The sequence below is a fragment of the Agromyces sp. NPDC052230 genome (assembly GCF_040679595.1).
In the GTDB taxonomy this organism is placed as follows: Bacteria; Actinomycetota; Actinomycetes; order Actinomycetales; family Microbacteriaceae; genus Agromyces.
In genome coordinates, this window is sequence record NZ_JBFAVC010000001.1 from 334,986 (window position 1) to 558,838 (window position 223,853).

Consider the following 223,853-nt stretch of genomic DNA (forward strand, 5'->3'; position numbering starts at 1 on the left):
GTGGTCGTCGCCCACGATCCGGGCGCGATCACCGCGCTCGATGAAGCGGGAGAGCTCGTCGTCGGGGTGGGTGCTGCCCGAGACGAGGAGGCGCAGGGGCGGCTCGTGCTCGGAATCTGCGACCGTGCGCACGATGTCGGCGCGCTCGACGGTCGTCTCGACGACGGCGTCGATGAGCGCCGCGGAATCCCGCGGCGGCAGGCTCGCGGCCACGCCGAACGCGTGCAGTGCAGTGGTTCCCGACAGGGTGGCGCCGTGGGCGCGGCGGGCCGCGGTGAGTCGCCGCAACGCGGCGCCGAGCGCGAGCTCGTCGGCCGCGGCATCCGCGAGCCCCTCCTCCGTGATGGCGTTCCCCGTCCACGCGGTGAGCACGCCCACGAGCCGCTCGAACTGGAACCGGTTGAACGCACGTGTCGGGGCACGCCCGCCGCGCTGGAGGTCGAACAGGTGCACGGGCATCGTGAGCCGCCCGCGCTCCCGGAGCTCTCGCAGGACGTAGAACAGGCGGAGCGACGCTTGACAGTCGTTGCAGACCACGACGCCGGCGAGCCCGTCGAAGCTGCCGCCGAGGAATCCGGTGAGCACCGCGGCGGACGCGGCATCCGTGGCTCCGAGGAGGCGAGCCGCCTCGTCGCTCGCGTGCACCCCCGGGTGCCAGAGTCGCATCGGCAGGGCACCCGCGGCGAGGACGAGCTGCCGCGCCAGGTCGCCGCCGACCACGCCGATGCGAGGCGGCGCGCCGGCGACGACGGCACCGTCGAAGCGGTGCGCGTACGCGGTGGCGAGCGCCGCCGTCGCCTCGACGGCGCGGGTCACAGCACTCCCGCCGCCCGAAGGCCGGCGATCCGGTCGTCACTGTAGCCGAGCAGGGCGGTGAGGATCTCGTGGGTGTGCTCGCCGAGTTTGGGCGCCGGCACGTCGAGGCCTGCGGTGCTCCTCGAGAAGGTGACCGGCACGCCGGTGCCGTACAGGCCGTCGACGTGTCCATGCAGGGGATGCACGAGCGGCACCACCTCGCGGCGGGACTGCACGAGCTCGTCGCGCACCGCATCGGCGGTGCCGCGCACGGGCGCCGTCGGCACGCCGTTCGCCTCCATGGTGGCGACGGCCTCGGCGACAGTGCGGTGCTGCGCCCATCCCGCGATCATCGCGTGCAGCTCGTCGGCGTTGGCCACGCGCGAGTCACGGTCGGCGAATCGCGGGTCGTCGGTCAGCGCGGGCTCCCCGAGCGCCGCCAGCACGCCACGCGCGAAATCGTCGGTGGGGGCGCAGATGGCGAACCAGCCGTCGGTCGTGGCGAACGTGCCGAACGGCGCGAGTCGCGGCACGACGGCTCCGGTGCGCAGCGGGAAGCCCACGGATTCGAGCGCGTCGAACGGCTCGCAGGCCACGAGCGAGGTGAGCGAGCCGAGCATCGAGACGTCGACGTGCTGCCCCTCCCCCGTGCGCTCGGCGTGGAGTACCGCGCTGAGAGTGCCGATGATCGCGAACAGCGGGGCGACGAGGTCCCCGACCGGCAGTCCGAAGCGCACCGGCGCGTCGCCCGGCTCACCCGCGGTCATCATCACGCCGCTGAGCGCCTGCACGATCGTGTCCATGGCCTTGCCCGACCCGGCCACGCCCTGCGCACCGAAGCCGCTGATCGAGGTGTACACGAGCCGCTCGTTGAGGTCTCGCACCGCCTCGTAGTCGATGCCGAGCCGGTGGGTGACGCCCGCGCTGTAGTTCTCGACGAGGATGTCGGCGCCGGCGATGAGGTCGCGCAGCACCTCCACACCCTCGGGCGTCTTGAGGTCGAGCGTGATGCTCTCCTTGTTGCGGCCGCGGAGCATCATCGACACCGACATGTCCTCGGGCTCCTCCCGCACCACGCGCAGTCCGTGGGCGGTGACGTAGGGGGAGTTGTTGCGGGCCGAGTCGCCGCCGGTGCGGGGGTTCTCGACCTTGATGACCCGCGCGCCCAGCCCACCGAGCAGCAGGGTGGCGTAGGGCCCTGCGAGCGCGGTGGTCAGGTCGATCACGGTCATCCCCTCCAGGGGGCGCGAAGTCATGCGGACATCCTTCCGTCTTCGGATCGGACGGCGAGGCGATCGCCGTCCCAGTGCAGCGTGGTGCCGAGGCGTGCGACGGTGGTGATGCGGCGCAGGTAGTCAGCGACCCGATCGCCGTCGTCGCCGCGGCCGACCGGCACGGGGCGGGCCGTGTCGTCGATCCAGCAGGGAATGAGCGCGGGCGTCACTCGCCCGCGTTCGTCGACGTCGAGCACGGCGATCGCCGTGTTGCGGCTCTCGGGGTGGAACGGGTACTCGGGCATGGCGGGATCGGGCTCGAAGCCGAACAGCACGCGGCGTCGTTCAGCCCATTCACGCCGCTCGGGCGCATCGTCGGCGGCGCCGCCGAGGGCCCGGGTCACCGTGGCGAAGTTGCCGAGCCCGTGGAAGATCGGGGCGCCGCGGTAGAGCTCGACGCCGCGCATCAGGTGCGCATGGTGGCCGATGACGGCGGATGCCCCGGCGTCGATCGCCGCGCGGGAGACCTCGAACTCGTAGTCGGCGAGGCGCGCGGGCACGTGCACGAGGCCCTTGTGCAGGGCGACCACGACCACGTGGCCGTCGGCGACGGCGCGCCCGATGTCGGCTCGCATACGGTCGAGGGAGGTGCGCTCCGCGAACGTGTACACCTCGGGCGGGCCGCCCGGGTTCGCACCCTGCGGCTCGTAGTGGGTGATGACGCGCACCCACGCGCCGCCCGCCTTCATCGATCCGGCCCACGTCTCCCGCGGGCCGACGCAGTTGTACGAGAACACGGCGACAGTGCGTCCGCCGCGCTCGACGATCGCGGGGCGTGATGCCTCGTCGAGGTTCGCTCCCGCCCCGGCGACGACGAGCCCGGCCGCCTCGGCGTGCCGGCGGGTGTCGAGCACACCGGCCGATCCGAAGTCGGCCACGTGGTTGCCGGCCATGGTCAGCACGTCGAATCCGGCGCTCCGCACCGCGGCGAGCGCGGCCGGGTCACCGGGCAGGGCCGGCACGTCGCTCGACGTGACCTCGGCGTGCTCGGTGTGCGGGATCTCGAGCTGGCCGATCGCGACATCCGCCGCCCTGAGGATTCCGGCGGTCGGCTCGAGCAACCGGGCGGGGTCGGAGGTCTCGAGCACGAGGTCGCCGGTCGCGACGATGGTCAGGCCCGCGCTCATGCGGGCACCTCGCGGTCGGCGGATGCCGCGGCCGGGCCCCTGGTGAGGAACGCACGCAGCCGACTGGTGCGAGGCGAGGCGAAGAACTCGGCCGCCGGGGCCTCCTCGACCACGCGCCCGTCGGCCATGAACACGCACCGATCGGCGACGTTCCTGGCGAACTCGAGCTCGTGCGTGACCACGATCATCGTCATGCCGTCATCGGCGAGCGCCTTCATCACCGACAGCACCTCGTCGACGAGCTCGGGGTCGAGGGAGCTCGTGGGTTCGTCGAAGAGGAGGATGCGGGGCCCGGTCGCCACGGCGCGCGCGATGGCGACGCGCTGCTGCTGGCCGCCCGAGAGCCGGCGCGGATGCTCGTCGGCCTTGTCGGAGAGGCCGACGCGCTCGAGCAGTTCCAGAGCACGCTTCGTCGCCTCGGCCCGGGGCACGCCGTGCACCCGGATCGGCGCCTCGGTGATGTTGCGGAGCACGGTCCAGTGGGGGAACAGGTTGAACTGCTGGAACACCATGCCCATGCGGCGGCGCTGCGCCTCGGTTCCGCGGTCGGGGAGGGGCCGGAGGCCACCGCGATGCGCCTCGAAGCCGAGGAGCACGCCGTCGAGGTACATCGCCCCGCCGTCGATCGTCTCGAGCTGGTCGATGCAACGCACGAGCGTCGACTTGCCCGAGCCCGAGGGCCCGAGGATCGCGACGACCTCACCCTCGGCCACCGTGAGGTCGACACCGTCGAGCGCGGCGTGATCGCCGAAGTGCTTGCGGAGCCGCTCGACGCGCAGCACGGGCTCCGTCTGTCGGGCGCGGTTCATGGGATCACCTCCGTCGTGCGCAGGGCTCCGGTGGAGGTCGGCGGCCGCTTCGCCGCCGCACCGCGCCGCGGCGTGCCCGTCTGGCGCGACTGCCCGCGCCCGAAGTGCCGTTCGACGCGGCGCTGCACGAGCGTGAGCAGCGTGACGACCACGAGGTACCAGATCACCGCGACGATGAGCATCGGAACGACCTGGTAGGTGCGGTTGTAGATGACCTGCACCGAGTGCAGCAGATCGCCCATCGCGATCACGCTCACGAGCGAGGTGCCCTTGAGCAGGGCGATGACCTGGCTGCCCGTCGGCGGGATGATGACCCGCATCGCCTGCGGCAGCACGACGCGTGAGAAGGAGTGCCAGCGCGAGAAACCCATGGCGAGCGCGGCGTCGCGCTGGCCGTGGTCGACCGAGATGATTCCCGCTCGGATGATCTCGGCCATGTAGGCGGCCTCGTGCAGCGAAAGCCCGATGATGGCCGCCGTCAACGGAGTGATCAGGTCGTTCGTCGACCACGAGACGAGCTCGGGGCCGAACGGCACGCCGATCGCGAGGCGCGGCAGCAGGTAGGCGAGGTTGAACCAGAAGATGAGCTGCACGAGCGGGGGCACCCCGCGGAAGAGGCTGACGAAGCCGATGCAGAACCACCGGATGGGGCCGAAGTCGCTCAACTGCCCCGCCGCCAGGATGGTGCCGAGGAGGGACCCCAGCACCATCCCGACGATGGTCAGCACGATGGAGACGCCGAGTCCGCCGATCACGCTCGGATTGAACAGGTACGCGGCGACGACGGGCCAGTCGAAGCGGTCGTTCGTCGCCATGAACACGACCAGCTGCACCACGATCGCGGCGAGCAGGATCGCGATCAGCACACGTGCCGGCCGGAACCTGGGCGAAGCGGATGCCGCGTCGACGACCTCGGGCGATGGCCCCGTCGGTGGTGGTGTGCCGGTGCCATCTCGTGGCGGTGTGACGGTGGACATGGAGGTCACTTGGAGGTGAACGGGTTCAGGACCGGCTCCTCGACGGCGACGTCGGCGATGCCCCATTCCTCCATGATCTCGGCGTAGCGGCCGTTCTCGAAGATGCCCTCGAACGCCGCCAGCATCGGCTCGGCGAGCCCTGATCCCTTCGGCATGAAGAGGGCCAGCTGGTCGATGCCGGCGCCCTGCTCGTCGGTCTGCACGACGAAGCCGTAGCGACCGGGGTCGGACTTCTGCAGGTCGATCGCCGCCGTCTGGGTCGTGCCGGCCACGTCGGCACGGTCGGAGTTGACCGCGAGGAAGGTCGAGTTCGTGTCCTCGAATCCGACGAACTCCGCGGGCTCACGCCCCTCGGCTGCGCACCACTCGTTGAGTCGACCGACCTGGCTCTCGGTCACCGATCCGGTGACCCCGGCCACTCGGACGCCGCACACGTCGCCGCTGTCGGAGAACTCCTTCGCACGCTCCTCGAGGTACACGTAGGAGGTGCGCGTGGTCATCCAGACGACGGCGTCGAACTCGGCCTCGCGCTCGGCGGTCGTGCGGAGCGGGCCGTTGAAGGCGTCGTACCGGCCAGAGAGCATGCCGGTGAGCATGGCGTCGAGGCCGGAGGCGGTCTCGATCGTGAACGGCACGCCGAGTTGCTCGGAGAGCGCCGCCTGGATGTCGGGGTCGATGCCGGTGATCTTGCCGTCCTCCTCGATGGTGCGGTACGGCGGGTGGGTGTCGCCGGCGATCACGATCTCACCGGCGTCGCGGAACTCTTCGGGCAGCTGGTCGTAGAGCGGGGCCTCGGCGCCGGTGGTCTCATCGGCCTCCTCGGACGGGTCCGATGCGGCGCCTGCGGCGCACGCCGCGAGTGAGAGCGAGAGGGCGGCGGCCGCGAACACGGCGACGGCGCGGGTGGGCTTCATTGGGGGGTTCTCCACATCGTTGTGAACGGCTCGGTATCGACGGCGGATGCTCGTCAACAGGCATGCACAAAAGTAACGAGCGGTCATCATCGTGTCAAGTGTTGTGAGACGTTGCCCGGCTTTCCGCGGTTCAGGCCACCTCGGCTTGGATACCTGTCCGGTTGACATGCGCCCTCGAGGTCACAGATCGATCTCAAAAGCTTGACGCTCGCATGACCGATCGTTACTCTCAGGGTGGCATGAATCGCACCGGTGTGATTCGAGTTGCAGTCGATGGAGATTCCGATGAGCCAAGACCGTCCCGTGGTGATCGAGCGCGAGCCGGCCGACTCCCCCGCCCTGGCCGCACCCGAGCCGTCCGGGGCGTCATCGCCCACCGTGGCGGTGCGCGGTCTTCGCAAGCGCTTCCGCCGCGAGGACGGCAGCATCGTGGCAGCGATCGACGACGTCGACCTCGCCGTCGAGCCGGGTGAGTTCCTCGTGCTGCTGGGGCCGAGCGGCTGCGGCAAGACGACCCTGCTGCGCACCATCGCCGGCCTCGAGACACCCGAAGAGGGCAGCATCGAGATCTCGGGTCGCATCGCGTTCTCCTCCGAGCGCGGCATCGCGGTTCCGCCCGAGAAGCGCGGCCTCAGCATGATCTTCCAGTCGTACGCGCTCTGGCCGCACATGACCGTGTTCCGCAACGTGGCCTATCCCCTGCAGAGCCGGCGCCCGCGCCAGGCGAAGGCGGAGGTCGCCCGCCGAGTCGGGGAGGCACTCGCCCAGGTCGGCATCCCCGAACTGGCCCGGCAGTACCCCGCCCAGCTCTCGGGCGGCCAGCAGCAGCGCGTGGCCCTCGCCCGCGCGCTCGTGAGCAACGACGACCTCATCCTCTTCGACGAGCCGCTCTCGAACGTCGACGCGAAGGTGCGCGAACAGCTCCGCCTCGAACTCGTCGCCATGCAGCACCGGCTCGGCTTCACCGCCCTGTTCGTGACGCACGACCAGGCCGAGGCCATGGAGCTCGCGACCCGGATCGCCGTCATCGACCGAGGCCGGATCGCACAGCTCGGCACCCCCCACGAGGTGTACGCCCGGCCCGCCACGCCGTACGTCGCGCGCTTCATCGGCGCGATCAACGAGCTCGAGGGTCGCGTCGTCGAGCTCAACGGCCCCGAGGTCGTCGTGGACACCCCGCACGGTCGCGTGGTGTCGACGGATGCCGCGGCCCGACTCTCCGTCGGCGACGCCGTCGTGGCGCTCTGGCGCCCCGAGCACGGGCACCTGCACGCGGCAGAGCCGGTGGCCCCCAACCGCTGGCTCACCCGCATCGAGACCTCGATGTTCCTCGGCTCGCACACCGAGTACACCCTGGTCGCCGGCGGCGCCCCGGCGCGCCTGTGGAGCCCGCGCCCCGATGCGCTCGGAGCGGGCACGTCCGCGTGGCTCTCGGTCGAGCCGCATGAGGTCCGCGTCCTCCCCCTCGAGACCTCGTCGGCACCGACCGGCGGGGAGGGCTGACGGTGGCGACCGCGACGCCCGTTCGGCCACCGATCCGCGGCCTGGGCGCTCGCGGCATCCGGGGCCGTCGCGTCGACCCGCTCGACGCCGTCACCCTCGTGATCGCCCTCGCGCTCATCGCCATCGTGGTCGTGCCGCTCGCCCGCGTGCTGATCGGCATGTTCTGGGTCGACGGCGCCCTTACCGTCGACCCGATCGTGCGCACCCTCGCCGTGCCCGACCTCGGCCCGCTGATCCTCAACACGCTCCTGGTCGTGGCCGGCTCGAGCCTCGCCGCCCTCGTCATCGGCGTACCGCTCGCCTGGCTCAACGAACGCACCGATGCCCGTATGGGCGCGCTCTCCGACGCGCTGCCGCTGCTGCCGTTCCTGCTGCCGCCGGTCGCGGGAGCCGTGGGCTGGACGATGCTGCTCGCGCCGCGCGCGGGCCTCGCGAACAGTTGGCTCCGAGACGCGCTCGCCGTCTTCGGCGTGCGACTCGAGAGCGGGCCGTTCGACATCAACAGCTGGTACGGCCTGATCATGGTGTACACGTTCTACGCCGTCCCGTTCGTGTACATGAACGCCGCAGCGAGCCTGCGCAACCTCGACTCCAGCCTCGAGGAGGCGTCGCGCCTCAGCGGGGCATCCGCGTGGCGCACCCTCATCCGGGTGGTCCTGCCATCGGTCGCCCCGGGGATCGGGGCAGGCCTCCTGCTCGCCGTCTGGTTCGGCTTCGGCATGTTCTCGATCCCCTCGATCGTCGGCTCCCCCGCGGGCATCGACGTGCTCTCGGTGCGCATCGTGGAGCTGCTGACCTTCACCTATCCGCCCGACACCGACGTCGCGATCGGACTCAGCGGGTTCATCGTGCTCTTCGTCGGCCTCGCCTACCTGCTGCAGGCGCGCCTGCTGCGCAAGGGCCGGTTCGCCACCATGACCGGCAAGGGCGGCCGGCCCCGGATCACCCGGCTCGGCGCCTGGAAGTGGCCGCTGCGCGGCCTCGTCGGCCTGTACGTGTTCGTGTCGACGCTGCTGCCCGTCGTCGCGCTCGTGCTCGTCTCGCTCAACGGGTTCTGGACTCCGAAGATCGACTGGTCGGGCCTCAGCCTCGATGCGCTGCGTCTCGCGGTCGTCGACGACCTGCTCACGCGCGAGGCGCTCGCGAACAGCCTCGGACTCGGCCTCGTCGGCGGCCTCATCGGCATCCTCGCGGCGGCCATGATCGCGCTGTACGTCGCGCGACGGCGAACCGTGTTCGCCCGCGTGGTGGACGCGAGCATCAAGCTGCCCGCCGCCGTCTCGAACATGGTGATCGCGGTCGGCGTGCTGCTCCTGCTCGCGGCGCCGCCCTTCAACCTGTCGGGCACGCTCGCCATCCTCCTCATCGGCTACCTCGCGCTCTACCTGCCGCAGGCGTCGATCGCCGCCGACGCGGCCGTGAGCGGCGTCGGCTCCGAGCTGCCCGAGGCATCGGCCGTCGCCGGAGCCTCCCCGGTGCGCACGTTCGTGCGTGTGCTGCTGCCGCTGATGGTGCCCGGCCTCGTCGCCGGATGGGCGCTGCTGTTCATCCGGATCGTGGGCGACCTCACCGCCTCGGCCATCCTGTCCGGCACCGGCAATCCCGTCGTCGGCTTCCGCATCCTCGAGGTGTTCAACGGCGGCTCCTACGCGCTGCTCGCGGCCCTCTCGACCGTGCTCGTGCTGATCACGGGCACCGTACTCGCCATCGTGCTCGCCTACACGCGACGCAGATCCCGCTTCGGCATCACGGCGAAGGTGGGCTGACCCGGCCCCCCGCTCGTCACCACCGGCGGCCACCCCGCCATCCCCCCGACACCGATCCGGTCGCGGCATCCGCCCCACTGGACCGCACCTCAGCCATACCCACCGACCCGATCCCACCGCTCGATCCCACGACCCGATCCACCCCATGAGAGGCACCACCATGACCAGACGACTCACCATCGGCGCCGTCGCGGCCATCACCGCGCTGGCCCTCGCGGGCTGCAGTTCAGGCGACGACGGCAGTGCGCAGGGCGGCGACGCCCCGACCGCGGCGGTCGACGACCCGGCGCTCACCGCTCTCATCGAAGATGCCCAGGCCGAGGGCAGCCTCACGCTCTACGGCATCCCCGATGAACGCGCCCTGCGCGAGCTCGCCGCCGCGTTCACCGAGAAGTACGACATCGACGTGACCGTGCTGCGGCTCGTGTCCGCCGATCTGTCGCAGCGCTTCTCGGCCGAGGCGGCCGCCGGCGCCACGGTGGCCGACGCGATCCTGCTCACCTACTCGCCGTTCTACGACGAGGCGTTCGGCGAGGGGTGGCTGACGCCGCTCGACGAGGCCGAGATCCCCGGCTTCCCCGACGATTTCCCGGCCGACTACCTCGCCGCCGACGGCGACACGGCAGTCGTGAGCATGGTGCCCACCGAGATGGTCTACAACACCGACCTGGTCGATCCCGCTCCCGACGACTGGGAGGCCTACGCCGAACCGGAGTTCAAGGACCAGCTGCTGTTCGCCGAACCGGCGAGCTCGCCCGCGAACCTCTCGTTCTGGTCGCTCATGCTCGACGAGTACGGCGAGGACTACCTGAAGGCGATCGCCGACAACAACCCCACGTGGATGAACAGCGCCGTGAACACCACCCAGGGCGTGGCCGCCGGTGAGGGTTCCCTCGCGCACCCCGGCGTGCTCGCGATCGTGAAGACGCTGCAGGAGCAGGGGGCGCCCGTGAAGACCGTCAGCCTCAGCCCGACGACCGGTCCCGAGATCGCCCTCGGCCTGTCGGCGGATGCCCCGAACCCCAACGCCGCGCGGCTGTTCTCGCACTTCGTGCTGAGCGAAGAGGGCAACACCGTGCTCGCCGAGGAGACCGGGGCCGGTTCGCCCTACGGCGTCAACCTCGTCGACGGCTACGTGCGACCCGGTCCGGTTCCCGAGGAGACCCGCGAGAAGATCCTCAGCCTGTTCGGATTCTGAGACGACGGTGGGGGCGGAACTCCCCGCCCGCCCCCACCGTGCCCCTCACCGTCATCCATCGGAGGTCCCACTTGACCGAGAACGGTTGCCCGTACCTCGCCGCGATGTCGGCGTCCGCCGCCGTCACCGAGGCACCGGATGCCGCGGCATCCGCCGCCGAGTCCGCCCGACGCGCCGCGCACGACTTCGACCCGGTGCCTCCCGAACCCGAGACGTTCACGAGCGCGCACGAGGAGTTCGCGCAGCTGCGGCGGGAGCGGCCGGTCGTGCGCAGCCAAGCGTACGACGGGTTCTGGGCGCTGCTCGGCTACGACGAGGTGCTCAGCGTGATCACCGACATCGACCGCTTCACCACGACGAAGCAGAACGCCGTCCCGAAGTTCGCCTTCACGGGCGTGCGTCCGCCGCTGCACCTCGACCCGCCCGAGCACACCGCGTACCGGCGCGTGATCAACCGCGCGTTCACGCCGCCCCGCATGCGCACGCTCGAGCCGGCCGTGCGCCGCGCCGCCGTGGAACTGCTCGACCCCCTCATCGACGCCGGCTGGGGCGACGTCTGCGCCCAGTACGCGCACCGGTTCCCGGCGTACGTGTTCGCCGAGTTCTTCAACCTCGACGTCGACACGTCCGAGCTCATCAAGTCGGTGACGGGCACCTACGTCGACGCGATCCAGGTGCTCGACCATGAGGTCGTGCGCTCGCTCAGCGCCCGACTGTACGAGATCGCGCAGTCGATCATCGACGATCGCCGCCTCGGCGGCTACGACCCCGAGACCGACCTCACCGCCGCGCTGATCGAAGCCGAGCACGACGGTGCACCCCTGCCCGACGCGATGGTGCTCGGCTGCGTGCGCCAGCTCATCGTCACCGGCATGGTCGCGCCGAGCGTGTTCATCGGCAACATGTTCGTGCACCTCAGCCGCGACCCCGCGCTGCAGGAGCACCTGCGTGCCAACCCGGGCGACATCCCGGCGGCTGTCGAGGAGTTCCTGCGCCTGTACTCGCCGTACCGCGGCATGGCCCGCACGGCGCGCGTCGACGTCGAGGTCGGCGGGCAGCTCATCCGCAAGGACGACCCCGTGGCGCTCGTCTACACGTCGGCGAACCGCGACGAGCGGGTCTTCCCCGACGGGGACGCGTTCCGGCTGCACCGACCGAACATCGCGAGACACCTCTCGTTCGGTCGCGGGACGCACAGCTGCCCCGGCGCCCCGCTCGCCCGCATGATGATGACGATCACGCTCGAAGAGGTGCTCGCCCGCTCGGCCGGGTTCAGCTCGGCCGGCGAGCCCGAGATGGCGATCTGGGCGGAGTGGGGCACCCGGTCGGTGCCGCTCGACTTCGTACGCGCCTGACGGGCTCCGGCGCTCACGGCGCCGGGCGACGAACTCAGCCCGCGTCGCGGGCGAGGTGGAACGACACCCCGGCGGCGAGCCCCGGCGCGTGGCGATCGAGGATCTGCCGCACCCGCACCGCGGCGATCTCGGCGAGCGCGTCGTAGACCTCGACGAACACCTCGCGGGCGCGGTGCCGCGGCCAGTCGTCCGGCAGCAGCTCGTCGGGCAGCTCGGGGTCGGTGATGCGGAACGACAGCCACTCGCTCATCAGGGTGGTGCGCAGCACGAGCGCATCCGCCGGTGCGAAGCGGCCGTCGCGGGCGTCGGGAGCCGCGGACCCGTAGCGCTCGATGAAGCGGTGGTACTCGGCGGCGAGATCGCCGAGCTCGAACGCGTCGACGTACGAGATCGACTGCCCGTCGCGCAGCTGCGGCCTGGCCTTCATGACCACGCCGGCATCGATGCCGAGCCGATCGAGCAGCTCGGTCGCCTCGGCCACCCGGTCGTGGGGGGTGATCCAGTTGGCGTCGTAGAGCAGTCCGAAGTGCAGCTGCCGCAGGCCCGCACGGAGCTGGCGGCGCACGTCGCGTTCACGTTCGGGAACGGAGAACGAGACCACCGTCCACCAGCCGTCCCAGTCGGGGGAATGCGCCCCGAAGCGCATCGCACGCTGCATCCGTGCCCGCGAGATCTCCTCGGTCATCGGAGGGCGCGCGTACGACGTGCTGCGGCCGTGCTTGCTCTGCACCAGGAGGCCCCGCACCGCGAGACGCCGCACGGCCTGGCGCGCGGCGCTCTCACTGGCCCCGAACTCGGCGAGCAGGTCGACGAGCGCCGCCGACGGCACGCCCTCGGTTCGGCCGAACCAGTAGTCGCCGAGCACGGTGAGCAGCAGGTGCTGCGGTTCGACGGCCGAACTCGCCGCCCGCGGAAAGGGCGGCGGCAGTTCGATATCGCCGGCCACGCGTCACCTCTTCCTCGAACGGAATACAGCCCTGGTGACGATCGTAGTCAGTTCATAACAGCTTCGGTCAGCGGATGTCGCGGCGACGAGCCGCTCAGACGAGCAGGTCGTGCAGCTGCACGATCTCGTCGCGGCCGGGGCCCACGCCGATCGCCGAGATGCGCGACCCGCTCATGGCCTCGAGCTCGCGCACGTAGCTCTGCGCGTTGGGCGGCAGCTCGTCGAACGAGCGTGCGCCTGTGATGTCCTCGGTCCAGCCGGGGAACTCCTCGTAGACGGGCTTCGCGTGATGGAAGTCGGACTGCGAAACGGGCACCTCGTCGACGCGCTGCCCCTCGACCTCGTAGGCGACCGCGACCGGGATGCGCTCGATGCCCGTGAGCACGTCGAGCTTCGTGAGTACGAAGTCGGTGACGCCGTTGACCCGCGCCGCATAGCGGGCGATGGGCGCGTCGTACCATCCGGTGCGACGACGACGGCCTGTGGTCGTGCCGTACTCGTGACCCTTCTCGGAGAGGAACTCGCCCCACTCGTCGAAGAGCTCGGACGGGAAGGGCCCGGCGCCGACCCGGGTCGTGTACGCCTTCACGACGGCGATGACGCGGTCGATGCGGTTCGGCGCGATGCCCGATCCCGTGACGGCGCCACCGCTCGTCGCGTTCGACGACGTCACGAACGGATACGTGCCGTGGTCGACGTCGAGCATGGTCGCCTGGCCGCCCTCGAACAACACGTTCTCGCCGCGCTCGATGGCCTGGTGCAGGAGCAGCGAGGTGTCGGTGACCATGGGGCGCAGTCGCTCGACGTAGCCGAGCAGCTCCTCGACGACCTCGTCGACGCCGATCGCGCGACGGTTGTACACCTTCACGAGCAGGTGGTTCTTCTGGTCGAGCGCGCCCTCGACCTTCTGCCGCAGGATGTTCTCGTCGAAGAGGTCCTGCATGCGCAGGCCGACACGGTTGATCTTGTCGGCATAGGCCGGGCCGATGCCGCGCCCGGTGGTGCCGATCTGGCGCTTGCCGAGGAACCGCTCCGTCACCTTGTCGAGCGTGCGGTGGTACTGGGTGATGAGGTGGGCGTTCGCCGAGACGCGCAGCTTCGAGACATCCACCCCGCGACTCTCGAGCGCCTCGAGCTCCTCGAAGAGCACCTCGATGTCGACGACGACGCCGTTCGCGATCACGGGCGTGACGCCGGGAGTGAGGATGCCCGACGGCAGCAGGTGCAGGGCGTACTTCTCGTCGCCGACGACGACGGTGTGCCCGGCGTTGTTGCCGCCGTTGAACTTGACGACGTAGTCGAGACGCGAGCCGAGCAGGTCGGTTGCCTTGCCCTTGCCCTCATCGCCCCACTGTGCTCCGATCAGTACGGCTGCGGGCATGGCTCAGTCCTCTCCTGCCGCGTCCGCGGCGTGCGGTTCGTCGGTCGGTCGGTCGGGGTCGGTCTGGGTCTCGACCGTCGCCTCGAAGAGGCCGGCGGTTCCCACGATCGGCATGAGCTGGGTCGGCGTGAACTCCGAGGCGATCCGGGCCGGCGCCTCGGCGTCGGCGGCCGCGAGCTCGTCGGCGAGCCGGGACGCGCGGTCGTCGAGGCCGAGCTGCGTGGCCGCGCGTCGCTGCGCGTCGAGTGCGCGCAGGTAGGCGCGGTTGGGCTCGTCCGACCACGGCACGGGGTCGCCGGGCGTCCACCCGGAGGCGGTCAGCTGCTCACGCGCGAGGTCGACGGCGACCGCGGCGAACGCGAACGCGCCGATGGGGTTGCCCTCGGAGTCGGCGAGGTCGGCGAGCTCAGCCCAGGCGAGGGGCGACGACGGATGCTCCGCCACCACCGATGGGACCGATGCACGATCGGCTTCGGCGAGCGCCTGCCGCACCTCGGGCTCGTCGACGAGCGCCGCCTCGATGTCAGGTGCTGATTCGTCTTGAGTCACACTCAACCTTATCGTGGGGGCCTCCCGCGGCCCGGGAGGTCACGGGCCGCGGGGCATCCGTCGCCGTCGTTCCGCGCGGATCCGCACAAGTAGGCTGGAGGGCATGTCGAAAGTCCTCTCCAGCCTGCCCGTCGGCGAACGCGTCGGCATCGCCTTCTCCGGAGGTCTCGACACCTCCGTCGCGGTCGCCTGGATGCGCGAGAAGGGTGCCGTGCCGTGCACGTACACGGCCGACATCGGCCAGTACGACGAGCCCGACATCGCCGCGGTTCCCAGCCGGGCGAAGGAGTACGGCGCCGAGATCGCGCGCCACGTCGACGCGAAGACCCCGCTCGTCGAGGAGGGCCTCGTCGCCCTGCAGTGCGGCGCATTCCACATCCGGTCGGGCGGCAAGACGTACTTCAACACGACGCCCCTCGGCCGCGCGGTCACGGGCACGCTGCTCGTGCGCGCCATGAAGGAGGACGGCGTCGACATCTGGGGCGACGGCTCGACCTACAAGGGCAACGACATCGAGCGCTTCTACCGCTACGGGCTGATGGCGAACCCGCGGCTGCGCATCTACAAGCCGTGGCTCGACGCCGCGTTCGTCACCGAGCTCGGCGGTCGCAAGGAGATGAGCGAGTGGCTCGTCGCGCGCGGCTTCCCCTACCGCGACTCGACGGAGAAGGCGTACTCGACCGACGCGAACATCTGGGGCGCCACCCATGAGGCCAAGCGACTCGAGGAGCTGAACGCCGGGCTCGACATCGTCGAGCCGATCATGGGCGTCGCCGCGTGGCGCGACGACGTGGAGGTGCGCACCGAAGAGGTGTCGATCCGATTCGAGGCGGGCCGACCCGTCGCAATCAACGGCGCCCACTTCGCCGACCCCGTCGCCCTCGTCTACGAGGCGAACGCGATCGGCGGGCGGCACGGGCTCGGCGTCTCCGACCAGATCGAGAACCGCATCATCGAGGCGAAGAGCCGCGGCATCTACGAGGCGCCGGGCATGGCCCTGCTGCACATCGCGTACGAGCGGCTGCTCAACGCGATCCACAACGAGGACACCATCGCGAACTACCACGCCGAGGGTCGCCGGCTCGGGCGCCTCATGTACGAGGGCCGCTGGCTCGACCCGCAGTCGCTCATGCTTCGCGAGTCCATCCAGCGCTGGGTGGGCTCGGCTGTGACCGGCGAGGTCTGGCTGCGCCTGCGCCGCGGCGACGACTACACGATCCTCGACACCCAGGGCCCCGCCCTCAGCTACCACCCCGACAAGCTCTCGATGGAGCGCGTCGGCGACGCGGCGTTCGGCCCCGAGGACCGCATCGGACAGCTCACGATGCGCAACCTCGACATCGCCGACTCGCGGGCGCGCCTCGAGCAGTACGCGATGCAGGGCATCGTCGGCGGCGCAACGGCGGAGCTCGTGGGCGACCTCCAGGCCGGGCAGGCCGCCGAGATCTCGGCGGGCGAGACCGAGACCGAGCTCGAGCTGGCGACGGATGCCGCGAACGAGGCGGCGGCGTTCGACCTCGGCACCGACTGACGCGTCCCACGGCGGCGCCCGGCGCGCGGCGCCCGGCTCCAGCTTGTGCAGGAGAAGAGGCCCCATCCCGCCCTGAGGGGAGGATCGGGCCTCTTCTCCTGCACGAGCTTCCGTGCCGGGCGGGTCAGGCCGGGGTCTGCTGGTGCGCGGCGACCCGCCACGCGCCGTCGTCGTAGAGGTACGTCGTCGACATGCGCAGGTTCGCGGTCTGGTCGCCGCGGCGCGCGACGGCGCGATAGGCGAGCACGCCGGCATGGTCGCCGAGCCGGATGACGGCGGGCTCGTGCAGTTCGTACGCGTCCCACGGAGGCGCACTCCGGAAGGCGGCGAGGATGTCGTCGCGGCCGAGCACCGCACCCTCCACGATCATGAGGGCGTCCCGGGTCATGGCACGCTGGTAGTGCTCGCCGCCGCGACCCTCGAGGATGGCCTTCCATCCGGCGTGCTCCTCGTGCAGGAGCCGGGCGGGCAGATCGTCGGTGATCTCGGTCATCCCCCCACGCTAACGGCGATCGGATGCCCCGCATAGGTCGCCGGGTGTCAGAGCCAGTTCCGGCGCTTGAAGATGAGGTACAGCGTGAAGCCGAAGCCCAGCATCAGGAGCAGCGCGAACGGGTAGCCGTACTCCCAGTCGAGTTCGGGCATGTCGGTGAAGTTCATGCCGTACACGGTGCCGATGAGCGTGGGCGCGAAGATGATCGCGGCCCAGCTGGAGATCTTCTTCACCTCCTCGCTCTGCGCGAGGTTCGTCTCGCTGAGCAGGCGCATCTCCTCGTTCTGCCGCTGCGCCACGAGCGACGCGTGCACCTGGAGGGCGTTCTGCAGGAGCTGCCGGAAGGACTCCCCACGCTCGATCGCCCGGATCGAGTGATCGAGCACGTCGCGCAGGTAGCGCTGCAGCTCCACGTCCACGCTGTACTTCTCGAAGCCGTGCTCGAGCGCGCGGAACATGTCGACAAGGGGCCCGCTGGCGCGCTGGAACTCCATCACCTCGCTCGCGAGGTCGTAGATGCGCCGAGTGACCTCGGGGTCGCCAGAGAACAGCTGCTCCTCGATCTCGTCGATGTCGTTCTCGAGCCCTGTCAGTACGGGCGCGTAGCCGTCGACGACGTGATCGAGCACGGCATAGAGCACGGCCTCCGCCCCCTTCTGCAGGAGGTCGGGCGTGGCCTCGAGGCGCCGTCGCACGGCGCCGAGGTCGGGCGACTCGGCGTGCCGCACCGTGATGGCGAAGTCGCGTCCGACGAAGACGTGCAGCTCTCCGAACTCGACCTTCTCGACGTCATCGAGGTATCGCGCGGGCCGCAGCACCACGAAGAGCGCGTCGCCGTAGCGTTCGAGCTTCGCCCGCTGGTGGCCCTTGCGGGCGTCCTCGATCGCGAGGTGGTGCAGGCTGAACTCCGAGGCGAGGGCGTCGAGTTCGGCGTCGGTGGGGCGATAGAGGCCGATCCAGGCGAAGCCGCCGTGTTCCGAGAGCGTCTCGAAGGTCTCCTCGAGCGACGCCGGACTGGCGACGCGACGGCCGTCCCGGTAGATCGCGTTGTCGACGACGGGCATGGGGTCAAGTCTCGTGGTCGGCGCGTGGCGCGACTCTCCGACACGCGGCAGCGACGGAGCGGATACCCCGCGCTGCCGAGCTCACCGGCGCGCGTGCCGGCGCACCCATTCGTGCATGACGATCGCCGCGGCCGCGCTCGCGTTGATCGACCGGGTCGACCCGTACTGGGTGATCTCGACGACCTGGTCGGCCGCGGCCAGCGCCTCGGCGCTCAGCCCGGGGCCCTCCTGCCCGAACAGCAGCACGCAGCGCTCGGGCAGCTCCACGTCATCGACGGGCCGGGAGCCCTCGACGTTGTCGACCGCGATGATCGGCAGGGCCTGGGCCTTCGCCCATGCGACGAAGTCGGCGACATCCGGATGATGCATGAGGTGCTGATAGCGGTCGGTGACCATCGCACCGCGGCGGTTCCACCGGCGACGGCCGATGATGTGCACGGTCTCGGCGGCGAACGCGTTGGCGGTGCGCACGATCGAGCCGATGTTGAGGTCGTGCTGCCAGTTCTCGATGGCCACGTGGAACGGATGCCGGTGCTCGTCGAGGTCGGCGACGATCGCCTCGAGGCGCCAGTAGCGGTACCGGTCGACGACGTTGCGCCGGTCGCCGTGCGCGAGGAGCTCGGGGTCGTACCGGGTATCGTCGGGCCACTCGTCGCGTGCGCCGGGCCACGGGCCGACCCCGTGCGCGAGGGTCGGCTCGGCGTGCTCGGGCTCGGGGTACTCGCGGCCCGAGGCATCCGCCTGCTCATGCGTCACGCGACCACGCTAGCCGCTGCAGGGGTTTCGGTGCGCCGAAACCTCGCTAAGATTTCGGTATGCCGAAACGCAGAGTCGCCGCCACTGCCGCCCTCACCGCGGCGGCCCTGCTGCTGAGCGGATGCGCCGGCAACGCCAACGGCGAGGGCGACGAACGTCCGGTCGTGCTCACCACCTTCACGGTGCTCGAGGACATCGCGCAGGAGGTGGCCGGCGAGCACCTGCGCGTCGAGTCGATCACGAAGGTCGGCGCCGAGATCCACGGCTACGAGCCGACACCCGGCGACCTGCGCCGCGCCGCCGAGGCCGACCTGATCCTCGACAACGGCCTCAACCTCGAGGCGTGGTTCGCCCAGTTCGTCGAGAGCCTGGAGGTGCCCCACGTCGTCGTCAGCGAGGGCGTCGAGGTCGTGTCGATCGCCGAGGGCGCCGCCGAGGGGCATCCGAACCCGCACGCCTGGATGTCGGCGATCAACGTGCAGCGCTACGTCGACAACATGGTGGCCGCGTTCAGCGAACTCGATCCCGACCACGCCGACGAGTTCGCGGCCAACGGCGAGGCGTACCAGGCGGAGCTCCAGGCCGTGCACGACGAGCTGCTCGCGGAGCTCGCCACGCTGCCGGCCAACCAGCGCGCGCTCGTCACCTGCGAGGGGGCTTTCTCGTATCTCGCCCGCGACGCCGACCTCACCGAGCAGTACCTCTGGGCGGTCAACGCCGAGCAGCAGGCGACGCCCCAGTCCATCGCCGGCACGATCGAGTTCGTCGACGAGCAGAACGTGCCGGCCGTCTTCTGCGAGTCCACGGTCTCGGACGAGGCGATGCAGCAGGTGGTCGAAGCGACGGATGCCGCGTTCGGCGGCACGCTCTACGTCGACTCGCTCTCGGGGCCCGACGGGCCGGTGCCCACCTACCTCGACCTGCTGCGCCACGACGTGGAGGTCATCACCGAAGGGCTCACGGGGGGCGCGGAATGAGCGAGTCCAAGGCATCCGCCCGCGCCGCGGCATCCGCCGACCCGACGACCCCGGCGCTCGACGTGCGCGGCCTGACCGTGCACTACGGCGACGTGCTCGCCCTCGACGACGTGAGCCTGACCCTCCGGCCCGGCACCGTGTGCGGGCTCGTCGGCATGAACGGGTCGGGCAAGTCGACGCTGTTCAAGGCCATCATGGGCACCGTGCGCCCCGACCGGGGCAGCGTGGCGATCGCCGGCCGCACGCCCAAGGAGGCCCGGCGGGCGGGGATCGTGGGCTACGTGCCGCAGAGCGAGGAGGTCGACTGGTCATTCCCGCTGAGCGTGTACGACGTGGTGATGATGGGCCGGTACGGGTTCCAGGGCTTCACTCGGCACCCACGGCCTGCCGACCGCGCGGCCGTGGCCGAGGCGCTCGAACGGGTCGAGCTCACGGCCCTCGCCGATCGTCGCATCGGGGCACTCTCGGGCGGGCAGCGCAAGCGCGCGTTCGTCGCCCGAGGCCTCGCCCAGGGCGCCGACGTGCTGCTGCTCGATGAGCCGTTCGCCGGAGTCGACCGCCGCAGCGAGGCGACGATCAGCGGGCTCCTCCGACAACTCGTCGCCGACGGCGCCACCGTGCTCGTGTCGTCGCACGACCTCGAGGCGTTGCCGCGGCTGGCCGACGAGGTGATCCTCCTGCTCCGACGGGTGCTCATGCACGGCTCCCCCGAGGAGGCACTGCGACCAGAGCAGCTCGCGCGGGCGTTCGGTCTCGACCTCACCGGCCGAACGGAGGAATGACGATGGAGTTCCTCGACCTGCTGCTCGAGCCGCTCGGCTACGACTTCATGCAACGCGCGTTCCTCGTGACGGTGACCGCGGCGATCGTGTGCGGCGTGCTGAGCTGCTGGCTCGTGCTCATCGGGTGGTCGCTCATGGGCGATGCCGTGTCGCACGCGGTCCTTCCGGGCGTGGTGCTCGCCTACCTGCTCGGCACCCCCTTCGCCGTGGGCGCCCTCGTGTTCGGCGTCGCGACGGTCGCGTTGATCGGCATCGTGCGGTCGACCAGCCGCGTCAAGGAGGACGCCGCGATCGGCGTGGTCTTCACCACCCTGTTCGCCCTCGGCATCGTGCTCATCTCGGTCGTGCCGAGCCAGACCGATCTCGGGCACATCCTCTTCGGGAACCTGCTCGGCGTGAGCGTGGCCGACCTCGTGCAGGTGCTGGGGCTCGGGGCGGTGACGCTCACCATCCTGCTGCTCAAGCGCCGGGATCTCACGCTCTACGCCTTCGACCCCACGCACGCGCATGCGATCGGGCTCAACCCGAAGGTGCTCGGCGGGCTCCTCCTGGGGCTCCTCGCACTGACCGTCGTCGTCGCGCTCCAGGCCGTCGGCGTGGTGCTGGTCGTGGCGATGCTCATCATCCCCGGTGCGACGGCGTACCTGCTCACCGACCGCTTCGGCCGCATGCTCGTGATCGCGCCGAGCCTCGCGGTCGCCAGCTCCATCGTGGGCATCTACCTGAGCTACTACCTCGATGCGTCCTCGGGCGGCATGGTGGTGCTCACCATGGGCACCGTGTTCACGCTCGCCTACCTGTTCGCCCCGACGCACGGGGTGATCGGCCAGCGGGCCGCGGCTGCCGCGCGGCGCCGACGGATTCCCGCGAGCGTCTGAGACGGCGCGCGGCCCCGCGGGGCCCACGTGGGACCGCCCCGAGCAGCCGGCACGGAATTTGCGGCGCTCGGGGCGGTCGTCTGTGCGGAGTCAGCCGTCGAGGGTCGAGCTCCATTCCGACACGACGCCGTCGGCGAATCGGTACCAGGCCGTGGGCACCGCGACGACGAGCACCTCGCCGGTGGCCTTCACCTTGCCGTTCGGGTCGGTGACACGTTCGCCGTTCACGAGGTACGCGGCCCCGGCGATGTTCGGCACCTGCACCTCGTCGTCCGACGTACCAGGCCGGTCGCGGAACTTCGGCTCACCCGGCGTCACCGGCGTGGTGAGGATCGGCACGTCCGACCAGTCGAGGTCGCTCGCGAGGTAGAACGAGGTGTAGGCCGGCTGGTTGTAGGTGGCCTGCTGCCGTGCCGTCTCGGCCCGGTACTGCAGGTCGTGCATGAGGGTCATCAGCTTGTGCGTCGTCACCTCGGTCGACAGGTGGATGCGCAGTGCGCTCGAGTCGGTCGTGCGCACGAGCAGCTCCTCGCGCCAGTCGCCGAACACGTCGGCGACAAGCGACGGGTTGCCCTTCGTGCCGTTGTTCGTGAGGGTGCCGTCGGCGGTGAGCAGGCGGCCCCGCTCCCAGTCGTCGATCGTCGGCGTCTGCGTGCCACTCCCGTTGACGATCTGCGTCGTGAGCTCCGGCGACCACCGGATCGACATGTTCGTGCCCGGGACGGACGAGGAGAGGATGTCTCCCGTCGCGCTGAGCAGGCCGCTCGCCTCGGTGCCGCCGGGCATGCTCGCCCAGACCTCGATGCCGGGCACGTCACTGCGGACGTCACCGATCATGGCGCGGCCCGTGTCGCGGCCCGAGTAAGCGCCGAACAGCACCTCGCCCGTCGCGGCATCCCGCATCGCGGAGCCGTAGGGGGCGAACGTCGCACCCTCGTGAGCGGTCCAGATCTCGATGCCGTCGTGCGACGGATCGATGTCGGTGACGTGCATGGCGTCGCCGTGCCCGAGGCGCACGTTCTCGCCCGGTGCGGCGCTGCCGGGGGGCAGCACGTCGAACGAGCTGTACCGCAGACTGCCGTCGTCGTCGATCGTGGCGGAGCCGTAGACGAGCTCGTGCCGGCCGTCGCCGTCGACGTCCGCGAGGCTGAGCGAGTGGTCGCCCTGGGTCGTGATCGTCGCGAACTCGGGGTCGGTGCCGTCGCGACCGTGCGGCGAGTCCTTGAACGGATTCGTCAGGGGCACGTGGCCGCTGTCGACGAACCACCGCTCGCTGAGCTGCTCGCCGTCCCAGTCGTAGGCCGCGATCGTGGTTCGCGTGTAGTACCCGCGGGCGAACACCGCCGACGGGTGCTTCCCGTCGAAGTAGCCGACACCCGAGAGGAACCGGTCGACGCGGTTGCCCGGCTCGATACGCGACATGGCGTAATCGCCCCAGAGCAGGCCGTCGTCGTCGCGTCCCGGCGTGTACGGGATCGTCTGCAACTCCTCGCCCGTGGCGCTGTCGAAGACGGTCAGGTACTCGGGGCCGTCCACGATGAAGCCGTTGAAGTTCCGAAGCTGGTTCCGGGCGCTACGCGCGGGGGCGTACACGTCGATGAAGTGGTCGACGAGTTCCTCGGCGCTCTCACGCGAGAGCGGGTACTCGTGTGCCACCGGAATGCCCCACGCCTCCTCGAGCGTCGCGGGCCAGTTGCCGGCGACGACCTCGGGGTGCTCCGTCCAGCCCTGGAACATCTCGACGAGGTGCTCTGCGTAGTCGGCGGCGCTCATGCGGTAGTCGTCGGCGTGCGAGTAGCCAGCCGCGACATCCGTCTCGGGCATCGTGACGTGGGCCTCGCCGGCCACCGGGCCGTCGGGAGCGTAGGTGACCGATTTCGTGCCCGGCGCCGTCTTGAGCATGGTCTCGGAGCGTCCGTCGCCGTCGAAGTCGTAGACGAGGAACTGCGTGTAGTGCGCTCCCGCGCGGATGTTCACGCCGAGATCGATGCGGTTGAGGAGGGTGCCGTCGAGCTCGTACGTGTCGAGGTAGACAGTGCCCGTGTAGCCGACCTGCGAGACGTCCTTCGAGTTCGACGGGTCCCACTTCACGACGAATTCGTACGCGCCGTCGCCGTCGACGTCGCCGACCGCGACGTCGTTGGCGGAGTAGGTGAATGCCTCGCCGGTGGGCGTGACGCCGTCGGCGGGCTTCTGCAGCGGGAGGTCGTGGTACCCCTGCGCCCACGGTGAGACAGGCTCACTCGGCTCGAGCTCGACACCGTTGACGACGGGCGCGACGGTGTACTGCGAAGTCGGCGTGCCGGCGATGTCGGCGTAGTTCGTCGAATCCGTGACCGAAGCGATTCGTTCGCCATCTCGGAAGACGACGAAGTCGGGGCCGGCGAGGCCCGTCGCCGTCGCACCGGTGGCCTCGGAACCGAGGAGTCGCCAGCTGAGGAACACGCCCTCGGTGGTGGCCACCGCGACGAGACCCCGGTCGAGGGCCTCGAGTTGCGGCGCCCCGGGCGGGGCGACCTCGGGTGGTGCGGCGGTCGCCGGCTGCGCGACGCCGGCGATGAGGGCGCCGGCGGCGGCGACCGCCAGCACTGCGCGGAACGGATGAGGTCCGAGATTCATCGTCGAATCCTTGTCTGGGCGTGAGCGCCCGTCAGTGGGATAGCGCTTTCCGTGCGAGTCCGAAGGTAGCCTCCTTCGCGAGGGGTGGTCAAGGGCGGCCGGACAGATTGACACGATTCAGCAAATCTGGGGGCGGCGACGGCTCGCGTCGGCGGTCCGAACCCCGACCGCCTGCGCGAGCGACGGCCGCCGTCGAGGCTGTCCCGGTATCCTGAGGCCGATGCCCGCCAACAGCCCCGCCATCGAGGACTACCTCAAGACGGTGTACGCCCACACCGAGTGGCAGCCCGAGCCCATCACGCCCTCGGGCCTCGCCGGAGCGCTCGGCGTCGCACCCTCCTCGGTCACCGAGATGGTCAAGAAGATGGCCGCGCAGGGTCTTGTGCAGCACGTGCCCTACGGCGCGATCCGGCTGACGGATGCCGGTCGGGCACGCGCCCTGGCCGTGGTGCGCCGCCACCGGCTCATCGAGACATGGCTCGTGCGCGAGATGGGCTACGCGTGGGACGAGGTGCACGACGAGGCCGAGATCCTCGAGCACGCCCTCTCCGACCGCCTGCTCGAGGCGATCGACGAGCGGCTCGGCCGCCCTGAGCGCGACCCGCACGGCGACGCGATCCCCGCGTCCGACGGCTCGCTCGTGTCTGAGCCGTGCGTGCGCCTCGACGAGGCGCCGAACGGACACGTCGGCCGCGTCATCCGTATCAGCGACCGCGACCCTGCGGTGCTGCGCGCGCTCGACGAGGCGGGCGTCGGGCCGGGCAGCGAACTTCGGGTGGCCGACACCACCGGGGCCGCGGGCGCGGCATCCGGGACCCTCAGCGTGACCGTCGCGGGCACCGCACGCGACATCCCCCGCGAGGCCGCCGCCGATATCTGGGTCTCCGCCTGACCGCCGCCCCCTGCCGCCGGTCGCTCACGTGGGGCACGATGGGACGATGGGATCCGAGGGAACGAACATCTCGCCGACGCTGACCGACTCGCAGTGGGAACGGATGGCGCGGTACGGCACACCGGTCGCCGCGAGCGTGGGCGACATCATGTTCCGAGCCGGTGAACGCTGGTACGACCTCATCCTGGTCGAGAGCGGGGCCGTCGACGTGGTGCGCGACGCACTCGCGTGGATCGAGGAGACCCACATCGCGACGCTCGGTCCGCGCTCGTTCGTGGGCGAGCTGGGGCTGCTGAACGGCCAGCGCGCCTTCCTCACCGCGCGGGTCTCCGAAGCGGGCCGGATGCTCCGCGTCGACCACGAATCGCTGCAGCGCATGATGGCCGAAGACGACGAGCTGTGCGACCTCATGCTGCGCACCCTCTGGGCCCGTCGCGAGGAACTGCGGCGCGGACCCGCCGCCTGGACCCTGAAGATCGTCGGGTCGTCGCGCTCCAGCGAGGCCGCGGCGCTGCGCCGGTATGCCGAGCGGCTCGACCTCGTGCACACGTGGGTCGATGCCGACGACCCGGACACCGCGAGTGCCCTCGAGAGCCACGGCTTCGCGAACGAGGACCTGCCCGTGGCGATCGTGCAGGGCGAGAGCGTGCTGAGGGCCACTCCAGGTCGCCTCGCCGACCTCATGGGGCTCGCGTACGCGGCAGAGGACGACGCGACGGTGGATCTCGCGGTCGTCGGCGCCGGCCCGGCCGGTCTCGCCGCGGCGATCTACGGTGCATCCGAGGGTCTCCGCACCCTGCTCCTCGATGCCGTCGCACCCGGCGGGCAGTCGGCCGCGACATCGCGCATCGAGAACTACCTCGGGTTCCCGTTCGGCGTGAGCGGCGACGACCTCACCGCCCAGGCCTCCCTGCAGGCGTTCAAGTTCGGCGTTCGCGTCGTCGCACCGTGCGAGGCGGTCGGGCTGGAGCGGCAGGCCGGCGAGCTCCGGCTCTCGCTGTCCGACGGCGCCACGGTGCGGGCCCGTGCGGTGGTCGTCACGACGGGCGTGGCGTACCGCTCGCTCGGCCTGGACCGCTGGAAGGACTTCGAGGGAGCTGGTATCCACTACGCCGCATCGGCGCTCGAACTGCGACAGGTCGCCGGCTCCGACGTGGTCGTCGTGGGCGGGGCCAACTCGGCCGGCCAGGCGGCCCTCGCGCTTGCGGCGAGCGGATGTCGCGTGCGGCTCGTCGTGCGCGCCGGCGACCTGGGGGGCCAGATGTCGAGCTATCTCGTCGACCGGGTGCAGGAGGACAGCAGGATCGACGTGCACACGGGCACGCAGGTCTTCGCCCTGCACGGCGCCGATGAGCTCGAGCAGGTGACGCTCGCGGGCGCGGTGGCCGAGACCGTGGACTGCCGCGGCCTGTTCTGCTTCATCGGCGCGGAGCCCGCGACCGACTGGCTCGCCGGGGTCGAACGCGACGAGCACGGCTTCGTGCGCACGGGAGCCGACGTGATCGACCTCACTGAGGGATGGCCCGAGCTCGGCCGGATGCCGCTGCCATTCGAGACCTCCGTGCCGCGCGTGTTCGCGGCCGGCGACGTGCGGAGCGGCTCGATGAAGCGCGTTGCGGCCGCCGTGGGCGAGGGATCGAGCGCCGTGGCCTCCGTGCATCGGGCGCTCGCAGCCGCGGAGGTGTACGCATGACCGACTTCCCGCCTCCCTCGGGAACCGGCTGCGTCGAGTGCCTCGAGGGCGGCGGCTGGTGGTGGCACCTCCGCCGCTGCGTGGAGTGCGGCCACGTCGGATGCTGCGACTCGTCGCCCGAGCAGCATGCGAGCCGGCACGCACGCGAGGAAGGCCACCCCGTCGCCGCGTCGTTCGAACCCGGCGAGCACTGGTTCTGGGACTACGCCGCGGGCACCTCGGCCGAGCGTGTGGCGCTGCCTCCACCGCTGAGCCGTCCCGACGACCAGCCCGCGCCTGGGCCGGCCGGACGGGTGCCCGCGAACTGGCGCGAGCTGCTGCACTGAGCGTGCGCTCCGCGGCATCCGCCGTTCATCGGCCTGTGATCTCGGCACCCTAGGCTTGGCCCATGGCGAAGCGTGACGAGGTCGAGTGCTGGCTGACCGACATGGACGGCGTGCTCGTGCATGAGAACCACGCGCTGCCGGGCGCGGCCGAACTGCTGCTGCAGTGGGAGGACGCCGGCACGCCCTACCTCGTGCTCACGAACAACTCGATCTTCACCGCTCGCGACCTCTCGGCACGGCTGCGGGCGAGCGGGCTCCACGTGCCAGAGGAGCGCATCTGGACCTCGGCGCTCGCGACGGCCGACTTCCTCAAGCAGCAACTGCCGGGCGGCACCGCGTTCGTCATCGGCGAGGCCGGCATCCTCACCGCGCTGCACGAGGCCGGCTTCGTGATGACCGAGACGAACCCCGACTTCGTGGTCGTCGGCGAGACGCGCAACTACTCGTTCGAGGCCATCACCAAGGCGATCCGGCTCATCGGCAACGGCTCGCGGTTCATCGTGACGAATCCGGATGCCACGGGACCGAGCGCCGAAGGTCCCCTGCCCGCGACCGGGGCGATCGCGGCGCTCATCACGAAGGCCACGGGCAAGGAGCCCTACGTCGTCGGCAAGCCGAACCCGATGATGTTCCGTTCGGCGCTCAACAAGATCGGCGCGCATTCCGAGAACACCGCGATGATCGGCGACCGCATGGACACCGATATCGTCGCGGGCATCGAGGCGGGCCTGCACACCGTGCTCGTGCTCACCGGCATCAGCAATCGCACCGAGATGGAGCGGTATCCGTTCCGCCCCGACGAGGTGCTCTCTGGCGTCCACGAGCTCATCCGCACCGAGCCGGTGGAGGTCGAGCTCTAGGGTGGAGCCGCCCGCGTCAGGCCGCCGACCGCGAGGGCGTCTCCTGGAGCAGCACCGGCTCGGCATCGAGGCGCGCCCGCGTCTCGGGGTCGAGATCGAGCTCGGCCGCGCCGAGCGCCTCATCCAACTGCGCCACGCTCGATGCCCCGATGACGGGGATCACCGGCACCTCGGCGCCGAGCATCCACGCGAGGGCGACCTGGTTCGGCGTCGCGCCGATCTCGCGGGCGACCTCATGCAGGGTCGCGATGCGGGCGTGCGAGGTCGGGTGCTCAACGCCGCCCCAGAGCGGCTTGTCGCGTCGCGTGAGCGCACCCTGGTGCAGCGGTGAGTACGCGGTGACGGCGAGCGGCGGGCGACCGTCGGTGTCGGTGGATGCCGCATGGTCGAGCAGGTCGGGGGTGACGAAGTTGTGCCGGCCGAGCTTCGGCTGGGGATACACGTAGCTGTATTGCTGCTGCACGAGCCCGTAGGGCGCAACGCCCTGCCGCCGAGCCTCCTCGCGAGCCTCGACGACCCGCCACAGGGCGACGTTCGAGATCCCCGAGATGCCGACGAGTCCGTCGTCCTGCAGTGCGCCGAAGGCGCCCACGGTCTCGGCGAGGTCGGTCTCGCGGTCGTCGACGTGCCCGTAGAGCACGTCGAGGTGGTCGACGCCCAGGTGCCGTGCGCTCTCGCGCGCCTGCCGGCGCACGACCTCGGCGCTGAGCCCCTCGAAGTTGGTGGGCGGCGTGTTCGAGAGCGGCAGCGCCGGGTCCTTCTTCGCGGCGCCCACTTTCGTGGCGATGCGCACCCGTTCGCGGATGCCTCGGTCGGCGAGCCAGCGGCCGATCACATCCTCGCTGTCGCGGCCGTGTCCGCCGACCCAGGCGTTGTAGTTGTCGGCGGTGTCGATGAACGTGCCGCCGGCCTCGACGAACCGGTCGAGGATCGCGAAGGAGGTGTCCACGTCGGTGCGGGTGCCGAAGTACATGGTGCCGAGGCAGATGGTGGAGACGTCGAACGTCGTCCGTCCGTCGCCGATGGTGCGGTAGCGCATGGTGGTTCCTTCCGGTCACTGGTGTTGACGTGTTCGAGCGTAGAAATGAATCGGTCCGGCATTACACTCCAATCAGCACATGCACGACCAGACCAATCAGGAGTGACGGATGCCGCGTCGACACGTCGCCGCCCCGGCGCTCGCCTGGGACACCCTCCTCGACCTCGGCGACGGCCCGCTCCCATTGCGCGACCGCCTGGAGCGGGCGGTGCGCGAGGCGGTGCACGCCGGACGCATCCCGCCGGGCGCCGCGCTGCCGCCGAGCCGCGCCCTCGCCCAGACGCTCGGCATCTCCCGCTGGGTGGTCACCGAGACCTACGGTCAGCTCGTCGCCGAGGGCGTGCTCGAGGCCACGGTCGGCTCGGGCACACGGGTTCCCTCGTCGTCGCAGGCCGCCGGTCCCGGAACGTCGGCGCTCACGACGCCGCCGGTGCGCGCGGCGTCACCGTTGCGCGACGCGTTCCGCCGTCCCCGCTTCGACCTGGGGCCGGGCGTCCCCGACCTGCGGCACGTGCCCCGCACGCAGTGGGCGAACGCCGTGCGCCACGCGCTCACGACGCTGCCCGACGGGGAGTTCGCGGTCGTCGACCGGCTGGGGCATCCGCTCGCCCGCACCGCCGTCGCCGCGTACCTCACGCGTTCACGACGCGCCATTGCGGCGCCCGACGATGTCCTGATCACGCACGGCGCGACCGACGCCATGACCGCCATCGCCCGCGGACTGCATCACGCGGGGCACCGGGCCCTCCTCGTCGAGGACCCGAGCTGGCCGCGCCTGCGCCAAGTGGCGGCGAACACGGGGCTCGTGCCCGTGCCCGTCCCGATCGACGTCGACGGCGTGGACGTCGACCGGCTCGCCTCGGCCGCGTCGCGCACTGGCGCCCGTGCCGCGCTGATCACCCCGGCGCACCAGTTCCCGACGGGCGCAGCACTCGCGCCGGCGCGGCGAGACGCGATCGTACGATGGGCGCGCGCCGTCGACGCCGTGCTCGTCGAGGACGACTACGACGCCGAGTTCCGCTACGACCGCCGGCCGGTCGCCGCCCTCCAGGGCCTGGCACCCGAGCGCATCGTCCTCATCGGGTCGCTGTCGAAGTCGGTCGCTCCCGGGTTCGGACTCGGCTGGGCGGTGATGCCCGCGGCCCTCCGCGAGCGCGTCCGCCTCGGCGACGTGGCTCGACCGTCGACCGTCGATCAGGCGGCCCTCGCGCGATTCATCGACTCGGGCGACCTCGAACGGCACCTGCGTGCCGCCCGCGCCCGTTTCCGGCGGCGCCGGACCGCACTGCTCACCGCGATCGCGCGCGAACTGCCGACGCTGTCGGTGACGGGAATCGCGGCGGGCATGCATGCCGTGCTCGAGTTGCCATCGGGAGTGCGTGGAGCGGATGCCGCGGCAGCCGCCGGTGAGCTGGGCGTCGCCGTCTCGGCGCTCGCACGCTACCGGGCGTCGGCCGCTCAGACGCTGCCCGAGTCCCTCGTGCTCGGATACGGCAACCTCAGCGACGCGCTCGTCGACGAGGCGGTGGAGCGCCTGGCGCGAGGCATCCGCTCGCAGGGGTGAGCGGCGGGCTTGGCGGCTAGCCCCGGCTCTGAATCCGAAGGAGTTGCCCTTCGCCGAATACGGTGCCGAAGTGCCGAAGTGCCGAAGTGGCAGGGTGCCGAAATGCCGAAGTGCCGAAGTGCCGACGTGCCGAAGTGCCGAAGTGCCGAAGTGCCGAAGTGGCAGGGTGCCGCCGTGTCGAAGTGCCGAAGTGCCGACGTGCCGGAGTGCCGTGGGTTCTGAGAAGGAACGGTCGATCGAGAACGGTGCCGTCGAGACGCCAGCCCCGGCCGCGTCCTCGGCCGGCATCGATGCCGCCTCAGGCCAGGCGCGCGACGGCATCCTCGACGACGCTCCAGAACCGCTCGACGTCGAGGCCGGTCGCGACCCAGGCGTTGGGCTCCCGCCGGAGCATGCCGCCGAGGTCGACGCTCGTGGCGCCCGCCGTCTCGGTGCCGGCGAGCTCGATGTCGAGCCGGGTGTGCGTGAGCTCGACCGTGTCGAGGTCGGCGAGCACCGCCACCGCGACGGGGTCGTGCAGTGGGCTGTCGGGCATGCCGAAGACCTCGTCGTTCGTGCGGCAGAAGAACTCGAGCAGCTCGTCGCCGAACGCGGCCGTACGCGTGCCGACCGCGGCGAGGCGCTCGCGCACCTCCGACGTCACGAGCGCGGTGTGCGTGACGTTGAGGCCCACCATGGTGAAGCGGACGCCGCTGCCGACCACGATCGAGAGCGCCTCGGGATCGACCCACGCGTTGAACTCCGCGTACGGGGTCACGTTGCCGCGATCGGTCGAGCCGCCCATCCAGACGATCTCGCGGATGCGCTCCGCGAGCTCGGGTCGCTCACGGAGGAACACGGCGACATTGGTGATCGGACCGGTGGCGATGATCGCGACGGGCTCGCGTGACGCGAGCAGCGTGTCGGCGATGAGCCCGGTCGCACCACGGGGGTCGAGCGGCACGGCGGGCTCGGGCAATTCGGGGCCGCCGAGGCCGTTCTCGCCGTGGATCCACTCGGCCGTCTCGAGCACCCGGCTGAGCGGCCCCTCGGCGCCCGCGGCCACCGGCACTCCGGTCACCCCGGCGACCGTCAGCGCGATGCGCGCGTTCCGGCTCGTGTGCTCCAGCGGCACGTTGCCGCCGACGGTCGTCACGGCCCGGAGGTCGAGCGACGGATGCCCCGCCGCGAGCCACAGCGCGAAGACGTCGTCGTGCCCGGGGTCGCAGTCCACGATCACCGGGATGCTCATGCGGGCGCCGCTTCCCCGTCGGTTGTGTTGCTCGCCGCCGCATGGAGCACCGCGTCGCGGGGCGCGTAGGAGTCGACGGTGCCGCGCGCCTGCACCGCGAGGGCACCGGCCGCGACCGCGATGCGCAGCGCCTCGTCGAGCGGCCGCCCCTCGGCGAGGAACGCCGCGAGCGTCCCGGTGAACGCGTCGCCCGCGCCCGTGGTGTCGATCGCGGTCACTCGGGGAGCGGCGACCGACCACGCGCCGTCGGCCGAGGCCGCGACGGCCCCGACTGCGCCGAGCGTCACGACGACCGAACGGGCGACCGCGCCTGCAGCGGATGCCGCGGCCTCCCGCCATTCGTCGAGCGTCGCGCCCGCGGCATCCGTGCCCACGCCGACCGCTCGCGCCTCGTGCTCGTTCACGACCAGCGGATCAGCAGCGACGAGCGTCTCGGGCGCGACCGCGGCGGGCGGCGCGAGGTTGAGCACGAACCGCGCCCCGGCCTCGTCGGCGACGGCGGCGAGGCGGTCGATCGTCGCGACGGGCAGCTCGCCCTGGGTGAGCACGAGCGCCGCGGCCGCGATCCGCCCGCGTTCGTCGTCGACCACGGCCGGCGTGAGCGCGAGGTTCGCACCGCCGGTCACGATGATGGTGTTCTCGCCCGTGCCGGCGACGGTGATCTGGGCGACACCGGTCGGGGCATCCGTCTCGCGTGCGATGGCGCCGGTCGACACGCCGAGGCGCCCGAGGGCGGCGAGGGCGAGGTCGCCCGCGGCGTCGGCGCCGATGCGTGCGACGAGCTCGACGGCCGCGCCCGCCACGTGTGCCGCCACCGCCTGGTTCGAGCCCTTGCCGCCGAGCGCCACCTGGAAGTCGCGCGAGCGGATCGTCTCGCCCGGCGCCGGGAACGCGTCGACGTAGCTCGTCGAGTCGACGTTGAGCGAGCCGAACACGACGACTCGAGCGGATGCCGCCACGTTATGCCGAGGGCCCGGGGCCCTGGATCGAGCCGGTGAGCGGCTCACCGCCCGCGCGGTTCGCGAAGCAGTAGTAGGTGCGTTCGCCGCTCGTCCACTGCTCCTCGGTCACGGGGAATGCGGCCTGGACCTGCAGGTCGGGCATGCCGGCGACGAGTCCGACGTCGATGATGCCGGGGGCGCTGCAGAGGAGGTTCATCTCGGACGCGATCGCCTCCTCGCCGGGGAACGGCGCCGCCGCGTCGCTCGGGAGCTCACCGCGGTACACGAGCTGGGCGGCGTGCGGCGCCGCGCAGTCGACCACCGAGAACTCCTCGGCCCAGGCCGACTCGAACGGCTCGATGCACTCGCCGCCGAAGAGGGTGTTCCAGGCGTGCACGCCGACCGGTTGGGGTGCGGTCGGCTCGGCGACTGGCGTCTGGGTCTCAGTCGGAGCCGCCGACGGCGACTGCGCCTCGCCGCCACCGGCCGAGAGCCGGGTGCCGAGGAAGAAGAGCCCGGCGAGGATCACGGCGAGGACGAGCCCGCCCGCGACCCACACGAGGGTACGCACCGCACGGTTGCCGCCGGAACCGCCCGAGCCTCCGGAGCCGCCGGTCGGGCCGGAGTCTCGCCCGGCACCGGAGCCACCCGGAGCGGGAGCGACTGCGGGTGGCCGAGCCGGAAGCGCCGTGCCGGCGGGTGCAGCCGCGAAGGCGGTCGGGGCGGATGCCGCGGCGGGCGGCCACGGAGCAGCCGCCGACGACCACGGATCCGCGGTGGGCTGGGCGGATGCCGCGCCGAAGAGCGAGGCGAGCGGGTCGTCGTCGTCGTGGGCTGCCGGCGACGCGGGGAGGGCTGCGGTGGGCGCGACCGGTTCGGCCGACCGCGCCGTCTGGGAGAACAACTGGCTGAGATCGTCGTCGAAGGGCCGCTCGGGCTGCTCCTGCGGCTCGGGCTCCACGTCGACCTGGGGCGCCGGTGGCCCTTCGGACTCCGCCTGCGGCTCGCCGGGCCACGCCGGCGCGGGCTCCCACGCCACCTCGGGCTCGGGCTCCCACGCCACCTCGGGCTCGGGCTCCCACGCCACCTCGGGCTCGGGCTCGGGCTCCCACGCCGGCTCGATCTCCTGCGCAGGGTCATGGTCGACGGCGTAGGGGGACGGCCGGCCGAACGGCGACGGCACCGACGCATCCGCCAGCGGTTCGGCCTTGGGGTCGGGGGCCGTGGGATCGGGCGTGAGGTTCCAGAAGTACCCGGTCTCGGCGAGCTCACGAGCAATGGGCGACTCGGGCTCGCGGTTGGTTCGATCAGCGACGCCGGGCCCGTCGACGCCTGGGTCGTCGATCTCCTCGTCGTCGACCTCGTCGAATCCGAACCCGAGCGCATCGACGCCGGGCTCATCGGACGTCGGCGGCGCTTCGGGTGGGAACGCGTCGCGATTCGGCGGCGGCTCGCCGCCGGTGCCACTGCCCGACTCGTGGCCATGGTCGTCTGAGGTGCGCCGGTTGCCACCACCGCCGAGGGCGGCGAGCAGGTCGTCGACCGGCTCGTCGGGTTGCGGGTCATGACGCTCGGGCCAGTCGCCGCCACCGCTGGAGGCGAAGGTGGGGAAGGGCGCACGTCGATCGACGGACGACTCGGCGGCAGCACCGACGATCGGCACTGGCCACCCGGCCTCGCCACGCACCTCGATGAACGGGAACCCGTCGGACTGCGACGTGCCCTCCCGCACGGAGGTCTCCGCCGGCGCGAGCGGCATGGCCATGGTCGGGGGCTCGACCTCCGCGGGTCGCAGCGGCGGAGTCGCCATCGCGGCCGGCGGAGTGTGGGTCACGGATGTCTCAGCACGCGGTTCCGGGGCAGCCTGCGGTTCGGCCACCACCACCGGTTCAGCCACCACCACCGGTTCGGCAACCACCGGCTCGGGCTCGGGCGTTGTCGCCGGCGCCGCGTCCTCGTGGAGGGCCGACCACAGTTCGTCGTCGAAGTCCGCAGGCGCCCGCTGCGCTGCGGCGCGCTCCTCCCAGGTGGGCGGCGCCGTCGTCGGTGCGATCGGATGCTGCGGCCGGATCACCGGCGTGAACGACTGGCGTGCGACCGGCGGCGGAACGACGTCGGCGAAGGGGTCGGGCTCGGGTTCGGGCACCGAAGCGGTGGCGCCGGATGGCGCTGCCGCGGCATCCGGAACCGACGACTCGATCGGCGCGGACTCGTGCTGCTGCGACCCCGGGGCCGCGTTGGCGGGATTCTCGGGCTCGGACGCCAAGCCTGATGTGGAGAGGCTGCGGAAGGCGGCGCGGACGGCCTCTTCGGAGTCGAGGTCGAGGTCGCCATTGCCCCAGGTGAGGGCGAACTGCGCTGGGGGCGTGACCGGGCCCGGCGGCGGGGTGGGGGCGACGACGGGTTCGGGGAGCACGGGTGGTGCGGATGCCGCGGGAGGCAGCGGCGGTACCGCGGTTGGCGGCAGGGCCACGGGCGGCAAGGGGGTCGGCACGACCGGGGGCGTCGCTGCTGCAGGGCGACCGACGGTGAACGGGGGATTCCAAGAAGGCAGGGCGGCCGGCGCGGGAGGCTCTGTCGGCGCCGCCGTCGGCGGCAACGCGGCGGCCGGTTCCACGCGGGCAGCCTGCACACCGATGACGGGCAGCGCGCGCGTGGCGGTTTCGGGCTGCCCCTCGGGCTCGGCGAGCGAGAACCAGTCCAGCACCTCCTCGCTGCGCGGAGCGGGCGTCGGGGTGACCGCTGGCGGCGGAACCGGCGGCTGCAGCAGCGCCGGGGCGACGGGCCCACTGAGCGGTTCCGCAGGCGGGGGCGGGGGCGGAGTGACGATGCCCGACGGGGGCGGGGGAGCGACCGGCGAGTCCTGACGTGACGGCCGACCGCTCGCGAGTTGCGCAAGCAGCCAGTCGGCGTCGTCGGTGTCTCGCCCGTCGCTATTCATCAGGCCAATCCCAGGTCTTCGAGTCCGATCGCGGCGCGGTACGGCACGCCCGCAGCCTCGATCACTTCACGCGCACCCGTGGCCCGATCGACGACCACGGCGACGGCGACGACCTCGGCCCCGGCGGTGCGCAACGCCTCGATGGCCTTGAGCGGGGAACCGCCGGTCGTCGAGGTGTCCTCCAGCACGATGACGCGCTTGCCCGCGACATCGGGCCCCTCCACTTGCTTGCCACGACCGTGGTCCTTCGGCTCCTTGCGCACGACGAAGGCGTCGTAGGCAAGCCCGCGCGCGGCGCCCTGATGCAGGATGGCCGCGGCGATGGGGTCGGCGCCCATGGTCATGCCGCCGACCGCGGAGACGTCGGGGATGTCGGCGATGAGGTCGAGCATGACCTGCCCGATCAGCGGCGCGACCCGGTGGTCGAGGCTGACCTTGCGGAGGTCCACGTAGTACGACGCCTTCTTGCCGCTGGTCAGCGTGAAGTCGCCGTGGAACACCGCGTCGGCCGCGATGTGCTCGATGAGCTGGCGGCGCGTGTCGGTGCTGCGGTCCTGGGGCGCGAGGGTCACCCGAATACTCTACGACTCCCCTGCCTGAGAGGAAGGTCCGGATGTCTCATCCGGAAGCCCCGTTCGGGGCGCAGGCCGGGTGACAGTGGCGGCCCGAACCGGCCCGGTGCCAGACGAAGGGCCGCTGTGCGGGGTATCCCTCCCCCGCACAGCGGCCCTGTACCCGGTTGACCGGGTCGACCGTGCTCAGACGGTGCGCGCGAACGTCTCGCGCGGCTGACGGCGGTAGCCGTCGCGAGCGGCGACGACGACGGAGCCGACGATGCCGGCGGCGGAGACGAGGCCGAGGATGGCGTAGATCGTGAACACGAGCGGTCCTTTCGAAGGTGGCGGGTTTTCGTCGAGCGACGGAGGCGCCGTTGCACGTGTTCGACGCATCCATTGTCTCGCCGCGCACCGTGCAGCACAAGCGCACAATCCTTCATTGACGATGTAGCTTTGCTACATGGATGTTCGCCGACTCGACCTGCTCAGGGAACTCGCCGAACGCGGCAGCGTGACGGCCGTTGCGGAGGCCACGGGCCGGACGCCCTCGGCCGTCTCGCAACAGCTCAAGGTGCTCGAACGCGAGGCGGGAATGCCACTGACGGCGCGAAGCGGTCGGGGCCTCGTGCTGACGAACGCCGGACAGGCGCTCGCGCGCAGTGCCGCCGAGGTGGCGACCGCACTCGAACACGCCTCGGCCCTGTGGGACGAGTTCCGCAACCACCCGAGCGGCGAGGTGACGCTCCTCACCTTCCCCACCGTCGGCGCGACCCTCCTGCCGGGCGTGCTCACCGATCTCGCCCCGGTGGCCGGGCTCGTCGTGCACTGCACCGACCTCGACCCCGAGCTCGCCGAGTTCCCCGACCTCACCGGCGACTTCGACATCGTGCTCGCGCACACGATGCCCGGTGAACTGCCGTGGGGCGGCCGCGGGCTGAAGGCCGTGCCGCTGCTCACCGAGCCGCTCGACGTCGGCCTGCCCGCCGATCACCGGCTCGCGAACCGGCCGTACGTGACGCCGGCGGAGCTCGTCGACGAGACGTGGCTCGGCGTTCCCCCTGGGTACCCCTTCGAGCGAATCCTGCACGCGATCGAGCAGGAGGGCGGCAAGCGGGTGCAGGTCGCCCAGCGCTTCAGCGACATGCGCATCGTCGAGGCGTTCATCGCAGCGCGCTTCGGCATCGCGTTCGTGCCCCGGTTCACGTCGGGCACGCTGACGTCGGGCGTCGTCCTGAAGCCCATCCGCGGTGTCGCGTCGGCGCGACAGATCGTCGCACTGCTGCGACCGGATGTCGCGGAGCGGCTTGCCGTGCGCACCGTGCTCGACGTGCTCGTGGCGCGCGCCGCCCGCTTGGCCGAGGCGCACGCCGAGTCCTGATCGCGTCTCGCGAAGTAGACTCCACCACCATGAGCGACGACGCGATCCTGTTCCATGTCAGCGATGGGCTCGCCCGGGTGACGCTCAACCGTCCGGCTCGGCTCAACGCCGTCGATCCCGACGCCATCGGTCTCTGGCAGTCCATCGCGCACGAGATCGCCGAGCGCGACGACATCGGCGCCGTGCTCTTCGACGCGGTCGGTCGCGCCTTCTGCGCGGGTGGCGACGTGATCGCGATGTCGCACCTCGCTGCGGGCGAGCCCGACGCCGGCCGGGTCATCCAGGGACTCGCCGACCGCATCCACGACGGCCACCGCACGCTCCGCGAGAGCACGAAGCCCATCGTCGCGGCCGTGCAGGGGCCCGTCGCCGGCGGTGGGCTCGGATTCATGCTGGTCGCCGACCTCGTGGTGGCATCCGACCGCGCGACCTTCGCGAGCCGATACTCCGACATCGCGCTCACCCCCGACTGCGGCGTGAGCACCCTCCTTCCCGAAGCGGTGGGCACGCGGCGCGCACTCGAACTGACCCTCACGTCCCGCACGCTGAGCGCGGCCGAGGCGCTCGACTGGGGACTGGTGACCGAGGTCGTACCGGCCGACGCGGTCGCCGATCGAGCGTTGGGGATCGCCATGTCGTGGCTCCGGCGCGCGACGCACGCGTTCGGGCAGGCCAAGCGGCTCGTGCGTTCGGGACTCGAGCGCCCGTTCCAGGACGCGCTCGATGACGAGGCGCGCACCATCGCGGCGGCGTTCGAGACCCCCGACGCGCAGGCGGCCATCGCCGCGTTCGCCGGAGCCTCGCAGCGCAGCCCACGAGACTGAACCGAGGGGGAGAAGGCATGCAGGATCCGGCAGACGAGTTCGAGGGGCTCGCGGCGGAGGTCGCGCGCCGGGCGAAGGCGGCGGGCCTGACGGTGGCTGCCGCGGAATCACTCACGTGCGGCGCGATCACGAACACGCTCGGCGCCGCGCCCGACGCGTCGGAGTGGCTGCGCGGCGGCGTGGTCGCCTACGCCGAAGCGGTGAAGCGCGAGGTGCTCGGCGTCGCCGCCGACGACATCGCATCGACCGAGTGCGCCCGCGAGCTCGCCGTCGGGGTGGCGCGTCTCCTGCGAGCGGATGCCGCCGTCAGCGTGACCGGGGTCGGTGGCCCCGAGCCCGACGACGGCGAGCCGGCCGGCAGCGTCTACGCGGCGGTCGCGCTGCGCGGCGACCTCCGCGATGCGCACTTCCAGTTCGACGGCGACCCGGCCGAGGTCGTGCACGCGACGGTGCGCGCCGCGCTCGAACTGCTGCGCGACGCGCTCCCGCCTGCGCGCTGACCGTCGTCGGGCGCCGACATCGCCCGCCGTCAGCCCGCCGCGGCCGTCGCCTCGCCGAATCCGTCGGCGAGGAGGCCGCGAAGCGCGCCGACGGCGCTTGCCGCGTCGGGACCCTGACCGTCGAGTCGGAGGCGGTCGCCCTGCTTCGCCCCGAGCGAGAGCAGGCCGATGAGGCTCTTCGCCGTGACCGGGCCTGCGCCCGTCGTCAGGTTCGTCACGTCGACGACGGCGTCGTACCGGCCGACGGCCTGCACGAACATGGCGGCGGGACGCGCGTGCAGGCCCTCGGGGTTGATGAGCACCTCGTCCGCCGAGAGCGGATCCGCGGTGGCCGGCGACGCGGCGACCGGGTCCGGCAATGGGTCGAGCTGGGCCGCCTTCGCGTCGAGCGCGACCGAGACCTCGCGCGCCACGTCGGCGAGCGGAGCGCCGGTCGCGGCGAGCACCAGTCCGGCGGTGATCCCCTCGACGAACGGGCCCCCGCTCACGATCACCTCCACGCTCGACTCCCGCAGCTCGAGTGCCAGCCCGGAGCTCAGCACAGCCGAGCCGAGGTCGGTGACGACGAGCACGCCATCGGCGCCGATGCCGGCGACCTCGTCGATGGCCGCCGCGACGGCCGCGGCATCCGTGCCGAAACGTCCCTCGACGCCCGCGGCGATGCGCACCGGAGGAGCGCCGTCGTGCACCATCTGCAGGGCCAACTCCACCGCCGCCTCCGCGAGCCGGGGGCTGTGCGACACGATGACGAGCCCGATCATCGGCTGCGCTCCGCGTGCGAGTCCGCGAGCGACTGCACCAGGATCGCCGCGGAGGTCGCGCCGGGATCGAGATGGTCGGCGCTGCGGTCGCCGAGGTAGCTCGCGCGTCCCTTGCGGGCGACGAGCGGGAGGGTCGCGTCACGACCGGTCGCCGCGGCGGCCGCCGCCGCCTGCAGTGCCTCGTCGAGGGGCGTTCCGGCGACGACCGCCGCGTCCAGGGCATCCACCGTCGGCTGGAGCGCATCGACCATGGTCTTGTCACCCGGCTCGGCACGGCCCCGGGCGACGACGCCGGCTACCCCGGCTCGGAACACCGCCGCGACGGCGGCGGTGTCGAGCTCGGAAGCCGCACCGACGGACTTCGCCATCTCGAGGAACAGCGTGCCGTACAACGACCCGCTCGCACCGCCCACGGTCGACACGAGCGTCATGGCGCTCGACTTCAGGAGCGCACCCGCGTCATCGGGCCGAGCATGCTCGAGACGCGACCGGACGGCGGCGGTCCCCCTGGCCATGTTCGTGCCGTGGTCGGCATCGCCGATGGCGGAGTCGAGCTCGGTCAGGTACTCGGCCTGCAGGGTGACCTGCTCGTCGAATCGGATGAGCCACGCGATCAGGTCGTCGACCGTGAGGCTGCGGCGGTCCTGAAGCATCGTCATGGCTCAGACCCCCCACCGCAGCGCCGCGGTGCCGACCGGCGCGTCCCAGAGGCGGAGCATCTCCTCGTCGGCACGAAGGAGCGTGAGCGAGCACCCCGCCATGTCGAGGCTCGTGATGTAGTCGCCGACGAGCACCCGTGCCACGGTGATCCCGCGCTGCTCGAGCAGCGAAGCCACGTCGCCGTACATCACGTAGAGCTCGATGAGCGGCGTGCCGCCGAGCCCGCTGAGCATCGCGATCACGGGGGCGCCGGTGAAGTCGTGGTCGGCGACGATCGACGACACCAGTTCGTCGGCGATCTCGGCCGCCGGCCTGAGCGGCGCCCGCTTGCGGCCCGGCTCGCCGTGGATGCCGACGCCCATCTCGATCTCGTCCTCAGGCAGGTCGAAGCTCGGCTTCCCGACCGCGGGGAGCGTGGCGCTCGTGAGGGCGACACCCATCGAGCGGCCGTTCTCCGACACCCGCGTCGCGATGGCGTGCACGGCCTCGAGGTCGCGCCCCTCTTCCGCGGCGGCGCCCGCGATCTTCTCGACCAGCACGGTCGTGCCGACGCCGCGACGACCGGCCGTCCACGTCGAGTCCTCGACCGCGACGTCGTCGGCCACCAGCACCGTCTTCACGGAGATGCCCTCGGCCTCGGCGAGCTCGGCGGCCATCTCGAAGTTGAGCACGTCGCCGGTGTAGTTCTTCACGATGAAGAGGACTCCGGCGCCGGCATTCACCGTCGTGGCGGCGGCGAGCATCTGGTCGGGAGTGGGCGAGGTGAAGATCTCGCCGGCGCACGCGGCATCCAGCATCCCGAACCCGACGAAACCGCTGTGCAGCGGTTCGTGACCCGAGCCGCCGCCCGAGATGAGCGCGACCTTCCCCTGCTTCGACGACCCGCGCGAAACCACGCGGTTCTCGAAGTCGACGGTGAGGTCGGGATGGGCCGCCGCGACCCCCTTGAGGGCGTCGGCGAGCACTGCCGCCGGTGCGTTGATGAGCTTCTTCATGCGCGGGTCTCCTCTTCGATGAGCGCTTCGGTCAGGGTGGTACGGTCGGCCTGCGTGCGCGAGATCACGCCGAACAGCAGGCCGGCGAGGATGCCGCCGACCACTTCGGCGATGACGTACACCGGCCACTGCTCCCACTGCACCGAGCCACCGAGGATCTGCTGCACGAGCATCGGACCGGTGGTGCGGGCGGGGTTGATCGAGGCACCGGTCGCCGGGGCCACGGGGATGATCGCGGCGAACACGACGAGTCCGATCACGAGGCCGGCGAAGCCGGGGGCCGCCTTGCGGTGGATGACGCCGAACACGGTGAACACGAGCAGGAACGTGCCGAGGAACTCGGCCGTGAAGGCCTGCCAGATCGGGATGTCGCCGTACGCCGCCACGCCGAGGCCGAGCTCGCTCGCCCGCGGGCCGAGTGCCCCGACGATCGCGAAGGCGCCGACGGTGGCGCCGAGCAGTTGCGCGAGCACGTAGCCGGGCACCTCGCGCCAGGCGAACTTGCCGGTGACCGCGAGCGCGACGGTGACCGCCGGATTGATGTGGTTGCCCGAGATGTACCCGAACACGTACACCGTCGCCACCACGATGGTGCCGAAGGCCAGCGAGATGAAGCCGAGATCGGCGGGCGCGAACGGCGCGTCGCCCCGCACGAGTGCGAAGGCCGGCACCGAGCCGACGCCGACGAAGACGAGGAACGCCGTGCCGAGGAACTCGGCAGCGAGCCGCTGCCAGGTCCTGTTGTCGTCCATGATCTGTTCTCCTTTGAACCGGGGAGCCCTTGGGCTCGGGAACCATGTAGATTCGACATTGTCGAACTGCATTCGGTAATACCGAATGATGCACCTTCGACTTCACGCTGTCAAGAACCCGACAGAATGGGAAGACGCGCTGTGCTGCCAGATGCCGGAAGGGGGACGATGATCCAGTCGATCGACCGGGCCGCGAAGATCCTCGGCCTGCTGCAGGGTTCGCGTCGCATGGGCATCAGCGAGCTCGCCGCCGCGCTCGACCTGCCGCCGTCGACCGTGCACGGCATCGTGAAGTCCCTGCAGTCGCACGGGCTCGTCGCCCAGCAGTCCAGCGGCAACAGGTACGTTCTCGGCCCAACGCTCCTCAAGCTCTCGAGCGTCTATCTCGACACACTCGACGTGCGCGCCCGATCGATGCGCTGGATGCACGAGCTGTCGAGCCGAACCGGTCTCGCCACCCGACTCGGCGTCGAGCTCTTCGGCGAGGTGATCGTCATCCACCACGACCGGCGCCCCGACGGCACCGAGCAGATGCCCGAGACGGGCGTGACGATCCCGAGCCACGCCTCGGCGATGGGGAAGGTGCTCCTGGCCTACGACGCGGCGCATGCCGCTGATGTGTTGTCACGGCCACTCAGTGCCCTCACGGCGGAGACCACGACCGATCCCGATCGCATGCGCGAGGAGTTCGAACGCGTGCGGCGCGACGCGCTCGGCTTCGAGAACGAGGAGGCGGTCATCGGCGAGGCATCGGTTGCGGCGCCGATCTGCTCCGACGAGGGCGACGTGATCGCCGCGGTCGCCGTGGTGATGCCGGCGACCGAGTGGCCCCCGTCCGACGCGGTGCTGAACGACCTGCGAGAAGCTGCGCGGAACGTGTCGCGGGAACTCGGCGCTCCGGCGTGGCCACCCCGCCCGTCGGCGCCGGCCGACACCTAGGCCGCCTGGACGTGCTGCGGGAATCCGCTACCGAGTCCGCCGTTCGCTGAAGCCGTGCCGGGCGGAAGTCAGCCCGGGACGATGATCTCGAGGTCGTCGAACCGACGGAAGTCGCGGTCGAAGCTCGCCACCGGACACGCGTACGCGCGCGCGACCGACGCGATATAGGCGTCGGGAACGAGGTTCCCAGCCGCGTCGGACTCGAGGCACACCCGCGCGAACAGGGAGAGCCCGTCGGTGAGGCCCGGCATCACCCGGTACCCCACGGCCCGGGTGACCGCTGCGACGAACTCGAATGCTTCGGCGATCGTCGCCGGTACTTCGAAGATCGCCCGGTTCGTGGTGATGCGGACGAAGCCGATCCACACCGCATCGGGGATCACGATCTCCTCTCCGTCGGAGAGAACGCGTTCGAGCCACGGCCGTGCACGATCGTGCTGCTGGTGATCTTGCCTGAATGCCGCAAGCAGGACGTTGACATCGATGACGATCATGCGCGCTCGCCGTCGGCATCGAGCGCGTCGAACAGCCCTCGATTCGAGGGCTCGATGCCGGCCCTCATGCCGGTGCCTCGTGTGAAGACCGGCAGGGAGACGTGCGCGCGCTTGGCCGACTCGCGAAGCAGCTCATGTCGAACCGCCTCTTCCACGTACTCGCCCAGCGTCAGGTTACGCGCCGCAGCGCGCCGCTTCGCCTGCCCGAGCAGCTGGTCGTCGATATTCACGGTGGTGCGCATGATGCGATCCTATCGCATCATGCGCACCACGCACATCAGCAGGAACGCATCAGGCGCATCACGTCAGTCGTGCTGCGGGAAGCCCAGGTTGAGCCCGCCGTGGCTCGGGTCGAGCCAGCGCGACGTGATCGCCTTCTCCTGCGTGTAGAAGTCGAACCCGCGGGCGCCGTACGCCTTGGCGTCGCCGAACAGCGAGTCCTTCCAGCCGCCGAACGAGTGGTAGGCCACGGGCACCGGGATCGGCACGTTGATGCCGACCATGCCGACGGTCACCTCACGCTGGAACTTGCGGGCGGCGCCGCCGTCGTTGGTGAAGATCGCCGTGCCGTTGCCGTACCGCGAGGAGTTGATGAGCTCCAGACCCTCCTCGTAGCCGTCGACGCGCACGACCGACAGCACGGGGCCGAAGATCTCGTCGCGGTAGACGGCCGACGAGGTCGGCACCTTGTCGACGAGCGTCGGACCCATCCAGAAGCCGTCGGGCTCGCCGTCGACGTCGGGGTCGCGTCCGTCGACCACCACGGTGGCGCCGTCGGATGCCGCGACGTCGAGGTATCCCGCGACCTTGTCGCGGTGCTCCCGCGTGATCAGCGGCCCCATGTCGCAGCCGCGGGTGCCGTCGCCGGTCTTCAGCCGCGACATCCGCTCGCTGATCTTCGACACCAGTTCGTCGGCGATCGAGTCGACCGCGATGAGCGCCGAGATCGCCATGCAGCGCTCGCCCGCCGAGCCGAAGCCCGCGTTCACGGCGGCATCCGCGGCGAGGTCGAGGTCGGCGTCGGGCAGCACGAGCATGTGGTTCTTGGCGCCGCCGAGCGCCTGCACGCGCTTGCCGTTCGCCGTCGCCGTCGTGTAGATGTGCTGCGCGATCGGCGTGGACCCCACGAACGAGATCGCACGGACCGTCGGATGCTCCAGCAACGCGTCGACCGCGACCTTGTCGCCGTGCACGACGTTGAACACGCCGTCGGGCAGGCCCGCCTCCTGCATGAGCTTCGCGAGCCAGACCGACGCCGACGGGTCCTTCTCCGACGGCTTCAGGACCACCGTGTTGCCGGTCGCGATCGCGAGCGGGAAGAACCACAGCGGGACCATGGCCGGGAAGTTGAACGGGCTGATGATGCCGACCACGCCGATCGGCTGGCGGGTCGTGTAGACGTCGATGCCCGTCGAGACGTTCTCGGAGTACTCGCCCTTCGTGTAGCCCGGCATGGCGCAGGCGAGCTCGACGACCTCGAGTCCGCGTGCGATCTCGCCCGCGGCATCCGACAGCACCTTGCCGTGCTCGCTCGTGAGGATCGCCGCGAGTTCGTCGCTGCGGGCGTTCAGGAGCTCGCGGAACGTGAACATCACCTGCTGGCGTTTCGCGATCGAGGTGTCGCGCCAGCCGGGGAACGCGCGCGCCGCCGCCTGCACGGCGACATCGACGTCGTCGGTGGAGGCGAAGCGCACGCGCTTCTGCTCCACGCCCAGCGCTGGGTTGTAGATGGGGCCCGTGCGGTCGGAATCTCCGGCGACGGATGCCCCGTCGATCCAGTGCTCGACGGTCGCCGTCGTGGCGCCCGACGCCTGGGTCTCGGTCAGTGTCTGGCTCATGAGTCAGCCCTCTCCTTCGAGTGCGGTGCCCAATACTTCATCGTAGATCGCCATGGCCTCGGCGACCTCTTCTGCGGTGACCACGCACGGCGGCACCACGTGGATGCGGTTGTCGGCGACGAACGGCAGGAGCCCGCGCGCGACGAGCGCGGACTTGAGGCGGCCCATCTGCGCGGCGGGCAGCGGCTCGCGCGTCTCCCGATCGGCGACGAGCTCCATCGCCCAGAACACGCCCTCGCCGCGTACCTCGCCGATCACGGCGTGGCGCTCGGCGAGGTCGGCGAGCCCGGGCCCGATCGCCGTGTCGCCCACGTCGCGGGCGTTGTCGACGATGCCCTCCGACGCCATCGCGTCGAGCGCCGCGACGATCGAGGCCATCGCGAGCGGATGCCCCGAATACGTGAGTCCGCCGGGGAACACGCGGTCGTCGAACGTCGCCGCGATGGGATCGGAGATGATGACGCCGCCCACCGGGATGTACCCCGAGTTCACGCCCTTCGCGAACGTGATGAGATCGGGGCGCACGTCGTAGCCGTCGAACGCGAACCAGCGTCCGGTGCGGCCGAAGCCCGCCATCACCTCGTCGAGGATGAGGAGGATGCCGTGCTGGTCGGCGAGCTCACGCACCCCTGCGAGGTACCCGGGCGGTGGCAGGAGGATGCCGGCGGTGCCCGGGATGCTCTCGAGCAGGATCGCGGCGATCGACGACGGCCCCTCGAACTCGATGACGTGTCGCAGGTGCTGCAGCGCCCGCTCCGACTCCTCCTCGGGTGTCGTGGCCCAGAACTCCGAGCGGTAGAGGTATGGCCCGAAGAAGTGCACGTGCGAGCGCGCGAACTCGTTCGGCACCCGGCGCCAGTCGCCCGTCGCCACGATCGCGGCACCGGTGTTGCCGTGGTACGAGCGGTAGGTCGAGAGGATCTTGTCGCGGCCCGAGTGCAGCCGCGCCATCCGGATCGCGTTCTCGATCGCGTCGGCGCCGCCGTTCGTGAAGAACACCTTGTGGAAGCCGGGCGGCGCGTGGCCCACGATGCGCTTCGCGGCCTCGCCGCGTGCGAGGTTCACGGTCGAGGGTGCGACCGTGGTGAGGAGCTCGGCCTGCTCGCGGATCGCCTGTACGACGGCCGGATGCTGGTGGCCGATGTTGACGTTCACGAGCTGGCTCGAGAAGTCGAGGTACTCGCGCCCGGCATGGTCCCAGACGCGGGTTCCGCGGCCGCTCGCGACCACGAGCGTCGAGCGCTGCGACTGGGCCGACCACGAGTGGAACACGTGGTCGGCGTCGAGGTCGCGCGCGAGCGCGTCGAGGTCCTCGGCGAGGTTCTCGGTCATGGCGTGCCTTTCGTTCGGATGGGTGCCGCGCGGCCGGCGGGATGCACCGGCCACGCGGCATCCGTTCGCTAGTTGCCGCCCTCCTCGAGGGTGACGTCGATGGGCTCGAAGTTCTCGCCGGTGAGGTCGAGGTCTTCGCCCTCGAGTTCGTCGAGCGCCTGCTGGATCCACTCGTTCGACCACGCGGTCGCCGGAGGCTCCTCGGTGATGAGGTTGTCGCCGGCCTCGTTCACCGCGGCGAGCGCGCCCGCCACGGTCTTCTCCCACGCGGCCTCGTCGATGATGCCGATGCCGTCGGGCGACGGCCAGATGAGCTTGTTGGTCTCGTTGACCATCCAGAGCTCGTGGCTCGGACCCCAACCCGAGCCGGCGGCGAGGGTGATCTCGGACGCCTCCTCGGGGTTCTCGGCGGCGTAGATCCATCCCTTGATGACGGCCTTCAGGAACTTGACCGTGGTCTCCTGGTACTCCTCGTCGCTCTCGAGCCGCTCGGTATCGGCCCAGATCGCGTCCTGGAGCATGGCGCCCTCGGTGTCCTCGTAGCTGATGACGTTGAAGTCGTCCTCGGTGTACAGCTCACCGGTGTCGGGATCCGTCGTCTCGAGCAGCTGTGCGTACTCGTTGTAGGTCATCGCCTGGGCCGCGTCGATGTCGCCCTGCAGGAAGGCGTTCATGTTGAAGTCCTGCGTGATGATCTGCACGGTCGACGCGTCGAGTCCCTCGGCCGCCATCGCGGCGAAGATCTCCCACTCGTTGCCGAAGCCCCACGAGCCGATCTTCTTTCCCTCGAAGTCGGCGATCGAGTCGATGCCCGAGTCGGCCCATGACACCTGCAGGGTGCCCGAGCGCTGGAAGATCTGGGCGATGTCGGTGAGGTTCGCGCCCTGCTCGATCGAGCCGAGCACCTTCGGCACCCAGGCGATGGCGTAGTCCACGTCGCCGTTCGCGAGGGCGTCCTGCGGCACGATGTCGCCGCCCGACGGGATGATCTCGACGTCCAGGCCCTCCTCCTCGAAGAAGCCCTGGTCGACGGCCGCGAAGTAGCCGGCGAACTGCCCCTGCGGGAGCCACTGGAGCTGGAGCTTCACGGGCGTGAGGTCGTCGCCCCCTCCATCGGCGTCACCCGAACCGTCGCCGGATGCCGAACATGCGGTGAATGCGAGCGCGGCCGCGAGGGCGAGCCCGCCGACCGTCGCGACGCGACGTCTGCTGTGGTTCATGTCAGTCCTTTCGTGCTACTCGGTGGTGCTTCTCGGTGCGTGGTGCGGTGGTGCGGGTGGTGCGGTGGTGCGTGTGGTGCGGTGTTCCGCCGCGGCGCAGGGCCGCGGTGGCTCGGGTTTCAGGGGCGTCGTCGCACCTGGGGCATGTGGCGTTGCAGCAGGCGCTCGAGGGCGAGCGTCGCCAGGTAGAAGACGAGGCCGAGGGCGATGGATGCCACGACGTACGCCCACGCGCGGGCATACGCGCTCGACGCGGCCGAGGTGGAGATGAGCGAGCCGAGGCCGCCGCGCGGGCCTCCGAAGTACTCGGCGACGAGCGCCGAGATGACGGCGAGCGACGAGGCGATGCGGATGCCGGTGAGGATGAACGGTCGGGCCGTCGGCAGCGTGAGCGTGCGCAGCACCTGCCCCGACGACGCGGCGTACGCCTTCATGAGGTCGCGGTGCACGGGCACGGTCTGGCGGAATCCGCGGAGGGTGTTGAGGAACACGGGCACGAACGCCGCGAGCGTGGCGATCGCCTGCCGTCCGAACTGGCTGTCGGCACCGAACATCGAGTTCAGCACGGGCGCGAGCGCGACGATCGGCACGACCGCGAGCATGGCCACCACCGGCGCGCTCATGCGGTCGACCGTGCGCCAGCGTGCGGCGAGCGCGGCGAGCAGGATGCCGAGGATGGCGCCCAGCACGAGTCCGATGAGCGAGTTGGTGCCCGTGAGCAGGGTGGCCTGCACGATCGACGACCAGGAGGCGACGAGCTCCTCGATGATCGACGCGGGACTCGGCAGCAGGTAGTCCGAGACGCCGACGACGCTCACGAGGAACTGCCAGATGCCGAGCACGATGAGCCCGACGGCGAGCGGCGCGACGATCCGCAGCGTCGCCTCGGTGCGCGGACTCATGCCCTTCGGCCGCCCGCGTGCGGTCGAGGCGATGACGGCGCCGGCGGACATCAGCGCGTCTCCACTCCGCGCGTGCCCGTGCCGACGGGCGACCCGCCGTGCAGGGCCTCGCGCACGGCCGTGACCATGTCGAAGAACGCCCGCTCCTCGCGCAGCTCCTCGGTGCGTTCGGCGCGCCGGGCCTCGGCGCCGAGCCGCATCGGCACGACCTCGCGGATGCGTCCGGGCCGCGGCGACATCACGACGACGCGGTCCGACAGGAACACGGCCTCGGGGATCGAGTGCGTGACGAACACCACGGCGGCACCCGTCTCGGCCGAGATGCGCACGAGCTCGGTCTGCATCTTCTCGCGCGTCATCTCGTCGAGCGCACCGAACGGCTCGTCCATGAGCAGCAGTCGCGGCTGCTCGGCGAGTGCCCGGGCGATGGCGACGCGCTGCTGCATGCCGCCCGAGAGCTGGTCGGGGTAACGATCGGTGAAGTCCGTGAGGCCGACCATCTCGAGCAGCTCCTCGACGCGCGAGGTTCGAGCAGCGGATGCCACGCCGTGCAGTTCGAGAGGGAGCGCGACGTTCCCGGCGACCGTGCGCCAGGGGAGCAGCCCGGCCTGCTGGAACGCGATGCCGTACTCCTGGTCGAGCCGAGCCTGACGCGACGTCTTGCCGAACACCTCGACGCTGCCCGTCGTCGGCTCGTCGAGATCGGCGACGAGCCGCATGAGGGTCGACTTGCCGCATCCGCTCGGACCGATGAGCGAGACGAACTCGCCGGCGGCCACCGTGAGATCGATCGACTCCAACGCCTGCACGTGCCCCGACCGGGTCTCGAACACCTTGTCGACTCCGCGCACCTCGACCGCCGGTGCGCTCACCTGCGTGACCGGCTCGCTCATGCGGCCTCCTCCGTTCGTCGGTAGTTCCTGAGGATCACGCCGAGCAGCGCGACCGAGCCGGCGGCCACCAGGCCGAGCACGACGGCCCCGAAGATCGGGCCCCACGGCTTCGCCGGGTCGCCCGACGCCTGACCGGCGAATTGGATGAGGATCCGGCCGATGCCGCCCTGCAGGCCCGTCGACACCTCGGCGACGACGGCGCCCACCACGGCGTTCGCGGCGCCCAGTCTGAGTGCCGGCAGCAGGTACGGCACGGCGGCCGGGAACCGCAGCTTCACGAGTGTCTGCCAGTAGCCCGCCGCGTAGGTCTGCATGAGCTCCTCGTGGATCACGTCGGGCGACTGCAGGCCCTTGAGCGCGCCCACCGCGATGGGGAAGAACGCGAGGTAGCTCGCGATGAGGGCGACCGACATCCAGTCCTGCCACTCGAAGGCGCCGATCTCGACGCGCGAGCCCCAGCTCTTCACGACGGGCGCGAAGGCGATGAGCGGCACGGTCTGGCTGAGCACGATCCAGGGCAGCAGGCCCCACTCGGCAACGCGCCAGCGCTGCATCACGAGGGCGAGGCCCACGCCCACGACGAGTCCGACGAGCCATCCGGCCGCCGCGATCCCGAGCGTCGTGACCGCGGCGAGCACGATCACGAGCCACAGCGGCAGCGCCGACGGCGAGCGCGTCACGGGCTCGGCGAGGCGCCCGATCATCTCCCACACGTGCGGCATCGCGAGATCGGTCGTGCGGGGAAGGACCCGCGCGTCGCCGATCACGACGCCGTCGGCCGGTCCGAGCAGCTTGTATGCCTCCCAGACGAGCGCGATGACGACGATGCCCGCGAGTCCCCAGAGCCAGGTCGCGAGTCGGCGGCCGCCACGAGGACGGCGAGGCGAGCGGATGTCGCGCTCGGGCGCCGAGGCATCCGTCACCGCGACATCCGTCACCGAATCCGCCTCGCGCACGTCGGTCCCGCTCACGCCTTCGCCCGGATGTGCTCGGAGAGCGCGGGAATGACGGTCTCGCCGTAGACGCGGAGGGTCTCCTCCTTGTTGTCGTGCTGGAGGTACCCCGCGAACTGGTCGACGCCGAGGGCCTTCAGCTGCTCGAGCTTCTCGATGTGCTCGCTCGCGGAGCCGAGCAGGCAGAAGCGCTCCACGATCTCGTCGGGCACGAACTCCGTGTGCACGTTTCCGGCGCGGCCGTGCTGGTTGTAGTCGTAGCTCTCGCGTCCCTCGATGTAGTCGGTGAGCGCGGTGGGGATCTCACCCGCCTTGCCGTACTTCGCGACGATGTCGGCGACGTGGTTGCCGACCATGCCACCGAACCACCGGCACTGGTCGCGCATGTGCTCCCAGTCGTCGCCGATGTACATGGGCGCGGCGACGCAGAACTTGACCTCGGCGGGGTCGCGTCCGGCGTCCTCTGCGGCCCGCCGCACGGACTGGATCATCCAGGAGGCGATGTCGACGTCGGCGAGCTGCAGGATGAATCCGTCGCCCACCTCGCCCGCGAGCTTCAGCGCCATCGGCCCGTACGCGGCGACCCACACCTCGAGCTCGGAACCACGGCTCCACGGGAGCTGGATCTTCGAGCCGTGGTAGTCGACCGCGCGCGAGTTGCCGAGCTCCCGGATCACGTGGATCGACTCGCGCAGCTCGGCGATCGTCGTCGGCTTGCCATTGGTGACGCGCACCGCAGAGTCGCCGCGGCCGATGCCGCACACCGTGCGGTTGCCGAACATCTCGTTGAGCGTCGCGAACACCGACGCCGTCACGGTCCAGTCGCGCGTGGCCGGGTTCGTGACGAACGGGCCCACCTTGATGCGCTGCGTCTGCGCGAGGATCTGGCTGTAGATGACGTACGGCTCCTGCCAGAGGATGTGCGAGTCGAACGTCCACACGTGGGTGAACCCGTGCACCTCGGCGAGCTTCGCGAGCTGCACGGTTCGCGACGCCGGTGGGTTGGTCTGCAGGACCGCTCCGAATTCCATCGTGCTCCTCAGATCAGGTACTGGCTCAGGCCGCGCTTGAGGTAGCGGCCGTCGCCCTTCGCGCCGACGTAGGCGTCGTCCTCGACGACGACCTTGCCCCGACTCATGACCGTGTCGACCTTGCCGTCGATCTCGTAGCCCTCCCACGCGGAGTAGTCCATGTTCATGTGATGGGTCTTGTCGAGGCCGATCGACGTGTGGCCGTTCGGGTCGTACACGACGATGTCGGCGTCGGCGCCGGGCTGGATGACGCCCTTGGTGCCGTAGAGGCCGAACATGCGTGCGGGCGTGGTGCTCGTGAGCTCCACCCACCGCTCGAGCGTGATCTCGCCCGTCACGACGCCCTGGTACATGAGGTCCATGCGGTGCTCGATCGAGCCGATCCCGTTCGGGATCTTGCGGAAGTCGCCGAGGCCGAGCTCCTTCTGGCCCTTCATGCAGAACGGGCAGTGGTCGGTCGAGACCATCTGCAGGTCGTTCGTGCGCAACGCCTGCCACATCGAGTCCTGGTGGCCCTCGGCGCGGCTCCGCAGCGGTGTCGAGCACACCCATTTCGCGCCCTCGAAGGCGCCCCACTCGTCGCCCTTCGCGCCGAGCTGGTCCTCGAGCGACAGGTAGAGGTACTGCGGGCACGTCTCGCCGAACACGTTCTGACCCTTGTCGCGCGCCCACGCGAGTTGCTCGACCGCCTGCTTCGCCGACACGTGCACCACGTAGAGCGGCGCACCCGTGAGCTTCGCGAGCATGATCGCGCGGTGGGTGGCCTCCTCCTCCATCTCCCAGGCGCGGGCGATGCCGTGGTAGTACGGGTCGGTCTTGCCCTGCTCGACGAGCTGGGCGGCGAGCACGTCGATCGCGGGGCCGTTCTCGGCGTGCATCATCGTGAGCAGCCCGGTGTCGCGCGACACCTGCATGGCCTTCAGGATCTGCGCGTCATCCGAGTAGAAGACGCCCGGATACGCCATGAACATCTTGAAGCTCGTGATGCCCTCGTCGGGCAGCTTCCTCATGGCCGCGAGCGATGCCTCGTTGACGTCGCCGACGATCTGGTGGAAGCCGTAGTCGATGGCGCAGTTGCCGTCGGCCTTCTCGTGCCACGCCGCGAGCCCGTCTTCGATGCGCTGCCCGTAGGTCTGCACGGCGAAGTCGATGATCGACGTCGTGCCGCCGTGCGCGGCGGCCCGGGTCCCGGATTCGAAGGTGTCGGATGCCTCGGTGCCGCCGAACGGCAACTGCATGTGCGTGTGCGCGTCGATGCCGCCGGGGATCACGTACTTGCCCGACGCGTCGATGACCCGGTCGACGGATGCCGCGACATCCGTGCCGAGCACTGAACTGCCGGGCTGCAGCACGGCGACGATGGTCTCGCCGTCGACGAGGACGTCGGCGGCGGCGCGACCCGTCGCGCTCACCACGGTGCCGCCGGAGATGAGGGTGGTCGTCATGTTGCTCGCTCCTTCGCGACTCTCGGCCTACGGCTTGGGGATCGACGTGTACGACTCGGGCCGGCGGTCGCGGTAGAACTGCCAGGAGTTGCGCACCTCGCGGATGAGGTCGAGGTCGAGGTCGCGGATCACGACCTCCTCGTGCTCGTCGGAGCCGTAGTCGCCCACGAGGTTGCCGCGGGGGTCGACGAACTGGCTCTTGCCGTAGAAGGTCACGGCGAGGTCGCCGTACTCGTTGTCCTCGGTGCCGACGCGGTTCGGTGCGGCGACGTAGTACCCGTTCGCGGCGGCCGCGGCGGGCTGCTCGATCTCCCACAGGCGGTTCGAGAGCGCGGGCTTGGTCGCGTTGGGGTTGAACACGATCTGCGCGCCGTTGAGACCCAGCTCGCGCCACCCCTCGGGGAAGTGCCGGTCGTAGCAGATGTACACGCCGACCGGGCCGACCGCGGTGTTGAACACCGGGTAGCCGAGGTTGCCGGGGCGGAAGTAGAACTTCTCCCAGAACTTGTCGAGGTTCGGGATGTGGTGCTTGCGGTACTTGCCGAGGATCGTGCCGTCGGAGTCGACCACGACCGCCGTGTTGTAGTAGACGCCCGGCTGCTCCTCCTCGTAGATCGGAAGGATCATCACCATGCCGAGCTCCTTCGCGAGCGCGGCGAAGCGCTGCACGATCGGGCCATCGGCGGGCTCGGCGTAGTCGTAGTACTTGACGTCCTCGGTGATGCCGAAGTACGGACCGTAGAAGAGCTCCTGGAAGCAGATGACCTGGGCGCCCTGCTCCTTCGCTTGGCGGGCGAACTGCTCGTGCTTGTCGAGCATGGACTCCTTGTCGCCGGTCCAGGTCGTCTGCGTGATGGCCGCTTTGACGATCGTCATATTGCCTCCTGAGTCGGTCGGCGCCGTTGCCGTCAGCTCGGTGTGTGGCCTGGCGGGTGGTGCTCGTGTCAGGTACTCACCGGGCGTTGCGTTGGCGCCGAGGGGGAAATGCCGAGTGGCTGCTCCCGGAGGAACCGCCGAACGAGCTTGGACCCGTTCTGTTATTGTTCGGCGTGAACATTTCTCTTTTGTTTCACTCTGTGACGCTGTGGTTACTTATCCTGTCCCTTGCTTCGTGAGGAGGCAATGGTCGTGTCAGGTATTCATGTGAATCCTGTTCGAGCGGATGCCCCGGCGTTGACCGCGCTCGCCGAGTTCCCCGACACGACTCCACGCGGCATCGCGGGCGTCATCGCCCGGCTCGTGAACACCGGCGAGCTGGCCGGCGGCGACCGCCTACCCACCGTGCGCGAGCTCGCCGGGGCCCTCGGCGTGAGCCCGGCGACGATCAGCCAGGCCTGGCAGGCGCTCTCCCGTGCCGGCCTCATCGAGTCGCGCGGCCGGGCCGGGAGCTTCGTGCGACCCACGCCGCCGAGTCGCCTGGCGCCACGCATGCGCGGCATGGCCGCCCCTGACGATCCCGTGCGCCTCGACCTCTCGCGCGGCACCCCCGACCCGCTGCTGCTGCCCCCGCTCGGGCCGGCGCTCTCGCGGGTGTCGGCGCGCGCCGAGACGGGCAGCTACCAGGACGTGCCCGTGATCCCGGGGCTCGCGGCCGTGCTCGCGGGCTCCTGGCCGTCGCCGGCCGAGTCGATCATGGTCGTCGACGGCGCGCTCGACGCGATCTCGCGCACGCTCGAGCAGCTCGTGCGATTCGGCGACCGGGTCGTGGTGGAGCATCCGGGATTCCCACCGTTCCTGGACCTGCTCGACATGCTCGGCGCCGAGGCGGTGCCGGTGCGGCTCGACGAGCACGGCATGGTGCCCGAGGCGCTCGCGGCGGCGCTGCAGGGACGGCCGGTCGCGGTGCTGCAGCAGCCGCGCGCGCAGAACCCCACGGGCGCGTCGATGACGGCCTCTCGCGCTGAGGAACTGGCCCGCGTCATCCGCTCCGCCCGCGACGTCGACGACCTCATCGTGATCGAAGACGACCACTCGGGGCTCATCTCCACGGAGGGCGATGTCACCCTCGGCACGTGGCTGCCCGACCGCGTCGTGCACGTGCGCAGCTTCTCGAAGTCGCACGGACCCGACCTGCGCATCGCCGCCGTCAGCGGGCCCGCCGACCTCGTCGAGCGCATCGCCGCACGCCGCATGCTCGGCCCCGGCTGGACCTCCCGGATGCTGCAGCGCATCCTGCTCGACCTGCTCACCGAGGGGTCGTCGATCGACGCCGTGGCTGAAGCGCGGCGGCAGTACTACACGCGGCAACGCGCCCTCGGCGACGCCCTGCGCGCCCGTGGTGTGCCGGTCGCCCACGCCGACGGCATCAACCTGTGGATGCCGGTGCTCAGCGAGCGCTCGGCGCTCGTGCAGCTCGCGGCGGCGGGCATCCGGGTCGCAGCCGGTTCCCCCTTCCTGGCGGCCTCCGAGGCGACGGATGCCGCGAACGGCCCGCGTGGCCGGCCCGGGGGCGACTACGTGCGCGTCACCGTCGGCGTGCTGCGCGAGGGCACCGAGGAGGTCGCGGACGCGCTCGCCTCGGCGGCGCAGCACCTCGCGGTGGGCGGGTACTGAGGCCCGCTTCGACCACGACTCCTCCTCCACAGGCGGACGCCTTGTCGAAGTCTCCACAGGCATTTGCGCTGGTCAGCGGTCGTTTATCGCCAGTTTCAATGTCGGTGGTCGGGTGCAGGATCGAAGCATGGAACATTCCCTGGCCTCACTCGAGCGCGATCTTGCGGCGCTCGCCGCCGCGTGGGTCGAGGCGATGCCGGCATTCGGGGCTATGGCGGGTGGCGCGCAGGCTGAGGTCGAGCAGATGAGCGATGCCGGGCTGGTGCTGGTGACCGACCGGCTCTCGCACCTGCGACGCGAGGTCGACGGGATCCTCACCCGGGTCGCGTCCGAAGTCGCGCGGCGATCAGGGCCCGAGTTCGGCGACCAGGGGTTGGCCAGGGCCCAGGGGTTCCACAATCCCGTGCGACTCATCGCCGCCTCCACGGGCGGGTCTCGGGTCGAGGCGGCCAGACTCATCGCGGTCGGTGCGGCCACGGCCGAACGTGCAACGTTCCTCGGCGAGCGTGCGCCGTCGCGGCATCCGCATGTCGGCGCGGCCCTGGAGTCTGGCGCGATCAGCCTCGAGGCCGCATCCGCGATCACGGGCATGCTCGACCGCGTCGCATTGCGGGCCGAACCCGGGCTGGCCGACGCCGCCGAAGCGGCGCTCGTGCGGCTGGCCTCAGAGGTGCCGCTCGAGGTCGTGATGCGAGGGGTTCGCGAGGCCGAGGCGCGCCTCGACGCCGACGGGGTGGAGCCGCGGGAGGAGCAGCTCCGCGCCGAGCGGTCGCTGACCATCCGCGAAGACGGCAACGGCATGGTGCATCTGCATGCCCGGCTCGACCCGGTGAGCGCCGCACCCGTCAAGGCGGCCATCGAAGCGCTCGTCAGCGATGTCCTGCGTCGACGCCGTGACGGGGTCGCGGGCGATGCCGGACCCGCACCGCTCATCCAGGACGACCGGTCGATCCCGCAGCTGCAGGCCGACGCGCTCGCCGACCTCGCTCGCCACGCACTCGGCTGCGCCCGAGGCCTCACGCAGCTCGCGAGCACGACGGTCGTCGTGCGGATGGATCTCGAGACGCTCGTCAGCGGACTCGGCCACGCCCGAATCGATGGCATCGACCAGCCGATCTCGGCGGCGAGCGCGCGGCGCCTGGCCGCCGACGCCGAGCTCATCCCGGCCGTGTTCGGAGGCGAGAGCCTGCCGCTCGACCTCGGCCGGGCGGCGCGTCTCTTCACCCGAGCACAGCGCCTCGCCCTCGGCGAGCGCGACGGCGGCTGCGCCTCGTGCGGGCAGAACATCGGATACGTCGAGGCTCACCACATCGACTGGTGGGAACGCGATACCGGCCCGACCGACCTCGACAACGGAGTGCTCATTTGCAGCTTCTGCCATCACGCGGTGCATCGCGAGGGCTGGGCCATCCGCGTCACCGACGGCAACGTCTGGTTCATCCCACCATCGCATCTCGATCCCGGGCAGGTGCCGAGGCTCGGAGGGAGGGCGCGCTTCGAAATGGCGGTGACGGATGTCGCGGCGTGAGCGACGTTCCCGCTGTCCTCGCGCCGGCGTTCTGCTCAGACCTTGGCGCTGCTCGGCACCTTCGCATATCGATCGGGCGTGATCACGAGTTCCGCCTGACCGCCGGTCATCGACCGCAGGTCGAGCACGTACCGGGCGAGTTCGGCGTCGGGCACGCTCGCCACCACGCGTGCACGACCGTCATCCGCCGCCTCCGTCGCACTCACCCGGCCGCGACGACCCGACAGATCGGTGAGCACTGTGCCCTGCAGGTCCGACGGCACGGTGACGGTCACGATCGACACGGGCTCGAGCAGCACCGTGCCGGCCTCGGCGAGCGCGGCCTTCACACCCATCGACGCGGCCGTGCGGAACGCCATCTCCGACGAGTCCACCGAGTGGGACTTGCCGTCGTACAGCTCGACCCTGACGTCGACCACCGGGTGCCCCTGCGGACCGCCCGTGGCGAGCGCATCACGTGCACCCTTCTCGACGGCAGGGATGTACGTGCGTGGCACCGCACCACCGACGACCTTGTCGACGAACTCGAAGCCCTGGCCCGGAGGCAGGGGCGAGACCCGCAGCTGCACGACGGCGAACTGCCCGTGACCGCCCGACTGCTTCTTCAACTTGCCCTCGGCGTCGGCCGAACCGGCGATCGTCTCGCGATAGGCGACGGGCGCCGGGCCGGTGTTCACGTGCACTCCGAAGACGCGCGCCAGGCGCTCGACGGCGACCGCCAGATGCGTGTCGCCGAGGCCACGCAGGATCGTCGCGCCACCCGTGCGGTCGATGAGAAGCGTCGGGTCCTCGGCGACGAGCCGGGAGAGCGCGCCCGACAGCTTCTCGTCGTCGGACTGCGACGCCGGTTCGAGGCTCACCGCGAACACCGGCGCGCGGGGCGGCACCGACGCGGGTCGGGCCGAGCCGCTCGTGCGCGACCAGAGCAGCGAGCCCGAGGGGGACCCCGTGAGCTTGGCGACCGCACCGACGTCTCCCGCGCGGAGCACGTCTGCCGGCAGGTGTTCGGCGCCGCGGAGCCGGAAGATGCCGTGGATGCGCTCGTCGGCACCCGTGGTGGCGTTGCGCAGCCGATCGCTCGGTCGCAGCACGCCGGAGAGCACCTTGAGCATCGACACCTGACCGACGAATGGGTCGGCAACGGTGCGGAAGACGTGCACGAGCACCTCGCCATCGGGGTTCGGTGCCACGGCGACCTCGGTGCCGCCCCCGCCATCACCCGACCCCGCGCCCACGACGATCCGTCCGTCGTGGTCGAGCGACGACGGCGCCAGAGCGCACAGCAGGTCGGCGACGCGGTCGACGCCCGTCTCGGTGACGCCCGAGCACACCACCACGGGCACGGCCTCGCCCGTCGCGACCTCGCGCGCGAACGTGCGCTCGAGCTCGCCGGCGGATGGCTCGTTGCCCTCGAGATAGGCCTCGAGCTGCTCGTCGTCGTGCGAGACGATCTCCTCGGTCACGTCGAGGTGCATCCGGTGCTCCTCGGCCTCCGCTTCGGGCGGCAACGGCCCCTCGCGGTGTCGGCCGGCCTCGTCGTACTCGAGCGCCTGCTCGCTCAGCACGTCGGCGACCCCGTGGAACGCCTGCTCTTCGCCGAGCGGGAGCTCGAGCGGCCACAGGTGCTCCCCGAACGCCGACCGCAGTTCCCCGAGCACGCGACGGAAATCGGCGCGGGTCTTGTCCTCCTGCGTCACCACTACGATGCGCGGCACACCCGCAGCCTCGGCCGCCGACCACACGAACCGCGTGCCCGCGGTGACGCCGTCGACCGCGCTCACGACGACGAGCGCGACATCCGCCACCGACAGCGCCGTGTCGACACCACCGACGAAGTCGGGATGCCCCGGGGTGTCCACGAGGGTGACGGCGTGCTCGACGCCGTCGGGCGCGGTCCACTCCACGTAGGCGAGCGAGAGCCCGAGGGTCGTGCCGCGCGCGACCTCCTCGGGCTCGTGATCGCACACGGTCGAGCCCTGCTCCACCGTGCCGGCTCTCGTGATGGCGCCGGCGCGATGCAACAGCGCTTCGGCGAGGGTGGTCTTGCCCGAACCTGCTCCGCCCACAAGGGCGACGGTCCGGTGCGTCGAGGTTGTTGCCGAGTTCATGTGGCCTCCCGCTCCGGTGCGGATCCTGCGTTCCATCGTGTACCCCACGGGCGCGGAATGCCAGAGGCACATGGCCCATAGGCTGGCCGGATGCGGATCACGGTGCTCGCCGGTGGGGTCGGAGGATCGCGCTTCGTGCGCGGCGTACGCGAGGAGTGCGCGCGGCGCGGGCCCGTCGCGAGGCCCGTCGCGAGGCCCGTCGCGGATGTCACGACCGGGACATCCGCCGACATCACCGTGATCGTCAACACGGGCGACGACCTGTGGCTCGCGGGTGTGCGGCTCATGCCCGACTTCGACTCGTTGCTGTACTCGCTCGCGGGCGTCAACGACACCGAGCGCGGCTGGGGCCGCGCCGGCGAGACCGAGCGGGTCGCCGCCGAACTGCGCGAGTGGGGCGTGGGCTGGCCGTGGTTCACGCTCGGCGACCTCGACCTGGGCACGCACCTCGCGCGCACGTCGTGGCTGCGGGAGGGCGCGACGCCGTCCGAGGTCGCCGAGCGCCTGCAGCGCCGCTGGCCGCTCGGCGTGCGGCTCATCCCGGCGACCGACACCGAGGTCGACACGCACGTGCGCATCGACCCGTCGTTGCCCGACGCGGCGGGCCGCGACGAGCTGCACTTCCAGGAGTGGTGGACGCGGTACCGCGCCTCGATCCCCGCGGTCGGCTTCGAGCAGCGCAACCTCGCCGCAGCCCGACCGGCACCCGGCGTCGTCGAGGCCATCGCAGACGCCGAAGTCGTGCTTCTCGCCCCGTCGAACCCGGTGGTCTCGATCGGCACGATCATCTCGGTACCGGGCATCCGGGAGGCCCTCGCCGCGACGAGCGCGCCCGTGATCGGCGTCTCGCCCATCATCGGGGGCAAGGTCGTGCGCGGCATGGCCGACGCCTGCCTGACGGCGATCGGGGTCGAGACGGATGCCGCGGCCGTCGCCCGGCACTACGGCGCGCGCACCGCGGGCGGCCTCCTCGACGGCTGGCTCGTCGACGAGACGGATGCCGCCGCGGTCGCGTCGCTCGAGGAGGCGGGTCTCGTCGCGGCATCCGTGCCCCTGTGGATGCGCGACCTCGACACGTCGGCCGCGCTCGCGGGCTCGGCGATCGACCTCGGTGCGAGCATCCGGGATCGCTCCCCTGATGTCGCCAGGCGCGAGTAGGCTGTACCGCGACCCCTCGATCTGGATCTGATCGATGCGTGTGGCCCGGGATTGGGCTGCGAGTCGCCGACGTTCGTCGGAATCGACACTGCACCTGCCATCCCGGAGACCCCATGCCTGATTCCCGCCGTTTCGCACCCCTCTTCGCCCTGCCCGCTGCGGCGCTGCTCCTCGCGGGCTGCGCGACCACGTCGACCGCCTCGGCCGGCGCCGACGAGGATGCCCCCGCCGCGGCATCCGGCTACCCCGTCACGATCGACAACTGCGGCACCGACGTGACCCTCGACCAGGCGCCCGAGCGCATCGTCACGATCAAGTCGTCGACGCTCGAGCTGCTCCTCGCGCTCGGGCTCGAGGACCGCGTCGTCGGCTCCGCGTTCAGCGACGGCCCCGTGCCCGAGCAGTACGCCGACGCGGCATCCGGCCTCGCGACGCTCTCCGACAAGGTGCCATCGCAGGAGGTCACGCTCGCCGCCGAGCCCGACCTCGTGTTCGCGGGCTGGGAGTCGAACCTCTCGGCCGAGGGCGCCGGCGATCGCGAGACGCTCGAGAAGCTGGGCGTTGCCACCTACGTCGCGCCCGCCGCCTGCAAGGCCGAGGGGTACATGCCGAACCCGCTCACGTTCGACGAGGTGTTCCGCGAGTTCGAGGAGGCCGGCGAGCTGTTCGGTGCTCCGGATGCCGCGGCCGACCTCGTGGCCGAGCAACGCGCCGAGCTCGACGCGATCCAGCCGAACGACGACGGGCTCACGGCCCTCTGGTACTCGTCGGGCAGCGAGACGCCCTACGTCGGCGCGGGCATCGGTGCACCGCAGATGATCATGGACGCCGCAGGGCTCGAGAACATCGCCGACGACGTCGAGGACACCTGGACGTCGATGAGCTGGGAGGCCATCGTGGCCGCGAACCCCGACGTGATCGTGCTCGTGGATGCCGCGTGGAACACCGCCGAGCAGAAGATCGCGCTCCTCGAGCAGAACGCCGCGACCGCGGCGCTGCCCGCCGTGCAGCAGGGGCGCTACCTCGTCGTGGACTTCCCGGCGACCGAGGCGGGCGTGCGCAACGTCGGCGCGGTCGCGTCGCTCGTGGAGCAACTGGACGCGTTGTGAACACAGGGGGAACGGTGGGCATGACGGCGAGAACAGGCGCGAGCGACCTGTCCTCGCGGCAGGCCCCTGTTCTCCCGACGCGGGATGGGGCGCGCACCGCCGCGTGGACCGTCGGCCTCGGCGTGCTGCTCGCGGCATCCGTCGTCATCGCCGTGACCATCGGGCCGGCCGGCCTCAGCCCCGCCGACGTCTGGGCGAGCGTGCTCGCGCACCTCGGCATCGGCGAACCGACGCTGAGCCCGCTGCGCGACGGCATCGTGTGGGAGCTGCGGATGCCGCGCGTCCTCAGCGCCGCGGCGGTCGGCGCGGGCCTGGCCCTCTGCGGCGCCGTCATGCAGGCACTCACCCGAAACCCGCTCGCGGACCCCTACCTCCTCGGCCTCTCGTCGGGCGCCTCGGTGGGCGCGGTCATCGTGATCGTGCTCGGCGCCGGACTCGTGCTGCCGTTCGCGGCCTTCGCGGGCGCGCTCGTCGCGCTCGTCGCCACGCTCGGCCTCGCGAACGCGGCCGGTGCCCTCACACCGACGCGCACGGTGCTCGCCGGCCTCGCCGTGTCGGCGGTGTTCGGCGCGATCACGAGCCTCGTCATCTTCTGGAGCGCGACGGGCGACAGCTACCGCGAGATCCTCAACTGGCTGCTCGGCTCGCTCGCGGGCACCGACTGGACCTCGGTCGCGATCGCGGGCGGCGCCGTCATCGTCATCGGGGTGCCGCTCCTCGCGAGCGCACGCACGCTCGACGCGTTCGCGTTCGGCGACACGGCCGCCGCGGCGCTCGGTGTGCATGTCGGCCGCAGCCGTGCGCTGCTCCTCACCGGAACCGCGCTGCTCACGGGCGCGCTCGTCGCGGTCAGCGGCTCGATCGGGTTCGTCGGCCTCATCCTCCCGCACGCCGTGCGGTTCCTCATCGGCGCCCGGCACCGCGCGCTGCTGCCGCTCTCGGCGCTCGCCGGCGCACTCTTCCTCGTGTGGGCCGACACCGGCGCACGCACGCTCTTCGACCCGCGGGAGCTGCCCGTCGGCATCCTCACGGCCCTCGTCGGCGGGCCGGTGTTCGCCGTGCTCATGCTCCGCAACCGGGGGCTCGCATGAACCGGAGGCTCGCATGACCGACGCCCTGCACACCGACCGCGTGCGCTTCACCCGCGGTCGCCGGCTCATCATCGACGACGTCGACTGCACGGTGCCGGGCGGCCGGGTCGGCGCCCTGCTCGGGCCGAACGGCGCCGGAAAGTCGACGCTGCTGCACCTCATCGCGGGCATCGAGCGAGCGGATGCGGGCACCGCACGCCTCGGCGACCGCGACCTCGCCGCCCTCCGCCGACGCGACCGCGCCCGCGTCGTGGCCCTCGCGGAGCAGGAGGTGACGGATGCCCCGGGCCTCCGCGTCGCCGAGGTCGTCGCGCTCGGACGCACGCCCTACGTCGGCGCGTTCGCCGGGCCCGGCGACCTCGACCGGGCCATCGTGCGCCGTTGCCTCGAGGACGCGGGACTCACCGAACTCGAAGACCGCGACTACGCGACCCTCTCGGGCGGCGAGCGCCAGCGGGTCAACCTCGCCCGCGCGCTCGCGCAGGAACCCGAACTGCTGCTCCTCGACGAGCCCACGAACCACCTCGACGTGCATGCCCAGCTCACGATGCTGGGCCTCCTCCGCGAGCTCGCCCACGGCGGGCTCACCGTGCTCGCCGCCCTCCACGACCTCTCGCTCGCGGCCGGGTACGCCGACCATGTGATCGTGCTCGCCGAGGGTCGCGTGGTTGCCGCGGGCGAGCCCGGCGCGGTGCTCACGCCCGAGCTCATCCGTCGGGTGTGGGGCGTCGAGGCATCCGTGCTGGAGCATCCGGTGAACGGACGCCCGCTCATCGCCTTCTCAGAGGTCGCTCGCGGCGGACGGATGTCGCGAGCCGACACCGCAGACGCAGCCGACGCCGTCGAAGCCGTCGCGGCCGGCGCGGCCGAGGCGTAGCCTTGGCGGCATGGACGAGCTCACCGAAGCACGCCAGACCCTGCTCGACTCGATCGCCGACGAGTTCCTGCACAACTCGCCGCGCGGCCGCAGGCTCGTCGCCGTCGAGAGCGAGACCGGCGAGCGCGCCGAGCGGCTCGCCGATGACCTGGCCCACGTACTCCAGCGCCGCGGCCAGCCCGCGCGGCGAGTGTCACTCGGCGACGTCGACGAGGCGACCCTGCGACGCGACACGGTGGAGCCGTTCCGCGCAGGCGCGCTGAGCGACGCCATCGACCCCGACACCGTGCTCGTGGTCGACGGCGCCGGCCTGCTGAACCTGGCGGTGCGCGGCATCTGGCACTTCTCGGTGTGGGTGCTCGCGGGCGACGAACTGCCCCACGGATCCGTCAACGTCATCGTCGACGCGACCGACGAGTCCTCCCCGAAACGGTTCTACTACGACCTGTGCCGGCTGCCGCCGAGCGTCGGCGAGCGCCATCCGGCGCAGGTCGGATAACCCGCCGTCGGCATGGCGGCGGCGATTCCCGAGCGCGTCCGGTGGGCGGTCGAGCACCTCGAGCCGCGGCCGGGCGAGCGCGTGCTCGACATCGGTTCGGGCACCGGGGCGTCGGTCGAACTCCTGGTCGAACAACTGGGGCGAACCGATGCCGCGCACGCCACCCGCCCAGCCGTCGTCGCCATCGACCGCTCCACGAAGGCGGTCGAGCGCATCCGGCAACGCGTGCCGCGTGCCGTCGCCGACGGCACGGTCGACCTGCGCGTCTCCGACCTCTCGGGACTCGACCCCGACGTCGGCCCGGTCGACGCCGCCATCGCCGTGAACGTCAACGTCTTCTGGACGTCGGATGCAGCGGCCGAGCTCGACGCGCTCGCGCGTGCGATGGCGCCCGGCGGCCGGCTCCTCATCGCCTATGGCGACGGCCCCGCCCGGGGCATTGATCGACGCCACCTCGACCGGGTCGAGGCATCCGTCGCCGCCTCACCGGCATTCGAGGTGAGTCGCCGTCTCGACGGCGACCACGGGTCGGCCATCGTCGCCGTGAGGACGGCAGCCGCAGGCTGACGAGACGACGTCAGCGGGACTCAACCCACCGGATGGAAGACGTGGATCTTGTCGCCGTCGTCCTGCACGAGCGCATCGCGACGCTGCCGTGACAGCACGTACACCTCGACCAGGTCGCCCGAGGAACCGGCGAAGTTCAGTGCCAACACGACGTAGACGGTGAACCGCCATTCCTGCGGCACGACCAGCAACGCGACGATCAGCACGATCGCCCAGATCACCATCGGGGCGAGGGCGACGACGATCGCGCTCCGCGGTGTGAGGTAGGCGTTGCCGCCGGTGGTCAGGAACGGGAACCGCATGCGGTACGAGGGCTTCACCTTGGTCAGGATCTGCAGCACCACGCCGTGGGTCGCCTCGTGCGCGACCATGTAGACGAGGCACGCGACCACCGTCACGACGATCGTGACGAAGGGGTTCCACTCGGTCTGCAGCGGAAGCTTCGCGAGCAGCGCAACGGCGACGGCGAGCACGGCCAGCAGCACGAAGCCGCCCTGCACCGCGAGGGCGAGCTTCCGATCCTTCTTCAGGTCGACGATGTCGTGGCGTCGATAGCTGTCGGGGAGTCCGGCGGCATCGCTCATGACAGCACATCCTTCGTGAGGAACCGGCCGATCGCAAGGGCGCCGAAGACCACGACGTAGCCGGCCTGCAGCACGGCGTTGTCGACGAACGAGTCCCACACGATCGGCTCGCGCATGAGGTCGCCGAAGCCGAGCCAGTGGTGGGTGAAGAGCCACGGATGCAGCGCTTCCAACTGCGGCAGCGCGCCCATGATCTGCGAGACGACCGCGAGGATCGCCGTCGCCGCCATGGCGCCGACCGGCACCGTCGTGAGCGTCGAGAGGAACAGCCCGATCGCCGACATGCCGAGGAGCGACACGGTGACGTACGCGGCGATGGCGAGGAAGCGCACGAGCGCCTCGCCCACCTCGACAGTGGCGCCCGAGAGCAGCGTGACCGGTCCGACCGGAAAGAGTGCCCACCCGATGAGCGTGCCCACGATGACGACGGTCAGGGTCGCAGCCATGCAGAAGGCGGCGGCGGCGAGGTACTTCACGACGAGCAGGCGGATGCGTCCCGCCGGCGCGATGAGCAGGTATCGCAGGGTGCCGTGGCTCGCCTCCCCGGCGATGGAATCGCCGGCCACGACGCCGATCGTGAGCGGAAGGAACAGCGGGATCGCCACGGTCATGGCGGTCACTCCGACGAACAGCCCGTTGCCGGCGACCTGGTCGAGGAACGCGGGACCCCGCCCAGGCGACGAACCCCCCGAGATGCGGATCGCCACGGCGATGAGGATCGGGATGAGTCCGAGGGCGGCGAGCATCGCCCACGTGCGGCGCCGCCGGAACAGCGTCAACAGCTCCGAGCCGAGGAGGTCACTGGACAACGTCGAACCCCTCCCCGGTGAGCTCCACGAAGCGTTGCTCGAGGTTCGCGTGCAGCGTCTCGAAGCCGCGAACGCGCACGTCGGCCTCGACGAGGGCGGCGACCACGCGTTCGGGCGGCAGTGCGCCGAGACGTGCGGTGACGGATGCCTCGCCGGCGCGCTCCGCGTCGAGCCCGAGTCCGAGCCCCTCGAGCACCTCGCGCGCCCGTGCCACATCGGGCGTGCGCACGAGCACGCGCGTCTCGCCCTCGGCGCGGAACTCGTCGAGCGTGCCCTGGGCCACGAGCCGTCCCGCGCTCATGACGCCCACGTGCGTGCACACCTGCTCGACCTCGGCAAGGAGGTGACTCGACACGAACACGGTCGTGCCGTCGTCGGCGAACGACCGGATGAGCGCTCGCACCTCGCGCGTGCCCTGCGGGTCGAGTCCGTTCGTCGGCTCGTCGAGCACGAGCAGTTCGCGTGGGGTGAGCAACGCGTTCGCGAGCCCGAGCCGCTGCTTCATGCCGAGCGAGTAGGCGTGCACCTTCTTGCGAGCGGCGTGCGAGAGACCGACCCGGTCGAGCGCCTCGGCGACGCGAGCCGAGCGGGTGCGCCGCGACGCCCGCCGGTCGGCCGCGTCGAAGCGGTGCAGGTTCGCCTCGCCCGACAGGTACGGCGAGAACGCCGGACCCTCCACGAGCGCGCCGACGCGGGGCAGCACGGTGTCGACGTTCCGCGGTATCTCGGCGCCGAGCACGCGCGCGTTGCCCGCCGTGGCCGCGACGAGGCCGAGCAGCATTCGGATCGTCGTGGTCTTGCCCGATCCGTTCGGACCGAGGAACCCGAACACCGAGCCGCGCGGCACCGCGAGACCGAGCCCGTCGACGGCGAGCTGGGAGCGGAAGCGTTTGGTGAGGTCGTGCGTCTCGATCGCGAGGTCGGCCACCGCGGCGCCCGTCAGCGACCGGACGCGGCGACGTCGAGGAGGTGGTCGACCGTGACGGCGCCGGCGAGCACGCGTCCGTCGTCGGTGAGCAGTACCGTGACGAGCGACGTCGAGAGCACGCGTCCGCCGTCGACACCCTGCGTGAGGGCGTCGAGCATCGCGGATGCCTCAGGGCCGAGGCCCGACGCCGCACCCTCGCCAGCCGGCAGTTCGACCACGGTCGTCCAGCCCTCGCCGTGCACGACCGGCTGCGGCATCCGCTCGCCCGTCGCCCCGGCCTCGGCCTCGGCCTTGCGCTGCTCGAGCTCGGCGAGCGTCGGCGCGGTCACGACGTGCTCGGTGATCTCGGTTCCCTCGGGCGGCGTGAAGTCGAACACCGAGGCGTCGGGCGCCTCGAACGACACGTCGGTGAAGGCGACGCTGAAGGCGGGCTCATCGGACCCCCGGGCGGTGACGGATGCCGCGAGCGCCGCGCCCGTCTCCCCGTCGATCGCGACCGTGATCTCGCCGACGAGCGTCTCGGCGTCGCGCGGCTCGAGCACGAGTTCGTACACCTCGCGTCCGGCGACGCGGGAGTCGGTGCCGACCGAGACCTCGGCGGTCTCGTCGAGCTTCGCGAGCGCCCGGTCGAGCATCTCCTCGGGCGTCGGCATGGGCTCGCCGGCCTCGGCCTCGTACTGCTCGCGCAGCTCATCGGCCCGCGCCTCGGCGTCGGCGCCGTGGGTGGCCTCGAGTTCTTGCTCGAGCGCGTCGAACGAGGCCTCGTCGACGGTGACGTGGGTCGCCGCCTGCTCGCGCGAGTCGTAGGCCCAGGCGCCATCATCGCTCACGTAGACGTCGCGCTCGGCGAGGCGGTCGAGCACCTGCAGCCGCGCGTCGTCGCCGTCGACGTAGACGCGCGCCGTGTGCGTGCCGGTGGCCAGCGAGATGAGGTCGTCGAGGTCGGTCGCCGAAGCGGATGCCTCGCCGTCACCGGCAGGGCCGCCGCCGCCCGCTCCCGCGCTACCGCCCATCGCGCCGCTGAGTGCGGAGAGGTCGGGGAGTCCGAGTTCGGAGGTCTGCTCGATGGTGCCCGAGAGCGCGTCGACCTCGCTCGACGCGGCGAACTCGAGGAGCTCGGCCGGCGACAGGTCGGGCAGGTCGACCGCGGCGTTCGCCTGCATCGGCACGAGCACGACGCCGACGCCGATCACGATCGGCGCGGCGATGGCGGGGATCCAGCGGGTGAACCTGCGGGACGCCTCGGAGCTGCTGGCGCGCATGTCATCAGGCTACGCCCGCGCGCGGCAACCGGTGCCGAAACGGGGCGAACATTCAGGATCGCCGCGCTCCCCCGGCGACCCGGCCATTGCCGCGGGGTCGATCGCGACGCTAGGGTGAGCGGCACTGACAGCTGTACCCAGTCCGGGGGGTTCTCATGGTCAACGTCGTCCGCCGCCGCTCCGCGTTCCGTCGCGTGGGCATCGCACTCGCCGCCACGATGTCGCTCGCGGCCGCCGCCGTGGTCGCACCCGCGGCAGCGTTGCCGACCGCCGCCCCGGGGTCCGCAGGTGCGGTCGCGGCCGGGCGTCCGGCGCCACCCGCGCCATCGACCTCGACGGGATACGGCGGCGCCGTGTCATCCGTCGACGCGGAGGCCAGCGCCGCCGGACTCGAGGTGCTCCGCAAGGGCGGCAACGCCGCGGATGCCGCGGTCGCCACGGCCGCGGCGCTGGGCGTCACCGAGCCCTACAGCGCGGGCATCGGCGGCGGCGGGTACTTCGTCTACTTCGACGCCGCGACCGGCGAGGTCACCACCATCGACGGACGCGAGACCGCGCCCGCCGGCATGGGGAGCGACGCCTTCATCGACCCGGCGACCGGCACTCCCTACCCGTTCGCCTCCGCGGTGTCGTCGGGCCTCTCGGTCGGCGTCCCCGGCACGCTCGCCACCTGGGAGGCTGCGCTCGACGAGTTCGGCACCGAGTCGCTGAAGGAGATGATGAAGCCGGCGATCCTCCTCGCGACCCGCGGATTCCGCGTCGACGAGACCTTCCGCCAGCAGACGCTCGCGAACAAGGACCGCTTCGCGCAGTTCCCCGACACGGCCGAGCTCTTCCTTCCCGACGGGGATGCGCCGGTGGTCGGCACCACGTTCACGAACCCCGACCTCGCGAAGACCCTGCGCGAGATCGCGTTGCAGGGCACCGACGTGTTCTACGGGGGGCCGATCGCCGACGAGATCGCCGCCGTCGTGCAGGACCCGATCACGGTCGACGGCGCCACACTTCCGGCCTACCCCGGGTTCATGACCGCCGAGGACGTCGCCGACTACGAGGTGATCTTCCAGGACCCGACGCTCGTCGAGTACCGCGGCCTCGACGTCTACGGCATGGCGCCGTCGTCGTCGGGCGGCACGACCGTCGGCGAGTCGCTGAACATCCTCGAGAACTTCGAGCCGTCGGCGGATGACCCGGGGCAGGCGCTCCACCTGTACTTCGAGGCCACCGCGCACGCCTTCGCCGACCGCAACGCGTACGTCGGCGACCCCGCGTTCGTGGACGTGCCGACCGAGATCCTCCTCAGCCAGGAGTTCGCGGACTCCCGGGCCTGCGAGATCGACCCCGAACTGGCGTCGCCGCGACCGGTGGCGCCGGGCGACCTCAGCGCGACCGGATGCGTCGCTGCCGCGGCATCCGACCACCTCGACCTCGAGGGCCCCTCGACCACGCACCTCTCCGTGGTCGACCAGTGGGGCAACGCCGTGGCGTACACGCTCACGATCGAGCAGACCGGCGGATCGGGCATGACGGTGCCCGACCGTGGCTTCCTGCTCAACAACGAGCTGACCGACTTCAACTTCGTTCCGAACCCGGATGACCCGAACATCGTGGAGCCCGGCAAGCGCCCGCGCTCGTCGATGTCGCCGACGATCGTGCTCGACGGCGGCGAGGTGCGCTACGTGCTCGGCTCGCCCGGCGGCTCGACGATCATCACGACCGTGGTGCAGATCCTGCTGAACCGGATCGACCTCGGCATGACGATCTCGGAGGCCGTGGCGGCCCCACGCGCGACACAGCGCAACACCGCGGCGACGCTCGCCGAGGCCGCGTTCATCGCCGAGTACCAGGACGACCTCGCGCCCTACGGGCAGGGGCTCACGCAGACCGGCGAGATCGGCGCCGCCGCGGCCATCGAGGTCGACGCCGACGGCCTCATGACGGCCGCCGCCGAGCCCGAGCGACGTGGCGGCGGAACGGGCCTGGTGGTCGCCCCGACCGACTGACGGGAATTGCGAAGTGCAACTTCACAGTTGCACTTGACTCCACGATGTGCAACCATGCCGTTGCAGCAATCGCCATCGTGAAGGAGTCACCATGCAGGACAGCATCGAACGCCCGGGGCCCGAGGTGCGGAAGACCGTCACGCCCGACGGGTTCGACCGGCGGCAACGACTGATCCTGCTGGTCCTGCTCGGGGCGGCCTTCATGATGTCCGTGGACTTCTCGATCCTGAACGTCGCGCTGCCCGAAGTGGGGGCGGGGGTCGGAATGGGGCTGACGGGCCTGCCCTGGATCGCCTCGGCGTATGCGCTGCCGGCCGCCGGATTCACCCTCCTGTTCGGCCGTCTCGCCGACCTGTTCGGTCGCCGCCGGCTGTTCATCATCGGCATCGCGCTGTTGTTGGTGTCGTCGTTGCTCGGCGGATTCGCCGCCGACTCGGCGACGCTGCTCGTCGCTCGCGCGCTGCAGGGCTTCGCGACCGCGATGGCGCTGCCCGCCGCGCTGTCCCTGCTCACGACGACGTTCACCGAGCCCAGGATGCGCGCGCGCGTGCTCGGCCTGAACGGGGCGCTGCTGTCAGCCGGCTTCACCGTCGGCGCGTTGGTCGGCGGCACGCTCGTCGGCCTGCTGAGCTGGCGCGCGGCGTTCTTCCTCAACGTGCCGGTCGCCGTCGTGATCCTCATCGCGACCCCGTTGCTCATCGCCGAGAGCCGGGTGCCGAGCCGAGTGCGGCTCGACCTGCCCGGGGCGGTGACCGTGACCGGCGGGCTGCTCGCGTTGATCTACGCGGTCATCGAACGGAGTCTTCCCGCGGCGATCGTCGGTGTGGTGCTGCTCACCGCCTTCTGGCTGATCGAACTCCGCTCGCCTGCACCGCTCGCTCCGGTGCGCATCCTCAAGCGACCGACCGTGAAGTGGGGCAACTACGCAGGGCTCGTGGTCTTCACGATGGAGACGGGCATGATCTTCCTGATGACGATCTACCTTCAGGAGATCCTCGGCTTCACACCCCTGATCACGGGAGTGATCTTCGGCCTTCCCGGGTTGGCCTCCGTCGTCGCCGGCGTGATCGCCGGGCGCTTCATCGCCCGCTTCGGCTACCGCACCGTCCTCGTCGCGGGCATGGCCGTGCAGGGCCTGACGACGCTCCCGCTCGTGTTCATCGCCCCCGATCGGGCGGCGCTCGTGGTGCTCGTCCCGGCGCTGCTCCTCGGCTTCTTCGGGCATGTGACCGCCATCGTCGCCTACACCGTCACCGCCACCTCGGGGCTGCCGAACGCGGAACAGGGCCTCGCCACGGGACTCACCACGATGACCCAGCAGGTCGCCCTGACCGTCGGGATCCCCATCCTCGGCGCGATCGCCGCCACTCAGGGCGCCGTGCTCGCGGGCATCCATTTCGCCCTCGGCGTGAACGTGGTCGTGACGCTCGCGAGCGTCGTCCTCATCTGGGTCGGGCTCCGCGCACGCCGCGACGATCAGGATGTTGCCCCGACAGACGACGCGATCGAGCTCAGCTCGGTGTGACGAGTTCGGCAGCGATCTTCGACGACGGCGGTCTCAGCGGGCGCGGAGTCGGGGCGCGAGGTCGCGTTCGAACAGCTCGAGGAAGCGGCGCTGGTCGTGCCCGGGCGCGTGGAACACGAGGTGGTTGAAGCCCCAGTCCACGTACCGGCCGATCTGCTCGACCACCGCGTCGGGGTCGCTGCCGACGATCCACCGCTTCGCGATCTGCTCGATCGGCAGCGCATCCGCGGCGCGCTCCATCTCGACGGGGTCGGTGATGTCGTGCTTCTGCTCCTTCGAGAGCGACAGCGGCGACCAGAACCGGGTGTTCTCGAGCGCCGCGTCCTCGGTCTCCTCGTACGACAGCTTGATCTCGATCATCCGGTCCAGCGCGTCGTAGGAGCGGTTGCCCGCCGCGGCGCCCTCCTTCACCGCCGGGATCAGCTCGTCGACGTACAGCTCCGGCCCCTTGCCCGACGTGCAGATGAACCCGTCGCCCGCCCGGCCCGCGTACTTCGCCACGGTCGGCCCGCCCGCCGCGATGTACACCGGCACCGGGACATCCGGCCGGTCGTAGATCGAGGCGTCATGCGTCGAGTAGTACTCGCCCTCGAAGCTGACCTGGTCATCGCTCGTCCACAACGCCCGCATCAACCGCACCGCCTCACGCAACCGCGCGAACCGCTCCCGGAACTCGGGCCAGTCCTGCTCGCCCGCCCCCCGGAACCCGGTCGCGATCTCGTTCAACGCCTCGCCCGTGCCGAACCCCGCGACCACCCGCCCCGGATACAGCACCCCGAGCGACGCGAACGCCTGCGCCAGCACCGCCGGGTTGTACCGGAACGTCGGCGTCATCACGCTCGTGCCGATCTTCACCGTCGACGTGCGCTCACCCACCGCGGCCATCCAGGTCAGCGAGAACGGCGCATGCCCGCCGGTGTGCCGCCACGGCTGGAAATGATCGCTCGTCCACACCGACTCCATGCCGTGCCCCTCGGCCGCGACCGCGATCTCCACCAGCTCACGCGGGTCGAACTGCTCCGCCGAGGCCTTGTACCCGAATGTCAGCGTCATGAGATTCCCTTCCGATGAGCGAGGTGCGCCACGACGTCGGCGGTGTGGTCCCCGACTCCATGGTGCAGCACGGTTTCGAGTCCGTCGACCGTGTCGACGTCTCGGGTGAGTCCCGGGGTTGCGGACGCCTCGAGCGCGACGAACCCGGCCGCCGCGTGCCGCGCTGCGGACGCGGGCCCGAACTGCGGGTCCAACGCGACACCTTCCGCCGCGGTCGCAAGGGTCGTGCCCGTGCCGTCGGCGTCGCGGACGAAGGCGAGCGGATGCCGCGCCGCCGCGTCGAGCGCCACGTCGAGCTCGTCGGGGGTGAGCGCCGGCAGGTCGCCGAGCAGCACGGCCACGGCGACGGGCACCTCCGCGCGGGCGTGCGCGATCCCATGCCGGATCGCCGGCAGCAGGCCCCGCTCGGCCGGGCTTCCGTCGGCGCCGGGCTCGAGGAGGAACTCCGCGCCATCAGAGAGATCCACGTCGTCGCCCACGACGATCACGCGGTCGACCGACCGAGCCGCGCGAGCCGCCGCGATGGTGTCGAGCGCGAACGCGCGGGCGAGCGCCGCGCGCGCGGCATCCGTCACCCCGGGAACGAGCCGCGACTTGCCCGAGGCAGGCGACTTCACCGGGATCACGACCACCCAGCTCATGCGCGAAGCCCCGGCAGCACGTCGCGGCCGAAGACCTCGAGGAACTCCGCCTGATTGCGGCCGACGTTGTGCAGGTAGACGCGGTCGAAACCGAGATCGAGGTGACGCTGGATGTCGGCGCGGTGCACGTCGAGATCGGCCGAGACGACCATGCGACCCGCGAAGTCCTCGGGTCGCACCGTTCGGGCGAGCTGGTCGAACTCGTAGGGCGAGCGGATGTCGCTGCGCGGGAAGCGCATCCCCCCGTTGGGCCACTCGCGCAGGGCGTTGCGCATGGCCTCCTCGTCGGTCGTCGCCCACGACAGGTGCAGCTGCACGACCTTCGGCATGGCGGCGGGGTCGCGTCCGGCCTCGCGGGCCCCCTCGCCGAAGCGCGTGACGAGCGGCGCGAGCCGGTCGGTCGGGCCGCCGAGGGTGATGAACCCGTCGACGCTGCGTCCGGCGCGACGGGCGGTCACGGGTCCGGATGCCGCGACGAGGATCTCGGGGGCCACCGCAGGCATGGTCCACAGGCGCGTCGACTCGAGCCGGAAGTGCGGACCGGCGTGACGCACGTCGCGGCCGGCGATCGATCCCGCGAAGAGCTTGCGGATGACGTCGACGGCCTCGAACATGCGGTTGATGCGCTCGTGGGCTTCGGGCCAGTACCGGCCGACGACATGCTCGTTGAGCGCCTCGCCCGAGCCGATGCCGAGCCAGTGCCGACCCGGGTAGAGGGCGCCGAGGGTCGCGCTCGCCTGGGCGACGACGGCCGGATGCATCCGGAACGTCGGCGTCGTGACGCCCGGGCCGAGGTCGCCCGTGGTGCGCTCACCGATCGCGGCCAGCACGCTCCACACGAACGAGGACTCTCCCTGCGCCGGCACCCACGGCTGGAAGTGGTCGGTTGCCATGACCCCCGTGAAACCGTGCGACTCGGCGAGCGCGGCGAGCGCGACCGCCTCAGCGGGCGGGAACCGTTCGAGCATCGCGGCATAGCCGATGTGTGCTGGCACCCCTCCATCCTGCCGGAGGTTCAGGCATGGGCGTCCTGCCCTTCGGCCTGGGCCTCGTCGAAGCCGTCTCGATAGCCCTCGTTGTAGGCCTCGTCGGCGCCGATCCGGAACAGGTCGCGCTCGGCGGGCCGCTGGATGCTGCGCGCGCCCGGGAGGTCGAGGTCGCCCACGTACCGCCCGAGACCCCGCACGACCGCGACCGGCACGCCGGCCGACTTGCCCTTCACGAGTTCGGCGGCGGCGGCGATCTCGTCGGCGACGCACGGCATGGTGACGACGAGGGACTTGCCCGAGGCATCCGTCTGCCCGCGCAGGTCGTCGAACACGTGCACGCCGGCCGCGCCGATCGCGATGTCGGTCTGGCCCTCGCGCCAGGGCCGGCCGAGGGTGTCCGAGAGGATGACGCCGATCGCGGCACCGGTGAGGGCGCGGATGCCGGTGGCCAGGGCCCGGGCCGAGGCATCGGGGTCGAGGGGCAGCAACAGCACCGTGCCGTCGGGTGCATTGGACGCGTCGACCCCCGCGGCCGCACCGATGATGCCCTGCCGGTTCTCGACGATGCGGGTCACCCCGCCCTCGTGCTGGCGGGTCGCGACGACGCGCACGGTCTCGGCGGCGATGGCGGCCTCCCGGTCGTCGGCCTGCACGACGCGACCCTCCGACTTCGAGACGATCTTCGAGGTGACGACGAGGATGTCGCCGTCGGCGAGGTCGACGGCCCCGACGATGAGCGCGGCCAGGTCGTCGCCGGACCCGACCTCGGGCATCCCCTCCACACCCTCGATGCTGAACTTCACGGCTACGCCCGCCCTCCCTGGTCCTCAGTCGATCCTTGCAGCATCGCGCGGCGCGCTGCGAGAATTCGGCATGGCGCGCCCGATCGGGCGGCGGCGATCGGGGGAACGCACATGATCGAGACATCCGCCGCACCGCAGCGTCCCGTGATCGTGTGGGACCTCGTGCTCACGATCGGACTGCTGGTGCTCATGGTCGGCACGGCGCTCGTCGCGTTCTTCCTGTCGTTCTTCCTCGCGTTCGCGGGCGACCCCTGCGGGTCGGGCATCACGTGCGACTACGACCGGATGGGCACCGGCATGCTCGTCGCGATGATCGGTCCCCTCGCGATCGGGTTGCTCGCGCTCGTCGCCGCCATCGTCGTGCTCGTGCTGAAGCGCATCGCGTTCTGGATCCCGCTCGTCGGCACCGTGCTCATCATCGCCGTGTTCATCGGGGGCGCTGCGCTCACCATCTCGGGGGTTCCGGGCACGACGCTCTAAGCGAGAATCGCCCGCCGCGCAAGGGCTTGAACCGCCGGCGCGTCGCGTGCCTACGATCGAGCATGAACGCCCCCCGCCACGCCGAATCCGCCCACCACGACGGGTCCCCGGGCGGTCGCCGCGAAACCCCAGATGAACGAAGCGACCGCAACTGGAACGACATCCTGCAGGAGCTCCGCGTCTCCCTCACCGGCACGCAGCTCATCGGCGGGTTCCTGCTCGCGGTGGCGTTCCAGCCGCGATTCACCGAGCTCGACAGCTATCAGCTCGGCCTCTACCTCGTCCTGGTCGTCCTCGCCGGACTCGCGACGGTCGTCGGCCTCGCGCCGGTGACGCTGCACCGCGCTCTGTTCCGCCGGCACGCGAAGGAGCGCGTCGTGCGCACCGGCGACCGGCTGCTGATCGCCAACCTCGTCGTGGTCGCGCTCCTGCTGGTCGGCGTCACAAGCCTCGTGTTCGATCTCGCGGTGGGCCGGGCGGCGGGTCTGGTGGTGCTCGCGCTGGGGGTCGTCGTGCTGATCGGCCTCTGGTTCGTGCTTCCGCGCCTGCACCTGTCCGGCATCCACGGCGACGAATCGAACCGCAATGGGAACTCGGTATCGGCCGACGACACCGGGGCCGGCCCGGCCGAGACGCCGTCGACCGTCGGTCGCTAGCGGGGCGGGCCGAGAGGCCCGGGCTGGATCGGCCACGTCACCGGCCTGCCATACGCTGTGATCCATGCGCATCGCCACCTGGAACGTCAACTCGATCCGCACCCGCGTCGACCGTGTCGTCGACTGGATGGTGCGCGAAGACGTCGACGTGCTGGCGATGCAGGAGATCAAGTGCAAGCCCGAGCAGTTCCCCGCCGAGGTGTTCGAGTCGCAGGGCTATGAGCTCGCGATCCACGGCTTCGACCAGTGGAACGGCGTCGCCATCGCGAGCCGGTCGCCCATCGAGGGCGTCGAGACGAGCTTCCCCGACATGCCGGGCTTCCTGAAGGGCGTCGAGGGGCCCGACCAGCCCCAGGAGGCGCGCGCGATGGGCGCGGTCATCGACGGCGTGCGGCTCTGGAGCCTCTACGTGCCGAACGGGCGCGCGCTCGGCGACCCGCACTACACGTACAAGCTCGACTGGCTCGCGGCGCTCGCCGAGTACGCGCGCGGTCAGACCACGGCTCATCCCGAGGTGCCGTTCGCGCTGATGGGCGACTTCAACATCGCCCCGTTCGACCAGGACAATGGCGACCCGGCCGTCGTCGAGGGCATCTCCACGCACGTGTCCCCTCCCGAACGGCAGGCGTTCTTCGCGCTCGAGGCCGCGGGTGTGACGGATGTCGTGCGCCCACGGGTACCCGAGGGCTTCACGTACTGGGACTACAAGCAGCTCCGTTTCCCGCGTAACGAGGGCATGCGCATCGACTTCATCCTCGGCTCGAAGGTGTTCGCCGAGGCGGTGACGGAGGCCTCGATCCACCGCAACGAGCGCAAGGGCCAGGCTCCCTCCGATCACGTGCCCGTACTCGTCGCGCTCGACCTGGGCGTCGACGACGAGGACCTGCCCATGATCTTCGGCTGATCGGCTGCACCACCGCGCACGCCGCCGTCAACCCCTGCCCCCAGGCTGAGCGGCACTCAGGCACGGCGACTACCCTCTGAAGCGTGACGACCTCTCCTGACCGCGTTGCGGGTGATTCGTTCGTCGGCACCACGTTCGGCGAGCGATACCGCCTCGACGACCTCATCGGCCGCGGCGGCATGGCCAGCGTGTACCGCGGGGAAGATCTCGCGCTCGGCCGTCAGGTGGCGGTGAAGGTGTTCGCCGAGGCCGCCGAGGGCATCGATGACGCCGAGCGTCGTCGATCGGAGACGGCGCTGCTCGCGAGCCTCGCCCACCGGGCGCTCGTGCGGCTCTACGACGCCGCCAAGGATCCCGACAGCGGGCGTGAGTTCCTCGTGATGGAGCTCGTCGAGGGCCGCGACCTGCGCGAGACCCTGAAGCTCGGTCCGCTCGGCACGGCGGATGCCGCGGGCATGCTCGCCGACCTCGCCGAGGCGCTGCACGTCATCCACGCACGCGGCATCGTGCACCGCGACGTGAAGCCCGCGAACGTGCTGCTGGAGGCCGCGCACCTGCCGAGCCGCAACTGGAACGCGAAGCTCGCCGACTTCGGCATCGCTCGCCTCATCGACGACGCGAGGCTCACACGAACCGGCCTGCTCGTCGGCACCCCCGGCTACCTCAGTCCCGAGCAGGTCACAGGCTCGGCGCCAGGGCCCGCCGCAGATGTGTACAGCCTGGGCCTGCTCCTGCTCGAAGCACGCACGGGCGAGACGGCCTTCCCCGGCCCAGCGGTCGAGGCGGCGAGCGCCCGCCTCGTTCGCGATCCTGAGATCCCCCAGTCCCTCGGCGCCGACTGGGTGGCACTCCTCCGAGCAATGACCACACGGGAACCGGGCCAGCGGCCGAGCGCCCTCGATGTGGCCGTGGAAGCCGCCACGCTCGACACGTCGCCCACGTCGTCCACGTCGGCCGCGCCGCTCACGGCGCCGACGGTGTCCTTCGGCCACGTCGCCGGGTCGGCGACCCAGGCCGTCGGCGCGACGCCCGGTGCGGCGGCCGACACGGACGACGCCACCGCCGCAACTCGGATCCTGCCGACTCCCGACCCGTCGTTCTTCGGCGTCCCCGGTGCGGCCCCGCCGAGCCCCCAGACCTCTCGCCGGGCGGCGCGGGCCGGCGAGCAGCCGCGTCGCTGGGTGAAGCCGGCGATCGCGATCGGCCTGCTGGCCTCGATCGCGACCGTCGTCGCACTGGTGATCGGCGCCGCGCTGTCGGCCCAGCCCGCGGCCGAGACGACCCCGGAACCGCTGCCTGCGGTCCCCGGCGAGCTCGGCGTCCACCTCGAGGAACTCGACGAAGCGGTCACCGGATGACCCGCCGCACACCGCTGCACGGCCGACGCATGCTCCTCCCCGCCGCTGCCGTCGCCGTCGCAATCACCCTCGGACTGTCCGCCTGCGGCGCCTCGACCGAGGAGGCCACCGCCGCCCTGCGCACCTCGGTCGTGCAGATCGCCGAGCGCTCCGCGGTCGGCGATTACGCCGGCGCCCTGGCCGAGCTCGCCCTGCTCGAGCGCGACCTCGTCGCCGCCGTCGAAGCCGGGCGTGTGGATGCCGAGCGGGAGCAGCGGATCCGCGCCGCGCTCGAGCTCGTGCGCGCCGACCTGGAGGCCGCCGAGATCGCCACGACACCGGTCCCCGAGCCCGAGCCCGAGCCCGATCCCGACGATGGCGGCGGCGGGGACGATGACGCGCCCGGCAAGAGCGAGGACAAGGGCAAGAGCGACGACAAGGGCAAGAGCGACGACAAGGGCGACGACTGATGGCCGCCGCGTCCTCGGCTGACTGCGGCGTCGGGAGGGCCGAATCCGTTGCGTAGTCTCGAAACATGCCTCGACTGACGGTGCCCGGAGCCGAGCTCTCCTTCGAGACCGACGGCCACGCGTCCGCCCCTGCCGTGCTGCTGTTGCCGACGGGTGTCGCGACGATGCGCATGTGGGATCCGCAGGTTCCCGAGCTTGCGGCCGGACACTTCGTGGTGCGCCTGGATCCGCGCGGATCCGGTGCCACGACCTCCGGCGACGCGCCGTACTCCGATCGCGATGACGTGCGTGCGGTGCTCGACCACCTCGGCGTCGAGCGCGCCACCATCGTGGGCGCCGGCCGCGGTGGCACCATCGCGCTCGACCTCGCACTCGAGTCCCCCGAGCGCGTCGCCGGACTCGTCGTGGTGGGCGCCGGGCCGAGCGGATTCCCCGAGGTCGAACTCACGAGGGAGGAGCATCGACGTGTCGACGAGCTGGACGTCGCGATCGGGGCATCCGACACCGCCCTCCTCGTGCGCCTCGAGACCGCACTGTGGGCCGCCGGGCCGCTGCGGCTCGAGAGCAACCTCGACCGCGAGTTCGTGGCGTTCGCCCACGAGCTGAACGCGCCGAACGCCATCCACGCCGACCACCCGGCCCGCCCCGAACCGCTCGACCCGCCCGCCTACGGCCGACTCGGCGACATCCGCGTGCCCGCCCTCGTCGTGGTGGGCGACTACGACCTCAGCGCCGCCCGAGTGCAGCACGAATACCTCGTCGACGCGCTGCCCGACGCGACGGGGTTCCGGCTTCGCGAGGCGGCGCACCTCGTGAGCGTCGAACGGGCGCGCGAATTCACGCACGTGCTCCTCGACTGGCTGGGTGAGCGGGGACTCTGACCCGCCGCGTTCCGCAGTCGGAACCTCGCGCCTCAGCGCCGGCCGGTATGGCGCTCCATCGAGCGGTAGACGCCGAAGCCGCGCCCGACCACGCGATCGAACACGCGCGTCGGCAGGATGCCGCGCAGCGCGCGTGAGACGCCGACGCTCCACGGCAGCTCGAGCAACGGACGCCCGGCGAGCATGGCCCGCCAGACCCGGTCGACGACGTACTCGGGCTCGAGGATCGGCGTGAACACCGGGGCGCGCACGCCGTGGAACATGCCCGTCGAGATGTAGCTCGGCGTCACCGTGAGCACCTTCACGTTCGTGTGGTCGGCCTGCTCGAGCTCGAGCCGGAGCGACTCGCTCCAGCCGATGTGGGCGGCCTTCGAGGCCGCGTAGACCGCCATGCGCGGATTGGCGAGGGTGCCGGCCGCGGACGCGATGTTGACGATACGGGCCGGGCGGTAGGCGGCGGCGATCATGCCGGGAAGGAACTCCCGCGTGACGTACATCGGCGCGAGCGCATTCACGTGCATCGTCGCCCGTGTGTCCTCGCCGTTGTCGGTCTCCCAGAAGTAGCGGTTGCCGCGCACGATGCCGGCGTTGTTGATCAGGATGTCGGGATTGCCGAGCTCCTTGCGCACGCGTTGTGCGGTCTTCGCGATCGCGCCCAGGTCGGCGACATCGACCACGAAGGTGTGCACGCGGGTCTCGCCGCGAGCCGTCCTGCCGAGTTCGTCGGCGGCGCGCGCGAGCGCCGGCGCGTCACGGTCCCAGAGGATGACGGATGCCGCGCCCTCGGCCACGGCTCGTTCGGCGTACATGCGTCCCATGCCACCGGCCGCGCCCGTGATGAGCAGGTTCGCTCCCTGCACCGTTCTCGTCATGGGTCAATCCTCGCGCACTCGGTCGCGGGTGATCTCCAGAGCGCCGCGCGACGATCGTGCCGGCGTGGCAGCATGGGCGGATGGCGACGCCCGACATCCGACTCGTTCCGAAGTCCGACGACGAGACCGCGCAGTGGCTTCCGGTGGCGATGGCCGCCTACGAACGGGCGCGCGTGACGGCCGGCGACTCCCCCGAGCAGGCGGCCGCCGCCCGGCGGGCATCGCAGGAGCAGTTCTTCCCCGACGGCCGACCCATCGAGGGACACTTCCTCTTCACGATCGTCGCCGACGACGAGGACGCCGGCTGGCTGTGGATCGGCCCGTCGCCCGATGGTGCGAGCTGGTGGATCTGGGACATCTCCGTGCACGAGACGCACCGCCGGCGTGGTGTCGGCCGGGCGGCGATGCTGCTCGCCGAGGACATCGCCCGCTCGCAGGGGGCCGCCGACATGCGTCTCAACGTCTTCGCCTACAACGAGCAGGCGATCCGCCTCTACGACGAGCTCGGGTACGAGACGGCGGCGGTGCACAAGCACAAGCGGCTCTGAGCCACGAGGCCGACTGGCCGCCGCTCGTGTTACGCCGCGCGTCGCGGCGTGTTACGCCGCGGGTCGCGCGCGGCTGACACGTCCGCCGCCCGTGGGTAGCGTCGGGGAAACCCACCCCCTGAACGCCCCCGCGAGGAGCAGTCATGACGGCGACATCCGTGACCGGCCGCCAGCCGACCGTGCGCACGGCCGCGCGCGCCGATGCGACCACCGCGGCGCCGATCGCGTTCCGGCGCGTGGGTCGCGCCTTCGGGCCGGCGGGCGCGGCGCGGCCGGTGCTGCGCGACATCACCCTCGAGGTGGCGGCCGGCGAGATCCTCGCCATCCTCGGGCCGAGCGGATGCGGCAAGTCGACGCTCCTGCGCATCGCCGGCGGTCTCGACCGCCCGACGAGCGGCGAGGTCGCCCTCGACGAAACCGTCGTGGCGTCGTACGACCGCCGCACGGGTGTCGGCTTCCAGGAGCCGCGCCTGCTGCCGTGGCGCTCCATCGCGAAGAACGTCGCCCTCGGGCTGCCGCGGGGAACCTCCCGCGACACGGCCCGGGAGCAGGTCGCGCACCTCCTCGAACTCGTCGGGCTCGCCGACTTCGCCGATCACCGGCCGCGCGAGGTCTCGGGCGGCATGGCCCAACGGGCGTCGCTCGCGCGGGCGCTCGCCCGCAATCCCGGCGTGCTGCTGCTCGATGAGCCGTTCGGAGCGCTCGACGCGCTCACCCGGCTGAAGATGCAGGACCTGCTGCTCGACGTGCACCGCGCCGAGCCCACGACGGTGCTCCTCGTCACCCACGACGTCGACGAAGCGCTGCAACTCGCCGATCGCGTGATCCTCCTCGGCGACGACGGCGACGAGCCGGGCGCCGTGATCCGCCAGACCGTCGTCGTGCCGGGCAACCGCCCGCGCGACCGCGGCTCCGCCGAGCTCGCCGAGCTTCGAGGGCGACTCCTCGATGGCCTCGGCATCGACCGGCACGGCACGGCGCGCGGCGTCGAGACCACGACCACCATTCCGCACTACCCGTACTGACGGTGCCCCACAGCCTCCGGCGCCGCCCGACCACCCCAAGGAGTTCCATGTCCCGCACCCCGTTCCTCAGGTCCGCGCTCGTCGCGGGCGCCGCCGTCACCGCCCTGCTGCTCTCCGGCTGTGTCTCGGGCGAGGGCCAGGCCGCCCAGCCCGAGCCCGAGGCATCCGGTGCCGCGGTCTCGTTGGAGGGCCAGACCCTGAACATCGACTTCGCGACCTACAACCCGCTGAGCCTCATCATCAAGGACCAGGGGTGGCTGGAGGACGCCGGCCTCACCGTGAACTGGGTGCAGTCCGCGGGCTCCAACAAGGCCAACGAGGCCCTGCGCGCCGGCGCCATCGATGTGGGCTCGACGGCCGGCTCCGCGGCCCTGCTCGCCCGCTCGAACGGCTCACCCATCCAGGTCATCGACATCTACTCGCAGCCCGAATGGTCGGCCCTCGTCGCCCCCGCCGGCTCGTCGATCGAGGAGGTCGGGGACCTCAAGGGCAAGCAGGTCGCCGCGACCAAGGGCACCGACCCCTACTTCTTCCTGCTGCAGGCGCTCGAGTCCGAGGGGCTCTCGCCCGACGACATCGTGCTCCAGAACCTCCAGCACGCCGACGGCTGGGCGGCGCTGCAGAACGGGTCGGTCGACGCGTGGTCGGGCCTCGACCCGATCATGGCCGGCGCCGAGGAGCAGGGCGCGACGCTCTTCTTCCGCAACGTCGACTTCAACAGCTACGGCTTCCTCAACGCGACCGAGACGTTCCTCGCCGAGAAGCCCGAGGTCGCGCAGGCCGTCGTCGACGCCTACGAGACGGCTCGTGCCTGGGCTGCCGAGAACCCCGAGGAGACGGCGGAGATCCTCGCAGAGGTCGCCGGCCTCGACGTCGCGCTGGCCACCACGGTCATCACCGAGCGCTCCAACCTCGACGTCGACCCGGTGCCCGGAGACGCCCAGGTCGAGGTGCTCGAGAAGATCGGCCCGATCTTCGTCGAGCTCGGCGACGTCGCCTCGCAGCAGCAGGTCGACCAGGCGCTCGACACCCTCATCAACGACGAGTTCGTCACGAAGGCCGACGCCTCGCGCTTCAACTGAGCCGTCCGGGGGTCGTTTCCGGTCACAGCGGCGGCATATGAGCGCTCGAACTGTCCGGAAACGACCCCCACACGAACGCACCACCATCCGAGCGGAGAACCCGATGAGCGAAACGGATGCCGCGAGCACCGACACACCAGCCCGTGCGACGTCGGTCGACCACGGGTTCGTCTCCCCGGTCGCCGAGGGCGGCCTCGGTGTGGTCGCCGCCGGTGCGCTCGGCCCGTCGGGCATCGATCGGCGCGCGGCATCCGTCGCCACCGTTCAAGGCGCGCCCGCGGCATCCGTCGCCCCTGCAGCCGATCGGCGAAGCGTGACCTTCACCCGCCGACGCTCGTTCGTCGTCGTCGGCGGCGCGATCATCCCGGCCCTCCTGCTCCTGACCTGGCAGTTCGTGTCGACGAACGGGCTCGTGCCGCTGTCGCAGCTGCCGAGCCCCGAGATGGTGTGGCTCGCGGCGGTCGACCTCGCACAGCGGGGCCTGCTCGGCCAGTACGTCGCCATCTCGACCCAGCGCGTGCTGCTCGGCTTCGCGGCAGGAGCGACCATCGGGATGGCGCTCGGCGCCGTCGTCGGACTGAGCCGCCTCGGCGACGTCCTGCTCGCGCCGACCCTCGGCGCGATCCGCGCGGTGCCGTCGCTCGCGTGGATCCCGCTGCTCATCCTGTGGTTCAAGATCGGCGAGGAATCCAAGATCATCCTCATCGCGATCGGCGCGTTCTTCCCGGTCTACACGATCGTGGCGGCGGCGCTCCGCCACGTCGACCGACAGCTCCTCGAGGCGGGTCGCGCGTTCGGCCGGCACGGCGGCAGCCTCTTCACCACGGTGCAGCTGCCCGCGGTCGTGCCGTCGGTGCTCTCGGCGCTGCGGCTCGCGCTCGCGCAGGCGTGGCTCTTCCTCGTGGCCGCGGAGCTGATCGCGTCGTCGATGGGCCTCGGCTTCCTCCTCGTCGACTCCGGCAACAACGGCAGGATCGACCGCATCTTCCTCGCGATCATCACGCTCGCGCTGCTCGGCAAGCTCACCGACGCACTCGTGGGGCTGTTCGAACGGTGGGCGATCCGCCGCTGGGCGTAGTCGCCGGGCTCAAGCGCACGACAGCCGGGCTCAGTCCGCGAGCGGCACGACCTCGACGCGATCGCCCGGACCGGCGAGCACGAGCACGCGCTTGCCTGCGACCCCGTCGAGCGCCGCGACGACGGCCGCGGCATCCGGAACCGCACCCGGCTCGCCCAGCGCACGCTGCCAGACGGTGACGGATGCCCCGGTGGCATCGCCGATGGCCCGCTCGAGGGCCTCGGGGTCGCCCGCGGTCACGAGGATGACACGGCCGACCCGCCGCCCGACGCTCAGGCCCCGTTCGGCGATCACGGCTCGGTCGTGCCGCCAGACGGCGAAGTGATACCCGAACACGAGCGCCGTCGCGACGAGCACGCCGAGCGGTGCACGCACGCGGTCGATGAGGCCGGCACCGGAGTTCCCGTCGAGTCCGAACTCGAAGAGCCGATACCCGACCACCAGGAGGGCGATGAGGGCGACGACGGCGCTGAGCCCGAACACGGCCACGAGGTAGACCCGACGACCCGGGGTGGCGATCTCGGTCGGCTCGACGTGCCGGGTGGGCTTCCAGTTCAGCCACCACGTCGGCCCGCCGACGACGAGCGCGCTGATGCCGCCCAGCAGCAGCGTGCGGGTGCCGGATGCCGCGAGTGGGCTCGCGAGGGCGGCGAGCGTCGCATTGAGCACCACGCCGATGCCCGACGCCGCCGCGGCGAGGCCGACCGCCGACATGACCAACCTGGTCGCGCGGCGCGTGCCGGTAGAGCGCTCGGTCGCGATCCGGCGGTGGTGGATCCACACGGCGGCGCCGATGAGGGCGGCCGCGAGCGCGGTACCCAGCGGACGGAGGATCTCGGCCGCAGGGTCACCCGGGTCGAAGGCCAGCCGGAGCCCCACGTGGAGGGCGACGGCGAGCCCGCCGAGCATGAGGATGCCGGCCCCGATCACCCCGACCACGATGAGCGCCACGGCCGCGAAGCCCGTCGTCAGGCGCTTCGCCCCGTCGCGATACCAGTGCCACCACCAGACGAGCGACCCGACCGCTGCCCAGATGAGTCCGTCGAGGAGGCCCTGCCACCACGGGCTGCCCGCGATCGCCTGGGCGGCGGCCCCGCGGATGGCGGTGTCGAACAGCGAGCCCAGCGCCGCCACGGCACCGCTCACCCCGATGATGAGGCCGTAGACGGAGCCCGCGACGGCGGGAACCGTGGCCAGCCGCACGGGCCGCTTGACCGGATGCCGCGACATCCACCGGTGCCACACCCACACCGCGGCCCAGACCACGCCCGTCGAGAACTCGCCGGGCAGCCACCGGCCGTCGATGCCGGCGATCGCCGTGACGACGAGCGCGGTCGTGGCCACGATCAGCGACACGGTGTACATGGCGGCGAGGTAGAGGCCCCAAGCCAGCGACATCCGCTCGGATGCGTCACGGAGCCGACGCCAGACCACCCACCACAGCACTGCGGCGAGCGGCCCGCCGATCAGGGCGAAGGCGAGCGAGAGCGCGAGGCCGCCGGTCCCGCCGACGGCGAGCGGGTCACCCGCGTCGATCAGCCGCTCGAGGAGGCCCGCGATCCCACCGGCGGCGATCGCGACGAGCGCGAAGAGGATCGTGTACACGATCAGTCGACGTACGGTGCCCTGCGCCGACCCGGTCGTGGGAGTGGGCGCCGGTGCAGGGTCAGGGGCAGCGGCGGCCGCGGGAACCGGGGCGCCGGACATCACTTGACCCCCGGGGCGCAGATGGTGAGCTGCCACGGCGCCGTCTCGATGAGCCACGCACCGTCGTCGGCGACGAGATCGAACTCGCCCTCCTCCTCGTACTCGGAGGGGCCGAAGAGACCGCCCTCGTACGAGACGGCGATGAGCACCCGCACGTCGGCGGAGTCCTCGCGCTCCGTCGTGGACTCGAGCGTCACGCGCATGTCCTGCACCGGCGCGGATTCGATCCGCTCGCACGCGTCGGCGAGCTCGGGCACCAGGTACGCCTTGGCGGCCTCCTCGTCGCCGGCGATGACGGCGGCGGCGTAGCGCTGCACGACGCCCTCGGGCGTCGATTCGTCGAGCACCTCGGGCTCGCCGCGCGTGAACACCACGATGAGCGCGATCACCACCAGGGCGCCGATCACGGAGAGGATCACGATGAGGGTCCGGTCGGGTCTCGCTGCGGGCGCAGGGGTGGGGGCGGCGGCGGGGGCGTCGGTCATGCCCCTCATCATGGCGTGGCCCGACGCCGCTTGGCTACGACGAAACGCCCCGGTCGCCGCGCGGTTCGCGCGCCGCTCGGGCGCGACGTTCGAGCAGGGCTCGCTCGCTCGCATTCGAGGTCATCGCGGCGGCGCGCTCGAACTCGGCCGCCGCATCCTCGCCTCGGCCGAGCTGCTCGTAGAGGTCGCCGCGCACGCTCGGCACGAGGTGGTAGTCGCGGAGCGCCGGCAGGTCGGCGAGCTGCTCGAGCAGGGCGAGCCCGGCCTCGGGTCCGCGCGCACGGCCGAGCGCCACGGCGCGGTTCAACTCGGCGACCGCCGACCCGGTGCGGCGGCCGAGCTGCTCGTAGAGCGCGGCGATCCGGCCCCAGTCGGTGTCGTCGACGGATGCCGCACGCGCATGCTCCGCGGCGATCGACGCCTGCAGCAGGTACGGCCCGGGTTCGGCGTCGGGACCGGCGTCGGCCACGAGCGCACCGGCGCGGGTGAGCGCGTCGAGGCCGCGGCGGATGCGCGAGGCATCCCATCGCCTTCGGTCCTGCGCATCGAGTAGGACGGGTTCGCCGTGAGCATCCGCTCGGGCGGCGAGGCGCGACGACTGGAGCTCGAGGAGCGCGGCGAGCCCCAGCACCTCGGGGTCGTCGGGCACGAGGGCGGTGAGGATGCGGCCGAGGCGCACGGCCTCGTCGCAGAGGGCGGGTCGCATCCAGTCCTCGCCCTCGGTCGCCGAGTATCCCTCGTTGAAGAGGAGGTACACGACCCCGAGCACCGTCTCGAGCCGCTCGGCGCGCTCGGGGCCGCTCGGCTCCTCGATGGCAGCGCCCGCTTCGGCGAGCGTGCGCTTGGCGCGCGAGACACGCTGCGCCACCGTGGCCTCGGGTGCGAGGTACGCGCGGGCGATCTCTCGCGTGGTGAGGCCGGCGACGAGCTTCAGTGTGAGCGTCGTCTGCGCCTCCTCCGTGAGCGCCGGGTGGCAGCAGATGAACATGAGGCGCAGCACGTCGTCTTCGACGTGGTCGATGCCGGCGCCCGGATCGTCGTCGACGGTTTCCGAGAGCTCGTGGGCGAGCCGGGCCGCCGCCTGATCGTGCCGGGCTCGGGCGCGGAACACGTCGATGGCGCGTCGCTTCGCGGTGGTCATCAGCCACGCGCCGGGGTTGTCGGGAATGCCCGACCCCGGCCACTGCGCGAGGGCGGCCACCACGGCGTCCTGCGCGACGTCCTCGGCGAGCGCGACATCGCGCACGATGCGCACGAGCGCAGCGATCAGGCGCGTCGACTCCAGCCGCCAGATCGCCTCGATCGCGGCGCGCGTCGTCTCGTCGCCCACGCGAGCATGAGACCACGCGCGCCGCGAGTGCGCAACCCGCGGGGACGTCGAACGACGCTCCCGCGGATTGCGATCAGTACTCGGCGATCTGGCGGATCTCGACGCTGCCCTCCCATCCGGGCCAGTGGTCGACGTGGATCTGCATGAGGCGACGGCCGAGCTCGACCGCCTCCTCGCGGGAATGCACCTCGACCACGGCGTACCCGCCGACGAGTTCCTTCGCCTCGGCGAACGGTCCGTCGGTCGCCTTGACCTTCCCGTCGGCGAGCGAGACGATCGCGCCGGCCGCGCTCGGAAGCAGCCCCTGGCTGTCGATGAGCGTGCCGTTCACACGACCCTCACGGTCGTACTCCGCCATCGCCTCGTAGAGCTCGGGCGGCGGGTCGCCCTGCGGGTTCGTCTCGTCCATCTTCACCATGCACATGAATCGCATCGCGGTCTCCTTCGTTCGCGGCACTCCGGTCGGTGTGCCCTCACCCTGACGTCGCCGGTTGCCTGCGGTTCTCGACACGGCTTCCGGGATTTCCTGTGGCCTCTTCGAATCCTGCACGAATTCGACCGGGTCATGTCGAGAACGGATGCCTCCCCGCGACGTCTTGGTGAACGACCCGATCACCACCGGTCGGATCGACAGACGGGAAGGACGCATCATGGACATCGACACCGCCGACCTCACCGGCCCCACCACCACTCCGGGCGCGGAAGTGCGCCGTCCGGCGCACGCCGCCGACCGACTCACCCGATCGCTGGTCACGGCGGGAGCTGTCGCCGGCCCGCTCTTCGTCGTGGTCGCAGCCGTGCAGGTCGTCACACGCGAGGGATTCGACCTGACGAGGCATCCCCTCAGCCTGCTCTCGCTCGGCGACGCCGGCTGGGTGCAGATCACCAACTTCATCCTTGCGGGCGTGCTCATGCTCGCGTTCGCCGTCGGAACACGGCGAAGCCTCGGTGACGGCCCGGGACGCCGCTGGGCGCCCGTGCTGTTCGGCGTCTACGCGGCCGGACTGATCATCGGGGGCGCCTTCACCGCCGACCCGGCGCTCGGGTTCCCGGCGGGGGCGCCGGCCGGCTACCCGACGGAATTGACCTTCCACGGCACAGTGCACGCCATCGCACCGCCGCTCTCGTTCCTCGCCCTCGTGGCGGTGACCTTCGTGGTCGCGAAGCGCCTGTCGTGGGAGGGGCGCCGCACCGCAGCCGCGTGGACCCGCGTCGTGGGCGTCGCCTGCTTCGTGCTCACGCTGCCGTTCGAGCTGTGGATGAGCGTGCGCCTCTTCGTCGGCGTCGCGCTCGCCTTCGCGTGGATCACCGCGTACGCGATCTCGCTGCTCCGGGAGCCGGGTCGGCGCATCGTGCGGTAGGCGGCTCGTTCGTCGGGCGTCAGGTGCTCGGTCGCATACGAGCGCATCGTGCGCGGCATCCGCGGGGCGTACTCATCGAGGAATCCGAGGAGTGCGCCCCGATCCACGCGCTTGCCATGAGCACCGGCGCGACGTGTCGACGAGGTCCCCGCGCACGCGAACGGGCGCGGTGCTCATCTTCGAGGCGCCGCGCCGTTCGTCGGGGTCGGGCTCGTGCGTCAGCGCGAGCCTCCGAGGGGCGAGAGGTCGTCGTTCACGTCCACTGGCGGGCCGCTCTTCAACTCGCGGATCTCCGCGTCGGTCCGCGCCTCGGCGTATCCACGGAGGCGCTCGCCCTGCATCTCTGCAGCGTTCACCTCCGCCGCGGCCCGTGCTTCGGCGTACGCCCGGAGGCGCTCGCCCTGCAGCTCCGCCGCGCGCCCGTCGACCGGTGCGCTGCCCTTGAGCTCGCGACGCGCCTCGGCGCCGAATCCTTGCGCGGTGGTCGTGGCGGCCTGTGAATGCAGTTCGCGACGCGCCTCGGCGCTGAACTCGCGCGTGGTGGTCGTGCCCGCCGCCTGCGCGTGCAACTCACGTCGCGCTTCCGCCGTCCAGGGCGGGCTCACCTGCGCCTGCACCGCCTGCTCGACCGATCCGGCCGGGAAGCGTTCGGACCCTCGCGACGGCGAGAGGTAATCGAACACGATCACGTGTCCGCGAGCGAGTCCGACGGCCGCCGCGTTCTGCGCCGGGCGGAGGTAGTCGCTCGGCCCGGTGTTCGCGGCCGCTGGTCCCGCGCCGCCGGTCAGCAGTGCGGCAAGCGACACGGTGACGATCACCGGTGCCGCGATTCGTGTGGTCATGATTCCATTCCTTTCCTCGAGTGGGGACACCACGAAACCTACGGATCCGGCCGACGCGCCGGATCCGGGCCGACACTCCCGCTGGCACCCGGGTTTCCTGAGTTTTTCTCAGTGCGGGGTTCCGAGTCCCGCTCCGAACGGCTCGAAAGGGCCGGTATCCGCCCTTCAGGGCGGAGTTGCGTCGCGTGGTGAAGTTCGTCGCAGAATCTTGCGCGCACGCAAGAAACTCGCGCCGAGCAGCAACACATCGCTGGATGCTGCGACCTAGCCTTGAAGCAGCGGTCGATCGGCCGCGTCGTCACCACGTACGGCCGCATTCGCGGCCCCGCACCCGGGAACGGAGGTTCACATGTCGAACATCACGATCGACGCCATCATCGGCGAACCCGAGGTCCTCGAAGACGGTGTGACGCCCGAGCAGCTCGCGCTCGCGCACGACGTGGAACTCGATCCCGCGTGGCTCACGCTCAAGGGGTCGGCGACGCGCCTGCAGGGCCTGCAGGCGAAGGACGGCTCGGTGCCCGAGAAGAGCGACACCCCCGAGGCGTCCGCGCTCGTCGACGCCATCGTCGAGTCGATCGAGGCGCTCGCGCCGCGCTTCCCGCACGAGGGCGCGTACCTCGCGGCATCCGTGAAGGACTTCCGCCGCTGGCAGGCCGAGGGCTTCGGCGTGCCCGACTTCCTCGACTCGCTCGTGGAGTTCCAGCCGCAGCGGCACCGTGTCGACGGCATCCGCCACCTCGTGGTGTTCCCGATGTACACGCAGAACGGCTCGACCGACCGGCACGTGGAGGCGCTCGTCGTCGAGACGATCTGGCCTGAGTTCGTCGCCGCCCTCGAGGCGGGCGAGTACGGCAACAAACTGTTCGTGAGCCTGCGACTCGTGGACTTCACGCCGGGCTACGAGACCAACTCGGCCGTGCTGTTCCCCGAGACGGTGGCGATGCGCGAGATCCCCACGTTCACGTGGGGGGCGATCTTCCAGGACCGCGAGGCGGCGCGCTACCGCAAGGTCGTGCGCGCGGCATCCGACATCACGAAGCTCGACCTGCCCGACGACGCTGCGGCGCTGCTGCGCGACCAGGAGCTCGCCGAGCGCACGTTCGTGATGTGGGACATCATCCACGATCGCACCCACATGCGCGGCGACCTGCCGTTCGACCCGTTCATGATCAAGCAGCGGATGCCGTACTTCCTCTACTCGCTCGAGGAGTTGCGCTGCGACCTCACAGCCTTCCGTGAGGCGGTGAGGATCGAGCGCAGCCTGCGGCGCCGAGCGGATGCCTCGGCCGAGCTGTCCGCGGTCGAGGAACAGCTCCTCGAGCACGCGAAGCTCGTGCAGTACGCGGTGATCTTCGACCGGATCTTCCGATTCGCGATCACGGGTTCGCGCGTGCGCAACTACGACGGGCTCGGCGGCCAGCTGCTCTTCGCGTGGCTGCACCAGAAGCACGCGCTCGAGTGGACCGACGTGCAGCTGAGCTTCGACTGGGCGGTCGTACCCGACGCCGTCGTGGAGCTGGGCGATGCGATCGACGACCTGTATTGGAAGTCGATCGACCGGCCGAAGACGGTGCACTGGCTCGCGGCGTACGACCTCGTGCGCCGCGTGCTGACGCCGAACCCGGCGTCGGTGTGGGCGCAGGGACTGCCGCGCGACGTGCTCGCCGGCCCGCCCAAGGGGTACACCGACCTCGTGATGGACGATGAGTTCCCGCTCTCGATGTTCTACGAGGCGCTCGACAAGAAGATGAGGCCGGTCATCGAGTCGACGGTCGGCATCACGGGCAAGACGGTGATCGAGGAGTGAGCACCTCCGGCGTCGAGGGGCGCACCGTGCTCATCGCTGGCGCGACGAGCACGTCTGGCCGCACGGTCGCGCGTGCGCTCCTCGACGCCGGAGCACGCGTCGTCGTGGTCGGCAGCGACGAGGGCCGCCTCAGCCGACTCGAGGCGGAGGTGCCCGGCGTCGTCGCAGAGCGCGCCGACCTCACCGACGGTGACGAGGTGCTCGAGCTCGCCATGCGCGTACACGCGCGCGTCGGCGACATCGACGGCGTCGTGCACCTCGTCGGCGGATGGCGCGGCGGCGGCGGCATCGCCGGTCAGACCGAGGAGGACTACCGCGTGCTCGAGCGCTCGTTCACGGCGCTCCGATACGTGAGCCGCGCCTTCTGGGATGACCTCGTCGCCTCGCCGGCCGGCCGCATCGCGATCGTGTCCTCGACCACGGTCGCGTCGCCCACCGCGGGTTCGGCGAACTACACGTCGGTCAAGGCGGCCAGCGAGTCGTGGATGCAGTCGCTCGCCCACGGCTTCGCGAAGTCGGAGTCACCGGCGGCGGCCGTCACGTTGCGGGTGACGTCGCTCGCCGGCCTCGAGGATCGGCTCGCGGCATCCGTCGTCGACCTCTGGCGGGCGGATGCCTCGGGCCTGAACGGCTCGGTCACGGAGCTCACCCCCGCCTGATCGCCGGCGGGTGCGTCAGTGCTCTCCACCCGTGAGGTGCACGGCGCGACCCCAGCACCCGGCGTCCTGCCAGCGGAAGTCCTGGCCTCTCCCGGCATTGCCGTTGAGAGCCCGCTGCCATGCGGCGACCTCGTCGGGGCTGAGGTCGGCCGGCATCGCCGGGAATCGGTTCGAGGTGTCGGGCCCGGGGTTCCACCACTCCCAGTAGAGGTATTCCTGCCCGGCTTCGGCCATGCAGTCGCGTACGACCTGCTGGAAGGCGAGCCACCGTTCCTGCTCCTCGGGGGTCGGCGGCGCCACGTCCGGGCCCTCCTCGGAGCCGATGCCGTCGGATGCCTCGTCGTCGACGTCGCTCGGAGGACCTGGCGCCTTGGACGGCGGGGTCACCGGCGTGCTCACCGGCGGTGCTGAAGGCGGGGCCGGCGCCGTCGAGACCGGGGGCGCACCGGGAGCCGGAGTGTCACCGTCGCGCGCCTGGTCGGCGCCCTCGGTCGGGCTGCCACCGGCCTGCTCGATCGGCCGACCGGAGTCGACGTCGTACCCGTCGGGCGCGGTCGACGGCGTCGCGGGGAACCGCGCATCGTAGAAGACCGGCGCGCCCGTCGTGGCGGCGGCGGCACCGACGAAGACGGCGGCCGCGAGCACCGCGGTGGCCCCCAGGCCGAGCAGGAGCGCCTTCCTCATGCGCGCCTCCCCTCGGCCACCCGTCACCCGTACCGGGCCCGTGTGTGCCCGACATGCTATCCACGTTCGTTGACCCCCGAAAGGGTCACGTCACCTGACGTTATGAAGCTGTCACACGGGAGGCACCGGAGACCCCGTGGCCGATTCGTCACCCGGCGCCGTCGCACCCGTCGTCGCTTCGGCAGGTGTCACATCGCGTACCGTGTCGGCCGGCGGCTTCTGCGCCCGGCTGAGGAGCACGAACGGCGTCGCGACCGCCGCGATGATGCCGCTCCAGAGCATCGAGGCGCCGTAGCCGCCGAGGTCGGCGGACCGGCCGAGGATCGGCTGGAACACCGCGCCGCCCGCGCTGCCGAGCAGCGAATCGAACGAGAGCACCGTGGCCCGCTGCTTCGACGGGATCATGTCGTTGAGGTAGGCACGGTGCACGGGGTCGTCGATCGACGAGGCGATTCCCCACACGGCCAGCAGCACGATCGCGATCCAGAAGTTCGAGGTGAACGCGAGCCCGATGAGCACGAGCGCGCTGGAGACCACGGCGAGCAGGATCGCCGACGTGCGCTTGCGGAAGAGCCGCCGCACGTAGGGCGCGAGGAGTCCGCCGACGATGCCGGACCCCGAGAGGATCGCCGCCGCGAGCCCCGCGATCGAGTACGCGCCCTCGTCGCCCCAGAGCTCGAGCAGGTACGGCTGGAGCGCGTAGAAGACGTAGATCCCGACGCCGGCGGTGAACGGCGTGGTGAACATCAGCCAGCGCACCGGAGCGTTGCCGAGCCCGTGCGTGATCGACGCCCGGAGCACGTTGCCCGTGGCCTTGATCGGGCCGGCGCCACGTTCAGGCGTGAACCCCAGGTCGCGCATCAGCAACCCGGCGACGACGAGCATGAGCACGAGCACGCCGGCGCGGATGAGGAACGGCACGCCGAGGTCGGTGAGCTGCGCCACGACACCGCCCAGCACCGAGCCGGCGAGCATGGCGATGCCGCCGACGATCATCGCGCGGCCGAAGACCGTCTCGAGGCTCCCGCGGTATTCGGTCGCGTGCAGTGCGTCGACCAGCCAGGCGTCGACAGCCCCCGAGAAGAACGTGAAGCCCAATCCGAGCAGCACCGACACGATCGCCCAGGCCCAGAAGGGGGACTCCCAGACCCAGAGCAGCCAGTACAGCACCGTCGTCACGGCAAGGGTGATCGTGCCGAGCAGGTACGAGGCGCGCCGGCCGAGCGTGTCGGCCACGACACCCGTCGGGATCTCGAAGAGGAACATGCCGGCACTGAAGAAGGCGTTGGCCGCGAACGCCTCGAGGTTGGTGAGCCCCGCGTCGAGGAGGAACAGGGTGTTGATGCCCCAGATGAATGACGCAGCGAGCGTGTTGCCGAGCGTCAGCGTGTAGTAGACGGCCTGCACGCCCCTGGCGGTGGGGGCAGGTCGCGCTGCGGCGTTCACATTCGCCTCTGGCGGGAAGTCACCCGATCATCATGCTCCCGACCACCGTCACGGGCAACGGCCCGCGGCCTCCGCTCCCCATTCAATGCATGTCCTCTAGTGCAGGTTGTCGTTGCCGGTGACGTGGGTGGCGTAGCCCTGGCATCCGGCGTCCTCCCAGCGGTAGGCGGCGCCGGCCCCGGCGTTGCCCCAGAGGGCGTCAAGCCAGGCCTCACCCTGCTCCCGGGGCAGCCCCTCGGGCATGGCGGGGTCGTCCTCGATTCCCGAACCGTACTCGCCGAACTCCGGGATACGGTACTCGAGGCCGCGCTCCGCCATGCAGGACTGGATCGCCAGCCGGAACTCGCGCTGGAGCTGTTGCCACGTGGGCGCCTCGGGATCGGGCTCGGGCACGAGTGGCGTGCCGGCGGCGCCCGCCACCTCCGCAGCATGGAGGCCGAAGCCGACGCATCCCTGCCGGCGCCAGTCGGTGATCGGCACCGACCAGTCGTCGTTCATGTCGCCGTAGTACGCGTCGAGCCAACTGATCGACTCCTCGTAGCTCAACCCGTGCGGCTGCACCGGTTCGCCGAGCCGCCACGCGTCGACGTTGTACGCGAAGCCGTGTCCGGCCATGCATTCCGAGATCACGGTCGCGGGATCCGTTGCTGTCGTGGGCGGGGATGCCGCGTCCGTCGACGCCACGACGGGCGCTCTCGGGACGTCGGGAAGCGGCACGCCCGCCGCGCCGGCCCCGAAGACGGCGACCGAGGCTGCGCCCAGCACGATGCCGCCGATGGCTACACGCGCCATGATCCGTTGGACGTTCATGCCTCACCCCATTCAGGTCGGTCGGTCGCTTGCGGCGCGGCGGTCCACCACACGGCCATGGCGGCGAAGAACAGCACGCCGGCCAGGGTGGCTGCTCGCACGAGGAGCATGAACTGCTCCATCGAATCGTGCTGGAACTCGGTGAGCGTGACACTCGTGGCGACGACCGCCATGGTGCCGAAGCGGATGAGCAGGAACGAAGCGGCGGCGAGCCAGAACGCTCCGAGCATCCGCCGGCGCCGCACCGCCACGAGCCAGCCGCCGACGATCGCGATCGCGAGTCCGGCGACTCCGGCAGCCAGGAGGTCCCAGGCGCCCGCCCACGAACCGGCGAGCAAGCTGCCCGTGACCCGCGCGACCACGAACACGCCCCACGTGAGCAGGGCCGCCGTGGCGAGGTGTGCAATCGCAGGGAGGGCGAGCGGGAACGTACCATGAGGCGCGCTGAGCGCGGTGCGGCGAAGGCGGCTGAACCGCCACGAGACATCTGACGGCACCCCCCTGACGGCCCGCCAGAGAATCGCTGAGCCGACGCCCGCGCCTCCGCCGGCGGCGGCCCGGTGCTCGAAGAGGTCGGACTCGAGCTCGGCCAGCCGGTCGTTCGCCATGTCTCCGGGGAGATCCAGCGTGTACCAGCGACCCCAGGCGAGCACGGCACGTTCGACCCCGCGTGATGGTTCGATCGTGATGCCGTCTGCCGCCTCGACATACCCGTCGACCATCGCTTCGGCCTCTCCGACACCGCTCATGCGAACGCCACCCTCGCAGGAGCGGCGGCCGGGGCGGCCATGGCCGCGAGCTCGCGCTGGTGGGCGAGCTCGCCGGCGCCGGTCACGCGGTAGAGGCGTCGACGCGGCCGGCCCTCGGTTTCGCTGATGGCGGCGTCCTCCCATGCGGAGTCGAGCAGCCCGGCCTCGGAGAGCCGGGCCAGTGCCTTGTAGAGCGTGCCGTGCGCGGTGAGCGCCGCGGCATCCGCTTGCTCGGCAATGCGCTTGGCGAGTGAGAATCCATAGAAGTCGCCCTCTGAAGCCTGCAGCTCCATGCCCGCGCCGAGGATGTCGACCTCGAGCGGGACGAGCTGTCCCTCGCGTCTGCGTCCCATGGGATCGAGAATAGGAAGATATCTTCCCACGTGCAAGCAGTGTCGTTGCCGCCTGTGGAGGAGGGCTTCACGCCGGGTCCGTGTGGTGGTTCGCTCGTGTCGAACGAGCCTCACATGAGGCGCGTTCGACAGGAGCTCGAGAGGGAACGACTCCAGGCGACTCCGGCCGACTCCGGCCGGCGACCGCCGCGCATCTCCGCCCCGCGGCGGATCCGCCGCGGCCGCGCCGTCGCTAGCGTTGACGCATGACCGAGACCACCGCCACGCCGCCTGTCGTGGAGGGCGTCGAGTGGGTGCGCCCACGACCGCCGCGCGGCGCCTACCGCGACGACGTCGTGCTCGCCCTCGTGCTGGCCGCCGGCACCGCGATGAGCGTGGTGCTCTACCGCGTCACCGGCTGGGGCGAGGACGTGCCGTGGTGGGCCACCGCGCTCTGGGTCGCCGCGATGACCCTGCCGCTGGCCGCGCGGCGGCGGTGGCCCGAGATCGTGGCGCTCGCGGCATCCGTCGGCATGGTCATCGCCCTGTCCGCCGAGGTCGGCGAGCCGCTCTTCACGAACATCGCGCTCTTCATCGCCATCTACACCGTCGGCGCCTGGGGACGCAGCCGCCTCCGCGCGAACATCGTGCGAGCCGTCATCGTCGTCGGCATGTTCGGGTGGCTGTTCTGGAATCTCGTGTACTTCTCAGCCGTGCAGGACTACCTGCCCGAGCTGCCGCGCGACGGCGACGGCCCGCTCTCGCCGTACCTCGCCTACGGCCTCATCAACACGTTGACCAACCTGCTCTACTTCGGCGGCGCGTGGTACTTCGGCGATGCCGCCTACCGGTCGGCCAGGTCGCGGGCCGAGCTCGAGCAGCGCACGGCCGAGCTCGCCGCGGAGCGCGAGCGCACGCGTACGCAGGCGGTCGCGATCGAGCGGCTCCGCATCGCACGTGAGCTGCACGACGTGGTCGCCCACCACGTCTCGGTGATCGGCGTGCAGGCGGGTGCTGCGCGTCGAGTGATCGCCAAGGATCCGGATGCCGCCGCCGCATCGCTCTCGTCCATCGAGGCCAGTGCGCGCGACGCGGTCGACGAGCTGCACGGCCTCCTCGGCACGCTCCGGGCCGACGAGGAGCCCGAGGGTGCGAGCACGTCGACGCGCGGTGTCGACCAGCTGCGGGAACTCGTCGACGAGTCATCCGTAGCCGGACTGCCGACCACGTTCGAGGTGGTCGGCGAACCGCGGGAGGTGTCGCCGGTCGTCGGTCTCAGCGTCTACCGCATCGCGCAGGAGGCGCTCACGAATGCGCGCAAGCACGCGGGCGGCTCGGCCGCGGCGGACGTGCGGATCCGGTGGTCCGACGATGCCGTCGAGCTCGAGGTGACGAACACGGGCGGCGGGGCCGGGGCATCCGCCGGCGCCGACCCGCGGGGGCTGGGCCAACTCGGGATGCGCGAGCGGGTGGCTGCGGCGGGCGGCACCATCGAGCTCGGAGCACGCGCGCGCGGCGGCTACCTCGTTCGGGCACGGTTCCCGCTGCGGCGACCCGACGAGGCGGTGATCGCGTGATCCGGGTGCTCGTCGTCGACGACCAGGCGCTCGTGCGCGGCGGGTTCCGCACCATCCTCGACTCGGAGGACGGCATCGCCGTCGTCGGCGAGGCATCGAACGGCGAGGAGGCGATCACCCGGGTCGCCGAACTCGCGCCCGACGTGGTCTGCATGGACGTGCAGATGCCCGGCATGGACGGACTCGAGGCCACGCGTCGCATCACCGCGGATGCGGCATCCGACGCGGCGGTGCTCGTGCTCACGACCTTCAACCGCGAGGACTACCTGTTCGCTGCGCTCGAGGCCGGTGCGAGCGGGTTCCTGCTGAAGAACTCGAGCCCCGAGCAGCTCATCGAGGCGGTGCAGGTCGTCGCGCGCGGCGATGCCCTGTTGTCACCGGATGTCACGCGGCGCGTCATCGAGGCGTTGGCGGCGCGCCCTGCCGCTGCGGTGTCCAGCCCCGGAGCCGGTCCTGGGGTCGGGGTGATGGCCGCACCGGAAGCAGGACAACTCGCCGCGCCGGCCCCGGAAACAGGACCCAGCGGCAGGCCTGGGCCCGAGATTCCTGTTTCCAACGAGCTGACGACCCTCACCGAGCGGGAGCGCGAGGTGCTCGTGCTCCTCGCCGAGGGCATCTCCAACGCCGAGATCGCCGAGCGCCTCTGGGTCGGCGAGGCCACGGTCAAGACGCACGTCTCGAAGGTGCTCATGAAGCTCGGCCTGCGGGATCGCGTGCACGCGGTCGTCTACGCGTACGAGCACGGAGTGGTGCAGCCGGCTCCGAGAGGGGAGCGCCGCTGACGGGCCGACGGTCAGTCGAGTTCGCGCAGCGCCGCGGTGCGCTCGCTCGGGGTGTCGCCCGTGTTCACCGTGCCCTGCGGCTCGATGAGGATCGCCGACACCTCGCCGTCGGCGCGCGGGCAGTGCTCGACGCCGCGCGGCACGACGTAGACGTCGCCCGGGCCGAGCACGACATCGCCGCCGTCCTCGTCGCGCTGCTGGATCACGAGTTCTCCCGAGACGACGAGGAACAGCTCGTCGGTCTCGGGGTGGCTGTGCCAGGTGAATTCGCCGAGCACCTTCACGACCTTCACGTCGTAGTCGTTGATGCTCGCGAGTCGGTGGGGCTGCCAGTGCTCGGTGAACGAGTCGAGGGCCGCCTGGAGGTTGCGCACGTGATTCACCATCCTTCGATTCTCTCGGATTTCGACGGTTGACGCGGCATCCGCTCGCTCCTATGGTTAAGCACATCATTAATTAAGGAGTTGCTTACATGGCAAACGCGAGCGACGGGCTCAGCCTCGTGTTCCACGCGCTCGCCGACCCGACCCGGCGCGCGATCCTGTCGCGCCTGCACAGCGGGCCGACGACCGTGGGCGAGCTGGCCGAGCCGTTCGCGATGAGCCGGCCGGCGATCTCGCAGCACCTCAAGGTGCTCGAGCGCGCGGGACTCATCGAGCGCACCACCACGGCGCAGTGGCGCACCTGCACGCTGCGCACTGAACCCCTCGACGGGGCATCCGAGTGGGTGGAACGACACCGCGGCGAGTGGAACGAGCGCTTCGACCTGCTCGACGAGCAGCTCCGCCGAATGAAGGAGAAGTCATGACCGACCAGCGAACGCCGGTGAACGCAACCACCGACGAAAAGACCCCGCAGTTCACCATCACCCGCATCTTCGACGCGCCGCGCGAGCTCGTCTGGCAGGCGTGGACGGCGGAGGCCGATGCCTCGACCTGGTGGCACCCTCGCGGCATCTCGATCAAGCCCGGAAGCGTCGCCATCGACGTCCGAACGGGCGGGCGCTACGCCTACACCATGGTGAACGACGCCGACGGCTCCGAGTATCCCACGGTCGGGGTCTACCGCGAGGTCGTGGAACCCGAGCGACTCGCGTTCACCTGGGCATCGCCCGGCGATGACGACGCGACCGCCCCGGTCATCACCGTCACCCTGCGCGAGCTCCCCGGCGATCGCACCGAGATGCTGTTCCACCTGCTCGGGTGGGACGGCCGCCCGGGCGACGAGAACGTCTACGACGGCTGGGACTCCGCGTTCGACCTGCTCGCCGAGCACCTCGCCAAGGGAGAGGCCCGGTGACCGGCCGTCTCACCGTCGAGCAGATCGTCAGTGTCGACGGATACGCGGCCGAGCCAGACGGCGGCATCCGATTCATGGAGTCCGCCGAGACCGGCAACCCGAACGACGCCGACCAGCTCGCCTTCCTCGAGCACGTCGACGCCATCCTGCTCGGCGCGAACACCTACCGGATGTTCGCGGGCTACTGGCCGCAGGCCGACCCGGCCGTCGAGGTCGTCGCCGAGCCGATCAATCGTCTGCCGAAGTTCGTCGTCTCGAATTCGATGGCGGATGCTCCGTGGGGCGACGGCTCGATCGAGATCCTCCGCGGCGACGCCACCGATTCGGTCGCCGCGCTCAAGGAGCGGTTCGACGGCATCGTCGTGTGGGGCAGCCTGACCCTCGCCGACGCGCTCTTCGAGGCGGGCCTCGTCGATGAATTGCGCCTTCGTATCGTGCCGGTGCTCATCGGCGCCGGGCGCTCGTTCACGCCCGAGAGTCTCGGTGAGCGCCGCCTCGACCTCGACCGCGTCGTGTCGCATCCCGGCGGACACGTCGGCGCGACCTACCGCCTCCGCTGAGCCTCCTCTGACGACGCGGCGTCGGCGCCCGCCCGGACTGCGTCTGCGGCGTCTGCGGCGTCGGGTGCGTCTGCGGCGTCAGCCGCGTCGGTCGCGGCATCCGGCGGCGCCTCGACCGAACTGCCGCCGTGGAACTCCGCCGACAGCAGCTGGTAGGAGCGGGTGCCGAACGCAACCAGCGCCAGCACGACGAGCGCGAGGCCGCTGAAGAGGAAGATCAGGGCGATGCCTCGCATCTCGCCCTCGCCGAGCAGCCACCCCCACGTGGCGCGACCGTCGTCGGACCCCATGTAGGGGATGATCCAGAACTCGGCGATGGGCGCGATGATGAACGCGGTGATGGGGGCGGCCGCCGCCTCGAACGCCTGCGCGAAGCCGAACACCCGACCCTGCCGGTGGAACGGCACGACCTTCTGGATGATGGTCTGCTCGGCCGCCTCCACGGCGGGGATGAGGGCCATGTAGAGCCAGATGCCCGCCGCGTACAGCAGCCACCACTCGCGGATGGTGAACAACGCCCCGAGCAATCCCATGCCGATGACGATCAGGAGCATCGTGCGGATCGGGTTGCGACCGAGTCCCCATTTCGCGATCACGAGCCCGCCGACGATGAACCCGGTCGACGCGACCCCGAACACCACGCCCCAGGCCTCGACGGGGAACAGCGTGAGGCCGTACGGGTCCATCAGCGCGATGTAGACGCCGCCGATGAGGTTGTTGAACGTCGTGAACAGGATGAGCGCGAAGAGCCCGGGCGCGGCGCGCACCGCGGCGATGCTGCCCCGCAGGTCGACCGCCGGCGGACGCTCGCCCTCGGCGACGGGCTTCTCCTCGGGGATGCGCACGAAGAAGAGGTGCACGAGCGCAACCAGGGTCGCCGCAATGGCGATCGCGAGCGTCCACCCCATGCCGAGCAGCCCGATCGCGAGGCCGCTGAACACGCTCGTGACGATGAAGGCCAGGCCCTGTACGGTGCCCACCATGCCGTTCGCGTTCGCGTGCCGATCCTGCGGCACGAGCAGGGTGACGGTCGTCGAGAGGGCGATGTTGCGCATGTTCTCGACGACCGAGCCGAACAGGATGATGCCCGCGAATGCCCAGAACCACGGGCCGCCGAGGTCGAGCAGCGCCGACTCGGGCTGCATCAGGTACAGCACCCCGGCGACCGCGAAGGAGCCGAGGGTGATGAAGCTGGAGAGCACCATCACCCGGTGCTTGCGGTGCCGATCGACGATGGTGCCGAACGCGATGCTGAAGATGGCGATGAGCAGCATGTAGGCGCCACCGATGATGCCGGTCGCGAGCACCGAGCGCGTCTCGAGGTACACCCAGAACGTGAGCGCGAACCAGAGGAAGCTCGTCGTGACGTTCGCGATCATGGTGTTCGCGAGCACGTGCATGAAGGTACGCATGCCGCCGGGCGGCGGGGTCACGCCGGTCGTCGTCGGCACCCCCGCCGTGTCCGAACCGCCCAAGGCTCCAGTCACCCTTGCGAGGGTAGTCACGGCCCCCGACATCCGGAAGGCCTCCGCCGTGAGATGGAGCGCCGAGACCCGTCGCACGGCGGATGCCGCCGCACCGCGGCATCCGTACCGTGGGATCATGCTCGAACTCCACGACCTCACCAAGCGCTACGGCGATCGCCTCGCCCTCGACGGGGTGAGCTTCACGGTCGGCGACGGCCGCCTCACCGGATTCGTCGGCGGGAACGGGGCCGGCAAGACCACGGCCATGCGCATCGTGCTCGGCGTGCTCGCCGCCGACTCCGGCACGGTGACCCTCGACGGCTCACCGCTCATCGACGCCGATCGCCGCCGCTTCGGCTACATGCCCGAGGAACGCGGCCTCTATCCGAAGATGCGCCTGCTCGAGCAGACGGTCTATCTCGCCCGACTGCACGGGTGGACACCCGCCGCCGCGCGCCGCAACGCCCTCGAACTGCTCGAACGGCTCGGTCTCGGCGAACGCGCGAACGACGCCATCGAGAGCCTCTCCCTCGGCAACCAGCAGCGCGCCCAGATCGCCGCGGCGCTCGTACACCGTCCAGAGGTGCTCGTGCTCGACGAGCCGTTCTCGGGCCTCGACCCGATGGCCGTCGAGACGGTGCAGGCGGTGCTCACGGAATTCGCGGCATCCGGTGCCCCCGTGCTGTTCTCGTCGCACCAGCTGGACATCGTCGAGCGCCTCTGCGACGACCTCGTGATCATCGCCGGGGGCCGCATCCGCGCCGCCGGCACGGGCGACGCGCTGCGTACCGAGCACGGCGCCGAACGGTGGGAGCTCCTCATGAGCGGCGACGTCGGCTGGCTCCGCGACGTCCCGGGCATCACCGTCGGCGAGTTCGACGGCGGGTGGGCGGTCTTCGAGGCCGAGTCGGATGCCGCGCGGCAGGGGGTGCTCGCCGAGGCCGTCGCCCGGGGCGAGGTCGTCACGTTCGCCCGCGAGCGCACCACGCTCGCCGAGATCTTCAAGGAGGTCGTGCGATGAGCACCGACACCGACCGCATCGCTCCCCGCTTCGCCGACAGCGTCGGCCTCATCGCTTCGCGCGAGATCGTCATGCGCCTGCGCAGCAGGGCGTTCCTCATCTCGACGGCCGTGCTCATGCTCGGCGTGCTCGCCTCCGTTGTGCTCGGGAGCCTCTTCGGCGACCAGCCCTCCACGACGAAGGTCGCGGTCGTCGCGGGTGCCACGGGGGTCGTCGCCGGCAACGAGGCGCTCGACGCCGTCGGAGCATCCGACCTCGACGAGGCCGAGCGGATGCTCCGAGCCGGCGAGGTCGACGCGATCGTCGCGCCCGCGGCATCCGACCCACTCGGCATCACCGTGATCGGACTCGACTCGCCGCCCGGCGAGGTGGTGTCGGCCCTCGCGGTGCGTCCGTCGGTCGAGCTCCTCGAGCCGGCGGCGACCGACCCGGGGCTCGCGTACCTCGTGGCGTTCGGTTTCGGGCTCGTGTTCTTCATGTCGGCGCTCACCTTCGGCACCACGATCGCGCAGTCGGTCGTCGAGGAGAAGCAGACGCGCATCGTCGAGATCCTGCTCTCGACCGTGTCGGCGCGGGCGCTGCTCACCGGCAAGGTCCTCGGCAACTCGGCGATGGCGCTCGCCCAGATCGTCGCCATCTCGGTGCTCGCGACGCTCGGCCTGATCGTCACGGGGCAGCGGGTGCTGCTCGGCGGGCTCGGGGCATCCGTCGTCTGGTTCGTGGTCTTCTTCGCCATCGGCTTCGTGATGCTCGCGGCGCTCTTCGCCGCGACCGCCGCGATGGTGTCGCGTGCGGAGGACATCGGATCGGTCTCGACGCCCGTGACGATGCTCGTGATGATCCCCTACCTCCTGGTGATCTTCTTCAACGACAACCCGACGGTGCTCGCGATCATGAGCTACGTGCCGTTCTCGGCACCCGTCGGCATGCCGATGCAGGTGTTCCTCGGAGCGGCCGAGTGGTGGGAGCCGATCCTGTCGCTCGCGATCCTCGTCGCCACGACGGTGCTCGCGGTCGCGATCGGGGAGCGGATCTACCGCAATTCGCTGCTGCGCACGGGTGCGCGCGTGCGGCTCGGAGAGGCGCTGCGGGGCTGACGCGCTGCGGGGCTGATGGACGCCTCGCCGCGAGCGGATGCCCCGAGGTGACAGGATGGTTCGGTGAACCAGCTCCACGACACGGCCGTCCGCGGTTTCGCCTCCGACAACTACTCCGGCGTGCACCCCGAGGTGCTCGCGGCCATCAGCGCCGCGAACGGCGGACACCAGGTCGCCTACGGCGAGGATGCCTACACCGAACGCCTGCAGGAGGTGTTCGCGCAGCATTTCGGCGCCGGGGTCGAGGTGTTCCCCGTGTTCAACGGCACGGGCGCGAACGTCACCGGCCTGCAGTCGATGCTCCCCCGCTGGGGTGCCGTGATCAGCGCCTCCACGGCGCACATCAACTCCGACGAGGGTGGCGCGCCCGAGCGCGTGGGCGGCATCAAGCTCCTCACCGTGCCGACGCCCGATGGCAAGCTCACCCCCGAGCTCATCGACCGCGAGGCATGGGGCTGGGGCGACGAGCACCGGGCGCAGCCGCTCGTGGTGTCGATCACGCAGACCACCGAGCTCGGCACCGCGTACTCGGTCGAGGAGGTGCGCACGATCGCCGATCACGTGCACCGTCACGGCATGAAGCTGCACATGGACGGCGCCCGGCTCTCGAACGCGGCCGCGTCGCTCGGGGTGCCCCTGCGCGCGTTCACGCGCGACGCCGGCGTGGATGTGCTGAGCTTCGGCGGCACGAAGAACGGCGCGCTCGGCGGCGAGGCCATCGTGGTGCTGAACCACGAGGCATCCGTCGGGCTCACGTACCTCCGCAAGCTCAACATGCAGCTGGCCTCGAAGATGCGGTTCGTGTCGGCGCAGCTCATCGCCCTGCTCGAGGGTGACCTGTACCTCCGCAATGCGTCGCACGCGAACGCCATGGCGCGGCGCCTGCGCGACGCGCTCGACGCCGGCATCGCGGCCGGTGACCTGCCCGGCCTCGGGTTCACGCAGGAGACGCAGTCGAACGGCGTCTTCGCCACGCTGCCCCCCGGCGTGGCCGACCGGCTGCGCGAGCGGTTCCGCTTCTACGACTGGAACGCTGCACGAGGCGAGGTGCGCTGGATGTGCTCGTTCGACACCAGCGAGGACGACATCGACGCGTTCGTCGCGGCGATCCGTGAGGAGCTCGCGCGCGTCTAGGGCTCCTCAAGGCGATGCGCTACGGCCGAGCCGTCGAACCCACCAGCTCGTCGGCGATCGACGACGCCCACGCGTCGATGGCGTCCCACTCCCGGAAGTCGCCCTCGGGCATGATGTCGCGGATCGCGGGCATCCACGCGATCACCCGGTCGACCCCGCGGATCCTGTCGTGGTGGTACGCGCCGCGGAACACCTGCTTGCCGCGCGGGTGCACGAGGTCTTCGTAGTCGGTGAACTGCTTGGGCTCGGCGCCCTTCAGCACGTCGTTGCCCTCCTTGTCGACCTTCTCCGTGCCGAGCGGGCCGCTGGAGAACAGCCACGTGGGCTTGGTGGCGAGCTCCTCGGCATTCAGCTCCACGAACTTCCTGGCGCTCCCCCGCCAGTTGAACGCGTACGTCGCCGAGCCCACGACGTAGGCGTCGTGGCCGGATGCGTCATCCAGGTCCTTGCACCTGCGCACGTCGACCTCGAGCCCGCGCTTCTGCAGCGTCTCACCGATGCGTTGCGCGATGCCCTCCGTCGCGCCGTACTTGCTCGCGTAGGCGACCAGCACCTTCATGGCGTTCCCCCTTCGTCGTCGCACATGGTTCCCAAGCTCGTGAGGCTACGCCGTCCCGGGGCGCTCCGGGCGTGACGAAGGTCCCGCAGGCCGAGGAGTCGGCGCCGGACATGACGAAGGGGCGGATGCCGCAGCTGCGACATCCGCCCCTCGTGTCGGTTCAGCCGATCAGCCGCTGACGGCCGCGAGCGCGTTGATGATGCCCGCGCCGTAGAAGCCGTTCGACTCCTCGGTGCCCTCGCACGTGTGCGTGGCGGTCGCGACGCTGCCGTTCGGCAGGATCCGCGTGTAGGTGTACGCCGCGGGGTCGGGGCAGGCCTTCGCCGTGGCCGACTCGAGGAGCACGCGCTCCACCTCGGCCGCGTCGAGCGTGAGCCCGCCGCGCTGGCGCTCGCCGTAGGCGCTCACGATGAGCGCCGCGACACCCGCCGCGTGCGGCGAGGCCATCGACGTCCCCTGCAGGTACTGGTAGTACGCGCATTCCTTGCCGTTGACGTCGCAGCTCTTCACGGCCCACGGCACGACCACGTCGCCGTTCTCGTCGATCGCGCCCTCGGCCTCGGCGAGTGCCGTCGGGTACGCGGCGAGGATGCCGGCCTTGTAGTCGCGCTTGGTGTCGACCGTGTCGTACACGTCGCCACCGGGCGCCGCGACATCCACGAACCCGTTGCCGTAGTTCGAGTAGTACGACTTGCGCTCCGAGATACCGGTGCTCGAGACCGAGATGACGCCGTCGCCCTCGGTGGGCATCGAGATGCACGTCTCGGGGTCGAGCAGGTCGCGCACGTAGGCGACCTCGCCGGGCTCGCTCGCGTAGTCGGGGCTCGACGCGTCGGTGAGGACCTTGGTGTAGTCGCTCGCACCGTTGCCGGCCGCCGCGACGAGGGTCACGCCACTGTCACGCGCGAAGTCGAGCGCGCGTTGCATGGCGGTGATGATCGTCTGCTGCTCGGCCTGGTCCTCGGCGCTGTCGGCCGGGTGGTCGGTGCAGTTGAACAGCCACGGGTCGACGTAGTAGCTCATGTTCACGACGTCGATGCCGTTCTCGCCGGCGTAGGTGAGCGCGTCGACCGAGGCCTGCAGGAAGAAGTACCCCGAGTCCTGACCCGCGCGCAGGTTCACCAGCGTGACCTCGGGCGCGACGCCCGCGATGCCGATCCCGTTGATCGGCGAGCCGATCGTCGAGGCGACGTGCGTGCCGTGGCCGTTCTCGTCGACATCGGCCGGGTCCTCACAGGACTGGTCGGGTTCTTCAGCGCAGTCGCCGTCGACCGGGTCGCCGTTCGCGTCCACGGGGATGTCGGTCGTGAAGTTGCGACTGAGGTGCTTGTCGAAGTTCGGCTTGATGTCGGGGTGGCTGCCATCGACACCGGTGTCGATGATTCCCACGAGCACCTTCTTGTCGCCACGCTCGACCGCGTACGAACCGTCGACCGTCGCATCGATCTGCTGCATGTCCCACTGCAGGTCGGCGAGCGGCTCGGCGCCCTTCACGGGCTTGCCCGGGTCGCTCGGCTTACCGAGGCCGACCGCCTCCTCGGGCGTCACCCGGGTCTCGCGCTCGACGGCGTCGTCGCGGAGCTTCTGCTTGGCCGCGCTGTCGTCGGGCACGCCGCCGACCACGCGGTTCTGCGCCGTGCCCTCGATGACCGCCTGCTCGGCGGCCTGCTCGGCGAACTCCGCGTCGGTCGTGACGACCGTGGCGACGCCGATCGCGGTGTTCTCCTTCAGGATCGTGCCGCCAGCGGCCTCGACGGCGGCCTGCGCCTCGGCCGAGGACGTGCCCTCGGCGAACAGCACGACGTACTGATGCTCGCCCCCGTCGTTGGGGGCGGCCGATGCGGCGAACGCGGACCCGGCTGCCAGACCGGTGACGGCGAGTGCGAACACTGCCGTCGTGGCGATGGATCTCATCACTCTCATGGAGTTGGATGTCCCTTCTTTCAGGTGGCACCCGTTCTGGGGCGCACACTCGCGCCATGCTGGCAGAGGCGCGACAGGAAGGGAAGGATCTTCTCCGGATGTCGCTGATGTCGCGGATGCCTCATGTTCTACGACGTCCGTCGGGGCATCCGCTCGGGGCATCCGTCGGGGCATCCGTTCGGCGTCGGCTCGCGACATCCGCTCACCGGAGCCGGCTGCTACGGCCGCAGCAGCACCTTGACGGCGCGCCGCTCGTCCATGGCGGCATAGGCTTCGGCCGCCTGGGCGAGCGGGAGCTCGAGGTCGAACACCCGCCCCGGCTCGATGGCCCCCGAGAGCACGTCGGGAAGCAGCTCCTCGATGTAGCCGCGCACGGGTGCGACGCCGCCGTTCACGCCGACGTTGCGGTTGAAGAGCGGCCGCACCGGCAGCTCGGGACCACCGTTCGGCACCCCGACGTAGCCGACCATGCCGCCGGGACGGGTGGAGCGGATCGCCTGGTCCATCGACTCCTTGGTGCCCACGCACTCGAGCACCCGGTCGGCGCCGATGCCGTGCGTCAGCTCCTGCACGGCCGTGACGCCCACCGCGCCGCGCTCCGCCACGATGTGCGTCGCGCCGAAGTCGCGGGCGAGGGCCTGCCGCTCCGGATGCCGCGACATCGCGATGATCGTCGTCGCACCGAGTCGACGGGCAGCGATGATCGCGCACAGGCCGACGGCTCCGTCGCCCACGACCGCGATCGAGTCGCCGGGGCCGACGCCCGCGGAGACGGCCGCATGGTGGCCCGTGCCCATCACGTCGGAGAGGGCGAGGAGTCCGGGCACCTGCTCGTCGGTGACCGGTCCGGGAACCGCGACCAGCGTGCCGTCGGCGAGCGGCACTCGCACCCGCTCGCCCTGGCCGCCGTCGGCGAAGCCGCCGAGCCGGTCGTCGCTGCCCCACCAGCCGCCGTGCAGGCACGACGTCGACACCCCGTTGCGGCAGTTGATGCACGTGTTGTCGCACACGTAGAACGGCGCGATGACGAAGTCGCCCACCGTGATGCGCTCGACGTCGTCGCCGACCGCCTCGACGACGCCGACGAACTCGTGTCCGATGCGGTGCGGCTCGTGCGTCGGCGTGATGCCGCGGTAGGGCCAGAGATCGGAGCCGCAGACGCACGCCGCAACGACGCGCACGATCGCGTCGCCGCCGGTCGACAGCTTGGGGTCGGGCACGGTTTCGACGCGGATGTCGCGGGGCGCGTGGATGATCGTCGCAAGCATCTTCCGAGGGTACGCGCGCAGATGTACACAAAATACCGACAGCGAGAGATGAAATCGAGACAGTCGGTTTCCGATGTCGGTGGGCACGAGCAGAATGCTCTGGTGATCGGGATCAGGACCTTCTGGCAAGCGCTGCCCACCGAGGGCCGTTGGCTGCTGTCGACGGTCGCGATCCAGACCCTCGGCCGGGGGCTGACCCTGCCGTTCACGATCATCTACCTGCATGAGGTTCGGGGTTTCGACCTCGGGCTCTCGGGCGGGCTGATGAGTCTGATCGCGATCGTCGGATTGCTGGTGACCGGTCCGGGAGGCACGCTCATCGACCGGCTCGGCGCTCGCGCGGTGCTGCTCGCCGGGCTCGCGGCGATGATCGCCGGTTGCGCGCTGCTCGCGTTCGCGACCGACCCGTGGATGGCCGCCGCCGGGCTGGTGCTGATCGGAGTGAACTTCGGCGTCTCCTGGCCAGGCTTCAACGCCCTGATCGCGGCCGTGGTCGAGGGCGACCTGCGCCAGCAGTACTTCGGGGTCAACTTCGCGCTCGTCAACCTCGGCATCGGAGTGGGCGGCATCATCGGCGGCTTCTTCGTCGACGTCGACTCGCCCGAGACCTTCACCGTGATCTTCCTGGCCGACGCGATCAGCTGCCTCATACCGGTGGTGCTGCTGCTCGGGCCGCTCCGGAACGTACGCACGCACGTCGAGCCCACCGACGACGCCCCGCAGGGCGGAACCTACCGCGAGATCCTCCGGCAGCCGCCGGTGCTCTGGCTGACCCTGCTCACCTTCATCGCGATGTTCATCGGCTACGGCCAGATGGAGGCCGGGTTCCCGGCGTATTCGCGGCAGGTCGCCGAGGTCTCGACCCGCGTCGTCGGGCTCGCGTTCGCGGTCAACACCGCGGTGATCGTGCTCCTGCAGTTCACGGTGCTCAAACGCATCACCGGTCGCCGCCGCACGCGCGTCATGTGGGTCATGGCGCTGGTGTGGGCGTGCTCCTGGCTGATCCTGGGCGGCGCCGGGCTGGTGCCCGATTCCGTTGCCGCCGCCATCGGCGTCCTGGCATTCATGGGTGTCTTCGCGTTCGGCGAGACCCTGTTGCAACCGACGGTGCCGGCGATCTACAACGACCTCGCCTCCGACCACAACCGCGGCCGCTACAACGCGATCAACGCGGCGGCGTTCCAGGGCGGCGCGATCACCGGCCCCATCGCCGCCGGACTCCTGCTCGACCAGGGCCTCGACGTGGTGTACATCGTCGTCATGGTCGTGGGATGCCTCGGCATCGGCGTGCTTGCGAGCACCCTCGAGCGACGCCTCTCGGCGAGCGCGAACGGCGTCGCGGCACCCGAAGGTGTCTCGACGCAGCCGCACGCGGCCGCCCCGACTCCCGAAGCCTGACTCCGCGCTCGGTACCTCTCCGCGCTCGACCGCTCGGGCCCGCCCGGCGCCGCCGTCGACCCGTCGTGAGCGTCGACCTCACACGTGCGGCACGAATGCCTGCCACGCGAGCCGTTTCTCGCGTCGAGGGTCGAGTTCCACGTGGTCGACGCGGTCGAACACGAGCGTGCACCGCTCGACCTCGTCGTACTGCGGCCACTCGGGCCCGGGCGTGCCCGATGCCGCGAATGACGTCCAGTGGCGTTGCATCCGTCGCCCGACCTCGCGGTACATCCGCCGGCCGCCGAGCAGGGTGAGCGCCGCACCGGTGAGGGTGTCGAACTTCTCGAACAGGGCGAAGAGCTCGAGGCCGTGCGTCGCGTCGAGGCCGAGCAGCCGCGGCATCCGCGGCGCCGCATCGAAGCGGTAGAAGTACGTCGGTGCGTAGCGCGAGTGCCGCTCGCCGACCTTCACCGACGGGAACCAGAACGTGAAGTCGCCGCCGAAGTCGGCCGCCGGGCGTCGCTCGGGCAGCCCCGGATACTGGCGCTTGATGGCCTTGCGCGCCTTCTTCTTCGTGTTCGCGAAGATGGCGCGGATGCGCGGCTTCGTCGTCGGGAGGATGCCGATGCGGCCTTCGAAGAGCGAGCCCTCGCGGTCGTTGGTGCCGATGATGAGCGGCACCCGGTGCGCGAGGCCGTCGCGGAACGCGTCGAGCGGGCGATGGGGGAGGAACTCGCCGTCGATGACCGGGGCGAGGCTGATCGTGCCCGGATGCTCGTCGGGCGTGCGGACGCTGAGTGCGGTCGTCGCCGCGGCGAGCACCATCGGGTCGGCCGTCCGCAGCATCACCGCGGCATCCTCAGCGGATTCGCTGTCGAGGTCGTCGTCATCGACGAGGTGGCTCACGATGCGCACGTACTCCCCCGCCCACTCGGCGGCGACCGTGGGCAGGTACACGGCGTTCGCCGGCGAGCTCTGTGCGATCGCGCGTTCGAACAGCCCCTCCGCCGCGGGCACGGCCATGAGCGTGGTGACCGAGTTCGCACCCGACGACTCGCCGAAGAGCGTCACGTTGTTCGGGTCGCCGCCGAAGGCGCGGATGTTGCGGCGCACCCACTCGAGCGCCGCCACCTGGTCGCGGAGGCCGAGGTTGACGTCGAACGGATGCCCCGGCGCCGAGTACCTCCGGAAGTCGAGCCAGCCGAGCGCGCCGAGCCGGTAGTTGAGGCTGACGTACACGACGCCGTGCTGCCGGACGAGACGCTCGCCCTGGCGCGGGTACTCGCCCGACGAGCCGACGCTGTACGCGCCGCCGTGGATGAAGACCATGACGGGACGACCTCCCGCCGGCGCATCCGCCTCGTCGGGTGCGGTCACGTTGACGCTCAGGCAGTCCTCGCTGCGAACCAGCCTCGGGTGTGCGCCGATGAACTGGCCACGTCGCAGCTGCGGGGCGACCGGGCCGTAGGTCGACGCATCGCGTACGCCATCCCACCCGGGAGCCGCCTCGGGCGCCCGGAAACGGCGAGCGCCACCGGTGTCGGCCGCATACGGGATGCCGCGCCACATCCGCACGCCACGGTGTCGGATGCCGCGCACGGCGCCCCCCTCGGTCTCGATGAGGAGACCGAGGTGGGCGCGATCCGTGCGGGTCGCCCCGTTCAGGAGCATGGCAACCGGCTTACTCGATGATCTCGGCGTCGATGACCTCGTCGGCGGATCCGCCGGCCCCACCGTTGCCGTTGCCGCCGATGCCGCCCTCGTCGACGACGTCCTCGGCTCGAGCAACCGTGAGCGAGTCGCCGTCGGCATCGAGGTCGACCTTCACCGTGTCGCCGTCGCGGATGTCGCCCGTGAGCAGGGCTCGGGCGAGGCGGTCGTCGATCTCCTTCTGCATGAGGCGACGCAGCGGACGAGCACCGTAGAGCGGATCGTACCCGCGCTCGGCGAGCCAGGCTCGGGCGTCGGGCGTGACGCCGAGCTGCAGGCGCCGGTCGTGGAGCCTCGCCGACAGCCGGTCGATGTACAGGTTCACGATCTCGGCGAGCTCCTCCTCGGTGAGCGCCGAGAACACGACGATGTCGTCGAGGCGGTTCACGAACTCGGGCTTGAACGACTGCCGCACGGTCTGCAGCACAGCCTGCTCCTTCTCGTCCCACGAGAGCGACGGGTCGATGAGGAACTGCGACCCGAGGTTCGACGTGAGGATGAGGATCGTGTTCCGGAAGTCGACGGTGCGACCCTGGCCGTCGGTCAGGCGGCCATCGTCGAGCACCTGCAACAGCACGTCGAACACCTCGGGGTGCGCCTTCTCGACCTCGTCGAACAGCACCACCGAGTAGGGCCGACGGCGCACCGCCTCGGTCAGCTGCCCGCCCTGGTCGTAGCCAACGTAGCCCGGAGGGGCACCGACCAGCCGCGAGACCGAGAACTTCTCGCCGTATTCCGACATGTCGATGCGCACCATGGCGTGCTCGTCGTCGAAGAGGAACTCGGCCAGCGCCCTCGCGAGCTCGGTCTTGCCGACGCCGGTCGGTCCGAGGAACAGGAACGAGCCGGTCGGGCGGTTCGCATCGCTGATGCCGGCGCGCGAACGACGAACGGCGTCGGCGACGGATGCCACGGCCCGCTTCTGCCCGATGAGGCGCTTGCCGAGCTCCGCCTCGAGGTGCAGCAGCTTCTCGGTCTCGCCCTGCATGAGCCGGCCGACTGGAATGCCCGTCCACGCCGAGATGACCGCGGCGATGTCCTCCTCGGTGACCTGCTCGTTGACCATGCGCGGCTCGTCGGGCGCCTCCTCGGCGCGCTCGGCCTCGGCGAGATCCCGCTCGAGCTGCTTGATGGTCTCGTACTCGAGCTTCGACGCCCGCTGGTAGTCGGCCTCGCGCATGGCGCGATCCCGCTCGGTGATGGCCTCGTCGAGCAGCTTCTTCAACTCGCCGACGCGGTTCAGCCCCATGCGCTCGCGAGCCCAGCGCGCCTCGAGCTCGCCGAGCTCGTGCTCCTGATCCGCGAGCGTCTCACGGAGCTTCGCGAGCCGCTCCTTCGACGCCTCGTCCTTCTCGCGCTTGAGGGCGAGCTCCTCGAGCTTCAGCCGGTCGACCTGGCGCTTCAGCTGGTCGATCTCGACGGGGCTCGAGTCGATCTCCATCTTGAGGCGGCTCATGGCCTCGTCGATGAGGTCGATGGCCTTGTCCGGCAGTTGCCGGGCCGTGATGTAGCGATTGGAGAGGGATGCCGCGGCGACGAGTGCGGCATCCGAGATCGTGACCCCGTGGTGCGCCTCGTAACGGCCCTTGAGCCCGCGGAGGATCGCGACCGTGTCTTCGACCGACGGCTCTCCGACGTACACCTGCTGGAAGCGACGTTCGAGCGCGGCATCCTTCTCGATGTACTCGCGATACTCGTCGAGCGTGGTGGCACCGATAAGGTGCAGCTCGCCGCGCGCCAACATGGGCTTCAGCATGTTGGATGCCGCGACCGAGCCCTCGCCGCCGCCCGCGCCCATGAGCAGGTGCAGTTCGTCGACGAACGTGATGATGCCGCCTTCGGCCTCGTTGATCTCCTTGAGCACGGCCTTCAGGCGCTCCTCGAACTGGCCGCGGTACATGGCGCCGGCCACGAGTGCCGAGATGTCGAGCGACACGAGCTGCTTGTCCTTCAAGGACTCGGCGACGTCGCCGGCGACGATGCGCTGGGCGAGCCCCTCGACGACGGCGGTCTTGCCGACGCCGGGCTCGCCGATGAGCACGGGGTTGTTCTTGGTGCGACGCGTGAGGACCTGGCTGACGCGGCGAATCTCGGCATCACGCCCGATCACGGGGTCGAGCTTGCCCGCCTTCGCGAGGTCGGTGAGGTTCACCCCGTACTGTTCGAGCGCCGACTGCTGCTCCTCCTGCGAGTTCGGCGCACCCTGCATGTTGGCCATCGGCATCCCTTCGTCAAACTTGAGCTTACTAGACTCAACTTTGATCGGGAGGGTGATATTCCGGCAACTCGCCGTTTCATCCCCCAACGATCACGCTAGACGGATGCCGCGGGTGCCGCCAGCGGGCGGGCAACCATGTCCTGCGGTGGGCCTCACCTGCCGGGAAGGTTCAGCTCAGCCCGGAATGCCGTTGCCGCGTCGCCGGTGATGGACACCAGGAGTTCGTCGTCGGGTTGTGTCTCGACGCTGACGCGTACCTCGCCGGGCCGCCCCATTGCTTCTCCCTGCCTCCCGGTGAAGGCGAGTTCTCCGTTCGGTGCCGGAACAATGCCGTGCCGCACCAGGTACGCACCGAGCGGGCCGTGTCCGTTGCCGGTCACCGGGTCCTCGACGATGCCGATCGCAGGTGCGAACATCCGTGACCACGTGAGCAGACTCGCGTGGTCGGTGGCACGGGTGAAGACGAAGAAGCCGTTGCTGCCCACTTCATGGCTCAGCGCCGTCAACGTGGCGGGATCCGGCCGCACGGCGTCCACTGCGGCGCGATCACGCAGTTCCACCAGCACTTTGGAGTGTCCGGTCGAAACGACCTGGACCGGGCCGTTGTCCGCAAGCGCGCCGGCTTCGGTGCCGAGGCCCCTCAGCAGGCTGTCCACCTGGCGGTGATCGAGCTCGTGGCCGAACCGGGCCGTACCCTGGTGCATCCCGATCCGCACCCGATCGTTGTCCCGGTGCACCTCGACGCGCTGAAGCAACCCAGTGCCCGTCTTCTGCACCAGCGAACCGGATGGCAGGCCGTACTCGACGGCGCGGGCGAAGTGCGCCCCGACCGTGGCGTGCCCACACGTCGGAACCTCCGTCGTCGGGGTGAAGAACCGGACTCGCACGTCGTGGTCGGCGCCGTCCGCAGGCAGCACGAAGGCCGTCTCCGAGTTGTTCAGCTCCCGCGCGACGGCGAGCATCTCGGTGTCCGACATGCCCTGCGCCTCGAGGACCACACCAGCCGGGTTCCCGGTGAACGGCTTCGTGGTGAAGGCATCGACCTGATACAGAATGCTCATGCTCGCCCGTCAGTGGACCCGAGCCGGCCGCCGACGGATTCGGCGACCGACAGGGCATTCAGCATGCTCTCGTCTCGTTGCGAAGTCCCGCGGCGTCCTGCGCCAGCCGCACCAGGGTTCGCACCGCGGATCCGGTACCGCCCGCGGGGGTGTAGCCGTACGGTTCGCCTTCGTGGTAGGCCGGCCCGGCGATGTCAAGGTGAGCCCAGTCGATGTCGTCCGGCACGAATTCCTTGAGGAACAGGCCGGCCACCAGGCCACCGCCCATCCGCTCGCCGGTGTTGGCGATGTCGGCCACCCGCGAGGCCAGACCCGTACGCAGGTGGGCAGGCAGCGGCAACGGCCATGCCTGCTCGCCGGCCTGCTTGGCGGCGTCCAGGATCCGGTCGCGGAACTCGTCGTTGTTGGACATCACGCCGAAGATTCGGTTGCCCAGTGCCATTCTCGTGGCCGCGGTCAGGGTGGCCACGTCCACGATCGCGTCAGGCTTCTCTTCGCTCGCCCGCACCAAGGCGTCGGCGAGCACCAACCGTCCCTCGGCATCGGTGTTGAGCACTTCGACAGTCTTGCCGCCGTACATCCGCAGCACGTCACCGGGGCGGATGGCGGAGCCGGACGGCATGTTCTCGGCCAGGGCCAGCCAGCCGTCGACCTCGATCCGCAGACCGAGCTGGGAGATGGCGGCCACGGCGGCGAACACGGCGCCCGCACCGGCCATGTCGCGTTTCATGATCTCGTTGGAACCGACGGGCTTCAACGAGATGCCGCCCGAGTCATAGGTGATCCCCTTGCCCACGAACGCCAGGCTGGTCTGCGCGTCCGGGTGGCGGTAGCCGATCCTCACCAGCCGCGGCGGGCTGGCCGATCCCTGGCCCACGCCGAGAATGCCGCCGAACGAGCCTGCCGCGAGCGCCTTCTCGTCGAGGACCTCCACTTCGAGTCGGTACTCCTCGCCGGCGGCCCGCACGGCGGCGGCGAAACGTTCCGGGGACAGGTCGTTCGCCGGCATGTTGACCAGGTCGCGGCAGCGGTTCAGCTCCCGACCGATCACGGTGGCGCGCTGCGCCGCGACCTCGGTGCTCGTCTGGCTCCGATCGCGGGTGAGGATGGTCAGCTCACCCACGGGAGGCTTGGTGTTGCCGGGAGCGCGGTACGCCGTGAAGGTGTACGCACCGAGCAGGCCTCCCAGCGCCACCGCCTCGGCGGCCTCAGCGGTCTCGACCGGAAGGGCCAGGGAGACGTTCCCCATTCCTGCCAGGTTCCGGGCGGCCACACCTGTGGCCTCGCGCAGCTTCTCCGCGTCGTACGCGGCTCCGAGTCCGACCGCGAGGACCACGCCCGGCTGGACGCCGCTGGGCGACGGCAGCTTGACCACCTCGCCCTCGGCGCCGGTCACGCCGAGCCTGCCGAGGATCTCGACCAGCGCGCCGTCGAACGCCTCTACCACCGTCTCCGCGCCGGGCACCAGCAGCGGTCCCTCGGGTCCCTTCACGACACCGATCACGAGGGCGTCCGCCCGCTGCGACACCGCGGAGGACGTGCTCACTGTCACTGTTGTCACTGACTGACTCTCTCTTCTTCCGGGCTTTCGGGCATCTCGACGGCTGGCTCCTGTCTCTTCCGACGGCTCATCGCGACGCCGATGAGCACGACGACCATTCCAGCGATGACCCGGACACTCAGTCCCTCGTCCAGGACGATGGCCCCCAGCAGCACGGCGACAACGGGCAGCAGGTAACCGACCGTCGCGGCATTGGTCGCACCTTCGTCGGCGATGATCCGGAAGGTGAGGTGGAAGGTGATGCCGGTGGCGAAGATCCCCAGGACGATGACGGCGATCAAGCCCTGCTCGCTCAGATGGACCGGCGCCAGGCCACCGAACGGCAGAGTCAGGGCCGTCAGCGCCGACGCCGCGATGAGCTGGGCCGCGGAGAGGGCGATCGTGGGGATGCCCTTCCCGACCAGGTGCCGTCCCATGTACGCGAAACCGATGGCGTAGCTCGCCGCCGCGGCGACGATGGCGAGTGATCCCCAGCCGACAGATCCGGCGTGCTCCCACGGGGCGGAGATCAGCACGACTCCGGCGAACCCGAGCAGGAGCCCGCCAAGACGGATCGGGCGGATTCCGCGTTCCGTGCCGATGACGACCCCGACCAGGAATGTCCACAACGGAGTTGTCGCGTTCAGCACACCGGCCACCCCGGAGTCGACGGTCTGCTCACCGATGCTGAAAAGGAGGAAGGGCAGCGCGTTGCAGAAGAACGCGGCGACGAAGAGATGCGCCCAGATCCTGCGCCCGCCAGGGAGACGCCGGCGAGTCCCGAAGCACAACACCATCAAGGTGAGCGCACCGAGCAAGCAGCGAGCGAAGGTGAGCTGGGCGGGAGACAGCGCGGTCAGGGCCAGCTTGATCCAGAGGAATGTCGATCCCCACAGCAGGGCCAGCACGCCCAGCCGGGTCCACGCCCATGATCTGCCGACGATGCCGTTCACGCTGGTTCTCCTCGTACCGGGTTCTCGGCATGCCGGCGTTCCTGTCGGATGAGGACGGCGGTGATGCCTCGCTGCTAGTCTGGGTACTCTCTCCGAATGAAGCAAATAGATTCAATTCATCGAATCATGAGGTAATTGCATGAGCTTGACCCTGCGCCAGGTTGAGGTGTTCGCCGCCGTCATCGACCATGGCGGCTTCGGCGCGGCAGCGGACCACCTCCGAATGAGCCAGTCGGCTGTCTCGCACACGCTCGCCGCGCTGGAACGGGCCACCGGAGCACCACTCGTGCGCCGTGCCCCCGACATCACCACCACGGCGCTCGGCGAGGCTGTCCTCCCGTACGCCCGCAGCGTGCTCGCGGCAGCTCGCGCCCTGGGAGTCGCGATCGACAGCCAGACCGGAAAGGACGCCACCGGTCTCGTCCGGGTGGCTGCGGCGCCGACCGTCGCCCACCGACTCATTCCCGATCTGTTCGCCTTGTGGCGTGCGGAGATCCCCGGTGTCGACGTCCGGCTCTTCGAAGGCAGCGACACCGAGCTTGAGGACTGGCTGGCGACCGGGACGGTCGACGCCGCCGTGCTCATCGACCCCGATCCGTTTCCGGCCGGCGGCCTCCTGCTGGCCAGCGACGAATTCCGGGCCGTACTCCGAATGGATCACCCCCTGGCGACCAGCGACGCCATCGAACTCGACGATCTGCTGGCGGATCCGCTCCTGGTGAGCTCCAGCGGCTGCGAACCCCAGATCAAGCAGTTGCACGCCATGACCGGCGTCCGCTACGACCCCGCACAGCGAGTGCACGAGGTCAGCACGCTGCTTGCCATGGTCGAAGCCCACCTCGGCGTCGCGATCATGCCCTCACTCGCCGCCGCCATGCTCCCGACCACCCTCACCATGGTCGAGCTCCAACCCCGACTCGGCCGCCGCCTCGTGTTCACCGGCCCCACCAACCGACCGTGGCACCCCCACGTCACACGCATGCGCGACATCGCCGGCAGCTCTCCGAGAGGCAGGCAGACCAGCCGTGCCGACTGAGCGACGCCCGCCGCCGGAATGCGCAACGCCCGCATCCGTGTTGTCATGGGGGAACGCCACGAGAAGAAGGAGCGCGCATGCCGCTTGAGGGAGAGTACGAGCCGAGCACGTCGGAGTGGGCCCGGGTCCAGGCCGAGACCTTCGAGGCGACGAACGGGGCCGAGGCGAACACGCTGCGCGGCCGCCCGATCATCGTCATGACGTCGAAGGGCGCGAAGTCGGGCAAGCTCCGCAAGACCGCACTGATGCGCGTCGAGCACGACGGCGAGTACGCCGTGGTGGCTTCGCTCGGCGGGGCGCCGAAGCATCCGACCTGGTACTGGAACCTCAAGAAGCACCCGCACGTCGAGCTGCAGGACGGCGCCGAGAAGCACGACTACGAGGCCCGCGAGCTCGAGGGCGAGGAGCGCGAGGTCTGGTGGCGCCGCGCGAACGAGACGTGGCCGTCGTACGACGCCTACCAGACCAAGACAGACCGGCGGATTCCGGTCTTCCTGCTCACGCGCATCTCTCTCTGAGCGTCGGCGTGCGGATGTCGCATCCGGTCGTTCTCGCCCTGCCGTTCACCGAACGGTGGCTGGTGCAGAACAGCCCGGCCCGGCGAGTGCCGAGCCACGGAACCGACCTCTTCGGCGGGCGATTCGCCATCGACTTCGTCGGCGTCGACGAACGCGGGCGCACGGCCGGTGAGCGCGACTGGGGCACGCTGTTCGGCACCGAGCCGCCCGAGCGGTTCTTCGCGTTCGGTCGGCCGATCCTGGCGCCGGCCGACGGGGTGGTCGTCGCCGTGCACGACGGCGAGCCCGACCACGAGGCCCGACGGTCGCAACTCGCCCTCGTGGGGTACATGCTGGGCCAGGCGGCGCGGGCGAGGCAGGGCGTCGGGGCGATCGCCGGCAACCACGTGGTCATCGCCATGCGCGAGGGCGACGCGTTCGTCGCGCTGGTGCACCTGCAGGCCGGGTCGCTGCGGATGGGCGTCGGCGATGCGGTGGCCACCGGGCAGCAGCTCGCGTCGTGCGGCAACTCGGGCAACTCGACGCAGCCGCACGTGCACGTCCAGCTCATGGACGGTCCTGATCCGAACGTCGCGAAGGGCGTGCCGATGGCGTTCCGTGCGTACCGCGAGTGGCCGGCGCGCGCGCGCGAACCAAGGCTCGTGGACGCAGGCATCCCTGCAGAAGGCGCGGTCGTCGAGCCGCTCTGAGCCCGTCGCCCGGGGGCCGTCGCTCAGAGCCAGCGCATCGTGAACGCGCGGGCGAGGAGCGCTCGCAGCGGCGGCACGCCGAGCACCCGCACCGACGCGTTCCGCAATCGCAGCCGCATCCCCGACGCCGGCGCACCCATCGCCATGTTGAACGCGGCCTGCCGCACGGCGCGGCGGGCAGCCCCACTGCGCAACCGGTCGTAGGCCTCGAACGCCTCGAACGGTGCGCCCACCTCGAGCGCGACGGCGAGATCGTGGTCGAGGCGCATGGCGTCGAGCCATCCGAGGTTCATGCCCTGCCCGCCGATGGGGCTCAGCTCGTGGGCCGCGTCGCCGGCGAGCGCGACGCGACCGCGGGACATCCGCTCGGCGAGGTGCTGCCGCGCCTCGAAGGCACTCGGTTCAGCGGCGACGGATGGCTCGAAGGCGCCGCCCGTGCGCGAGTGCACGATCGTGGCGAGATGCTCGGCGGTGAGCTGGGCGGGCGGGCGGCGCACCCACGCCACCCACCGGCGCAGGCCGCCCGGCATCGGGAACGACTCCACGACCCCGGACGGCTCGAAGTGCAGGAGGGCCGACGTGGGCGCCCCCGTGTCGTCGCGCGTGTCGCCCATCACGTAGTGCGAGCGCCCGCGCCGTGCATGCCAGCCGATGCCCAGTTGCAGTCGGATGCCGCTGCGCACCCCGTCGGCCGCGACCGCGTACCAGGCGCTGACCGCCACCGCCTCGCCGCCCGCGTCTCCCGTGACCTCGACGTGCGTTCCGCGGTCGTGGATGGCGCGCACGTCCACGCCGCGGCGCAGCGCCCCGGGGCGCAGCTCGCCGAGCCGTCGCTCGAGCAGCTCCTCCGTCTCCAACTGCGGCAGCGACAACACCGTGCCCGCGCGTCGGAACGACATCTTCCCGAGCACGCGGCCCTCGCACGTGACGCGCCCGTCGGTGATCTCGACGGCGCGAGCTCTCGCCTCGCCTTCGAGTCCGGCGAGCGCGAGCGCCTTGAGCCCCGGCGGATGGATCCCGATGGCTCTGGAGCGTTCCGATCGCGCCCCGCGCCGCTCGAGCACGACGGCGTCGATGCCGCGCCGGGCGAGGAGGCATCCGAGCAGCAGACCCACCGGTCCGCCGCCCACGATCACGACATCGTGGCGCGGCTCGGCGGCGGGGGTCGTCTCAGCCATCGACGCCCCACACGACCTCGAGCCGTGACGGGAACCCGCGACGCACTCGCCACCCGGGCGGCAGCAGGGCGGCGAGCTCGGCAGCGGTGTGGCTGCGGCGGATCGAGGTGAGCCCGTCGGCCCGGATGAAGGTGCCCGCCAGGAGGTTGGGCACGAACGGCAGCGTCCCCAGCGCGAACCCGGCATATCCTAGTCGGCTGCGCTCGATGTCGCCGTGCACGACGAGTCCCGCGTTGCGCGCGAGCCGCTCGGAGTCGGCGAGGAGCGCCCCGAGCTCGCGACCGTCGAGGTGGTGCAGCACGTGGTTCGACATCACAACATCGAAGCACTCGGCCGCGTCGGCCAGCTCGCGGCTCGTCGCCTGCCGCAGCACGAGTCCCGGCATCGGCGGCTGGCGGCGCGCCCATGCGAGAGCCCGCTCATCGGGATCGATGGCGGTCACCTCCATGCGCAGGCCGTCGGCGCGGGCCCACGCGAGCAGGGCGCGGGGCACGTCGGCGCCGCCCGCGCCGATGTCGAGCACGCGCCGGGTCTCGGTGGACGACAGTCGGGGCCGGATCCAGCGCCGGTACACCGCTCGCGAGTTCGACACCACCGCGTTCACGAGGCGGAACCGGTCGTACGTGCGCTCGAGTGTCGCGACATCGGCGCCGGGGTCGTCCATCAACTCGGCACGGTCCTCCTCGCGCCGCGCGAGGAAGCGTCCATTCCTGCGGATATACGATCGGGCGCGCCGGGGATTGTGCGCTCCGCCCGGCGCGCCGGATCGTATATCCGCAGAATCAGACACGAAGCGCGCAGACGCGGAGCCGCCGCCAGACGAGAGGCGCGCCGACGCGGGAGGACGCGAGTCCCCGCCCGACCCACCCATTCAGGCGCGCACCGTCATGAGCGCCGACTCCACGGTGAGACCCGGGCCGAACGCCATGGCCGCGACGCGGTCGCCATCGGCGGCGGCATCCGACCGCAGGATGTTCTGCAGCACGAACAGCACCGTCGCACTCGACATGTTGCCGAAGTCGCGCAGCGTCTCGCGAGCGGGCACGAGCTGGGGCTCCGTGAGCTTCAGCCGCGTCTCGACCTTGTCGAGGATCGACCGGCCGCCCGGGTGGATGGCCCAGTGCTCGATCGCGTCGCTCGAGGCATCCGTCGCAAGCGCCTCCGCGAGCGCGTCGTCATGGGCGAACAGTGGCTCGAGCGCGCCCGTGATGTGGTCGTCGATGATCGCGGGAATCGCGTTCGAGAGCACCATCTCGAAGCCGTGGTCGCCGATCTTCCACGCCATGTCGCTCTCGCCCTCAGGCGTGATGCGCGTCGCGAAGCGGTCGAGGCCGAACGAGCGCTCGCCGGCCTCGGGCGGCCTGGCCGTCACGATTCCGGCCGCGGCGCCGTCGGCGAAGAGCGACGACGCGACGATCGTGTCGGGGTCGTTCGAACTGCGCAGGTGGAGCGTGCAGAGCTCGACGCTGATGACGAGCACGGCGGCCGAGGCATCCGCTTCGCATAGCTGCTTCGCGATGCGCAGCGCGGGGATCGCGGCATAGCAGCCCATGAATCCGAGGTGGTACCGCTCGACGCCGGCGTCGAGGCCGAGTTCGCGGGCGACCATGAAGTCTGGGCCGGGGGCGTAGAAGCCCGTGCACGACACGGTGATGACGTGCGTGATGTCGGATGCCTCGATGCCCGGGCATGCCGCGATCGCCGCGCGCCCCGCCTCGACGTAGAGCCGCGTGGCATGTTCGGCGTAGAGCTCATTGCGCGCCTTCGTGCCGGGCAGTAGCAGCTCGCCGCTGTCGATGTCGAAGAACACCGGTTCTTCGGGATGCGCATCGCGGCTGAGCTCCTCGAGCACGGTGTACCGCGTCTCGATGCCCGAGACGTTGAACGACGTTGCGACGATGCGCTGCGCGAGCCGGTTGAGGCCGGGTTGCGCGGCGAACACGTCGCGCACCTCGGGCTGCACGAGCACCGTCGGCGGCACGGCGGTCGAGACGGCGCGGAGCGAGACCCCGGCGCTCACGCCGCGCCCCTCGGTGTGATCGGTCGGAACTGCGGCATGGCGACCCCCTTTTCGGCAGACTAACCCGGTGGGCAGGCGGGGTCCAGACTCCGGCCGCCCGGCCGGGGGTTCTCAGGGCCAGCGCTCAGAAACTGCCGATGCCCTTGCCGATCAACACGACCCCGATCACGACGAGGAGCACGGCCATGACTCGGCCGACTCCCTTGGATCCCGCGTCGTGTGCCCACTCGTCTCGCTCATCTGATCCCCCCGTCCACGGCGCAGGTCACGCCGGCGGCACCAGATTGCCACTACGGCGAACGCCTGTCACGCACCGCCTCGCCCGCAGCTCAGCTGTCGGTGGGGTCCAGCACCTCGAGCATCGACCCCTGCACGAATCCGGCCCACTCGTAGGCGGCGCGCAGGTAGTCGTCGCGGGTCTCCGCCGCGGTGTCCTCGCTCTCGTCGACGACGCCGACGCGTTCGGCGAGGATGAGCCGGAGGTCGGTGAGGAAGGTGAGCCAGCCCCACGCCTCCGATTGGTCGAGCTCGATCTGCACGACCCCGCCTGCGTTCTCGTCGACGGCGGTCGCATCGCGAACCCGCTGGGCCGCCTGTCGCTTGCCGTCGACGAGGTTGTCACGCGTGTAGCGGGCGAACTCGCGCGACGAGGTCTGGTCGTCGGGGTAGGCGTTGGGCAGCAGCCGCCCCAGCGCGGGATCGTCGGCCTCGCCGAGCAGCAGCACCGAATCCACCTGGTCGGCCAGCTCGGAGAGCAGCATCGCCTCCTCGGCCTCGAGCACGAGGCGCACGCCCTCGCCACCGCTGCGTCCGGCGACGATCATGTGCCGGCCCTCGACACCGTGGCCTGCAGCCCGTAGCCGTGCATGGCTTCGACGTGGCGCTCCATGGCCTCCCGGTTGCCGGTCGCGACGACGGCACGCCCCTCGGTGTGGACCTGCAGCATGAGGCGCTCGGCCTCTTCGCGCGGGTACCCGAAGTAGCTGCGGAACACGTAGCTCACGTACGTCATGAGGTTCACCGGATCGTCCCAGACGATCGTGCGCCACGGCTCCTCCGACACGCCGCGGGTGGTCGTGTCGGTGTCGAGCTGCTCGAGCGTGCTGGTCACCTCCCCAGCCTGACATGACCTCGCGCGTCCCGGAACCCGTCGTGCCTCACTCCCTCCGCGACGCCGTGACCGTGAACTTCGGATTCCGGGCCACCTGACGGGTCTCGCCGACGATGCGCTCGAGGAGCGGCCGGTATCGCAGGTGCGAGTTCCACACGCACCAGAGCTCGCCGGCCGGTGCGAGCACGCGGGCGGCATCCGCGAACAGGTGCCGGGCGATGCCCGTGTGCAGCGCCGCGTCCGAGTGGAACGGCGGGTTCAGCACGATGAGCGGCTCGCTCGCGTCGGGCAGTAGTTCGAGACCATCGACCCGCGTCACGTGCACCCGGTCGGCGACGGCGTTCACCTCGGCGGTCGCGCGAGCGGATGCCGCGGCCGCCGCCGAGCGGTCGGTCGCCGTCACCCGGATGCCCGGGCGGGAACGCGCGAGCCACGCGGCGACCACGCCAGACCCGCACGCGAGGTCGACGGCGGACGCGGCATCCGGCACCGCCGCACCGAGTTCGCCCAGCAGGAAGCGCGTGCCGATGTCGACGCCGGCGCCTGCGAACACGCCGCCGTGCGCCACGACCGTGACGCCGAGGTCGTCGTGTCGCTCGCCGCGCGGCCAGCCGGGCGCGGGCGGCCGGCGCTCCGCCCGCGGGCCGCTCGTCGTCAGCACGCGCGACTTCTGCCGCGCATGCGACACGTCGACCCGCTCGAACCACGCCCCCAGCACGTCGTTCATCGCGAGGGTCATGTGCTTGATCCGTGCGCCCGCGATGATGACGACGTCGGATGCCGCGTGCTGCGCCACGAGCCCGGCGACCTCGTCGAGGCGATCGAGCGAGCGCGGGAGGCGCAGCAGGACGACGCGTGCGCCGCAGAGGAGCTCCGAGCCGAGCGGCAGGGATCGCACGTCGGCCGCGTACCCCGCGCGCTCGGCGTTCTGCGCGAGGGCGCGTTCTCCCGTGATGAGGTCCTGATGCGCCCGGATGTCGCGGGCTCCCGCCGCGGCGGCGCCGAGCGCGAGGGCGCCGTACGCGTCGTCGATGACGACGAGTTCACCCGGCCCGACGCCGGCGACGAGCGCGGCCGCGTGGTCGAGGATCAACCGGTCCGCGGCATCCGACGCCTCGAGCCCCGGACCCTCGACATCGGGATGCCGGCGCAATCCGCCGAGGTCGAGAGACATGCGCCAAGGCTACGCGTTGCTCGTTCCGTGTCGCGTTCAGGGGCTGCGGCTCCCGGATTCGTTTGCTAACCTCGGGCCCCGATGCGGCACGCAGACCGGACACGGGCGCGGCGCGCGGCACCACACGGTGTCGCGGCATCCGTCGACCGCGCCCGAACCGCTCGCCGGCTCGCCCCGCTCGCGGCCGCCATCGCGGTGCTCTCGCTCGGCCTGACCTTCGCGATCGCGCCGCAACCGGCGGCACTGACTGCTCCGACGGCGGCAGGGGAGCTCGGTGCCGGTGAGACGCAGACGCTGACGGTGGCCCCCGATGTCGCGTCCGCCGCAGTGTCGCAGGAGTCGTACACCGCCACCGACGGCAAGCAGACCCTCATCTCGTCGGGCACGAACGCCGACTGGGCGGAACTCGTGCTCATCTACGGCGACTGGCCGGTGACCGAGCAGAACGTCACGGTGATGCTGCAGTGGATGCGTGAGGAGAACGGCGTCGACAACTGGTGGAACCGCAACAACCCGCTGAACAACGGCTACGGGTCGGGCGGTGGCTCGGGCCTGGGCAGCTACGACAGCCTCGACACGGCGGCACGATACGCGGCCGAGAACCTGCTGAAGCGTTCGTTCTACACCGCCATCGTCGCCGCCCTCGAGGACGGCACGTCGGCGCACGCCGTGGCGCAGGCGATCTGGGCGTCGCCGTGGGCCGAGAGCCGCTACGGCAACGGTTCATGGTGGTCGACGTCGCCGGTGCCCATCATCCAGGCGCCGGCATCGGCCTGGTGACCGAGCCTACCCCTGGCGGCTGGCGCTACTCCCGCTCGAGCGGTCGCCACACCACCACGGCGTTCTCGCGGCGCACGCGCGTACCCGCCCGCAACGAGACGACCTCGCCCTCCGAGCCCGCGGCGAACACGCGGCGCCCGGGCCGGTTGAGCATCTCGTCGGCGAGTGCGGCCTCGAGTTCGCGCACGCGTCGGCGGAGCGACGAGACCTCGTCTTCCAGGCCGAGCACGCGTCGGATGCCCTCGAGGCTCACGCCCTCGCTCGACAGCTGGGCGATCTCGCGCAGATGGGCCACGTCGCGCATCGAGTAACGCCGCGACCGGCCCGCGGTGCGCGTGGGCGACACGAGACCGAGGCGATCGTACTGTCGCAGCGTCTGCGGGTGCATGCCGGCGAGCTCGGCGGCCACCGAGATGACGAACAGCGGGCTCGTCTCATCCATGTCATCGCCCCCATCTCACCGGTTGACAGGAGAACGCACGATTCACAGGATCGGCTCCGAGGCATCCGTCCTGCAGATCGGGTGAATGCCTGGACATCGTCAGCCTCGGGCCTTCGTGAGCAGGTCGTCGCGCGGGTTCTCGTCGGGCAGCTCCGAGACGAACGCCTTGAGCTTCTCCTCGGCGTCCTTCGACAGGTGCGACGGCACCGCCACCTGCACGATGGCGAGCAGGTCGCCGGTGCCCTTGGAGGTCGCGACCCCGCGGCCCTTGACGCGCAGCACTCGCCCGCTGGGCGTGCCGGGCGCGACCTTGAGCTTCACCGGGTCGCCGCCGAGCGTCGGCACCTGGATGGTCGCACCGAGCGCGGCCTCGGCGAACGTCACGGGCACGGTGACCCGCAGGTTCAGCCCGTCGCGCTCGAAGACGGGGTGCTTTCGCACATTCACGGTGAGGATCAGGTCGCCCGCCTCGCCGCCGTCGGGTGACGGATGTCCCTTGCCCCGGAGCTTGATCTTCTGCCCGTCGGCCACTCCAGCCGGGATGCGCACGGTGAGCGGCCGGCCGTCGGCCGTCTGCAGGGTGACCTGCTCGCCCTTGGTGGCGGTGAGGAAGTCGAGCGTCGTCGTCGCCACGACATCGCGCCCGCGCGAGGGACCGCCGAAGCCGCGGTAGCCGCCGGTCGGTTGGCCGAACCGGCCGCCGCCGAACAGGCCGCCGAGCAGGTCGTCGTAGTCTGCGCCCTGCTGGGAGGTGTACCTCGTGCGGCCGCCAGGGCCGCCGAACATGGTGCCGAAGACGTCCTCGAAGCCGCCGGCACCGCCGGCGCCACCGGGTGCGGTGAACCGGGCGCCCGAGCCCATGGCGCGGATCGCGTCGTACTCCTTGCGCTCCTCGGCGTCGGACAGTACCGAGTGCGCCTCGCTGACCTCCTTGAACTTCGCCTCGGAGGCGGCGTCGCCGGGATTCTGGTCGGGGTGATACGTGCGCGCGAGCTTGCGGTACGCCTTCTTGATGTCGGCGTCGCTCGCGTCCTTGGAGACGCCGAGCACCTGGTAGAAGTCCTTGTCGAACCAATCCTGGCTGGCCATCGGCACCTCCTCTTCGAAATCTAGTGGGTGGTCGGTGTTCGGTGGTCGAGTATCGGCGAAGCCGCGTATCGAGACCCGTTGCGAGGTCTCGGTACGGCCGCATGCGGCCTACTCGACCACCGGATGCCGCTACTGCGGCGTCTTGACGACCACCTTCGCGGCCCGCAGCAACGTGCCCCCGAGCAGGTAGCCCGTCTCGACGACGTCGGCGACCGTGTCGGTCTCGACCTCGTCGGACGGCTGCTGGAAGATCGCCTCGTGCTTCTGCGGGTCGAACGGCTCGCCCACCTCGCCGAACGGCTGGAGGCCGAGCTTCGCCGTCGCGGCACGCAGCTTCGCCGCGATCGTCGCGAACGGGGCGTCGCCCTCGAGATCGCCGTGCTTCTCGGCGCGGTCGAGGTCGTCGAGCACGGGCAGCAGCGCGGCAACGGCCGCGCCGACGGCGCGCTCGCGCTCCACCTCGCGGTTCGCCTCGGTGCGCCGACGGTAGTTCGCGTACTCGGCGGTGACCCGCTTGAGGTCGGCGAGGTGCTCGTCGCTCGGCTCCTGCACCTCGGCCCTGGCCGCATTCAGGATGTCGTCGACCGTGAGCTCGTGCTCGTCGTCGGCGTCGGTGGGCTCCGCCATGTCGGCGTCGTGGGGCGCGGATGCCGCGGCAGCGTCGGCTGCGGCATCCGTCGCCTCGTCGAAGCTCTCATCGGCCGGCGCCTGGCGAACCTCCCCGGTCTCCGGGTCGATGCGCCGCTTGTCGCGGATCACCGGCTCTTCGTGGTTCTGGTTCTCGTCGGACATGATTACTTCTTCTCGTCCTCGTCGTCGATGACTTCGGCGTCGACCACGTCCTCATCGGAGGACTCGCCGCCCTCGGTGCCCGACGCGTTCGCGTCCTCACCGGGGTTGGCGCTCGCGCCGGCGCCGGCCTCCTGGCCCTGCGCGTAGATCGCCTCGCCGAGCTTGGTCTGCGACTGCGAGAGCTTCTCGAACGCGCTCTTCACGGCGTCGTCGTCGTCGCCCGCGAGTGCCGACTTCAGCGCGTCGACATCGCCCTGCACCTCGGATTTGACGTCGGCGGGGAGCTTCTCGTCGTTGTCCTTGATGAGCTTGTCGATCGAGTAGGCGAGCTGCTCGGCGGAGTTGCGGGTCTCGGCGGACTCGCGGCGCTTCTTGTCTTCGGCGGCGTGCTCCTCGGCGTCGCGCACCATGCGCTCGACGTCCTCCTTGGGGAGGGCCGAACCGCCGGAGATGGTCATCGACTGCTCCTTGCCGGTGCCCTTGTCCTTGGCCGACACGTGCACGATGCCGTTGGCGTCGAGGTCGAAGGTCACCTCGATCTGCGGGATGCCGCGCGGTGCCGGGGCGATACCGGTGAGCTCGAATGTGCCGAGCGGCTTGTTGTCGCGCGTGAACTCGCGCTCGCCCTGGAAGACCTGGATGGCGACCGACGGCTGGTTGTCGTCGGCGGTCGTGAAGGTCTCGCTGCGCTTGGTCGGGATGGCCGTGTTGCGCTCGATGAGCTTCGTCATGATGCCGCCCTTGGTCTCGATGCCGAGGCTCAGGGGGGTCACGTCGATGAGCAGCACGTCCTTCCGCTCGCCCTTGAGGACGCCCGCCTGCAGGGCCGCGCCGACGGCGACGACCTCATCGGGGTTCACGCCCTTGTTGGGCTCCTGACCGGTCTCCTGCTTCACCAGGTCGGAGACGGAGGGCATACGGGTCGAGCCGCCGACGAGCACGACGTGCGCGACATCCGACAGCTTGATGCCGGCCTCGCGGATCACGTCTTCGAAGGGCTTCTTGGTGCGGTCGAGCAGGTCGCTCGTCATGTTCTCGAACTGCGCGCGCGTGAGCGACTCATCGAGGTTGGCGGGGCCGTTCTCGGTGAGCGAGAGGTAGGGGAGCTGGATGCTCGTCGACATGCTCGACGACAGCTCCTTCTTCGCCTGCTCGGCCGCCTCCTTGAGGCGCTGGAGGGCGATCTTGTCCTTCGAGACGTCGACGCCCGTCGAGTCCTTGAAGCGCTTGATGAGGTGGTCGACGATGCGCTGGTCCCAGTCGTCGCCGCCGAGCCGGTTGTCACCGGACGTCGCGCGCACCTGGATGGTGGAGAAGTCGTCGTCCTTGCCCACTTCGAGGAGCGAGACGTCGAACGTGCCGCCACCGAGGTCGAAGACGAGGATGAGCTCGTCCTCCTTGCCCTTGTCGAGGCCGTACGCGAGTGCCGCGGCCGTGGGCTCGTTGATGATGCGGAGCACGTTGAGGCCCGCGATCTCGCCGGCCTCCTTGGTGGCCTGGCGCTCGGCGTCGTTGAAGTACGCCGGCACGGTGATGACGGCGTCGGTGACCGTGTCGCCGAGGTACTGCTCGGCGTCACGCTTCAGCTTCTGGAGGATGCGGGCCGAGATCTCCTGCGGCGTGTACTGCTTGCCGTCGATCTCGCGCTTCCAGTCGGTGCCCATGTGGCGCTTGACCGACGCGATGGTGCGGTCGACGTTGGTGACGGCCTGGCGCTTCGCGGTCTCGCCGACGAGCACCTCGCCGTCTTTCGTGAAGGCCACCACCGAGGGGGTCGTGCGGAAGCCCTCCGCGTTGGCGATGACGACGGGCTCGCCGCCCTCGAGCACCGAGACGACCGAATTGGTCGTGCCGAGGTCGATTCCTACTGCACGTGACATGTGTTTCTCCTTCTGCCTGGGAGACGGACGAGCGGATGTCGCGCGCGCTCCGGTGGCGGTCGATTCGGCCGTCGTGGCCCAAATCGAAGTCAGTATCGCCGGAACTTGAGTCCCGACGACTCAAGCTTTGCAGCGCCGAAAGCGCGTGTCAAGTCGAAAGCTCGAAACTTGAGTGCACTTGACTCAACCCTCGGCTGACGTTCAGTATTCCTGCGGTGGCGGATGCTGCGACTGACGCGTCGGCTTGCCTGCGGTGACCCTACCCCGGAGACCCGGGCGTATCGTGGGGCCCGGGGACAGTGCGCTGCGGTCGCACGGCCGGCGGTCGGGCTGGGGATCATTCCACCGGCTGCGACGGTGGGGACCTCTAAGCTGCACCGATGACCTCCAGCTCGCGTTCGCTGCCGTTCATCGTCGTCCTCGCCCTTGCCCTCTCGGGCTGCACCGGGCCGTCGGAGCCGACGCCGCCGCCTTCCCCGAGCCCGTCGACCACCGCCGAGGCGACGCCGACGCCGACTCCCACGCTGGTCGACTGTCCCGACATCCTCTCCGCCGACGGCAACGCGAAACTGGCCGCCGACGGCCTCGAGCCGCGGGACCCGCGAGTCGTCGACCCGTTCGCCGTCCGACTCGTCGACGCCGGCGGGGTGGCCTGTACCTGGGTGAAGGCGCAGACCGATCTCGTCCTGACGGTCGTGCAACTGCCGGTCCCCGACTCCGAGTGGAACGCGTGGGAGACCGCGCTCCTCGAGGCCGACTTCGTCGACTCGACCGGCTCGGGCACCCTGTTCACCGGGCCGATCGAGGTCGGGAGCGGTGTGAGTCCGGTCGTCGTGGCGTCTGGCGACCGGATCACCTTCCTCAACACTCCGGCGTTCGCAGACCTCCTCGCCCCGCACACCATCTGACCCGGGAGGTGTCGGGACGGGGCGGCGGCGCATCCTGCGTATAATGGATTCATCAATCCATCAATCGCTTGAGGAGGCGCGGTGCTGTCCGATTCCAGCCGCCCGCTCTACGAGGTCAAGGCCAACATGTTCAAGGGCCTCGCTCACCCGCTGCGGGTGCGCGTGCTCGAGGTGCTCTCGACCCGCCCCGAGACATCCGTTTCCGAACTGCTCGAGGTGACCGGGCTCGAGGCCTCGCACCTGTCGCAGCATCTCGCCGTGCTGCGCAACAACCGGCTCGTGACCGCCGACCGGCGCGGCAACCAGGTGTACTACCGGCTCGCGTACCCGCAGGTCGCCGACCTGCTGCGTGTGGCCCGCACGCTGCTCGGCGACATCCTCGAGACCACCGAGCGGCAGCTCGTCGAGAGTTCCGGTCTGCCCGAGCTCCCGCCCGCCGCGCCCGCGGAGACGACCGAGGGCCGCCCATGACCTCCGCGCGCGTCACCGATGCCCTGCGAACCCTGCGGTCCCTGCTGCCGTCCACCGCCGACTACCGAGACACGAAGCGCACCTGGAAGGGCGACCTCGTTGCGGGCATCACGGTGGGCATCGTGGCCCTGCCGCTGGCCCTCGCGTTCGGCGTGAGCTCGGGCGCCGGCGCCGAGAGCGGCCTCGTCACGGCGATCATCGCGGGCGTCATCGCCGCCGTGTTCGGCGGGTCGAACGTGCAGGTGTCCGGCCCGACCGGCGCCATGGTCGTCGTGCTCGGGCCGATCATCGCGACGAACGGACTCGGTGCGCTCGCCATCGTCGGCCTCCTGGCCGGCATCATCGTGGTCATCGCCGGGGTACTGCGGCTCGGGCGTGCGGTCACCTACATCCCGTGGCCGGTCATCGAGGGGTTCACCCTCGGCATCGCGATCATCATCTTCCTGCAGCAGGTGCCCGCCGCGCTCGGCACCGAACCCGGGCCGAGCACCAACGCGCTCATCGCGGCCATCGAGTCGCTTCCCACCGTGAGTTGGCCCGAGGCCGGCTGGGCGCTCGGCATCGTGCTCGTGGTCGCGGCGGTCATGGTGTTCGCCCCCAAGATCCACAAGCTGCTGCCCGGCTCGATCATCGCCATCGTGCTCGTGAGCGTCGTCGCCGTCGTCGCGCAGCTCCCGGTGGCCGCGATCGGCGAGCTGCCGCCCGGCCTACCCATGCCCATCGTGCCCGAGCTCACGTTCGACACCATGTCGCCCCTGATCGGCGCGGCCTTCACGGTCGCCGCGCTCGCCGCCATCGAGTCGCTGCTGTCGGCCCGTGTCGCGGCGTCGATCTCCGACACAGGGGCGTACGACGCCGACCGCGAGCTCGTCGGCCAGGGGCTCGCCTCCGTGGCATCCGCCTTCTTCGGCGGCATGCCGGCCACGGGCGCGATCGCTCGCACCGCCGTGAACGTGCGCACGGGCGGGCGCACCCGGCTCGCCGCGATCGTGCACGCCGTGCTGCTGGCCGGCATCGTGCTCGCCGGAGCGAGCATCGTCGCGGTCATCCCGCTGGCCGCATTGGCCGGCGTGCTCATGGTGACCTCGACGCGCATGATCTCGATCGCGACCGTCCGCACGGTCGTGGGCTCGACGCGCTCCGACGCCGTCGTGTTCGTCATCACCGCGCTCATCACCGTGACGTTCGATCTCATCTACGCCGTGCTCATCGGCATCGCCGTCGCCGCGTTCTTCGCGCTCCGCGCCCTCGCACGCTCGAGCGGCGTGCACCGCGAGGAGCTGCCCGGCCCTGCCGAGCCCGGCGACGAACGCATCGCCCTCTTCCGGCTCGAGGGCGCGCTGTTCTTCGGCGCGGCCGAGCGCATGCTCGAGCGAGTCGGCGACATCCGTGACGTCGAGGTCGTCATCATCCGGATGTCGCAGCTGCAGATCCTCGATGCGACCGGGGCCCAGGTGATCAACGAGCTCATCCAGGCGCTCGAGCGGCGCGGCGTGACCGTACTCGTGAAGGGGATCCAGACCCGCCACCTGCAACTGTTCACCCATGTCGGCGCCATCGCCTCACTACGGCACCAGAACCACCTGTTCGAAGAACTGCCGGGCGCCGTCGAGCACGCGCGAAGCCACATCATGCGCGGGCCGGTGAAGCCCGTGCGGGGCTGAACGACGAGGGCGTACCGTTCAGAACCTGCCAACCACTGACGACTCAGTGACATCCCCGACGCCCAGACACCAACGCTGACCTAAGCTGCCGCGATGACCGTTCGCCGAATGAGCATCGTTCCCACCGTGTTGTTCGCCGTCGTGGCCCTTGCTGCCTGTACCGCCGCACCCGGCACGACGCCCGCACCGAGCGCACCCAGCGCGACCATGCCGTCGGCGGATGCCACCTCCGAGCCGGAGCCGAGCGCAGCACCGGCCGTGACCTGCGACGACGTGCTGACCGCCGAGACGTATACCCGGTTCGAGGCCGACGGCATCGAACCGATCGATCCCCCGATCGTGGTGGACCCGTTCGCCCAGCAGTTGGTGGAGGCCGGAGCGCTCACGTGCACTTGGGGCGCACCGGCAGCCGAAGGGCTGACCGTCGTGCGCTTGTCCGACGCCGACTCGACCGAATGGGAACCGATGCTCGCCGACGCGGGGTTCGTCGAGACGAATGACCCGGTCCCGGGCGCTTACACCGGCCCCGTCGACCCCGGCTTGGGCGAGACCCCCATCGTCGTGGTCACCGGCGACACCCTGACGTACGCCGACAACCCGACGGTCGCGGGTTGGCTCGTTCCGACGTCGTAGCCAACCACTCGGGGCTCTGGACACGAGGGTCCCGACGCGCGTATGCTCACCAGCGGACCGCGCCACGCGGCATCCGTCGCCGAGATCGGAAGGAGAGACCGATGAACACCGTCCTTGTCGTGCGCATCGCAGACACCCTTCCCTGTGAGGCCGCCCGCTAGAAGCGTCAGGTGGCCTCCGTGACCTCGGAGAACCACCGTGCCCTTCATCTCGTCGCTCGACGATTCGTCCACCGCGCCGTTCGGCGCGTCATCCACCCTCATGTTCCAGGCCGCCGAGCCGGGCGAGGGTCAACGCTGGTCGACGTGGCCGGCGACCATTCCCACCGAGCGCGGCCCTGAGCCGCGCCCCGATTGGCTCGTGACCAGTGCCGCCGCCATCGACACCGAACTCGGGGTCGTGAAGACCGGCAAGGAGGCGAGCCTCTTCCTCATCGAACGTGCGGTTCCGGATGCCCCGGCCGACGTACCGGGCAACGCCGTGCTCCTCGCGGCCAAGCGATATCGCTCGAGCGAGCACTCGGACTTCCATCGCTCCGCGGTCTACACCGAGGGACGCGGCACTCGCCGCAGCCGCGACGTGCGCGCGGTGGCGAAGGGCACGACGTTCGGTCGCGCCATGGCCCGGGTGCAGTGGGCCTCCGCCGAGTTCGACGCACTGAGCCGACTCACCGAGCTCGGGGCATCCGTGCCGTACCCGGTGCAGGTGCAGGAGACCGAGGTGCTCATGGAGTTCATCGGCGCGGGACGGGTCGCGGCGCCGCGGCTCGCCCAGGTGCGCGCGAGCCGCGAGGAGCTGCGCGACCTGTTCCAGCAGGTGGCCGAGTTCATGCACACGCTCGCCCGCGCGGGGCTCGCGCACGGCGACCTCTCGCCGTACAACCTGCTCGTGCACCACGGGCGCGTCGTCGCGATCGACCTTCCCCAGGTGGTCGACCTCGTGTCGAATCCGCAGGGCTTCGACCTGCTGCACCGCGACTGCGTCAACGTGTGCGACTGGTTCACGAGGCAGCGCCTGGAGTGCGACGCCGAGGAGCTGTTCGGCGAGCTGGTGGGCGAGGTGGGGTTCTGAGCGGGCCGGGGGCGAGCGGTCTCGTCGCCACTCGCCACCCTCGCCGCTCAGGGCTGGCCAGGAGATTTCTCGCTCGGACTTGCCAATAGGAAGATATCTTCCTATTGTCACGATATGGAACATCGCATCGAACCCCTGGCCGTCGTCGCCGCGAGCGTGCTCGCCCTCCTCCTCAGCGGATGCGCGGGCGCCGCGGTGGAGACCGCCGGCCAGGGCGCCGCGGGTGGAACGGTCGCACCCGTTGAAGCCGCGTCGCCCACCGAGACGCCCGCGGCACCCGACCCCGACTCGACGCCGGCGGCGACGACCTGCGACACGGTGCTCACCGCCGACGAGTACGCCCGGCTCGCTGACGATGGCCTCGCAGTCGACGACGCGCCGTACCTCCTCGGACCCGTCATGGAGCGCATGGCCACCGCGGGCGCCCTCGTCTGCGTCTGGAGCAAGCCGATGAGCGACGTGTCCGCCTGGTATGCGCGACTCGACGTCGGCGGCGACGGAGCGAGGTGGCTCACCGAGCTCGAGGCCGAAGGGTGGCTCGAGGACACCGAGCGGGGCGACGGCACGTATCTCGCTCCCGCGGACTACGACGCCAACTACCAGCCGTCAGTACAGCTCCGCGATGGTGTGCTGCACTTCGCGAGCTACAACCGCTTCCTCGAATCCGTGCTCGAGCTGCAGTAGCCGCATCGCGCGGGCGTCCTCAGCGCTACAGCGGCCGGCCGAGCGGCGCCACGCGCAGTGTCGTGCCGTGCGCGAGCGGCGTGAGCATCTCCGCGACGGATGCCGGTTCGCTCGCGTACTTCGCGCGGAGCGCGTCGTCGACGCGACCCTCGTCTGCATCGGTCGCCGCGACCGGCTCGAACTCCACGGCCTGCACACCGTCGGGCGTCTCGAACCCTGAGCCCGGGTTCGTCGTCGCGCGACGGAACCACTTCGAGTCGGGTCCATAGGCGGAGCGGATGTATCCGACGCCGTCGACCTCGACCGCCCAGATCGGGGTGGAGATGCGGCGTCCATCGCGCGTGCTGGTCACGATGTGCACCGTGTTGGTCTCGCGGAGGAACTCGATGAGTCGATCGTCAGTGGCCATACTCCTGTCGAACGCGGCCATCCTGTGGTCCATTCCGGCAGCGGGTCGCTGACCCTGCGGTCCATTCCGGCAGCGGGTCGCTGTCGCTGCGGCATCCGTGAGCGTTACAGTGCACGAAGATCAGCGCTGATCCACGGGATGCCGGACCGACCGCGCGCCGACATCTCCCGTTCACCCGACCGAACGAGGCTTCCGTCATGACCCTCCCCCCCGAGCAGCCGACCCCTCCGACCCCGCCTGCCACCGCGAACAGCGGCGCCATCGGCGTCATGGGCCTGCAGTTGCAGGAGGGGCGCAAGATCCCGCGCCGGCAGGTGGTGGCGTGGGCGTTGTGGGACTGGGCGACGCAGCCGTTCAACTCCGTGATCCTGACGTTCGTGTTCACGGCCCTCTATCTCACGAGCGGCACGTTCCTGGATCCGGCGGTCGCGGCGCTCGACGAGGGTGACCCTGCACGTGAGGCCGGGCTGGCCGACCTGGCCAGCGGGCTGGGATGGGCGATCACGATCGCCGGCGTCCTCATCGCGTTGCTCGCGCCCGTGCTGGGGCAGCGGGCGGATATCGCGGGTCGCCGCAAGCTCTGGCTGGGCGGCGCGACCCTCGCGCTCGTGGCGACGATGTTCGCGTTGTTCTTCGTACAGGGCGAGCCCGCGTACTTCCTGCTCGGCATCTCGCTCATCGCGGCGGGGACCGTGTTCAGCGAGATCGCCGGCGTGAACTACAACGCCATGCTCGTGCAGGTCTCGACACCGAAGACGGTCGGCAAGGTCTCGGGGCTCGGATGGGGCCTCGGGTACATCGGCGGCATCGTGGCGCTCGTCATCGTCGTCGTCGCGGAGACCTTCGACTGGTGGGGCATGCCGACGGAGAACGGGCTCGCGTTCCGGGTGATCGCCGTGGGATGCGCCGTGTGGACGCTCGTGTTCGCGTGGCCGTTGTTCGTGTACGTGCCCGAGGCGCCGCCCGCACCTCGCCGCGAACACGTGTCGTTCTTCCGCGGGTACGTCGTGCTCGTGAAGGACATCATCGCGCTCTGGCGCGACTCACGCCCGACGTTCTGGTTCCTGCTGGCGAGTGCCGTGTTCCGCGACGGCCTCGCGGGGGTGTTCGCGTTCGGCGCGGTCATCGCGGCGGTCGCGTTCGGCTTCTCGTCGAGCGAGGTGCTGATCTTCGGCATCGCCGCCAACCTGTTGGCCGGCGTCTCGACCATCCTCGCCGGACGCTTCGACGACCGGTTCGGGGCGCGCGCGGTGATCATCTTCTCCCTGTCGGGGCTCGTCGTCGCCGGCCTGGCGGTGTTCTTCCTCCACGACGCGGGCAAGCTCGTGTTCTGGATCTTCGGCCTCGTGCTCACCCTCTTCGTGGGCCCGGCGCAGGCGGCATCGCGCTCGTTCCTCGCCCGGGTCACCCCCGCCGGCCGGGAGAGCGAGATCTTCGGCCTCTACGCGACCACCGGGCGTGCGGCGAGCTTCCTCTCGCCGCTCCTGTGGGCGGGGCTCATCGCCGCGTTCGGCGCGACCTACTGGGGCATCCTCGGCATCGTCATCGTGCTGGCGGCGGGCCTCGTGCTCATGCTGTTCGTGAAGGCGCCGACCGAGCAGGCCTGATGCCTCACCCGCGACCCCATGCCTCGGCGAATCGGGTGAGCAGGTCGGCGAACTGCCGACGCTCGGCCGGCGTGAAGTCGGCGAGCGCGCGCTCGACGGCGCCGCGTCGGTGATCGAGCAGTGACGAGAGGGCTGCACGCCCGGCATCGGTGATGATCAGGATGCTCCGCCTGGCGTCGCCTGGATCCACGTCGCGCCGCACGTGGCCCGCCTCGACGGCCGCCTGCGCGAGTCGACTCGCCCGCGGCTGATCGACGCCGATCGCCGATGCGAGATCGGTCACGGAGCTCGGTCCGTGGTGGTCGAGCACCATGAGCAGCCGGACGGCGGCGTGACCCCCTCTGCCGCCGGCCGCGCCCTGCCCGTGCGGAGCGCCATGACCCCCGTGCGGGCGTCCGCCGAACGGTCGGCCGCCCTGGTGAGGTCCGCGGTGGCCACCCCTCCACCCGAACTGGCCGCCGGGGCCACGACCCCGAAGCGATCCGAGCGCGGCTTCGACGGCGGCGACAGGGTCATCGGGGTCGGCCGGCTCGCCTTGACGGGGTGGGTTCATACATGTCATAGTACATATACATGTCATAAGACATGCAACAAGAACGCGCAACGCGCGCCGGGCGCCGAGACGGCGCACCGAGAAGGGAACACCATGAACACCGATCACACACCCCCCGTTCAGCACCCCGATCGACCCCTGGGCTTCTGGCTCAAGGTGGTCGACCGCCGAATCTCCCAAGAGATGGAGGCCCTCTTCGAGGCCGACGGCATCACCCGCCGTGACTGGCGGATGCTCAATCTCCTCGCGGGCACCGCCCACGACGAGCAGCTCGCCGATCGACTGCACACCAGACCCCACGTGCTCCACCGCCTGGTGGAACGGGGCTGGGTCGCCGGCTTCCCTCCCGAGATCACCGAGGCCGGGCGCGAGGCGCGCGAGCGTCTCGAATCGCAGGTGACCGCCCTCCGCCAGCGCGTCGCCGGCGCGGTCTCACCCGAGGACTTCACCACCACGATGCGAAGCCTCGAGGCGATCGCCCGAGAGCTCGGCTGGGATGAGAGCCAGCGACCCACCCGCGGACGCCGCGGCGGGCGTCGGTTCGGCCATCGCCACCACGGCACGCCGATGCACGACTTCGGCCATCGATTCGGTCACCGCGACGGGTTCGGCCCGTGGCGTCGTCACGCCCCCGAGCAGGACGTGCACGTCCACGTGCACCTGCACGACGGACAGGGCCGCGACGCATAGCCGACCGAGCCGTCCGCGGGCGGGGTCAGCCCTCGTCCGCGGACGCCTCCCCCGCGGACGCCTCCCCCGCGGCCGTCGCGCTCCCCCGCGCGTTGTAGACCACGGCGTCGGATGCCCCGAACGCGCGGAACACCTCGATCGCGTCGTCGTGGCCCACCCCCACCGAGACGCGGATGCCGCGCCGCTCGAACTCGCCGACCCAATCCTCGGGCATCGGCCCTTCGTCGAAACCCGTCAGGTGCTCGACCTCGACGCCTTCGCCCGCGATCGTGAGTGCCCGAACGCCCGACCACATGGTGGCGCCGTAGCACATCACGCACGGACGCCAGTTGACGACGAGTTCGAGATCGGCCCCCTCCGCGCCGAGGTCCCACCGCCCGACCGCACGCTGCGCGAGGCTCAACGCCATCATCTCGGCGTGCATCCCGCTGAGTTCGGTGGAGAGCACGACGTTGACACCTACCGAGACCAGGGCACCGGATGCCCGGTCCACCACGATCGCGGCGAAGGGGCCGCCGTTCCCGGCGCGCCAGTTGCGGTCGGCCAGCTCGTTCGCGAGCGACATCCGCTGCTCGGAGTTCCCGAGCGGCCGAGCGGCGAACTCGTCGAGATCGTCGACGAGCCACTGGGGCAGCGAAGCGGAGAAGGCAGTGGCGAGCGACGCGTTCATGCGCCCATTCTGCCGCCCCCGTGGTGCGCGCGGTCGGTTTCCGCGCGTACCATCGCAGACCTGTGCACCGTCGGCCTCGGTGCTCCGCTGCGTTCGATAGGGTGAACGCGGGGAGCTGGACGGCGCAGGAAAAGCCAATGAGTGAGAGGGCGACCATCACCCCGTGACGATGACCCTCAAGGCGAAACAGCGGCTGCGGCGCAGGCAGCGTGCGGTCGGCTACGTCGTGGTCGCGGCCGGGTGGACCGCGTCGGTCGGACTCTCAACGCTGCTCGCACCGCCACCCTGGCTGCACGCCGCCGCGCTGTTCGTGCACCTCGCGTCGCTGGTGGTCGCGCTCGGCGCCGTGCTCATGGTCGAGTGGTACGCCCTCCTCTGGTCGACGGAGTGGCGCTCGGTCCGAGATCTGTGGCAGGTCGACGTCACGCTGAAGCCCCTGATCTGGACGGGCCTCGCGGGGCTCCTCGCGAGCGGGGCGCTCCTCGAACCCGACCTCGAATCGCCGCTCACGCTGACGAAGCTCGCGGCCGTGCTCCTGGTCTCACTGAACGGCGTGGCGATCACCCAATGGACGTTCTACCTCGCACGATTCCCGAAGCACATGCGCTTCGCCGCGTTGCCGCCACGGGCCCGCGTCCGGTTCATCGCGAGCGCGGTCGTGTCGCAACTGGCGTGGTGGACCGCGGTGATCATCGGCATGCTCAACGCCGCCAACTGACCCGGACGTCGACCGGGTGCCCCGGGCGGTGCCTTGGTCTCTGGATGTCCCCGATATATGCTCGCCTTTGTCCCCCGATCCCCCGCTGAGGACGGAACGATGCACGACACTTCCGTGACGCACGCTCCGAACGCCGCCCCCCGAAGCTCCCCGAGCCGGAGCCGCGGCGCTCGACCGAGCACGGGAGCGGCCTGTTGAGTGCCGGCGATACCGGTCTCCGCCGCGACCGGCGGCAGCGCCGCGAACAGCGTCGCCGTCGGCGTCTGGTGTGGGCGGTCGTCGCCGGCGCAGCGGTACTGCTCGTCATCAGCGGCCTGGCCGTGACGGCAGTGCTCGTCAGCCAGCAGGGCGGCGGAAGCGACGGGACGGATGACGCCGGCGCGGCGACCATCGACCCCGCCGCCAAGACCATCGAGTTCCCCGAGGACGAGCCGGCCGCAACCGCCGGCGCCCAGCCGTGCACGACCGCGGTGGTGCTCTCCTCGCTCGAGAACTTCGAGATGGTCTCCCGACTCGTCGACGGCTACAACGCCCAGCCGCGCGAGCTCGACGGGCGATGCGTGACCCTCGTGGCGACCCGGGACAAGTCCGGCCTCGCCGCCGAGGACGCGGCGGCCGGCTTCCCCGAAGTCGCTGCCGACCAGCGGCCCATCGTCTGGATCCCCGATGCGAGTTCGTGGCTGTCCACGGCTCGCGCGCTGGGCGGGGGCGTGAATGTGCCCGCCGAGGGCACCAGCGTCGGGGCATCCGACATCGTGCTCGCGATGCCCACGAGCATGGCGGCGGCCATCGGCTGGGACGCCGAACGCCCGACCTGGGACGACGTCTTCGCCGCCGCCGCCGACGAGAACGCATGGAGCGACCTCGGCCACCCCGAGTGGGGCACCTTCAAGCTCGGCAAGACGAGCCCGCTCATCGCCTCCTCGGGCGAGGCGGCCCTGCTCGCCTCCTACGGCTCGGCGGCGGGCTCGATCGGCGAGCTCACCGTCGAACAGCTGCGAGACCCCGAGGTCACCGAAGAGGTCAGGCAGCACGAACTCGCCACGAGCCACTACATGGCCACCCCCGAGCACTTCCTCTGGCACGCCCGCCAGTCGGAGGACAAGGGTTCGGTGGCCGACTTCCTCTCGGCGGTGATCGTCGACGAGAAGTCCGTGTGGGACTACAACCGCGGCGTCACGAGCCGCGACGGCATCACCCGCGTCGCGAGCGAACCGCCGAAGGAGCAGCTGGTTCCGATCTACCCGAGCGACGGCTTCTTCGTCGCCGACAACCCCGCCGTGGTGCTCGCGGGGTCGTGGGTCGACGAGTCCGAGGCGGCGGCCGGAGAGGACTTCGTGCGTTTCGCCGGCACCCGCCAGGGCCAGCAGATCGTACGCGAGTCGGGCTACCGCGACCTCAACAGGAAGTTCGACCCGCTCGTCGCCGAGGTGGGGCGGCTCGCCGGTGACCAGACCGGCGCGCTGCGGTTCCCGGGCGCGAAGGTCATCAAGGCCACGCACGACGCCTTCCCCGAGGTGCGCAAGCGTGCGGAGGTCCTCTTCCTGGTGGACGTGTCGGGTTCCATGGAGGAGCCGATCGCGACCGGGGCGACGAAGCTCGCCGCCGCGAAGGACGCCATCACGCAGGCGCTCGGTCATTTCACCGCCGGAGACAACGTCGGCCTGGCCGCGTTCTCCGCCGTCGACGACGGACCCATCAGCCCCGGACTCGTGAGCCCCGTCTCCGACATCGGGCCCGGTCGCCCCGAGTTCCTGAAGGCGCTCGGCGCCCTGCGGCCGGTGGAGTTCACGCCGCTCTACGCGGCGGTCGACGAGTTCGCGCGCCAGCGCGCCGCCGACTGGGACCCCGATCGCATCAACGCCATCGTGCTGCTCAGCGACGGCAAGAACGAGACCATGACCCCGACGATCGACGCGCCGCAGATGCTCGCGAACCTCGGCGCCCTGCATCACGATTCCCCGGTGCTCGTGTTCACGCTCGCCTACGGTGCCGACGCGGATGTCGCGACCCTGCAGTCCATCTCGAGCGCGACGGGCGCGCACTTCTACGACGCCACCGACCCGACCAAGCTCCGCGATGTGCTCGGGGACCTGGTGACGAGCTTCTAGCACGACGACGACGGCGCGCCGCCCCCATGTGGGAGCAGCGCGCCGTGGCGTTCGGGCGAGCCGTGGACTACGGCACCACCCGGACGATCACCTCGACGGTGGTGGTGTTGCCTGCGGCATCCGTCGCCACGAAGACCACCGTGTACACGGCACCCTGTCGCGCGAGGAGCTCGACTTCGGTGTCCGACACGATGCTCGAGGCGGCCTTGTGGCCCTCGGCCTTCACCTCGACCAGCTCGACGCTCACGTCGCGACCGGAGTTGTCACTCGTCTCGATGTCGAATACCACCGTGTGCCACTGGGCATTGGGCGGGAACACGAGCTCGGGATCGGCCGTGACCGCCAGCTCGGGCGCCGTGTTGTCGAGCTCGAGGCCGATGAGCACGGGGTCGTGGTCGCTCGACCGGTAGGCGTCGGGTTCGTACAGTGCGTCCTGGGCGGGCTTCTTGAACGTCATGTCGTAGTCGATGAGACTCGGTTCGTCGGCGTTGACCGCCCAGGTCGTGGCCTCGATGACGTCCTCGAGGAGCCCCGGGCCCGCGAGCCCGTAGTCGAGGTAGCCGAGCTGGCCGTCGAAGACGTAGGAGTACGCCTCCTCGCCCTGGTCGCGAAGGAGCAGGTCGGTGTAACCCGCGCCCGTGAGCACCTGGATCGGGTCCTCCTTGTCGTACGAGTTGAGGTCGCCGATGATGAGTTCCCGGCCGGGCTCGGCGGCCGTCGGGCCGGTGGCCAGCCAATCGACCATCGCCTCGGCCGCCTGCGTGCGCACGATGTTGCAGTTGCCCTGGCCGTTCGGGTCCTGAGGCTCGCCCGCGCATGCCGACCCCTTCGACTTCAGGTGGTTCACGATCACCGCGACGTCGCCGCCGGTCTGGAGGTCGGTGAAGGCCTGCGCGAGCGCCGGCCGGTTGTGGTCGTCGATCCACCGCGGGTCGACCGATTCGTCGAGCACGGCGTGGTCGCCGGTGGGGGTCACCTCGGCGGGCTTGTAGATGAGCGCCGTCGTGATGACGTCGGTGCCGAGCACCCCGGTCGAGATGAAGTCGTAGGTGCCCGCACCCATCTCGGCGTTGAGCGCCTCGACCAGCGCGCCCACCGCGGTGTCGCCGTTGTTCTCGATCTCGATGAGACCGACGATGTCGGCATCGAGCTCCGAGATCGCGCTCACGATCTTGTCCTGCTGACGCTGGAACTCCACCAGGTCGTTCGCACCGCGGGAGTTCAACGTCGTGAAGTAGTTGAGCACGTTGAAGCTCGCGACCGTCGTCGATCCGCCGACGACCGGCGCCGCCTGCCGCACGTTCACGTCGTCGTAGTCGGCACCCTGCGTGGGCTGCACGGCCCAGGTGTCGAACCGGTAGTCGAGCACACCCGTGACGTTCGTGACGAGGTCGCCGCCACGGAACGTGTTGTCGAGCGTGAACTCGTCGCCGTTCGGGTGGATCGCCGGGTCGGGGTTCTCCTCGCTGCGCCCGTCGTCCATGCCGATGCTGTTCAGCGTGTTCTGCTCGGCGAGGGCGATCGCCTCAGGCGACCCTGCGTCGTACACGGCGGTCGGCTGCATCTGGCGGTCGGTGCCGAGCGAGATCGTGCCGTAGCGGCCGAAGTCGAAGAACTCGAGGATCGCGAGCGACTGCGGCAGGGTGACGCGCATGCCCTCGAGCCGCTCCCGATCTTCAGACGTCGCGGGCAGGCTGAGCTCCGTCGCCGCCGGCAGTTCGCCGCCCGTGGCGCAGATGGCATTCGCCGTGGCGGTGACCTCGGTCATGCCGAAGAACTCGCTGACCGTTCCGGCAATGTGCACCTGGTCGCCGGCGGCGACGTCGAGGCCGGTCGGCGCGTAGACGAAGATGCCGTCGGAGGTCGCGTCGTCGCCGTCGCCCGTGTCCTGCACGTAGTAGCCCTCGAAGCCGCCGACCTGGAAGTCGCCGATGACGACGCCCTCGATCTCGACCGACATGCCGGCCTTGGGCGAGGTGTCGCCAGAGCCCTGCACGGAACCGATGGTGACGATCGGTGCGTTGCAGTCCGCCGGGGGCAGCGGCACGACCACGACCGTCAAGGAGTTCCGCACGCCGGGGGTGTTCGCGGCCTCGCCGGCGACGAGGGTGCCGGGCCGACCGGGGATGCCGGCCAGGTCGAAGTCGTTGCGCACCCAATCGGCGGTCGAGCCGGTGTCGGCGCCGTCGGGGATGCGGGAGGCGCCGCCGGGTGCGAACGCCTGACCGTCGTACGCCACGCCCAACACGGTGTCGCCATAGGCGAAATCGGTCGAGCCGCCGTCGTGCACGGCGACCGAGTCGACGACGGTCAGGCCGTCGATCGCGTCGATCACGCCGTCGTCGTCGGCATCGAGGTCGTCACCGAGCGCACCGGTGAAGCCGGTGACGAGCAGCAGCGACACCGTGCCGTTCTCGAGGGCGTTGGCCGGAAGCCAGACCAGTGCGCGGCCCTCGGCGTCGGGAGCGTCGAACGTGAGTACCTCGTCGACGACGCCGCGGTTCGCATTGGCGTCGCCCTCGATCTCGAGCACGCGGTAGTCGCCGAGGTCGGTGCCAGGCTCCACGAGCACCTCGATGTACTCCACGTCGGTGCCGGCGGTCGATGCCGAGAACTCGTTGATCACGGGCGACTGCGGGCCGACCTCGCCGCAGACGTGCGCGCCGAGCCCGTCGAACGTGTCGTTCGCGTAGCCCTCCCACTCGACGGCGGGGTCGAACACGTCGGTCGGGTCGGTGTCGCCGACGCACACCGACGCCATGCGGCGCAGCGTGTTGTCGGCGGTGGACGTGAGGTCGGTGCCCCACTGCGAGCCGGGATCGAAGCCGACCTGGCCGAGAGAGTCGATGACCGTACCGCCGTGCGTCAACACGATCGCGTCGTCGCCGTTCCAGAGGCTCGCACCAGTGGGCTGGTCGGCGAACGCGACGAGGTCCTCGTCAGCGAAGACGAAGGTGTCACCCGGCGCTACCGGGTCGCCAGTAAGGGCGAAGTTCCCACTCGCGGTCACGGCTCCGTTGAAGTACACGCTGAGCGTGTGGCCGGTGAGGTCGATCGCGGCATCCGTTGGGTTGTACAGTTCGATCGCCTTGTTGAACGACGAACCCTCGACGTACTCACTGATGATGAGTTCGGTCGGTGCCGACTGCTCGGCGGCGGCGGGACTCGCGGCGAGCCCCACGGCCAGCAGCGACGCTGCCGCGATGGTGACGGTGACACGGTGGATGGATCGGATCATCGACGCTCCCCAGAAAGCGCGGGCGTCCTCGTGACCCCCGTGACGAGCGTCAGACTACGGGGAGCGCCCGACGCGGGGAAGACCCACGAACGGGAAGAATCGGTGAACGGCTCGCATGTGCAGCCGCGGCATCCGGTGCTGCACATCTGAGCACGCCGGGTCTCAGCGGTGCTGCTGCTCCGACCCCGAGAGTCGCTGCGCGATGTAGATCGGGATGATCGACACGAGCACGAGCACGACGGCGATGACCGACACGATCGGCGCCTGGTTCGGCCGGAACATGTTGTTCAGGATGAAGATCGGCAACGTCGTCACGCCAGAGCCGGCCGTGAACGTCGTCACGATGATCTCGTCGAACGACAGCGCGAACGCGAGCAGGCCGCCGGCGAGCAGCGCCGAGCGCAGTTGCGGGAAGGTCACGAGCCGGAACGTGGTCCAGATGCCGGCACCGAGGTCGGCGGATGCCTCCTCGAGGTTCGTGCCCTGGCGCCGCAGGCGGGCGATCACGTTGTTGAAGACCGTCACGATGCAGAACGTGGCGTGCGCGATGACCACCGTCCAGATCGAGAGCGGCACGCCCATGATGGTGCGGAAGAAGTTGTTGAGCGCGATACCGGTGATGATGCCGGGCAGCGCGATCGGCAGGATCACCAGCAGGCTGATGGCGTCGCGGCCGAAGAAGTCGAAGCGCTGCAGGGCCAGCGAGATGAGCGTGCCGAGCACGAGCGAGATGATCGTCGAGATGATGGCCACCTGCACGCTCGTGGTCACCGCCTCGATCGCGCCGGCGCTCTGGAAGGCGCGCACCCACCAGTCCAAGGTGAAGCCGGGCGGCGGCCAGTTCAGCGACGTCGACGTCGAGAAGGAGTTCACGAGCACGACCAGCAGGGGCACGTACACGGCCGCGAGGATGACGGCGGTGACGATGCCGAGTGCCGTGCGGGAAAGGCGTGAGAGGCGCATCCGTGACCCTTAGAGGTTGTTCAGCGCGCCGGTGCGACGCACGAGGAAGAGGTACCCGAAGATGATCACGATCGGGATGAGGGCGATGGCCGATGCGAGGGGCAGGTTGTTGGCCGCGCCCACGTTCGTGTAGACGAGGTTGCCGAGCATCTGGCTGGCGCCGCCCACGATGTTCACGGTGATGTAGTCGCCGAGCGAGAGCGAGAAGCTGAAGATCGTGCCGGCGATGATGGCCGGCAGCACGAGTGGGAAGACCACGAGGCGCAGCGTCGGCCAGGTGCGGCCGCCCAGGTCACCGGATGCCTCGAGCAGCGAATCGGGCACCCGCTCGAGTCCGGCGTAGATCGGAAGGATCACGTACGGCAACCACAGGTACGACAGCGTGATGATGGTCGCCGGGAGCCCGTACCCGGGCGTGTGACCGCCGAACGGCGCGACGAGCCACTCGAGGATGCCGTCCTGCGAGAGCACCGAGCGCCACGCGTACGCCTTCACGAGGTAGCTCGCCCACAGCGGCGTGAGCACCATGATGACGAGGATGCGCTGCATCCGGGGCGATGCGACCTTCGCCATGTAGAACGCGATCGGCAGCGCGAGCACGACGTCGATGATCGTCACCGCGAGCGCGACCCCGATCGTGCGCAGGGTCACCGTCTGGTACAGCGAGCCGGTGAGCACCTTGCCGATGTTGTCGAGCGTCCACTCCGTGCGGACCTGCCCGGTGAAGCTGTCGACCGACCAGAACGCGGTGACGAGCAGCAGCACCAGCGCGACGATGTAGACGACGACGAGCCAGAACAGCGGAGCCGTCAGGAGGAGCACGAGGCGCGTCCTCGGATGGGTCGCGAGGAAGGCCGAGCCCTTCCGCGGGAGGTCGTCGCGGCGGGCGGGCAGCGGATGCCTCGTCGGGGTGTTCGTCGTCATGCGTGTCCTGTCGTGTCGATGCGGCGGGTCGGGGAGGCGGCTCGATGACCGTCTCCCCGGCCCGCTGGCGGGGATGTCAGCCCTTGATCTCCTGCCAGGCCTCGGTCCAGGCCGCGTAGTCGACGCACTCCACATCGGTGCGGCCGTCGACGCACTCGGCGATCGGGGTCGTCCAGTACCAGATCTGCGACGCGTAGTCGGCGTCACCGGCGTGGTAGGCCTCGCAGTCCTCGCGGAACTCGCACGCCGCGTCGTTCGACGGCGCCTCGCCGAAGTACGAGGTCGCGGCGGCGTTCGCCTCGGGGCTCGCGATGTGGTCGAGCCACGCGTAGGCGCAGTTCGGGTTCTCGGCGTCGGATGCGATCATCCAGGTGTCCGACCAGCCAGTTGCACCCTCCTCGGGCAACACGACCGCGGTCGGCGCACCCTCGGACTCGAGCACGTTCTGGATGACCTGCCACGTGGTGCCGACGACCGAGTCGCCGGTCTGGAAGGCCTGGATCTCCTTGAGGTAGTCCGACCAGTACTCGCCGACGTGCTGGCGCTGCTCCTTCAGGAGGTCGACGGCGGCCTGGAACTGCTCCGCGTCGAGCGCGTAGGGGTTCTCGATGCCGAGGTCGGGCTGGTGGTGCATCAGGTAGACCGCGGCATCCGCGATGTAGATCGGCGAGTCGTACGCCGTGACGTTGCCGGTGAATTCACCGGCCCGCTCGAAGACGACGTCCCACGACGTGGGCGCCTCGGTGACGACGTCGGTGTTGTACATGAGCAGGTTCGCGCCGTAGCCGTGCGGCACACCGTACGACTCACCATCGACGGAGTTCCACTCCTTGTCCTTGAGGAAGTCGTAGATGCCCTCGTAGTTCGGGATGAGGTCGGTGTTCACCGGCACCACATTCTCGCCGGCGATGAGACGCAGGGTCGCGTCACCCGAGGCGGCCACGACGTCGTAGTCGCCCGACTTCATGAGGTTGACGGCCTCGTCGGACGTGCCGTAGGTCTTCGACTCGACCTCGCAGCCGGTCTCCTCCTCGAAGGAGCTGACCCAGTCGACGGCCGGATCGTTCGAGCCATCCTCGACGTAACCTGGCCAGGCCAGCAGCGAGACCTTGCCCTCCATCTCGCCGAGCTCCTCGGCGGCCTCGCCGCCGCCGGTGCCTCCGGACTGGGTGCCGCAGGCGGTGAGCACCGCGATCGAGGCGATCGCGAGTCCCACCGTGGCGCCGCGGCGCGCGGTGAGCGGATTCCGCTTCATGGTTCTCTCCTGTTTCTCTGTGTGGTGCAGGTGTGATGTGGTGCAGGTCTGGTGCAGGTCACGCGGATGTCGCGGCCGCGGCATCCGTCACCGATTCAGGCGTCGCGAGCGCGATCACGTCGGCGTCGTGCCAGCTGACGACCACGCGGTCGCCGCGCTCGTCGTCGTGCACGCGGTTGCGGTCGTTCTGCTCGAGCACGCTCACGCGTGCGCCGGCGTCGAGGTCGACGACGATGCGGATGCCGCTGCCGAGGTAGATCGTCTCGACCACGGTGCCCGGGGCGTTGCGCACGTCGGCGCCGGTCTCGCCCTGCCCGACCGTCATCTTCTCGGGGCGCACGGAGTGCAGGCCGGCACGGCCGAGGAGTTCGCGCGACACGGCGTCGTCGAGCAGGTTCGAGGTGCCGACGAAGTCGGCGACGAAGCGCGAGGCCGGGCGCTCGTAGAGCTCCGCGGGCGTGCCGAGCTGCTGGATGCGCCCGTTGTTGAACACCGCGATGCGGTCGGAGAGCGTGAGGGCCTCCTCCTGGTCGTGCGTGACGAAGATGAAGGTGATGCCGAGGTCGCGCTGGATCTCCTTGAGCTCGACCTGCATCTGCTCGCGCAGCTTGAGGTCGAGCGCGCCGAGCGGCTCGTCGAGGAGCAGCACCTTGGGCTGCACGACCGTAGCGCGTGCCAGAGCGACGCGCTGGCGCTGGCCGCCCGAGAGCTGCGACGGCTTGCGATCGCCCATCTGCTCGAGTCGCACCGAGGCGAGCGCGCGGCGCGCACGGTCGTTCCGTTCCTTGCGGCCGATGCCGCGCACGCGCAGGCCGTAGGCGACGTTCTCGAGCACGCTCATGTGCGGGAAGAGCGCGTAGTCCTGGAAGACGGTGTTGACGTCGCGGTCGAAGGGCGCGCGCTTCGTGACGTCCTGCCCGAAGAGCTCGATGGTGCCCGAGGTGGGCTGCTCGAAGCCCGCGATGAGCCGCAGCACCGTGGTCTTCCCAGAGCCCGACGGACCGAGCATCGAGAAGAACTCGCCCGCGGCGATCTCGAGGTCGACATGGTCGACGGCGGTGACGGCGCCGAACTCCTTGGTGAGCCCGGTGAGCCGGATGGCCGGCTGCTGGTCGGTCATGGCGTCCCCTTCGATGCATCCGCGCTGTACGCGCACGCCGTTAACGGGCGATGACAAAATCATATGGATCCAGATGTCTTAAACCAGTCCTGCGTGTTACGGTCTTGTCACAGATTTCGAGCACGGATGCCGGGAGGTCGGATGCCGCAGGCCACCGGCCGCGCCGACGCCACGCGCGCGGTCGTCTTCTCGCCCCTCGAGGGCGCGGGTCGCGCCGAGCTCGTCGAGCAGCGGCTGACCGACGCCATCGTGGCCGGCGTGCTGCGTGACGGCGAGCGGCTGCCGAGCGAATCCGAGCTTGCGCGCAGCCTCGGAGTGGCCGTCGTCACCGCCCGCGAGGCGCTCGTCGCGTTACGCGACAAGGGACTCGTGCACACCAAGCGGGGGCGCGACGGCGGCAGCTTCGTCACGCACGACCGCGACGCGTCGATGCGCATGATCGACGAGCGCGTGCGCTCGCTCAGCCGCATCGAACTGCGCGACCTCTCGCTGCACTACGCCGCCATTGCGGGCATGGCGGCCGAGGTCGCCGCCGACCGGGCCAGCGAGGACGACCTCACGAGCCTCATCGAGATCGACGCCCGCGCCGACCTCGCGACCCCCGGTGGAGCGCGCCGGGCGGTCGGCCGGTTCCAGCTCGAGATCGCCGCCGTGAGCCAGTCGCCTCGCCTCGTGCACGAGGAACTCCGCCTGCAGGCCGAGGCCGGCCCCTTGCTCTGGCTGTGCCTGCGGGAGCAGGATTCACGTGACCGCAGTCGCGCGGCCAGGCTCGAGGTCATCGAAGCCGTTCGCGACGTGCAACCCGAACGTGCACGTCGCGTGACGACGGACCACATCGCCTCGGCCGTCGAATGGCTCATCGACGAGAAGGTGCGCCTCGAGCAGGCCGCGGACGCCCCGCAATCGGAAGGAGCGAGGCCATGAGCGTCGACGTCGACGTCACCGCCGAGCACATCGCCCGGCGAATCGCCTCCACCATCGACCCCGTGTTCGCCATGATCGACGGCTGGCGCGACGTGCTCGAACGCGAGCTCGCGGGTCCGCTCGCGGGCGCCCTCACGGGCGACGGTGCGCCGACCGCCGAGACGCTCGACCCAGTCGTGGCCGCCCTCGTGAGCGCCGAGCTCGAGCAGGAGGGCAGCCTCATCACGGGTGCGGGCTTCGTGGCCGCGCCGGGCTTCCTCGCCGATGCACCGTGGCATCTCGCGTGGTGGCTGAGCGGCTCGAACACCTTCGGACCGGGCTCGGGACTGCGCCGCCTCGCCACGATCGACGACCCCGACTCCGAGCAGTTCCGCGACTACACGACGCTCGAATGGTGGCGCGTGCCCGCGCGCACGGGCACGCGGCACGTCACGGGGCCCTACGTCGACTACCTCTGCACCGACGACTACACCGTCACGATCACCACGCCCGTGCGGGTGCACGACGAGATGGTCGGACTCGTCGGTACCGACCTGTACGTCGCCCGCCTCGAGCAGGTGCTGCTGCCGGTGATCCGGGAGTCGGGGCATCCGTGCACCCTCGTGAACGCGTCGGGCCGCATCGTCGCGTCGACCGACGCCCGACGAGCGACCGGGGCGCTGTTGCGCCTCGAGGGCCTGGCCGAGGCGCTCGCCCCGCTGCGCGATGCGGTCACGGTGACGGATGCCGCGTCGCTGCCGGGCGGTGAGGCGGTCGTGCCGTGCGGCGACACGACGCTCGCGCTCGTACTGGAGGCGTGAGCCGGCTTCGTGCTCAGTCGACGTGCTCGGCGAGCGGTCGCACGGCCTCGGGGTCGGCACCCGCAGCGTGCAGGCGCGACACGAGCCCTCGCCGCGCCATCCGGTACGGCTCGTTGGAACCCGTCATGACGGAGCGCGTGTTGGCGGTGTCGAGGAGTGCCATGAACTCGAAGGCGAGCTGCTCGGCGTCGGCATCGGCATCGAGCTCGCCCTGGGCGATCGCGTAGCCGAGCGAGACGCGCACGTAGTCGCCCCAATCGTCGTACGCACGGGAGATGGCGTCACGCACGGGCCCGGGCTTCGAGTCGAAGTCGGCCACGGCGGCGGCGAAGAAGCATCCGCCCGGGAAGATCCGGTCGCGCGAGTAGGCGATCCACGCGTCGAGCAGGGCGACGATGCGATGGATGCCCCGGGGTGCCGCCTGGCGGGCCGGTTCGAGCACGGTCTCGCGGAACCGCTGGGCTGCGGACTCGACGGTGGCGAGCTGCAGTCGCACCTTCGTGCCGAAGAGCGTGGCCACGTTGCTCTTGCTCACGTGCGCCGCGGTCGCGAGCCGCCCGATGGAGAGCCCATCGAGTCCTTCGAGGGAGGCGAGGTCGACGGCGTTCTCGAGCACGAGGCGGCGCGAGGCATCCCCCCGCAACTTGCGACCATCGATTTCCTGCATGCTCTTCAGTTTACGCACGAACGGTCGTATAGTACAGACACGACCGTTCGTATTCATTGAATCGGATGCCTCGCACACTCATGATCTCGACCGAGCTGCCCCGGAGGCCGCCATGCAACTCAGCACCACCCTCACCGTCGCCGCCATCCGCGCCGCCGACACCGTCTCCCCGGCACTCGCCGGACGCCTGGCCCTTCCGCTGTTCCGACAGGTGCGGCCGGCACTCCCGCTGCGATCAGGCGATCGTGCCGTGCACGAGCGGGCCGAGCGCGGCACGATCTCCGTGCGCGGACGCGACGTCGTCACGTATACGTGGGGGAATGGCCCCGAAACCGTGCTGCTCGTGCACGGCTGGCGCGGACGTGCGTCCCAGTTCGCCGCCATCGTGCGCGAGCTGCGCTCCGAAGGGTTGCGCGTCGTCGCGTTCGATGCGCCCGCGAATGGCGAGTCGGCCGGGCGACACACCGACATCCGCGACTACCTCGCCGCCATCGAGGTGCTGCAGCGCAAGCACGGCCTGTTCCGGGTCATCGTCGGCCATTCGTTCGGTGCGCTCGCAGCCGTGACGGCGGTGCGCGAGGGCACGGCCGCCGGCGGAGTCGTGGCGATCGCCGGCATGGCCGACGCCGGCTACCTCGTCGACTCGTTCGCGGCGCGAGTCGGCATTCGCCCCGCGAGCGCCGACGTGCTCGCACGGCGATTCATGAACCTCATCCAGCCCGACATCGACGAGCCCTTCGCGCGGTTCGACGCGGTGGCCGACCCGCTGCCGGCCGGCGTCCCCCTCCTCGTCGTGCACGACCGCGGCGACCGCGAGGTTGCCTTCAGTGAGTCGCTGCGGCTGCACGAGGCGCACGGCGACCGGTCGCGGCTCGTCGTCACCGAGGGGGCGGGGCACTCGCGCGTGCTCGCGGCCGATGTCACGCTCGATGCGGTCACGGCATTCGCCATGGGCGGGCTCGGTGGGCTGGATGCGTTTGTCGAGCGGGGCGGTCAGCCCGTGAGCGCACGGGCGTAGACGCCGAGCACGGCGACTCCGATCACGATGGCAGCTATAACGGCGACTCGCGTGAGCCAGGGGATGCGGCGCACGATCTCGCTCAGGAGTGAGGCGACGGCGGTGGCCGGCACGAGGAACATCCCCATGATGATGCCCGAGTAGCTCGCAACACCTGAGCCGTCGCCGATCGAACCGACGATCACGATGAAGACCAGCGCGGCAACGACGACGACGACATCCGCGGCGATCGTTCGACCGACACCTGGCGGCTTCGAGAACGGCAGAGTGCCGACCACACGAACGGCGAAGGCGATCGCGAACACCGTCGGCGCAGCGAATGCGAGTCGCTCGAGGCCCTCAGCATCGGCTCCACTCGTGAACCACCCGATGACCGACACGGTCGCGAACAGGACCACGGCGACACATCCGGCGATCGACCCCCGGGCACTCATCCACTCGAGCCGGCTCGCGGAGCTACGGCCGAGCGTGGTGGCGAATGGTTCGGAAGTCATTGCCTCGAAGATGACGCGAGCTCGGCTTCCTCGGCGAAGGACAGGCCCGAGACCGACCCGGCAGCACCCCGTGACGGTCGGTGACTCGTCCTCCACAGGGAACGGGTCGGTGGAGTTCTCCACAGGGAATTCACCTGATCAACCGTGCTTTCCGACGCTATCGAATGTCGGTGGGTGGTGATGGAATGGTCCCATGACGTTCTCCGACGCCGACCTCGCGGCCGCCGCATTGCGCGCCGATGTGGACGCGATCGTGGAGCTCGAGCGCGGCATCCGGGCGGCGCAGGCGGAGCAGCTCCGGCTGATCCAGCGGGCGCACGGATACGCGCACGCGGTCGAGGGGGTGCATGACGGGTCGTCGTCGGAGGATCGGGTGCACGCGACCCGGGCGTTCGTCGCCGAGCTCGCGACCGCACTGGTCGTGCCCGAGGGCACCGCGGGCGCGTTTGTCGGCGACGCCGGCATCGGCCACCGGCACCCGGCGACCGTCGCCGCGCTCGCCGCCGGGGCGATCAGCCTGCCGCACGCGAGGTCGATCTTCGACGCCCTGATCGGGCTCCCACCCGCCGCGGCCGCGACGCTGGAGACGGCCGCGCTCGAACACGCACCCCGGCAGACGAACGCGGCACTGCGCCGCCGCCTCCGTTCGCTCCGGGAGCGGCTGCACCCCGAACCCCTCGAGGTCCGGCACCGGGCCGCGACCGCCGAACGCCGCGTCGTACTGGAATCGGCACCCGACGGGATGGCCTGGCTCAGCCTGTACCTCGAGGCCGAACGTGCGCACGCCATCACCCACCGACTCCACACCCTCGCCGCCACCATTGCGACCGACGACCCGCGCACGCCGGCGCAGCGGGCCCTCGACGTCGCTGCCGACCTGCTGCTCACGGGGTGCCGCACCGACCGCGACGGCCGATCGGTCGACGCGGATGCGGCGATCGTGCCGCGGGTGCTGGTCACCGTGCCGGTGCTCACCCTGCTCGGCCACACCGACGAACCCGCCGAACTCGACGGATACGGGCCCATCGACGCCGACACCGCCCGCCGGCTCGCCGCACACGCCCCCTCGTTCCAGCGGATCCTCACCCACCCCGAGACCGGCGCCTACCTCTCCTACGGCCGCACCCGATACCGGGTACCCGCCGACCTCGCCGGCTACCTCCGCACCCGCGACGGCACCTGCCGATTCCCCGGCTGCGGCCGCCAAGCCACCGGCTGCGACCTCGACCACACCACCGGCTGGGCCCGAGGCGGCCACACCCGACACGACAACCTCGCCCACCTCTGCCGCAAGCACCACCGCCTCAAACACACCACCCGATGGCGCATGACCCAACAACCCGACGGCACCATCCGATGGACCTCACCCGCCGGCCACGACCACCACACCCACCCCGAACACCCCTTCACCGAAAGGACCCTCACACCGGCACCGGCACCGGCATCGGCGCGCGATCTGGCCCCCGAAAGCGACGAGCACGCTGCCTGACCGGCCTGCTCGCGACTCGCCAAGAAACGGCAGGGCCGTCCAGGCGCTGAGCTAGGAGGTCAGTCGGCGGTCCGGTTCTTCGGCGTCCCGACGCACGCGTGAGGCACGATTCGTCAGCCAGTACACGCCCCAAGCTAGAAGCCCCATCACCGCGAGTGTTCCGACGGTGATCATGAGGTGCCAGCCGAAGAAGCCCGAGAACATGCGCCCACTCTCGCAGAAGGCAAGCACTACATCGAGATCGGGCCAATACGAGCCACGGGCCGTCGGCGGTCGCCCCTACGCTGGCGTGATGGATGCGGCAGGAACGCCCGAGACGACCGAACCGACGGAGACGACAAATGCGGCCTTGGCGACCGCAACTGCAGAGCCCCAGCCACGGCGACTCCCCGCGTGGGCGCCCGTGCTCATCGGCGTTGCATCCGCACTGCTCGGGCTGCTTCCGTGGCTCATCACCGGCATGCGGCTCCCGCTGCAGAACCTCTGGGCGACGGATACCTCGCCCGACCGGTATCCGCTCGTGCTGCTGCCGTTCAGCCAGTACGCGATCACCCTCATCACGGCGATCATCGTCACCGGCGCCGCGATCGCGGGCATCGTCGCCCGGGCGACCCGGAAGCGCCTCCCCAGATTCGGCGCGGCCGCGATCGTCATCGGGGTCCTCGCCGTGCAGATCATCGCCACGGTGCAGACCTCCATCGTGGTGCGCGACGGGCTCCAGGAGCGCGGCGAGTCGGCGCTCTACCTCGCGGCGCTCGTCGCCGGCACCTCATTCGCGATCCTGGTCGGAGTGCTGGTGCTGCTGCTCATCGCGAAGGCCCCGCGGGCCGGCGCGGTGGTCGGGCTCAGCATCGCGGCCGTGGCCGTCGGCCCGTGGATCAACGGGCTCGTCGTGCCGTTCGGCACCGCCGGCACCACCGAGCTCGCCTGGCTCCTCGACGTCACCCGCTGGATCCCACCCGTGCTCATCGGCGCGGCCATCGCCTGGGGCGGCGTCAACACCGTCGGCCGAGTCCTCGCCGCCGCGTTCGCGCTCCTCGCGCTGTGGGTCGCGCCTGCACTCATGACCGCGATCTCGAACGCCGTCGGCAGTCGCGTGCTTGCGCGCCACCCCGCGGAGATGCTCGACTACGGACTCGGCGTCTTCGGCATGGCGCTCTGGATTCCCGAGCTCGCCCTACCGCCCCTCATCGTCGCCGTCGCGGTCGCCGCCGTCGGTCTCGTCGGGCGCGCGATCGTCACGCGGCGTCGTAGAGGGGCGGAGCAGGTCGAGCCTTTGCCACGATGATCGGATGACCGCACAGCCGCCCGCCCTCGTCGGCATCTCGCACGGCACGTCCTCCGAGGCCGGCCGGCGAGCGGTGCGCGGACTGCACGAGGCGGTCGCGAGAGCCATCGCGATGAGGCATCCGGATGCCCCGCCCAGCGTGCGACTCGGGCACGTCGACGTCGAGCAACCCGACGTGCCCGCCACGCTCGCCTTACTCGAACCAGGCGAGCCGGCCGTCGTCGTGCCGCTGTTGCTGTCGGCCGGATACCACGTGCACGTCGACCTCACCGAGGCCGTGGAGGCGGCGGCATCCGATCGGTGCGTGACCCTCGCCGACGCGCTCGGACCCGACGACCGGCTCGCGCAGGTGCTCGTCCGTCGCCTCGTCGAGGCCGGGCTGCGTGACGACGATCAGGTCGTGCTCGCCGTCGCGGGGTCGAGCGACCGACGCGCCGTCGACGACTGTCACGACATGGCCGGGCGGCTCGCCGCGACATCCGGTCGCGAGGTCTCAATCGGCTTCCTCTCGGCGGCCGAGCCCCGGCTCCCCGATGCCGTCGCGGCAGCCCGGGCGAACACAGCAACCGGTGCACGCGTGGTCGTCGCGAACTACCTGCTCGCACCCGGCTACTTCGACGACCTCGCGCACGCCGCGGGCGCCGACGTGACGGCGCGTCCACTCCTCGTCGCCGACGAGCCCGCGCCCCGCGAGCTCGTCGATCTCGTGCTCGATCGGTACGCCGCGGCATCCGCTCGGCTCGCCTGACCTCCGCCGGCGACGCAACCCGAGTGACCGCTCGCGACGCCGTGTGACGCAATACGACACGACGTGACCGGGCATGACACGGCCCCCTGTCGGGGGTCCCCGACCTCCCCTAGCTTCGACCGCACACGTCGGAGCGAATCCCGCACCGGCAGAGGAAGGAGGGGCGTCGTGACCATCACCACCCCGAGGGCGACGGATGCCGCGCCAGCGCGCCCGGCGCGCCCTGCCACGCGTCCACACGGCCAGTGGAAGATCGACGGCACGACCCCGCTCAACCCCAACGAGGTGTGGAAGCAGGAGGACGGCGGCCTCGCCGTGCGCGAGCGCATCGAGCGCATCTACGCGAAGGGCGGCTTCGCGAGCATCGACCCGACCGACCTGCACGGCCGGTTCCGCTGGTGGGGTCTCTACACGCAGCGAAAGCCCGGCATCGACGGCGGCAAGACCGCGACGCTCGAGCCGCACGAGCTCGAGGACGAGTTCTTCATGCTGCGCGTGCGCATCGACGGCGGACAGCTCACGACCGAGCAGCTCCGGGTGATCGGCGAGATCTCGACCGAGTTCGCCCGCGACTCGGCCGACCTCACCGATCGGCAGAACGTGCAGCTGCACTGGGTGCGCGTCGAGGACGTTCCCGAGATCTGGCGGCGCCTCGAAGCGGTCGGACTCCAGACCACGGAGGCGTGCGGCGACGTGCCCCGCGTCATCCTCGGATCCCCCGTGGCGGGCATCGCGGCCGATGAGCTCATCGACCCGACCCCGGCGATCGAGGAGATCTCGCACCGCTACATCGGCGACGAGTCGTTCGCCAACCTGCCGCGCAAGTACAAAACCGCGATCACCGGCCACCCCAGTCAGGACGTCGTGCACGAGATCAACGACGTCGCGTTCGTGGCCGTCGAGCATCCTGAACTCGGCATCGGCTACGACCTCTGGGTCGGCGGCGGCCTCTCGACGAGCGCGCACCTCGCCGTGCGTCTCGGCGCCTGGGTTGCGCCCGAGCAGGTGCCCGATGTGTGGGTCGGGGTCACGTCGATCTTCCGCGATTACGGCTATCGGCGCCTGCGCAACAAGGCGCGACTGAAGTACCTCGTCGCCGACTGGGGCGCCGAACGGTTCCGCGACGTGCTCGAGACCGAGTACCTCGGCGCGCCCCTCCCCGATGGCCCGGCGGCCCCCAAGCCACGAGCTCAGGGCGACCACGTCGGCGTGCACCGCCAGCAGGACGGGCGCTTCTACATCGGCGTCACCCCCTTCGTCGGCCGCGTCTCGGGTTCGACGCTCACGGCCATCGCCGACCTGCTCGAACGTCACGGCTCGACGCGGCTGCGCACGACGCCCCACCAGAAGCTCGTGCTGCTCGACATCGAGGAGTCGCGGGTCGAGCAGGTCGTCGCCGAGCTCGACGCGCTCGGCCTGCAGGCGCGTCCGAGCCTCATCCGCCGCGGCACCATCGCCTGCACGGGCATCGAGTTCTGCAAGCTCGCCATCGTCGAGACGAAGCAGACCGCGACCGACGCGGTCATCGCCCTCGAGGCCCGGCTCGCCGGCATCGACCTGCCCCACCCGATCAGCCTGCACGTGAACGGATGCCCCAACTCCTGCGCTCGCATCCAGACCGCCGACATCGGGCTCAAGGGGCAGCTCCTGCCCGACGGCGACGGCGGGCAGACGCCCGGGTTCCAGGTGCACCTCGGCGGCGGCCTCGCCTCGGCGACGCGCGAGGAGGCCGGCACCGGACGCACCGTGCGCGGGCTCAAGGTGACCGCCGACGGCCTCGCCGACTACGTCGAGCGGGTCGTGCGTCGCTTCCTCGCCGAGCGCGACGCGGCTGCCGACGAGACGTTCGCCGAGTGGGCGCACCGCGCCGACGAGGAGGCTCTGCAGTGAGCGCGCGCAACCTGAGTGCCACCGTAGGTCTCGATACGGGCGCCAGGGCGCCCTACTCGACCGCCGGTAGTCGCCGCACCCCCGACGAGCTGCGTGCCCTCGCGCGGGCGGGCGCCGCGCTGCTCTCGCCGGAGGGCGGCCCCGAGGCATCCGCCGACGAGGTCGTGGCCTGGGTGGCCGAGAACTTCGCGACGGATGCCGCCGCCGTCGCCTGCTCGATGGCCGACGCCGTGCTTCCGCACGTGGTCGCCGCGCGCCTGCCCGGCGTCGACGTGCTGTTCCTCGACACGGGGTACCACTTCACCGAGACGCACGTGACGCGAGACGAGGTCGCCCGCGTCCTCGACGTGCGCGTGGTCGACGTGCTGCCCGAGCAGACCATCGCCGAGCAGGACGCCGAGTTCGGCGCCGAGCTGTCCGCGCGCGATCCGGGCCTGTGCTGCGCCCGCCGCAAGGTCGCGCCGTTGCAGCGCGCGCTCGGCGACTACGAGCTGTGGTTCACGGGCGTGCGCCGCGAGGAGGCGCCGACGCGCGCGAACACGCCACTCGTGACGTTCGACGAGCGGAACGGGCTCGTCAAGGTGAACCCGCTCGCCGCGTGGACCTTCGATGACCTCCTCGACTACGCGGGCGCGCACCAGGTGCCCGTGAACCTCCTGATGTCGCACGGCTACCCGTCGATCGGCTGCGAGCCGTGCACGAAGCCCGTCGCCGCGGGCGAGGATCCGAGGTCGGGCCGCTGGGCCGGCCTCGCCAAGACGGAATGCGGATTGCACCTGTGAGCGAGATCACGACGCAAACGGCCGTCGACGCCCCGCCACGGCTGAGCGCACTCGACACCCTCGAGTCCGAGGCGATCCACATCATCCGCGAGGTCGTCGCCGAGTTCGAGCGGCCCGTGCTGCTCTTCTCCGGCGGCAAGGACTCGGTCGTCGTGCTGCACCTGGCCGCGAAGGCGTTCTGGCCGGCGCGCGTGCCGTTCCCGGTGCTGCACGTCGACACGGGCCACAACTTCCCCGAGGTCATCGACTTCCGCGATCGCACGGTCGAGCGCCTCGGCATCCGGCTCGAGGTCGCGAAGGTCCAGGACTACCTCGACGACGGCCGCCTGCAGGAGCGCGCCGACGGCACCCGCAACCCGCTGCAGACCCAACCGCTGCTCGACGCCATCGCCGCGGGCCGGCACGACGCCGTGTTCGGCGGCGCCCGACGCGATGAGGACAAGGCCCGCGCCAAGGAACGCATCCTGAGCCTGCGCGACGAGTTCGGCCAGTGGGACCCGCGCAACCAGCGACCCGAGCTCTGGGACCTCTACAACGGCCGCCACACCGTCGGCCAGCACGTTCGCGCGTTCCCGATCTCGAACTGGACCGAGCTCGACGTGTGGCGCTACCTCGAGCGCGAGGGCATCGAGCTGCCGCCGCTCTACTATGCGCACGAGCGCGAGGTGTACCGCCGCGACGGCATGTGGCGCGCCGTCTCCGAGGTGTCGCCGCCGCGCGCCGACGAGCACGTCGAGCGACGCGTCGTGCGCTACCGGACGGTGGGCGACATGAGCTGCACCGGCGCCGTGGAATCGGATGCGGCATCCGTCGCCGACGTCGTGCGCGAGGTCGCCACCTCGACGCTCACCGAGCGCGGCGCCACGCGCGCCGACGACCGCATCTCGGAGGCCGCCATGGAGGACCGCAAGAAGGACGGATACTTCTGATGACGCACGCGACCCAGGAGCAGACCCTGTTCCGCTTCGCAACCGCCGGATCGGTCGACGACGGAAAGTCGACGCTCGTCGGCCGCCTGCTGCACGACTCGAAGGCGATCCTCGCCGACCAGCTCGAGTCGGTCGCCCGCACATCGGCGGAGCGCGGCTTCGGCGGCGAGCCGGGAGCCATCGACTTCGCGCTCCTCACCGACGGCCTGCGCGCCGAACGCGAACAGGGCATCACCATCGACGTCGCCTACCGCTACTTCTTGACGGGCAGGCGGTCGTTCATCCTCGCCGACTGCCCCGGCCACGTGCAGTACACGCGGAACATGGTCACGGGCGCCGCGACCGCCGATGCCGTCGTCGTGCTCGTCGATGCGCGCAAGGGCGTGCTCGAGCAGACCCGCCGGCACCTCGCGGTCGTGCAGCTCCTGCGCGTGCCGCACGTCATCGTCGCCGTGAACAAGATCGACCTGCTCGGCTACGACGAGGCCGCGTTCGCGGCGGTGGCGACGGATGTCTCCGCCCTCGTGCGCGACCTCGGCCTGCCCGAGGCGCACGTGATCCCGGTGTCGGCGCTCGCGGGCGACAACGTCGTCGAGCGCTCGGCGAACACGCCCTGGTACGACGGCCCGGCGCTCCTCGAGTTGCTCGAGACCCTGCCGGCACTCGACGAGCTGGAGTCCGACCTCGAGGCGTTCCGGATGCCGGTGCAGCTCGTCATCCGGCCGCAGGGCGCCCTCGCGCACGATGTCGCCGACCCCGAGTCGTACCGCGACCACCGCGCCTTCGCCGGGCGCATCTCGTCGGGCACCGTGCGCGTCGGCGACGAGGTGCAGGTGTTCCCCACCGGTGCCACGACGACCGTGGTCGGCATCGACGCCGGTCCAGTCGCGCTCGAGTCGGCGTCGGCGCCGCAGTCGGTCGCCCTTCGCCTCGCCGACGAGCTCGACGCCGCGCGCGGCTCGGTGTTCGCGGCATCCGGATCACTGCCTGCGGCTCGGCGCGAGCTCGAGGCATCCGTCTTCCAGCTCGACCCGAGGCCGCTCGTGCCGGGCGCGCGTGTGCTCGTGAAGTCCGGCACGTCGACCGTGCAGGCCCTCGTGACCGCCGTGCACGGCCGCCGCGACCTCACCACGCTCGGCCTCGACCCGGCCGATCGGCTCGAGGTCAACGACATCGGCCAGGTCGCTTTGAAGCTCGCCACCGAGCTCGCTGTGGAGCCGTACGCCGAGCACCGCCGGGCTGGCGCGTTCCTCGTGATCCACCCGCACGACGGCGCGACCCTCGCGGCCGCGATCGTGACCGGAGCGACCGCATGACGAGCCGCGGATTCGGGGCCCAGCTCGGCGAGCTTGTCGCGGGTGTCGCGGTGGCGGCCGCGATCGTCATCGTGCCCGTCATCGTCGGCGGTGTCGGTCGCGCGGCGGCCGAGCAGCCGGGAGCGGATGCCGCAGGCGGAGCGGCATCCGTGCTGCGTCTCGGCTACTTCGCGAACGTCACGCACGCTCCTGCCCTCGTCGGCCTCGAGACCGGGCTCCTCGCCGACGCGCTCGGCGGCACCGAGCTGGCGCCGCAGGCGATCGCCGCCGGACCCGCGGCGATCGAGGCGCTGAACGCCGGCGCGATCGACGCCGCCTACCTCGGACCGAACCCGGCGGTGAACAGCTACGTGCAGTCGGGTGGCGCGTCGCTCCGGATAATCGCCGGGGCGGCCGGCGGCGGCGCGGCCCTCGTCGTGCGCAACGGCATCGACGGCCCCGACGACCTCCGCGGGGCGGTGCTCGCGTCACCGCAGCTCGCCAACACCCAGGATGTCGCCCTGCGCTCCTGGCTCGCAGGTCACGGCCTCACGACCGCTGCAACGGGCGGCGGCGACGTCGCCATCGTGCCGACCGACAACGCCCGCACCCTGCAGCTGTTCCAGTCGGGTGAGCTCGACGGCGCGTGGCTTCCCGAGCCGTGGGTCTCGCGCCTCGTACTCGAGGCCGGCGCCGAGGTCCTCGTCGACGAAGGGGAGCTCTGGCCCCGGGCCGAGTACCCGACGACGGTGCTCGTGGTGCGCGCGGAGTACCTCGCCGAGCACCCCGACACGGTGCGTTCGCTCGTGGCCGGCCACGCGGCATCCGTCGACTGGATCGCCGACCACCCCGACGAGCTCGCCGACGTCGTGAACGCCCGCCTCGCGGCCGACGCCGGAGCGCCCCTGCCCGACGCGGTCATCGACCGCGCACTCGATCACGTCGCGGCGACCACCGACCCGTTCGCCGCGACGTTCCCCGCGCTGCAGCGCGCCGCTGTCGAGACCGGCACCGGACGCGACGGCGACCTCGGGGGGCTCTTCGACCTGCGCGCCCTCAACGCCGTGCGCGCGGACGCCGGGCTCGCCCCGGTCGACACCGCGGGACTCGGGGAGGACTGACCATGACCGACGCGACCACCACCGCCATCGCCCCCGCCATCCGCCTCTCCGGGGTCTCGAAGCGCTACGCCGCCTCGAGTCCCGTCGTGCTCGACGGCATCGACCTCACGGTCGCCCCCGGCGAGTTCGTGTGCCTGCTCGGCGCCTCGGGCTGCGGCAAGTCGACGCTGCTCGGGATCATCGCCGGCCTCGACACGGCGAGCGCCGGCACGGTCGCAGTCGATGGGCGGGCCGCCGTGATGTTCCAGGAGGCCTCGTTGCTGCCGTGGCTCAGCGCCCGGCGCAATGTGGAGCTCGCGCTGCGCTTCGGCGGTTCCGACCTGCCGCGACCCGACCGACGGGCGCGCGCGCTCGAACTGCTCGACCTCGTGAACCTCGCGGATGCCGCGGAGAAGCGCCCGCACGAGCTCTCGGGCGGCATGCGACAGCGCGTCGCCTTGGCCCGCGCCCTCGCGCAAGACCGCGAGGTGCTGCTCATGGACGAGCCGTTCGCCGCGCTCGACGCGATCACGCGCGACCTGCTGCACGAGGAGCTCGAGCGGGTCTGGCGCGAGACGGGTCGCACGATCGTGTTCGTCACGCACAACGTGCGGGAGGCCGCGCGGCTCGGCCAGCGCGTGCTGCTCATGTCGAGCCGGCCCGGACGCATCGTGAACGAGTGGAGCGTCGCCGACGAGGGTCCGCGCCGCATCGAGTCGCCACAGGTCTCGGCCCTCTCGGTCGAGATCACCGAGCAGCTTCGAAGGGAGATCCGCCGCAATGCCGCATGACACGCTCGTCGCGGCCCCAGCCGCGCCCACCGACGCCGACACACGAGCCGACGACCTCCGCACCCTCGAGGCCGGCCTCGACCGGCTGCAGACCGATGTCGAACGCCCGCTCCCGTGGTGGCGCCGCGCGATCGACGGCGTGCTGCCGCCTGTGCTGCTCGTCATCGTGCTGCTCGCCGCCTGGCAGGTGTACACCATCATCGCGCGGCCGCGGCCCGACCTCGCGCCCGGCCCGTTCGACGTCGCCGCCGCACTCGGCGAGGCGTGGAGCGACGGTCGCCTGCAGCTCGCGGTGGCCACGAGCCTCGAACGCGGCATCCTCGGCTTCCTCATCGCCGTCGCGGTGGGCACGCCACTCGGGCTGCTCCTCGCGGAGTGGGCGCCGCTGCGCCGCGCGCTCGGCCCGCTCATCTCGGGGCTGCAGGCGCTGCCGTCGGTCGCATGGGTGCCCGCCGCGATCCTCTGGTTCGGGCTGTCGGATGCCACGGTGTACTTCGTCGTGCTCATGGGCGCGATCCCGTCGATCGTGAACGGGCTCGTGGCCGGGGTCGCGCAGGTGCCGCCGCAGCTGCGACGGGTCGGAACCGTGCTCGGCGCCTCACGGCTCGAGCTCGCGACCTCCGTGGTGCTGCCCGCCGCTCTCCCCGGCTACCTCGCCGGACTCAAGCAGGGCTGGGCGTTCTCGTGGCGCTCGCTCATGGCCGCGGAGATCATCGCGTTCGGCGGCTCGATCGGCTTCGGTCTCGGCTCGCTGCTGCAGCAGGGGCGCGACCTCGCCGACCTCGCGGGCGTGCTCGGCACGATCGTCGTCATCCTCGTGGTCGGCATCGTCATCGAACTGCTCGTGTTCGGACCTGTCGAACGCGGCCTGTTGCGCCGCCGTGGCCTCACGGGAGGGACCCCATGACGAACACCCTGATCGGAAACGTCACGCTCGTCGGCGCCGGACCCGGCGATGCCGGACTCCTCACGATCCGCGGGCTCCGCGCGCTCGAGGCCGCCGACGTCATCGTCGCCGACCGGCTCGGCGCCCGCGGCGTGCTCGATGGGCTCGCCGCTGACGGCGTGCAGCTCGGCGCCGAGGTCGTCGACGTCGGCAAGCTCCCCGGCCATCACGCGGTGCCGCAGGACGCGATCAACGAACTGCTCGTCACGCTCGCCCGCGACGGCAAGCGAGTCGTGCGCCTGAAGGGCGGCGACCCGTTCGTCTTCGGGCGCGGCGGCGAGGAGGTCGCGTTCTGCCGCGATCACGGCGTCGATGTCGAGGTCGTGCCCGGCATCACGAGCGCCATCTCGGTGCCGGCGATCGCCGGCATCCCGCTCACCCACCGCGGCCTCGCGACCACGTTCACCGTCGTCACCGGCCACGACCAGATCCAGTCGCTCGGCGGCGGACGCGACCACACGGTCGTGCTCCTCATGGGCATCGGCACGCTCGCGAACTCCGCGATCACCCTGGCAGGTGGCGAGCGCGGCGGCGGATGCCCCGTCGCGATCATCGAGGACGGCTACGGGCCGCGCCAGCGCGTCACCGTCGGCACCCTCGACACGATCGCGCTGCAGGCGGCGCGCCGGGGCATCCGCTCGCCCGCCGTCGTCGTGGTCGGCGATGTCGTGACCCTCAGCCCGTATGCGCCGCTCCCGCTGGTCTCGGCCGGCGAAACCCGCGAATCCCGCGAATCCCACCGAAAGGCCACCACCCGATGACCCTCTCCCTCCGCGTCGCGATCGTCGGCGCCGGCCCCGCCGGTATCTACGCCGGCAACATCCTGCACCGCCAGGTCGCCGAAGCCGGCGGCGAGGTCGCGATCGACCTCTTCGAGTCACTGCCTGCGCCCTACGGCCTGATCCGCTACGGCGTCGCGCCCGACCACCCGCGCATCAAGGGCATCGTCAACTCGCTGCACGAAATGCTCGACGCGGGCACGATCCGGCTCATCGGCAACGTCGAGGTGGGGCGCGACGTGACCGTCGACGAGCTGCGCGCCCGGTACGACGCCGTGATCTTCGCGACCGGGGCCCTGAAGGACGCCCCGCTCGAGATCCCCGGCATCCACCTGCCCGGATCCTACGGCGCGGCCGACTTCGTGGCCTGGTACGACGGCCACCCCGACGTGCCACGCGTGTGGCCGCTCGACGCCGAGCAGGTCGCGGTCATCGGCAACGGCAATGTCGCCCTCGACATCGCACGCATGCTGGCGAAGCATCCGAAGGACCTCATCACGACGGATGTCCCCGCCAACGTGGTCGCCGGCCTCGAGGGGTCGCCCGTGACCGACGTGCACGTGTTCGGACGACGCGGGCCCCTGCAGGTGAAGTTCACGCCCATCGAGCTGCGCGAGCTCGGGGAGGCGCCCGACGTCGACGTGATCGTGTACGACGACGACTTCGAGCGCGCGGCTGGCGACCCCCACGCCGACGCGCTGCTCGCGTCGAACAACCAGGTGAAGGTCATGGCGCGCACGCTCAACGGCTGGCGCCCGTCGGCGAGCTCGGGCACCGGCTCGTCGACCGAACGCACTGCCTCGCGCCGGCTGCACCTGCACTTCCTGCACGCACCCGTGGAGGTGCTCGGCACCGACCGCGTCGAGGGCGTGCGCTTCGAGCGCACCCGCCCGGTGGGCGACGGCTCGGTCGTGGGCACGGGCGAGTTCGTCGACGTGCCCGTGCAGGCCGTGTACCGCGCCGTCGGCTACGCGAGCTCGCCGGTGGCGGGCGTTCCGTTCGACGCCGAGCGCGCCGTGATCCCCAACGACGGCGGACGGGTGACGGATGCCTCGGGCACGCCCATCCCCGGCGTCTACGCGACCGGCTGGATCAAGCGCGGCCCCGTGGGCCTCATCGGGCACACGAAGGGCGACGCGCTCGAGACCATCACGCACCTGGTGGCGGATGCCGCAGCCGGCGCGCTGCCCGCGCCGCAGGTCGACGCGGGGCCCGACGGCGACGAGGTGTTCGAGCTGCTCGCGGCCCGCGGCATCCGCTTCACGACCTGGGCCGGATGGCTCGAGCTCGACGCGCACGAGCGAGGCCTCGGCGAGGCGTGGGAGCCGACGGATGCCGCGTACGCCGACGTCGTGCGAGAACGCGTGAAGGTCGTGCCGCGCGACGAGCAGGTCGAGATCTCGCGCGCTGGCGCGCTGGTCGGCTCGTGACGCGCTACGTCACCACCCGACCACGACGACGCGCGACGACGCGCTCGTAGAAGGCCTGGTGCGCCCGCGCCACGGCCGCGTCGTCGAGCAGGCCGGGAGTCTGGGGGGCGGATGCCGCGAGCCGCGCGCGCAGCGTGGCATCCGCGTCGAGACGGGCGAGTGCCGACGCGAGCGCGCCGACGTCGCGTGGTGGCACGAGGAGCCCGTTGACGCCGTCATCGATCCACTCGGCTGGGCCGCCCTCGTCGGCCGCGATCACGGCGCAGCCGGCCGCAAGGTACTGCAGCACGTTCTGGCCGAGCGGTTCGGGGCGAGTCGACGCCTGCACCGCGACATCCCACCCCGCGAGCAGGGCGTCGACGTCGTCGACGTGCCCGAGGAAGTCGACCTGCCCCGCGACGCCCAGCGTCCCGGCGGTGCGGCGGAGTTCGTCGAGGTGCCCCTCGTGGCCGAAGGGCGCGTCGCCGGCGAACTGGAGGCGCACGTCGCCGCGGCCGCCGACCGCGCGCGCGAACGCCTCGAGCAGCAGGTGCTGGCCCTTCCACGGGTCGATGCGCGCGAGCATGCCGACCGTGCGCACCCGGCCATCGGGGTTCGGGGCGGGGGCAGGCGCACGGTCGACGCGCAGCCCCGACGCACTCGGGATGACCTCGGCCACGACGCCCGGGCGCAGGTACGCGCGCGCCGAGTCGAGCGTCGCGCCCGAGTTGGCGATCACGCCGTCGGCCCGCGGCAGCACGACGCGAACCATGAGCGCATGACCCGAGCGTCCGAGCGACTCGGGTTCGACGAGGTCGCGCAGGTGCACGACGAACGGCTTGCGCGACCAGCGGGCGGCGAGCGCGCCGTAGGCGGCGGCGCGGGCCGTGTTCGCGTCGACGAGGTCGGCGGTCGCGAACGCACGCGAGCATCTCGTCGCGACGGCCTGCGCGACGACGCGCGCGCCGAGCGAGACAGCCGCTCGCAGCCCGCCGGAGCTCGCACCGGCCGGTTGGCGTACTCCTGACATCCGTCGCGGGACCTTCGTCGGGAGTGCGTCGTACACGCCGACGCCGCCGTCGGGCGAGCGGGCGAGCAGCAGGTACGGCGACCAACCAGGCTCGGCCCGGAGCATCCGCAACAGGGCATATTCCGCGCCGCCGCCGACCGTGGTGTGATCGAGGTGCAGCACGCGAAGCGTCACGCCCGGCGCCCCTCGGTGCCCGCGGATCTGCCATTCCCGCGCGACGGGAAGGTGTACTCGGCGGCCTCCACGGCCTCGCGATAGGCGGCGATCTCGGCTCGGGGCATGCCGAACAGGGCGCGAGCCAGCTCGGCGAGCGCGGGGACCTCCTCGCGAGCCATCTGCCGGTAGGCCTCGTCGTCCTTGCCCTGCGGATCGACGATGTCGTCTTCGCCGCTGCCCGCGGTGACGCGGTTGTCGGCGATGGCGAGCACCCGCGCGCGAAGCTCATCGACCGAGTGCGGGGCCGGCCACTCGGGCAGCGTCTCGGCGACCCGGCCGGCTTCGCGGATCGTGAACGTGCGCACGAGCGCGCCCGGCACGAGCGCGAGCACGCTGTCGCGCTGGTCACCCGACGAGACGAGCACGAGGTCGGCACCGCGGAGGTACGCCTCGGTGATCTGCGCGGCGCGATGACGTGTCCCGTCGGCACCGAGCGCCTCGGCGATCGCCTTCGCCCGCCGACCCATCGCGGAGCCGACCGGCGCGCCGAGGCCGGCACTCGTCACGCGCACGTGCTCGGCTGCATCCGTGGGCAGGTACCAGTCGGCCCACCGCTCGAGCAGCGCGGCACCGAGCGCCGAACGGTTGACGTTGCCCTGGCAGACGACGAGCACCGTGAACACGTCGCGATCCACCGCGTCACCTTCCTGCTCGCCGCTGGTCCGCGCGCACTGCGCGGATAGGGTTTCATAGGGAGTCTACGAGGGAGGTGAGGTGCGCTCACTCAGGGTCTCGCACAGCGCCGTCGTCGACGAGTGGCGCGGTCGCGAACGCGCGCTCACCGCTCTCGGTGTCGACGTCACGCTGCTCTGCGCACGCCAGTGGCACGCGGGCGGCACGCCCGTGCGCCTCGAGCCTCGCGCCGACGAGCGGGTGATCGGCGTGCGCACCTTCGGTCACCACCCCGCACTCTTCGTCTACGACCCGCGTCCGATCTGGCGGGCGCTCGGTGAGCGCTACGACGTCATCGACGTGCACGAGGAACCGTTCGCGCTCGCGACCGCCGAGATCCTGCTGCTGCGCGCCCTCCGACGGCACGCGCGGCGCACGCCCGTGGTGCTCTATACCGCCCAGAACCTGCGGAAACGCTACCCCGTGCCGTTCCGCTGGTTCGAGCGGTGGGCGCTGCGCGCGGCATCCGGCATCTCGTCCTGCAACGCCGAGGCGGCACGCATCGTGGAAGACAAGGGGTTCGCGGGGCGGGCGCGGGTGATCCCGCTCGGCCTCGACGCGTCGAGGTTCCGACCAGCGGATGCTCCGACGGATGTCGCGTCTGCGCCGGATGCCGCCGCGCCGATCACCGTCGGCTTCCTCGGTCGCCTCGTGCCCGAGAAGGGCGTGCTCGTGCTGCTCGACGCCGTCGCCCGCGACCCTCGTCTGCGGCTCCGGATCGCCGGCTCCGGACCCCTTGCCCCAGAACTGGGGGCACGCGCCGACGCGGCCGGCATCGCCGATCGTGTCGAAGTCCTCGGGCCCATCGATCCCGATGCCGTGGTCGACTTCTCCCGAACGCTCGACGTGCTCGCCGTGCCGTCGCTGCCGACGCCGTCGTGGACCGAGCAATTCGGCCGCGTTGCCGTCGAGGCGATGGCGTGCGGCGTGCCGGTCGTCTCGAGCGACGCGGGGGCGCTGCCCGAGGTGGTGGGCGGCGCGGGTGTCGTGGTGCCGGCCGGCGATGCCGCGGCGCTCGCGGACGCGCTGGTCGAAGCGGGCGCCGGCGGTCCCCGTACCGCCGAGCTCCGCACGCTCGGGCTCGAGCGTGCGGAGGCGTGCTCGTGGGACGCCGTCGGCCGCCAGTACCTCGACCTCTACCGAGCGGTGCGGCACGAGGCATCCGAGGCCGTCGTCGACGATCGCGGCGTCGAGGTCATCGTGGTCGCCTACGGTGCACCCGAGCTGCTGCGCCGCGCGATCGAGCCCGTGGCGGCGCTGCCCGTCACGGTCGTCGACAACTCGTCGCTGCCCGAGATCGCCGCGCTCTGCGCCGAGCTCGGCGTGCGCTACCTCGACCCGGGCCGCAACGGCGGCTTCGCGGCGGGCGTCAACGTCGGGCTGCGCGACCGGCTGGTTCCCGGCGCCGACGTGCTGCTGCTGAACCCCGATGCGACGATCTCACCCGCCGACATCGGCGTGCTCCAGCGGGCGCTGCGGGCGCGCGACGACCTCGCGAGCGTCGGCTCTGCGCAGGTCGACGAGCACGGTCACGTCGCCCGCGTCGACTGGTGGCTGCCGTCGCCGAGCGGCACCTGGCTCGAGGCGCTCGGACTCGCGCGGCTGCGCCGCGACCCGTCGTACGTCATCGGCTCCGTACTGCTGCTGCGCGCCGAGGCGCTGGCACAGGTCGGCGGATTCGACGAACGCTTCTTCCTCTACGCCGAGGAGGCCGACTGGGCCTTCCGCGCGCACCGGCTCGGCTGGCGCCACACGGGGGTTCCGCAGGCCCGCGCGGTGCATGTCGGCGCGGGCACAGGGGGCGACCCGCGGCGGCGCGAGGCGCACTTCCACGCCTCGCAGGAGCGCTACCTGCGCAAGCACTACGGCGCCCTCGGCTGGCAGTGGGCGAGGCTCGGGCAGCTCGTCGGGGCGACGGCCCGCGCCGTCGCGCTTCCGGGCGACCGCGGCCGGTCGGCGCGCCGGCGGGCGGCGCTGTATCGGCTGGGGCCGGTGCGGGTCGAGACGCGCTACTTCGGAGAGGTGACAGCCGCATGACCCGGATCGTGCAGATCGTGCCGTACATCGCTCCCGGCACGGGAGTGGCCGGCGTTGCGTACAACCTCGAGGTACAGCTCCGCGCGCTCGGCGCCGACGTCGAACGGTTCACGTTCATCCACGCTCAACAGCGCCGAACGCGACGGTGGCCGAAGGGCTCGGTCTTCGCCCGTATCCGCGGCGGGTGGGACATGGTGTGGTTCAGCACGGTCGGCACGCGGCGCGCCCGGCGGTTCCTCGCCGACCGCCCCGACGCGATCACCATCACGCACAACAACGTGATGATCGGCGACGTGTACGTGAACCACGGGGTCCTGCTCGCGTCCATGCGGGCCCGGGGTCGGTCGTGGTGGGGCATCTACCGCAATCCCGTCCACGTCTTCATCTACCTCCGCGACCGCATCAGGTATCGAGGGCGCATGCACCGGGTCGTGGTGTGCCTCTCCGAGACGGATGCCGCGAACCTCCGCGCAACCTACGGCCCGATCCGGCCGAGGGTCGACGTCATCCCGAACGGCGTGGACATGGAGCGGTTCCGTCCGCCCACGCCTGAGCAGCGGAGCGCCGCACGCGCCGAGCTGAAGCTCGGAACCGAAGAGCGCGTGGCGGTCTTCGTCGGACACGAGTTCTCGCGCAAGGGGCTCTCGTTCGCGATCCAGGGGCTGACCCACGCGCCGAGCGTGCTACTGCTCATCATCGGCGGCAACGACCTGATCATCGCCGAGGCCTACGCGGAGGCGAAGGAGCTCGGCGTCGACGATCGCGTCCTGTTCCTCGGGCCGCGCCATCATCCCGTGCCGTTCATGCACGCCGCCGACTTCTTCGTGCTGCCGAGCGCCTACGAGGCGAATGCGCTCGTCGTGCTCGAGGCACTGGCCTGCGGCCTCCCGGTGATCGCCACGCCCGTCGGGTTCGCGCCCGAGGTGGTCGTCGACGGCGTCAACGGATTCCTCGTGGAACGCGATGGGCGCGCGATCGGCCGCCGCATGGAGCAGCTCGCGACGATCGATGACGCCGAGTTCGCCGAATGGGGTCGGCGGGCGCGCGAATCCGTCGAGCCGTACGGGTGGCGCGGGATCGCCGAACGCTACCTCGAACTCGCCGAAGAACTGCTCGCCGAACGGGAGCGCGACGGTTCGAAGCATCCGGTCGCACGGAGCGACGGATGACGCACATCGTGCAGATCGCTCCCTCGATCGGTGCCGGCAGCGGCGTCGCGGGGGTCGCCTACGCCCTCGAACGGGAGTTCATCGCCGCGGGAGCGACGGTCGAGCGGTTCACCGCCGCGCATGCCGGTCGCCCTCCCCTCGGCACCAGACGCACCGTGCTCGGCACGCATCTGGCGCGCGCCAGCAATGTGATCTGGTTCAGCACGTTCGGAACCCGGCGAGCGCGACGCTTCCTCGCCCAACGGCCCGATGCGGTCTCCATCTGTCACAACGACGTGATGGCGGGCGACATCTACGTCAACCACGGCCTGCTGCAGGCCGCGATGCGCGCCCGCGGTCAGTACGTGTGGCGCATGGTGCGCAACCCCGTTCACCTCTTCACCGCGGCCCGTGACCGCATCCGGTATCGCGGCCGCACCCACCGGGCGATCATCGCGCTCACGACCGCCGAGGCGGAATTGCTTCGCACGACGTATGGCCGCGTGCGCGCGCCGATCCACATCATCCCGAACGGGGTCGACGTGGACCGCTTCCGGCCCGCCGACGCGACCGAGCGCGCCGCGGCCCGCTCGGCCCTGGGCATCGACGACGACCGAGCGATCGCCGTGTTCATCGGGCACGAGTTCGAGCGCAAGGGGCTGCCCATCGCCATCACGGCGCTCCGCGCGGCATCCGAGGTGACGCTGCTCGTCGTCGGCGGAACGCCCGATCGGGTCCGCCGGGCCGAAGCTCACGCGAGAGAGGCCGGCGTCCGCGACCGGGTGGTCTTCGTCGGATCGCGCGCGGATCCCATGCCCTACCTCTGGGCCGCCGATGTGCTCGTGCTGCCCAGCGCCTACGAGGCGAATGCCCTCGTGGTCCTCGAGGCGCTCGCGTGCGGACTGCCCGTGGTGTCGACCCGCGTGGGCTTCGCCCCCGACCTCATCGTCGACGGCGACAACGGCTTCCTCGTCGAACGCGACGCCGCTTCGGTGGGCACGCGCCTGGCCGAGGTCACGTCGCAGCCGCTCGACGACTGGCGCGGGCGCGCACGGCGCACCGCCGAGCAGTACGCCTGGCCGCGGGTCGCGCGCCGGTATCTCGACCTCGTCGAATCCCTCGCCGCGGCGAGTGCGCCGCCGACGCAGCACGAACCCACGCTGCGCATCCTGCACGCCATCCGATCCGACGGGTTCTCGGGCGTCGAGCAGTTCGTCCTGCGGCTCGCCGTGCAGCAGGCGCACGACGGACACGAGGTGACCGTGATCGGCGGTGCGTCCGATCGGATGCTCCCCGCCCTCGCCGAGGCCGGCGTCGCCCACATCCCCGCGGCTCGGACGCTCGAGGTCACCCGGGCGGTGCGCCGGCTGGCCCGCAGCGTCGATGTCGTCAACACCCACATGACCGCCGCGGATGTCGGCACCGTCGCTGCGCTCTGGTCCCGACTTCGGTTGCGCCGACCGGCCGTCGTCGCCACCCGCCACTTCGCCAAGGCCCGTGGCAAGGTCGGACCGGTGCCGATCGGGGCGCTGGTGCGCCGTCGCATCGATCGCCAGATCTCGATCAGCGCAGCGGTGGCCGACGCCGTCGATGGCCGCAGCACCGTCGTGCACTCGGGCATCGAGCCCCGCCCGCTTCGGGACGTGCTCCTGCGCGAACGCGTCGTGCTCATGGCGCAGCGACTCCAGCCCGAGAAGCGCTCCGACGTCGGCATCCGTGCATTCGCGGCATCCCGACTCGCAGCTGAGGGGTGGACGCTCGAGATCGCGGGCGTCGGACCCGAGCGCGAGATGCTGGAGGCCCTTGCGACCTCGCTCGGACTCGACGACGCGGTGCGCTTCCTCGGCTACCGATCGGACCTGCCCGCGGTGATGGACCGCGCCGGCATCCTCATCGCTCCCTGCCCGGTCGAGGGCTTGGGCCTGACCCTGCTCGAGGCGATGGCCGGGGGTCTGCCCGTCGTCGCGGCGGCTGCGGCCGGTCATCTCGATCCCCTCTCGGGGCTCGACCCGCGGGCGCTCTTCGCCCCGGGCGACGTCGACGAGGCCGGGCGCCACCTCCAGTCGCTGGCATCGGATGACGCAGGCCGGAATGCCCTCGCGCTCGCCCTTCGGCACCGGCAGCAGCAGGAGTACTCCCTCCGCGCCCAGGCCGACGCCACCGAGGCCGTCTACCGGAGCGCGCGTTGACCGACCTCGTCGTGATCTCGCTCGAGGCCTGGGACGACGTGTGGCGCCGCAACCAGCACCTCGTCGCGGGGCTCCTGCGAGCGGATGCCTCGCTGCGCGTGCTCTTCGTCGAACCGCCCGCCGATCCGACCCACGACCTCCGGTCCGGCCGCCGTCCGTCGTTCGCGCGGGGGGTTCGGGAGGTTCCGGATGTCGCGGCCGGCCGCCTCTTCACGGTGCGACCCGTGAAGTGGCTGCCGCGGCGGCTCGACCCGCGCGCCGACGGGCGCCTCGCGCGCGCCGTGATGCGGGCCGCCGACGCGCTCGGCATGCGGCATCCGCTGCTCTGGATCAACGACCCCGGTGCGGTCGCACTCGCCGAACGGTCGGCGTGGCCGATGCTGTACGACGTCACCGACGACTGGCTGTCGGCAGACCGGCCCGAGTCGGAGCGGCGGCGCGCCGCCGCGAACGAAGCCCGGCTCCTCGACCTCGCCCGCGAGGTGGTGGTGTGCTCACCCGAACTGGCGCGCCGAAAAGGCGCAACGCGGCAGGTCGAGCTCATCCCGAACGGTGTGGATGCCGGTGCCTACCGCCGCCCCGCGCCGCGGCCCGCCGACCTGCCCGACGGCCCGGTCGCGCTCTACCTCGGCACCGTGCATCCCGACCGCATCGACGTCGACCTCTGCGAGGCGACCGCGCGCGCGCTCGGCACGGCCGGCACCCTCGTGCTGGTCGGGCCCAATCTGCTTGCGCCCGAGCAGGTGGCGCGACTGCACGACGTGGGCGTGCAGCTGCTCGGCCCACGCCCGCGCGACGCGGTGATCGGCTACCTGCAGCACGCCGATGTGCTCGTGGTGCCGCACGTCGTGACCGCCTTCACCGACAGCCTCGACCCCCTGAAGCTCTACGAGTACCAGGCCGTTGGCCGCCCGGTGGTGTCGACGCCGGTCGCGGGGTTCCGAGACGCGGATGACCCGCGCGTCACGATCGCGGCCGGTGACGCGTTCGCGGCCGCGGTGGTCGCGGCCGTGCCGGCGACCTCGCGGTTTCCCGAGGGCGCCGACGGGCCGGTGGCCGACTGGAGCGAGCGCGTGGCCGCGATGGCCGTCGTGGTTCGGCGGCTCGAACCCTCGCGAGGGTAGTTCGGAGTCAGAGCTCCTCGAGCACCCGCCGCAGGTTCGACCACGCCCACGACCAATCATGCGAGAGCGCGTGCGCGCGTGCTTGCTGCGACAGCCGCCGCCTCGCATCAGGGTCATCGGCGAGCATGGCGATCGCCTCGGCGAGTGCGGCGGGATCGTCGGGTGGCACGAGCACGCCGGCCGACCCGACGACGTCGGGGAGCCCGCCTACTCGGCTGGCGATCACCGGGACTCCGGAGGCGAGCCCTTCGGCCGCGGTGAGTCCGCTCGGCTCGGCCCACCGCGACGGAACGACGAGCAGGTCGGCGCTGCGAAGCAGGTCGGGCAGCGACGACCGATCGACGAACGGCTCGAAGCGGATGTCGGCGCCTGATGCGGCTGTCGCCTCGGCGGCGAGCCGACGCAACTCCTGCTCGTACGCCGATAACGGCGCGTCACGAGCGAAGCCCCGGCTGCCGACCAGGAGGTACTCCACGTCGGGACGTGCGAGGTGCTGGGCAGCGCGGATCAGGACGTCAGGACCCTTTTCGGCGATCATTCGGCCCACGAAGATCACGCGCAATCGCGCATTCCGGGTGGCGGATGCCGCTCCATCACGATTCGGCGACGGCGCGAACCGCTCGCAGTCGAACCCGTTTCGCACGACGTGGACACGTTCGGCGAGCTTCTTGGGGAGCGCGGTGCGCGTCCGCTCGGCCAGCGAATCGCTGACGCACACGATCGCCGCAGCGCCGTCGAGCACGCGCCCGGCTTCGAGTCGCGAGTACGTGCGCAGGAGGTCGTTGTGCGCGTACAGCACGACCCGATGCTCCGTATCGCGGAGGAGCCATGTGAGCACTGGGGCGTTGTGCGCGAGCACGAACGCAGGCTCCCGCGTGCGGATCGCCTCGGCGAGCGGCTCGTAGAACCGCGCAACGGCGGAGCGCTCGAGTCCCATCCGTCCACGGGCCAGGTCCAGCACGCGCTCTCGCTTCGTGGGACCCCGGACACCGGTGTACTCGATGACCTCCGCGGTGTCGTATCGGGGGCGCATGGTGGAGCGGTCGAGGACGACGAAATGCCGGTACCGTGACGTGTCACCGCCCGCGGCGGCGGCGAGCCCGTCGACCACGGTCGGGATCGCCGAGCCGGTGCGTGGCGAGAAGTGGTCTCCGGGCGTGATGGCGTGGAGGACGTCGGTCACGAGTGCCCCGCCGCCTGCCGCATGGAGCCGATCCTGACCATGGCGCGTTTGCGAACGTCGAGAGAAGCCAGAGGCCGGCAGACCAGTACGGTCTGCCGGCCTCTCACAGGTCAATCGTACTAGGCGACCTTGCTGTTGATGCAGTCGCGCTCGTCTTCCGTGAACACGTTCGCCTCGCAGGTGTTTCCCTGGATCGGGGGCAGACCGCTCGCCGTCGCGGTCGCCGTGTCGGGGGATCCCTCAACGGTGTACTGCACGACAAGCGCGCCGTTCTCGCTGGTCGCGGCGTCCGTCGTGACGAACGCCACGTTCGACAAGGTGGTGTTCGCCGGCAGGATGAACGTGTTGGTGCCGAGCACCGTGCACGTGGAGAGATCGATGATGAGGACATCACCGAGGTCGCTGGTGCCCAGGTCCATGTCGGTGATCGACACAGAGACCTGCGCGTTCGTCGTGTTGGAGAGGGTGCCCCTGAACGCGTAACCCTTGTACGCGTCATTCGAGGCTCCGGGCAGCTTGCAGCCGAGGCCCGAAAGTTCGATGACGCCGGGTGACGCCGCGTAGGCGGGGGTGGGGACGGCAAGGGCGACCGCGGGAACGGACCAGGCCATCGCCTTGGCGACCGTGCGACGGCTGACGCCGGGCTTCTGTTCTTCAAGGTCACTCATGTGAGGGCCTTCCTGTGTTGTGGGGGCGTGATTGCAAGTTCGAGAGTTTCTCAGGCAACTCTAGAGCGTATCCGCTCCGTCGGTCGAGCACCAGAGCAAGCTGAACTGGCCCTCATTCAGGGGGTGGGCTCGTCAGGCCCGGCCCCAGAACGGGCGCGCAGGCCCGGAGTCAGGCGCGAACCAGGATCCGTTTCGCCACCAGGTCTTCCACCGCATCCGAGATGACCGCAGTGACATCGACGCCCGCGGGCGGTTCGGGAAGCTGTCGCACGGTGGTCTCACGCAGCTCCGCTTCGGTGAGCCCATCGGCAGCGAGCCAGATGAGCGGACCCACCCCGGCGAGGACGACCACCTGACCCAACACCTGCACGATCAGGGCGTCATCGACGGTGAGCGCATCGACATACGACGCCCGCCAGTACGCGTCAGGCCCCTCAGTCGCCGGAGGGTTCGACCGGGTCTCGACATCGTCTGAGAAGCATCCGCAGGCACGTTCGGACAGCTTCGGGATGTCCGTGAGCATCGGTGCGTCGTCACCGACCGTGCGCAGCACGTCATCGATGAGCGGGGGCAGCGACGACGCCTCGGTGTACACGACCCTGCGCACCCCTCCAGTCGAGAGGATCGTCTCCAGGAGGGTGCGGAGCGGGCGATCGAGTGCCGAGAGGTGGCTCGTCTGCGGAGCGAGCGCCGACAATGCTTCGATGATCGGCACCGGTTCCACGAACGGATGCTCGATGTCGGAGCGCCGGTCGAGCAGCACGAGCGCCACCAGACGCAGGTCATCGGTCGGCGCCCCACGCAGCCCGAGCGTCGACGCGGCCTCCGTCGCCTTCACGCCCGGCCGCATGCCGATCGAGAGCGGCTTCGGGTAGGCGACCACCGAACCGTCCGCCCGCACCGCGAGGGTCTCGTCGGTCACGTAGCCGTAGGAGCGGCCGAGCGCCTGAGCGGCAGTGGTCTTCCCCCGACCCGAAGGTCCGACGAATCCGACGACGCGCCCGTCAGCGAGCGCCACGGCGCTCGCATGGAGCATGAGCGCCTCGCCGCGAAGCCCGCCGATGGCTCCGAGCGTGACCTCCTGCGTGATTCGCTGGGCAAGTGCGTCGGGTGAGGTCGCGCGAACCACGTACGAACTGTCGGTCGAATCCGCTTGGTCCCGGATCCCCGCGCGCACGACGAGGTCGGGCTCGCCGTCACCGTCGTGGGCGAGGTCGACCCATTGCGCCTTGATCGTGTCCTGGTCGGCGGTGCTCAACGAATCATCGAGTTCGATGCGTACCGTGCTCGCGAGCGCACGCACGTCGAAGGCTGTCGGCATACCACGGAGCCTACCTGCCCCGTGGGCGCCCTCCGCCTTCGGTCGCAACTCCCATGGAGACGCCCGCCGCCGTGAGCTCCTCTACCCTTGGAGCAACACGCACGTCGACGAGCCCTGAGGAGACGATCATCGGCCCAGACGCCGGGCGCCAGAGGCTGACGATCGCGACCATGGCGACGGACAGCCCCATGGGTGCGCAGCTCTATCAGGAGCAGGTCGCCACGCGCGCCGCCGACGCGCTCCGGAGCGTGGACGATCGCGAGTGGGAGGTCCGTCGAATCGTTGCGCGCTCGCTCCGTTCGAAGCTCCCCGGAAACCGGCGGATGCCGGTGGCGCGCGTCGCGGCGGCATCCGCCGGACTGCGTCGCGGCCTCGGAAGGCTCCTCTACGGCCGCGACACGGTGACGCACCGCATGAACCTCGAGCTGCCGCCGGCGCCAGGTGCCGATGTGATCACCATCCACGACGTCGTCGCGTGGCGCTTCCCCGACGAATCGCCGCCCGTGCCGGCTGCGATCGAGGAGGCCCGACAAGCCGCTGCCGTGATCTGCGTCTCCGAGTTCAGCGCCCGCGAGGCCGCCGAGTTGCTGGGAATCACGGAACCCCACGTGGTGTACAACGGCGTCGAGGGTCGATTCTTCGACGCAACGCCGCTGCCGAGCGACATCCGGCGATCACTCGGAATACCCGAAGAGTATGTCCTGCACGCCGGCGGGGCATCCCGTCGAAAGAACCTCGAGGCGCTGGCGGAGGCGTGGCCGTTGGTGCAGCGGGAACGACCGAGCCTCAGTCTCGTGCTCGCCGGGCCGCCGAACCGCCGACGTCACGACCTCTTCGAGGGCATGCCCGGTGTCGTGCTGGCCGGCCGACTGCCCGACGAGGTCATGCCCGGCCTCATCGCATCGGCCCGAGCCGTCGTGGTGCCCTCCCTCTATGAGGGGTTCGGGTTGCCCGCCCTCGAGGCGATGGCCGCGAACGTCCCGGTCGTCGCCGCGGCGACGAGCTCGTTGCCCGAGGTGGTGGGTGACACCGGCATCCTCGTCGACCCGACCGGTGCGGGCATTGCGGGCGGCCTGCTCGACGCGACCCGCGGCGACGCGTCTGGCGAGCTCATTCGTTCCGCACGGGAACGAGCCGCACTCTTCACGTGGGAACGATGCGCCGAGGAGCACGCCCGCGTGTGGGCGTCGCTGGCCTGACCGACGTCAGGCCCGTCCTGAGACCACCCGCAGCAGGTCTCGCGGGAACCGCGGCGGGGAGCCGAGCACGTGAGGCAACAGCGCAGCCGAAGCTTCGAGTGCATCGCAGGCCGCGTCCACCGTCGCTCGGGGTGCGGCCGTGGCTGACGAGAGCAGTTCCGCGAGTGACATCGCGGGGTCGAATCGCACGAAGCGCGTCGCCTCCGGAGTGACCACCGACTCGTAGTCGTGGAACTTGAACGCGCCGCCGCCGAGGGGTGGTTCAAGTGTCGTCCACGCAGCGGGGATCCCATAGGCGTCGGCGGTGACGAGCCCGTGCAGCGACGTCGTGATGACGGCGGCGCTCGCGGCGATCTCCTGAACCACGCGCTCGGCGGTCTGGTGCACATCGATGACGCGCACGCGGTATCCGGCTGTTTCGGCGAGGGACAGGAACGGCACGTGCGACCGGTGATGGCCGTGCGGAACGAGGGCGACGTCCCACCGCAGCTGCGGGCGCGGTCGGAGGCGCGCCACGAGGATCCCCGGGTCACCGAGCGCGACATCGTCGGGGGCGCCGATCAATTCCCGAGTGAGGTGCCCGCGCACTGCGAGTACCCGAGCGCGAGGCAGTGCATGCGGCTCGCCGTGCATCAGGCCGCTTCCCCAGACGACGCCATCCCAATCGCTGGGCAGGAACTCCAGGATGCTGCCCACGCCGGCGAGCCGCGCCCGCGAGGCGACGCGGTGGATCGGCAACACCCCGTAATTGGGAAGGAGCCAGGGTGTGAGGTCGTCACCGAAGTTCGGATGACCGTCCCACCAGTGCGCGGGCACCACGACACCACCGCGCCACATCGGGCGACGGGTCGAGGCGATGGCGATGCGCCGGAGCTGGCGAAGGCGTCAAGTGAGCGCGCCGGAGTAGTTCATTCTCGGCCTTCGACTCGACCGGATACCGCGGCATAGAGTTCCTCGTACGCGTGCGCGACGCGCTCCCACGTGAACTCGTCCACCCGCTCCAGTCCGGCGGCAGTGAGCGCAGCACGGAGGGCCTCGTCGCCGGCCACCCGCGAAATCGCTTCCGCGAGTGCGACCGTATCGACCGCGTCGACAAGAACCCCGTCGACTCCATCGCGAACGAACTCGGGCGCGCCGCCCCGGTTCGTCATCACGAGCGGGGCTCCGCTGCGCCACGCCTCGAGCGCCACGATGCCGAAGGCCTCCATTCGGCTGGGAACGACCACCGCGATCGCGTTCGACATCGCTCGCGCGACGGCCGCGGCATCCAGTCGGCCCGTGAATTCGATGCGCGCCGCCAAGCCGAGCTTCTCGGCGGCCTCTTGAAGGCGAGTCTGCTCGGGACCGTCTCCCGCGATGACCAGACGGATGTCGCGATCGAGGGTTGCATGGGCGAATGCGTCGATCAGCAGGTCGAACCCCTTCATGCGGCCGAGTCGGCCGACCCCGAGCAGGTACCGGCCCTTCGGGGCCAGTTCCTCGGCGCCGTCGTCGCCGTCGAGGACGACGCCGTTCGGCACCACCGTGCCGCCCACCAGATCGTGGTTCGCCTGCAAGTCGTCGATGACGAACTGCGACGGTGCGGTGACCTGCGCCGCGACGGAGAGTCCGCGTCGCAGCGCCCAGCGCAGCAGCGCCGATCGCGCGAACACCGAGTGATCGTCAGCGACGGTCTCGCCGTGCGAGGTGATGAAGAGCGGGAGCCTGAATCGCCGACTCAGCGCGAGCGCATAGGCGCCGTTCGGACCGAAGCAGTGCACGTGCACAAGGTCGGGCCGGAACTGCCGAACCGCGTGCGCCCATCGTCGCCATGCTGATGGAAGCCGCACAAGGAAACGCAGCGCGGCCCCCGGCGACGTGGCAGGAAGGGGTGTCGGCAGGTACCGTACGATCACGCCCTCTGCGTCACGGACGCCGAGCGACTCCCCACGATCGACGGTCCAGACTTCGACCGCCACGCCATCCGCTTGCAGCTCACGGGCCACCTGGCGCACGTGCTCCTCGACCCCTCCGATGTATGGGGCGTAAGAGGAACTCACGAGCGCGACGCGCGGGCGCGAGTTGCCCACCTCACCCATCGCGTCGGGAGTCCGCTGGTTCACGCGTCAGCTGCGACGTCCGCCGGCGCGCCGTGACGCCGCGGGAGTCTCGCTCACCGGAGCATCGGGATACGAATCGGCATCGGGCCGTGCGACGGCGGGGGTTGGCGGCTCTGCCGGGAGGGCTTCCGCCTTCGTCTCGGAGGGCGTGTAGTCGCGCCGATACTCGTACGAATAGGCCGCCGCATCTGCTCCACGCAATGGGGCTCGGTTCAACACGACGCCGAGCGCCCGTCCGCGTGCCTTGTGCAAGGTGTCGAGGGCCTTGTCGAGCAGGTCGAACGTCGTCTTCCGCAGGGTGATCACGATCAGCGCGCCATCCGCCTGATGCGTCAGCACCGCCCCATCCGTCACCGGGAGCAGCGGTGGGGCGTCGATGATCACGGTCGCGTGCTTGCTCAGGTCGGCGATCAACGCGTGCATACGCTCAGATCCGAGCACCTCGCTCGGGTTCGGAGGCACGCTCCCAGCTGCGAGCACCAGGAGGTTGCTCGACCTCGGCGTGCGCTGCAGCACCTCGACGAGAGAGGCTCGTCCGGCCAGCACGTCACTGAGCCCGGCGCCTCCGGGCAGCCCCATCGTCTTCGCGACCATTGAACGACGCAGATCGCCGTCGACGAGCACCACGGTGCTCCCTGCTGCAGCGAGCGTGAGCGCGAGGTTGCACGCGACGGTGGACTTGCCGTCGCCCGGAAGCGGACTCGTGACCACGATCGTCTTCGGCGGGTGATCGACATCCATGAACTGCAGGTTGGTGCGAAGCGCCCGCAGTGCCTCGGAAACCGCGAACGTGCCGTTCTTCCCGGTGGATCCCGAAGTCGCAGGATCGATCAGCCTCGTCTCGTGGTCGAGGCCCGGCACGATCGGAATGGTGCCGACCACAGCGACGCCGGTGCGCTGCTCGACGTCATCACCCGCGCGGATGCGCCGGTCGGACACCGTGCGGATCATCGCGAACGCGATACCGAAGCCGAGACCGAGAATGCCGCCGACGATCACCGCCGTCTGCACGTCGGGGAAGCTCGGTGAGGAGGGGAGCGACGCCACGTCGCCCGGGAGGATCGTGACGGGGGCCGAGCCGGGACTGCCGTCACCCTCGATTTCGTCGATCTGGATCTTCATCGCGTCGATCCATGCTTCGGCGAGTTCCCGAGCCGTCTCCGGTGAAGGTCCCTGGGCGTCGACGCGGATGAACGTCGTCTCCGGTGGGTTCGACACCTCGATCCGGTTCACGAGCTGTTCGGGGGTGGTGTCGAGGCCGAGCTCCTCGATCGCATGGTCTGCCACGGTGCGCCATTCGGCGATCTCGAGGTACGTGGGCACCTTGGACCGGGCGAGCGAGTCACCCAGCGTAGAAGTGCCGAGATCTTCGACACCGGTCGACGAGAGATAGCCGCTCGCACCCGCGACGTAGACCGGCGTCTGGAGCAACGTCCAGCCGTACCCGGCGCCCACACCGACAACCGTCATCAAGATGATGGCGATCCAATGCCTGCGCAGACCACGTAGGTAGTCGCGGAGTTCCATGCAACCCTCCGGTCGTGTCTGCGCCCGCCACGGTGCGGCTGAGCGTATCCGAGATTGGCTCAATGGTATGCCACCGGCCTTCGGCCCGTGTGCGGGCGTGCGAGTCGGCGTACCGCGTCAGCGTGACGGAATCTTCCGAAGCTGTGGACCCCTGACGACTCTCGTGTCGACCGGCTCGGAGGGTGCGTTGCGTTGCTCCTGTGCCATCGCTCCGAGGCAGATACCGGCGATGACGAACGGGATCGACACGGTCGCGGCGGTCCAGAACAGGTCGAACTGGGCCTGCACGAGTCGCGCCGATGCGACCGCGACCGCGAGGGTGCCGAAACGTGGGTCGACACGCCACAGGACCACGATGATGCCGAGCCACATGACCAAGAATCCGACGAGACCGACGACGCCGGCTGACGCGAGCACCTCGATCTCGGCTTGCGGCGGCTGGAAGGGAACCGGGGAGTCGTTGTACCAGTAGCGCAGACCGTGGCCGAAGATCGGCGACTCGCGCCAGTAGTGATAGACCTCGCGGAACCAGTTGAGACGCTGGAACACGGAGTTGTGGCGATTCTGCGACTCGATCTGCTCGATCACCATGCTGGCGATGAGCCACACTGCCGGGATCATCAACAGGTATACGAATCGTGAACGCCCCGTGACTCGGCGCCGGATGACCGCGATGAGGATGGCGGCCATGAGCCCGATGAGCGCCTGGCGGGATTGGGAGAGCAGGAGGGCCCCGAACAGCAACCAGAACGCCGTCCAGGCCCACCCTCTTGTCCAACCAGCCCAATCTGGGTTGATGTAGACCACTGCGGCCGCGATGGCCATGACCGTTCCCACGAAGTTCTTGTGCATCGGGAATGGCCACACCGGGTACACCGGCCCGAAGTCTCCGGAGGCGTACTCGATCGCACCTTGCACCACCGTGATCAGCGCGATGATCACGGCAGCGCCGACGATGAGTGAGAGGCCGAGCCGAGCGTAACCACGAGCGCCGACTGCCCACCCGACGATCAATGCCCCCGAGATGAGCAGCCACGCATGGAACCATTCCACCGTGTTTGCGAGGTAGGGATTGACGATCACGGTGAACAACGTCGCGAACTGGTAGAAGAGGTTCAGCCAGAGCAACTGCCGCAGCGGCCGGCTGTATGGGCGCCTGCCGAGGAGGAGTGCGGTGCCGAACGCCGCCGCGAGCGCGACATCCGAAAACGACAGATCGGTGCCTCCCAGACCGACTCGTTGCACGATGAGCAGGCCCGGCAACGACATGAGCACGATCGCAAGAGGCTGGGACCTGGTCACTGCGGCGCCGATGACGAGGCCGGCGATCGCCACTGCGGTCATCGACCCGTTCTGGAGGCCCCGGTCGAGCACGAGATACACCGCCGCAACGGCGCCGACCGCCGTGAGCACCCAACGCCAGGTGCCTGCCCACCAGTCGACGATACGCTCACGCCAGATCTCTCTGCGCATGCTCGTCGAGCTCATGACCGGTCCTTCAGTGTGATTCGGTAAGTATCGCAGACGCCACGGGCGTCGGAATCGAGCGGGGCGTCAGTAGACGTCCGCCAGCGGTCCGCCGCTGCTACTACTGCTGCACAACTCCATAGCGCCGTGCGCCTGTTCTGCGAGGGCGACCTCTAGGGGGGTGGAGGCGTAGATTCCGCCTCACGAGCTGGCGACTTCCGATGCGCTTGGACGCTCCAGGGACTCGCGTGCGCGAGCCTTCACTCCCTGTGTGATCCAGATGCGGGGCGGATGGTGGAGGAGCAAGTGGCCGAGGCCGTCTGCCGCCCTCTTTACGCCGGGCAAGAACTTTCCCCGGGCGACAAGAGCGCGAGCCTCTGCGAGCTTGCGCTTCGCAGCGCGCACCTGTTGCGCTCGCCAGATGCCTCGGATCCGATCTCTCATGCTTTCGGAATCGTGTTCGGCCTGGTAGACCTTCGACCACACCTGACGTGCGCCGCGAACATTCCGTTCACGGTTGCCTGAGGCGTTCCACGGGTGCCGGCGATACCCGGCCAGCACGCGATCGACCGGGACCAACGGGCCCTGCTTCGCAAGTCGCACCACGAATTCCCAGTCCTCCGCGAGGAAACGGTCGTCGAAGCCCCCAGCAGCCGAGAACGCCGCTCGCCGCATCAACAGGCAGCTGGGCGGGTACACGAGGTTGGCGAGAAAGAGGTGCTCATAGCAGACGTCGGCGTCACTGTCGCGCGGAGCAAGGCGTCTGTCGTGGAGATCCTCGCGCCCGCGCATGTGGCGCGGGAAGTCGCCAGGGTCAAGGACCTCACCGTGCTCGTCGATGTAGTCGGCGAGCACGAAAGCCCCCGCGGCGTCCGGCCGTTGCTCGAGGGCGTTGAGCAGCGCATGGAGGGTTTCGGGATGCCAGAGGTCGTCGGCGTCAAGGAACACCAGATAGGAGGAGTCAGCCGACGCGTGCGAGGCGCCGAGGTTCCGCGCTTCCGCAACTCCGAGATGCCTGCTTGACACCAGCTGGATGCGCGGATCCGAGTGAGCGCGCACGAGGTCGGGTCCCTCATCGGAGGAGCCGTCGTCCACCACGATCACCTCGAACCGCCCGAATGCCTGCGCGAGGACTGATCGCAACGTCTCACCGACGAACCGCCCGCCGTTGTACAGCGGGATCACGATCGTGATGAGCGTCGGCTTCATCAGGACTCTTGACTCGTGACGCCAGGCAGCGTGACGATCCGGAATCGGCCGAATCGCCGACGTACGAAGGGGGCGCTCGCCGTGGTGAGCCAAGGGTGGCGTGAGCGCCACCGCCAACGCGCGAGCTCGCGACTCCGGTCGAACGTGTGAGCGTACCCGGAGACGAGGCTCTTCTCGAGCATCTGCGTTTCGGTGCGTACCCAACTCATGTGAAGGATGGCGTCGTCACGGTCGATGACCGCATGAACGGGCGCATCCCGCGGATGCGACGGGTCGGTGTTCCGCGGGGCGACATCCACCCTATGAAGCGGAACGCCGCCCGCCTGTCTCGCCACAGTGAGCGTCGTTCCTGCACGGACTGCGACTGGGCCCGGATAGGCAGCCTCAGTCGTCCACAAACGACCGCAGCGCTCGAGGAACTGGCCGCTGGCCGTCGCGGCATAGATGTCTCTCAACGGGAAATCGACTGCATCGGCTCCCGCTGCATCTGCGGCTTCGATGTGATACCGCAGAGTCGCCGGAGAGGAGAGAATCTCGTCCGTATCGAGTTGCAGCACCCAGTCAGCACCCTTGGACGCGACATCGAGGGCTGCTTGACGCTGAGCCGTCTCCGTTTCCATGAGCGATCCTTCTGCGGCTACGTGATCGCCGGGAAGGAGCACGACCTTCCCCTCCGGATCTGCTCCTTGTATGCGCCGGAGCGCATCCTCGACTGACAGCGGAAAGCCTGCCCATGACCGGTATGACTGGTCAAACGACACGATGATCCGTCCGACCATGTCGTAGTACGAGGCAATGCTCTCACCTGCCCAGGCAGGGTCACCCGCGAGCACGTATGCGTTGAGCCTGATCGGTGCGTCGCTCACGGCGCGACTCCGGCGGGCATGCCGAGCTTCTCACGCAGTTCGCGCCCGAGCGCATCCATACGGCGGGGTGGAAGAGGATTCCACCTGGCGCACCGCAGCATGGCGAGGGAACCCCATGCGACGCCGACGATCGTCACACCCGAGCGACGTAGCTTGGCAGCCAGCCCACCAGCACTCCAGATCGCGCGGAACTGAGTGCGGACCCACCGCCAGATGAGGGGCGACCTGATTCCTCCATCGCGGGAAAGAAGGACCAAGTGGTTTCGTCGTCCGTACAACTTGTAGCGCGTGTCGAATCGGGCGCCGCGCACGTGGGGAGCGGGGAGGTGATCCACGGCGGCATCGGGGGCGAAGACTGCACGGCCGCCAAGTGCACGTATCCGCAGGAAGACATCGGTGTCCTCACGAAGGGCCGTCCCAGGGTAGTCGTCGCGGAACCCGCCCAGATCGGCGAGTACCGAACGGCGGAACGACATGTTCGCGCCGATGCCATGGTCCACATCGACGAGGCCCCCCGGAAGAGACGAGAATCCGTCGGTCAACGTGCCATCCGCGAGCAGGCGGCCGATCGGCTTTCCGTACCGATCCTCGCCCGGCACCCCGTTGCACGTGCGGCCCGCGACCGCTGCGATGTCCGGATCCTCGAAGGCGGAGAGAAGGGCGTGCTCCCACCCGGGCCGGAGCACGACGTCGTCGTCGAGGAAGCTCACGATCGTCCCGCGCACATGCTTCAACGCCTCGTTGCGTGAGCGCGTCATTGCGCCCGCAAGTTGCGGGGCGTGAACGTACACGACGCCCCGACCTATGTCGCTCGTAACGTCGTGCCGATCGACCGCCGAGGCGTCGACGACCACGATCTCGGTGCGCTCGCTGAGTCCCTGGGCGAGAGCATCGAGACACCGCCTGAGGAACTCGGGCCGTTCGTACGTCACAATGCACACGCTGAGCTTCGGTGCATCAATCATGCCTGTCCCTCCACCGATACCGGGTGATTCTATCCGCGATCGGGGGAGCGCCTCGTAGGCTTCTCGCCATGGATCGGGAGCCGCCAATTGCACGACGTGGGGTGCGAGCGGCCTACGTCGTGCTGACGCACACGGACTGGCCGCAGGTGGAACGTCTGCTCGGCGCTATCCGCGCCTCGAGCCCGGGTGCATTCATTCTCGTCGCACACGACAACCGAGCCACCCGGTTTCCGCATCACTTCGAAGATCCCGGCGTCGAGCTCTTCGAGCACGGTCTCGCCACCGACTGGGGCTCATGGGAACTCGTGGAAGCAACGCTCCGTGCTTTCGAACATGCCAGGAACCGGGCCGACCCCGACCTCGTGGTCCTTGTCTCCGGCCAGGACTACCCCATCCGTCGCCTTTCCGACTGGGAGGCTGAGGTGTTGGCTTCGGATCGTTGGGTGGGCGCGGCCGAAGCGCTCCAGTACACGCCCCACTGGGGAAGGCGTCGTGGGCAGGGGCGAGACGAGCTCACCCGGTACACCCATTGGTGGTTCCAGACGCCCGCCGCACGCCGCGGCGTTCGGTTCGACGGGCGTATCGGGCGGTGGCTGCAACGCGTCCGGGAGGCCATCGCCTTGCGAACCGAACCACTGTTGAGCGTACGGTTCGTGACCCGCGGACGAGGCGTCTTCTGGGGCATCCGTCGGCCGACCCCGTTCTCGCAGAAGCGGCCCTGCTACTACGGGAGCCAGTGGATCGCCCTCCCCCGAACCGAACTCGACCACCTGCTCGATCAAGATCTGGCCCCGGGGTCGCGTCTACGCGGGTTCTACCGGCGCACCGTCATCCCAGACGAATCGGCGCTTGTGACCCCCTTATCGTGGCGCTCAGTGCCGGCCGATCTCTCCCCGGTTACGCATGTCAGATGGGACCACGCGCTGGACCAACCGGCCATCTGCGTAATCGAGGATCTCGAGCAACTCGTGCGTTCAGGCTCGCCGTTCTGCCGCAAGATCGATCCAGTGATCAGTGCCTCGCTGATCGACGAACTCGATCGACGACTGTCTCGAACGGAGCCTTCTCAACCCGCCGAGTCGCTCAGTCGAGTTCGCCGAGCTCCACAAGTCGAGCGAAGTCCGGGCTCGCCGCGCGAACCTCACTGAAGGTTCCTTCAACCTCGACCCGACCGTCCTTGAGGAAGACCAGCGTGTCAGCATGCCGCACGGTCGAGAGGCGGTGGGCAACGATGACGATCGTGAGCGTCCCCCGAAGAGCGCCGAGCGTCTTGGCGATCTCGTTTTCAGTGACGTTGTCGAGCGCAGACGTCGCCTCATCCAAGACAAGTACCTGGGGGCGGCGGTAGAGCGCACGAGCAAGTCCGATGCGCTGCCGTTGTCCGCCGGAGAGCCTGGTGCCGCGCTCTCCAACGACGGTGTCGAGCCCGCGGGGAAGCTCGGTCACGAGGCGTTCGAGCTGCGCCATCCGGAGTACTTCTCGCACGCGGTCTCGGTCGACGTCGCCACTCGGCACTCCGAACGCAACGTTCGCAGTGAGCGAATCGTTCAAGAGGAAGACTTCTTGCGGCACCACACCAAGCTGGGAGTACCAGGCGGCGAGGTCGTCGCCGATCGACCGGCCGCCGACGACAACCTCGCCGACCGTGGGTCGGAGCAGACCGAGCACGACGTCGAGCAGTGTGCTCTTGCCTGCACCGCTCGAACCGACGAATGCGGTGGTCTGTCTCTCACGAATGCGAAGCGAGATCCCACTGAGGACGAACTCCTCAGAGTCGGGGTACCGGTAGCTGAGGTCGCGGAGCTCGATGTCGCCGGAGAAGGGCTCGGAACTCCTCGGTCGTTCGTCGTGCAGACCACCAGCATCGAGCTCAGCCACCGTTTTGGACACGATATCGAGTCCTGCCCGGCCCGTTCGAACGGTCGCGAGATTCGCGGCGATTCGGTTGAGACCTGGGAGGGCCCGAAGAGAGGCGGCCGCGAACACCCCGAGGACGGTCAGTGCCTGGGCCGGTGTGCCCGTCGCGAAGAGAATCACCGAAATACCCAAGATGGCGATGACGAAGCCGATCTCGAGCAAGTAACGCGGCGCATCCGCGAGAATGCCCATCGTACGATTCAATCGCGCGCCCCGCATCCGAGCGGCCCGGAACCCATCGATGAAGGAGTTGGCGCTCGAAGTCAGGCGCGCCTCGCGAAATCCATCGAGGCCGGGCAGCAGGAATTGCCACGCTTCCAGGCCGGCCTCGGCGAGTTCCTCGCCGATCCGGTACTGGCGCCGGCGAAGGAAGAGCTGAGTGCCGAAAACCAATGCACCGAAGAGCACGATCGCGAACAGCGTCACTGCAGGCGACACGACCGCGAGTACGGCGACAATCGCGACGAGCACAACCACGTCGGTGACGAGGCTCACCGCTCCGAGAAGCACGCTCGCGGATTGGGTCGTCGCATCCGTGATATTGCGGTAGATCTCGCTGGTCCGACGCGCACGGTGATCCGCATACGGCGCGAGCGCGTACCTCCGCGCGAGCTCGGCAGACGACAACGCGGAGATCCGGGTGGTCCGGCCGAGCAACCACCACCGGAAAGCGATCGCCCCGACGCTCTTCAGGATGAACACGAGCGTGATCAACGCCGCAACGACGGGAATCAGAATCGAGAGCTCGGTCGTTCCGACACGCTCTGACAACCAATCGGCGAGCCAATTGTCTTGGGCGCCGGTGAGCAGTTGAGTGAGCGGCACCATCGCGGCGACGCCGATCGTGTCGAGTGCCGCGAGCACGAGTGACGCGACGACCATTCCGCTGACCCACCGTTTGGGGTCAGCGCCAGCCATGTCGAGCATCATGCGCAGCTGCGGCATGAGTTTCCGCTCGCGACCGCTTCGTGACATCGATTCCTCCGCACTCGCCCTCGACCGCGGGCGGGCGTACCTCACGGCATTTTAGCCTCGTGGATTGCATACGCCGCACCCGATCGGGAACCCGGTGCCCATATTGCTCCCCTGAGCGGATCGACATGCATCAGAGGGGACGTCGTCACCCTCTGGCTGACTTTTCCCGAATCCTTCCCACGACTTGGCGAGCGACATAATCCGGCCAAAGCACCGTCGCCCACGCGAGGTGTGAAGGTTTGCGGGAAGCGCGGAACGCGTCGAATGCAAGGGAGCCATAGATCTGACCGGCACGACGGAGGTGACGCAGCCCGCCCGACCGACGATGACGCCAAAGAACGCGTGCCGCACCGCGGAACATGCTTCGATAGTCGTCGCTTGAGTTATCTTCGTGTCGTCGATACCCGATCAATACTTCGGGGCAATGTGCCAAAGAGCTCCTTCGGGCGATCTCCAACCACGCCGCCCAGTCCTCTGCGTGCGAGAGGCGCTCATCAAACCCTCCAACATCGACGAGGATGGATCGGCGAACGATCACACTGCTCGCACCGATTCCGTTGCCCGCAAGCAGCGCCCGGTAGTCTCTTGCGCCTCCGCCCCAACCGGGTCGATGCTCATTGCCGTAGATCAGGTCGAAATCACACGAACATAGTCCGACCCCGGCGCGCATGAGGGGAAGTTGCGCGGCGAGCTTGCCGGCGTACCAGACGTCGTCGGCGTCGAGAAACGCGATGAGTTCACCGCGTGCCTCGAGCACTCCCCGGTTGCGCGCGGCACTCGGCCCAGCCTTCGGCTGCCGGATGACACGAACGAGGGGATGGTCCGGGACACGGAGAGGGTCGGTCGACCCGTCATCGACGACCAGCACTTCCATTGGCGCTGGTACCTGTGTGATCGCCGACTCCACGGCTTCAGTGAGGAGGACGCCCGGGTTGTGAGCCGGGATGACCACGGACACGGTGGGCGACTCCGCCAACTCGATCCGATCCGCCACGTCGACAGCCTACCCACCGGCCTTCGACACGTCTCCTGATCCGCGCGGCCCCTTGGCCGCCCGGCGCCCAGGGAGTTCGAGCGAATTGTGGGCCTACCTCAGCAGCCCGCGCGCAACCAGGTCGGCCACGAATGCGTCGACATCCGCGCGAATCTCGTCTGCCGAGGCATCCGTCGCCGCCGCGACCCGGTCGACGATCGTTGCTGCCGGCCCCTCACAGGCGGCTGCCCAGATGAGGCCGGCGACTCCATCGAGCACGACGATCGGTCCGTTGGGAAGCCGTGCCGCGTACACGGTGGCGGCATCCTCGATGATGGCGAGGTCGGCGGGACGTCGGTACCCGGTCATCGGGACGCTCCGCTCCGACGGCGCTCGCTCCTCCGACGGAGCGCCTGCCCCGCCTCGATGGCCGCGCGAGCCGGACGTGCGAAGAACTCGGTGAGAATCTCGAACGCCGAGGGGCGGTGTCCGAGGCGATGTGCGAGGTGGTCCACGTTCACGAGTGGAGCGCGCATGACGACCCGGGCCGCCTCCGAGATGCTGGGGGCCGCACGCACGCGCGCCCACCACTCCTCCGATCGTGTACCGCCTTGCGAGATCACCTTCCAGAGTCGGTAGTCGCGCTCGCGGCGGTACCGATCGAGCCCACCCACGGCTGCGGCGAACGCCACCGGGGCATCCAGGTCGGCGACGAGCGCTTCGATCTCGACCCGGCGCGCGTCGGACGCGTCCCGCCACCCCGTCACGACGTCCGGATGATTCGGCGCGCGCGAGCGGGCTGCATTCAGGATGAGCAGGAGCGCCTGTGCCGGAACGCTCGGCACGGGGCATCCGACCGTCGCGATCTCGACGGTGTGACGATCCGTCCACAGCCTCTCGAACGCACGCGCGGGCGCCACGCGGATCCCGGGAAAGAAGCGGTGGATGTCGAGGTAGCCCCACGCCTCGTGGAGGTAGGTCTGCGCATGGCCGAACGGAGACCCGTAGGCGAACGTGCTGTACAGCCGCCAGCCGTGGTCCCGGAGCGCCCGATCGAGCCGTTCGACATGACCCGGCCGCACGATCACGTCGATGTCGCTTCCTGACTGCGACGGTCGCAGCGACGGGTCGACGGCTGCACCCTTGATGTGGAGGAGGTCGACACCGGTCTGTTCAGCGAGGTGCTGCACCGCGGCGTGGCCGAATCGCAGGCGCACCGAGAGCGGCACGCTGACCTGGGATTCGCTCACGCCTGCTGCACCACCTCTTCGATCACTCTAGCGATGCGTGCCACGTGGGCGCCGCGGCTGAAGGCGCGTCCCCATTCGCGACACGCAGCGGGGTCGAGGTCGCGGGCGCGGCCGATCGCCGTCGCCAGGTCTTCGGCGGTGGCGGATGCCGCGTGGTGGCCATTCACCCCGGGCTTCACGGTCTCGAGGTAGCCACCGGCCGCGACCGTCGCCGCCGGCGTCCCTTCGAGGGCGGCTTCGAGCACCGTGAGGCCGAAGTCCTCGCGCCCGGCGCCGATGATCACGGCGCCATGACGGTACACCCAGGCGAGCTCGGCATCGGTGACGCGCCCGAGCCCGTGCACGCCCTCGGCCGGTTCGTCGAGCGTCTCCGACCCCGCCCCGACGATGACGATGGGGAGTCCCGCTTGGCGCGCAGCCACGACGGCGAGCGGCACGTTCTTGTAGCCGCGGTCGCGGGCGACCACCACGGCGAACGCGTCCGGGAGGTCACGGGACGGCGCCGCGGCATCCGCCGACACCGGTTCGACGGGCGGATGCACCACGATCGAATCGAGACCATAGGCGGCGCGGATGCGTTGCTGCGTAACGGCGGAATTCGCGATGACGGCCCGTGCCCGATGCATCGCCTCGACGTCGCCGGGGCGCAGCATCGGCGTGCTCACCGCGAGCCCCGCACGGCGGATCGGGCTGAGGCGCAGCCGGTAGTCCTCCGCGGCGTAGAGCCACCGGGCGGGACTGTGCACGTAGACGACGTGCGGGATCTCGAACCGGAACCGGTGCGCCCAGCCGCTGCTCGACGCAAGCGCGACGTCGCCGCCCGACACGGTGGTTCGCGCCGCGATCAACGGGAGCAGCGGAAGCATCCGCTCGACCTGGCCGGCGAGCACGCCCGGAATCGTGGCTCGCACGTCGAGCCCACGGAACGCGTCGAAGGTCGACTCCGGCCGGTACGCGAGCGTCACGACGCGGCGGGCGTTGAAGCCGGCGGCCCAATCCGCGACGACGCGCTCGGCTCCGCCGACCTGCACGAGGTAGTCGTGGGCGAGGACGAGGTCGGGCACGGGGCATCCGCTCGCTTTCGAACGCTCAGCGCCCCGCCGAGCCGGCCTCGGTCACGCCGACATCCGTGCGGTGGAAATTCTGGAACGAGCGCGACGCCGTGGGCCCTCGCTGGCCCTGGTAGCGGTTCGCGTACTCGGCCGAGCCGTAGGGGCGCTCGCTCGGCGACGAGAGGCGGAAGAAGCACATCTGGCCGATCTTCATGCCCGGCCAGAGCTTGATGGGCAGGGTCGCGACGTTCGACAGTTCGAGCGTCACGTGGCCGGTGAATCCGGGATCGATGAAGCCCGCGGTGGAATGGGTGAGCAGGCCGAGGCGACCCAGCGAACTCTTGCCCTCGAGGCGCGCGGCGATGTCGTCGGGCAGGGTGACGGCCTCGAAGGTCGACGCGAGCACGAACTCGCCCGGGTGCAGGATGAACGGCTCGTCGGGACGCACGTCGATGAGATGCGTGAGCTCAGGCTGGTCCTCGGCGGGGTCGATGAACGGGTACTTGTGGTTGTCGAACAACCGGAAGTACCGGTCGAGGCGCACGTCGATGCTGCTCGGCTGGACCATGGCGGGGTCGTAAGGATCAAGCCGCACGCGCTCGCGATCGAGTTCGGCCCGGATGTCGCGGTCGGAGAGCAGCACGCAGTCAGCCTACCTACCCGTGGTGGGCGGGGTAGCGACGGGGGGCGGTCGGGTAGCGAATGGTGCGGAGACGCTTGCTACGATGGTCAACGCTGCATCCAACGGATGCCGCACGCCGATGTAGTTCAATGGTAGAACTTCTGCTTCCCAAGCAGACAGCGCGGGTTCGATTCCCGTCATCGGCTCTGTGTGATGTCTCAGGACAGACCCGGGGGCGCACCCGACCGGATGCTCTCGCGAACATGCGCGCTCGAGCTCCTGTTCGTCGTCCGAAGGCATAAGCCTTAGCTTGCGGCTGACTTGTGCAATCCGTCTGCGGCAGGGCGGATCTCGAACACGGCTACCTTGTCGCTGGCTGCGGCGAAGTCGGCGGGGTCGGCGCTCTTGACCAATCCGATGCGGATGAAGAACTGCACGCCATGTGGCACTTCGGTCGGGAACGCCTTCATGACCCTTTTACGGGTTGTTGCGTTGGTGACTTCGATGAGGTCGATGTCCTCGTGGGCGCGTCCTTTGCTGAGCTGTCCGTGACCGGCTGCGCGGGCGTTCTTGGCCCAACTGGAGTTCGAGAGTCCGGCGATGACGTACCGTCGTTCGTCCACGGTCAGTGGTGACACGGGCGTCGATCGCGGTTCGCCGGAGGCGCGTCCGGGGATGGTGATGATGTGGATGGTCCCGAGCGGCACGCCCAGTCGGTGCAAGAACTTCACGACTCGGTTCGCTGGCTTCAGCCATCCCGGCAAGGCGCCTGTAGTGGACATGTGATGATCCCTTCGGTGAGCTAGTGCTTGACTAATGCGTGACAACGAGTCCGTCGGCGGCTTTGGCGATGACGAGCGTGTAGCGGTCGGGATCAGAAGGGACACCGTTGTGGTAGCCGCGCCCGACAGCGCCGAGCTCCTCGCCATCGATGTGGACATGGGTTGCTGCGCCGCCGATGCGAATTCCGACTGGGACGCCAGACGGGCGACGCAGGCGCAGATTCCGGGCCGGTCCGCTGATGCGAATTGTCACCTCGCCGACCGGCTGCGGCAGGTCGAAGCTGATATCCGCCACCGGGCCGTCGAAGGCGAATCCGGTCAGCGTGAGGGCGCTGAGGTTCACGGTCATCCCCGCTGCCGCGTCGTTGACGTGCACGTTCCACGGCACGCGTGTTGACAGCTCGATGATTCCATCGCCACGGTCTGCGGCGAAGGGATGCAGGCGCCCCCGATAGCGCACAGCGACCGTTCCGTTCTCATCAGCCACGGTGGGGATGAGGCCCCGAAAGCGCGCCCGGTAGAGCTGGCCGGAAAGGCTCGCGTCGGTGATGTTGACGTTGGCTGCCCCGCCGGAGATACGCAGATCACCGGCGACGGTGGCAGCGAGGTCGCCTGCGCTGTCGAGTTCGTACTGGTGGGTCATGGGCTGGTTCCTTCCGAGTTCTTCTATGGTTTCCGTGATGCGAGGCGGTTTGCTGGCTTCAGCCATCCGGACAGCGGAGCAGAGCCCGCGGGGCAGGTTCACCCCGGCAATGGTGACGTGGGCGGCACCGCCGGACATGCGCAGATCTCCTGCGGCTGCTGATCCGAGGTGACCAGCGGTGTGGGGTTCGTTGCTGTAGGACATGGAGCATTCCCTTCTGGACGATTACTGCTCTTGGACGGCTCGGGCCTGAAGGGGTGCGGCTTTCAAGGTCCAAGCGAGCACGGACAGCGGCGATGCCGGGCAGGAGAAGGCTCGACAGGGCAGCAATTGCGGAGGAGAGAACGGCGACCCACGCCGAAGCGAGGAAGGCGTTGCGCATCGCGTCCGGGTCGAATGAGTCGCCGACGGTTCCGAAGAAGACGACGCCGACCACCGCGACGCCGAGCATTTCGGCTCCTTCCGCTAGTTTAGAATTGGGAACGTCCCAGATCAGATCATTCCCTTACCGGGATTATCCCGTATCGGAAATAGTACGGCCGCGAGTGGGAGATGTCCAGTCCGAATGGCGCCCGCGTGCAACGGGCTCTGCAAGGCGCGTTGGTCAACGCGATACTCGGAAACGAGCGCATCGCTCGTGATTTCGGCCTGCTGGTCACCGATCTTCAAACGCTGCATCTGCTCGTTCTGCGTGACGACGTGCGCACACCGAAGCGGCTGAGCCGGACCACGGGTATGCCTACCAGCACCGTGACGCGGGTCGTTGACCGGCTCGAGGCATCCGGCTACCTGCGCCGGGTGAATGATCCCCAAGACCGCCGCCGCATCAATATCGAGTTGGTGATGGACAGGATCGAGCCGATCATCATCCGGTACGGCCAGTTCACCGACGCTCTCGAGCAGACTCACGCCGAGTTCACGGAGGAGGAACTGGGCATCGTTGCCCGCTACCTCGAACAAACCGGCTCGACCTTCTGAGACCTCGGACGATCTCCCCTCGAGCGCGTTGAACGAGCGCTCCCAACGTTCAGGGGGCCGGGTGCGGTCGAGCAGGGCCCGTCCCTCGAGGGGCAGATACCCGGTGCCTTTGAATTTCGGCATGGTCGAAGGTGGGGTGGAATCGCGCCCGCCCCTGGGAGGAATCAACTACTCATGTAACCTCATTCGAACCGCTTCCTCGGGTATCGAGCACCCATGCGGAAGGCGGTGCTGTCGGCCGGCTACGAGCACGCCGTTGCCGTGGTGAACGGCATCAGCCTCCACTACGTGCGAGGCCCATCGGGAGGCACCCCACTGCTTCTCATCCCCGCCCAGATGGCAACCTCGGAAACGTACTCGGATGGGCTCCCGGGGCTCGCTCAGCAGTTCGAGGTCTATGCGCCAGCATGCGCCGAGCTCGCGCCTACGCGCGCCGGCATCTCCCCCATCTGGCGGATGCTGGGAGTCAACGCAATGTGAACGATTGATGCCAGCGGCAGATGACCGAAGACGGGGGCTCCGCGGCTCGACGGCATCGACCACGCAGGCAGACGAACAATGGAGAGAAATGATCGAGAGAACTATGAATTCATGTAGCCGGACCGACGGAGAGGCGCGGCGCAAGGTCGTCGTGTATTCGCTGATCTCCCTCGACGGCGTGGCAGAGGAACCCGGCGACTGGATGTTCGAAGTCGACTCAGACGTCTTCTCCTTCCTCAGCAGTGTGATCGAGGAGCAGGACGACGTTCTTCTCGGACGCGGCACGTATGACTACTGGGTCGACTATTGGCCCACATCCGTCGTAGAGCCGTTCGCGAGCTTCATCAACTCTGTCCCCAAGCACGTCTTCAGTTCCACGCCGTTGCGGGGGATATGGAACAACGAGCGACTCGCCGATCGCCCGCTTGAGGAGCACGTGCGTGCGATGAGGGGAGACACTGGTCGCGACATCGGCGTACACGGAAGCATCACTCTGGTACAGGCGCTACTCGCAGCAAGTCTCGTCGACGAATTGCACCTGGTCGTTGCTCCAACGATCGCCGGGCACGGAGCGCGGCTGTTCCCGTCCGGAGTCACCGGGCCCCTGCGACTGACATGCACCATGCAGTCCCGTACGCCGAGCGGTGCCCTCCTGGCCTCCTACTCTGTCGTTGATGCTCCACGAGCGTAGCGTCTCAAGAAACCGGAGTGATCTGAGACGGAACCTCCTGCGGCGTACGTCTCCCCCCAACGATCCCGGATGGCTGACCCACGCCTCGGTGGCACTGCGTGGCGGTCCGATCATGCCGCGGTCATCCAGATGACCCGAGCTCAGCGTCCACGCGTGTCCCGCCGCATACACGCGGGCGGTCAGGCTACAGGCGTTCACTGCCAGAAGGTAGTGGACTGGGCGTGGAGCTCGATCGTGACGCCCTCCAGTACTACAGCCGAGTGGCCGAGCAAGAAGTTGCAGGACGATAGCGCGACCGGACTAGCTGAGCCGCACCTGATTCCGTCCAATCCTCCGCGTCAAGAGGGGTGACGTCCCGTGGGGTGGTGGGGTTTCCGGCTGGGTCGCCGGTGTCGTAGACGTTGGTGAGCCATCGTGCGATGGTCAGTGAGTACCGATCAAAGTCACTCATAGGAAGACACAAACGCACGATGGCTCTGGACCAGAGAGCCCTCCTCGAGCTCCTCGGGGAACTGCAATCCACCGACGTCACGGACCGGTTCCGGGTCGCGACGCAGAAGCTCTACCAGGAGTTGATCGACGCGGAAGCAGCCGCGTTCATCGGCGCGGCCCCGTACGAACGAACGACCGGCCGGGTCGCGGTACGCAACCGCACCCGGCCGCGCGCGCTCACCACGACCGCGGGGCAGTTGGATCTGCGGATCCCGAAGCTGCGGCAAGGCAGCTTCTTCCCGTCACTGTTGGGGCGGCGCCGCCGGGTCGATCAGGCGCTGTTCGCGGTCGTGATGGAGGCCTACGTCCACGGCGTCAGCACCCGCAAGGTCGGCGACCTGGTCAAGGCGCTCGGCGCGGACACCGGGATCTCGAAGTCCGAGGTGTCCAGGATCTGCGAACCTCGATGAGGACGTCGCCGCATTCCGCGACCGCCCGCTGGGCGACACGGCCTACCCGTACGTGTTCGTCGACGCGACCTACTGCAAGCCCGCGTCGGCCGGCACTCCGGGCTGGTCAACGCCATCCAGGTCGCGTTCCAAGGCGCGAGCTGGCAGCGATGCAGGGTCCATTTCATGCGCAACGTGCTCGCGAAGGTCCCCAAGGTCCCGAAGGTCGCCGGCCCGATGGCCGCGTCGATCATCCGCACGATCTTCGTGCCCCGATCCAAGCCGAAGCTCGTCCTGGCCCAGTTCGACGAGGTCGTCGCAATACTCCAGCGATCTCATCCCGCCGTCGCGGACATGCTCGGGGATCCACCTCAGGCTGCTCCACTGGGTTCCATGGTTGTAGTCCATGCCAATCTGCCGCGGTGATGCGGCGTGGTGTCCGAGGCCGAGCCTGACATAGGGGCCGGATCGCTCCAGCACGAGTCCGGAGGACTGCGTAGGGAGAGTCCTCGGTAGTTCGCATAGCTTCCATGCTGTGGGTTTGAGCGCGCTCGAAGTCAAGGGTTCGACCGCCCACCGCGCTCCGCCGGGCGCTGAGAGCTGTCGGTTCACAGGGTGAGTGCGAAGCGAGCTTTCGGGCGGTGGGTCGCTCCAAGCCGCTCGTAGAACCGGATGGCGCCGGTGTTCCAGTCCGGCGTCTGCCACTGCAGCTCCTGCAAGCCAAGTGACCGAACGTGCTCAGCGACCGCGTCTACGAGCAGTCGGCCGATATTCGCACCACGATAACGTTCCGCGACGAAGAGGCAATCCAGGTGCGCGAAGCGCCGGCCCGACCAGGTGGCAACGTCTGTGGTCACGGAGGCATAGCCGACCGCGGACGCGCCCAGCCATGCGACGACAATGACAAGGTCGCCCGCAGCGATCAACTGTCCGACCGTGATACTCCAGTCCGCGGGCATCACCGTGCTGCTGCGCTCGTAGTCAATGTGCGCCTGCACGAGCGGCTGGATGGCTGCGCACTCCTCGACGGCGCACAGCCACCCAAGGGTCACCGGGTCTGTCACGGGAGCGGAGCGGTGAGGGGGTCAGGCGCCTGGCGTGCCCGACCGGAGTCACTGACCGTGGCCAGCCCCTCACGTGCCCAGTACTCGAAGCCGCCGATCAGCTCACGAACGTTCGTGTACCCGAGGTTGGCGAGAATCAACGCGCCATGAGTGCTGCCGTTGCAGCCGGGCCCCCAGCAGTACACGACGATCTTGGCGTCCTTGTCAGGAGCCACGTCCGCGATGCGAGCGGCAAGCTGAGCGTTCGGGATATGCACGGCCCCCGGGATACGGCCCTGACTCCACGATGCTGGTGAGCGGGTGTCGATGATCAGCGGCGCGTCCCCGGAGGCACGCTCGGCGGCCAGGTCGGACGGGTCCGTCTCGTACGCAAGCTTGGCAGCGAAGAAGTCGGCCGCGGTGAGCGAAGTCACCAGGGTGAGTGAAGTTGTCATACCGACCATCGAACCGGCTCAAGTCATTTGGCTGAACGGAGCTTCGGCGCTATTTCCGATGAATCGTGCTCGTTTCAACGGTAATCTGAGGCCCATGCCCTCGAATCAACGGCTGGACCTGGATGCCACCGATCAGGCAATCATTCATCATCTCCAGAAGGACGGGCGCACGAGCGTCGCCCAACTGGCAAGGCAGGTCAACCTGTCGCCGAGCGCGACCGCCGACCGAGTGCGGCGGCTCACCGATGCCGGGGTCATTACCGGCTACTCCATCACCGTCGACCCGGAGGCGCTGGGTTACAGCGTGACGGCATTCGTGCGGCTGGCATACCCGACGGGCAACTACAAGCCGTTCCACGACCTGGTCAGCTCGCTCCCGGAAATCATCGAGGCACACCACGTCACCGGCGCGGACTGCTTCATCATCAAGGTGCTGGCTCGTTCTATGCCCGACCTCGAACGCATCACTGGGCGTCTGGCCACGCTCGGTGGCATCACGACCAGCGTGGTCTATTCCAGCCCGGTTCCATCACGGCACATCACCCCTGCATGACATCGGGCGACAGCCGCGGCTGAGACGCCGTTGCCAGCACGGACGCGGTGACGTGATCGGCCGCCATGGTCACAAACGAGGAACGAAGATGGCGCGCGCTGGGTGTCACGCTGAAGCGCCCCGGGTTTAGAGGAGGGCGAGTTCTCCCAGCGGCGGTTGCCGCTGGCGGTTCATCTCACGGTAGTACTCGTTCTCTTCTCGATCGGGGTGAGGTATCCGATCGAGGAGTGGAGCCGGTTCTCGTTGAACCAGTGCACCCATGACAGCGTCGCGAGCTCAAGCTCGTCGGCGGTGCGGAACGGGCCGTCGATCTTGATGCACTCGGTCTTGTAGAGCCCGACGACGGTCTCTGCCAGGGCGTTGCCGTAGCTGTCGCCTACGGTCCCGATCGATGCCATCGCGCCGACTTCCGCGAGCCTGTCGGTGTAGCGCAGCGCGGTGTACTGCGACCCGGCGTCCGAATGTTGAATGACTCCGGTGACGTCCTCGCCAGCGCGGTCGCGGATCCACAACGCCATCTCGAGCGCGTCCAACGGCAGGTCGGTCGGCATTCTCGACATCGTCCGCCAGCCCACGATCCGTCGTGAGAAGACGTCGGTGACGAACGCGGTGAACGCCATCACCGTCCAGGCCGGCACGTGCGTGAAGTCGACGACCCACAGCTCGTTCGGCCGGTCCGCGCGGAACTCGCGCTGCACGTGGTCCGGGGCGCGCGTCGAGGTCTCGTCTGGCCGGGTCGTGACGAACTGCTTGCCGCGGCGGATCCCGCGCAGTCCCTGCCGCATCAGTCGCTCCACAGTGCAGCGGGCCACGTCGACTGCAACGTCGACCTATCGAGTAAGAGTGCGGCCATTCCGTATGGATGGTAGTCACTTGATGTAATCTGTAGTCACTTGATGCTGATTCGGGTCGGGAGGTGCTCCGTGGATCTCAGCCATCCCGAGTATGTGATCCTCGGCGAGAACCGCGCCAGGATCCTGCATCGGCTTGCGGTGCTCGCCGAGCCGGCGTCCGGGCGGCGGATCCACGAACTCAGCGGAGTCCGAGCGCTTCGCAGTACGCAGCGGATCCTCGACGACCTCGTCGGGCTCGGCCTGGTCGACATGCAGAAGGTCGGCCCTGCGAACGCATACACCCTCAATCGCGGACACGTGCTGTGGGATCCGATCGAGAAGATCCTGGCCACTCGCGCGGTCGTGGCATCCGCTGTCGAGGAAGCCATCACGGAGGTGACTGCCGGCGTCGTCGTCAGCGCGGCGATCTACGGGTCTCTAGCACGCGGTGAAGCCGGGCCGGAATCCGATGTCGATGTGCTCGTCGTCTGGGAGAACGGGACCACTGAAGACCAGCGGGATGGGGTAATGGAGGCTCTGGAGGAACGGGTTCGCCGCCTGACCGGTAATCGGGTCCAGGTTCTGGCCGTCACGAGCGGGGAGCTCGCCCGTCTCGTCGAACATGCCGATCCGCTCGTCGCCTCGATCCGCGGGGATGGCAGGACCGTGACCGGAGTCGAGATCAGAAGCCTCCTCGGCTCGAATGCGAAGGCATCCGCAAGCGCCGAGTCGGCGACCGACCGACGAAGCGACGCGCCCTGATGCCGGCACGCACGCGGAAGATGACCCGAACCGAGGTCCGCACCCGCGCCCAGCACGCCCACGCGTTTCTGACCGCTGCCGACCTGGTCGTCGATCTCGGTCACCATGCCGGCATCGACGACCTCGGCAACACCATCGGCTCACTCGCGGTCCTCGCCGGGATCGCTGCCGGCGACGCGATCTGCGGCGCTGTCCTCGGCGAACGTGCCGCCGGCCAAGACCACGGCAACGCGGTCGCGATGCTGCGTCGAACCGAACCGGGCAAGCGACTCGCACAGCACCTCGCGCGACTGATCGACTCGAAGACCGAGACGCAACACTCCCCGCTGCTGCTCACCGAAGCACGCGCCGCGGACCTGCTCAAAGCCGCACGGCGACTCGTCGACGGCATGGACGACGTCCTCCGCACACTCAGCTGACCCGGGAACGTGATCGCTTCGCACTGGTCTCCGTGCTTCCCGAGGCCGGGCGAGGGCAGCACCTCTCTGACGATGAGGAGTTCTACTTCGCAGTCAAGAAGCTCGTCGATGTCACCGTCAGCGCAAGCGACCTCGAGTAGCTGATCCTCCGGCCGTCCATGCTCGTCGATCGCGCCGGAACCGGAAGGATCTCGCTCGGTCCTGCGCAACCGCACGACGAGATCGCGCGTGAGGACGTTGCCGCCAATCTGGCCGAACTGATCCATGAGCCACGGATACGACGGCAGATCCTCGAGCTCAATCAGGGCTCGACGCCGATCGGAGTTCGTGCTCGTGATCGGCCGCGAGGCGCTCACACAGCGTTGCCTGACTCGGATGACGCAGAGACAGCGATCGACGGAAGGCAGCCGGACATCGCATGGGACAGTGGCCGCGAGTGCGGGAATGCGACACCGGCTATCAGCGTTAGCTCAAATTGGCTAACACTGATAGCCACACGCCGATACCGCAGGAGTCCGCCATGAGCACCACCATCACGACCACGATCGACATCGCCGCTGACCCCGACACTGTGTGGGCCGTGCTGACCGACTTCGGGTCCTACTCGGAGTGGAACCCGTTCATGAGCAGCGTCGAGGGCACTCCTGAGGTCGGCAACAGGCTCGTCGTCCGCCTCTCCCCCGCGGGCGGCCGCGGCATGACGTTCAAGCCGACAGTCCTCACCGCCATCCCCGGGCGCGAGCTGCGCTGGCTCGGCAGGCTCGGCTTCGGCGGCCTGTTCGACGGCGAGCACTTCTTCGTCTTGGACCGCGATGCCGATGGCGGCACCCGGATGACGCACGGCGAGGAGTTCAGCGGCATCCTCGTCAGCCTGATGGGAGGTGCTACGAGGAACACCGACGACGGCTTCGACGCGTTCAATCACGCACTCAAGCACCGGGCGGAAACGGTCGCCTCGAGATGACCCCGCCGAGCAAGGCGGCCCCCTCCGGTCGCGCCGACCGAAGCAGCATGAGCGCCGCAGCGACGACGGGGAGACCTGGAACGGGGAAGAGCTCCGCGCGCAAGGCTCAACTCGTCGCCGCTGCACGGCACCTCCTCGAGACGGAAGGGGTCGAATCGATGACCATCCGACTCGGAGCTGCCCTCGGTATGCGTGGCCCCTCCGTCTACAAGCACGTTCCCGACAAAGCAGCCATCGAGGCCGCGTTGGCCATCGAAGGGCTGACCGAGTTGGCCGAAGCCGTCCGGGGCGTTCCCGCGACCTTCGCCGACGTATCCCGTGCCTACCGCGCCTGGGCGTTGGCCCACCCCCACCTGTACCGCCTCCTCAACAAGCACCCTGTGGACCGCACCCGCGTGCCGCCGGAGCTGGAGGACCGCGCCGCCGAGCCGCTCATCGTCGCCACCGGCGGCGACATCCACCTCGCCCGCGCCGCATGGGCGACGATCAACGGCCTGATCGAACTCGAGCTGGCCCGACGCTTCCCGCCCGACACCGACGTCGACGCGGTGTATTCGGCCGCTGCTCGCGCCTTCGATACGGCTCGGGCCGACTGACCTGGAGATCGCGGGAGCCCGAAGCCTGACGGCCTGCTCCGTCCGCGATCAGATGCGCGGACGCGGATCCATCTGCTACCCCGCCGTCTCCCTATGGCGGTCCCGCACCGCAGGCGGGCTCGTAGTCACCTAATGGTCACAAAACCGGCATCACGTTGCTTCACTCGCGTTCACACCCCCCCGGGATTCCGGGGCTTGCGAGCCAGGCTGAAGTCGAGTGAATCACTACTGGATATCTTCTGCTTCCCAAGCAGACAGCGCGGGTTCGATTCCCCGTCATCGGGAATCTCACTGAGATCATGCGGAGGCCAACTTGGCAACCCCCTTCAGGCATATCAGTCCGCCGCCGTACCGTAACCGTCTCGCCCGGTTCACGACGACCGGCACCTACCGAAAGGACTCGCCATGCCGAAAGTTCCCCAGCCCGTCACCGACGACAGCATCAAGGTCCGCCAGCTGACGCATTACCAGTTCTCCTGGGTCGGCGGAGAGCCCGGCCAACCCGGAACTCTCACGCTGCAACTGGTGCTCGACCAGGGTGCGTGGGAGGAAGTACTGACCGTCGATGCCGAGGACGCCGACGTCCTACAGGCTCTGCTGAGCAAGACGAAGGATGTCCACTACGACATCGGGCGCCGCACCCTCATGTTCGGCGTCAGCCGGGTCGGAAGCTGAGCTGGCGGCATCGCCTTCACGAGCGCGACGGAGTGAGGTAGGCGCGGAGGCTTGGGGGCATCGGCTCGCGCAGCACCTCGCGCGCCTGATCGACTCGAAGACAGAACCCAGTACTCCCCAGCTGATCACCGAAGCACGCACGGCGGAAGATCGGCATCACAGCCGCCCACTCGAGTTCAGACTTCCCCGTGATTCCTCGGCCCGTCGCCGAGACGCGAGGTGGCGGCGATTGAACCGAGGAGTCTCAGGCCATTGTCGCTCGGTGAGCCGGGTTCAGCGCGGTAGACGATGAGCTGCTGACCTGGGGCGCTACGCACATCGAAGGCGTGGTATTCGAGGGTGAGTCGGCCGACGTCAGCGTGGACGAACGTCTTGGCTTCCTGCGTCTTTCCGCGAGCGTCGTTTCCTTCCCACAGCTCTCGGAATCGTTGGCTGCCCTCTCTCAGGTCCCTCACGAGTGCACGTGTCGCCACGTCGTGTGCGTCGAAACCCAGGGCGAGTCGGAGGTTGGCAACGCTCGCTTCGACCGTGCGCTGCCAGTCGTCGAAGAACGTCGTTGCCGCTGGGTCGAGGAAGGCCATCCGAGCGAGGTTCTCTGAGCTCTCGAATGCGGAGTAGAGAGCGGTGGCCAGAGCATTTCGCGCAAGGATGTCGAGGCGTCGGTTGATGACGAATGCGGGAGTTTCGGGCCAGGCATCCATCAGGGCGAGAAGCGAGCGATCGACGCGCTCTTCGGCGGGCGTGGGCGAGACCCCGGGGGCGGCGCCCGCCAGGCGGAACAGGTGCTGGCGTGCATCGCCATCGAGGTCGAGAGCCCGGCACAGGGCATCCAGTACCGAGGCCGATGGGTGAAGCTCGCGACCCTGCTCGAGCCTGGCGTAGTAGTCCACGCTGACGCCCGCGAGCATCGCGACCTCTTCGCGACGCAGGCCCGGTACTCGCCGCACGCCGCTCCAGCGGACCCCTGCCTCCTCGGGAGTGAGGGCGGCGCGGCGTGCGGAGAGGAACGTCCCGAGTGCGCTCGTGGCCATCTCCACATTCTGACCGTTGCAGTGGGACAGAGACAGGCTGCGCCGCACCCTGGCTGACGGGTCCGCAATCTCCTGGCAGGCAGGTGGTGATCTGCCTGGGTGCGGTGCGGCCTGTCTGTGCGTCGAATCGTCTCACAGGCTGATGCGGAGCCCCCACCCACCCGAGGAGAAACGATGAGTGAAAACGCAACCCACCCCTACGTCGGCATGTGGAAGACTGCCGACTCCCACATTCGTCACGAGCTGCTCGCCGATGGTCGCTACATCGAGGCGAGGGGCACGCGAGAAGCGGCCTACACCGGACGGTACGTCGTCGCGGGCGACCACATCGACTACGTCGATGACACCGGTTTCACCGCCGACGGCGACTTCGTCGACGACGTCCTTCACCACGCCGGGATGATCCTGCGCCGAACACCGTAGAGACATCCGGTCCACCGGATGCAATCCGCAATGTGCGCGACGAAGGACGACAATGAACAACCCAGGAGAACCCGCTCGCTGTGGCGCAGGCGTTCTTCGGGTGCACCCCGCGCTGACGAGGATCGGATGTTCGCTCAGTGCATGTTGTCGTTGCCGGTGACGTGGGTGGCGTAGCCGGAACATCCGGCGTCCTCCCAGCGGTAGGCGGCCCCGGTGCCCGCGTCGCCGTACATGGCATCCCACCAGGCGGCCGTTCCCTCGTCGACGGTGCCGAAGCCCTTCTCGGCCATGCACGACTGGATCGCCTCCTGGAACGCCGCCCACTCCTCGGCCTCCGTCAACGCGTTCGGGTCGAGCTCGGGCACGGGCGCCGAGAGGGGCGTCCCGGCCGCACGGGCGAGCACCACGGCGTGATCCCCCACGCCGACGCATCCTCGCCGTTCCCAGTCGGAAGCGGGGACCGACCAGGACTCGCGGGCCTCGCCGTAGTAGGCGTTCAGCCACATGATCGACTGCCCGTAGCTCAGCCCCCGCGGCTGCGCGTCCTGGTTGAGCCAGGGTGCGGCGGGCAGGTACTCGACCCCCTGCTCAGCCATGCACTCGGCGATGACCTGCTCGCGGCCCATGTACTCCGACTGGTCCTCGATCGACACGAGCTCGGAGTCGAACAGCTCCGTGGCCGGGACGTCGTCGGAGGAGCCGCCCGCTTCCTCGCTGAGGTCGACGCTCTCGCCGGCCGCCACGACTTGGGTGCCCGGCGGCTCGAACAGGGGGATCTCGAACGCGCCGACGAACGTGAGGGCGACGGCGACGGCGACAACCGCGATGCCGCCCATCGCGAGCGGAGCAGCCAGGCGTCTGACGTTCACGACGACGCCTCGTCGGGCTGGGCGGCTTCGACGGCCTTCGGCGCGGTCCACCACGCGGCCATCGAGAGGAAGAACAGCACCGCGGCGCCGGTCGCGACCCGATTCAGCAACACCATCTGCGCGGTGGAGCTCGAGAAGTACGCCGTGAAGGTGACGCTCGTCTCCATGAGCGCGTAGGTGCCGAAGCGGATGAGCAGGTACGCCGCGACCGCGAGCACGAGTCCGGCGAAGGCGCGTCGGCGCGCGACCACGAGCAGCCATGACCCGACGAGCGCCAGCACGAGCCCAGCGACCGAGAGTTCGGCGACGTCGGTTGCGCCGTGCCAGTCGCGGATGACCACGCTGCGCGCGATTCGCCAGACGATGAACCCGCCCCAGACGACGAGCGCGATCGCGGCGAGGTGCGCGAGCGCCGGCATCGCGAGCGGGAACGTGCCCCTCGGCGCGCCGATCGCAGCGCGACGCAGCCGCGCCCCACGCCAGGCGAGGTCTGCCGGGATGCCGCGGACCGCCCTCCCGAGGATCGACCCCGTTGCACCGGCGCCCGAGTGCTCACGCTCCTCGAACAGGTCCGAGGCGAGTTCGGCCCGGCGCTCGGCCGCGACCTCGTCGGGCAGGTCGGCGGTGTACCACCGGCACCAGGCGAGTACCGCTGCATCCGCGGTCCCTGCCGCCCGGTGTCGAATGCGAGCGGATGCCTCGAGCTCGAGGTCGTCGTCGGGCCCGAGCGTGACGGCACTCATGCGAATGCCGTTCTCGGGTGCGGTGCGACCGCGGTGCGCTGCTCGGTCTCCGCCCGGTGTGCGACCGCCCCGGCGCCGGTCACACGATAGAGCCGCCGCCGAGGACGGCCCTCGTCTGCGGCGATGGCCGGGTCTTCCCACTCGGATTGGACGAGGCCGCGCTCCGCGAGGCGGCTCAGCGCCTTGTAGAGGGTGCCGTGCGCGGTGAGCGTGGCGGCTCCGGCGTGGTCGGCGATGCGCTTCGCGAGCGCGAAGCCGTAGAAGTCGCCCTCCTCGGCCTGGAGCTCGATACCGGCGCCGAGAATGTCGACCTCGAGGTCGACCAGGCGCCCTTCCCGTCTGCGTGGCATGCAACCAGCATAGGAAGAGATGGCATCCAAGTATAGGAAGATATCGTCAGAGCTATAGGAAGATATCTGCCCATCTGCTAGCCTCCACCTCGAATCGCCTGATCGGGTGACTCAGAAGGGGATGATATGTACACCAAGAGGGTGGTGTTTCAAGCCATCGCCGGGGTGGCGCTGACGGCGACGCTCGCAGGGGGATCGGCGATGGTGGCAGGGGCGACCGACGCGGGTAGCCTGGACCAGATCGCCGTACCAACCGCATCCGGCGTGACCAGCGAGATCCTGGCAGCCGAGGCGAGCACGACATCCACCGCCACGACGGCGGCGGATCCGGGAACAGAACCGGCGGCCCCCGTGGCCGAGACGGACGATCGCACCGTGCAGGCCGGGCCCGACCATTGCGAGGACTCGCAGCTCACCATGGACTTCCGCGAGCGCCCCGACCGGTCGACTCCTGACGCACTCGGGTTCGACCTGGTGTTCACGAATGCCGGGTCGCAGCCGTGCTCGTTCGACGGGTGGCCCGGATTGGTGGCGGAGGACGCCGACGGCGGAACCCTCACGTGGGCGCTCGCGTCGGGATCGACGAGCACGATGGTGGTCCTGCCGCCCCACGGTGGCCAGGCGCTCGCGGAAGGCACGGCGGTGCTTCCGTCCGTTTCGGGGTGCCTCGAGGCGACATCCGACCACCTGCGGGCCTACATCTCCTCAGACGGAGCGGGCGGCGGAATCGTCGATGACACCCAGATCTCGGTCTGCGTCGACGGAACGTGGTCGCTCTGGCTCGGACCCCTGATGGCCGTCCACGGCGCCCCGGGCGAGGTCACCCCTCCCGAGGACCCGGACCCGCTCCCCGCCAAGTGCCAGGACGAGCAACTGACCCTCGAGTACGTCGCTCGGCCGGATCTGTCGGTGGTCGGGGCATCCGGATTCGAACTGGTGTTCACGAATGCGACAGACACCGCGTGCTCGATGTGGGGATGGCCCGGCCTCGTCGTGGAGTCGGCCGACGGGACTCGGATCGGCTCGTCATGGGCGGTCGGCGACGACATGGGCGAGCCGTTCGAGCTCGCGCACGGCGAGGCCGCCATCGTGCTCGGCACGGCACCCGACCCCGCAGCGTGGGGCTGCGAGGCGATCACGGCCGACCACCTGCGGGCCTACGTCACGTCGGACGGCGCGGGCCCGGGCGTCGTCGGCACGGCGCCGATCCCGGTCTGCGCCGACGGGTCGACGGTGCTCGAGATCGGGCCGTTCACCGCCGCCTGAGATCCCGTCACCAAGAGGTGAGAACGGCGCCGTGAGTTCGCTCGCGGCGCCGTTCCACATTCTTCAGGCCGAGGCACTTGAATCGCGGCTGCGGCAGGCGCACAGTGGAAGGAGCGAGGGAGGTCTCATGCGAGACGCGACGACTCACCTGGATGTCATGCCGATCCTCTCCCCTGGCCGGCATCGCTCGCCACGGCGCGGAGCCTGCTTCATGGAATTCGCGTCGTACCTCGCGGGAGAGCGCTGGAGCGACCATCCCGCATGCACCCACGGCACCCTCGCGCATCTCGCACGGCTGGTGAACGACCGCACGAGCGAAGCCGGCCGTGCGCAGCTCACGCCGCTCATCCCGAACGTCATCGGCCTGACGAGCGACGACCCGCTGCTCGACGTCCTGTTGTCCGTGCGGGCCGCCGCTGCTGCCGTGCCGATCGCCGCCGAGGAGCGCCAGCGCTCGCAGGCGGTGGGGCTGCGAATCGCCCTCACGGTGCTCGCCCGACGCCACGACGAGCAGGCCGAGGAGTCGCGCGAACTGGCGGAGGCAGCCCTTCGCGCCGCCCCCGCTGCCGACGCCTGGGCCATCCGGTTCATCGAGAACGTCGGTCCGGACCACCCGGGCATGACCGTTCGCCAGTGCCGCGACATCGTGACCGGCGCGGTCGACGGGATCGCGCGGGCGTGTGTCGCGGATGCGGACGCACGCCTCGTCGCGCTGCTGGCCGCCAGCGTGTCGGATACGTCGCGCTTCGTCGGGTCGTCGCGTCAGGCAGCGCTCCGCGCCGTGCCAGGTGCGACCGTCACCTCATAGGCGGAGGCCGCTGCCCGATCGGGCGCGGAGCGCGCTGGGCATGGCGAATGCGCCGAGCAGGTGCACGAGCGCGAACCCCAACATGAGCAGGAACACGGCTGCCATGGCCGACTGCACCACCAACGGCTCCTGGTCACTCGCAGCGCCCGGCCCCAGCATGGCGGTGCCGATGGCACCCAACGTCGCCACGCCCATCACTTGACCGAAGGAGCGGAAGAACGTGACCATGCCGGTGACCATCGCACGCTCGTTCCAGGGCACGCTCTCCTGCAATGCCACGAGCCCGGGCACCGTCGTGAAACCCAAACCGATGCCGACCAGCGCGGCACAGACCGCGACGGTGAATATTGACGGATACGGAGCGAATACCGCGAGCCCTGCAACTCCCGCGGCGGCGATCACCCCTCCCAGCACCGTGGTGCGGCGCAGCCCCCACCTCAACGAGAGGGTTCCCGCGAACGCCGAGGACGCCGGGAGCCCCAACGCCATGGTTGCGACAGCCACGCCTGCCCAGATCGGGGATGCATCGCCGGCCACCTGCAGGTAGATCGGGGCGAAGGCGCTCAGACCGACCATGATGCCGCCCATCATCGTGCCCAGAACGGCCATGACGACCACGAGCCGGCGCCCGAACAGCCCCAGCGGAATGATCGGCTCAGCGGCGCGCCGCTCGTGAAGGAGGAACGCGACCAGAAGGGCGCCGCCTGCAGCGAAGATCGTCACGCTGGTGGGCGACGCCCAACCCCAGGTGTCGCCCTCGAGGATCCCGAGCACGAGGAGTGAGAGGGCCCCCGTGATCAGAACCGCACCGGCGTAGTCGATCCGGTGTTCCCGACGCTCGATCTGCTCGTGGATGTTCCGGTGAAGCATCCAGAACGTCAGCGCTCCGAGTGGGAGGTTGATGAGGAAGACCAGCCGCCAGGCATCCATCATCGCGAAGATCCCGCCGACCAGGGGTCCGATCACGGATGCCGCAGCCAGCGTCACCGCGATGTGTCCCTGCACGCGAGCGCGATCCTCGCGGTCGTAGAGGTCGCCGATGACGGTGAGCGCGAGCGACTGGATCGAGCCGCCCCCCAGCGCTTGGACGACCCGGAATGCGATGAGCGACGGCATGCTCCATGCCAGGCCGCACAGCACCGAACCGATCACGAACACGGCGACCCCGATCAGCAGGAGGCGCTTGCGGCCCACGATATCGGCGAGTCTGGAGATCACCGGAACCGTCACTGTCATGGTGAGGAGGTAGACGGAGAACAGCCACGGAAACGAGGAGAACCCGCCGATGTCGGCGACGATGGATGGCACGGCGGTGGCGATCACCCAGGCCGACACGCCGATGAGAAACGTCGCCAACAGCAAGGCCATCAGCGCGGGGCCGCGAGCCGAACGCAGGCCGATACCCTCGGACACGGCTACAGCACGTCTTCCTGCTGGTGGGTGATCGCTTCAAGGCGGACGGAGACGACCGCGGGCGTGCCCTCCGCCACCTTGGCCAGACCCGTGCGAAGGGCAGCTTCGAGTGCGTGGAATTCAGCGACCGTCTCACCCCGCGCATTGCCCGCCGCTGCGGCGATTGCCGGGAAGTCCGCGCTCTGCTGCAGGTTGACCCAATAGCGGTCGCTCCGGTCGGCGTTCTGGCCTTCGTGCTGACGTTTCAGGTTCCGCTTGGTCGCGTTCCAGCCGCCGTTGTCGAGAACCACCGTCAGCAGCGGGATGCCGTACCGTTCCGCGACCCAGTACGTGGAGGACGGCACACTGAAGAAGAACGTGCCGTCGCCGACGATGCTGACGACCGTTCGATCCCGGCTGGCGAGCTTCACGCCGAGTGCGCCGCCGCCCGACCAGCCCAGCGACGTTCCGCGGTTGCCGTACACGGTTCCGGGCCGGCGCCTCGGCAGGTGCTTCCACACCGTCGGCGCCTCGGAGATGGCTTCGTTCACGACGATGGTGTCGTCGTCGATGAGTCCGGCGAGCACGTGAGCGACGCTGGCGGGGGTGAGCCTTCCAGCAGCGACGTCCAGTGCGACCGCCGCCTCCCACGACGTACGCAACTCGCGGGATCGGGCGGCCGCGGCATCCGCTCGCCGATCGACGCGAGCGTCGTCGTCGCCGGTGGTGGACCCGGGAAGTCTGCTCAGGATCTGATCGAGCACGATGCCGCTGTCGGCTCGGATGAAGTGGTCGGCGGGCACGTACCAGAGGGGGATGGTCTCCTGCAGCGGATCCTCGTTGATGACAAAGACCGTTGCGCCCGCCAGCGGCCGGGCCGACCCCGGAAGCCAGGGCGCGTCGGTGTCGATCGCCACGACGAGGTCCGCGTCACCGATCACCGGATGAGGGTCGTCGCCGAGGTGGAGGGGATGGTCGTGCGGGAAGCTCAGGACTTCGGCGTTGACCTCGACCACCGGCACTCCGAGCCGATCCGCGACCTCGACGAGCTTTGCGACGGATGCGTGGTTGCGCCCGAGGTAGGTGGTCACGAAGACCGGTCGCCGAGCGACCTGCAGGTCGCGAACCAGCTCGTCCACCAGATCGGCCGGCGCGGGGATCGGAGCCACCGCCGACCACTGGTGCGGGGAGACATCCGGTCGCGGCACGTCCTCGGCGAGGACTTCTCTGGCACCGGTCAGGTATACCGGGCCAGCCGGGGCACTCGTGGCCAGCTGGAGACCCCTGAAGACGAGCTGCGGCACGTTCCTGCCGGTGCGGATGTCGTAGTTCCACTTCACGTACTGCCGCACGAGCGCGTGCTGGTCAGGAGCGTCCTGAAGGTGGTTGATGTGCGTGTTGCGCGTTCCGGGAAGCTCGCCCTCGAGCGTGTACGGCGTGAGCCCGGCGAAGATGAACACCGGCACACGTGAGCGCGCCGCGTTGTGCACCGCGCCGCCCAGGTTCGCCGTCCCGACGTCGGTGTGGATGAACACCGCTTGAGGCCGGCCGGTCACCGCGGCATAGCCGTGGGCAGCACTCAGGGCGGTGTACTCGTGGGGGCAGATGACGACCGCCGGCGTGTCGATCCCTCGTTCCCGGTCCGCCGCGAGGGCCTCGATGATCGCGGGATGGTCGCTACCGAAGTTCGCGAAGAGATACGTGACGCCCGCGTCGCGCAGCGACTCGATGAGGAGGGCCGCTGCCGACGCGGACCCCGCCACCGCCTATACCTCCCTCGGGGGGAAGGTCTGGACATCGACGCTGTGGAACTGGAGGTACTCGTCGATGCCGTACGGCGAGCCCTCCCACCCGATTCCGCTCTGCTTCCAACCGCCGAACGGGATCTGCTGCACTCCCGTGTGAGAGAAGAGATGGTTGTTGATGATCGTCATCCCCGCCTCGATGCGTGATGCCACCGCCAGTGCACGCTCGGTGGAGCGCGACCAGACCGAGGAGCAGAGTCCGTACTCGGTGTCGTTGGCGAGTGCGATCGCCTGCTCCTCGTCGTCGTAGGTGATGACGGGGAGGATGGGGCCGAACTGCTCCTCGCGCACGATCTCGTCATCGGGCTGGGCATCGAGCACCACCGCGGGTAGCAGGAAGAAGCCGTCATCCCAGGCCTCGGCGTTCAACCTGGTGCCGAGCACTCGGACGTCCCGGCCCTGGGCGACCGCACGCTCGAGGAGTCCCCGTGCCTTGGCCAGCTGACCCTCGTTGTTGACCGGGCCCATGGTCGCCTGCTCGTCGAGGACGTCACCCACCCTGATCCGGTCGACCCGCTCGACCAGCAGTCGGCGGAACTCGGCCGCACGCGACTCGGGGACGTAGATCCGCTTGACGGCGAAACACACCTGCCCGGCACGCCGGAATGCCGATTCCACGATGCGGTCGACGCTGACCTCGAGATCGGCGTCATCCAGCACGATCGCCGGGTCGTTGCCGCCGAGCTCGAAGTGCACGCCCTTCAGCAACTCCGCGGCCTGCCGCATGATGTGGCGGGCGGTCTCGCCACCGCCGGTGAACGACACCTTTCGAACGTCGCGGTGCCCGATGAGGGCGCTGCCGACCTCACCACCGCCGTTGACCACGTTGACCACCCCCGGCGGGAGGATCGACGCAGCGATCTGCCCGATGAGCGTGACACCGAGCGGCGCGAACGGCGACGGCTTGAGCACGATGGCATTGCCCGCGGCCAATGCGGGCGCGATCTTGTTCGCGGTCAGAATGAGCGGCGCGTTCCATGGAACGATGCACGCCACGACCCCGAAGGGCTTCCGTTCGACCCGCACGAACGTGCCCGGTGCATCAGACGGGTGATCCTTCGGTGCCAGCTTGTCCGCCAGGTGGTCGCCCACCTCGCGGAACGCGTTGGCGGCGCCGATCAACTCGCGTCGGATGATGGCGCGGACGCTGCCGTTCTCGCGCGCGACCAGCGTCGCCAGCTCCTCGGCGTGCGCATCGATCTCGTCGCCGATGCGCGAGAGCAGCTGGATCCGCGTCGCAACGGACGTCGCCGCCCAGCCGGGCGCCGCGGACACGGCGGCTGCCACGGCTGCATCGACGTGCTCGATCGTGCCGTCGACGACGGTGCCGACGACGTCGGAGCGCCTGCCGGGGTTGCGCACCTCGATGAGCCGATCGCCGGCCAGTTCACGGCCATCGACCACCTGCTGGAGGCGTGGGCTCTCGAGGATGTCGGGCACCGTGATGGTCATCTTCCTCTTCCTCTCCGTCGATATGTGGGCGCTAGGCGCCGCTCGGCATGACGAGCGAGAGCAGGTGGCTTCGCAGTTCGAGGAACTTGTCGCTGGAGCGGGTCTGGACCTGCGAGCGGTTCTCGCCGAGGGGAACCTCGACCACCTCTTGGACGACGCTCGGATTCTTCGAGAGCACGATGATCCGGTCGCCGAGGTAGATCGCCTCATCGATGTCATGCGTGACGAGCACCACCGTGATCCCCAGCGCACGCCGAACCTTCAGGATGAGATCCTCGAGATCGAACCGGGTCTGCGCGTCGACCGAGGCGAACGGCTCGTCCATGAGGAGCAGTTCGGGTCGATACGACAGCACCCGAGCGATGGCGACCCGCTGCTGCATCCCACCGGACAATTCCCACGGATACTTCTTCTCGATGTGCCCGAGGCCGACGCTCGTCAGCGCTTCGCTGACGCGCCTCGCGCGCTCGGCCTTGTGCACGCCTCGAGCAGCAAGCGGCAGGGCGACGTTCTTCCCGTTCGTGTACCACGGGTAGAGCGAGCGACTGTAGTCCTGGAAGACCAGTCCCAACTCGCTGGGCACACTCGTGAGCAGTTGGCCTTCGAAGGTCACGGTTCCGGCGCTGGGTGCAGCCAGACCGGAGATGCAGCGCAGCAGCGTCGTCTTTCCAGCCCCGCTGGGCCCGACGATGCACACGAACTCGCCCTTGTCGACGCTGAAGGACACGGTGTCGATCGCCATGTTCGCCTGCTCGGTGCCCTCGTTGTAGATCTTGCGAAGGCCCTCGACGGCGAGCACGGTCTCGATCGCGGTGGTCGGCGTGGTGATGGTCATGTGGGTTCCTCCTACGATCCACCGAGCGCGCGCGAACGGTAGTACCAGCGCAGCGCGAGACGCTCGATGAGCACGAACAGGTAATTGAGTACGGTGCCGATGAGGGCCAGGACGATGATGCCGGTCCACATCTTCTTGATGGCGAACTCGGCTTGCGACTGCAGGATGAAATAGCCGATGCCGGAGCGCGCCGCGACCATCTCGGCGACCACCATGAGGATGATGCCGACGGTGAGGCTCGCGCGCAGACCGGCGGCGATCTGGGGCGCGGCGCCCGGAAGCACGAGCGAGAAGAAGGTGCGCCAGCCGCCGAGCCGGAGCGCCCTGGCGGTGTCGAACTTCACGGTATCGATGCCACGCATCCCGTCGAGCGTGTTCAGGAGGGTCGGCCAGATCGATCCGAGCGCGATGAGCGCGATCTGGCGCATGTCGCCGATCCCGAAGATCGCGATCATGGCAGGAAGCAGAGCCGGCGCCGGCAGGACGTAGAGGAAGTAGATGAGCGGATTCACGGCGATCCGCAGGTAGAGAAGACGCCAGAGGAGCGATCCGCCGATGATGCCGATGAGCGCGCCGAACACGTACCCGATCAAGAGGTTGCGAAGGCTCGAGACTGCGTTGGTCCAGGCACCGAAGAGGACCCATTGATTCCAGGTCTCCGTCAGGATGTCGGCGAGCGGCGGGAAGAAGGGTGAGGTGCTGGTGGCGGTGACGAACCACCATAGGGCGATCAGGAGCACCGGCAGCCAGAGCGCCGTCGCGATCCGGGAGAGTCGCTGCAGCGGCTTCGCCGAGCGCGCTGGCCGGCCGACACTCGGTGTCACGCTCGTCGTCAGTCGAGTCATGCGCCGACGACCCTGTTCGACGCGCGGATGTTCCGCTGCGATTCGTGCCAGTGCATCACTTTTCGCTCCATGAGGAAGAAGGCGCCCGTGAGCACGATTCCGAGCAGGCCGGCGACGATGATATATGCGTACATCGTCGGGTAGGCGGTCGTGCCGGTGTTCTGGGCGAGCAGGATGTTGCGGCCGATGCCCTCCGCGCCGCCGACGATCTCGGCGACGACCGCAAGGATCAGGGCTTGTGCAGACGCGATCCGCATACCCGTGACGAGGTACGGCGAGGCCGATGGGATGACGACGGAGAAGAACCGGCGCACGCCGCCCAACCCGAGTGCCTTCGATGTGTCGAGGACGATCGGATCCATCGACCGAACGCCGTAGATGACCTGGATCACGAAGGGCCAGAAGGCCGCGAAACAGATCAGGAAGACCTTCATCGGAAGACTCGAGCCTGCGACGAGAATGACCAACGGCAGGATCGCGATCGCCGGGATGGCTTTGAAGATCTCGATGACGGGCGCCGCGCTGCGTTGTGCGAAGTCGCTGAAGGCGAGCGCCGTGCCCACGATGAGGCCCAGCGTGATCGTGATGACCATGCCGATCAGCCAGCCGGCCAAGGTTGCACCGACCGCGCTCCACAGTCTCGCCGACGTCAACTCCATCCACAGCGCGCTCAGCGAATCCGTCATGCTGGGGAATTCGGTGGGGCTGACGACGCGCGTCGCCGTCACCAACTCCCAGAGCAGGAGCACGATGAGAACGGTCAGCGAAGGCAGGATCCATGCGATCCAGCCGTGGGCTCTGGTCCTCATCGTGCTCCTTGTTGCTCAGTCGGTTCTGTGCGGCGCCGGTCAGTGCCTGATCAGCATCTGATCAGGCACTGATCGCCTCACTCGAGTGCACCCGGCCACACCAGGGTGGAAACGTCGAGCGCTTCGATCGCGGCCTTCGCCGATGCGTCCTCGGTGTACTTCACGAGGAACTCCTGCGCCCTCTCGAACGCCTTGAGATTCACCTGCGGGACGCCATCGAGGTTCCAGCGTGCTCCGGCCGCCTGCTCGGGGGTCAGCCCGAGCGCCGGTTCGAGAGCAGCTCGCGCGGCATCCGGATCCGCACTCGCGGCCTCGATCGATTCGACCATGGCGTCGGAGAACGCCTTGACCGTGTTCGGGTTCTGCTCGATGAACGACTCGGACGCGTTGAAGAACGTCGTCGCGGTGTCCTTGAACATCACGCGGTTGTTGTAACCGAGGGCCACGCCGCCGGCGTTCATCGCGTCCTCGGCGAACGGCCACTGCATGACGGCGGCGTCCACGTCGCCGTTCTCCAGCGCCGCGGCCATCTGTCCGAATGGCAGCTGCACGAGCTCGACCGACTTCGGATCCGCTCCGGCCTCGTCGACGAGCGCCCACGTGGTGAGCGTGTTCATCGAGGAGAGGCCGACGGTTGCCACCTTCCTGCCTTCGAGATCGGCGAAGTCGGAGATGCCGGACGCGGCGGACGCGATCGTCACGGTCCCCTCGTCGTCCGGCCGGATCTGCCCTTCGATCGTGGCGACCGTTCGGATCGGGATGCCGTTGGCGTTCGCGGTGATGACGTGGACGACCGTCGCGAATCCGATGTCGTAGGTTCCGCTCGCGATTCCCGACACGATCGCCGCGACATCCGTCTGCGGGACGATCTCGAGTTCGAGTCCGTGCTCCTCGAAGATGCCGGATTCCATGCCGTAGAACATCGGTGCGAACTGCGAGGACGGGTTGATGGCGACCGTGAGGCTGGCCTTCTCCGGCGGTCCATCGCCGCCCGCTTCCGTCTGATCGGCTGGTGTCGATGGAGATGAACATGCGGCGAGGATGGTCGCTGCCACCGCTGCGGTGGCGAGCCCGCCAAGGTTGCGTTTCGTCAGGAACTTCATGGTGACCTCTTTGTCTCAGATGGTTGGGGTGCTGCGTGGTCAGGTTCCGTGCGCGCGCTGCGCGACCCCGAGGCCGAGCAGGTTCGTCACGTTGCCGTGGTAGATCGCGTCGCGGTCGGCATCCGAGAGGATGTCCAACTCCTGCAGGTTCGCGATCGTGGCCCGGATGTAGCCGGGGCCCTTCTCCGGGTCGAATGGCGAGTCCGAGGCGAACAGCGTGTGATCGACGCCGAAGAACTTGATGGCCGTGCGCATGGCGTCACCCGCGCCGAAGTACGCGGTGTCGACGTAGAAGTTCTTGAAGTACTCGATCGGCCGCTTGGTCAGCGGGTATCCGGTGATGTCTTCGACCTGGTCGGGCGGTGTGCGTGCTCCGAGCTGGTCCCATCCTGGACCGACTCGACCCGCGAAGTGGGGGATCATGGCGCCGCCGTGGTGGATGAGGATCTTGATGTCGGGAAGGCGCTCGAAGATTCCGGCGAAGACGAGGCGCGACATGAACGCGGAGAGGTCGTACTCCCACCCGAGCGTCCACCAGATCTCGAACTTCGACCGCTCCTCGGTCTTGTAGTCCGACCAACTGGAGTCGCGGCATGGGTGCACCTGGATCATCTTGTCGCCCCGCTGCGCGACCGCTTCGTAGAACGGGAAGAACCGCTCCTGGTCCATCGGCCCACCGTGATGGTGCGTGTAGATCTGAACCCCGACGGCTCCGAGTTCGTCGAAGGCGCGCTCGGCCTCGGTGATCGCGGCGTCGACGTCGTCGAGGGAGACCGCCGCGCAGAACCCGGCGAAGCGATCGGGATGAGCGCCCACCATCTCGGCCATGCCGTCGTTCGCGATTCGAGCGAGCTCCAGGGTGCGTTCGACGGGCCCGAGGTCCTCGAGTGGTGGCGCCGCGGTGTTGATGATCTGCCGGTAGTCCGAACCGAACTCGTCCATCGAACGGAATCGCACGTCCATGTCCGTGAGGGCCGGGATGTTGCTGACCCGCTTCTGGATGTTGCGAGCAACCGGGCTGTCATCGATCGCGAAGAGGCGCTTGGCGTACTCGCGCGGCAGCGTGTGGCAGAAGGCATCGATCTTCATCGGCCGGTTTCCCTTCAGGAGACCGCCACGGTGCGATCTCTCTCTGTTGCAAGCCCACACGAGTGGTCGCACAGGGAGAACAGATCATGCGGCCGCATTCTGCACAGCGGAATAAGTGCCGGCGCCTGGCACCGGATACCCGGACTGGGCTAGGCGATGGGTCGGTAGAGATCTGCTCGGATGCGCGCTGCACACTCCCGGAGCTCGATGACGATGTCGCGGACCCGGGCTCGCGGAAGCCGTTCGCTCGGTGCCGACATCGCCACCGCCGCGATCGTACGGCCGAGGTGATCCCTCAGGGGAACAGCAACCGCGCTCAGCCCCGTCTCGCTCTCGCCCTGGTTCACGGCATATCCGCGCATCATCACGAGGGACAGCTCCTCGACGAGCTGAGTGAAGGTCTTCGTGCGGGGCGTGAGCTTTCGCAACCCGCCGGGGTACAGGGCGCGGAGCGCATCACGGGACATCTCCGCGAGCAGCACCTTTCCTCCCGACACGGCATAGGCGGGCAGGAGCGTGCCGGTCAGGACATGCGTCCGCACCTGCTGGTCGCTCTCGAAACCGGCGACGAACCGAACCGATTGACCCTCCAGGACAAGGAGATTCACGGTCTCGCCCAGCCGCGCGGCCAGCGCTTTGATGTGGGGCTCACCCGCCGCCCGGAGATCGAGGGCGCTCGTGCTGTGCAGTCCCAACTCGATCAGCGCCGGCCCCGCACGGTACGCCCTCGTCACTCGGTCTTGGGTGAGGAAGCCTCGCGCGGCCAGTGTCGCGATGAGTCGGTGTGCCGTCGACGGAGCGATCCCCAACTCGCGGGCAGTACTCGTCACGCCCAGGTCCCGCTGTTGCTGGAGGAGCAAGAGGATCTGCAACGCGTGGTCGACGGATTCCACACGGTGTCGCGGGCCATCATCGTCGGTGACCATCGGATGCCACTTCTTCCACTGGTACGAGATCGCCATGATAGGCGACGGCTGCCAACTGGAATAGGCCGATGGCCAGGTCGGATGTCTCGGAACACCCTAGAGATCGAGGGCGATGTACTTCTCCTCGAGATATTCGAGCATGCCGACAGAGCTGCCCTCGCGACCGAGGCCGCTCTGTTTCGAGCCCCCGAACGGTGCCGCGGGGTCGCTGAGTACTCCACGGTTGACCGCCACCATGCCCGCCTCGAGCCGCAGTGCGAGCCGCAACGCGGCATCCTCGGGTCCGAAGACGTAACCGACCAGGCCGAACTCCGTGTCGTTCGCCATCCGGACCGCTTCGTCGACATCCTCGTACCCCACGACCGCCGTGACCGGGCCGAATATCTCCCGCCGGGTGATCGTGTCGCCGTGCGTCACACCGTCGAGGAGCGTCGGCGCATAGAAGGCGCCCTCGGCCGCCGCCTCGCCGCCCGTGACGACCCGTGCGCCCTCGGCTACAGCGGTGTCGACCAACTCGGCGACCTTGTCGCGTTCGGTGATTGACACCAGGGCTCCCAGTGTGTTCTCTCGGTCGAGGCCCGCGCCGGTGCGCACTTCGCGCAGCTCGGCCGCCATGCGGTCCACGAAGGCGGCGCGCAGACTCTCGTGGACGTAGAAGCGGTTTGCGGCGGTGCACGCCGAGCCGCCGTTGCGCATCTTCGCCAGGAGGGCGGCCGGTACGACCCGGTCGAGGTCCGCGCCGGGGAGCACGATGACGGGCGCGTTGCCGCCGAGCTCCATCGAGGCGCTCACGATCGTGTCGGCGCATTCCCGGAGCAGGTCTCTGCCGACCTCGGTGGAGCCGGTGAACGACAGCTTGCGCACGGCCGGATGCGCGATCATCTCGGCGACGAGCGGGCCTGTGGGTACCGGGGTGACGAGGTTCACGACTCCGCGCGGCACCCCCGCGCGCTGCAGCACATCGACGATGTACGCGGCCGTGAGCGGCGTCTCACGCGCCGGCTTGAGGATCGTCGTACAGCCGGCCGCGAGCGCCGGCCCGAGCTTTCGCGTCGCCATTGCCGCGGGGAAGTTCCACGGGGTGATGAGCAGCGCGACGCCGATCGGTTCGTGCGCCACGACGATGCGCTTGTCGCCCGCGGGTGAGAGGCGGAAGTCGCCGGGCACGCGGACGGCCTCCTCGGCGAACCAGCGGAAGAACTCGGTCGCGTACCCGGCCTCCGCGATCGCGTCGGGCCACGACTTCCCGTTCTCCCGCACCATGATCTCCGCGAAGGCATCGCGCTCGGCTCGAAGGATCTCGAACGCCCGGTAGAGGATCTCCGAGCGCTCGCGCGGGCTGGTGAGCGACCAGGCAGGAAACGCGGATGCCGCGGCCGTCACCGCGGCGAGGCAGTCCTCCGACGTCGCTGCGGGGAAGCGGGCGATGACCTCGCCCGTCGCGGGATCGGTGACCGGAAAGGTCTCTCCAGCGGATCCGTTGCGCCACTCGCCGTCGATGAACAACCGGGCGATCGGGGTCATCGCGCGTCCTCCCTCATGAGCATCATCCGTTCGCCCGGCCGTTCCCCGCGCAGGAGCCCGCGGTCACCGACGATTGCCGCGTGCACGATCGCTTCGATCGCGCGCCGATCGGCGTTCACCGGCGCGATCGCGACGAGCCGCGTGACCTGCAATGTCAGGCCCACGACGCGGTCCGTGTCCGCTTGCGTCAGCCCGAGCTCCGCCAGCGATTCGGGGAGCCCCACCCGCGCGCACAGCCGGGCGATCTCGTCCACCGCGTCCTGCGCACGTTCCACGACGGCGCCGTTTCCAGGGACCTCGAGCGCATCCGCGAGCCGGGCGAGAGTTTCGGGAACCGACCCCACGCAGGCCTGAAGGACGTACGGCAGGAGCGTTCCCGTGCCGAGGCCGTGCGGGGTGTGGGTCATCGCGCCGATCGGGTACTGGATCGCGTGGCTCAGGTGCGTTCCCGCGGACCCGAACGCGATACCCGCCAGCAGGCTGCCCCGAGCCATGTCGACGCGAGCCCGGACGTCGCCGAGGTCGTCGAACACC

Annotated in this window: 218 protein-coding genes, 1 tRNA gene and 1 pseudogene (2 of these 220 cut by a window edge); 98 read left to right on the forward strand and 122 right to left on the reverse strand. The window is 70.1% G+C overall.

From position 1 onward, the window contains the following. The 6 genes in view from AB0K73_RS01640 to AB0K73_RS01665 are tightly spaced (at most 5 nt apart) and all read right to left on the reverse strand, a layout consistent with a single transcriptional unit that may run on beyond the window. Positions 1–816 carry the 5' portion of a 2-hydroxyacyl-CoA dehydratase family protein gene (locus AB0K73_RS01640; protein WP_360510935.1) on the reverse strand. 375 nt of this gene lie to the left of the window's left edge, so 816 of the gene's 1,191 nt are visible here — the first part of the coding sequence; it begins with the start codon at positions 814–816; the stop codon falls past the left edge of the window. Then, positions 813–2,051, reverse strand: a complete 1,239-nt coding sequence (locus AB0K73_RS01645; RefSeq protein WP_360510934.1) for a CoA transferase — start codon at positions 2,049–2,051, stop codon at positions 813–815. The genes AB0K73_RS01640 and AB0K73_RS01645 overlap by 4 nt, the downstream gene beginning before the upstream one ends. Then, positions 2,048–3,196, reverse strand: coding sequence for a CapA family protein (locus AB0K73_RS01650; protein ID WP_360510933.1), 1,149 nt, complete (start codon positions 3,194–3,196; stop codon positions 2,048–2,050). The genes AB0K73_RS01645 and AB0K73_RS01650 overlap by 4 nt, the downstream gene beginning before the upstream one ends. Further along, entirely contained in the window at positions 3,193–4,005 is an 813-nt protein-coding gene (locus tag AB0K73_RS01655; RefSeq protein ID WP_360510932.1) for an amino acid ABC transporter ATP-binding protein, read from the reverse strand. Before AB0K73_RS01655 ends, AB0K73_RS01650 begins: the two co-directional genes overlap by 4 nt. Then, a complete protein-coding gene (locus AB0K73_RS01660) occupies positions 4,002–4,982 on the reverse strand; it encodes an amino acid ABC transporter permease (RefSeq protein WP_360510931.1) in 981 nt (326 codons plus the stop codon). Before AB0K73_RS01660 ends, AB0K73_RS01655 begins: the two co-directional genes overlap by 4 nt. Positions 4,983–4,987: 5 nt before the next feature. Further along, positions 4,988–5,896 carry a transporter substrate-binding domain-containing protein gene (locus AB0K73_RS01665; protein WP_360510930.1) on the reverse strand — a complete coding sequence of 303 codons (909 nt, stop codon included), beginning with the start codon at positions 5,894–5,896 and terminating at the stop codon, positions 4,988–4,990. A gap of 285 nt (positions 5,897–6,181) precedes the next feature. On the opposite strand from AB0K73_RS01665, the gene AB0K73_RS01670 reads away from it, so the two are divergent. From AB0K73_RS01670 to AB0K73_RS01685, 4 genes are all read left to right on the forward strand, one after another. Beyond that, complete coding sequence (locus AB0K73_RS01670) at positions 6,182–7,399, forward strand: ABC transporter ATP-binding protein (RefSeq protein WP_360510929.1); 1,218 nt, start codon at positions 6,182–6,184, stop codon at positions 7,397–7,399. A gap of 2 nt (positions 7,400–7,401) precedes the next feature. Next, positions 7,402–9,165 (forward strand): iron ABC transporter permease, encoded by a 1,764-nt coding sequence (locus tag AB0K73_RS01675; RefSeq protein WP_360510928.1) that lies wholly within the window; start codon positions 7,402–7,404, stop codon positions 9,163–9,165. Between the two features lie 160 nt (positions 9,166–9,325). Next, positions 9,326–10,363: an extracellular solute-binding protein gene (locus AB0K73_RS01680; protein WP_360510927.1), complete on the forward strand. Its 1,038-nt coding sequence runs from the start codon at positions 9,326–9,328 to the stop codon at positions 10,361–10,363. A 71-nt stretch (positions 10,364–10,434) separates the two neighbouring features. After that, the gene (locus tag AB0K73_RS01685; RefSeq protein WP_360510926.1) at positions 10,435–11,718 is read left to right on the forward strand and encodes a cytochrome P450; all 1,284 of its coding nucleotides are present in this window, start codon (positions 10,435–10,437) and stop codon (positions 11,716–11,718) included. A 34-nt stretch (positions 11,719–11,752) separates the two neighbouring features. Here AB0K73_RS01685 and AB0K73_RS01690 read toward each other — a convergent pair whose 3' ends face one another. From AB0K73_RS01690 to AB0K73_RS01700, 3 genes are all read right to left on the reverse strand, one after another. Continuing rightward, positions 11,753–12,664 carry a PaaX family transcriptional regulator C-terminal domain-containing protein gene (locus AB0K73_RS01690; protein WP_360510925.1) on the reverse strand — a complete coding sequence of 304 codons (912 nt, stop codon included), beginning with the start codon at positions 12,662–12,664 and terminating at the stop codon, positions 11,753–11,755. Positions 12,665–12,758: 94 nt separating this feature from the next. Continuing rightward, on the reverse strand, positions 12,759–14,045 hold the full coding sequence (locus AB0K73_RS01695) for an adenylosuccinate synthase (RefSeq protein WP_360510924.1): 1,287 nt from the start codon (positions 14,043–14,045) through the stop codon (positions 12,759–12,761). Positions 14,046–14,048: 3 nt separating this feature from the next. Then, positions 14,049–14,594, reverse strand: coding sequence for a DUF3151 family protein (locus tag AB0K73_RS01700; protein ID WP_360510923.1), 546 nt, complete (start codon positions 14,592–14,594; stop codon positions 14,049–14,051). Positions 14,595–14,697: 103 nt separating this feature from the next. Here AB0K73_RS01700 and argG point away from each other — a divergent pair, with 103 nt between their 5' ends. Continuing rightward, entirely contained in the window at positions 14,698–16,125 is a 1,428-nt protein-coding gene (gene argG, locus AB0K73_RS01705) for an argininosuccinate synthase (protein ID WP_360510922.1), read from the forward strand. 124 nt (positions 16,126–16,249) lie between these two features. On the opposite strand, the gene AB0K73_RS01710 is transcribed toward argG, so the two are convergent. The 3 genes from AB0K73_RS01710 to AB0K73_RS01720 all read right to left on the reverse strand — a co-directional run bounded on the left by AB0K73_RS01710 (position 16,250) and on the right by AB0K73_RS01720 (position 18,438). After that, positions 16,250–16,618, reverse strand: coding sequence for a nuclear transport factor 2 family protein (locus AB0K73_RS01710; RefSeq protein ID WP_360510921.1), 369 nt, complete (start codon positions 16,616–16,618; stop codon positions 16,250–16,252). A 47-nt stretch (positions 16,619–16,665) separates the two neighbouring features. After that, the gene (locus AB0K73_RS01715; protein WP_360510920.1) at positions 16,666–17,682 is read right to left on the reverse strand and encodes a magnesium and cobalt transport protein CorA; all 1,017 of its coding nucleotides are present in this window, start codon (positions 17,680–17,682) and stop codon (positions 16,666–16,668) included. A gap of 81 nt (positions 17,683–17,763) precedes the next feature. After that, positions 17,764–18,438 (reverse strand): RNA methyltransferase, encoded by a 675-nt coding sequence (locus AB0K73_RS01720; RefSeq protein WP_360510919.1) that lies wholly within the window; start codon positions 18,436–18,438, stop codon positions 17,764–17,766. A gap of 59 nt (positions 18,439–18,497) precedes the next feature. On the opposite strand from AB0K73_RS01720, the gene AB0K73_RS01725 reads away from it, so the two are divergent. From AB0K73_RS01725 to AB0K73_RS01735, 3 genes are read left to right on the forward strand one after another with little or no spacing between them, the layout of a single operon-like run. Then, positions 18,498–19,415: a metal ABC transporter substrate-binding protein gene (locus AB0K73_RS01725; protein WP_360510918.1), complete on the forward strand. Its 918-nt coding sequence runs from the start codon at positions 18,498–18,500 to the stop codon at positions 19,413–19,415. Beyond that, positions 19,412–20,197 (forward strand): metal ABC transporter ATP-binding protein, encoded by a 786-nt coding sequence (locus AB0K73_RS01730; RefSeq protein WP_360510917.1) that lies wholly within the window; start codon positions 19,412–19,414, stop codon positions 20,195–20,197. The genes AB0K73_RS01725 and AB0K73_RS01730 overlap by 4 nt, the downstream gene beginning before the upstream one ends. Before the next feature lie 2 nt (positions 20,198–20,199). After that, entirely contained in the window at positions 20,200–21,075 is an 876-nt protein-coding gene (locus AB0K73_RS01735; RefSeq protein WP_360510916.1) for a metal ABC transporter permease, read from the forward strand. Between the two features lie 90 nt (positions 21,076–21,165). Here the strand turns inward: AB0K73_RS01735 and AB0K73_RS01740 are convergent, their stop codons facing one another. After that, positions 21,166–23,694, reverse strand: coding sequence for a rhamnogalacturonan lyase (locus AB0K73_RS01740; protein WP_360510915.1), 2,529 nt, complete (start codon positions 23,692–23,694; stop codon positions 21,166–21,168). A 220-nt stretch (positions 23,695–23,914) separates the two neighbouring features. Between AB0K73_RS01740 and AB0K73_RS01745 the strand changes: the two genes are divergently transcribed. The 4 genes from AB0K73_RS01745 (at position 23,915) to AB0K73_RS01760 (ending at position 27,465) form a co-directional block, all read left to right on the forward strand. Further along, entirely contained in the window at positions 23,915–24,586 is a 672-nt protein-coding gene (locus tag AB0K73_RS01745; RefSeq protein WP_360510914.1) for a metal-dependent transcriptional regulator, read from the forward strand. A gap of 46 nt (positions 24,587–24,632) precedes the next feature. Continuing rightward, positions 24,633–26,279 carry an FAD-dependent oxidoreductase gene (locus AB0K73_RS01750; protein WP_360510913.1) on the forward strand — a complete coding sequence of 549 codons (1,647 nt, stop codon included), beginning with the start codon at positions 24,633–24,635 and terminating at the stop codon, positions 26,277–26,279. Continuing rightward, complete coding sequence (locus AB0K73_RS01755; RefSeq protein ID WP_360510912.1) at positions 26,276–26,605, forward strand: UBP-type zinc finger domain-containing protein; 330 nt, start codon at positions 26,276–26,278, stop codon at positions 26,603–26,605. The genes AB0K73_RS01750 and AB0K73_RS01755 overlap by 4 nt, the downstream gene beginning before the upstream one ends. Before the next feature lie 62 nt (positions 26,606–26,667). Next, on the forward strand, positions 26,668–27,465 hold the full coding sequence (locus AB0K73_RS01760; RefSeq protein WP_360510911.1) for an HAD-IIA family hydrolase: 798 nt from the start codon (positions 26,668–26,670) through the stop codon (positions 27,463–27,465). Positions 27,466–27,481: 16 nt separating this feature from the next. On the opposite strand, the gene AB0K73_RS01765 is transcribed toward AB0K73_RS01760, so the two are convergent. After that, positions 27,482–28,504 carry an aldo/keto reductase gene (locus AB0K73_RS01765; RefSeq protein ID WP_360510910.1) on the reverse strand — a complete coding sequence of 341 codons (1,023 nt, stop codon included), beginning with the start codon at positions 28,502–28,504 and terminating at the stop codon, positions 27,482–27,484. Positions 28,505–28,613: 109 nt separating this feature from the next. On the opposite strand from AB0K73_RS01765, the gene AB0K73_RS01770 reads away from it, so the two are divergent. Continuing rightward, positions 28,614–30,068, forward strand: coding sequence for a PLP-dependent aminotransferase family protein (locus AB0K73_RS01770; protein ID WP_360510909.1), 1,455 nt, complete (start codon positions 28,614–28,616; stop codon positions 30,066–30,068). 298 nt (positions 30,069–30,366) lie between these two features. Here AB0K73_RS01770 and AB0K73_RS01775 read toward each other — a convergent pair whose 3' ends face one another. From AB0K73_RS01775 to AB0K73_RS01795, 5 genes are all read right to left on the reverse strand, one after another. Next, positions 30,367–31,299, reverse strand: coding sequence for a nucleoside hydrolase (locus tag AB0K73_RS01775; RefSeq protein ID WP_360510908.1), 933 nt, complete (start codon positions 31,297–31,299; stop codon positions 30,367–30,369). Next, positions 31,296–32,258 carry a ribokinase gene (locus tag AB0K73_RS01780; RefSeq protein ID WP_360510907.1) on the reverse strand — a complete coding sequence of 321 codons (963 nt, stop codon included), beginning with the start codon at positions 32,256–32,258 and terminating at the stop codon, positions 31,296–31,298. Before AB0K73_RS01780 ends, AB0K73_RS01775 begins: the two co-directional genes overlap by 4 nt. 1 nt (position 32,259) lies before the next feature. Continuing rightward, a complete protein-coding gene (locus AB0K73_RS01785; protein ID WP_360510906.1) occupies positions 32,260–35,181 on the reverse strand; it encodes a hypothetical protein in 2,922 nt (973 codons plus the stop codon). Beyond that, positions 35,181–35,753: an orotate phosphoribosyltransferase gene (pyrE, locus tag AB0K73_RS01790; RefSeq protein ID WP_360510905.1), complete on the reverse strand. Its 573-nt coding sequence runs from the start codon at positions 35,751–35,753 to the stop codon at positions 35,181–35,183. Before pyrE ends, AB0K73_RS01785 begins: the two co-directional genes overlap by 1 nt. A gap of 186 nt (positions 35,754–35,939) precedes the next feature. After that, on the reverse strand, positions 35,940–36,062 hold the full coding sequence (locus tag AB0K73_RS01795; protein ID WP_360510904.1) for a hypothetical protein: 123 nt from the start codon (positions 36,060–36,062) through the stop codon (positions 35,940–35,942). A gap of 136 nt (positions 36,063–36,198) precedes the next feature. On the opposite strand from AB0K73_RS01795, the gene AB0K73_RS01800 reads away from it, so the two are divergent. The 3 genes from AB0K73_RS01800 to AB0K73_RS01810 are packed head-to-tail and all read left to right on the forward strand — an operon-like array spanning position 36,199 to position 38,440. After that, complete coding sequence (locus AB0K73_RS01800; protein ID WP_360510903.1) at positions 36,199–37,116, forward strand: LysR family transcriptional regulator; 918 nt, start codon at positions 36,199–36,201, stop codon at positions 37,114–37,116. A 29-nt stretch (positions 37,117–37,145) separates the two neighbouring features. Next, positions 37,146–37,940, forward strand: a complete 795-nt coding sequence (locus AB0K73_RS01805; protein ID WP_360510902.1) for an enoyl-CoA hydratase/isomerase family protein — start codon at positions 37,146–37,148, stop codon at positions 37,938–37,940. A 17-nt stretch (positions 37,941–37,957) separates the two neighbouring features. Then, the gene (locus AB0K73_RS01810) at positions 37,958–38,440 is read left to right on the forward strand and encodes a CinA family protein (protein ID WP_360510901.1); all 483 of its coding nucleotides are present in this window, start codon (positions 37,958–37,960) and stop codon (positions 38,438–38,440) included. A 29-nt stretch (positions 38,441–38,469) separates the two neighbouring features. Here the strand turns inward: AB0K73_RS01810 and AB0K73_RS01815 are convergent, their stop codons facing one another. Genes AB0K73_RS01815 through AB0K73_RS01830 form a run of 4 tightly spaced genes read right to left on the reverse strand, consistent with a single transcriptional unit; the run spans position 38,470 to position 41,608 of the window. Further along, positions 38,470–39,201 (reverse strand): HPr family phosphocarrier protein, encoded by a 732-nt coding sequence (locus AB0K73_RS01815; RefSeq protein WP_360510900.1) that lies wholly within the window; start codon positions 39,199–39,201, stop codon positions 38,470–38,472. Further along, positions 39,198–39,860, reverse strand: coding sequence for a dihydroxyacetone kinase subunit DhaL (dhaL, locus tag AB0K73_RS01820; protein ID WP_360510899.1), 663 nt, complete (start codon positions 39,858–39,860; stop codon positions 39,198–39,200). The genes AB0K73_RS01815 and dhaL overlap by 4 nt, the downstream gene beginning before the upstream one ends. A gap of 3 nt (positions 39,861–39,863) precedes the next feature. Further along, positions 39,864–40,856 (reverse strand): dihydroxyacetone kinase subunit DhaK, encoded by a 993-nt coding sequence (gene dhaK / locus AB0K73_RS01825; protein ID WP_360510898.1) that lies wholly within the window; start codon positions 40,854–40,856, stop codon positions 39,864–39,866. Then, positions 40,853–41,608: an MIP/aquaporin family protein gene (locus AB0K73_RS01830; protein ID WP_360510897.1), complete on the reverse strand. Its 756-nt coding sequence runs from the start codon at positions 41,606–41,608 to the stop codon at positions 40,853–40,855. The genes dhaK and AB0K73_RS01830 overlap by 4 nt, the downstream gene beginning before the upstream one ends. A gap of 168 nt (positions 41,609–41,776) precedes the next feature. Here AB0K73_RS01830 and AB0K73_RS01835 point away from each other — a divergent pair, with 168 nt between their 5' ends. Beyond that, positions 41,777–42,547, forward strand: a complete 771-nt coding sequence (locus AB0K73_RS01835) for an IclR family transcriptional regulator (RefSeq protein WP_360510896.1) — start codon at positions 41,777–41,779, stop codon at positions 42,545–42,547. A 68-nt stretch (positions 42,548–42,615) separates the two neighbouring features. Here the strand turns inward: AB0K73_RS01835 and AB0K73_RS01840 are convergent, their stop codons facing one another. The 11 genes from AB0K73_RS01840 to AB0K73_RS01890 form a co-directional block, all read right to left on the reverse strand. Further along, positions 42,616–43,041 (reverse strand): TA system VapC family ribonuclease toxin, encoded by a 426-nt coding sequence (locus tag AB0K73_RS01840; RefSeq protein WP_360510895.1) that lies wholly within the window; start codon positions 43,039–43,041, stop codon positions 42,616–42,618. Beyond that, positions 43,038–43,283, reverse strand: a complete 246-nt coding sequence (locus AB0K73_RS01845) for a hypothetical protein (RefSeq protein ID WP_360510894.1) — start codon at positions 43,281–43,283, stop codon at positions 43,038–43,040. The genes AB0K73_RS01840 and AB0K73_RS01845 overlap by 4 nt, the downstream gene beginning before the upstream one ends. Positions 43,284–43,346: 63 nt before the next feature. Continuing rightward, a complete protein-coding gene (locus AB0K73_RS01850; protein WP_360510893.1) occupies positions 43,347–44,879 on the reverse strand; it encodes a CoA-acylating methylmalonate-semialdehyde dehydrogenase in 1,533 nt (510 codons plus the stop codon). 3 nt (positions 44,880–44,882) lie between these two features. Beyond that, positions 44,883–46,211 (reverse strand): aspartate aminotransferase family protein, encoded by a 1,329-nt coding sequence (locus tag AB0K73_RS01855; protein WP_360510892.1) that lies wholly within the window; start codon positions 46,209–46,211, stop codon positions 44,883–44,885. A 68-nt stretch (positions 46,212–46,279) separates the two neighbouring features. Next, positions 46,280–47,431, reverse strand: a complete 1,152-nt coding sequence (locus AB0K73_RS01860) for an ABC transporter substrate-binding protein (protein WP_360510891.1) — start codon at positions 47,429–47,431, stop codon at positions 46,280–46,282. A 119-nt stretch (positions 47,432–47,550) separates the two neighbouring features. Continuing rightward, complete coding sequence (locus AB0K73_RS01865; protein WP_360510890.1) at positions 47,551–48,384, reverse strand: ABC transporter permease subunit; 834 nt, start codon at positions 48,382–48,384, stop codon at positions 47,551–47,553. Continuing rightward, positions 48,384–49,226: an ABC transporter ATP-binding protein gene (locus AB0K73_RS01870; RefSeq protein ID WP_360510889.1), complete on the reverse strand. Its 843-nt coding sequence runs from the start codon at positions 49,224–49,226 to the stop codon at positions 48,384–48,386. The genes AB0K73_RS01865 and AB0K73_RS01870 overlap by 1 nt, the downstream gene beginning before the upstream one ends. Continuing rightward, positions 49,223–50,053: an ABC transporter permease subunit gene (locus AB0K73_RS01875; protein ID WP_360511289.1), complete on the reverse strand. Its 831-nt coding sequence runs from the start codon at positions 50,051–50,053 to the stop codon at positions 49,223–49,225. Before AB0K73_RS01875 ends, AB0K73_RS01870 begins: the two co-directional genes overlap by 4 nt. A gap of 140 nt (positions 50,054–50,193) precedes the next feature. Continuing rightward, on the reverse strand, positions 50,194–51,210 hold the full coding sequence (locus tag AB0K73_RS01880) for a TIGR03842 family LLM class F420-dependent oxidoreductase (protein ID WP_360510888.1): 1,017 nt from the start codon (positions 51,208–51,210) through the stop codon (positions 50,194–50,196). A gap of 8 nt (positions 51,211–51,218) precedes the next feature. After that, positions 51,219–52,655 carry a dihydropyrimidinase gene (hydA, locus tag AB0K73_RS01885; RefSeq protein ID WP_360510887.1) on the reverse strand — a complete coding sequence of 479 codons (1,437 nt, stop codon included), beginning with the start codon at positions 52,653–52,655 and terminating at the stop codon, positions 51,219–51,221. A gap of 27 nt (positions 52,656–52,682) precedes the next feature. Continuing rightward, positions 52,683–53,531 carry a nitrilase-related carbon-nitrogen hydrolase gene (locus AB0K73_RS01890; RefSeq protein WP_360510886.1) on the reverse strand — a complete coding sequence of 283 codons (849 nt, stop codon included), beginning with the start codon at positions 53,529–53,531 and terminating at the stop codon, positions 52,683–52,685. A gap of 252 nt (positions 53,532–53,783) precedes the next feature. Between AB0K73_RS01890 and AB0K73_RS01895 the strand changes: the two genes are divergently transcribed. Then, positions 53,784–55,208: an aminotransferase class I/II-fold pyridoxal phosphate-dependent enzyme gene (locus tag AB0K73_RS01895; RefSeq protein WP_360510885.1), complete on the forward strand. Its 1,425-nt coding sequence runs from the start codon at positions 53,784–53,786 to the stop codon at positions 55,206–55,208. 127 nt (positions 55,209–55,335) lie between these two features. After that, positions 55,336–56,736, forward strand: coding sequence for a DUF222 domain-containing protein (locus AB0K73_RS01900; protein WP_360510884.1), 1,401 nt, complete (start codon positions 55,336–55,338; stop codon positions 56,734–56,736). Positions 56,737–56,771: 35 nt separating this feature from the next. On the opposite strand, the gene AB0K73_RS01905 is transcribed toward AB0K73_RS01900, so the two are convergent. After that, on the reverse strand, positions 56,772–58,844 hold the full coding sequence (locus AB0K73_RS01905; protein WP_360510883.1) for an elongation factor G: 2,073 nt from the start codon (positions 58,842–58,844) through the stop codon (positions 56,772–56,774). A 90-nt stretch (positions 58,845–58,934) separates the two neighbouring features. Here AB0K73_RS01905 and cofD point away from each other — a divergent pair, with 90 nt between their 5' ends. The 6 genes from cofD (at position 58,935) to AB0K73_RS01935 (ending at position 64,145) form a co-directional block, all read left to right on the forward strand. After that, a complete protein-coding gene (cofD, locus tag AB0K73_RS01910) occupies positions 58,935–60,002 on the forward strand; it encodes a 2-phospho-L-lactate transferase (RefSeq protein ID WP_360510882.1) in 1,068 nt (355 codons plus the stop codon). Between the two features lie 113 nt (positions 60,003–60,115). Then, positions 60,116–61,111 (forward strand): putative F420-0 ABC transporter substrate-binding protein, encoded by a 996-nt coding sequence (locus AB0K73_RS01915; RefSeq protein WP_360510881.1) that lies wholly within the window; start codon positions 60,116–60,118, stop codon positions 61,109–61,111. A 20-nt stretch (positions 61,112–61,131) separates the two neighbouring features. Continuing rightward, positions 61,132–62,202 carry a putative F420-0 ABC transporter permease subunit gene (locus AB0K73_RS01920; protein WP_360510880.1) on the forward strand — a complete coding sequence of 357 codons (1,071 nt, stop codon included), beginning with the start codon at positions 61,132–61,134 and terminating at the stop codon, positions 62,200–62,202. Between the two features lie 13 nt (positions 62,203–62,215). Next, positions 62,216–63,079, forward strand: coding sequence for an ATP-binding cassette domain-containing protein (locus AB0K73_RS01925; RefSeq protein WP_360510879.1), 864 nt, complete (start codon positions 62,216–62,218; stop codon positions 63,077–63,079). A 10-nt stretch (positions 63,080–63,089) separates the two neighbouring features. After that, the gene (locus tag AB0K73_RS01930) at positions 63,090–63,578 is read left to right on the forward strand and encodes a hypothetical protein (RefSeq protein ID WP_360510878.1); all 489 of its coding nucleotides are present in this window, start codon (positions 63,090–63,092) and stop codon (positions 63,576–63,578) included. Between the two features lie 12 nt (positions 63,579–63,590). Further along, a complete protein-coding gene (locus AB0K73_RS01935) occupies positions 63,591–64,145 on the forward strand; it encodes a class I SAM-dependent methyltransferase (RefSeq protein WP_360510877.1) in 555 nt (184 codons plus the stop codon). Positions 64,146–64,165: 20 nt separating this feature from the next. On the opposite strand, the gene AB0K73_RS01940 is transcribed toward AB0K73_RS01935, so the two are convergent. The 4 genes from AB0K73_RS01940 to AB0K73_RS01955 are packed head-to-tail and all read right to left on the reverse strand — an operon-like array spanning position 64,166 to position 67,728. Then, positions 64,166–64,729 carry a DUF3267 domain-containing protein gene (locus tag AB0K73_RS01940; RefSeq protein WP_360510876.1) on the reverse strand — a complete coding sequence of 188 codons (564 nt, stop codon included), beginning with the start codon at positions 64,727–64,729 and terminating at the stop codon, positions 64,166–64,168. After that, the gene (locus AB0K73_RS01945; RefSeq protein WP_360510875.1) at positions 64,726–65,538 is read right to left on the reverse strand and encodes an ABC transporter permease; all 813 of its coding nucleotides are present in this window, start codon (positions 65,536–65,538) and stop codon (positions 64,726–64,728) included. Before AB0K73_RS01945 ends, AB0K73_RS01940 begins: the two co-directional genes overlap by 4 nt. After that, on the reverse strand, positions 65,528–66,466 hold the full coding sequence (locus AB0K73_RS01950; protein WP_360510874.1) for an ABC transporter ATP-binding protein: 939 nt from the start codon (positions 66,464–66,466) through the stop codon (positions 65,528–65,530). Before AB0K73_RS01950 ends, AB0K73_RS01945 begins: the two co-directional genes overlap by 11 nt. 11 nt (positions 66,467–66,477) lie before the next feature. Continuing rightward, positions 66,478–67,728 carry a hypothetical protein gene (locus AB0K73_RS01955; RefSeq protein WP_360510873.1) on the reverse strand — a complete coding sequence of 417 codons (1,251 nt, stop codon included), beginning with the start codon at positions 67,726–67,728 and terminating at the stop codon, positions 66,478–66,480. Between the two features lie 155 nt (positions 67,729–67,883). On the opposite strand from AB0K73_RS01955, the gene ggt reads away from it, so the two are divergent. Both ggt and AB0K73_RS01965 read left to right on the forward strand, forming a co-directional pair. Then, positions 67,884–69,731, forward strand: a complete 1,848-nt coding sequence (gene ggt, locus AB0K73_RS01960) for a gamma-glutamyltransferase (RefSeq protein WP_360510872.1) — start codon at positions 67,884–67,886, stop codon at positions 69,729–69,731. Between the two features lie 91 nt (positions 69,732–69,822). After that, positions 69,823–71,256: an MFS transporter gene (locus AB0K73_RS01965; protein WP_360510871.1), complete on the forward strand. Its 1,434-nt coding sequence runs from the start codon at positions 69,823–69,825 to the stop codon at positions 71,254–71,256. A 33-nt stretch (positions 71,257–71,289) separates the two neighbouring features. Here the strand turns inward: AB0K73_RS01965 and fgd are convergent, their stop codons facing one another. From fgd to cofE, 4 genes are read right to left on the reverse strand one after another with little or no spacing between them, the layout of a single operon-like run. Next, complete coding sequence (gene fgd / locus AB0K73_RS01970; RefSeq protein WP_360510870.1) at positions 71,290–72,309, reverse strand: glucose-6-phosphate dehydrogenase (coenzyme-F420); 1,020 nt, start codon at positions 72,307–72,309, stop codon at positions 71,290–71,292. Then, complete coding sequence (gene cofC, locus AB0K73_RS01975; protein WP_360510869.1) at positions 72,306–72,950, reverse strand: 2-phospho-L-lactate guanylyltransferase; 645 nt, start codon at positions 72,948–72,950, stop codon at positions 72,306–72,308. Before cofC ends, fgd begins: the two co-directional genes overlap by 4 nt. Continuing rightward, positions 72,947–73,945, reverse strand: a complete 999-nt coding sequence (locus AB0K73_RS01980; RefSeq protein WP_360510868.1) for a TIGR03557 family F420-dependent LLM class oxidoreductase — start codon at positions 73,943–73,945, stop codon at positions 72,947–72,949. Before AB0K73_RS01980 ends, cofC begins: the two co-directional genes overlap by 4 nt. Positions 73,946–73,965: 20 nt before the next feature. After that, positions 73,966–74,742 (reverse strand): coenzyme F420-0:L-glutamate ligase, encoded by a 777-nt coding sequence (gene cofE / locus AB0K73_RS01985; RefSeq protein WP_360510867.1) that lies wholly within the window; start codon positions 74,740–74,742, stop codon positions 73,966–73,968. A 111-nt stretch (positions 74,743–74,853) separates the two neighbouring features. On the opposite strand from cofE, the gene AB0K73_RS01990 reads away from it, so the two are divergent. From AB0K73_RS01990 to AB0K73_RS02015, 6 genes are all read left to right on the forward strand, one after another. Next, complete coding sequence (locus AB0K73_RS01990) at positions 74,854–75,222, forward strand: hypothetical protein (RefSeq protein WP_360510866.1); 369 nt, start codon at positions 74,854–74,856, stop codon at positions 75,220–75,222. Positions 75,223–75,284: 62 nt separating this feature from the next. Continuing rightward, positions 75,285–75,878, forward strand: coding sequence for a DUF6328 family protein (locus AB0K73_RS01995; protein WP_360510865.1), 594 nt, complete (start codon positions 75,285–75,287; stop codon positions 75,876–75,878). Positions 75,879–75,942: 64 nt separating this feature from the next. Continuing rightward, positions 75,943–76,782 carry an exodeoxyribonuclease III gene (locus tag AB0K73_RS02000; protein ID WP_360510864.1) on the forward strand — a complete coding sequence of 280 codons (840 nt, stop codon included), beginning with the start codon at positions 75,943–75,945 and terminating at the stop codon, positions 76,780–76,782. 83 nt (positions 76,783–76,865) lie between these two features. Then, positions 76,866–78,140, forward strand: a complete 1,275-nt coding sequence (locus tag AB0K73_RS02005; RefSeq protein WP_360510863.1) for a protein kinase — start codon at positions 76,866–76,868, stop codon at positions 78,138–78,140. After that, the gene (locus tag AB0K73_RS02010; protein ID WP_360510862.1) at positions 78,137–78,589 is read left to right on the forward strand and encodes a hypothetical protein; all 453 of its coding nucleotides are present in this window, start codon (positions 78,137–78,139) and stop codon (positions 78,587–78,589) included. Before AB0K73_RS02005 ends, AB0K73_RS02010 begins: the two co-directional genes overlap by 4 nt. Before the next feature lie 65 nt (positions 78,590–78,654). Further along, positions 78,655–79,470, forward strand: a complete 816-nt coding sequence (locus AB0K73_RS02015; RefSeq protein WP_360510861.1) for an alpha/beta hydrolase — start codon at positions 78,655–78,657, stop codon at positions 79,468–79,470. A 32-nt stretch (positions 79,471–79,502) separates the two neighbouring features. Here the strand turns inward: AB0K73_RS02015 and AB0K73_RS02020 are convergent, their stop codons facing one another. Then, the gene (locus tag AB0K73_RS02020; protein ID WP_360510860.1) at positions 79,503–80,342 is read right to left on the reverse strand and encodes an SDR family oxidoreductase; all 840 of its coding nucleotides are present in this window, start codon (positions 80,340–80,342) and stop codon (positions 79,503–79,505) included. Positions 80,343–80,422: 80 nt separating this feature from the next. On the opposite strand from AB0K73_RS02020, the gene AB0K73_RS02025 reads away from it, so the two are divergent. The 4 genes from AB0K73_RS02025 to AB0K73_RS02040 all read left to right on the forward strand — a co-directional run bounded on the left by AB0K73_RS02025 (position 80,423) and on the right by AB0K73_RS02040 (position 84,075). Then, a complete protein-coding gene (locus tag AB0K73_RS02025; protein ID WP_360510859.1) occupies positions 80,423–80,890 on the forward strand; it encodes a GNAT family N-acetyltransferase in 468 nt (155 codons plus the stop codon). Between the two features lie 143 nt (positions 80,891–81,033). Then, positions 81,034–81,915, forward strand: coding sequence for an ABC transporter ATP-binding protein (locus tag AB0K73_RS02030; RefSeq protein WP_360510858.1), 882 nt, complete (start codon positions 81,034–81,036; stop codon positions 81,913–81,915). A 47-nt stretch (positions 81,916–81,962) separates the two neighbouring features. Beyond that, positions 81,963–82,997: an aliphatic sulfonate ABC transporter substrate-binding protein gene (locus AB0K73_RS02035; RefSeq protein WP_360510857.1), complete on the forward strand. Its 1,035-nt coding sequence runs from the start codon at positions 81,963–81,965 to the stop codon at positions 82,995–82,997. 103 nt (positions 82,998–83,100) lie between these two features. Beyond that, positions 83,101–84,075, forward strand: a complete 975-nt coding sequence (locus AB0K73_RS02040) for an ABC transporter permease (protein ID WP_360510856.1) — start codon at positions 83,101–83,103, stop codon at positions 84,073–84,075. A gap of 30 nt (positions 84,076–84,105) precedes the next feature. Here AB0K73_RS02040 and AB0K73_RS02045 read toward each other — a convergent pair whose 3' ends face one another. The 4 genes from AB0K73_RS02045 to AB0K73_RS02060 all read right to left on the reverse strand — a co-directional run bounded on the left by AB0K73_RS02045 (position 84,106) and on the right by AB0K73_RS02060 (position 88,030). Beyond that, positions 84,106–85,782: a DUF5671 domain-containing protein gene (locus tag AB0K73_RS02045; protein WP_360510855.1), complete on the reverse strand. Its 1,677-nt coding sequence runs from the start codon at positions 85,780–85,782 to the stop codon at positions 84,106–84,108. Next, entirely contained in the window at positions 85,782–86,267 is a 486-nt protein-coding gene (locus AB0K73_RS02050; RefSeq protein WP_360510854.1) for a hypothetical protein, read from the reverse strand. Before AB0K73_RS02050 ends, AB0K73_RS02045 begins: the two co-directional genes overlap by 1 nt. 34 nt (positions 86,268–86,301) lie before the next feature. Next, positions 86,302–87,597, reverse strand: a complete 1,296-nt coding sequence (locus tag AB0K73_RS02055; RefSeq protein WP_360510853.1) for a sigma-70 family RNA polymerase sigma factor — start codon at positions 87,595–87,597, stop codon at positions 86,302–86,304. Positions 87,598–87,670: 73 nt separating this feature from the next. Next, positions 87,671–88,030, reverse strand: a complete 360-nt coding sequence (locus AB0K73_RS02060) for a YciI family protein (RefSeq protein ID WP_360510852.1) — start codon at positions 88,028–88,030, stop codon at positions 87,671–87,673. Between the two features lie 217 nt (positions 88,031–88,247). Between AB0K73_RS02060 and AB0K73_RS02065 the strand changes: the two genes are divergently transcribed. Then, positions 88,248–88,958, forward strand: a complete 711-nt coding sequence (locus AB0K73_RS02065) for a DUF998 domain-containing protein (RefSeq protein ID WP_360510851.1) — start codon at positions 88,248–88,250, stop codon at positions 88,956–88,958. A 218-nt stretch (positions 88,959–89,176) separates the two neighbouring features. Here the strand turns inward: AB0K73_RS02065 and AB0K73_RS02070 are convergent, their stop codons facing one another. Further along, the gene (locus AB0K73_RS02070) at positions 89,177–89,800 is read right to left on the reverse strand and encodes a hypothetical protein (protein WP_360510850.1); all 624 of its coding nucleotides are present in this window, start codon (positions 89,798–89,800) and stop codon (positions 89,177–89,179) included. 349 nt (positions 89,801–90,149) lie between these two features. On the opposite strand from AB0K73_RS02070, the gene AB0K73_RS02075 reads away from it, so the two are divergent. Both AB0K73_RS02075 and AB0K73_RS02080 read left to right on the forward strand, forming a co-directional pair. Then, positions 90,150–91,610 carry a DUF6421 family protein gene (locus AB0K73_RS02075; RefSeq protein ID WP_360510849.1) on the forward strand — a complete coding sequence of 487 codons (1,461 nt, stop codon included), beginning with the start codon at positions 90,150–90,152 and terminating at the stop codon, positions 91,608–91,610. Continuing rightward, positions 91,607–92,269, forward strand: coding sequence for an SDR family oxidoreductase (locus tag AB0K73_RS02080; RefSeq protein ID WP_360510848.1), 663 nt, complete (start codon positions 91,607–91,609; stop codon positions 92,267–92,269). Before AB0K73_RS02075 ends, AB0K73_RS02080 begins: the two co-directional genes overlap by 4 nt. A 15-nt stretch (positions 92,270–92,284) precedes the next feature. On the opposite strand, the gene AB0K73_RS02085 is transcribed toward AB0K73_RS02080, so the two are convergent. The 5 genes from AB0K73_RS02085 to AB0K73_RS02105 all read right to left on the reverse strand — a co-directional run bounded on the left by AB0K73_RS02085 (position 92,285) and on the right by AB0K73_RS02105 (position 96,311). Further along, positions 92,285–92,953, reverse strand: a complete 669-nt coding sequence (locus AB0K73_RS02085) for a hypothetical protein (RefSeq protein WP_360510847.1) — start codon at positions 92,951–92,953, stop codon at positions 92,285–92,287. 111 nt (positions 92,954–93,064) lie between these two features. Then, entirely contained in the window at positions 93,065–94,399 is a 1,335-nt protein-coding gene (locus AB0K73_RS02090; protein WP_360510846.1) for an MFS transporter, read from the reverse strand. A 96-nt stretch (positions 94,400–94,495) separates the two neighbouring features. Next, a complete protein-coding gene (locus tag AB0K73_RS02095) occupies positions 94,496–95,209 on the reverse strand; it encodes a hypothetical protein (RefSeq protein WP_360510845.1) in 714 nt (237 codons plus the stop codon). After that, entirely contained in the window at positions 95,206–95,958 is a 753-nt protein-coding gene (locus AB0K73_RS02100) for a hypothetical protein (protein WP_360510844.1), read from the reverse strand. The genes AB0K73_RS02095 and AB0K73_RS02100 overlap by 4 nt, the downstream gene beginning before the upstream one ends. Continuing rightward, entirely contained in the window at positions 95,955–96,311 is a 357-nt protein-coding gene (locus AB0K73_RS02105; RefSeq protein WP_360510843.1) for a helix-turn-helix transcriptional regulator, read from the reverse strand. The genes AB0K73_RS02100 and AB0K73_RS02105 overlap by 4 nt, the downstream gene beginning before the upstream one ends. A 245-nt stretch (positions 96,312–96,556) precedes the next feature. On the opposite strand from AB0K73_RS02105, the gene AB0K73_RS02110 reads away from it, so the two are divergent. Beyond that, a complete protein-coding gene (locus tag AB0K73_RS02110) occupies positions 96,557–97,867 on the forward strand; it encodes a histidine kinase (protein WP_360510842.1) in 1,311 nt (436 codons plus the stop codon). Then, on the forward strand, positions 97,864–98,649 hold the full coding sequence (locus tag AB0K73_RS02115; RefSeq protein WP_360510841.1) for a response regulator transcription factor: 786 nt from the start codon (positions 97,864–97,866) through the stop codon (positions 98,647–98,649). Before AB0K73_RS02110 ends, AB0K73_RS02115 begins: the two co-directional genes overlap by 4 nt. Positions 98,650–98,660: 11 nt before the next feature. Here AB0K73_RS02115 and AB0K73_RS02120 read toward each other — a convergent pair whose 3' ends face one another. Then, a complete protein-coding gene (locus AB0K73_RS02120) occupies positions 98,661–99,035 on the reverse strand; it encodes a cupin domain-containing protein (protein WP_360510840.1) in 375 nt (124 codons plus the stop codon). A gap of 86 nt (positions 99,036–99,121) precedes the next feature. Between AB0K73_RS02120 and AB0K73_RS02125 the strand changes: the two genes are divergently transcribed. From AB0K73_RS02125 to AB0K73_RS02135, 3 genes are read left to right on the forward strand one after another with little or no spacing between them, the layout of a single operon-like run. After that, entirely contained in the window at positions 99,122–99,457 is a 336-nt protein-coding gene (locus AB0K73_RS02125) for a metalloregulator ArsR/SmtB family transcription factor (protein ID WP_360510839.1), read from the forward strand. Then, a complete protein-coding gene (locus AB0K73_RS02130; protein ID WP_360510838.1) occupies positions 99,454–99,948 on the forward strand; it encodes an SRPBCC domain-containing protein in 495 nt (164 codons plus the stop codon). The genes AB0K73_RS02125 and AB0K73_RS02130 overlap by 4 nt, the downstream gene beginning before the upstream one ends. Continuing rightward, positions 99,945–100,508: a dihydrofolate reductase family protein gene (locus AB0K73_RS02135; protein WP_360510837.1), complete on the forward strand. Its 564-nt coding sequence runs from the start codon at positions 99,945–99,947 to the stop codon at positions 100,506–100,508. The genes AB0K73_RS02130 and AB0K73_RS02135 overlap by 4 nt, the downstream gene beginning before the upstream one ends. Here the strand turns inward: AB0K73_RS02135 and AB0K73_RS02140 are convergent. Further along, the gene (locus AB0K73_RS02140) at positions 100,493–101,920 is read right to left on the reverse strand and encodes an MFS transporter (protein ID WP_360511287.1); all 1,428 of its coding nucleotides are present in this window, start codon (positions 101,918–101,920) and stop codon (positions 100,493–100,495) included. The two genes, AB0K73_RS02135 and AB0K73_RS02140, sit on opposite strands and share 16 nt — an antisense overlap. 190 nt (positions 101,921–102,110) lie before the next feature. Here AB0K73_RS02140 and AB0K73_RS02145 point away from each other — a divergent pair, with 190 nt between their 5' ends. The 3 genes from AB0K73_RS02145 to AB0K73_RS02155 all read left to right on the forward strand — a co-directional run bounded on the left by AB0K73_RS02145 (position 102,111) and on the right by AB0K73_RS02155 (position 105,226). Beyond that, the gene (locus tag AB0K73_RS02145) at positions 102,111–102,995 is read left to right on the forward strand and encodes an ATP-binding cassette domain-containing protein (RefSeq protein WP_360511285.1); all 885 of its coding nucleotides are present in this window, start codon (positions 102,111–102,113) and stop codon (positions 102,993–102,995) included. Then, the gene (locus AB0K73_RS02150; protein ID WP_360510836.1) at positions 102,992–104,092 is read left to right on the forward strand and encodes an ABC transporter permease; all 1,101 of its coding nucleotides are present in this window, start codon (positions 102,992–102,994) and stop codon (positions 104,090–104,092) included. Before AB0K73_RS02145 ends, AB0K73_RS02150 begins: the two co-directional genes overlap by 4 nt. A gap of 63 nt (positions 104,093–104,155) precedes the next feature. Then, positions 104,156–105,226 carry a low specificity L-threonine aldolase gene (locus AB0K73_RS02155; protein ID WP_360510835.1) on the forward strand — a complete coding sequence of 357 codons (1,071 nt, stop codon included), beginning with the start codon at positions 104,156–104,158 and terminating at the stop codon, positions 105,224–105,226. A gap of 19 nt (positions 105,227–105,245) precedes the next feature. Here AB0K73_RS02155 and AB0K73_RS02160 read toward each other — a convergent pair whose 3' ends face one another. The 3 genes from AB0K73_RS02160 to AB0K73_RS02170 form a co-directional block, all read right to left on the reverse strand. Continuing rightward, positions 105,246–105,785, reverse strand: coding sequence for a flavodoxin domain-containing protein (locus tag AB0K73_RS02160; RefSeq protein ID WP_360510834.1), 540 nt, complete (start codon positions 105,783–105,785; stop codon positions 105,246–105,248). Positions 105,786–105,953: 168 nt separating this feature from the next. After that, positions 105,954–107,699, reverse strand: coding sequence for a S8 family serine peptidase (locus AB0K73_RS02165; protein WP_360510833.1), 1,746 nt, complete (start codon positions 107,697–107,699; stop codon positions 105,954–105,956). Between the two features lie 227 nt (positions 107,700–107,926). Then, on the reverse strand, positions 107,927–108,976 hold the full coding sequence (locus AB0K73_RS02170; RefSeq protein WP_360510832.1) for a zinc-dependent alcohol dehydrogenase family protein: 1,050 nt from the start codon (positions 108,974–108,976) through the stop codon (positions 107,927–107,929). 48 nt (positions 108,977–109,024) lie between these two features. On the opposite strand from AB0K73_RS02170, the gene AB0K73_RS02175 reads away from it, so the two are divergent. Beyond that, positions 109,025–110,374: an MFS transporter gene (locus AB0K73_RS02175; protein WP_364774783.1), complete on the forward strand. Its 1,350-nt coding sequence runs from the start codon at positions 109,025–109,027 to the stop codon at positions 110,372–110,374. Between the two features lie 78 nt (positions 110,375–110,452). Here AB0K73_RS02175 and AB0K73_RS02180 read toward each other — a convergent pair whose 3' ends face one another. From AB0K73_RS02180 to AB0K73_RS02200, 5 genes are all read right to left on the reverse strand, one after another. After that, positions 110,453–112,027: a carboxylesterase/lipase family protein gene (locus AB0K73_RS02180; RefSeq protein WP_360510830.1), complete on the reverse strand. Its 1,575-nt coding sequence runs from the start codon at positions 112,025–112,027 to the stop codon at positions 110,453–110,455. A 10-nt stretch (positions 112,028–112,037) separates the two neighbouring features. Then, on the reverse strand, positions 112,038–114,284 hold the full coding sequence (locus AB0K73_RS02185; RefSeq protein WP_360510829.1) for an AAA family ATPase: 2,247 nt from the start codon (positions 114,282–114,284) through the stop codon (positions 112,038–112,040). Positions 114,285–114,436: 152 nt separating this feature from the next. Continuing rightward, a complete protein-coding gene (locus tag AB0K73_RS02190; protein ID WP_360510828.1) occupies positions 114,437–115,345 on the reverse strand; it encodes a PhzF family phenazine biosynthesis isomerase in 909 nt (302 codons plus the stop codon). 58 nt (positions 115,346–115,403) lie between these two features. Further along, positions 115,404–116,891 carry a leucyl aminopeptidase gene (locus tag AB0K73_RS02195; RefSeq protein WP_360510827.1) on the reverse strand — a complete coding sequence of 496 codons (1,488 nt, stop codon included), beginning with the start codon at positions 116,889–116,891 and terminating at the stop codon, positions 115,404–115,406. Between the two features lie 11 nt (positions 116,892–116,902). Beyond that, positions 116,903–117,838, reverse strand: coding sequence for a DMT family transporter (locus AB0K73_RS02200; protein ID WP_360510826.1), 936 nt, complete (start codon positions 117,836–117,838; stop codon positions 116,903–116,905). 139 nt (positions 117,839–117,977) lie between these two features. Here AB0K73_RS02200 and AB0K73_RS02205 point away from each other — a divergent pair, with 139 nt between their 5' ends. The 3 genes from AB0K73_RS02205 (at position 117,978) to AB0K73_RS02215 (ending at position 120,081) form a co-directional block, all read left to right on the forward strand. Continuing rightward, positions 117,978–118,874, forward strand: a complete 897-nt coding sequence (locus AB0K73_RS02205; protein ID WP_360510825.1) for a LysR family transcriptional regulator — start codon at positions 117,978–117,980, stop codon at positions 118,872–118,874. 77 nt (positions 118,875–118,951) lie between these two features. Beyond that, positions 118,952–119,392 carry a nitroreductase family deazaflavin-dependent oxidoreductase gene (locus AB0K73_RS02210; RefSeq protein ID WP_360510824.1) on the forward strand — a complete coding sequence of 147 codons (441 nt, stop codon included), beginning with the start codon at positions 118,952–118,954 and terminating at the stop codon, positions 119,390–119,392. A 14-nt stretch (positions 119,393–119,406) separates the two neighbouring features. Continuing rightward, the gene (locus AB0K73_RS02215; protein WP_360510823.1) at positions 119,407–120,081 is read left to right on the forward strand and encodes a M23 family metallopeptidase; all 675 of its coding nucleotides are present in this window, start codon (positions 119,407–119,409) and stop codon (positions 120,079–120,081) included. A gap of 23 nt (positions 120,082–120,104) precedes the next feature. Here AB0K73_RS02215 and AB0K73_RS02220 read toward each other — a convergent pair whose 3' ends face one another. The 6 genes from AB0K73_RS02220 to AB0K73_RS02245 form a co-directional block, all read right to left on the reverse strand. Then, complete coding sequence (locus AB0K73_RS02220) at positions 120,105–121,259, reverse strand: NAD(P)/FAD-dependent oxidoreductase (protein ID WP_360510822.1); 1,155 nt, start codon at positions 121,257–121,259, stop codon at positions 120,105–120,107. Beyond that, positions 121,252–122,031, reverse strand: a complete 780-nt coding sequence (locus tag AB0K73_RS02225) for a methyltransferase domain-containing protein (protein ID WP_364774926.1) — start codon at positions 122,029–122,031, stop codon at positions 121,252–121,254. Before AB0K73_RS02225 ends, AB0K73_RS02220 begins: the two co-directional genes overlap by 8 nt. A 99-nt stretch (positions 122,032–122,130) precedes the next feature. Continuing rightward, positions 122,131–123,279 carry a type III polyketide synthase gene (locus AB0K73_RS02230; protein WP_360510821.1) on the reverse strand — a complete coding sequence of 383 codons (1,149 nt, stop codon included), beginning with the start codon at positions 123,277–123,279 and terminating at the stop codon, positions 122,131–122,133. Between the two features lie 329 nt (positions 123,280–123,608). Next, complete coding sequence (locus tag AB0K73_RS02235; RefSeq protein WP_360510820.1) at positions 123,609–124,103, reverse strand: DUF2017 family protein; 495 nt, start codon at positions 124,101–124,103, stop codon at positions 123,609–123,611. After that, positions 124,100–124,342, reverse strand: coding sequence for an ATP-dependent Clp protease adapter ClpS (gene clpS, locus AB0K73_RS02240; protein WP_360511281.1), 243 nt, complete (start codon positions 124,340–124,342; stop codon positions 124,100–124,102). The genes AB0K73_RS02235 and clpS overlap by 4 nt, the downstream gene beginning before the upstream one ends. A 94-nt stretch (positions 124,343–124,436) precedes the next feature. Further along, positions 124,437–125,564: a methyltransferase gene (locus AB0K73_RS02245; protein WP_360510819.1), complete on the reverse strand. Its 1,128-nt coding sequence runs from the start codon at positions 125,562–125,564 to the stop codon at positions 124,437–124,439. An 81-nt stretch (positions 125,565–125,645) separates the two neighbouring features. Here AB0K73_RS02245 and AB0K73_RS02250 point away from each other — a divergent pair, with 81 nt between their 5' ends. Continuing rightward, a complete protein-coding gene (locus AB0K73_RS02250; protein ID WP_360510818.1) occupies positions 125,646–126,344 on the forward strand; it encodes a hypothetical protein in 699 nt (232 codons plus the stop codon). Between the two features lie 25 nt (positions 126,345–126,369). Here the strand turns inward: AB0K73_RS02250 and AB0K73_RS02255 are convergent, their stop codons facing one another. The 4 genes from AB0K73_RS02255 to dnaK all read right to left on the reverse strand — a co-directional run bounded on the left by AB0K73_RS02255 (position 126,370) and on the right by dnaK (position 130,547). After that, the gene (locus AB0K73_RS02255) at positions 126,370–126,786 is read right to left on the reverse strand and encodes a MerR family transcriptional regulator (protein ID WP_360510817.1); all 417 of its coding nucleotides are present in this window, start codon (positions 126,784–126,786) and stop codon (positions 126,370–126,372) included. A 99-nt stretch (positions 126,787–126,885) separates the two neighbouring features. Beyond that, positions 126,886–127,875 (reverse strand): DnaJ C-terminal domain-containing protein, encoded by a 990-nt coding sequence (locus AB0K73_RS02260; RefSeq protein ID WP_360510816.1) that lies wholly within the window; start codon positions 127,873–127,875, stop codon positions 126,886–126,888. Positions 127,876–128,004: 129 nt separating this feature from the next. Beyond that, positions 128,005–128,667 (reverse strand): nucleotide exchange factor GrpE, encoded by a 663-nt coding sequence (locus tag AB0K73_RS02265; RefSeq protein ID WP_360510815.1) that lies wholly within the window; start codon positions 128,665–128,667, stop codon positions 128,005–128,007. A 2-nt stretch (positions 128,668–128,669) separates the two neighbouring features. After that, positions 128,670–130,547: a molecular chaperone DnaK gene (dnaK, locus tag AB0K73_RS02270; RefSeq protein WP_360510814.1), complete on the reverse strand. Its 1,878-nt coding sequence runs from the start codon at positions 130,545–130,547 to the stop codon at positions 128,670–128,672. Between the two features lie 380 nt (positions 130,548–130,927). Here dnaK and AB0K73_RS02275 point away from each other — a divergent pair, with 380 nt between their 5' ends. From AB0K73_RS02275 to AB0K73_RS02300, 6 genes are all read left to right on the forward strand, one after another. Beyond that, a complete protein-coding gene (locus AB0K73_RS02275; protein ID WP_360510813.1) occupies positions 130,928–131,455 on the forward strand; it encodes a hypothetical protein in 528 nt (175 codons plus the stop codon). A gap of 126 nt (positions 131,456–131,581) precedes the next feature. Beyond that, positions 131,582–131,926 carry a metalloregulator ArsR/SmtB family transcription factor gene (locus tag AB0K73_RS02280; protein WP_360511279.1) on the forward strand — a complete coding sequence of 115 codons (345 nt, stop codon included), beginning with the start codon at positions 131,582–131,584 and terminating at the stop codon, positions 131,924–131,926. Beyond that, positions 131,923–133,590 (forward strand): SulP family inorganic anion transporter, encoded by a 1,668-nt coding sequence (locus AB0K73_RS02285; protein WP_360510812.1) that lies wholly within the window; start codon positions 131,923–131,925, stop codon positions 133,588–133,590. Before AB0K73_RS02280 ends, AB0K73_RS02285 begins: the two co-directional genes overlap by 4 nt. A 93-nt stretch (positions 133,591–133,683) precedes the next feature. Beyond that, positions 133,684–134,223 (forward strand): hypothetical protein, encoded by a 540-nt coding sequence (locus AB0K73_RS02290; protein ID WP_360510811.1) that lies wholly within the window; start codon positions 133,684–133,686, stop codon positions 134,221–134,223. Positions 134,224–134,421: 198 nt separating this feature from the next. Further along, positions 134,422–135,294 carry an RIO1 family regulatory kinase/ATPase gene (locus AB0K73_RS02295; RefSeq protein WP_360510810.1) on the forward strand — a complete coding sequence of 291 codons (873 nt, stop codon included), beginning with the start codon at positions 134,422–134,424 and terminating at the stop codon, positions 135,292–135,294. A gap of 114 nt (positions 135,295–135,408) precedes the next feature. Next, positions 135,409–135,978, forward strand: a complete 570-nt coding sequence (locus AB0K73_RS02300) for a hypothetical protein (protein ID WP_360510809.1) — start codon at positions 135,409–135,411, stop codon at positions 135,976–135,978. 25 nt (positions 135,979–136,003) lie between these two features. On the opposite strand, the gene AB0K73_RS02305 is transcribed toward AB0K73_RS02300, so the two are convergent. Continuing rightward, complete coding sequence (locus tag AB0K73_RS02305; protein WP_360510808.1) at positions 136,004–136,387, reverse strand: DUF2255 family protein; 384 nt, start codon at positions 136,385–136,387, stop codon at positions 136,004–136,006. Between the two features lie 197 nt (positions 136,388–136,584). On the opposite strand from AB0K73_RS02305, the gene AB0K73_RS02310 reads away from it, so the two are divergent. After that, a complete protein-coding gene (locus tag AB0K73_RS02310; protein WP_360510807.1) occupies positions 136,585–137,994 on the forward strand; it encodes an MFS transporter in 1,410 nt (469 codons plus the stop codon). A 4-nt stretch (positions 137,995–137,998) separates the two neighbouring features. Here the strand turns inward: AB0K73_RS02310 and AB0K73_RS02315 are convergent, their stop codons facing one another. Continuing rightward, positions 137,999–138,547, reverse strand: a complete 549-nt coding sequence (locus tag AB0K73_RS02315) for a MarR family winged helix-turn-helix transcriptional regulator (protein ID WP_360510806.1) — start codon at positions 138,545–138,547, stop codon at positions 137,999–138,001. 93 nt (positions 138,548–138,640) lie between these two features. Here AB0K73_RS02315 and AB0K73_RS02320 point away from each other — a divergent pair, with 93 nt between their 5' ends. Continuing rightward, positions 138,641–139,237, forward strand: coding sequence for a hypothetical protein (locus AB0K73_RS02320; RefSeq protein ID WP_360510805.1), 597 nt, complete (start codon positions 138,641–138,643; stop codon positions 139,235–139,237). Between the two features lie 25 nt (positions 139,238–139,262). On the opposite strand, the gene AB0K73_RS02325 is transcribed toward AB0K73_RS02320, so the two are convergent. Continuing rightward, positions 139,263–139,907, reverse strand: a complete 645-nt coding sequence (locus AB0K73_RS02325) for a nucleoside deaminase (protein WP_360510804.1) — start codon at positions 139,905–139,907, stop codon at positions 139,263–139,265. Positions 139,908–140,070: 163 nt separating this feature from the next. Between AB0K73_RS02325 and AB0K73_RS02330 the strand changes: the two genes are divergently transcribed. After that, positions 140,071–140,625 carry a hypothetical protein gene (locus AB0K73_RS02330; RefSeq protein ID WP_360510803.1) on the forward strand — a complete coding sequence of 185 codons (555 nt, stop codon included), beginning with the start codon at positions 140,071–140,073 and terminating at the stop codon, positions 140,623–140,625. Positions 140,626–140,819: 194 nt separating this feature from the next. Next, on the forward strand, positions 140,820–142,736 hold the full coding sequence (locus AB0K73_RS02335; RefSeq protein WP_360510802.1) for a substrate-binding domain-containing protein: 1,917 nt from the start codon (positions 140,820–140,822) through the stop codon (positions 142,734–142,736). A gap of 67 nt (positions 142,737–142,803) precedes the next feature. Here the strand turns inward: AB0K73_RS02335 and AB0K73_RS02340 are convergent, their stop codons facing one another. The 5 genes from AB0K73_RS02340 to AB0K73_RS02360 all read right to left on the reverse strand — a co-directional run bounded on the left by AB0K73_RS02340 (position 142,804) and on the right by AB0K73_RS02360 (position 150,236). Then, positions 142,804–145,974 carry an ExeM/NucH family extracellular endonuclease gene (locus AB0K73_RS02340; RefSeq protein ID WP_360510801.1) on the reverse strand — a complete coding sequence of 1,057 codons (3,171 nt, stop codon included), beginning with the start codon at positions 145,972–145,974 and terminating at the stop codon, positions 142,804–142,806. 162 nt (positions 145,975–146,136) lie between these two features. Then, positions 146,137–146,937, reverse strand: coding sequence for an ABC transporter permease (locus AB0K73_RS02345; RefSeq protein WP_360510800.1), 801 nt, complete (start codon positions 146,935–146,937; stop codon positions 146,137–146,139). 9 nt (positions 146,938–146,946) lie between these two features. Beyond that, on the reverse strand, positions 146,947–147,861 hold the full coding sequence (locus AB0K73_RS02350; protein ID WP_360510799.1) for an ABC transporter permease: 915 nt from the start codon (positions 147,859–147,861) through the stop codon (positions 146,947–146,949). 76 nt (positions 147,862–147,937) lie between these two features. After that, complete coding sequence (locus AB0K73_RS02355) at positions 147,938–149,116, reverse strand: ABC transporter substrate-binding protein (RefSeq protein WP_360510798.1); 1,179 nt, start codon at positions 149,114–149,116, stop codon at positions 147,938–147,940. A 58-nt stretch (positions 149,117–149,174) separates the two neighbouring features. Further along, positions 149,175–150,236: an ABC transporter ATP-binding protein gene (locus AB0K73_RS02360; RefSeq protein WP_360510797.1), complete on the reverse strand. Its 1,062-nt coding sequence runs from the start codon at positions 150,234–150,236 to the stop codon at positions 149,175–149,177. Between the two features lie 141 nt (positions 150,237–150,377). Here AB0K73_RS02360 and AB0K73_RS02365 point away from each other — a divergent pair, with 141 nt between their 5' ends. Next, on the forward strand, positions 150,378–151,160 hold the full coding sequence (locus tag AB0K73_RS02365) for a GntR family transcriptional regulator (protein WP_360510796.1): 783 nt from the start codon (positions 150,378–150,380) through the stop codon (positions 151,158–151,160). Then, complete coding sequence (locus AB0K73_RS02370; RefSeq protein ID WP_360510795.1) at positions 151,157–151,960, forward strand: hypothetical protein; 804 nt, start codon at positions 151,157–151,159, stop codon at positions 151,958–151,960. The genes AB0K73_RS02365 and AB0K73_RS02370 overlap by 4 nt, the downstream gene beginning before the upstream one ends. Before the next feature lie 13 nt (positions 151,961–151,973). On the opposite strand, the gene AB0K73_RS02375 is transcribed toward AB0K73_RS02370, so the two are convergent. Continuing rightward, positions 151,974–152,627, reverse strand: coding sequence for a TetR/AcrR family transcriptional regulator (locus AB0K73_RS02375; protein ID WP_360510794.1), 654 nt, complete (start codon positions 152,625–152,627; stop codon positions 151,974–151,976). 112 nt (positions 152,628–152,739) lie between these two features. Here AB0K73_RS02375 and AB0K73_RS02380 point away from each other — a divergent pair, with 112 nt between their 5' ends. Further along, entirely contained in the window at positions 152,740–153,645 is a 906-nt protein-coding gene (locus AB0K73_RS02380; protein ID WP_360510793.1) for an alpha/beta hydrolase, read from the forward strand. On the opposite strand, the gene AB0K73_RS02385 is transcribed toward AB0K73_RS02380, so the two are convergent. Continuing rightward, on the reverse strand, positions 153,621–154,139 hold the full coding sequence (locus AB0K73_RS02385; RefSeq protein WP_360510792.1) for a hypothetical protein: 519 nt from the start codon (positions 154,137–154,139) through the stop codon (positions 153,621–153,623). The genes AB0K73_RS02380 and AB0K73_RS02385 overlap by 25 nt on opposite strands. A gap of 193 nt (positions 154,140–154,332) precedes the next feature. Between AB0K73_RS02385 and AB0K73_RS02390 the strand changes: the two genes are divergently transcribed. From AB0K73_RS02390 to AB0K73_RS02445, 12 genes are all read left to right on the forward strand, one after another. Then, the gene (locus tag AB0K73_RS02390; protein WP_360510791.1) at positions 154,333–155,628 is read left to right on the forward strand and encodes a DUF222 domain-containing protein; all 1,296 of its coding nucleotides are present in this window, start codon (positions 154,333–154,335) and stop codon (positions 155,626–155,628) included. A 292-nt stretch (positions 155,629–155,920) separates the two neighbouring features. Beyond that, positions 155,921–156,916, forward strand: coding sequence for a hypothetical protein (locus AB0K73_RS02395; RefSeq protein ID WP_360510790.1), 996 nt, complete (start codon positions 155,921–155,923; stop codon positions 156,914–156,916). A 4-nt stretch (positions 156,917–156,920) separates the two neighbouring features. Continuing rightward, on the forward strand, positions 156,921–157,664 hold the full coding sequence (locus tag AB0K73_RS02400) for a CbiX/SirB N-terminal domain-containing protein (protein ID WP_360510789.1): 744 nt from the start codon (positions 156,921–156,923) through the stop codon (positions 157,662–157,664). Between the two features lie 168 nt (positions 157,665–157,832). Further along, positions 157,833–159,554: a nitrite/sulfite reductase gene (locus AB0K73_RS02405; protein WP_360510788.1), complete on the forward strand. Its 1,722-nt coding sequence runs from the start codon at positions 157,833–157,835 to the stop codon at positions 159,552–159,554. Between the two features lie 89 nt (positions 159,555–159,643). Then, positions 159,644–160,336, forward strand: coding sequence for a phosphoadenylyl-sulfate reductase (locus AB0K73_RS02410; protein ID WP_360511277.1), 693 nt, complete (start codon positions 159,644–159,646; stop codon positions 160,334–160,336). Continuing rightward, on the forward strand, positions 160,333–161,265 hold the full coding sequence (cysD, locus tag AB0K73_RS02415; RefSeq protein ID WP_360510787.1) for a sulfate adenylyltransferase subunit CysD: 933 nt from the start codon (positions 160,333–160,335) through the stop codon (positions 161,263–161,265). Before AB0K73_RS02410 ends, cysD begins: the two co-directional genes overlap by 4 nt. Further along, positions 161,265–162,581, forward strand: coding sequence for a GTP-binding protein (locus AB0K73_RS02420; protein WP_360510786.1), 1,317 nt, complete (start codon positions 161,265–161,267; stop codon positions 162,579–162,581). The genes cysD and AB0K73_RS02420 overlap by 1 nt, the downstream gene beginning before the upstream one ends. Beyond that, positions 162,578–163,681, forward strand: coding sequence for an ABC transporter substrate-binding protein (locus AB0K73_RS02425; RefSeq protein WP_360510785.1), 1,104 nt, complete (start codon positions 162,578–162,580; stop codon positions 163,679–163,681). Before AB0K73_RS02420 ends, AB0K73_RS02425 begins: the two co-directional genes overlap by 4 nt. A 2-nt stretch (positions 163,682–163,683) precedes the next feature. Then, on the forward strand, positions 163,684–164,451 hold the full coding sequence (locus tag AB0K73_RS02430) for an ABC transporter ATP-binding protein (protein ID WP_360510784.1): 768 nt from the start codon (positions 163,684–163,686) through the stop codon (positions 164,449–164,451). After that, complete coding sequence (locus AB0K73_RS02435) at positions 164,441–165,358, forward strand: ABC transporter permease (RefSeq protein ID WP_360510783.1); 918 nt, start codon at positions 164,441–164,443, stop codon at positions 165,356–165,358. Before AB0K73_RS02430 ends, AB0K73_RS02435 begins: the two co-directional genes overlap by 11 nt. Continuing rightward, positions 165,355–166,158, forward strand: a complete 804-nt coding sequence (gene cobA / locus AB0K73_RS02440; RefSeq protein ID WP_360510782.1) for a uroporphyrinogen-III C-methyltransferase — start codon at positions 165,355–165,357, stop codon at positions 166,156–166,158. Before AB0K73_RS02435 ends, cobA begins: the two co-directional genes overlap by 4 nt. Continuing rightward, a complete protein-coding gene (locus AB0K73_RS02445) occupies positions 166,155–167,606 on the forward strand; it encodes an FAD-dependent oxidoreductase (RefSeq protein ID WP_360510781.1) in 1,452 nt (483 codons plus the stop codon). The genes cobA and AB0K73_RS02445 overlap by 4 nt, the downstream gene beginning before the upstream one ends. Before the next feature lie 4 nt (positions 167,607–167,610). On the opposite strand, the gene AB0K73_RS02450 is transcribed toward AB0K73_RS02445, so the two are convergent. Together AB0K73_RS02450 and AB0K73_RS02455 are read right to left on the reverse strand one after the other, a co-directional pair. Beyond that, entirely contained in the window at positions 167,611–168,789 is a 1,179-nt protein-coding gene (locus AB0K73_RS02450; protein WP_360510780.1) for a glycosyltransferase, read from the reverse strand. Continuing rightward, positions 168,786–169,466, reverse strand: a complete 681-nt coding sequence (locus AB0K73_RS02455) for a hypothetical protein (RefSeq protein ID WP_360510779.1) — start codon at positions 169,464–169,466, stop codon at positions 168,786–168,788. The genes AB0K73_RS02450 and AB0K73_RS02455 overlap by 4 nt, the downstream gene beginning before the upstream one ends. A gap of 79 nt (positions 169,467–169,545) precedes the next feature. On the opposite strand from AB0K73_RS02455, the gene AB0K73_RS02460 reads away from it, so the two are divergent. The 4 genes from AB0K73_RS02460 to AB0K73_RS02475 are packed head-to-tail and all read left to right on the forward strand — an operon-like array spanning position 169,546 to position 176,001. Next, entirely contained in the window at positions 169,546–171,540 is a 1,995-nt protein-coding gene (locus tag AB0K73_RS02460; RefSeq protein ID WP_360510778.1) for a glycosyltransferase, read from the forward strand. Next, the gene (locus AB0K73_RS02465; protein WP_360510777.1) at positions 171,537–172,709 is read left to right on the forward strand and encodes a glycosyltransferase family 4 protein; all 1,173 of its coding nucleotides are present in this window, start codon (positions 171,537–171,539) and stop codon (positions 172,707–172,709) included. The genes AB0K73_RS02460 and AB0K73_RS02465 overlap by 4 nt, the downstream gene beginning before the upstream one ends. After that, positions 172,706–174,877 carry a glycosyltransferase gene (locus AB0K73_RS02470; protein WP_360510776.1) on the forward strand — a complete coding sequence of 724 codons (2,172 nt, stop codon included), beginning with the start codon at positions 172,706–172,708 and terminating at the stop codon, positions 174,875–174,877. The genes AB0K73_RS02465 and AB0K73_RS02470 overlap by 4 nt, the downstream gene beginning before the upstream one ends. After that, entirely contained in the window at positions 174,874–176,001 is a 1,128-nt protein-coding gene (locus tag AB0K73_RS02475) for a glycosyltransferase (RefSeq protein ID WP_360510775.1), read from the forward strand. Before AB0K73_RS02470 ends, AB0K73_RS02475 begins: the two co-directional genes overlap by 4 nt. Before the next feature lie 7 nt (positions 176,002–176,008). On the opposite strand, the gene AB0K73_RS02480 is transcribed toward AB0K73_RS02475, so the two are convergent. From AB0K73_RS02480 to AB0K73_RS02490, 3 genes are all read right to left on the reverse strand, one after another. Then, on the reverse strand, positions 176,009–177,184 hold the full coding sequence (locus AB0K73_RS02480) for a glycosyltransferase family 4 protein (RefSeq protein ID WP_360510774.1): 1,176 nt from the start codon (positions 177,182–177,184) through the stop codon (positions 176,009–176,011). Positions 177,185–177,303: 119 nt separating this feature from the next. Next, positions 177,304–177,852 (reverse strand): hypothetical protein, encoded by a 549-nt coding sequence (locus AB0K73_RS02485; protein ID WP_360510773.1) that lies wholly within the window; start codon positions 177,850–177,852, stop codon positions 177,304–177,306. Positions 177,853–178,021: 169 nt separating this feature from the next. Continuing rightward, positions 178,022–179,173, reverse strand: a complete 1,152-nt coding sequence (locus AB0K73_RS02490; protein ID WP_360510772.1) for a hypothetical protein — start codon at positions 179,171–179,173, stop codon at positions 178,022–178,024. A gap of 170 nt (positions 179,174–179,343) precedes the next feature. Between AB0K73_RS02490 and AB0K73_RS02495 the strand changes: the two genes are divergently transcribed. Continuing rightward, entirely contained in the window at positions 179,344–180,372 is a 1,029-nt protein-coding gene (locus AB0K73_RS02495) for a glycosyltransferase family 1 protein (protein WP_360510771.1), read from the forward strand. Positions 180,373–180,378: 6 nt separating this feature from the next. Here the strand turns inward: AB0K73_RS02495 and AB0K73_RS02500 are convergent, their stop codons facing one another. From AB0K73_RS02500 to AB0K73_RS02530, 7 genes are all read right to left on the reverse strand, one after another. After that, positions 180,379–181,209, reverse strand: a complete 831-nt coding sequence (locus AB0K73_RS02500) for a polysaccharide pyruvyl transferase family protein (protein WP_360510770.1) — start codon at positions 181,207–181,209, stop codon at positions 180,379–180,381. A gap of 71 nt (positions 181,210–181,280) precedes the next feature. After that, positions 181,281–182,474 (reverse strand): glycosyltransferase family 4 protein, encoded by a 1,194-nt coding sequence (locus tag AB0K73_RS02505; protein ID WP_360510769.1) that lies wholly within the window; start codon positions 182,472–182,474, stop codon positions 181,281–181,283. 3 nt (positions 182,475–182,477) lie between these two features. Then, complete coding sequence (locus tag AB0K73_RS02510; RefSeq protein WP_360510768.1) at positions 182,478–183,941, reverse strand: polysaccharide biosynthesis tyrosine autokinase; 1,464 nt, start codon at positions 183,939–183,941, stop codon at positions 182,478–182,480. 174 nt (positions 183,942–184,115) lie between these two features. Then, a complete protein-coding gene (locus tag AB0K73_RS02515) occupies positions 184,116–185,486 on the reverse strand; it encodes an O-antigen ligase family protein (protein ID WP_360510767.1) in 1,371 nt (456 codons plus the stop codon). Between the two features lie 180 nt (positions 185,487–185,666). Beyond that, a complete protein-coding gene (locus tag AB0K73_RS02520; RefSeq protein WP_360510766.1) occupies positions 185,667–186,674 on the reverse strand; it encodes a glycosyltransferase in 1,008 nt (335 codons plus the stop codon). Further along, positions 186,674–187,540, reverse strand: coding sequence for a hypothetical protein (locus tag AB0K73_RS02525; protein ID WP_360510765.1), 867 nt, complete (start codon positions 187,538–187,540; stop codon positions 186,674–186,676). The genes AB0K73_RS02520 and AB0K73_RS02525 overlap by 1 nt, the downstream gene beginning before the upstream one ends. Further along, entirely contained in the window at positions 187,537–188,505 is a 969-nt protein-coding gene (locus AB0K73_RS02530) for a glycosyltransferase (RefSeq protein ID WP_360510764.1), read from the reverse strand. Before AB0K73_RS02530 ends, AB0K73_RS02525 begins: the two co-directional genes overlap by 4 nt. 68 nt (positions 188,506–188,573) lie before the next feature. Here AB0K73_RS02530 and AB0K73_RS02535 point away from each other — a divergent pair, with 68 nt between their 5' ends. After that, a complete protein-coding gene (locus tag AB0K73_RS02535; protein ID WP_360510763.1) occupies positions 188,574–189,653 on the forward strand; it encodes a beta-1,6-N-acetylglucosaminyltransferase in 1,080 nt (359 codons plus the stop codon). Here AB0K73_RS02535 and AB0K73_RS02540 read toward each other — a convergent pair. The 6 genes from AB0K73_RS02540 to dcd all read right to left on the reverse strand — a co-directional run bounded on the left by AB0K73_RS02540 (position 189,589) and on the right by dcd (position 195,315). Next, entirely contained in the window at positions 189,589–191,367 is a 1,779-nt protein-coding gene (locus AB0K73_RS02540) for an ABC transporter ATP-binding protein (RefSeq protein ID WP_360510762.1), read from the reverse strand. The two genes, AB0K73_RS02535 and AB0K73_RS02540, sit on opposite strands and share 65 nt — an antisense overlap. A 175-nt stretch (positions 191,368–191,542) precedes the next feature. Continuing rightward, positions 191,543–192,391 carry a glycosyltransferase family A protein gene (locus AB0K73_RS02545; RefSeq protein WP_360510761.1) on the reverse strand — a complete coding sequence of 283 codons (849 nt, stop codon included), beginning with the start codon at positions 192,389–192,391 and terminating at the stop codon, positions 191,543–191,545. 93 nt (positions 192,392–192,484) lie between these two features. Then, positions 192,485–192,739, reverse strand: a complete 255-nt coding sequence (locus tag AB0K73_RS02550) for a PqqD family protein (RefSeq protein WP_360510760.1) — start codon at positions 192,737–192,739, stop codon at positions 192,485–192,487. After that, the gene (locus AB0K73_RS02555; RefSeq protein ID WP_360510759.1) at positions 192,736–193,620 is read right to left on the reverse strand and encodes a nucleotidyltransferase family protein; all 885 of its coding nucleotides are present in this window, start codon (positions 193,618–193,620) and stop codon (positions 192,736–192,738) included. The genes AB0K73_RS02550 and AB0K73_RS02555 overlap by 4 nt, the downstream gene beginning before the upstream one ends. Beyond that, positions 193,617–194,684, reverse strand: a complete 1,068-nt coding sequence (locus AB0K73_RS02560; protein ID WP_360510758.1) for a glycosyltransferase — start codon at positions 194,682–194,684, stop codon at positions 193,617–193,619. Before AB0K73_RS02560 ends, AB0K73_RS02555 begins: the two co-directional genes overlap by 4 nt. A gap of 25 nt (positions 194,685–194,709) precedes the next feature. Beyond that, entirely contained in the window at positions 194,710–195,315 is a 606-nt protein-coding gene (dcd, locus tag AB0K73_RS02565) for a dCTP deaminase (protein WP_360510757.1), read from the reverse strand. A 114-nt stretch (positions 195,316–195,429) separates the two neighbouring features. Here dcd and AB0K73_RS02570 point away from each other — a divergent pair. After that, positions 195,430–195,500, forward strand: a tRNA-Gly gene (locus tag AB0K73_RS02570). A 99-nt stretch (positions 195,501–195,599) separates the two neighbouring features. Here the strand turns inward: AB0K73_RS02570 and AB0K73_RS02575 are convergent. Together AB0K73_RS02575 and AB0K73_RS02580 are read right to left on the reverse strand one after the other, a co-directional pair. Beyond that, positions 195,600–196,025, reverse strand: a complete 426-nt coding sequence (locus tag AB0K73_RS02575; protein ID WP_360510756.1) for a nitroreductase/quinone reductase family protein — start codon at positions 196,023–196,025, stop codon at positions 195,600–195,602. A gap of 82 nt (positions 196,026–196,107) precedes the next feature. Further along, entirely contained in the window at positions 196,108–196,923 is an 816-nt protein-coding gene (locus AB0K73_RS02580; RefSeq protein ID WP_360510755.1) for a hypothetical protein, read from the reverse strand. Between the two features lie 348 nt (positions 196,924–197,271). Here AB0K73_RS02580 and AB0K73_RS02585 point away from each other — a divergent pair, with 348 nt between their 5' ends. The 4 genes and pseudogenes from AB0K73_RS02585 to AB0K73_RS02600 form a co-directional block, all read left to right on the forward strand. Continuing rightward, positions 197,272–197,697, forward strand: coding sequence for a helix-turn-helix domain-containing protein (locus AB0K73_RS02585; RefSeq protein ID WP_360510754.1), 426 nt, complete (start codon positions 197,272–197,274; stop codon positions 197,695–197,697). 216 nt (positions 197,698–197,913) lie between these two features. Next, positions 197,914–198,177 carry a hypothetical protein gene (locus tag AB0K73_RS02590; RefSeq protein ID WP_360510753.1) on the forward strand — a complete coding sequence of 88 codons (264 nt, stop codon included), beginning with the start codon at positions 197,914–197,916 and terminating at the stop codon, positions 198,175–198,177. A gap of 88 nt (positions 198,178–198,265) precedes the next feature. After that, the gene (locus AB0K73_RS02595; protein ID WP_360510752.1) at positions 198,266–198,868 is read left to right on the forward strand and encodes a dihydrofolate reductase family protein; all 603 of its coding nucleotides are present in this window, start codon (positions 198,266–198,268) and stop codon (positions 198,866–198,868) included. A gap of 470 nt (positions 198,869–199,338) precedes the next feature. Then, positions 199,339–200,109, forward strand: a pseudogene (locus AB0K73_RS02600) (transposase); the annotation flags it as partial. 248 nt (positions 200,110–200,357) lie between these two features. Here the strand turns inward: AB0K73_RS02600 and AB0K73_RS02605 are convergent. Together AB0K73_RS02605 and AB0K73_RS02610 are read right to left on the reverse strand one after the other, a co-directional pair. Further along, positions 200,358–200,813 (reverse strand): GNAT family N-acetyltransferase, encoded by a 456-nt coding sequence (locus AB0K73_RS02605; protein WP_360510751.1) that lies wholly within the window; start codon positions 200,811–200,813, stop codon positions 200,358–200,360. Continuing rightward, positions 200,810–201,226, reverse strand: a complete 417-nt coding sequence (locus tag AB0K73_RS02610) for a rhodanese-like domain-containing protein (protein WP_360510750.1) — start codon at positions 201,224–201,226, stop codon at positions 200,810–200,812. Before AB0K73_RS02610 ends, AB0K73_RS02605 begins: the two co-directional genes overlap by 4 nt. On the opposite strand from AB0K73_RS02610, the gene AB0K73_RS02615 reads away from it, so the two are divergent. Next, a complete protein-coding gene (locus AB0K73_RS02615) occupies positions 201,213–201,800 on the forward strand; it encodes an Lrp/AsnC family transcriptional regulator (RefSeq protein WP_360510749.1) in 588 nt (195 codons plus the stop codon). The genes AB0K73_RS02610 and AB0K73_RS02615 overlap by 14 nt on opposite strands. Positions 201,801–201,970: 170 nt before the next feature. Here AB0K73_RS02615 and AB0K73_RS02620 read toward each other — a convergent pair whose 3' ends face one another. Further along, positions 201,971–202,612, reverse strand: a complete 642-nt coding sequence (locus AB0K73_RS02620) for an IS3 family transposase (protein WP_360510748.1) — start codon at positions 202,610–202,612, stop codon at positions 201,971–201,973. A gap of 111 nt (positions 202,613–202,723) precedes the next feature. Here AB0K73_RS02620 and AB0K73_RS02625 point away from each other — a divergent pair, with 111 nt between their 5' ends. From AB0K73_RS02625 to AB0K73_RS02645, 5 genes are all read left to right on the forward strand, one after another. After that, positions 202,724–203,395 (forward strand): nucleotidyltransferase domain-containing protein, encoded by a 672-nt coding sequence (locus AB0K73_RS02625; protein WP_360510747.1) that lies wholly within the window; start codon positions 202,724–202,726, stop codon positions 203,393–203,395. A 20-nt stretch (positions 203,396–203,415) separates the two neighbouring features. Next, complete coding sequence (locus AB0K73_RS02630; protein ID WP_364774796.1) at positions 203,416–203,814, forward strand: hypothetical protein; 399 nt, start codon at positions 203,416–203,418, stop codon at positions 203,812–203,814. Positions 203,815–204,334: 520 nt separating this feature from the next. After that, the gene (locus AB0K73_RS02635; RefSeq protein WP_360510745.1) at positions 204,335–204,778 is read left to right on the forward strand and encodes an SRPBCC domain-containing protein; all 444 of its coding nucleotides are present in this window, start codon (positions 204,335–204,337) and stop codon (positions 204,776–204,778) included. 158 nt (positions 204,779–204,936) lie between these two features. Next, positions 204,937–205,374, forward strand: coding sequence for a TetR-like C-terminal domain-containing protein (locus tag AB0K73_RS02640; protein WP_360510744.1), 438 nt, complete (start codon positions 204,937–204,939; stop codon positions 205,372–205,374). A 405-nt stretch (positions 205,375–205,779) separates the two neighbouring features. Beyond that, complete coding sequence (locus AB0K73_RS02645) at positions 205,780–206,049, forward strand: hypothetical protein (RefSeq protein WP_360510743.1); 270 nt, start codon at positions 205,780–205,782, stop codon at positions 206,047–206,049. A gap of 176 nt (positions 206,050–206,225) precedes the next feature. Here AB0K73_RS02645 and AB0K73_RS02650 read toward each other — a convergent pair whose 3' ends face one another. Continuing rightward, positions 206,226–207,080, reverse strand: coding sequence for a helix-turn-helix transcriptional regulator (locus AB0K73_RS02650; protein WP_360510742.1), 855 nt, complete (start codon positions 207,078–207,080; stop codon positions 206,226–206,228). 174 nt (positions 207,081–207,254) lie between these two features. Here AB0K73_RS02650 and AB0K73_RS02655 point away from each other — a divergent pair, with 174 nt between their 5' ends. Continuing rightward, the gene (locus AB0K73_RS02655; protein ID WP_360510741.1) at positions 207,255–207,503 is read left to right on the forward strand and encodes an Atu4866 domain-containing protein; all 249 of its coding nucleotides are present in this window, start codon (positions 207,255–207,257) and stop codon (positions 207,501–207,503) included. Between the two features lie 134 nt (positions 207,504–207,637). On the opposite strand, the gene AB0K73_RS02660 is transcribed toward AB0K73_RS02655, so the two are convergent. From AB0K73_RS02660 to AB0K73_RS02670, 3 genes are read right to left on the reverse strand one after another with little or no spacing between them, the layout of a single operon-like run. After that, positions 207,638–208,372, reverse strand: a complete 735-nt coding sequence (locus tag AB0K73_RS02660) for a hypothetical protein (protein WP_360510740.1) — start codon at positions 208,370–208,372, stop codon at positions 207,638–207,640. Continuing rightward, entirely contained in the window at positions 208,369–209,115 is a 747-nt protein-coding gene (locus tag AB0K73_RS02665) for a hypothetical protein (protein WP_360510739.1), read from the reverse strand. Before AB0K73_RS02665 ends, AB0K73_RS02660 begins: the two co-directional genes overlap by 4 nt. Beyond that, the gene (locus tag AB0K73_RS02670; protein WP_360510738.1) at positions 209,112–209,465 is read right to left on the reverse strand and encodes a PadR family transcriptional regulator; all 354 of its coding nucleotides are present in this window, start codon (positions 209,463–209,465) and stop codon (positions 209,112–209,114) included. The genes AB0K73_RS02665 and AB0K73_RS02670 overlap by 4 nt, the downstream gene beginning before the upstream one ends. Before the next feature lie 126 nt (positions 209,466–209,591). Between AB0K73_RS02670 and AB0K73_RS02675 the strand changes: the two genes are divergently transcribed. Together AB0K73_RS02675 and AB0K73_RS02680 are read left to right on the forward strand one after the other, a co-directional pair. Continuing rightward, positions 209,592–210,731: a DUF4232 domain-containing protein gene (locus AB0K73_RS02675; protein ID WP_360510737.1), complete on the forward strand. Its 1,140-nt coding sequence runs from the start codon at positions 209,592–209,594 to the stop codon at positions 210,729–210,731. Between the two features lie 211 nt (positions 210,732–210,942). Then, the gene (locus tag AB0K73_RS02680) at positions 210,943–211,539 is read left to right on the forward strand and encodes a hypothetical protein (RefSeq protein ID WP_360510736.1); all 597 of its coding nucleotides are present in this window, start codon (positions 210,943–210,945) and stop codon (positions 211,537–211,539) included. On the opposite strand, the gene AB0K73_RS02685 is transcribed toward AB0K73_RS02680, so the two are convergent. The 11 genes from AB0K73_RS02685 to AB0K73_RS02735 all read right to left on the reverse strand — a co-directional run. Continuing rightward, positions 211,534–212,952, reverse strand: a complete 1,419-nt coding sequence (locus tag AB0K73_RS02685) for an MFS transporter (protein WP_360510735.1) — start codon at positions 212,950–212,952, stop codon at positions 211,534–211,536. The genes AB0K73_RS02680 and AB0K73_RS02685 overlap by 6 nt on opposite strands. A gap of 2 nt (positions 212,953–212,954) precedes the next feature. Then, entirely contained in the window at positions 212,955–214,694 is a 1,740-nt protein-coding gene (locus tag AB0K73_RS02690) for a thiamine pyrophosphate-requiring protein (RefSeq protein WP_360510734.1), read from the reverse strand. 3 nt (positions 214,695–214,697) lie between these two features. Continuing rightward, a complete protein-coding gene (locus AB0K73_RS02695; RefSeq protein WP_360510733.1) occupies positions 214,698–216,188 on the reverse strand; it encodes an aldehyde dehydrogenase family protein in 1,491 nt (496 codons plus the stop codon). Between the two features lie 31 nt (positions 216,189–216,219). Then, positions 216,220–217,023: an ABC transporter ATP-binding protein gene (locus AB0K73_RS02700; RefSeq protein WP_360510732.1), complete on the reverse strand. Its 804-nt coding sequence runs from the start codon at positions 217,021–217,023 to the stop codon at positions 216,220–216,222. 11 nt (positions 217,024–217,034) lie between these two features. Further along, positions 217,035–217,868: an ABC transporter permease gene (locus AB0K73_RS02705; protein ID WP_360510731.1), complete on the reverse strand. Its 834-nt coding sequence runs from the start codon at positions 217,866–217,868 to the stop codon at positions 217,035–217,037. Continuing rightward, positions 217,865–218,677, reverse strand: coding sequence for an ABC transporter permease (locus AB0K73_RS02710; protein WP_360510730.1), 813 nt, complete (start codon positions 218,675–218,677; stop codon positions 217,865–217,867). The genes AB0K73_RS02705 and AB0K73_RS02710 overlap by 4 nt, the downstream gene beginning before the upstream one ends. 77 nt (positions 218,678–218,754) lie before the next feature. Further along, a complete protein-coding gene (locus AB0K73_RS02715; protein WP_360510729.1) occupies positions 218,755–219,780 on the reverse strand; it encodes an ABC transporter substrate-binding protein in 1,026 nt (341 codons plus the stop codon). A 39-nt stretch (positions 219,781–219,819) separates the two neighbouring features. After that, a complete protein-coding gene (locus AB0K73_RS02720) occupies positions 219,820–220,869 on the reverse strand; it encodes an amidohydrolase family protein (RefSeq protein ID WP_360510728.1) in 1,050 nt (349 codons plus the stop codon). 149 nt (positions 220,870–221,018) lie between these two features. Then, positions 221,019–221,831: an IclR family transcriptional regulator gene (locus tag AB0K73_RS02725; protein ID WP_360510727.1), complete on the reverse strand. Its 813-nt coding sequence runs from the start codon at positions 221,829–221,831 to the stop codon at positions 221,019–221,021. A gap of 60 nt (positions 221,832–221,891) precedes the next feature. Continuing rightward, on the reverse strand, positions 221,892–223,319 hold the full coding sequence (locus tag AB0K73_RS02730) for an NAD-dependent succinate-semialdehyde dehydrogenase (protein ID WP_360510726.1): 1,428 nt from the start codon (positions 223,317–223,319) through the stop codon (positions 221,892–221,894). Further along, on the reverse strand, positions 223,316–223,853 hold the end of the coding sequence (locus AB0K73_RS02735) for an iron-containing alcohol dehydrogenase (RefSeq protein WP_360510725.1). The gene runs 731 nt beyond the window's last position; 538 of the gene's 1,269 nt are visible here — the last part of the coding sequence; the start codon falls outside the window, past its right edge — the gene reads right to left on this strand; the stop codon is at positions 223,316–223,318. The genes AB0K73_RS02730 and AB0K73_RS02735 overlap by 4 nt, the downstream gene beginning before the upstream one ends.

What these genes read in the sequence shown, in the direction of transcription:
- AB0K73_RS01645 (WP_360510934.1), bottom strand. Translation starts at nt 2,051, where the DNA reads ATGACTTCGCGCCCCCTGGAGGGGATGACCGTGATCGACCTGACCACC.
- AB0K73_RS01650 (WP_360510933.1), bottom strand. Translation starts at nt 3,196, where the DNA reads ATGAGCGCGGGCCTGACCATCGTCGCGACCGGCGACCTCGTGCTCGAG.
- AB0K73_RS01655 (WP_360510932.1), bottom strand. Translation starts at nt 4,005, where the DNA reads ATGAACCGCGCCCGACAGACGGAGCCCGTGCTGCGCGTCGAGCGGCTC.
- AB0K73_RS01660 (WP_360510931.1), bottom strand. Translation starts at nt 4,982, where the DNA reads ATGTCCACCGTCACACCGCCACGAGATGGCACCGGCACACCACCACCG.
- AB0K73_RS01665 (WP_360510930.1), bottom strand. Translation starts at nt 5,896, where the DNA reads ATGAAGCCCACCCGCGCCGTCGCCGTGTTCGCGGCCGCCGCCCTCTCG.
- AB0K73_RS01670 (WP_360510929.1), top strand. Translation starts at nt 6,182, where the DNA reads ATGAGCCAAGACCGTCCCGTGGTGATCGAGCGCGAGCCGGCCGACTCC.
- AB0K73_RS01680 (WP_360510927.1), top strand. Translation starts at nt 9,326, where the DNA reads ATGACCAGACGACTCACCATCGGCGCCGTCGCGGCCATCACCGCGCTG.
- AB0K73_RS01695 (WP_360510924.1), bottom strand. Translation starts at nt 14,045, where the DNA reads ATGCCCGCAGCCGTACTGATCGGAGCACAGTGGGGCGATGAGGGCAAG.
- argG (WP_360510922.1), top strand. Translation starts at nt 14,698, where the DNA reads ATGTCGAAAGTCCTCTCCAGCCTGCCCGTCGGCGAACGCGTCGGCATC.
- AB0K73_RS01710 (WP_360510921.1), bottom strand. Translation starts at nt 16,618, where the DNA reads ATGACCGAGATCACCGACGATCTGCCCGCCCGGCTCCTGCACGAGGAG.
- AB0K73_RS01715 (WP_360510920.1), bottom strand. Translation starts at nt 17,682, where the DNA reads ATGCCCGTCGTCGACAACGCGATCTACCGGGACGGCCGTCGCGTCGCC.
- AB0K73_RS01725 (WP_360510918.1), top strand. Translation starts at nt 18,498, where the DNA reads ATGCCGAAACGCAGAGTCGCCGCCACTGCCGCCCTCACCGCGGCGGCC.
- AB0K73_RS01730 (WP_360510917.1), top strand. Translation starts at nt 19,412, where the DNA reads ATGAGCGAGTCCAAGGCATCCGCCCGCGCCGCGGCATCCGCCGACCCG.
- AB0K73_RS01735 (WP_360510916.1), top strand. Translation starts at nt 20,200, where the DNA reads ATGGAGTTCCTCGACCTGCTGCTCGAGCCGCTCGGCTACGACTTCATG.
- AB0K73_RS01740 (WP_360510915.1), bottom strand. Translation starts at nt 23,694, where the DNA reads ATGAATCTCGGACCTCATCCGTTCCGCGCAGTGCTGGCGGTCGCCGCC.
- AB0K73_RS01745 (WP_360510914.1), top strand. Translation starts at nt 23,915, where the DNA reads ATGCCCGCCAACAGCCCCGCCATCGAGGACTACCTCAAGACGGTGTAC.
- AB0K73_RS01750 (WP_360510913.1), top strand. Translation starts at nt 24,633, where the DNA reads ATGGGATCCGAGGGAACGAACATCTCGCCGACGCTGACCGACTCGCAG.
- AB0K73_RS01755 (WP_360510912.1), top strand. Translation starts at nt 26,276, where the DNA reads ATGACCGACTTCCCGCCTCCCTCGGGAACCGGCTGCGTCGAGTGCCTC.
- AB0K73_RS01760 (WP_360510911.1), top strand. Translation starts at nt 26,668, where the DNA reads ATGGCGAAGCGTGACGAGGTCGAGTGCTGGCTGACCGACATGGACGGC.
- AB0K73_RS01765 (WP_360510910.1), bottom strand. Translation starts at nt 28,504, where the DNA reads ATGCGCTACCGCACCATCGGCGACGGACGGACGACGTTCGACGTCTCC.
- AB0K73_RS01770 (WP_360510909.1), top strand. Translation starts at nt 28,614, where the DNA reads ATGCCGCGTCGACACGTCGCCGCCCCGGCGCTCGCCTGGGACACCCTC.
- AB0K73_RS01775 (WP_360510908.1), bottom strand. Translation starts at nt 31,299, where the DNA reads ATGAGCATCCCGGTGATCGTGGACTGCGACCCCGGGCACGACGACGTC.
- AB0K73_RS01785 (WP_360510906.1), bottom strand. Translation starts at nt 35,181, where the DNA reads ATGAATAGCGACGGGCGAGACACCGACGACGCCGACTGGCTGCTTGCG.
- AB0K73_RS01800 (WP_360510903.1), top strand. Translation starts at nt 36,199, where the DNA reads ATGGATGTTCGCCGACTCGACCTGCTCAGGGAACTCGCCGAACGCGGC.
- AB0K73_RS01805 (WP_360510902.1), top strand. Translation starts at nt 37,146, where the DNA reads ATGAGCGACGACGCGATCCTGTTCCATGTCAGCGATGGGCTCGCCCGG.
- AB0K73_RS01810 (WP_360510901.1), top strand. Translation starts at nt 37,958, where the DNA reads ATGCAGGATCCGGCAGACGAGTTCGAGGGGCTCGCGGCGGAGGTCGCG.
- AB0K73_RS01815 (WP_360510900.1), bottom strand. Translation starts at nt 39,201, where the DNA reads ATGATCGGGCTCGTCATCGTGTCGCACAGCCCCCGGCTCGCGGAGGCG.
- dhaL (WP_360510899.1), bottom strand. Translation starts at nt 39,860, where the DNA reads ATGACGATGCTTCAGGACCGCCGCAGCCTCACGGTCGACGACCTGATC.
- dhaK (WP_360510898.1), bottom strand. Translation starts at nt 40,856, where the DNA reads ATGAAGAAGCTCATCAACGCACCGGCGGCAGTGCTCGCCGACGCCCTC.
- AB0K73_RS01830 (WP_360510897.1), bottom strand. Translation starts at nt 41,608, where the DNA reads ATGGACGACAACAGGACCTGGCAGCGGCTCGCTGCCGAGTTCCTCGGC.
- AB0K73_RS01835 (WP_360510896.1), top strand. Translation starts at nt 41,777, where the DNA reads ATGATCCAGTCGATCGACCGGGCCGCGAAGATCCTCGGCCTGCTGCAG.
- AB0K73_RS01840 (WP_360510895.1), bottom strand. Translation starts at nt 43,041, where the DNA reads ATGATCGTCATCGATGTCAACGTCCTGCTTGCGGCATTCAGGCAAGAT.
- AB0K73_RS01845 (WP_360510894.1), bottom strand. Translation starts at nt 43,283, where the DNA reads ATGCGCACCACCGTGAATATCGACGACCAGCTGCTCGGGCAGGCGAAG.
- AB0K73_RS01850 (WP_360510893.1), bottom strand. Translation starts at nt 44,879, where the DNA reads ATGAGCCAGACACTGACCGAGACCCAGGCGTCGGGCGCCACGACGGCG.
- AB0K73_RS01855 (WP_360510892.1), bottom strand. Translation starts at nt 46,211, where the DNA reads ATGACCGAGAACCTCGCCGAGGACCTCGACGCGCTCGCGCGCGACCTC.
- AB0K73_RS01860 (WP_360510891.1), bottom strand. Translation starts at nt 47,431, where the DNA reads ATGAACCACAGCAGACGTCGCGTCGCGACGGTCGGCGGGCTCGCCCTC.
- AB0K73_RS01865 (WP_360510890.1), bottom strand. Translation starts at nt 48,384, where the DNA reads ATGTCCGCCGGCGCCGTCATCGCCTCGACCGCACGCGGGCGGCCGAAG.
- AB0K73_RS01870 (WP_360510889.1), bottom strand. Translation starts at nt 49,226, where the DNA reads ATGAGCGAGCCGGTCACGCAGGTGAGCGCACCGGCGGTCGAGGTGCGC.
- AB0K73_RS01880 (WP_360510888.1), bottom strand. Translation starts at nt 51,210, where the DNA reads ATGGAATTCGGAGCGGTCCTGCAGACCAACCCACCGGCGTCGCGAACC.
- hydA (WP_360510887.1), bottom strand. Translation starts at nt 52,655, where the DNA reads ATGACGACCACCCTCATCTCCGGCGGCACCGTGGTGAGCGCGACGGGT.
- AB0K73_RS01890 (WP_360510886.1), bottom strand. Translation starts at nt 53,531, where the DNA reads ATGACGATCGTCAAAGCGGCCATCACGCAGACGACCTGGACCGGCGAC.
- AB0K73_RS01900 (WP_360510884.1), top strand. Translation starts at nt 55,336, where the DNA reads ATGGAACATTCCCTGGCCTCACTCGAGCGCGATCTTGCGGCGCTCGCC.
- AB0K73_RS01905 (WP_360510883.1), bottom strand. Translation starts at nt 58,844, where the DNA reads ATGAACTCGGCAACAACCTCGACGCACCGGACCGTCGCCCTTGTGGGC.
- cofD (WP_360510882.1), top strand. Translation starts at nt 58,935, where the DNA reads ATGCGGATCACGGTGCTCGCCGGTGGGGTCGGAGGATCGCGCTTCGTG.
- AB0K73_RS01915 (WP_360510881.1), top strand. Translation starts at nt 60,116, where the DNA reads ATGCCTGATTCCCGCCGTTTCGCACCCCTCTTCGCCCTGCCCGCTGCG.
- AB0K73_RS01920 (WP_360510880.1), top strand. Translation starts at nt 61,132, where the DNA reads ATGACGGCGAGAACAGGCGCGAGCGACCTGTCCTCGCGGCAGGCCCCT.
- AB0K73_RS01925 (WP_360510879.1), top strand. Translation starts at nt 62,216, where the DNA reads ATGACCGACGCCCTGCACACCGACCGCGTGCGCTTCACCCGCGGTCGC.
- AB0K73_RS01930 (WP_360510878.1), top strand. Translation starts at nt 63,090, where the DNA reads ATGGACGAGCTCACCGAAGCACGCCAGACCCTGCTCGACTCGATCGCC.
- AB0K73_RS01935 (WP_360510877.1), top strand. Translation starts at nt 63,591, where the DNA reads ATGGCGGCGGCGATTCCCGAGCGCGTCCGGTGGGCGGTCGAGCACCTC.
- AB0K73_RS01940 (WP_360510876.1), bottom strand. Translation starts at nt 64,729, where the DNA reads ATGAGCGATGCCGCCGGACTCCCCGACAGCTATCGACGCCACGACATC.
- AB0K73_RS01955 (WP_360510873.1), bottom strand. Translation starts at nt 67,728, where the DNA reads ATGCGCGCCAGCAGCTCCGAGGCGTCCCGCAGGTTCACCCGCTGGATC.
- ggt (WP_360510872.1), top strand. Translation starts at nt 67,884, where the DNA reads ATGGTCAACGTCGTCCGCCGCCGCTCCGCGTTCCGTCGCGTGGGCATC.
- AB0K73_RS01965 (WP_360510871.1), top strand. Translation starts at nt 69,823, where the DNA reads ATGCAGGACAGCATCGAACGCCCGGGGCCCGAGGTGCGGAAGACCGTC.
- fgd (WP_360510870.1), bottom strand. Translation starts at nt 72,309, where the DNA reads ATGACGCTGACATTCGGGTACAAGGCCTCGGCGGAGCAGTTCGACCCG.
- cofC (WP_360510869.1), bottom strand. Translation starts at nt 72,950, where the DNA reads ATGAGCTGGGTGGTCGTGATCCCGGTGAAGTCGCCTGCCTCGGGCAAG.
- AB0K73_RS01990 (WP_360510866.1), top strand. Translation starts at nt 74,854, where the DNA reads ATGATCGAGACATCCGCCGCACCGCAGCGTCCCGTGATCGTGTGGGAC.
- AB0K73_RS01995 (WP_360510865.1), top strand. Translation starts at nt 75,285, where the DNA reads ATGAACGCCCCCCGCCACGCCGAATCCGCCCACCACGACGGGTCCCCG.
- AB0K73_RS02000 (WP_360510864.1), top strand. Translation starts at nt 75,943, where the DNA reads ATGCGCATCGCCACCTGGAACGTCAACTCGATCCGCACCCGCGTCGAC.
- AB0K73_RS02010 (WP_360510862.1), top strand. Translation starts at nt 78,137, where the DNA reads ATGACCCGCCGCACACCGCTGCACGGCCGACGCATGCTCCTCCCCGCC.
- AB0K73_RS02015 (WP_360510861.1), top strand. Translation starts at nt 78,655, where the DNA reads ATGCCTCGACTGACGGTGCCCGGAGCCGAGCTCTCCTTCGAGACCGAC.
- AB0K73_RS02020 (WP_360510860.1), bottom strand. Translation starts at nt 80,342, where the DNA reads ATGACGAGAACGGTGCAGGGAGCGAACCTGCTCATCACGGGCGCGGCC.
- AB0K73_RS02025 (WP_360510859.1), top strand. Translation starts at nt 80,423, where the DNA reads ATGGCGACGCCCGACATCCGACTCGTTCCGAAGTCCGACGACGAGACC.
- AB0K73_RS02030 (WP_360510858.1), top strand. Translation starts at nt 81,034, where the DNA reads ATGACGGCGACATCCGTGACCGGCCGCCAGCCGACCGTGCGCACGGCC.
- AB0K73_RS02035 (WP_360510857.1), top strand. Translation starts at nt 81,963, where the DNA reads ATGTCCCGCACCCCGTTCCTCAGGTCCGCGCTCGTCGCGGGCGCCGCC.
- AB0K73_RS02040 (WP_360510856.1), top strand. Translation starts at nt 83,101, where the DNA reads ATGAGCGAAACGGATGCCGCGAGCACCGACACACCAGCCCGTGCGACG.
- AB0K73_RS02045 (WP_360510855.1), bottom strand. Translation starts at nt 85,782, where the DNA reads ATGTCCGGCGCCCCGGTTCCCGCGGCCGCCGCTGCCCCTGACCCTGCA.
- AB0K73_RS02050 (WP_360510854.1), bottom strand. Translation starts at nt 86,267, where the DNA reads ATGACCGACGCCCCCGCCGCCGCCCCCACCCCTGCGCCCGCAGCGAGA.
- AB0K73_RS02060 (WP_360510852.1), bottom strand. Translation starts at nt 88,030, where the DNA reads ATGCGATTCATGTGCATGGTGAAGATGGACGAGACGAACCCGCAGGGC.
- AB0K73_RS02065 (WP_360510851.1), top strand. Translation starts at nt 88,248, where the DNA reads ATGGACATCGACACCGCCGACCTCACCGGCCCCACCACCACTCCGGGC.
- AB0K73_RS02070 (WP_360510850.1), bottom strand. Translation starts at nt 89,800, where the DNA reads ATGACCACACGAATCGCGGCACCGGTGATCGTCACCGTGTCGCTTGCC.
- AB0K73_RS02075 (WP_360510849.1), top strand. Translation starts at nt 90,150, where the DNA reads ATGTCGAACATCACGATCGACGCCATCATCGGCGAACCCGAGGTCCTC.
- AB0K73_RS02085 (WP_360510847.1), bottom strand. Translation starts at nt 92,953, where the DNA reads ATGAGGAAGGCGCTCCTGCTCGGCCTGGGGGCCACCGCGGTGCTCGCG.
- AB0K73_RS02095 (WP_360510845.1), bottom strand. Translation starts at nt 95,209, where the DNA reads ATGAACGTCCAACGGATCATGGCGCGTGTAGCCATCGGCGGCATCGTG.
- AB0K73_RS02100 (WP_360510844.1), bottom strand. Translation starts at nt 95,958, where the DNA reads ATGAGCGGTGTCGGAGAGGCCGAAGCGATGGTCGACGGGTATGTCGAG.
- AB0K73_RS02105 (WP_360510843.1), bottom strand. Translation starts at nt 96,311, where the DNA reads ATGGGACGCAGACGCGAGGGACAGCTCGTCCCGCTCGAGGTCGACATC.
- AB0K73_RS02110 (WP_360510842.1), top strand. Translation starts at nt 96,557, where the DNA reads ATGACCGAGACCACCGCCACGCCGCCTGTCGTGGAGGGCGTCGAGTGG.
- AB0K73_RS02120 (WP_360510840.1), bottom strand. Translation starts at nt 99,035, where the DNA reads ATGGTGAATCACGTGCGCAACCTCCAGGCGGCCCTCGACTCGTTCACC.
- AB0K73_RS02125 (WP_360510839.1), top strand. Translation starts at nt 99,122, where the DNA reads ATGGCAAACGCGAGCGACGGGCTCAGCCTCGTGTTCCACGCGCTCGCC.
- AB0K73_RS02130 (WP_360510838.1), top strand. Translation starts at nt 99,454, where the DNA reads ATGACCGACCAGCGAACGCCGGTGAACGCAACCACCGACGAAAAGACC.
- AB0K73_RS02140 (WP_360511287.1), bottom strand. Translation starts at nt 101,920, where the DNA reads ATGCGTACCTTCATGCACGTGCTCGCGAACACCATGATCGCGAACGTC.
- AB0K73_RS02145 (WP_360511285.1), top strand. Translation starts at nt 102,111, where the DNA reads ATGCTCGAACTCCACGACCTCACCAAGCGCTACGGCGATCGCCTCGCC.
- AB0K73_RS02150 (WP_360510836.1), top strand. Translation starts at nt 102,992, where the DNA reads ATGAGCACCGACACCGACCGCATCGCTCCCCGCTTCGCCGACAGCGTC.
- AB0K73_RS02160 (WP_360510834.1), bottom strand. Translation starts at nt 105,785, where the DNA reads ATGAAGGTGCTGGTCGCCTACGCGAGCAAGTACGGCGCGACGGAGGGC.
- AB0K73_RS02165 (WP_360510833.1), bottom strand. Translation starts at nt 107,699, where the DNA reads ATGAGATCCATCGCCACGACGGCAGTGTTCGCACTCGCCGTCACCGGT.
- AB0K73_RS02170 (WP_360510832.1), bottom strand. Translation starts at nt 108,976, where the DNA reads ATGCTTGCGACGATCATCCACGCGCCCCGCGACATCCGCGTCGAAACC.
- AB0K73_RS02175 (WP_364774783.1), top strand. Translation starts at nt 109,025, where the DNA reads ATGAAATCGAGACAGTCGGTTTCCGATGTCGGTGGGCACGAGCAGAAT.
- AB0K73_RS02180 (WP_360510830.1), bottom strand. Translation starts at nt 112,027, where the DNA reads ATGCTCCTGAACGGGGCGACCCGCACGGATCGCGCCCACCTCGGTCTC.
- AB0K73_RS02185 (WP_360510829.1), bottom strand. Translation starts at nt 114,284, where the DNA reads ATGGCCAACATGCAGGGTGCGCCGAACTCGCAGGAGGAGCAGCAGTCG.
- AB0K73_RS02190 (WP_360510828.1), bottom strand. Translation starts at nt 115,345, where the DNA reads ATGAGCATTCTGTATCAGGTCGATGCCTTCACCACGAAGCCGTTCACC.
- AB0K73_RS02205 (WP_360510825.1), top strand. Translation starts at nt 117,978, where the DNA reads ATGAGCTTGACCCTGCGCCAGGTTGAGGTGTTCGCCGCCGTCATCGAC.
- AB0K73_RS02210 (WP_360510824.1), top strand. Translation starts at nt 118,952, where the DNA reads ATGCCGCTTGAGGGAGAGTACGAGCCGAGCACGTCGGAGTGGGCCCGG.
- AB0K73_RS02215 (WP_360510823.1), top strand. Translation starts at nt 119,407, where the DNA reads ATGTCGCATCCGGTCGTTCTCGCCCTGCCGTTCACCGAACGGTGGCTG.
- AB0K73_RS02220 (WP_360510822.1), bottom strand. Translation starts at nt 121,259, where the DNA reads ATGGCTGAGACGACCCCCGCCGCCGAGCCGCGCCACGATGTCGTGATC.
- AB0K73_RS02235 (WP_360510820.1), bottom strand. Translation starts at nt 124,103, where the DNA reads ATGATCGTCGCCGGACGCAGCGGTGGCGAGGGCGTGCGCCTCGTGCTC.
- AB0K73_RS02245 (WP_360510819.1), bottom strand. Translation starts at nt 125,564, where the DNA reads ATGTCTCTCGACCTCGGCGGATTGCGCCGGCATCCCGATGTCGAGGGT.
- AB0K73_RS02250 (WP_360510818.1), top strand. Translation starts at nt 125,646, where the DNA reads ATGCGGCACGCAGACCGGACACGGGCGCGGCGCGCGGCACCACACGGT.
- AB0K73_RS02255 (WP_360510817.1), bottom strand. Translation starts at nt 126,786, where the DNA reads ATGGATGAGACGAGCCCGCTGTTCGTCATCTCGGTGGCCGCCGAGCTC.
- AB0K73_RS02260 (WP_360510816.1), bottom strand. Translation starts at nt 127,875, where the DNA reads ATGGCCAGCCAGGATTGGTTCGACAAGGACTTCTACCAGGTGCTCGGC.
- AB0K73_RS02265 (WP_360510815.1), bottom strand. Translation starts at nt 128,667, where the DNA reads ATGTCCGACGAGAACCAGAACCACGAAGAGCCGGTGATCCGCGACAAG.
- dnaK (WP_360510814.1), bottom strand. Translation starts at nt 130,547, where the DNA reads ATGTCACGTGCAGTAGGAATCGACCTCGGCACGACCAATTCGGTCGTC.
- AB0K73_RS02275 (WP_360510813.1), top strand. Translation starts at nt 130,928, where the DNA reads ATGACCTCCAGCTCGCGTTCGCTGCCGTTCATCGTCGTCCTCGCCCTT.
- AB0K73_RS02280 (WP_360511279.1), top strand. Translation starts at nt 131,582, where the DNA reads ATGTTCAAGGGCCTCGCTCACCCGCTGCGGGTGCGCGTGCTCGAGGTG.
- AB0K73_RS02285 (WP_360510812.1), top strand. Translation starts at nt 131,923, where the DNA reads ATGACCTCCGCGCGCGTCACCGATGCCCTGCGAACCCTGCGGTCCCTG.
- AB0K73_RS02290 (WP_360510811.1), top strand. Translation starts at nt 133,684, where the DNA reads ATGACCGTTCGCCGAATGAGCATCGTTCCCACCGTGTTGTTCGCCGTC.
- AB0K73_RS02300 (WP_360510809.1), top strand. Translation starts at nt 135,409, where the DNA reads ATGGAACATCGCATCGAACCCCTGGCCGTCGTCGCCGCGAGCGTGCTC.
- AB0K73_RS02305 (WP_360510808.1), bottom strand. Translation starts at nt 136,387, where the DNA reads ATGGCCACTGACGATCGACTCATCGAGTTCCTCCGCGAGACCAACACG.
- AB0K73_RS02310 (WP_360510807.1), top strand. Translation starts at nt 136,585, where the DNA reads ATGACCCTCCCCCCCGAGCAGCCGACCCCTCCGACCCCGCCTGCCACC.
- AB0K73_RS02315 (WP_360510806.1), bottom strand. Translation starts at nt 138,547, where the DNA reads ATGAACCCACCCCGTCAAGGCGAGCCGGCCGACCCCGATGACCCTGTC.
- AB0K73_RS02320 (WP_360510805.1), top strand. Translation starts at nt 138,641, where the DNA reads ATGAACACCGATCACACACCCCCCGTTCAGCACCCCGATCGACCCCTG.
- AB0K73_RS02325 (WP_360510804.1), bottom strand. Translation starts at nt 139,907, where the DNA reads ATGAACGCGTCGCTCGCCACTGCCTTCTCCGCTTCGCTGCCCCAGTGG.
- AB0K73_RS02340 (WP_360510801.1), bottom strand. Translation starts at nt 145,974, where the DNA reads ATGATCCGATCCATCCACCGTGTCACCGTCACCATCGCGGCAGCGTCG.
- AB0K73_RS02345 (WP_360510800.1), bottom strand. Translation starts at nt 146,937, where the DNA reads ATGCGCCTCTCACGCCTTTCCCGCACGGCACTCGGCATCGTCACCGCC.
- AB0K73_RS02350 (WP_360510799.1), bottom strand. Translation starts at nt 147,861, where the DNA reads ATGACGACGAACACCCCGACGAGGCATCCGCTGCCCGCCCGCCGCGAC.
- AB0K73_RS02355 (WP_360510798.1), bottom strand. Translation starts at nt 149,116, where the DNA reads ATGAAGCGGAATCCGCTCACCGCGCGCCGCGGCGCCACGGTGGGACTC.
- AB0K73_RS02360 (WP_360510797.1), bottom strand. Translation starts at nt 150,236, where the DNA reads ATGACCGACCAGCAGCCGGCCATCCGGCTCACCGGGCTCACCAAGGAG.
- AB0K73_RS02365 (WP_360510796.1), top strand. Translation starts at nt 150,378, where the DNA reads ATGCCGCAGGCCACCGGCCGCGCCGACGCCACGCGCGCGGTCGTCTTC.
- AB0K73_RS02370 (WP_360510795.1), top strand. Translation starts at nt 151,157, where the DNA reads ATGAGCGTCGACGTCGACGTCACCGCCGAGCACATCGCCCGGCGAATC.
- AB0K73_RS02375 (WP_360510794.1), bottom strand. Translation starts at nt 152,627, where the DNA reads ATGCAGGAAATCGATGGTCGCAAGTTGCGGGGGGATGCCTCGCGCCGC.
- AB0K73_RS02380 (WP_360510793.1), top strand. Translation starts at nt 152,740, where the DNA reads ATGCAACTCAGCACCACCCTCACCGTCGCCGCCATCCGCGCCGCCGAC.
- AB0K73_RS02385 (WP_360510792.1), bottom strand. Translation starts at nt 154,139, where the DNA reads ATGACTTCCGAACCATTCGCCACCACGCTCGGCCGTAGCTCCGCGAGC.
- AB0K73_RS02390 (WP_360510791.1), top strand. Translation starts at nt 154,333, where the DNA reads ATGACGTTCTCCGACGCCGACCTCGCGGCCGCCGCATTGCGCGCCGAT.
- AB0K73_RS02395 (WP_360510790.1), top strand. Translation starts at nt 155,921, where the DNA reads ATGGATGCGGCAGGAACGCCCGAGACGACCGAACCGACGGAGACGACA.
- AB0K73_RS02400 (WP_360510789.1), top strand. Translation starts at nt 156,921, where the DNA reads ATGACCGCACAGCCGCCCGCCCTCGTCGGCATCTCGCACGGCACGTCC.
- AB0K73_RS02420 (WP_360510786.1), top strand. Translation starts at nt 161,265, where the DNA reads ATGACGCACGCGACCCAGGAGCAGACCCTGTTCCGCTTCGCAACCGCC.
- AB0K73_RS02425 (WP_360510785.1), top strand. Translation starts at nt 162,578, where the DNA reads ATGACGAGCCGCGGATTCGGGGCCCAGCTCGGCGAGCTTGTCGCGGGT.
- AB0K73_RS02430 (WP_360510784.1), top strand. Translation starts at nt 163,684, where the DNA reads ATGACCGACGCGACCACCACCGCCATCGCCCCCGCCATCCGCCTCTCC.
- AB0K73_RS02435 (WP_360510783.1), top strand. Translation starts at nt 164,441, where the DNA reads ATGCCGCATGACACGCTCGTCGCGGCCCCAGCCGCGCCCACCGACGCC.
- cobA (WP_360510782.1), top strand. Translation starts at nt 165,355, where the DNA reads ATGACGAACACCCTGATCGGAAACGTCACGCTCGTCGGCGCCGGACCC.
- AB0K73_RS02445 (WP_360510781.1), top strand. Translation starts at nt 166,155, where the DNA reads ATGACCCTCTCCCTCCGCGTCGCGATCGTCGGCGCCGGCCCCGCCGGT.
- AB0K73_RS02465 (WP_360510777.1), top strand. Translation starts at nt 171,537, where the DNA reads ATGACCCGGATCGTGCAGATCGTGCCGTACATCGCTCCCGGCACGGGA.
- AB0K73_RS02470 (WP_360510776.1), top strand. Translation starts at nt 172,706, where the DNA reads ATGACGCACATCGTGCAGATCGCTCCCTCGATCGGTGCCGGCAGCGGC.
- AB0K73_RS02485 (WP_360510773.1), bottom strand. Translation starts at nt 177,852, where the DNA reads ATGAGTGACCTTGAAGAACAGAAGCCCGGCGTCAGCCGTCGCACGGTC.
- AB0K73_RS02490 (WP_360510772.1), bottom strand. Translation starts at nt 179,173, where the DNA reads ATGCCGACAGCCTTCGACGTGCGTGCGCTCGCGAGCACGGTACGCATC.
- AB0K73_RS02495 (WP_360510771.1), top strand. Translation starts at nt 179,344, where the DNA reads ATGGCGACGGACAGCCCCATGGGTGCGCAGCTCTATCAGGAGCAGGTC.
- AB0K73_RS02500 (WP_360510770.1), bottom strand. Translation starts at nt 181,209, where the DNA reads ATGTGGCGCGGTGGTGTCGTGGTGCCCGCGCACTGGTGGGACGGTCAT.
- AB0K73_RS02510 (WP_360510768.1), bottom strand. Translation starts at nt 183,941, where the DNA reads ATGACGGTTGTCGGTGTGGGCGCCGGGTACGGCTGGACGTTGCTCCAG.
- AB0K73_RS02515 (WP_360510767.1), bottom strand. Translation starts at nt 185,486, where the DNA reads ATGAGCTCGACGAGCATGCGCAGAGAGATCTGGCGTGAGCGTATCGTC.
- AB0K73_RS02520 (WP_360510766.1), bottom strand. Translation starts at nt 186,674, where the DNA reads ATGAAGCCGACGCTCATCACGATCGTGATCCCGCTGTACAACGGCGGG.
- AB0K73_RS02530 (WP_360510764.1), bottom strand. Translation starts at nt 188,505, where the DNA reads ATGATTGATGCACCGAAGCTCAGCGTGTGCATTGTGACGTACGAACGG.
- AB0K73_RS02535 (WP_360510763.1), top strand. Translation starts at nt 188,574, where the DNA reads ATGGATCGGGAGCCGCCAATTGCACGACGTGGGGTGCGAGCGGCCTAC.
- AB0K73_RS02540 (WP_360510762.1), bottom strand. Translation starts at nt 191,367, where the DNA reads ATGCCGCAGCTGCGCATGATGCTCGACATGGCTGGCGCTGACCCCAAA.
- AB0K73_RS02550 (WP_360510760.1), bottom strand. Translation starts at nt 192,739, where the DNA reads ATGACCGGGTACCGACGTCCCGCCGACCTCGCCATCATCGAGGATGCC.
- AB0K73_RS02580 (WP_360510755.1), bottom strand. Translation starts at nt 196,923, where the DNA reads ATGTCCTACAGCAACGAACCCCACACCGCTGGTCACCTCGGATCAGCA.
- AB0K73_RS02585 (WP_360510754.1), top strand. Translation starts at nt 197,272, where the DNA reads ATGTCCAGTCCGAATGGCGCCCGCGTGCAACGGGCTCTGCAAGGCGCG.
- AB0K73_RS02590 (WP_360510753.1), top strand. Translation starts at nt 197,914, where the DNA reads ATGCGGAAGGCGGTGCTGTCGGCCGGCTACGAGCACGCCGTTGCCGTG.
- AB0K73_RS02595 (WP_360510752.1), top strand. Translation starts at nt 198,266, where the DNA reads ATGATCGAGAGAACTATGAATTCATGTAGCCGGACCGACGGAGAGGCG.
- AB0K73_RS02630 (WP_364774796.1), top strand. Translation starts at nt 203,416, where the DNA reads ATGACCCGAACCGAGGTCCGCACCCGCGCCCAGCACGCCCACGCGTTT.
- AB0K73_RS02635 (WP_360510745.1), top strand. Translation starts at nt 204,335, where the DNA reads ATGAGCACCACCATCACGACCACGATCGACATCGCCGCTGACCCCGAC.
- AB0K73_RS02640 (WP_360510744.1), top strand. Translation starts at nt 204,937, where the DNA reads ATGACCATCCGACTCGGAGCTGCCCTCGGTATGCGTGGCCCCTCCGTC.
- AB0K73_RS02645 (WP_360510743.1), top strand. Translation starts at nt 205,780, where the DNA reads ATGCCGAAAGTTCCCCAGCCCGTCACCGACGACAGCATCAAGGTCCGC.
- AB0K73_RS02650 (WP_360510742.1), bottom strand. Translation starts at nt 207,080, where the DNA reads ATGGCCACGAGCGCACTCGGGACGTTCCTCTCCGCACGCCGCGCCGCC.
- AB0K73_RS02655 (WP_360510741.1), top strand. Translation starts at nt 207,255, where the DNA reads ATGAGTGAAAACGCAACCCACCCCTACGTCGGCATGTGGAAGACTGCC.
- AB0K73_RS02665 (WP_360510739.1), bottom strand. Translation starts at nt 209,115, where the DNA reads ATGAGTGCCGTCACGCTCGGGCCCGACGACGACCTCGAGCTCGAGGCA.
- AB0K73_RS02670 (WP_360510738.1), bottom strand. Translation starts at nt 209,465, where the DNA reads ATGCCACGCAGACGGGAAGGGCGCCTGGTCGACCTCGAGGTCGACATT.
- AB0K73_RS02675 (WP_360510737.1), top strand. Translation starts at nt 209,592, where the DNA reads ATGTACACCAAGAGGGTGGTGTTTCAAGCCATCGCCGGGGTGGCGCTG.
- AB0K73_RS02680 (WP_360510736.1), top strand. Translation starts at nt 210,943, where the DNA reads ATGGAATTCGCGTCGTACCTCGCGGGAGAGCGCTGGAGCGACCATCCC.
- AB0K73_RS02695 (WP_360510733.1), bottom strand. Translation starts at nt 216,188, where the DNA reads ATGACCATCACGGTGCCCGACATCCTCGAGAGCCCACGCCTCCAGCAG.
- AB0K73_RS02700 (WP_360510732.1), bottom strand. Translation starts at nt 217,023, where the DNA reads ATGACCATCACCACGCCGACCACCGCGATCGAGACCGTGCTCGCCGTC.
- AB0K73_RS02705 (WP_360510731.1), bottom strand. Translation starts at nt 217,868, where the DNA reads ATGACTCGACTGACGACGAGCGTGACACCGAGTGTCGGCCGGCCAGCG.
- AB0K73_RS02710 (WP_360510730.1), bottom strand. Translation starts at nt 218,677, where the DNA reads ATGAGGACCAGAGCCCACGGCTGGATCGCATGGATCCTGCCTTCGCTG.
- AB0K73_RS02715 (WP_360510729.1), bottom strand. Translation starts at nt 219,780, where the DNA reads ATGAAGTTCCTGACGAAACGCAACCTTGGCGGGCTCGCCACCGCAGCG.
- AB0K73_RS02720 (WP_360510728.1), bottom strand. Translation starts at nt 220,869, where the DNA reads ATGAAGATCGATGCCTTCTGCCACACGCTGCCGCGCGAGTACGCCAAG.
- AB0K73_RS02725 (WP_360510727.1), bottom strand. Translation starts at nt 221,831, where the DNA reads ATGGCGATCTCGTACCAGTGGAAGAAGTGGCATCCGATGGTCACCGAC.
- AB0K73_RS02730 (WP_360510726.1), bottom strand. Translation starts at nt 223,319, where the DNA reads ATGACCCCGATCGCCCGGTTGTTCATCGACGGCGAGTGGCGCAACGGA.